Origin of the sequence: Amycolatopsis nalaikhensis, from assembly GCF_030264295.1 — a bacterium.
In the GTDB taxonomy this organism is placed as follows: Bacteria; Actinomycetota; Actinomycetes; order Mycobacteriales; family Pseudonocardiaceae; genus Amycolatopsis; species Amycolatopsis nalaikhensis.
The window spans coordinates 3,566,432-3,791,021 of record NZ_CP127173.1 but is presented as its reverse complement, the minus strand read 5'-3'; the positions used below and the strand labels follow the sequence as shown (position 1 = coordinate 3,791,021).

Sequence of the window (224,590 nt, the reverse complement as noted above, 5' to 3'; positions counted from 1 at the left end):
AAGTCGGGTCCGGCGGCGGACGCGGGCGCGACGCCGAGCTTCCACTCGCCGCGCGGAGTCGCCAGCCGCACGCCGGTCACCATGTCTTCGAAGCGCCCGTAGCCCGACGACGCCTGCCCGGCCGAGCGCGTCGCGGCGAACCCGCCGATGGTGGCTCGCTCGAACGACTGCGGGATGTGCCCGAGCGTCAGGCCGTGCCCGCCGAGGAGCCGCTCGGCTTCGGGACCGCGGACACCCGCCTGCAGGACGGCGATGCGCGATTCGGCGTCGACCGACACGAGCGCGTCGAGCCGGACCAGGTCGAGCGCGATCACCGCCGTCTTGCCGCCGCGCAGCGCCGCGACGCCGCCGACCACCGAGGTGCCGCCGCCGAAGGGCACGACGCCGACGTCGTGCCGGACGCAGGCCTCGAGCACGGCCTGGACCTCGTCCGGATCGGCGGGCAGCACGACGGCGTCGGGCACCGGGAAGTCCGCGGTGGGCGAACGGCGGCGCAGCAGGTCGAGGTAGGACAGTCCGGTGGCCCGCGCGAGCCGCGCCGCGTCGTCCACCAGCACGTTTTCCGCGCCGACCACCTTCGCGAGCGCGTCGGACGCAGCTTCCGAAAGTTTCGGTGACGGTATTTTCACCGACTCGTTCGCTTCCGGGGCAGCACTGGGAGCGATCGGACCGATACGCTGGTCGAGCCACCTGGCCGCGCGCACGGGCAGCTGGGCGGCGTCGGCGGCTTCCGGGGTCCAGGACCGCCGGAGGCGGTGGTCAATGAGCGCGTTCACGACTACAGTGTGACATATGGACGTTAAACGTCACACCACGCAGACCGCGGGATCCTCCGCGCTCGCGGACACCCGCAGCCGCCAGACGGCGACGCGGGTGGCCGATGACGTGCTGCTCGACGCCGCGCGCTCGTGCGTGCTGGCCGTCGGTGTGCGCCGCACCACACTCGCCGAGATCGCCCGGACCGCGCGCGTCAGCCGGATGACGGTGTACCGCCGCTTCCCGGACGTCCGCAGCGTGCTCGCGGCCCTGATGACCAGGGAGTTCAGCGGGCTCCTGCGCACGGCGACCGAGCGCGGCGCGGAGGCGGCGCACAGCCGCGAGCGGCTCGTGACCATCGCCTCGGCCGGGGTCCGCGCGCTGGCGACCGACCCGCTGTTCCGCACGCTGCTCGACGTCGACCCCGAACTGGTGCTGCCGTACATCGTGGAGCGGCTCGGCGGGACCCAGAAGTTCGCCGAGCAGGCGTTGCACCACCTGCTGGAGGCCGGTCACCAGGACGGCTCGATCCGGCGGGCACCGGTCGCGGCGCAGTCCCGGGCGGTGCTGCTGGTGGTCCAGTCGTTCGCGTTCTCGCTGCGGCCGGCGACGGTGGACGTGACCGAGGCGGACCTGATGGCCGAGTTCACGCACGTGCTCGACGCGGCGCTGAAGCCGTGAACTCCGGCTCGCTCAACGCGCGGCGCCGCGAACGTGAGCTCGCGGAGCTGGCCGCGGGTGAGCGTGTCGACGTCGTCGTGGTCGGCGGCGGGGTCACCGGGACCGGGATCGCTCTCGACGCCGCTTCGCGCGGGCTGTCCGTTGCCCTTGTCGAGGCCCAGGATCTTGCTTTCGGGACTTCGCGGTGGTCGTCCAAGCTGGTTCATGGCGGGCTTCGGTATCTCGCCCATGGTGAGCTCGGGCTGGCACATGAGAGCGCTGTCGAGCGCGGGATTCTCATGATGCGCACCGCGCCGCACCTCACTCGGGCCATGCCTCAGCTTTTTCCTCTCTACCCCAGTACTTCCCGGGTTCAGGAAGCCATCGTCTCGGCTGGACTTCGGGCTGGGGATGGTCTTCGGCGGGCTGCTCGTACTCCTTCTTCGGTGCTTCCTCGGCCTCGTTCGATTCCCGCCGCCGAGGCTTTGGCTTTGGCTCCTGGGCTTTCCGCGCGTGGTCTTCGCGGTGCCTTGCTGGCCTATGACGGTGCTTTGACCGATGACGCTCGGCTGGTCGTCTCCCTGGCTCGCACGGCGGCTTCCTTTGGCGCTCGGATCCTGACCCGGGTTTCGGCTTCTTCTCTTTCCGCTGATCGAGTGCGGGTTCGGGACGGGGTTTCCGGTTCTTCTTTTGACATCCACGCTCGGCAGGTGATCAACGCTACTGGCGTTTGGGCCGGGACGTTGACCGGATCTGTGCGGCTGCGGCCTTCGCTCGGCTCTCATCTCGTGCTTGCCCCTGGGACCGTTCCGATGGGGACCACCTCCGTCAACATCGGGGTTCCCGGGGAGACCAACCGGTTCGTCTTTCTTCTTCCTCAGCCGGATGGGCGGGTCTATCTCGGGCTTACCGATGAGCCCGTTTCCGGGGACATCCCTGATGTTCCTTCCGTTCCTGAGTCCGATGTGGACTTCCTGCTGTCGTTGGCTTCCTCAGTACTGGCTCAGCCTCTTACTCGGGACGATGTCGCTGGGTCTTATGCCGGGTTGCGGCCGTTGGTGGAAGGTGGTGGGCGGTCGGCCGATCTTTCTCGGAAGCATGCCGTTTTGGCTGGTTCCGATGGGTTGCTGACCGTCGTTGGGGGAAGCTCACCACCTATCGGCGGATGGCTGAGGATGCCGTTGATGCCGCCGTTCGGTTGGCCGGGCTTTCCGCTTCTCCCTGTCGGACCTCGCGGTTGCCGTTGCTCGGGGCCGCTCCGCGGGCGAGTCTCGCCCTAGTCGATGCTCCTCCGCGGATGGTTTCGCTCTATGGGACCGAGGCTCCTCGGGTAGCCGCCTTGGGCTCGTTGGATGCCGAGTTTGCTGCTCCCGTGGCTTCCGGGACCGAGATCACCGCTGCTGAGGTTGTTTGGGCCGTCCGGAATGAGGGGGCTCTCGATGTCGCCGATGTCCTGGAGCGTCGGACTCGGTTGGCCCTCATTCCCTCTGATGCCGAGGCTGCCGCTCCTCGGGTTGCCGAGCTTGTCGACAAGTCGCTTGCCGGGCTTGGGTGAGTCTGCCTCGGGCCTCCGCTGGCCGGTCCGTCGTGGGCGGCCAGCGGCGCTGCCGCCCGGCAGTCTATGTCTCTCGTCTGTGGACACCCAGCCTTGATGTTCTCTTAAGTTGACGACCCGTTGGGTTTTTGCAACAGTAAGTTCATGAGTCCGGTCAGACGTGGCAAGGAGCTGCCGATCTACAACCGGCTCCCCGTGCTTCGCGCCGAACGCGGGATGAGCCGGGCCGCGCTTGCCTCCGCCGTCGAGGTCAACCCGCAAACCATCGGTGCCCTCGAACGTGGTGACCACTATCCGAGTCTCGATCTGGCCTTCCGGATCTGCGCCGTCTTCGACCTGCCTGTCGAAGCCGTCTTCAGCCGGGAGCCCTTCACGCCCTTGTCCACCCAGGTCTACCGCGAGGGGGGAGCATGACCGAACAGCGAGGCCGGCTCGCGGCCTACTGGGAACGGCAGCTCGACAAGCTCGATGAAAAAGAACTCGCCCGCGCTCGGAAGCTGCCCGGGTGGCGCGATCGGCGCCACCGGCGGCCACTCGCCGTCGCCCTTGGTGCCGCTGATCTCGTTCTCATCTGCGGGGCCTGCGTTTTCACCCTCGTGAACGACTGGGTCTTCACCGGGCTGTGGGCCGGGAGCCTCGTCTTCGGCGGCGTTGTCTTCACGCTGCTGCGGATCCTCACCGGCCGGATGACCGGGAGCTTCTCGCGGCTGCTCGACGAACGGGAACGCGAGTGGCGGCACCGGGTCACCTTCGTGGCCTACCAAACTCTTGTCTGGCTCATGATCCTCGCGCTCGTCTACGGCCTCGTCGTCGCGCGCGCTGAGGATGGCGGGATCCGTGGCGCCATGATGCTTTCCGCGCTGCTCGCCGCCGGGAGCACGCTCCCGCAGATCGTGCTCGGGTGGTCGCTGCCGGATGACGATCCCGATGACTTCGCAGAGGGGATGGGGAATGACTGAGGGGACACTGGAGATCGACCGGATCTCCAAGCGCTACGGCGCCAAAGTCGCGCTCGACGGCGTCTCGTTCGACGTCCGCGCCGGGGAGCTCTTCGGCTTCGTCGGCAGCAACGGTGCCGGGAAGACCACCACCATGCGGATCGCGCTCGGCGTGCTCGCCGCCGATGGTGGGGAAGTCCGGTTCGGGGGCCGGAAGATCACCCACGAGACCCGCACCCACATCGGCTACATGCCGGAGGAACGCGGGCTCTACCCGAAGATGAAAGTGCTCGACCAGCTCGTCTACCTCGCCGAGCTGCACGGCCTCAGCGCCAACGAGGCCCACCGCAACGCCGAGAACTGGATCGGCAGGCTCGGCCTCGCCGAACGCCGCAAAGACGAGGTGCAGAAGCTCAGCCTCGGCAACCAGCAACGCGTCCAGCTGGCCGCCGCGCTCGTGCACGATCCCGCCGTGCTCGTCCTCGACGAGCCCTTCTCCGGCCTCGACCCGCTCGCCGTCGACGTCATGAGCGGTGTCCTGCGGGAGAAGGCCGCCGCCGGGGTGCCCGTTGTCTTCTCCAGCCACCAGCTCGACCTCGTCGAACGGCTCTGCGACCGGGTCGGGATCATCCGCAGTGGACGGATGGTCGCCGTCGGGACCGTCGCCGAACTGACCGCGGGCGGGGGCAGCAAGCTCGTCGTCACCGCTCCCGGTGCGCAACCTGGCTGGGCCGCCGGGCTGCCCGGGGTTCGCGTGCTCGAAGAGGGCGCCACCACCGTGCTCGGGCTCGACCCCAGCGCCGACGACCAGGCCGTGCTCGCCGCCGCGCTGGCGACCGGGCCCGTCACCGAGTTCAGCCGGCGCCGCCGGTCGCTGACCGAGCTCTTCCGCGACGCCGTGTCCGACAAGGGGGAACGATGAGGACGTTGAGTGGACGGCGGGCCGTCTGGCTCGTCATGAAGCGCGAGCTGAACACGCGGCTGCGGACGCGGTCCTTCGTGATCGGCACCGTCGTGATGCTCGCGCTGCTGCTCGGCTACGTCGGCTTCCAGTCCGCGCTGGCCGGGTCGGCCGACAAGAGCACCGTCGGGCTCACCGGGCAGGCCATCGGGATCGCGCAACAGCTGCAGACGCAGGCGGCGCGCTCCGGCCAGCAGATCTCGACCGTCACCATCACCGATCCCGCCGAGGGCCGCAAGAAGGTCGAAGACGGCGACCTCGACGCCCTCGTCTCCGGCAGCGCGGCGAAGCTGACCGCCACCTACAAGTCCACTTTGGACAAGCAGCTGCGCACGGTGCTCGACCAGGTGGCGCAGCAGCAGGTGCTCGACGGCGTCCTGTCGTCCGCACAGCTCGAGCCCGCCGAGGTGATGGCCCAGGTCAACGGCACCCACGTGCAGGACGACGCGCTCTCCCCGGAACCGGCCGACCACACCGAACGGCTCGTCGTCGGGCTGATCGTCGCGTTCCTGCTCTACATCAGCATCATCACCTACGGGATGATGGTCGCCCAGGGCGTCGTCGAAGAGAAGTCGAGCCGGGTCGTGGAGATCCTGCTCGCCAGTGTGCGGCCGTGGCAGCTGTTGCTGGGCAAGGTGATCGGGCTCGGCCTGGTCGGCTTGACGCAGCTGGTGATCCTCGCCGGCGCCGGTCTGGTCGCGGCGTCCGCGACCGGGGTGTTCAGCCTGTCCGGTTTCGCGGGCGGCGCGCTGCTGTGGGGTCTGCTCTGGTACCTGCTCGGCTTCCTGCTGTACGCGACGATCTACGGCGCGCTGGGCTCACTCGTCTCGCGGCAGGAGGACACCCAGTCCGTGGTCGGGCCGATCAACATCGTGCTCATCATCGGGTTCGTCGCCGGGTTCAACCTGCTGCTGCAGGACCCGTCCGGCTCGGCGGCCAAGGTCATCTCGCTCATCCCGCTGCTCTCGCCGATCCTGATGCCCGCGCGGATCGCGACCGGCGCGGCGGCGGGCTGGGAGATCGCGCTTTCCCTCGGGCTGACCGTCGCGCTCGTCGCGCTGCTCACCTGGCTGGGCGGCAAGATCTACGGCAACAGCGTCCTGCGCATCGGCAGCCGCATCAAGCTTTCCGAGGCCCTGCGCGGCTGACCGCTCGTGAGTGTTTAGGGCGGTTAGAACCGCCCTAAACACTCACGACGTGATCGCGCCGTAGCGCTCCAGGGACACCTGGCGCTCGTGGGCGTGGTCGACCACCGGCTCCGGGTAGTCCGCGGGGCGGTCCTTCAGCTGGTGGACCGCCTTCCCGGCGACCGAGCGCAGCTCCGGCACGTACTTGCGGACGTAGTCGCCCTTGGGGTCGAACTTCTCCCCCTGCGTCGTCGGGTTGAAGATCCGGAAGTACGGCGCCGCGTCCGTGCCGCAGCCCGCCACCCACTGCCAGTTCAGCTGGTTCGACGCCAGGTCGCCGTCGACGAGGTGCTTCATGAAGTGCCGGGCGCCCCACCACCACGGCAGGTGCAGGTCCTTCACCAGGAAGCTCGCCACGACCATCCGGACGCGGTTGTGCATCCAGCCCTCGGCGAGCAGCTGCCGCATCCCGGCGTCGACGATCGGGTAGCCCGTGCGACCCGCGCACCACCGCTCGAACGCCTCCCGGTCGTCGTCGTACGCCATCTTGTCGAAGCGCTTGTCGTAGTTCTCGCGCGCGGTTTCCGGGCGGTGCCACAGGACGTCGGCGTGGAACTCGCGCCAGCAGATCTCGCTGCGCAGCGACTTCGCGCCGACGCGGTCGTCGCCCGCCAGGTCCGCCAGAATCGTCCGCGGGTGGATGTTCCCCCACCGCAGGTACGGCGAAAGCCGCGTCGTGCCTTCGCGGTCCGGGCGATCGCGGTCGGCGTCGTAGGTCTCGATGCCGTCTTCGAGGAAGTCGTGCCAGACGTCCAGAGCGGCTTGTTCGCCCGGCTCGGGCAGGGTCGCCGAGACGCGCGGCGGCGTCGGGATCTTCAGCGACCGAGGCGGTTCCACCCAGTCCACAAGGGACGGTCCGGTGTCCGCGGGCGAATGCCAGCCCCGCGCGGTCCAGGCGCGGTAGAACGGCGTGAAGACGCGGTACGGATCGCCGTCCGGCTTCGTGACACGCCCCGGCGTCACGGCGTACGGCGAGCCAGTCTCGACCCAGTCGATGTTGTGCTCCGCCAACGCCTTCGCCACGGCGGCGTCCCGGCGGCGACCGTACGGCCCGGTGTCGGCGCTGACGTGCACCGCCGCGGCGCCGATCTTCTTCGCGGCCCGGACCACCTCGGCCGCCGGTTCGCCACGGACCAGCATCAGCCGTCCGCCGAGCTGCTCGTTCAGCTTTTCGAGGCAGCCGTAGAGGAACGCCTCACGCGGCGCGCCACCGGGCTTCAACAGCGCCTCGTCGAGGACGTACAGCGCCAGAACGTGCTTGCTGTGGCGGGAAGCCTCCAGCAGCGCGGCGTGGTCGCCCAGCCGCAGGTCGCGGCGGAACCACAGGACAACCGGGGCTTCGCGGGTCACGACGGACAACGATAAGCGCCCCGCCGTGCGGGTGCACGACGGGGCGCTTGCCGGAGAAACTCAGCGCTCGTTCATCGGGACGTAGTCCCGCGAGGCGTAGCCGGTGTAGATCTGCCGCGGGCGGCCGATCTTGGTGGCCGGGTCGTTGATCATCTCGCGCCAGTGCGCGATCCAGCCCGGGAGCCGGCCCAGCGCGAACAGCACCGTGAAGAACTTCGTCGGGAAGCCCAGCGCCCGGTAGATCAGGCCGGTGTAGAAGTCCACGTTCGGGTACAGCTTGCGCGAAACGAAGTAGTCGTCGGAAAGCGCGACCTCTTCGAGCTTCTTGGCGATGTCGAGCAGCTGGTCGCCGCCCTTCAGCTTGCCGAGGATCTCGTCCGCGGTGTTCTTGATGATCTTCGCGCGCGGGTCGTAGTTCTTGTAGACCCGGTGCCCGAAGCCCATCAGCTTCACGCCCTTTTCCTTGTTCTTCACGCGCTCGACGAACTTGGCGACGTCGCCGCCGTCGGCCTGGATGCCCTCGAGCATGTCCAGCACCGCCGCGTTCGCGCCGCCGTGCAGCGGGCCGAACAGCGCGTTGATGCCCGCCGAAATCGAGGCGAACAGGTTCGCCTCGGACGAGCCGACCAGGCGCACGGTCGAGGTCGAGCAGTTCTGCTCGTGGTCGGCGTGCAGGATGAACAGCAGGTCGAGCGCCTTGACGACGTCCGGGTCGACGTCGTACGGCTCGGCCGGGAAGCCGAACGTCATCCGCAGGAAGTTCTCGACCAGGCCGAGCGAGTTGTCCGGGTACAGCAGCGGCTGCCCGACGGACTTCTTGTACGCGTAGGCGGCCAGGGTCGGGACCTTGGCGAGCAGCCGGATGGTGGACAGCTCCACGTTCGGTTCGTCGAACGGGTTGAGCGAGTCCTGGTAGAAGGTCGACAGCGCCGATACCGCGCTCGAGAGGACCGGCATCGGGTGCGCGTCGCGCGGGAAGCCGCTGAAGAACGCCTTCAGGTCCTCGTGGAGCAGCGTGTGGCGCTGGATCTTCTCGGTGAAGTCGGCCAGCTGGGCCTCGGTCGGCAGCTCGCCGTAGATGAGCAGGTACGAGACCTCGATGAAGGTCGACTTCTCGGCCAGCTGCTCGATCGGGTAGCCGCGGTACCGCAGGATGCCGGCGTCACCGTCGATGTAGGCGATGGCGGACGACGCGGCGCCCGTGTTGACGAAACCGGGGTCGTAGGTGATGTACCCCGTCTGCGCCAGCAGCTTCCCCAGTTCGATCCCGGGCGCGCCCTCGACCGGGTGGACGATCTTGAACTCGTGCTCGCCACTCGGCAGGGTCAGCTTCGCGGTTTCGCCGCCGGACTGCCCCGCAGTCGTCGCGTCGGACATGCAAGTCCCTCTCACGTTGGGCACGGGCCGGCGGCGCCTGTACGTTCCACAGGTAGCCACGTGTTCACGCGAGGAAACACTGGCGCCTCGCTGCACACCGCCCCGCTGGGGTATGAAGAATGCCCCTCAACGTTAGTCGAGAAACCTGCTTTCGCGCAGCGGTGACGTTGCTCCTGAGGGCCCCTTTGGGACCAGGTTCACACGGTGGATGCCATGTCGGCCGACGTCGGCGGCTCGGCCCCGCTGCGGGACACCGTGATGGACGCCGCTTTCGCCGCGAACGCGAGCGCCTCTCGCCACGCGTCCGCGTCGAGGGAAGCCAGGTCGGCGGCCTCGTGGGTGTGCAGCCAGGCCAGCAGCGCGCCCTGGACGGTGTCGCCGGCGCCGATCGTGTCCACCACGGTCACCTTCCGCGACGGGACGTGGGCCAGCTCACCTGCGGCGGTGATCACCGCGAGCCCGTCGGCGCCGCGGGTGAGCACGACGGCGTCCACACCGGACTCGATCCACGACTTCGCGGCGGCCACCGGGTCGGCGCCTTCGGTGAGCCACGCGGCGTCGTCGTCGGAGATCTTCAGCAGCCGGACATCCGGCAGCCAGGACGCGAACCGGGCGCGGTAGGCGGCCGGGTCGGTGATGAGCGCCTCGCGGATGTTCGGGTCGAGCACGGTCAGCACGCCGCGGGCGGCCTCACGCCGCAGCATCGCCTCGTACGCCGAAGCGCCGGGTTCGAGGACCATGCCGAGCGTGCCCAATGAGAGCGCGGTCACGTCCTCCGGCAGCGGGCCGGGATCCGCGACGAGCCGGTCGGCGGTGCCCTCGACGTAGAACGTGTAGCGCGCGGCGCCCTTCGCGTCGAGCGCGACGACGGCCAGCGTCGTCGGTTCGTCGCCGCGCTGCAGCAGGGCGGTGTCGACGGCGGAGGCGTGCAGGCGCTCGACCATCGCTTCGCCGAAGCGGTCGGTGGACACGCGCGACAGGAACGCCGTCGGCACGCCGAGGCGGCCGGCGGCCAGCGCGACGTTGTAGGGCCCGCCGCCCAGCCGCGGCAGCAGCGCGCGCAGCCCACCGTCCACAGTGGAATCCAGGGGGTCGCCGGGAACCAGGTCGACCAGAGCTTCTCCGCCTACGACGATCACGCGGGGAGTTTATCGAGTGACGGGTGACAATTCCTGTCCGCTATTTGTTCAGCCCGCCGAGCAGCAGTTCACCCAGTGCGGTGAACGCCTCGGCGTCGGAGACGTCGGTGCGCCGTCCGAGCACACCGGTCTGGATGCCCTCGACGATGAGCCCGGTCATCTCGGCGACCAGCCGGGCGTGCACGTCGCGGAACACCCCGTCGGCGACGCCCTTGTCGATGAACTGCCGGATGCGCTTCGCCGCGAACCGGCTGTTGAGCTGGTAGGCCTCGCGGGCCGGGCCGAACTCGGCGAGGTCGCGCATGAACGTCGCGGACGCCCGGTTCAGGTGCTCGGAGACGCCGGCCAGGTACTCGCCGATGAGCTTGCGGGCGTCGTCGATGCCGTCGATGCGCTCCTCGATCCGCTCGGCGGCGCCGCGGAAGAACTGGGTGACGACCTTGACGGCGAGCTGCTCCTTGCTGGGCGCGAGGGCGTAGAGCGTCGACTTCGAACAGCGCAGCCGGGCGGCGAGGTCGTCGAGGGTGAAGGCGGCGAAGCCCTCGGCGAGGAAGAGCGCCTCGAGGTCGGCGAGCAGGGCGCGCTGGCGCGCGGTCGGCCGGCGGCGGGGTTCGGGGCGCATCGGCTCACTATCTCCTACGTCTTCCGGCCACCCCAGGCCTGTCGTACTGTACTCTGAATCAGCCCACAGTACTGTTTTCAGTACAGTTTTGGAGGACGACGATGCCCGCCGAACGCCTGCTGCCCTCTTCGGAGGCCGAGGCTCTGGTCGACTTGGCCAGGGAGATCGCCCGCGACGAGCTGGCCCCGCGCGCGGCGGCGGCTGAGGAAGCGGAGCAGTTCCCGCGCGAGCAGTTCCGCCTCCTGGGCAAGTCCGGCCTGCTGGGGCTGCCGTACGCGGAGCGGTGGGGCGGCGGCGACGTGCCGTACGAGGTGTACCTGCAGGTCCTGGAGGAGATCGCGGCGGCGTGGATGACGGTCGGCGTCGGGCTCTCGGTGCACACGATGTCCTGCTACGGGCTGGCGCAGTGGGGCACGGACGAGCAGCGCGACGAGTGGCTGCCGGAGATGCTCGAGGGCGGGCTGCTGGGGGCGTACGCGCTGTCGGAGACGCAGGCGGGCTCGGACGCGGCGGCGTTGGCGACGCGCGCGCGGCTCGACGGCGACGACTACGTCGTGAACGGCACGAAGGCGTGGATCACCCACGCGGGGGTGGCGGACTTCTACACGACGATGGTCCGGACGGGCTCGGAAGAAATCTCGTGCCTGCTGGTCCCGGCCTCGACTCCGGGTCTTTCGGCGGCGCCCCGCGAACGCAAGATGGGCCTCACCGGGTCTCCGACGGCCCAGATGATCTTCACGGACGCCCGGGTGCCCGCATCGCGGCGGCTGGGGTCGGCTGGCGACGGGCTGCGGATCGCACTGTCGTCGCTGAGTTCGGGACGGCTGGGGATCGCGGCGTGCGCGGTGGGCCTGGCGCAGGCGGCGCTGGACGAGGCGGTGGCGTACGCGAAGGGCCGATCGCAGTTCGGCCGCCCGATCATCGACTTCCAGGGGGTCGAGTTCCTCCTGGCCGACATGGCGGCGACGGTCGAGTCGTCCAGGGCTTGTTATCTGGACGCGGCCCGGCGGCGGGACCGGGGGATGCCGTTCCAGCGGCAGGCGTCGATCGCGAAGCTGGTCGCGACCGATGGGGCGATGAAGGTGACGACGGACGCGGTGCAGGTGCTCGGCGGGGCCGGGTACACGCGGGACTTCCCGGTGGAGCGGTACATGCGGGAGGCGAAGGTGCCGCAGATCTTCGAAGGGACGAACCAGATCCAGCGGCTGGTCATCGCCCGGGAGCTGAAGAAGGCTTAACCGGTCGAGGGAGCGGTGTCACACGCGCGGTACAGATAGCGTTACTCATGGTTGCACTGAGCCGTGGGACAATATCGGGCGACGTGAGGAGACGCTGTGACTGCACTTCCCCAGCCGCACCCTGCTCGCCGGTGGGAGATCCCCGATCACCTGCTGACGATCGAGGAGTACGCGGCGCTCGGTGAAACCGACACAGGTTTCACCGAGCTCGTGGAGGGTCGCGTCGTGATGTCGCCCAGTCCCAGCAGAAAACACAACAAGGCGGCATACCTGCTGGGCCGGCAACTGGAATCCCAGCTACCCCCGGAACTCGATTTCACTCCGGACATCGATGTGGACCTTGGCTTGGCTCCTCGCGGTGAACCGGGATTTTCGCGCCGCCCCGACCTGCTGATCACCTACCGCGAGGCGAGTGCTCGCGTGGATGACGAAGACGACATGTATCGCGCCGACGAGGTGGTCGTGGTCGTCGAGATCGTCTCGCCAGGCTCGAAACGCACCGACTACCAGGTCAAGCATGATGAATACGCTGATGCCGGGATCCCGCACTACTGGATCATCGACACGTGCGATCCCATCTCGCTCGTCGCCTGCCACCAGGCCGGAGAATTCGGCTACCTCGACGCCGCCGCGGTCACCGGGACCTTCACCACCGAAGTCCCGTTCCCGGTCAAGATCGACCTCGACGCGCTCCTCGACTGACTTGATCGGACGGCACGCCGGAACCGCCCGGTAACCGGCGTGCCGTCCGAAACTCAGCGGGCCTCGCGGTACCGGCGGTCTTTCGACACGCCCTCGCCCAGCGACTCGTCGAAGTGGTAGACCTCGTCACCCCGGACGAACACCCGCAGCGCGCGGTTCATCACGTCCAGCGGGTCGCCCGACCACAGCACCACGTCCGCGTCCAGGCCCGGCTTCAGCGACCCGATCTGCCCGTCGAGACCCAGCATCGACGCCGGGTTGATGGTCAGCGAGCGCAGCGCCGTCGCCGGGTCGAGGCCGTCCTTCACCGCCAGTGCCGCCTGGTACACCAGGAAGTTGATCGGGATCACCGGGTGGTCCGTCGTGATCGCGATCTTCACGCCCGCCCTGGCCAGGATGCCCGCCGACCGCAGCGTGCGGTTGCGCAGCTCGACCTTGGACTTCGTCGTGAACAGCGGCCCCAGGATCACCGGCACCTCGCGGTCGGCCAGCAGGTCCGCGATCAGGTGCCCTTCGGTGCCGTGGTTGATCACCAGCTTGTAGCCGAACTCGTCGGCCAGGCGGATCGCCGTCACGATGTCGTCCGCGCGGTGGACGTGCTGGTCCCAGTACAGCTCGCCGTCGAGGACCTTCGACAGCGTCTCCAGCGTCAGGTCCACCTCGTGCGGCTTGCCCTCGGACTCCGCGTGCGCGCGCTTCGCCTGGTAGTTGCGGGCCTTCGTGAACGCCTCGCGCAGGATCGCCGCGACCCCCAGCCGCGTCGACGGCGTCTGCTTCTTGTCGCCGTACACGCGCTTCGGGTTCTCGCCGAGCGCGCTCTTCACGCTCACGTGCTCCGCGAACGTCATGTCCAGGATGCTGCGGCCCCACGTCTTGACGCCGATCGTCTGGCCGCCGATCGGGTTGCCCGACCCCGGCTTGATGACGACGCTCGTGACGCCGCCGGCCAGCGCGTCGTCGAAGCCCGGCTCGTACGGGTCGATGCCGTCGACGGCGCGGAAGCGGGCGCCGTTCGGGTCGGTCATCTCGTTGGTGTCGTTACCCGACCAGCCCTCACCCTCCTCGTGGACACCGAGGTGGGCGTGCGCGTCGATGAAGCCCGGCAGCACCCAGGTGCCCGCCGCGTCGACCAGCTCGGCGTCCTCCGGGATGTCGACGTCGGCCTCGGCGCCGACCGCGACGATCCGGCCGCCGTCGATCAGGACCGTGCCGCCTTCGATGGGTTCACCGTCGATGGGGACGACGTAGCCCCCGACAATTGCCTTCGCCATAGTTCGCCACGCTAACGAACTCGCTCAGGCGCCTCCGACGCGGGCCTTCTCGAAGTGCACCAGCTCGTGGTTGTTCTCCGGTGTCCGGTGCGTCTCGCGGTAGCCGAGCTTGCGGTACATCGCCTGCGGCCCGACGCTCTTCGACCCGGTGAACAGCCGGAAAACCGTCACTTCGGGCGGCGCCAGGCCCTCGGCGGCCAGCAGCAGCGCCCGGCCGAGCCCCTGCCCCTGCCGGTCGGGCGCGACGACGAGCCTGCCGACCATCCCGACCGCGCCCGACACGGTCAGCCGCACCGACGCCACCAGCCGGCCGTGCTCCCGGAAGCCCCAGGACAGGCACGACTCGAGCGCCGCCCGTGCCTCGTCGAGCGTCTCCAGCAGGGGCGGCAGGTCCCAATCGTCGTGCGCGCGGGCTTCGGTGACGTACGCGGCGCGTTGCAGCGTCAGCACTTCGCCCGCGTCGGCGACGCCGAGGCGAAGCGGCTTCACCGGACCCGGATGCCCCAGCTGCCCGTCCACGACGACGCCGGCTCGAGCTCGATCAGGTCGGTACCGGTGTTGAGTGCGTCGGCCGGGCAGGTCATCGGCTCGATCGCGACGGCGCGGCCGCGGCCGACGAGGTCGTCCGGCGTGAACACCTGCGCCCAGCGGAAGTCCGGGCCGGTCCAGACCACCAGCTGCTGCTCCTCGTGGGCCAGCACGATGTGGTGCTGACCGTCTTCGGCGGCCGACAGCCCGCCGAACGCCGTGTCCAGGTCGACGCCCGCCAGCACGCGGCCGCCGCGGAAGTCGTACTCCGTGCCCTCGACGTCCTGCTCCGGCGCGTACGGCAGCTGCTCGTCGCCGCGGTACGGCCGGACGCGGCTCGCGGGCAGGGTGAGCGTCAGCTCGTCGGTCGGAACGTCGCCGATCCGGAAGTACGGGTGCGTGCCGACGCCGACGCCGATCGGCTGCTCGCCCTCGTTGCGGATCTCGTGGGTGACGGTCAGCTCGCGCGGCGCCACCTCGTAGGTCACGGTCGCCCGCAGCGGCACCGGCCAGCCGGGCTGCACCTCGACGTCGACGGCCAGGGTGATCGACGACTCGGCGTGCTCCAGCAGCTCCCACTCGAGGTGTCGGGTCAGGCCGTGGATGGCGTTGCCGCGCGCCTCCTCGGTGATCTCGAGCTGCTGCTCCTCACCCTGGAACGTCCACTTGCCGCCCTTGGTCCGGTTCGGCCACGGCAGCAGCACCTGCCCGGCGCCCTTCGGCGGCTTCGCGCCTTCGGGGAACTCCTCGACGTACGGCACTCCGCCGACCTCGAAAGCGCGCAGGCCGGCGCCGATTTCGGTGACGACGGCGCGCGCGTTGCCGCGGGTGATCTCGAACTGCTGACCGGTCGGGTTGCCCATGCGCACGACCTTACCGAGCCGCGAACTTACTAGACCGGTCGTCATAGTTTGAGCTACAGTCGGCGTCATGGTCCGTCGCACCGACACGCGGCAGCGGATGCTCGACACCGCCGCCGACCTGTTCCAGACCCAGGGCTACCACGCCACCGGCCTCACCCAGCTGACGACGGCGGGTGGCGCGCCGAAGGGGTCGCTCTACTTCCACTTCCCCGGCGGCAAGGAGCAGCTCGCCGCCGAAGCCGTCCGGCTTTCCGGCGAGCGCACGGGCGCGCTGCTCGAGGCGATTCTCCGTGACGCTCCCGACGCCGCGACCGCGATCGACCGCGCCGTCGACGCGTTGGCGGATTTCCTGACCGAGTCGGACTTCCAGCGCGGGTGTCCACTCGCGACGGTCGCGCTCGACGCCGCCGCGGCGAGCGAGCCCATCCGCGAGGCCTGTGTGGACGGCTACGCGTCGTGGCACGGCATCATCGCAGACCACCTTGCCGGGAAAGGACTTCCCGCCGAACGAGCGGACGAGCTGGCCACCGTCGTGCTCGCCACGATCGAAGGCGGGCTGCTGTTGTCCCGGACCCGCCGGGACGTCGCGCCGCTGCGCGCCGTCGCCACCCACCTGCACGCGACCCTCGAGAGGGAGTTCTCCTGATGCGCGTCCACCACCTGAACTGCGGCACCATGCGGCCGCTCGGCGGCAAGCTGGTCGACGGCAGGCCGGGCCTGTTCCGGCGCGCCACCATGGTGTGCCATTGCCTGCTGCTCGAAACGGACACGGGACTCGTGCTGGTCGAGACCGGCATGGGCACGCCCGCCGCCGTCGACCGCGTCGCCTGGCTGGGCGCCGGGTTCGTCCGCCAGTCGAACCCCCTGGCCGATCCGGAGCAGACGGCGATCGCGCAGATCCGCGCGCTCGGCTTCGACCCGGCCGACGTCCGCGACATCGTGCTGACCCACCTCGACCTCGACCACGCGGGCGGCCTGATCGACTTCCCGTGGGCGCGCGTGCACGTCTACGCCGAAGAACTGCGCGCGTTCACCGAGCCGCGCGACGCCGCCGAACGCGGGCGCTACCGCCGGATCCAGTTCGCGCATGGTCCACAATGGACGTCCTATGCGGACACCGGCGAGCCGTGGTTCGGCTTCGAGGCCGTCCGGCAGCTCGACGGCCTGCCGCCGGAGATCCTGCTGGTCCCGCTGGCCGGGCACACGCGCGGGCACGCCGGGATCGCCGTCGACACCGGCAGCGGCTGGCTGCTCAACGCCGGTGATTCGTATTTCTTCCACGGGCAGGTCGACCCGGCGGCGCCGCACGTCCCCGCGGGGCTGAAGTGGTTCGAGGGCCGGATGGAGACGGTGAAGGGCGCGCGACTGGACAACCACCGCCGTCTGCGCCAGCTTGTTCAGGAGCACGGCGACGAGGTGACCGTCTTCGCCGCGCACGACGAGACCGAGTTCCGCCGGCTGAGCACCAGGAGCAGGGTATGAAGGTCCACCACCTGAACTGCGGATCGATGCGGCCGCCGGGCGGCAGGCTGCTCGACGGCGAGCCCGGGCTGCTGCGGCGGGCCGAATTGGTCGCCCACTGCCTGCTCATCGAAGCCGGCGACGACCTGGTGCTGGTCGACACGGGGTTCGGCACCCAGGCCGTGGCGCGGCCCGGCGAGTGGCTGGGCCGCCCGTTCATGGCGATGGTCGGTGCCCGGGTGGAAGCCGCCGAGACGGCGGTCGCGCAGATCAAGGCGCTCGGCTTGGACCCGGCCGACGTCCGGCACATCGTGGCGACGCACCTCGACGTCGACCACGCGGGCGGGCTGGCCGACTTCCCGAACGCGGTGGTGCACGTCCGGGCCGACGAGCACCGCGCGGCGACGGCACCGGCGAACGCGGCCGAGAAGAACCGCTACCGGGCGATCCAGTTCGCGCACCGCCCGCTGTGGAGCACCTACGACGAGACGGGCGAACCGTGGTTCGGCTTCGACGCGGTCCGCTCGCTGAAGGGCCTGCCGGAGGAGATCCTGCTGGTCCCCCTGACGGGCCACACGCGCGGCCACACGGGCGTCGCGATCGACACCGGCGACGGCTGGCTCCTGCACGCCGGCGACGCGTACTTCTTCCACGGCCAGCTGGACCCGGTCGCGCCGCACTGCCCGCCGGGGCTGACGGCGTTCCAGAACATCGTCCAGACGCTGCGCGGGCCGAGGCTGGAAAACCTGGCTCGGCTGCACGAACTGGCGCGCGAGCACCAGGACGAGGTCACGGTGTTCTCCGCGCACAGCCCGGTCGAGCTGGCGGCGTTGCGCCGCTGAGCGTCAGCTGGCGTCGAGCGCGGTCTTGACCAGCGGCGCGATCTGCTCCGGCTTCATCTTCGCCGGGCCGGTGTAGTTGATCAGCACCGGCGTGCCCGCGACGAGCTCGGCCGAGGCGAGGGTGGCCGTCTTCTGCTCGTCGACGTAGTAGACGGCGCCGTTCGGGAAGCCCGCGACGTCCTGCGCGCCCGCCTTGGCCTTCTTGATGGAGGCGACCATGTCGGCCGGCTTGGCCTCGCGGCCTTCGTAGCGGGTCACCGCCAGCGCGCCCGCGGCCTTGCCGTCCAGCTGGTACTCGCAGCTGCGGGCCTTGCCGCCGCTGGCCGCGTTGTCCTGCACCGGGCCCGGCACGGCCTTGAGGTTGTCGAGGAAGAGTGCCTTCGACACGGCTTCGGCGGGCAGCAGCGCGCACGGGTCCAGCGCGGCCGCCGACGCGGGCTTCGAGCTGGGCGCGGGCTTCGGAGCCGCGGACGACGACGGCGCGGTCGAGGGCTGGTCGCCCGACGAGCACGCGGTCAAAGCGGCGAAAGCGACCATTACGACAGCCAAGGTACGCATGTCCCGCACCTTAGTCCGAACGGCCTACGCGGTCGGCGCCCGGTACCGCCAGAACGCGGGCAGAGCGAACATCGAGGCGCAGACGAGCACGATGACCAGCACACCTCCGACGGACGCGGCGGCCGTCGTGCCGAACGCGGCGGCGCCCCAGCCGTGGGTGAGATCGGCGATCCGGGGTCCGCCCGCGACCACGACCGTGAAGACGCCCTGGAGCCGTCCGCGCATCTCGTCGGTGGTCGCGACCTGCAGGATCGCCATCCGGTAGACGGCGCTGACCATGTCCGCGGCCCCGGCGGCGGCCATGAAGACAACGGCGAGCCACAGCGAGTGCGCGAGCCCGAAGGCGGCCACGGCGGCGCCCCAGGCGCAGATCGAGATGACGACGGCGACGCCTTGGCGGTGGATGCGCGTCAGCCAGCCGGAGAAGAGGCCGATCAGCATGGCGCCCAGGGGAAGGGCGGCGTAGAGCCAGCCGAGCGCGGGGCCGCCGCCGGGCGGGTCGCCGAAGGTGCGTTCGGCCATCTCCGGGATCAGCGCGCGCGGCATGCCGAAGACCATCGCGATGATGTCGGCGACGAAGGAGGCTAGCAGGACCTTCTGGGTGGCGAGGTACTTGAAGCCGTCGATGACGTCGCCGAGACCGGCGCGGCGCGAGGGCCCGTTGAGCGGCGGGATCGCGGGCAGCCGCCAGACGGCGAAGAGCGTGATGGTGAGGGCGACGACGTCGATCAGGTAGAGCGTCGAGAGGCCGAGGACGGGGATGAGGGCCCCGGCGAGCAGCGGCCCGAAGACGGCACCGAAGGTCGACATGGTGGTGTTGAGCGCGTTCGCCGAGGGCAGGAGTTCGGCGGGCACCAGCCGCGCGACGACCGCCCCGCGCGTGGGCATGTTGATGGCGAAGAAGGCCTGGTTGACGGCGAGCAGGCCGAGCACGAGCCAGACGGAGCCGAACTGCGCGAAGGCCTGCAGCCAGAGGAGGGCGGAGGTGATGGCGACGCCGACGTTGGTGACGAAGAGGAGCTTCCGCCGATCGACGGCATCGGCGACGGCCCCGCCCCAGAGCCCGAAGACGAGCAGCGGAACGAGGGCGACGAGCCCGGTGAGGCCGACGTAGGCGGAGGACCCGGTGAGGTCGAAGACCTGCTTGGGCACGGCGACGGCGGTCAGCTGGGTGCCGACGGCGGTGACCACAGTGGACAGCCAGAGCCGCCGGAAAGCCGGGATCTTGAGCGGCCGGGTGTCGACGATGATGCGGCCGAGAAGCCCACGAAGGCCCGAGCGGGGCGGCATGGTCCCCGGTTCACCAGTCACGACACATCAGCTTAGCGGGGCTAACTATCCCGGGTCAGGTGATTTTCGTCGCGGCCCAAGCGCCCCAATGGGGTTGTTTCATCGTGGTTTGTGCTGGTCAGGTCGGGTTGGTGGTGTGTGGTAATGCTCAGGCCGGGTCTGGCCGGGCGGCGTCGCGGATGCTCTGCTCGTGCTGGGTCAGCACGAGCAGAGCCCGCAGCAATGTGGTGGCGTGGCGGGTGTCGAGGCGGAGCTTGCCCAGGATCCGCCAGGCCTTGAGGGCGGCGAAGCCGCCCTCCACCGCGCACCGCATCGCCGCGAACACGGCGTTCGCCTGCTTCTGGGCCTTGCTCAACGGCCGCCGGGTCTCGGCCTTGTAGGGAGTGAGCACGACGTGTTCACATGCTCCGCCGCAGGTGTCGCAGGCTGAGCTGTCGCGGACGTCTTTGTGCCAGCCGTGGAAGCCCTTGTCCCCGGCCGGGGACAAGCCATAGGTGTGCAGGCGTTCCCGGATCCGTAACCGGCGAGCGGCGGTGATGTCGGCGGTCTTGCCCGGCAACGCCGCCGACACCCACAGCAACCGGCCGTTTTCGTCGGTCAAGGCGAGCACGACCAGCCCGTGGTGTTTGTGTTTGCCGTTGTAGTTGGCCCGGTTCGCTTTTCCGGTGCGGCGGCGGGTCCGGATCAGGGTGCCGTCCACCAGCACCACCTCCGCACCCCGGGCGGCCTGGCGACGCAAGACCCGGTTCAGGCGGGTGGCGCGGGCGGCGAGCAGGGTGATCGCTTCCAGCACCCATCGCCGCACCGTGGACGCCGATACGCCCATACCGCCGCCGAGGTGAGCCAAGCGCTGGTCGTCACGCAGCACGGCGAGCACCACGAGTGCCTGGTCGGCGGGACCGGCTTTGCGCCAGCGCGAACGCAGCCGACGCCGATGGGTGCGGATCAGCCCGGCCAGCATCTGCAGGGTCGACTGCGAGAGCGGAAGGACAACCTGGTAGGAAATGGGCTCGAAGCCCTCGGCGGGTTGTTGACTCACATCTCGATCTTGCCGAGGGCTTCACCCGTCTCCAGGGCCGCCACGCCGGGTCCCGACCCCACTCCCTTGCCACCACAGACAACCACCCACCACCCAGCGCCCCGACCAGCCACAACCAGGATGAAACAACCCCAATGTGGCCTTCGGTGCGTGAGACGCAACCAAGGCGGCCTTCGGTGCGTCTGACGCAACCAAGGCCGCCTTGGGGCGCTTGAAACCCGGCCCCAGACTCAGGGGGCGACGCGCTCGATCTGCCAGCCGTCGTCGTTCCGCACGTACCGCAACCGGTCGTGCATCCGGTCCTCGCGCCCCTGCCAGAACTCGACCAGATCCGGCCGGATCCGCCAGCCACCCCAGTGCGGCGGCGCCGGGATCTGCTCGACATCGGCGAACCGCCGCTCGATCCCGCTCAATGCGTTGTCCAACGCCCGGCGCCCATCAACCACCCGGGACTGCGGCGAGGCCCAAGCCCCCAGCTGCGAACCCCGCGGCCGCTGGGCCCAGTACTCCGCCGTCTCCTTGACGCCGACCTTCTCGACCTCGCCGCGCACGTGGACCTGGCGGTGCAGCGCGTACCAGGGGAACGTCACCGACGCGTACCGCGTCGCCGTCAGGTCGTGGCTCTTCGCCGATGTGTAGTTCGTGTAGAACACGACTCCGCGGTCGTCCAGGCCCTTGCACAGCACCGTCCGGGACGACGGGCGGCCCTCCGCGTCCGCCGTCGCCAGGACCATCGCGTTCGGCTCGGGGATGCCGGCCGCCACGGCCTGGTTCAGCCAGCCCTGCAGCTGATCGGTCCAGGTGGCCGCCAGCGCGGATTCGTCGAACGCCGCCCCGTCATACGCGACGCGCATTCCGGGCAGGCGCACCACGGCGTCTTCCACCATGTCCTCGATCTCCGGCATCATCGCCAAACCTCCACGCCCGGTCGGGGCATCAGTCGACTTCGGCTCTAGGCACGTTAGGGCCTTCCGAGCTGCGGCGGAACCCACTGAACGGTGACACCCGCCACCTCAACGCGTTACCGCTGGACAACAAGCCGTAACCCGTGCGTTACCCGCCGGACCAGGATCGATACAGGAAAGTCCTACCTTCGGCGCGTTCCCCACCACCCCCGGAGGCAGGCATGACCGAGACCCTGTCCAACGCCGGAGAAAGCGCTCCGCCGAAACGCCGCTACGCCCCGCTCGCGGCAAACGAAAACCGCGAAGACTACTCGCTGCGCTTCGCCGCCCATTCGTTCCGGAAATGGTCACCGTTCGTGGTCGCGACGACGGCGCTGGGCGGCATCGCCTACCTCGCCGACTTCGCGATCGGCGCCAGCATCGTCCTTTCCTACGGCTTCACCTCCGGCGTCCTCGCGATCCTCGCCGCGGCCGTCGTCATCTTCGCGACCGGCGTGCCCATCGCCGCCGCGTGCGCGAAGTCCGGAGTGGACATGGACCTGCTCACCCGCGGGGCCGGCTTCGGCTACTTCGGGTCGACGCTCACCTCGCTCGTCTACGCCAGCTTCACCGTCATCTTCTTCTCGCTCGAAGGCTCGATCATGGGCCAGGCCTTCGAGCTGGCCCTCGGCATCCCGCTGCCCGTCGGCTACCTGCTCGCGACGCTCATCGTGCTGCCCTTCGCCCTCTACGGCATGGGCGCGGTCGCGAAGATGCAGACCTGGACGCAGCCACTGTGGATCGCCGGGCTCGTGCTGCCGTTCGCCGTCGTGCTGGTCCGGGAGCCCGGCAAGTTCGCCGAATTCACCCACTTCGGGGGTACCGAGGGCGCCGGGGCCGGGTTCTCCGCCGTCGGCTTCGGCTTCGGCATGGGGGTCGCGCTGTCGCTGATCGGGCAGATCGGCGAGCAGGCCGACTACCTGCGGTTCATGCCCGAGAAGACGGCGGAGAACAAGCGGTCGTGGTGGGCCGCGGTGCTGGCCGCCGGGCCCGGCTGGGTCGTGCTCGGTGCCGCGAAGCAGATCGGGGGCGCCCTGCTCGCCTTCCTCGCGCTCGGCGTCGTCGGGAAGACGCACGCGCTGGAGCCGATCGCGCCCTACCTCGAAGCGGTCAAGCCCGCGCTCGGGCCGGTCGCGCTGACCTTCGCCGCGCTGTTCGTCGTCGTCTCGCAGATCAAGATCAACACGACGAACGCCTATTCCGGCTCGCTGTCGTTCGCGAACTTCTTCTCCCGCGTGCTGCACCGCCACCCCGGCCGCGTCTGGTACGTGCTGGTCAACTGCGGCATCGCGCTCGCGCTGATGGAGTTCGGCGCGTTCGGCTTCCTCAACAAGATCCTCGGCTTCTACTCGAACGTCGCCATCGCGTGGATCGGCGCCGTCTGCGCGGACCTGGTGATCGCGAAGCCGCTCGGGCTCTCGCCGCGCTACGTCGAGTTCAAGCGGGCCTACCTGCACAAGATCAACCCGGTCGGGTTCGGCTCGATGCTGGTCGCGTCGGCGGTGTCGATCGTCGCGTACTTCGGCGCGTTCGGGGAGTTCCCGGCGGCGTTCAGCCCGCTGCTCGCCCTGGTCATCGCCATCGTGCTGGTGCCGACGCTCGCCGTCGCGACGAAGGGGAAGTACTACCTGGCGCGGGAGAACACGGTCGCCGCGCCGGGCGCCGATCTCCGCGCGACGCACACCTGCTCGGCCTGCGGCGACCCCTACGAGCTGCCGGACGTCGCGGACTGCGCGAAGCAGGACGGCCCGATCTGCTCGCTCTGCTGCACGCTCGACAGCACCTGCCACGACGTGTGCCAGACGACCGGCCCGGTCGCGCTGGGCCTGCCGACGGTCCGCCCGGCGTGAAGTCCGTGAAGGCCCTCCACCCCCCGGCGGAGGGCCTTCACGTGGGCCGGTCCCCCATCCGGCTCGACTCCTTCACGCTCGGGGCGGCGCCGGGGTTGCCCGCGATTTCCGAGATCTTTTCCGGCCGCATGATGGCCGCCAGCATCAGCGCGCGCAGCTCGGCGCCGACGGCCTCGACCGGCAGCGGCGGCTCGTGCGCCTGCCACTCGCGCAGCAGCCCGGTGGCCGCGCCGACCAGGGCGATCGCCGTCAGCCGGTAGTCGCGGTCGGGCGCGACGCCGTGTTCGGCCGCGCGCCGCGCTTCCGTCTCGATGAACGTCGCCCAGCGGTCGACCCAGACCTGGTGCTGCTCCTCCAGCTCGGCGCTGACGCCGACCGCCTCGACGTAGTTGAGCCGCGGCAGCCGCGGGTCGACGGTCACGGTGTCGATGAAGACGTCCAGCAGCGTCGCGATGCGGGTCATCGCGTCGGCGTCGGCGACCGCGTCGAGCGCGGCGGTGACGTGGTCGAGGGCGAGGCTGTTGATCCGGTCGTGGAGGGTGCGGAGGACGTCCTCCTTGCCCGTGAACTCCTCGTAGAAGTTGCGCGTCGACACCCCGGCGCCGGCGCAGACCTCGGTGATCTTCGTGTGCCGGAAGCCGGCCGAGGTGAACAGCTCCAGGGCGGCCGCGAGCAGCCGCTCGCGGCGGTCGGCCCGGCGTTGTTCGGGAGCGACGCCGCCGTACGTGCGAGCCACCGGTTGTCTCCTCCTTCTGAGGGATTGCCAGATCCTACCCGGCTGCGTAAGTTGTGAAAATCTCGATTACCAAACACCGGAGGCAACGATGCTTCGTCGGTTACTGGTCGCCGTCACCCTCCTCTTCGTGGCGGCCGCGCCGGCCGCGCACGCGGATCCCGGCGTGTTGCTTTCGCAGCAGCCGACCACGGTGTTCGTCGGGCCGTTCCCCGCGCCGGTCAAGGCGTGGCACCTCGTGTACCGCTCGACGTCGGCGACCGGCGAGCCGAACGCCGTCTCCGGCACGCTGCTGGTGCCGCCGACGCCGTGGCCGCGCGGTGGCCCGCGGCCGCTGATCTCGTACGCGGTGGGCACGCACGGGCTGGGCGACCAGTGCGCGCCGTCCAACCTCCTGGCCCACGGCATCGAGAACGAGAGCGCGTTGCTGACCCAGGCGTTGTCGCAGGGCTGGGCGGTCGTCGTCACGGACTACGAAGGACTCGGCACGCCGGGGACGCACACGTACGCGGTCGGGCAGTCGGAGGGCCGCGCGGTGCTCGACGCGGCGCGCGCGGCTTCCCGCGTGCCCGGCGCCGGATTGTCGGCGTCAGGCCCGGTGGGCGTGTTCGGCTACTCGCAGGGCGGCCAGGCGGCGGCGTGGGCGGCGGAGCTGCAGGCGACATACGCGCCTTCGCTGAACGTCGTCGGGGTGGCGGCCGGAGGTGTCCCGGCGGACCTGAACGAGGTGTTCCGGTTCAACGACGGCGGCGCGGCGTTCGGCCTGGTCCTCGGCGCGGCCACGGGCTTCGCGGCGGCGTACGACGACGTCCCGTTCGAGTCGATCCTCAACGACCGCGGCCGCGAGGCGGTGGCCCGGGTGTCCCAGGCGTGCACGGTCGAACTGGGCGCGGCGGCGCCGTTCGCGCACCTGCGCGACTTCGTGACGGTGCCGGACCCGATCCACGAGCCCCATTGGCAGGCGCGGCTGGCGGAGAACTATTTAGGGACAACGGCACCGAAGCCGCCGGTGTACCTGTACCACGGGACGCTGGACGAGCTGATCCCGTTCAGCGTCGGCACGGCGTTGCGCGACCGCTGGAAGTCCCTCGGCGCGAAGGTGACGTGGCAGGAGTTCCCGCTGCTGGAGCACATCGCCGGGGTGTCGGTCGGCGGCCCGGCGGCGATGACCTGGCTGGGCACGAAGTTCTAGAACTGTCGGCCCCTCCCGGTAGCGTGGAAAACGGGGGCTGCTCAGAACGCTTTCAACGCCGTGACCGCGTCCGGCGCGAGGGATGTGGTGAGGGTGCCGCCCGCGGCGAGGGGGCTGCGGGACCACCACTCACCCGAGGCCGCTGGGAGTTCCGGCCCGCCGACCACCAGGTCCGTGGCCAGCACCCGGCGGCTCGCGAGCACCGCCAGGCTCGCGTCCAGCACCGAGCCGACCGAGAACGTCTGACGCAGCACGGGCACCGCGCCCCGGGTGACCGACAACGACGTCGTCAGCGCACCCGGCCGCTCCCCGGCCCGCCCCAGCACCAGCACTTCCCGCGTGTGCAGGTACGCGTCGGCCGCGAGGGAAGCCCGGAAGACGGCGGCGTGCCGGGCCCGAGCCGTGACCACGGTCGGTTCGGGCAAGTATTCCAGCGACCCACCTTCGGCCACCTCTACGTCCACTGTGGACAATGAGGGTTCGCCGTGCGGACCGGGCAGCGCAAGGGTCGCCGCCACGCCGGACAGCCGCAGCGAAGCGCCCGGGCCCACGCGGATCGTGAGCAGCAAGTCGTCGCCGCCCAACGGTGAGGTCGCCGAGTTGACCAGGTGCACCACCGCCGTCGCCCCGCGGCCCCGGCGCGGGAACAACGTCAACGGCGCCATCGAACGCAGCTCCCGCAACACCGTCCGCGAACCGTCGAAGCACGCCGTGAGCCGGGCGTGGGCCTTCACAGCAGGGAACGGACCCAGTCAGCCACCGCCGGTGCGTCCGGGGTGTCCACAAGCGACTGCGTGAGCACCGGCAACGAGCCCCGCATCCGGTGCGCGTCCGACGTCATCACCGCCATGTCCGCGCCGACCAGGTGCGCGATGTCGATCTTGTTGATCACCAGCAGGTCGGCCGTCGTGACGCCGGGGCCGCCCTTGCGCGGCACCTTGTCGCCGCCCGCGACGTCCACCACGAAGATCTGGCTGTCGGCCAGCCCGCGGCTGAACACCGCCGTCAGGTTGTCGCCGCCGCTCTCGATGATCACCAGGTCCAGGCCGGGGAACTTCTCCTCCAGCCGCTCGACCGCGTCGAGGTTCGCCGTGATGTCGTCGCGGATCGCCGTGTGCGGGCACGCTCCCGTTTGGACCGCTTCGATCCGCGCCGGGTCCAGAACTCCCGCGCGACGCAGGAAGTCGGCGTCCTCGGTCGTGTAGATGTCGTTCGTGACGACGGCGAGGTTGATCTCGTCGCCCAACGCCCGGCACAGGGCGGCGGTCAGCGCCGTCTTGCCGGAGCCGACCGGGCCGCCGATGCCGATCCGGTACGCGCGGCCCGCCGTCGGCGCCGCGTCGTAGTGGTCGGGCTCGGTGGCCGTCGGGTCGAAGTTGACCTCGTGGAAATGTCCGTGACCGTGCTCAGCTGGCAAAGAGACGCACCTCTTCCTCGTGATGCCGGGCGTGCGCCTCGGCGAACAGGTCCAACGCGGGTGACCCGGGCGACGGCAGCGACGCCGGGTCATCCCCCGCCACGGCCGCCGCGTCCGAACAAACCGCGGCAAGGTCCAGCCGCGCCACGACGGCGTTGACCGCAAAGGGATCCAGACCCAGCAGCCGAATCGCGGCACTCGCCGGACCGCTCACCGACAGGTACGCGACCGCCATCGCGGCGTCGTGCGGCGAACCACCCGCGACGCCGACCAGCGCACCCAGCACGATCGGGTGGTGCGGCCTCGGGGTCTCGGCCAGCAACGCGTCGAGCACCGGTGACGGCCACGCGATCCGCCCGGCCCGCGCGGTCCCGCGGCCTTGTGCCCGGGATGCCTCGCGCTGGGCGAGCGACGGCGTCCGCGCGTCCAGTTCGGCATCCAACCGAGCCCAGTGTCCACTCACGACCGAACGTGCGGCGGCATGCGCCGAGGCGGCAGCGAAAACGGCGGCCAGGTAACCCGTCGTCCGCAACCGTCCGGAAAGGAACCCCGGCAGATCGCGCACGGACGTCACCAGCTTCCGCGCGACGACCTCCTCGAGCCCGCCACTGTGGACGTGCCCGCCGCCGGGGAAGCGTGAGTCCGCGAGGATCAGCGCCGAAAGGTCCATCAGAAGAGGAAGTACCGTTGCGCCATCGGCAGCTCCGTCACCGGCTGCGGCTCGATCAGCTCGCCGTCGACGTGCACGGCGAAGCTGTCCGGCTCGACCCGGACGTCCGGCGTCGCGTCGTTGAGCACCATGTCCGCCTTGGTCCGCGCCCGCATGTTCGACACCGCGACCAGCGGCCGCGTGATGCCGAACGTCTCGCGCAGGCCACTGTCCAAAGCGGACGGCGCGACGAAGTGCAGGCTCAACGCGGCCCCGATGTTCGCCCCGAACATGGGTCGTGCCATGACCGGCTGCGGCGTGGGGATGGACGCGTTCGCGTCGCCCATCGCCGCCCACGCCGGGAAGCCGCCCTTGAGCACCACGTGCGGGCGGACGCCGAAGAACTTCGGCTCCCACAGCACGAGGTCCGCGAGCTTGCCGATCTCGACCGAGCCGATCTCGGTCTCCATGCCGTGCGCGATGGCCGGGTTGATCGTGTACTTGGCGACGTAACGCCGGGCGCGCAGGTTGTCGGCCGCGCCGTCGCCGGGCAGCGCGCCGCGACGGCGTTTCATCACGTGCGCCGTCTGCCACGTCCGGATGATCACCTCGCCGATCCGGCCCATCGCCTGCGAGTCGGAGCTCATCATCGAGATGGCACCCATGTCGTGCAGGACGTCCTCGGCGGCGATCGTCGACGGCCGGATCCGGCTCTCCGCGAACGCGAGGTCCTCGGGCACCGACGGGTTCAGGTGGTGGCAGACGACCAGCATGTCGAGGTGCTCGTCGAGCGTGTTGGCCGTGTGCGGGCGGGTCGGGTTGGTCGACGACGGCAGCACGTTCGGCAGCGAGACGACCCGGATGATGTCCGGCGCGTGCCCGCCGCCCGCGCCTTCGGTGTGGTACGCGTTGATCGAGCGGCCGCCAATGGCGTCCACAGTGGACTCCAGGAACCCGGCCTCGTTCAGCGTGTCCGTGTGGATCGCCACCTGGACCCCGGCTTCGTCGGCGACGGTGAGGCACGCGTCGATCGCCGCGGGCGTCGTCCCCCAGTCCTCGTGCAGCTTGAAGCCGCCCGCGCCCGCCGCGAGCTGCTCACGCAGCGCCTCGTGCCGGACGGTGTTCCCCTTGCCCAGCAACAGGACGTTGACCGGGTAACCGTCCATGGCGGACAGCATCCGGCCGAGGTTCCATGCGCCGGGGGTGACGGTCGTGGCCTTCGTGCCTTCGCTGGGCCCGGTGCCGCCACCGACCAACGTCGTCAGCCCGGACGCCAAGGCCGTGTCGACGAGCTGCGGGCAGATGAAGTGCACGTGGCAGTCGATGCCGCCCGCGGTGAGGATCTTCCCGTTGCCGGACAGCACTTCCGTCGCCGGGCCGATCACCAGGGCCGGGTCGACGCCGTCCATCGTGTCCGGGTTACCCGCCTTGCCGATGCCGACGATGCGGCCGTCGCGCACGCCGACGTCGGCCTTCACCACGCCCCAGTGGTCGAGGATCACCGCGCCGGTGATGACGAGGTCGGGCGCGCCCTCGGCGCGCGTCGCGGTGCCCTGGCCCATCGACTCGCGGATGACCTTGCCGCCGCCGAAGAGCACCTCGTCGCCGGAGCCGCCGGGCCCCATCGAACGGTCCTCGGTGACCTCGATCAGCAGGTCGGTGTCGGCGAGCCGGATCCGGTCGCCGGTGGTCGGGCCGAACAGCTCGGCGTAGCGCTCGCGGTCGATCTGCGGCATCTAGAACTCCCCCGCGAACTCGGACCGCAGGCCGGGGACGCGACGCCCTCCGGCCAACGGCACCAGGTCGACTTCGCGCTCGACGCCGGGCTCGAACCGCACCGACGTCCCCGCCGGGATGTCGAGCCGGTGGCCGCGCGCGGCGTCGCGGTCGAACTCGAGGCCCGGGTTGACGGCGGCGAAGTGGTAGTGCGAGCCGACCTGCACCGGCCGGTCGCCGAGGTTGCGGACCAGCAGCCGGACCCGCTCGCGGCCGGGGTTCAGCTCCACCGGCTCGGCACCGGGGATGATCTCGCCTGGATGCATTCAGCTACCCCTCACACGATCGGGTCGTGCACCGTGACGAGCTTCGTCCCGTCCGGGAAAGTGGCCTCGACCTGCACGGAGTCGACCATTTCCGGCACGCCGTCGAGCACCTGCGCCCGGGAGAGCACGGTCCGGCCGCTGGCCACCAGCTCGCTGACCGTGCGGCCGTCGCGGGCGCCTTCCAGGACGTGGTCGGTGATCAGCGCGACGGCTTCCGGGTAGTTCAGCCGGACGCCGCGGTCCAGCCGCTTGCGCGCGACGTCCGCCGCCACGTGGATGAGCAGCTTGTCGCGCTCCTGCGGACTGAGGTGCATGCGCTAGGTCTATCACCCGCGACGCGGCATCGCCCGGTTCGGAAACACAGGATTTACCTGGGCTTCGTCACACTCCGTGCTGAAAATTCTCCCGTCCGGCGGCCCAGGTGACTGAATCGTTCTCGTAATCGTGACCGAAACCACCGCATCTTTCGATTGCCAGTGGCCGGTCAAGAGAGCAAGGTCTATCCATCCGTGCGATGTGGCGCGCGTTCAGTGCGCTCTGTCACCCGCGCGACCAGCACCAACCAGCCGGGGAAAAAGCGCACCGAAAGGTTTCGCGAAACAGTGACTACCTCCACGATCAGCAAGCCACAGCCGTCCGGCCAACCCGACGACGGCTTCCGACCGGGCCTGGAGGGCGTCGTCGCCTTCCACACCGAAATCGCCGAACCCGACCGGGACGGCGGTGCGCTGCGCTACCGCGGCGTCGACATCGAGGACCTCGCCGGCAAGGTGACCTTCGGCGACGTCTGGGGCCTTCTCGTGGACGGCCGCTTCGGCCACGGCCTCCCGCCCGCCGAGCCGTTCCCGCTGCCGGTGCACACCGGCGACGTCCGGGTCGACGTCCAGGCCGCGCTGGCCATGCTGGCCCCGATCTGGGGTTACCGCCCGCTGCTCGACATCACCGACGAGGAGGCCCGCGAACAGCTGGCCCGCGCCTCGGTGATGGCCCTGTCCTACGTCGCGCAGTCGGCTCGCGGCATCGGCCAGCCCGCCGTGCCGCAGACCCGCGTCGACGAGGCCCACTCGATCACCGAGCGGTTCCTGATCCGCTGGCGCGGCGAGCCGGACCCGGCCCACGTCAAGGCACTCGACGCCTACTGGGTGTCCGCCGCCGAGCACGGCCTCAACGCCTCGACGTTCACCGCCCGCGTCATCGCTTCGACCGGCGCGGACGTCGCCGCCTCGATGTCGGGCGCGATCGGCGCGATGTCCGGCCCGCTGCACGGTGGCGCGCCGGCCCGCGTGCTGCCGATGATCGAAGAGGTCGAGCGCACCGGTGACCCGGCGGGCCTGGTCAAGGGCATCCTCGACCGCAAGGAACGTCTGATGGGCTTCGGCCACCGCGTCTACCGCGCCGAGGACCCGCGGGCCCGCGTGCTGCGCCGTACCTGCCAGGAGCTGGGCGCGACCCGCTACGAGGCGGCCGCCGCGCTGGAGCAGGCGGCGCTGACGGAGCTGCGCGAGCGGCGCCCGGACCACCCGATCGAGACGAACGTCGAGTTCTGGGCCGCGGTCATCCTGGACTTCGCCCAGGTCCCGCCGCACATGATGCCCGCGATGTTCAGCTCGGCCCGCACCGCCGGCTGGGCCGCGCACATCCTGGAGCAGAAGCGGACCGGACGCCTGGTGCGGCCGTCGGCCAAGTACGTCGGCCCGGCGCCCCGCAGCCCCGAGGACGTCGAGGGCTGGGAACTGGTCACCAAGCACTGACGCTTACGGCCGGACCGGCACTTTCACGTGAAAGTGCCGGTCTTGTCGTGCTTCGCGGTGGCGCCCAGCATCGCGGTGAGCTGGTCGACCAGCCAGGTGTCCAGGTCTTCGCGGGGCACCGAACGTTCCTGGAGCCAGCTCAGCAGGGCGCCTTCGACGACTGCCGTCCAGCAGCGCAACGTGAGTGAGAGCAAGGGCGAGGGGTCTGTGACGCCGAGGGCGTCCAAGATCAGGGCCACCGCGCGGTTGCGGACCTCGTCGATCGCCGCGTCCGTTTCGGACGTCGCGATCACCGAACCGCTGCGCAGCAACGCGATGTAGCCCGCGCGGTAGTGGTCGGCGACGTCGATCAAGCCCCGGACCGCCGCGCGCAGCCGCACCTCCGGCGGGCCCTCCTCCAGTCCCGCCAGCCCGTCGATGAGCCCGACGGTGACCGTGCGCAGCGCCTCGACCTGCAGCTCGCGCAGGCTGGAGAAGTACCGGTAGAACAACGGCCGCGACACCTCGGCGCGCGCCACGATGTCGTCCACCGTGACCAGCTCCGGCGCCCGCGAGCCGAAGAGGTCGAGCGCGGCGCGGATCAGGTCGTCGCGGCGGGCCTGCGGCGACATCCGCCGCGGTCGGCTCACGGCGTCAAGTCCAGCTTCGCCGCCGCACGCAGCAGCCCCGGCGTCAGTCGAGAAAGGACCAACGCGGCCTTCGCCTCCGGAGTGGACGGTGCGATCGCGATGTCCTTCTCGACCGCGCGCAGGATGTCCTTCGCGACGCCTTCCGGCCCGAAACCCCTTCGCGCGTAAAGCTTCGAACTCGACTGCTGACGTCGCCGTTGCTCCTCTTCGGACACTCCGACGAACGTGGTCGTGTTCGTGATGTTCGTCTTCACGATGCCCGGGCACACCGCCGTGACGCCGATGTGGTGCGCGGCCAGTTCGGCGCGCAGGCCGACGCTCAACGTCAGCACAGCCGACTTCGTCGTCGCGTAGGCGGTGAGAATCTTCGACGGCAGGTACGCCGCCGCCGAGGCGAGGTTGACTATGTGGCCGCCTTCCGCGCGCTCGGCGAGCATCGGCGCGAACGCGCGGCAGCCGTGGATCACACCCCAGAGGTTGACGTCGATGACGCGTTCCCAGTCCTCGACGGACGTGTCCAGGAACGGCCCGGACATCCCGATGCCCGCGTTGTTCACCACGATGTCCGGGACGCCGTGGTCCACGCGGACCCGCTCGGCGAAGCGGTGCACGGCCAGGCCGTCCGAGGAGTCCACTGTGTACTCGGCGAGGCCGTGGTCTCCCAGCAGCTTCAAGGTTTCCGCGGCCGACGCCTGGTCGACGTCGGTGATGACGACGTCGGCGCCCCGCTCGGCGAACGCGAGCGCGGTCGCCCGGCCGATGCCGCTGCCCGCGCCGGTGACGACGACCAGCTTGTGCTCGAACGGCCCGGCCCCGACGCGTGCCCGCCGCAGCCCGCGGCTCTCGACGCCCGTTTCCGCGTACTCGATCAGCTCGGCGGCGGCCGCGGCGACCACCTCCGGCTTGGCGCGGGTGATCCAGTGCGTCCCGACGACCCGGCGGATCCGCAGGTCGGGCACCCAGCGCGTGACCTCGGTCTGCAGCGGCGTGGTGACGTAGGCGTCGCCGGTCGGCGCCAGCACCTGCACCGGGACGTCCGCGGGCCGCGGCGCGGGCCGCGAAAGCCGGGTGAACATGTTGGCGCGGTACAGCTCGAGACCGTGCAGGCCGTCGGACTTCTCCGGCGGGGCCGCGTCCGGTTCCATCCGCTGGATCTGCTTGCCCAGCAAGCCGGTGCGCCACAGCAGGTCCGGGATCAGCGGGATCTGGAACGCCAGGATGTACCACGAGTGCAGGAACTGGCTCAGCGCGTTCTTGAGCCGCTTCGGCGTCGGCCGGGTCAGCTGGGCGCGGAACCACGCGCCGGCGTGGTCGAGGCTCGGCCCCGACAGCGACGTGTAGGACGCGATCCGCCCGCGCAGCCCGTCGCCGGTGACGGCGTGCCAGGTCTGGATGGAACCCCAGTCGTGCGCGACCAGGTGCACCTTGCCGGTCGGCTGCACCGCCTCGACGACCGCGCGCAGGTCGTCGGCCAGCTGGTCCAGCCGGTAGGACGCGCGTCCCGACGGCTTGTCCGACTGTCCGGCCCCGCGCACGTCGTAGGTGACGACCCGGTGTTTCACGCCCAGCGAGGCGGCTACCCCGCCCCACATCGAGCTGTTGTCCGGGTAGCCGTGCACGAGCACGACCGTGGGTCCGTCTTCCCGGCCGTCGATGGTGACGGAGAGGCGGACACCGTCGCTGGCGGTCACCCACTTGTGAGACATTCTGTCATGTTAGACAACTTGTCAACAGTGGCGTTCACCCGTGCGGCGGCTGACCGTGGGCGGCCGTTCATGCATCGGGCGCGTTTTCCCTTGTATGACAGCGTTTTCGTGGTTCCACGGGAAACAACCGGACGACCCTGTCCACTGAACGGTGGACAGCCGGATTCAACTGGGCGTTGGTCGGATCCGGCGGCCCGAGCCGCCAGGCTTGAGCCATGACCACAGCAGTCAGCGTGCGCGGCTTGCGCAAGCAGTACCCCGGGCACCTCGCGGTGGCCGGGCTGGACCTGGACATCGCCCGGGGTGAGGTGTTCTCCCTGCTCGGCCCGAACGGCGCGGGCAAGACCACGACCGTCGAGATCCTCGAGGGCCACCGGCAGCGGACGGCGGGCGAGGTCAGCGTGCTCGGCGAGGACCCGGGCAAAGCCGGGCGCGTTTGGCGGTCGCGTCTCGGCATCGTCCTGCAGACGGCGACCGACGCCGCCGAGCTGAGCGTCGCCGAGACCGTGCGGCACTTCGCGAAGTACTACCCGGACCCGCGCGACCCCGACGAGGTGATCGAGAAGGTCGGGCTGACCGCGAAGGCCAAGGCCCGGGTCAAGTCGCTCTCGGGCGGGCAGCGGCGCCGGGTCGACGTCGCCCTCGGTATCATCGGGCGGCCCGAGCTGCTCTTCCTCGACGAGCCGACCACCGGCTTCGACCCCGAGGCGCGGCGGCAGTTCTGGACGCTGATCAGCGACCTCGCCGCCGAGGGCACCACGATCCTGCTGACCACCCACTACCTCGACGAGGCTGAAGCGCTCGCCGACCGCGTCGCGGTGATCGCGCGCGGCGAGATCGTCGCGCAGGACACACCGCAGAACCTCGGCGGCCGGGCTGCCGCCGAGGCCACCGTGCGGTGGTTCGACGAACGCGGCGAGCACGTCGAGCGCACGGCGTACCCGACCAAGCTCGTCACCGAGCTTCTCGGCTGGGGGTCGAGAGCTCGCCGGGCTGACGGTGACCCGGCCGAGCCTGGAGGACATCTACCTGGACCTGATCGGAGACAAGGCATGACCACCCTGACGTTGCCCGGCCCGCTCTCGCTCGGCTTGGCCCGCGGCGGCACCGAGCTGCGGCAGTTCTTCCGGCACAAGGAACAGGTGGTCTTCACCTTCTCCCTGCCCGCCGTGCTGATGATCCTGCTCGGGTCCATCCTGGACGGCCCGACCGCGCTCGAGGGCGTCACGTCGGGGCAGCTGCTGGCGGCCGGGATGATCGGCTCCGGCATCGTCTCGACGTCGTTCAACAGCATCGCGACCGGCGTCTCCGCCGACCGGGAAACCGGGGCGCTGAAACGGCTTCGCGGCACGCCGATGCCGTCGTCGGCCTACTTCGTCGGCAAGATGGTGCTGGTCGCGGTGTCCAGCCTGGCCCAGACCGTGCTGATGGCCGCCGTCGCCGTGCTGCTGTTCGGCTTGGAGCTGCCGACCGACCCGGCGAAGTGGCTGACGCTGCTCTGGGTGTTCGCGCTGGGCATCGTCTCGTGCACGCTGCTCGGCATCGCGATCAGCTCGCTCGCGAAGTCGACCAACGGCGCGGTCGCCATCGTCCAGATGCTGTACCTGGTGCTGCAGTTCATCTCCGGGGTGTTCGTCTCGCCGATCACGAACCTGCCGAAAGTTATGGTGGACATCGCGTCGTTCTTCCCGCTGAAGTGGATCTGCCAGGGCTTCCGGTCGGTGTTCCTGCCGGACGGCGCGGTGAGGATGGAGATGGCTGGGTCATGGGAGCTTCCCCGGGTGGCACTGGTGCTGGCGATCTGGTGCGTGGTGGGCGCAGTGCTGGCGCGGCTGACGTTCCGGTGGACCGACGCGAAGTGAGGGACGCCTGGGACCGGTTCAACTGGCTCTGGGAAGTCCTCTTCGCGGTGGCGTACCTGGCCACGACCGCCCTGGTGGTGCTGGACGAAGGCGATCCGGTGCGCACGGCGGTCGCGGTCGGGGCGCTCACCGCGCTCGCGCTGACCTACCTGCTCTGGGGCCGCGGGGTCGTCCGCGACGACGGGCACCTGGGACAGCGCTGGGTACTGGCCGTCCTGGTACTGACGTTGCTCGCGGTCGCGATGTTCGCGAACACGACGTCCAGCTTCATCCTGTTCATGGTGTGCCCGCTGCTGTTCTCGACGCTCGAGTTCCGCCCGGCCGCGGTGCTGACGACGGCGGCGATCCTGCTGAGCCCGCTGTCGTCGGTGGTCAACGACGGCTTGCGTGGCCCGGCGCTGAAGATCCTGCTGCCGATGACCGCGATCCTGGTCGTGTTCGGGGTGCTGTCGGGGAAGTTCATCAAGCACGTCATCGACGAAAGCCGGGCCCGGGCCGACCTGATCGCGCAACTCGAGGAGAGCCAGGCCGAGGTCGCCCGGCTCTCCCGCGAGGCGGGCACCGCCGCCGAACGCGAACGGCTCGCGCGCGAAATCCACGACACGCTCGCGCAGGGCTTCACCAGCATCGTCACCCTCGCCCAGGCCATCGAGTCCGAAGTGGACACCGACCCGGCGGCGGCGCGGCGGCACGCCGGGCTGGCCGCCCGCACCGCCCGCGACAACCTCACCGAGGCCCGCGCGATGGTCGCCGCGCTGGCCCCGGCGGACCTGACGGCCGGGTCGCTCGTCGACGCCGTCCGCCGCCAGGCCGACCGGCTCGCCGACGAAACCGGGCTCGCGGTGAAGTACGAAGTGGACGGTCCGCTACCCGCACTGGGCATGGCGAGCGAGGTGGTGCTGCTGCGCGGCGCGCAGGAGGCGCTGAACAACATCCGGCGGCACGCGGCCGCGTCGACGGTGTCGGTGCGGCTGTCCGTTGTGGACGACGCCGTCCGGCTGTCCGTGCGCGACGACGGCGCGGGCTTCGACCCGGACCACGCCGACGGGTTCGGCCTGCGCGGCATGCGGTCCCGCGCCGAGCAGGTCGGTGGCAGACTGAGCGTCCGGAGTGGCCCCAGCGGCACCGAACTCACCCTGGAGGTGCCCGCTTGATCCGCATCATGCTCGTCGACGACCACCCCGTCGTCCGCGAGGGACTCCGCGGCATGCTCGAAGCCGAACCCGACCTCACCGTGGTCGGCGAAGCGGGCTCCGGCGACGAAGCCGTCGCGCTCGACCGCGTCGCCGAACCCGACGTCGTGCTGATGGACCTGCGGATGCCCGGCCTCGACGGCGTCGGCGCCACCAAGCGGATCCTGCGCGCGCAGCCGTCACGGCGGATCGTCGTGCTCACGACGTACGAGACCGACGCCGACATCCTGCGCGCGGTCGAGGCGGGCGCGTCCGGCTACCTGCTGAAGGACGCGTCCCGCACCGAGCTGGCGAACGCGATCCGCGCGGCGGCCCGCGGCGAGACGGTGCTGGCGCCCTCGGTCGCCGGGAAGCTCGTCAACCGCGTGCGCAACCCGGAGCCGCAGCCGCTGTCGGCGCGCGAGGTCGAGGTGCTGCGGTTGGTCGCGAAGGGCGGCACGAACGCCGACATCGGCCGGGCCCTGCACATCAGCGAGGCCACGGTGAAGACGCACCTGCTGCGCGTGTTCGGCAAGCTCGGCGTCTCGGACCGCACGGCCGCGGTGACCACGGCGATGGCCCGGAACCTGCTGGGCTGACGCGCGCGCGGCAGAATGCGTCCATGCTTGAGTCGACCGAACACGCCCTGCTCCGCCGGATCGCCCACGAGCAGGCCACCTGCCGGGCTCCTTCGCTGGTCGCCGCCGTCGTGCGCGACGGGGAGATCGTCTGGTCCGGCGGCCGCGGGCGGGTCGGCGGCGAGCGGCCCGGCACCGACACGCAGTACCGGCTGGGCTCGATCACCAAGACCCTCGTCGCCACCGCCGTCATGCGGCTGCGCGACGAAGGCCTGCTCGACCTCAACGACCCGCTGGAGAAGCACGTCCCGGGCACGCCGTTCGGCGCCGCCACCGTCGCCCAGCTGCTGTCCCACACCTCCGGCCTGACGTCGGAGTCGCCGGGCCTGTGGTGGGAACGCACCCCCGGCGCCGACTGGGACGCGCTCGTCGGCAGCCTCGCCGAGGGCGCGACCAAGCACCGGCCGGGCGCGAAGTTCCACTACTCGAACGTCGGCTACGGCGTGCTCGGCGAGCTCGTCGCGCGTCACCGCGGCAAGGGCTGGCTGTCGGTGCTCGACGAGGAGATCCTCGGCCCGCTCGGGATGACCCGCACGACGCCGCACCCGGTCGGCGCGCACGCGGAGGGCTTCGCGGTGCACCCGTTCGCCGACGTCCTCCTGCCCGAGCCGCACCCCGACGCGGGCGCGATGGCCCCGGCCGGGCAGCTCTGGTCCACGGCGACGGACCTCGGCCGCTGGACGGCGTTCCTCGGCGGCCACGGCGGCGGCGTCCTCGCCCCGGAGACCATCGAGCAGATGCGGACGATGGTGACCGTCGACGACACCGACGTCTGGTCGACCGGCTTCGGCCTCGGCCTGATGCTCGTGCGCTACCGCGGGCGGCGGCTGGCCGGGCACACCGGCTCGATGCCCGGCTTCCTCGCCGTCACGCTGGTCGACCCGGCCGCGCAGACCGGGGCGCTGGTGCTCACCAACTCGACGTCCGGGGTCGGCATCACCCAGCTCTGCCTCGACCTGATCACGACGACCGACGAGCTCGAGCCGCGGCTGCCCGCCGAGTGGGAGCCGTCGCCGACCGACCCGGAGCTGCTGGCGCTGACCGGGCTCTGGCACTGGGGCCCGACGCCGTACCACCTGCGCGTCCAGGGCGACGGGCTGCTCCTGCTGGCGCCGGTCGAGGGCGCCGGGCGCAGCTCGCGCTTCCGCGCCACCGGCAAGGACACCTACCTCGGGCTCGACGGCTACTACTCCGGCGAGACGCTCGAAGTGGGCCGCAACGCCGAGGGCGTCGCCACCCACCTCGACCTCGCGACGTTCATCTTCACCCGCACGCCGTACGACCCGGCCGCGCCGGTGCCGGGCGGCGTCGAAGGCTGGCGGTGATCCAGCGGGCCCCGCTCACACCCCCAGGGTGGTGAGCGGGGCCCTCAGGCCTGTGCGTGCGTGCCGGCCGCCTGGGCGACGGCGGCGGCGAAGCGGTGGGCGAGGCGCTTGCCCTCGCCCCAGTCGAAGATGCCCATCTTGAGGCTGGTCAGGATGGTGAGCGTGGAGCCGCCGGCGGCGGGCGCGACCGTCGCGGTGATCTCCTGGCCCCAGCTCAGGAAGCTCATCCCGGTCCGGCAGGACACGAAACCGCGCATCGGGTCGTAGTACGGGCCCTGCCCGCCGATCGCCGCGACCCCGGCGGGGAGGGCGTTCCACAACGCCTGGGGCGGTGCCGGGAAGCTCTGCTGCACAGTCGTCACGGGGGCAACCTACCGCTCACCGGGAGCGGCGGTAACCGTGTTTTTACCCCCACGCCGGCGCCGTCCGATGCGCCCGACGACGTAGCTGTCGCCGTCCGGGAGACCCACGACGAGGTCCACCGAAGGCCAGCCCGCCAGCCAGAGCCGTCGCCGGTCCGCCAGCTCGGCGGCGACGTCACCGCGGGCAGGTGGAACGTGATCCGCTCGTCCCCCGGCAGCACCGCCCAGCCGTCGACCGGCTCGCCGGGACGCACGTCGAACGCCGCGGCCGCGACCGGCGTCCAGGTGCCGCTCGCCAGGCACCGGGCCGGGACGGCGACCTCGCCCCGCCGCCCCGCGAAGCCCAGCACGACCAGCAGGGCCGGGACCGGCACGAGCCACGGCAGCCACCCGCCGTCGAGCACGATGGCCGCGACCTCGGCCGTGACGGCGAGGAGGACGACGAGCCAGAGGGCCGCGGTCCAGGCCGCCAGGCGCCGCCGCGCCGTGGAGACGCGGCTCGGCCGGACGCGCTCCGGCCGTTCCACCCCGGTCACCCACCGCGGCAGCCGCGGGACGAAGACCAGGACCAGCGTCGCCGCGAACCCGACCGGCAGGCCGATGGCCGTGGTGTCCGTCCAGCCCTCGGTGAGGAGGTGGACCGCGGCCACCACCGCGAACCAGGCGAAAAAGTACCAACGCGGCCTCATCGATTCCACATGTCGGACACCGGCGCACCTGTGTTACCTGCTGGATCCCGACCTGAGAGACTGGCCACATGACCGACGCTGAGTTGACCATCCCCGCAGACCTCAAGCCGGCCGACGGCCGCTTCGGCTGCGGACCGTCGAAGGTCCGCGCCGAGCAGCTGAGCGCACTGGCGGAGTCCGGCTCCACCTACCTCGGCACGTCGCACCGGCAGAAGCCGGTCAAGTCCCTCGTCGGACGCGTCCGGGCGGGTCTGTCCGAGCTGTTCTCCCTGCCCGAGGGCTACGAGGTGATCCTCGGCAACGGCGGCACCACGGCGTTCTGGGACGCCGCCGCCTTCGGCCTCGTCCGCGAGCGCGCGCAGCACTTCACCTACGGCGAGTTCTCCTCCAAGTTCGCCACCGTGACCAAGGGCGCGCCGTTCCTCGCCGACCCGATCGTCGTCAAGGCCGAGCCGGGCAGCGCGCCGGACATCGCCTACGAAAACGGTGCGGACCTCGTCGGCTGGGCGCACAACGAGACGTCCACCGGGGTGGCCGTGCCGGTCCGCCGCCCCGAGGGCAGCGACGGCGCGCTCGTCGCGATCGACGCCACCTCCGGCGCCGGCGGTCTCCCGGTCAAGGCCGAGGACTTCGACGTCTACTACTTCGCGCCGCAGAAGTCGTTCGCCGCGGACGGCGGCCTCTGGATCGCCCTGGCCTCCCCGGCCGCCGTCGAGCGCATCGGCGAGATCGGCGGGAGCGACCGCTGGATCCCCGAGTTCCTGTCGCTGACCACGGCGCTGGACAACTCCCGCAAGGACCAGACGTACAACACGCCGGCCGTGGCCACGCTGTTCCTGCTCGCCGAGCAGATCGAGTGGATGAACGGCCAGGGCGGCCTCGAGTGGACGACCTCGCGCACGAAGGATTCGTCGTCGCGGCTGTACGAATGGGCCGAGAAGACGAGCTACACGACGCCGTTCGTGAAGGACCCGGACCTGCGTTCGCAGGTCGTCGGCACGGTCGACTTCAGCGACGACGTCGACGCCGCCGCGGTGGCGAAGGTGCTGCGCGCCAACGGGATCGTCGACACCGAGCCGTACCGCAAGCTGGGCCGCAACCAGTTGCGCGTCGGCCTGTTCCCGGCCATCGACCCGGACGACGTCTCGAAGCTGACGCAGGCCATCGAGTACGTGGTCGAGCGCCTCAGCTGACCTGACGCGAGCTGAAGGGGACTTTCCTGGCATCTGATGCGAGGAAAGTCCCCTTCAGCGCATCTGACGCACTGAACGTCCCCTTCAGCCGCGGGGCGGCGAACGTGGCCAGGACCAGCAGGAGCAGGCCGAAGAGTTCGTAGGACTCCGTCGCCAGCCACCAGCCGACCGAGGGCGCCGGGCGCGGGGCGAACCACATCGGACCGACGATGAACAACGTCAGCCCGGCCACGACGACCGCGGCCGCCACCCACCGGATCGCCCGGCCGAAGCGCCACGCGTACCACCCGGCGAGGACGAGGATCGGCACGCACCACGTCCAGTGGTGGGTCCACGAGATCGGCGACACGAGCAGGCCGCCGAGCGCACAGGCGGTCAGCCCGAGCACCGGCTCGGCGCGCGCGACGATCACCCCGACCAGGGCCATCACCACCAGCGCGGCCAGTACCCAGGCGAACTCCGGCCAGCCCGCGCGCACGGTCAGGCCGTGCAGCGACTGGTTGCCGACGTAGTCGACGCCGCCGATGCGGCCCGCGTCGAACACGAGCTTCGTCCAGTACGTGAAGGACGCCGACGGCCGGATCAGCCACAGCAGTGCCCCGGCCGCGACGAACCCGAGCACGACCCGCGCGGCCGAGCGGAAGTCCCGGCGGAACAGGAAGTACACGACGAACACGGCGGGGGTCAGCTTGATCGCCGCGGCCACGCCGATGAGCAGGCCTTTCGTCCGCTTCCGGTCACCGGGCAGCAGGACGTCGAGCACGACCAGGACCATGAGCAGCGCGTTGATCTGCCCGAATCCGAGCGTCGAGCGCACCGGCTCCAGCAGGGCCCCGGCGAGCTGCGCGCCGATGGCGACCAGCGCGGCCACCGCGCGGCCGTTGACCTTCGAGGAGTCGGTGAGGGAGCCGTTGAGCGTCGCGACGAAGAGGTACGCGACGACGCCGGTCGAGACGATCGAGGCGATGCTGAGCAGCTTCATCGTCACGGCGAACGGCAGCAGCGTGCCGGGCAGGAACACGGCCGCGGCGAACGGCGTGTAGGTGAACGGCAGCAGGATCTGGTGGCTGGTGGGCACCCACGCGTCGTAGGGCGAGCCCTGCTCGGCCAGCGCTTTGGCCCCGCCGAGGTAGACCTCCAGGTCCAAGCCGTCGAAGCGTTTCAGCAGGAGCACCAGCACGACGGCGGCGACCTCGAGCACCGCGAGTGAAAATGCGACTCTCCGCCCGGACCACCCAGCAAGCCCCACGCATCCCCCTCAGCCCGGACTTCGACCGGCCGAGATTACCGGGCGCTCAGCGGCCGCCGTGCACCGGCAAGCGCATTGACCTGGCATTCGGCAGGTTCACCTCGGCTCGACGTCGGCTGGCGTCCGGTCGGGGTGGCCCGGCCGACCCGAACCGCGGCAGGCGGCCCCCGCCCGACTCACGCCGCTGCGACACGCCGGGTGGCGGGCCCCCGACCGCCCCGCCACCCGGCCGCCCCTCAGGCCAGGGCCTGCGTCGGGGCCAGCCGCGCCGCTCGCATCGCCGGGTAGGCCCCCGCCACCGCCCCGACCAGCGCCGCTACGCCCACCCCGCCCGCCAGCGCGCCCACCGGCAGCACCGCCGGCCAGCCCTGGCTGAGCGCGTACCCCGCCGTCACCAGGACCCCGGCCAGCACCCCCGCCAGCCCGCCGAGGCCCGACAACAGCACCGACTCCGCCAGGAACTGCCCGCGGACCTGCCGTTTCGTCGCCCCGAGCGCGCGGCGCAAGCCGATCTCGCGTCGCCGCTCCAGCACCGAGATCACCATCGTGTTCGCCACCCCGACCCCGCCGACGAGCAGTGCCACGCCGCCGAGCCCGAGGAACAGCGCGCTGTACGTCGTGTCCGTCAGCTTCTGCGCCGCCAGCGCGTCCGACGGACGTCGTACCTCGACCTCGTTCGGCGCCTGCGGGTTCAGCGTCGCCGCCAGCACCGAACGTACTCCGTCCACTTGGGACTCTTCCGCTCGAACGTACACAGTGGACGGATGGCCGTCGAAACCCAGCAAGCGCTCAGCGACGTCCCAGCCGACCAACGCCGAGCGCTCGATCTCCGGCGCCAGGGGCATCGGGGCGAGGATCCCGACCACCGTGAACCACTGCGTCCCGATCAGCACCTGCGGTGGCCGCGCCGGGTCGAGGTGGTCGATGCCGAGGCGGGCCGCCGCCTGGGAGCCGAGCACCGTCACCGGGTAGTTCTGGTTGCCCGCCGCCAGGAACGCGCCCGCGCGCACCTTTCCGCCCAGCACGCCCAGCAGGTCAGGGCGCGCCGCGTACACCGCCAGCCCGGACGTGTCGTCCGCCGCGATCTTGTCGCTGCGCCGCACGCTCGCCGACGTCGTCCCCGTGCCCGCCGCCGCCTGGACCGGCCCGATCCTCCGCGCCATCGCCACCGCGTCGTCCGGCAGCGTCGCGTTTTCCCCGAACAACGTCTGCCCCGGCCCGGCAGTGAGCAGGTTGGTGCCGAGCGCGGCCAGCCGGTCGTGCAGGGCCTGCGCGCCCGACGCCGGGATCGCCAGCACCGCGACCATCGCCGCGACGCCGATCGCGATGCCCAGTGCGGACAGCACCGCGCGCACCGGCCGCGTCCGCATGCCGTGCGCCCCGAGCGCGACGACGTCCGGCGGCTTCAGCCGGGCCGGTTCCGGCAGCAGCACCGCGGTCATCGCGCCACCGCCAACCCCGTGTCGAGGCGCAGGTGACCGTCGAGCAGCTCGATCCGGCGCGGCATGCCCGCCGCGATCTCGCGGTCGTGGGTGATCACGACGATCGTGGTGCCGTCCGCGGACAGCTCGCCGAGCAACGACAACACGGACGCGCCGGTGCCGGTGTCGAGGTTGCCGGTCGGCTCGTCGGCCAGCAGGATCGACGGCTCGTTGACCACGGCCCGCGCGATCGCGACGCGCTGGCGTTCCCCGCCGGACAGCTCGCCGGGCCGGTGCCACGCCCGGTGCCCCAGCTTGACGCGGTCGAGCGCGGCCAGCGCCCGCTCGCGCCGCCGTCGCCGCGGCACCCCGGCGTAGAGCAGGCCGGTGCACACGTTGTCCACCGCGCTCATCCCTTCGTCGAGGAAGAACTGCTGGAACACGAATCCGATCCAGCGCGACCGCAGCGCGGAGACCTTGCGGTCCGGCAGCGTCGCGACGTCGTGGCCGTGCAGCTCGATCCGCCCCGAAGACGGCCGGTCGAGCGTGCCCATCAGGTGCAGCAGGGTCGACTTCCCGGAACCGGACGGCCCGACGATCGCCACCATCTCGCCGTCGTCGAGAGCGAGCGAGACGCCGTCGAGCGCGGCGACCCCGCCGGGGTAGGTGCGCGTGACCTCGTGGACGCGCAGCACGGGCGTCACGACGTCGTCACCACCCGCATGCCCGCGCTCAGGCCGGTCCCGGTGACCTCCACCTTGCCGCCGCTGAACAGTCCGGTTTGGACACCGATGAGCCGTCGCTGGCCGTTCTCGTCGACCTCGACCGCGTAGCCGCCTTCGGCGAGCGCGAGCAGCGCGCCGACCGGGACCGCGAGCACGTCTTTGTGGACGTCCTTGGTGAACCGGACGGTCGCCGGCGCCGAGTCGAGGGAACCGGCGACGGCCGGGTCGTCGAGCCGGACGGTCACGGTGATCTTCGGCTTGCCGTCGTCCTGGCCGGCGGCGTCCTTGCCCTCGACGGCGGTCCGGCCGACGTCGGTGATCGTGCCCTGCGTCGTCTTCCCGTTGATCGTCACCGACGCCTTTTCGCCCTGCTGGGCCAGGTCCTGCTTGGCCGCGTCGAGCTTGACCTGCACCGAACGCACGGTCCCGGTCGTCTTGAGCACCTCGCCCTGCGCCGGCGCGCCCGGCTTGGCCGACACCGCCGACACGCGGACCTCGCCGGGCGCGAGCACGACGTCGCCCTGGCCGAACGCGCCGGTCTGCTCGAGCCCCAGCGACTTCTGCCACTTCTTCAGCGCGGCCGCCGTCGCCGAGGTGAACTTCTTGTCCGGCGTGCCGAAGCCGCCGAACCCGCACGCCTTGAGGTTCTCCTCCAGCTGCTTGACGTCGGCGCCGTCGTCCGCGCCGGTGGCGAGGTCGCGGTAGAACGGCAGCGTGCCGTAGAACAGCGGCACCGGCTTGGCGTCCACGCCGTACACCGGCTTGCAGCGGGTGAGGGTGGCCCCGGCCGCGGGCAGCGAGGTGATCGTGCCGGGCTTGCGGCCTTGGACGGTCTCCTCGTCGCCGTAGCCGAGCGTGCCGTCGGCCTCCTCTTCCTCGCTCAGGTCGGTCTTGACGACCTCCGCCGTCTCGACCGGCGGTGGCGCGGCCTCCTTCACGGGGGTCGCCGAAGACACCCGGGTCAGGATCACGACGGAGCCGGTGCCCAGCACCACGACGACGACCGCCGCCGCGATGAACCAGCGCGTCCGGCCGCGACGGCGTGGCTTCAGATGCGTCACTTCGGTCACTTCGCCGCCTCGGAGCGCACGGACATGCCCATGCCGCACGCCTTCGCGGCCTCTTCGAACTTCTTCGGGTCGTCACCCGGCCCGCCGATCCGCACCGTGCCCTTGCCGGACGGATCCGGGTCCGGCATGTCGATGCCGTGCTCCCGCATGCACTTGGCCTGCCGGCGCATCTTGTCGAGCTCCTCGGCGCTCGGCGGCTTCATCTCGCCGCCGTTGGGCATGAGGTGCTTGCACGCGTTCTGCGCGGCCTCGAGCTTCCCGCTGTCCTTCGCGTCTCCGCCCAGCGTGATCGCCATGCCCTTGCCGTCCCCGGCCGGTTTCGGGTCGGGCATGTCGATGCCGTGCTCACGCATGCACTTGGCGAAGTCGCGCATCTTGTCCTCGTCGCTCTTGCCGCTGGTGTCGGCCGCCGTGGCGCCACCCGTCTGGGGCGGTGTCGAGATCGACGCGACCTTCGATCCCTCGTCGGCCTTCGCGCCGCAGCCCCCGAGCAGCAGCGCCGCTCCGAGCACCGCGACGAAGATCCGTGTTCGCATGGCTCGCTCCTTTCGTCCTCCGCCAGGCTCGCGGCCGGGGCATTCGGGCGCGCTAAGCGACGTCGCTTATGCGGTCCTTATGGCCCTCCTGCGCAGACTGGGCGGGTGCGCGTGCTGGTGGTGGAGGACGAGCGGCTGCTGGCCGACTCGGTCGCGGAGGGGCTGCGGCGGTTTTCGATGGCCGTCGACGTCTGCTACGACGGCGAACAAGCGCTGGAACGCGTCGGCGTCCACGGCTACGACGTCGTGGTCCTGGACCGCGACCTGCCGAAGGTGCACGGCGACGACGTCTGCGCCGCGGTGGTCGGGGCGGGTGGCGAGGCGCGGGTGCTGATGCTGACCGCGGCCGCCGACGTCACCGACCGCGTCGCCGGGCTGGGCCTCGGCGCCGACGACTACCTGACGAAGCCGTTCGCGTTCGCCGAGCTGGTCGCCCGGGTGCAGGCGCTGTCGCGGCGCGCGCGGCCGGCGTTGCCGCCGGTGCTGGAGCGCGACGGCGTCGTGCTCGACCTGCCGCGCCACCAGGCCGCCCGCGACGGCCGGTTCCTGCTGCTCTCACCGAAGGAGTTCGCCGTGCTCGAAGTGCTCATGCGGGCCGAGGGCGCGGTGGTCAGCGCCGAGGAGCTGCTGGAAAAGGCGTGGGACGAGCACGCGGACCCGTTCACCAACGCCGTGCGCGTCGCGGTGATGACGTTGCGGCGCAAGCTGGGCGACCCGCCGGTGATCGAGACCGTGCCCGGCGCGGGTTACCGGTTCGGCACGCCGTGACCGGCCTGTCCGTCCGGACGAAGCTCACGGCCTGGTACGGCGGGCTGTTCCTGCTCGCCGGGCTGGTCCTCGTCGTCCTCAACTACCTGCTGGTGCAGAGCGAGCTGCCGGACCCGGCCCGGGTCGCCTCGACGACGATCAGCTCGGTCGACAAGATCTACGGCGTCGAGGGCGCCACGGTCGCGGGATCCCCGGGCGTCGCGGTGAAGCTGCTCAGCGGATCACTGGACGAGTACCGCTCCTCGACACTGTCCACATTGGTCGTCGGCTCGGCGATCGCGCTGGTCGCGACGGCGGCGCTGGCCGTGCTGTTCGGCTGGCTGATGGCCGGGCGGGCGCTGCGGCCGCTGCACGACATCACCTCGACCGCGCGCCGGCTGGAGGCGGGCAAGCTCGACCGCCGGATCAACCTCGACGGCCCGCCCGACGAGCTGAAGGAGCTGGCCGACACCTTCGACGGCATGCTCGACCGGCTCGCGGAGTCGTTCGACAGCCAGAAGCGGTTCGTCGCGAACGCGTCCCACGAGCTGCGGACGCCGCTGGCGGTACAGCGGACGCTGATCGAGGTCGCGATGGCCGACCCCGAAGTGACGCCGGACCTGCGGAAACTCGGTACGCACCTGCTGCACACCAACGAGCGCAGCGAGCGGATGATCGAGGGCCTGCTGGTCCTCGCCCGCAGCGACCGGGGCCTGCACGCGCGCACGCCGGTCCGGCTGGACGAGGTGGCGGCCGCGGTGGTCCGGGCGACCGCGGCTTCGGCGAAGGCGGCCGGGGTGACGGTCGAGACCCGCCTGCGGCCGCGCGTGGTGGCGGGCGACCCGGTGCTGCTGGAGCGGCTGGTGACGAACCTGGTGGTCAACGCGATCACGTACAACGCCTCGGGCGGCTGGGTGTACGTCGAGGTCCGCGGGGACCCGGCGCTGGAGGTGCGGAACTCGGGGCCGGTGGTGCCACCCGAGGCGGTGCCGACGTTGTTCGAGCCGTTCCGCCGGGTCGGCTCGGAGCGAACCGGCGACACGCGCAACGCGGGGCTGGGGTTGTCGATCGTCCGCTCGGTGGCCTCGGCGCACGGCGGCGTCGCCGAGGCCCAGCCCGGGCGGCGTGGCGGGCTCACCGTGACGGTCCGGTTGCCGCCGTCCTGACCGACCTCGCCCCCTGGGCTGAAGGGGACGTTCATGGCATCTGACGCGCTGAAGGGGACCTTCCTCTCATCACATGCGAGGAAAGGACCCTTCAGCCCACCCGCGCCCCGGTCCGGCTGCCGCCTGCTTGATCCACTCGATCGTGACTTTGCGTGGTCGGCGTGTCACCCGGCGGCCGCTGACCTGGGTGGCCGATGATGGGGACGTCGCGAAGTGAACAGTGGGCAGTTCGGTGCGGACTCGGCGCGCCTCGCACGTCAAGCCGACGCGCCGTTCTAACGTGGGCACCCACAACGGTGAAGCATCGGGGAAGGCGAACAATGCGCACGCTGCGGGTGGTCGGGTTGCACGAGGACGGTAAGTCCATCGTGTGCGAAGACCCGGCGAGCCGTACGCGTTTCCTCCTCCCGGCCGATGAGAGACTGCGCGCGGCGGCGCGGGGAGACATCACCCGCCTCGGCCAGATCGAAATCGAGTTGGAGAGCCAGATGCGGCCACGCGAGATCCAGGCGCGAATCCGCGCCGGCGAGTCAGTCGAGCAGGTCGCGAGCAGCGCCGGCGTCTCGGTGCAGCGCGTCGAGCGCTTCGCCTACCCCGTGCTGCTCGAGCGGTCGCGCACCGCGGAGCTGGCGCAGAGCGCCCACCCGGTCCGCGAGGACGGCCCCGACGTGCAGACGCTCGGCGAGGTCGTCGCGTACGGCTTCGGCGTCCGCGGTCACGACTACTCCCAGGCCACCTGGGACTCCTGGAAGGGCGACGACGGCCGCTGGGTCGTCGTGCTGCAGTGGAAGGCCGGGCGGTCGGACAACCGCGCGCACTGGGCGTTCTCGCCGGGGGCGCACGGCGGCACGGTCGTGGCGCTGGACGAGAACGCCGAGGTCCTGCTGGACCCGAACGCGTACCGGGCCCCGCGCACGGTCCGCGCCCTCGACCCGAAGCGCGACGCGGAGTTCCAGCCGACGCTCGACTCGGTCGCCCCGGAGCACGCGGAACTGCCGTCGGCCGAGCCGGACCCGGACGACGACACCCGCGAGATCCCCCGCGTCCCGGCGGAGCCGGAAGAAGACACCGCGGCCGAGCAGCCGCGGCCGAAGGCCAAGAAGAACCACCCGATCGTGCCGTCCTGGGAGGACGTGCTCCTCGGGGTCCGCTCGCAGCGCGGCTGAGCCTCAAGCGCCCCAAGGCGGCCTTGGTTGCGTCTCACGCACCGAAGGCCGCCTTGGGTGCGCCTGACGCACCGAAGGCCACATTGGGGCGCTAGTCCACCAGCGCCGCGAGCGTCTTCGGCGCCACCTGGCGGTAGGCCTCGCGCACGATCCGGCCGACCTCCGCCCAGTCGACGTCGACGTCCAGGCGCACGCCCAGCCAGCCGCGGTGGCCGACGTACGGCGGCCGGAAGAACCGCTCCGGCTCGGTGCGCACCAGCTCCTCCTGCGCCCCCGGCGGCGCCGGGCACCAGAACGCCAGCCTGCCGTCGCCGTGGTGGTCGTCGGCGAACATCACGAACGTCTTCTTGCCGCGCACGAACCACGCCGGCGAGCCGTGGCTGAGCCGCTCGGTCGCCTCGGGCAGGGCCAGGCACACCTTCCGCAACGCGTCGAGCTGCTCCATCCGCCCAGGCTACGATGTCACGCTGAGGGAGGGTCTGATCATGGAGCGTGACCGATGACGCTGCCCGCCGACCAGATCTGGCGGGTCCGCCTCGGCGAGCTGCGGTTCCGCGTGTTCTCCGGCGCCCCGGTGGTCGACGTCGCCCCCGCGCGGTGGGGCCTCGACCCCGTGGCGGTCCGGCAGGCGGCGATGTCGCGGCGCTACCGCGAAATCCCGCCGGACCAGCCGGGTTTCCTGCGGTTCGAGTTCGTCCCCGGCCTCTTCCCGCGGCACTTCGACCGCGGCCCCGGCACGGACGCCGACCGGCGGCGGCTGGCCGGGCTGCTCGGCGGGCAGGAGCAGTTCTGGGCCAGTCTCCGGCGGCTGCGGCTGAGCCGCGCGGACGTCGGCGCGGTCGCGGCGGCCGCCGGGATGAGCGTGGTGGCCGAGGTCGCCGACCCCACCGACCGGCTCCTGCTGCTGCGCCGCGACGGCCTGCCGGACGAGGAGCTGCGCCCGCGCACGCACCAGGGGCTCAGCCTCGGCGCGGTCCAGGGCATCGTCGCGGTCGTCAGCGTCGTGGGAATCGGCGTGGGGACGTGGTTCGCGGCGAGTTCCGCGCAGAAGTGGCCGCTCCTGCTGCTCCCGGTCGGCCTGGCCGCCGCCGTCGGCGCCCAGTTCCTCGTGCGGGCGATCGCCGGCCGGTCGCGGCGGATGCCTTGGCTCGACGAGTCCTTCGACGGCGGCTCGCAGGTCGTGGTGGCTCCGCCGCCGTCGCTGTCCGCCGACCTCCACGGCGAAGTCGCCGCGCTCTACGGCTACTTCTTCGTCGGCCCGTACCACTCCGGCCGCAACAGCTCGAACATGCTCTTCGCGAAGTGCCGTCCGGGCCTGTTGTTCGGCAATCCGGCCCCGCTCCCGCCGCCGGTGTTCACCCCGCCCGCCGAGGAACCGGGCCGGGAGCAGTGGCTGCGCAACCACCTCGACGGCCGCGACGAGCTGTGGGTGAGCGTCCGGCACGCGAAGCTGTCGCCGCCCCGGATCATCGAAATCGCGGGCGGCGAAGGCCTCGTCCCCGCCGCGGAGTTCGCGGACGCCACCGACCGCGTCCTGCTGCTGCGCCGCCCGTCGGCCCCGCCGGTCCGCCGAAGGTTCCGGATGTCGTTCGCCGGGTTCCTCGCCCCGGCCACGTGGGTCGTGCTGTGCTTCGGCGGCAGCGCCCTGACGAGCGCGCTCACCGACGACCCGCGCATCTTCGCGATCGGCTTCGGCCTGACCGTGCCGGGCGTGCCCCCGCTGCTCTGGGTGCTCCGGGTCTTCCCCCGCTCGACGCGCGTCGGCTGGCTGGCCGGGGAGTTCAACGGCGGCAACAGCGTGACGTTCTTCTCCGGCCAGTTCGACGTCTCCCCGGAGCTGATCGGCCAGATCGCGCACTTCCACGGCTACTTCTTCGGCAGCCAGACCCGGACCAACGCCCAGGGCACGCTCGTCACCTACGTCAGAGGGCGATGACCAGGACCCCGGCCCACGCGATCACGACCCCGCCGGCCGCGCCGTAGGCGGCCCAGCGCAGGATCGGCGTCCGGCGGATCAGCCAGAGCGACGGCGTGATCCCGGCCGTCACGACGACCGTCGCCACGAGCGCCAGCCAGCCGCTGGTCTCGCGGGCCAGCGTCGTCGCCAGCGCCAGCATCGCGACGACGACCACGGCCGCGATGAACGCCGAGACGGTGAGCCCGGTCAGCCACGGCGTCGGCTCGCCGGGCGGCCCCGGCTCGCCGAGCACCGAGCGGACGAACCGGTGGCCGGGCTGTTCGGGGGTGCGCGGCGGCGGCTCGACGACGTTCTCCTCGCCGGTCACCGGGTCCACGAACCGCACGGTCGTGCCCATCACCGAGGCCAGCCTGCCCGCCAGCTGCCGCCCGCGCTGCGAGACGACCGCGCCCGCCTCCGCGCCGGATTCGGTGGCGACCGCGGACGCGACGCGCGCCCATTCGTGCAGCGCCTGCGCCAGGTCGGCGCCGATGGCGAGCTTGTGCGGGTCCACCTCGCGCGCGTGCTCCCCGCCGGGACCGGCCAGCACCGCGCGCTCATCGCGGATCCGCAGCTCCATGGGTCCCTCCGCACCGCACGAGAAGTCCGAGAACCGAACCTTAGTGGTCCCGCGCCAGTTCGTAGAAGGCCACGGCGGCGGCCGTGGCGATGTTGAGTGAGTCGACTCCCGCCGGCATGGGTATCCGGACCGCATGATCAGCCGCCGCGAGCGCCGTTTCGGTCAGCCCGGGACCTTCGGCGCCGAACAGCAAGGCCACCCGCCCGGGCGCGTACCGGCGCAGCTCGGGCAGCGGGACCGAGCCCGGCCGCGGCGTGCACGCGGCGACGGCGAACCCGCGCGCCCGCAGCTCGTCGAGCCCGCCGGGCCAGTCGGTCAGGTGCCCGAACGGCACGCGCAGCACGTGTCCCATCGAAACGCGGACGCTGCGCCGGTACAGCGGGTCCGAACAGCCGGGGCCGAGCAGCACGCCACCGACGCCGAGCGCGGCCGCGTTGCGGAAGAGCGCGCCGAGGTTTTCGTGGTCTCCCACCCCTTCCAGCACGGCGACCGTGCCGGCGTCGGCCACGACTTCGGAAACCGTGAGCGGCGCGGGCCGGCCGGCGACCGCGAGGATCCCGCGGTTCAGGTGGAAACCGACGATTTCCGCCATCGTCTCCGCGGACGTGACGTACTGGGGCAGATCGGTCCCGGCGAGCTCGTCCGCGAGTTCGGCGAACCGCCGTTCCACGCCCAGCAGCGCGCGAACCGGGTAGCGGGACGCCAGCAGCCGGGACACCACGACGGTGCCTTCGGCGATCACGAGTCCCTTGCCGCCCGGCCGGTCCGGGCGGCGGTCCGCAGTGGACAGGTCGCGGAAGTCGTCGACCCGCGGGTCGGCCCGGTCGTCGATGTGGATCACGCCCATGCGCACAGTCTGTCATCCGCTTGCCGGGCGCCTCGCTGGTCCGAACGTCCAGCCACCGGTGGTACGAACGGGTTCATTTTGCTGTCGGTTAACTCGTCGTGACGGAGAGCACCAGTTTGGCCGCTAGCCCGGGTGCATCGACTGTGTAACGGTTGTCCGCCGGGACCTGAAACACGTCCTAGTTCCACGCCGACGCAAAGCAGGGATGGTCATGGGGATGGACCTCGCGGCTCAACCGTTCAACACGCTCGACCGGGGACGGTACCGCCGCAAGGTGCAGCGTTGCCTGGACACGTTGGCCCGCATGCTCACCGACGGCAGTTTTTCCTTCCCCCGCAAGAACATCGGCCTCGAGGTGGAGCTGAACCTCGTCGACCGCGAACTGCGCCCGTCGATGACGAACACCGCCGTGCTCGAGGCGCTCGACGACCCGTCGTTCACCACGGAGCTGGGGCAGCACAACCTCGAGCTGAACGTGCCGCCGCGGCCGCTGGCCGGTGATTCCGCGCTCCAGCTGGAAGACGACCTCCGCGCGTACCTCGACACCGCCGCGTCGAAGGCCCGCGACACCGGCTCGACGCTGGCGATGATCGGCATCCTGCCGACGTTGAAGCACGAGCACTTCGACCAGAAGTGGCTCACCAACAAAGCCCGCTACGCCACGCTGAACGACCAGATCTTCGCCGCGCGCGGGGAACGCACGGTGCTGGCGATGGAAGGCTCGCCGCTGCCGGGGCAGCAGCCGGAACGCCTGCGCAGCTACGCGGAATCGATCCTGCCGGAGGCGGCCTGCACGAGTGTGCAGCTACACCTGCAGGTCGCGCCCGAGGAGTTCGCCGCGCACTGGAACGCGGCGCAGTGCCTGGCGGGCCCGCAGATCGCGCTCGCCACGAACTCGCCGTTCCTGTTGGGGAAGGCGTTGTGGCACGAGACGCGCATCCCGTTGTTCCTGCAGGCGACCGACACCCGGCCGGAAGAGCTGAAGAACCAGGGCGTGCGGCCGCGCGTGTGGTTCGGCGAACGCTGGATCACGTCGATCTTCGACCTGTTCGAGGAGAACGTCCGCTACTTCCCCGGCCTGCTCCCGGAAACCGATGCCGAGGACCCGATCGAAGCGCTCGACGCGGGGCAGGCGCCGAAGCTCACCGAACTGCGCATGCACAACGGGACGATCTGGCGCTGGAACCGGCCGGTGTACGACGTCGTCGACGGCCTGCCGCACCTGCGCGTGGAGAACCGCGTGCTGCCGGCCGGGCCGACGGTCGTGGACACGGTGGCGAACGCGGCGTTCTTCTACGGCGCCCAGCGCGCGCTCGCCGAGGCGGAACGCCCGGTGTGGAGCCAGATGTCCTTCCAGGCGGCGGAAGAGAACCTCTACGCGGGCGCGCGCCGCGGCTTCGAGGCGCAGCTGTACTGGCCGGGCATCGGCTGGATCCCGCCGGACGAGCTGGCGCTGCGCGTGCTGCTCCCGCTCGCGCACGAAGGGCTGCGCCGCTCCGACGTTTCGGACGAAGCACGCGAGCGCTACCTCGGGATCATCGAGCGGCGGTGTCTCGCGCGGCGGACCGGGGCGACCTGGCAGCGCGACTACGTCGTGCGCGCGCAGGAACGCGGGATGGACCGGGAAGCGGCGCTGACCCGGATGCTGGGGCGCTACCTGGAGCTGTCGGAGTCGGGCGAGCCGGTGCACACCTGGCAGCTGAGCGACTGACCGCTAACCTGGGTCGATGCCGAAGATTCTCGGTGAGTCCCTGGAGGCGCACCGGCGCGAAGTGCGCACGCGGGTCTTCGACGTCCTGCGCGCCCAGCTCTACGAACGCGGCTTCGACGCGATCACGCTCGCCGGTGTCGCGTCGGCGGCCGGGGTGGGCCGGACCGCGCTGTACAACCACTTCCCGGACAAGGAAAGCCTGCTCGTCGCCTTCGTCGAGGACGAGGCCGCCCGGTACGTCACGCGGCTGACCGAGGCCGTCGAGGCCCAGGCCGACCCGGCCGACCAGCTCGCCACGTTCGTCCGGCTGCAGCTGCGCGTGCTGGCCGAGTACCACATGCCGCCGGGCACGGCGCTCGCGTCGGCGCTGGCCCCCGCGGCGTACCGGCGGATCAGCGCGCACGCCGACCCGATCACCGACCGGCTGCGCGCGATCCTCGCCGGCGGCGTCGACCTGGGGCGCTGGCCCGCCGAAGACCCGGACGTCCTGATCCCGATGATCACCGCCGCGCTGGGCAACCGGACGCTGGTCGAGGTGCCGCCGGAGCGGCTGGACGACGTCGTCGAGGCCGCCGTCCGGTTCGTGCTCCGGGCGGTCGGGGCGTCGATTTAGGGTAGCCTAAGCCGGGATTGTGCCCTACGATCTTTCTGACAGCGTGTCAGATCGATCGCCGGGAGGCCTGCCCATGTCGGTGACCACGGACGCTCGCCCGTTCTCGGCGACCCTGCGCGCGTCGACGCTCGAGGTGCACGAGAAGGCGAACTACTCCGAGTACATGCGCGCGCTGCTCGGCAGCGAACTGTCGCAGGACGGCTACACCCAGCTGGCGATCCAGTACTACTTCATCTACGGCGCGATCGAGGCGGCCAGCGACGCGATGGCGGGTCACCCGGTCGGGGGCGAGTTCGTCTTCGACGAGCTGCGGCGCCTGCCGAACCTCGAGCGCGACCTCGCCCACCTGGTCGGCCCGGACTGGCGCTCGACGATCTCGCCGCTCGCGTCGACCCAGGCGTACGTCTCGCGGATCCGGGAGGCGTCGACGTGGGCGGGCGGGTACGTGGCCCACCACTACACGCGCTACCTCGGCGACATCGCGGGCGGCCAGGTCATCCGGCGCACGCTGGAGAAGAACTACGACGTCGCCGAGGCGGGCGCGCTGTTCTACCACTTCGACGAGATCGGCAGCGCGCCCCGCTTCCGCGATCAGTACCGCGCGAAGCTGGACAACGCGCCGTGGGACGAAGCCGAGCGCGCGCGGGTGATCGACGAGACGGTCGTGGCGTTCGAGTGCAACGTCGCCGTCTTCGACGAGCTGGCGACCCGGCTCGACGAATTCCGTGCCTGATCTCACAGCCCGTTGACCTCCAGTTAAGTCCAAGTTGCAGTCTCGGTTTCGGGTGGTGCACCTCTTGGGTACGCCACTCACGGACCGCCGTCCCACGTTGTGATGGCCACATGCCCCCGCTCGCCGCGGAAGGGCGTGTGCTACTAGGTTCGTAACCGGAAACTTGTGTCGAAGACAGAAGGAGGGCCAATGGCCCGCTACGAGCTGCCCGATCTCGACTACGACTACGGTGCCCTCGCGCCGCACATCTCCGGCGAGATCAACGAGCTGCACCACAGCAAGCACCACGCGACCTACGTCAAGGGCGCGAACGACACGCTCGAGAAGCTCGAAGCCGCCCGCGAAGCGAACGACTTCGGCTCGATCGTCGGCCTGGAGACCACGCTGGCCTTCAACCTGGCCGGCCACGCCAACCACGTCGTGTGGTGGAAGATCCTGTCGCCGGAAGGTGGCGACAAGCCGACCGGCGAGCTGGCCGCGGCGATCGACGAGGCGTTCGGCTCCTTCGACAAGTTCAAGGCGCAGTTCACCGCCGTCTCCACCACGATCCAGGGCAACGGCTGGGGCGCGCTCTCCTGGGACCCGATCGGCAAGACGCTGATCACCCAGCAGCTGCGCGACCACCACAACAACCTGATCCTGCCGACCGTGCCGATCCTGCTGGTCGACGTCTGGGAGCACGCGTTCTACCTGGACTACAAGAACGTGAAGCCGGACTACGTCAAGGCTCTGTGGAACATCTTCAACTGGGCCGAGATCTCCAAGCGGTTCGACAACGCCGTCGCGGGCGGCAACGGCCTGCTGCTCGGCTGAGTCTTCCCTCGTCAACGGGGCTCTTCCGCCGGGAAGGGCCCCGTTTTCGTCGCCGGGTGAAAAACCCTTGACCTCGAGTGCGGTCGAGGTGTTTGGGTGGACGGCATGGACATCGACGCGTACCTGGACCGCCTCGGCGTCGCCCGCCCCGCGGCGCCCGACCTCGCGACGCTGCGCCACCTGCAGGAACGCCACCTCGCCGCGGTCCCGTTCGAGAACTTGAGCGTCCACCTCGGCGAGCACGTCGTGCTGGCGGAGGACGAGCTCTTCGAGAAGATCGTGCGCCGCAGACGCGGCGGCTTCTGCTACGAGCTGAACGGCCTGTTCGCGGCCCTCCTGCGCGAGCTGGGCTACGAAGCCTCGTTGCACGCGGCGCAGGTGTTCCGCCCGGACGGCACGCTCGGCCCGCCCCTCGACCACGCGGCGATCGTCGTGACCTTGGACGAGCCGTGGCTGGTCGACGTCGGGTTCGGCCGGTTCGCCGAGCACCCGCTGCGCCTGTCCGGCGTGGACACCCAGCTCGGCGAGTTCCTCCTGCTGGACGCACCCCACGGCGACATCGACGTCCTGATGGACGGCAAGCCGCAGTACCGCCTGGAGCGCCGTCCCCGCCCGCTGGCCGACTTCGCGCCGATGGCGTGGTGGCAGTCGACGTCCCCGGAGTCGCACTTCACGCGGTCGCTGACGTGCTCCCGGCCGACGTCCCAGGGCCGGGTGACGCTGTCGGGCGACAAGCTGATCGAGACGGTGGAGGGGGTCCGCCACGAGGTCGTGCTGCCCAGCCCGGAGGCGATCCGCGCGGCGTACCGCGTGTACTTCGGGATGGCGCTGACGAAGCTGCCTACTCCGCCGGGTGAGAGTCCCTTGACGAGCGGAGCGCTCAGCCCGACACTGCCGTGAGCCCGGCATGAACGAAGCCCCGGCCTGGGGTTCCCAGTGCCGGGGCTCCGTCCGTTCCCGAACTGACTGCCGCTCCCACCACGAAGCGGACACGTATGAGGTTAGCCTAACCTCATCTCTACGGGCAAGGGGTCCACTGCAGAGACTCGGATCTCACTCCTTCGGGTGACTTCAGGTGTGCGGAACCCCGGATTTTGTCGGTGCGTGCCGATACGGTCACAGCGTGAACATGAGGGGGACGCACCAACCGAGGAAAGACCACACGGTCCTGATCGCGCTGTCGGTCCTGGCGGCGGTGACGCTGGTCGTCGGCGCGACCTGGTTCCTGACGCGCGACACACCGGAGTCGAAGGCGGCACCGCTCAAGCTGCCGACGCAGTGGCCGACCTCCGGCGGCGAGCTGGTCCGGCAGGTCCCGATGCCGACGGGCGAGCTGGCAGTGGCGCTCCCGACCCGCACGGCGGGTCACGTGCTGTGCGGCGCGGTCCCGGAGCCGACGTGGGCGGCGGTGCTGGGCGGTCCGGTGCTGCGGGAGGTCGACAAGGCCGGGAACTGCCACGTCGTCTCGGCGAACCTCGAGGTGTCGGCGAAGCAGTGGGCGGAACCGGTGCCGATGCAGGGCACGGAGCCCGAGCAGGTGGCGGTCGCGGGCCGCCAGGCCACGCTGGGCCGGTTCGGCGGGAACGGCTTCGGCGAGATCCTCTCGGTGAGGCTCAGCTCGTCGACGGAGAAGTGGGTGCGCCCGGTCCTCCAGCTGATCGTGAACCGGGTACCGCAGGACCGGGGCGAGCACGACCTGCGCGGCATGGTCTTGTCGTTGGCGGAGAAGATGATCGGCGCGATCACCACACCGGGCCCGAAGCTGCCGGCGGACGGCGAGTCCCGTGAGATGACCCCGATCCCGGGCTCCGGCATCACGGACGCGGCGTACCCGCTGATCACGTGGCAGCTGTGCACCCAGCTGTCCCGGGTGCTGAACGTCCCGCTCGACCAGGTGAAGCCGGGCCCGTTCGGCTCGTGCGAGCGGGAGAGCGACCTGTCGGTGGTCAAGCTGGTGTACGACGACGAGAGCGAGGAGGACTATTTCCCGGACCGCGTAGCGGGACGTCCGGCGAGGGAGAGGACAAGCGACTCGACGGTGGTGGTCCAGCTCCTCGACGACTCCCGGCAGACGCTGGAGATCAGCTGGTTCGACGCCACCAAGCCGGACGGCGCCTTGCGCGAGCTGGCGGAGAAGGTGGTGCCACCGCTGCTGGGCCGCTGAGTCCCGGCAGGCTTTTGCCGGACCGGACCGAGTCCGGCGGTGGCCACGCCGGGTTGCAGCAGATCGAGCCCGACCACGCCTGCCCGCGCCGGAGTGCGCCGGGGTGGGCTGACCACGCGCCCGCCTGCACCGAAGTGCGCTGGGGTGTGCGCGGTGGAGCCTGACCACGCCTGCCGACGGCAGGTCGAGCCGACCACACCCGCCCGCGCCGGAGTGCGCCAGGTCGAGCCCGACCACTCCCACCCACGCCAGGTCGAGCCCGGCCGGGCCGCGCCCGCGCCGGAGTGCGCCGGAGTGCGCCGGGCCGAGCCTGACCACGCCCGCCCACGCCAGGTCGAGCCGACCACCCCACCCCGCGCCAAACCCAGCCACACCAGCCCGCGCGGCGCGCACCTACCGGCCCGCAGCAGCGGCGCCACCCACCACCGGTCCCCTCGTGACGGCTCACCCCGCAGGGCGCGCCGTTCGTTGTCGCGCACTCGCGGCTCGTAATGGGCGAAGAAGATCTTCCCCACGAGATCGCGTCGGCTGTGCACGCCGGTCTTCTCGAAGACGTTCTTCATGTGGTTCTGCACGGTCAGCGGCGAGACCACGAGCGCGGTGGCGATCTCGGCGGTGGAAGCGCCGGTGAGCACCAGCTTGACGACGTCGCGTTCGCGCGCCGTCAGCCCGTACGCCGACATCAGCAGCGGGTAGATGCGGGCCGGGTGCGCGGGCTCGATGATGACGGCGACCCGCTGCCGGTCCTCGCCATCGAGGGGCGCGCCGTGCAGCAGGATCCACGTGCCGTCGGTGGCGAGGACCCGCGCGAAGGCCACCGTCGTCCGCCTGCCGTCCTGCAGGGCCTGGGCCGCCACCGCCAGGACCGACGAGGGCAGCCGCCCCGTGTCGGGGTCGCCGTCGGGCAGCCGGGCCAGCCACCGCTCCGCACCCGGGGTGGTGGACCGGACCTGCCAGGAACCGTCGATCACCACCAGTCCGGGCGCGTCCGGGACCTCGGGGTCCGTCGCCTCGCCGAGCGTGATCGCCCGGCGGGCCCCCTCGGCCAGGTGCGGGCCGATCGCCCGGACGAACTCCTTGTCGTCGCCGAACATGGGCGCGCCCGGCGCGCGGTAGAGCCCGAGCGCGCCCCACGCCTCCCCTTGCCGCGTGCGCAGGCGGGCGATCAGCTCTTGGTCCCCGCCCATCGACATGTTGAACCGCCAGCGCGGGCTGCCGCTCGGGTCGCCGCCGCTCGCTTCGTGGATCGTCGACAGGCCGGCTTCCGAGCGCACGACGTCACGAGCTTGTGGACGTCCTCGCCGTAGTACTCCTGCGCGAAGACCTCGGCGGGCAGCTCGTCGAGACCCTCGTGGAATGGCTGGTGATCAGCAGCGACGCGGGGTCGACGGTGAAGTAGCACGGCGCCCAGTAGTGCGGCACGACCGTGGCGATGACCTCCGTGCACGACCGCCAGAACGTCACCAGATCGGTCGGCGTCCCGGCCAGCGAGGCGATCTTGTCGACCGCCCGCGCCCGCGCTTCGGCCCGCATCCGGTCAGTCTAGGTCGGCCACCGCCGGCCGGACATGACCGATTTCTGGCATGGGCAGCCCCGGCAGAGCGGCCTAGCGTCCCGGTGACGACGACGGTGGGAGGCCAGGATGAAACTCGCGGTTTTCGGAGGCGCTGGACTGGCGGGGACGGCGACCGTCCGGCTGGCGCTGGAACGCGGTCACCACGTCCGTGCCCTGGTGCGGGGCCCGGGCACCCTCGAGGGAGCGGAGGTGGTCCGCGGCGACGCGCTCGATCCGGACGCCGTGGCGGCGACGGTGGCGGGCGCCGACGCGGTCGTGTCGTCCTTGGGCGGCTACCGGGGTCCGGGCAGCATCGACGCGGGGACGCGGACCATCGCGGCGGCCATGCGGGCCGGCGGCCCGGACCGGCTCGTGGTGCTCCAGGGTTTCCACATCGACTTCCCCGGCGACCCGCACAACCCCGGCCGTCGCCTGGTGGAAGCGTTCCTCTCGGTGCGGTGCCGCCCGTTGCTGGGCCACGGCCAGGCGCTCGGCGAGCTGCTCCGGCAGACGAGCGATCTGTCGTGGACGCTCGTGCGGGTCCCGTTGATCGCCGACGGGCCGGCCTCGGGCTGGGCGCGGCTCGGCGTGTTCGCCCTCGGACCGTGGAGTTCCGTCCGGGTGGGCGACGTCGCCGAGACCCTCGTCCGGCTGGCGGAGGACGGCACCCGGGTCCGCGAGGCGCCGATGCTGTACACGCCCCGAAGAGGCCGCTAGACCTTCGCCCGCTTCAGCACCCGGAGCCCGAACCCGCGCTGCACCGGCCACGAAACGCCACCCCGCCGAATGAGCACCACGGCGCACACAACGGCGGCCACGGCCGAAACCGCCCCACCGATGTAGAAGGGAGACCGCCCACCGAAAGCGTCCGCCATCCACCCGACCATCGGCCCGCCGATCGGGTTCCCGCCGATGAGCACGAGCACGTACAGCCCCATCACGCGCCCGCGCATCTCGGGACTGACCGACGTCTGCACGAGCGCGTTGGCCGTGTTGAGGAACGTCATCGTGGCGAAACCCAGCGGGATCAGCCCCAGCCCGAACGTCAGGTACGTCGGCATGAAGGCGGTGATCAGCTCGAACACGCCCAGGAAGAACGCGGACACCAGCATCAGCCGGACCCGCGGCCGCCCCTTGGTGCCCCGGCGGGCGGACATCACCGCGCCCGTGAAGGTGCCCACCGCGACCAGCGTCGACAGCAGCCCGTAGCCGTCGGCCGCGGTGTGGAAGACGTTCGCCGCCACGATCGGCAGCGAACTGAAGTACGTGATGCCGAACGTGCTCACGAACAGCACCAGGACCATCACCGTCATCAGGTCGGACCGGCGCCGGACGTACCTCAGCCCCTCGGCCAGCTGGCCCTTCTCGCGCGGGACCGCCGCGACGCGGAACAGCTTGTCCGGGTTCATCATCACCAGGCCGATGACCACCGCGACCGTGCTCACCGCGTTCGCGATGAACAGCCAGCCCGTGCCGATCCAGGTGATCGCGAACCCCGCGATCGCCGGGCCGACGATGCGCGCCATGTTGAAGATCGACGAGTTGAGCGCGACCGCGTTCGTCACCTGGTCGCGGCCCACCATCTCGGCGACGAACGACTGGCGTGTCGGGACTTCGAGCGCGGCCGTCACGCCGAGGGTGAAGCACAGGACGTACACGTGCCACAGCGCGGCGATCCCGCTCAGGTCGAGCACGCCGAGGACGACCGCCTGCACGCAGGCCGCCACCTGGATCCAGGTCAGCAGCCGCCGCTTGTCGACGCGGTCGGCGAGGACGCCGGCCCACAGCGAGAGGAACAGCGTCGGCGCGAACTGCAACGCCACCGCGATCCCGAGCGCGATCGGGTTGTTGCCGCTGAGGGTGAACACCAGCCAGTCCTGGGCGATGCGCTGCATCCAGGTGCCGATGTTCGAGATGACCTGGCCGGTGAAGAACAGCCGGTAGTTGCGCACGCGCAAGGAGGCGAACATGCTGCGGCGCTTGGACGGCGGCGAAGCGGACGGCGGTGGGGCCGTATCCCGGGTAGCAGTGGTCTGGATCGAACGCTTCGTATCGCTACCCGTGGCCGTCACCGTGGTTAGTTCCCCGCCATCCTGTCGATGATTTCGGCGGCTTTGGAGAGCACTTCACGCTCTTCGTCGCCGAGTTCCGCCAATTGCCGGTCCAGCCACGCCTCCCGGACGGAGATCGCCTTGCGCACGTACGCGAGCCCGCTCTCGGAGAAGCTCGACGATGGCTTGCCTGCCATCGGTCGGGTGCGGGCGCCGCTCGACGAACTTCATCTCCTCGAGCGCGGCGATCACCCTCGTCATCGAAGGTGGCTGGACGCCTTCCTTCGCGGCGAGCTGACCCGGGGTCAGCGCACCGCACTTGTGCAGGGTGGACAGAGCGGCGACCTGCGTCAGCGTGAGGTCGTCCCCGACGCGCTGTGCCCGGAGCCGGCGGTTGAGCCGGACCACCGCGAGACGCAGACGGCTCGCCAAGGAGCGCTCGTGCGTGTCGCCGGACATATAGTTAGCATACCTTACGAATCTGCCGTCGATCGGGTGATCTCCACCGCAACCCGCGCGCACCCCCGGACGTCCTCTCCCCGGACGAATGGGGGAAGCGTGCACAAGAAGCTGGTGGGCTCGGCCGTGGTCGGCGCGGTCGTGCTCGGCGTCGTGGTGGTCCAGGTCCTGCCCTCCGGGGGTGACACCCCGCCGCCGGCCGCTCCGGCGCCGACCGGCATCCAGGTCGGCCACCTGCAGGTCTACCGGTCCCCGGACGCCGCCGACGGGCGCGGCTGGGACTTCGAGATCCCGGTCCCGGACTGGCCGGCGACGCAGGACGGCGAGCGCGCCACCCGCACCGACCCGACCGGGCGGCTGGTGTTGACGACCGACCGGATCCCGCTCGCCCAGGAGGATCCGGTCAGCGGCCTGGGCGCCCTGGAGCGCACGACCGGCCACGAGCCCGGCTACCACCTCACGTCGGTCGCAGAGCACGCCGCGGTCGGCGCCTGCGACGCCGCCGAGTGGGACTACACCTACCAGCGCGACGGCGTCGCGCGGCAGGTGAGCCTGGTCGGCGTGGGCATCGGGGACACCATGGTCACCATCGCCTACGACGCGCCCGCGGCGGACTTCGCCGCGAACCGGTCGGTCCTCGACCGCGCCCTCGAGGTCAGCGACGCGGGCTGATCACTTGAACGCCGCCTGGATCGGCCCGACCGCGAAGTAGGCCACGAACGCCAGCGCGATCACCCACATCAGCGGGTGCACCTGGCGGGCCTTGCCGGTCGCGGCGCGGATCACGACGTAGCTGACGAAGCCGGCGCCGATGCCGTTGGCGATCGAGTAGGTGAACGGCATGACGACGATGGTCAGGAACGCGGGCAGCGCGATCGAGTAGTCGGTCCAGTCGATGTCGCGGACCTGCGCCATCAGCATCGCGCCGACGACGACCAGGGCCGGCGCGGCCGCCTCGACCGGCACGACCTGGTAGAGCGGGGTCAGGAACATCGCGGCGAGGAACAGCACGCCGGTGACGATGTTCGCGAGGCCCGTCCGCGCGCCCTCGGCGATGCCCGACGCCGACTCGACGAACACGGTGTTCGAGCTGGCGGAGCCGAAGCCGCCGGCCGCGCCCGCGAGGCCCTCGACGAACAGCGCCTTGCCGACGTTGGGCAGCTGGCCGTCCTTCGGCAGCAGGTCGGCCTCCTTGGCGAGGCCGGTCATGGTGCCCATGGCGTCGAAGAAGTCGGCCAGGACCAGCGTGAACACCAGCAGGCAGACGGTGATGATCGGCAGCCGCGTCCAGGCGCCGAACGAGACGTCGCCGACCAGGGAGAGGTTCGGCAGGCCGAGCACCTGGTCCGGCAGGGCCGGGTAGCCGAGGTTCCAGCCGAGCGGGTTGGTGCCCTTCGACGGCCCGGCCTTGACGATCGCCTCGACGACGATGGCCAGCACCGTCGACGCGAGCACGCCGATCAGGATCGCGCCCTTGACCTTCCGCACGACGAGGATGCCGGTGACCAGCAGGCCGACGACGAAGACCGCGGTCGGCCAAGAGGCGATCGAGCCGTTGATGCCGAGGCCCACCGGGACGGTGGTGTGCGCGGCGTCCGGCAGCCGGCGCACGAACCCGGCGTCGACCAGGCCGATCAGGCAGATGAACACGCCGATGCCGACGGCGATCGCCGACTTCAGCGCCGCGGGCACGGCCCGGAACACCGCGGTGCGGAACCCGGTGAGCACGAGCAGCACGATGATCACGCCCTCGATGACGACCAGGCCCATCGCCTCCGGCCAGGTCATCTGCGGGGCGATGGTGACCGCGACCAGGCTGTTGATGCCCAGGCCGGTGGCGATGGCGAACGGGTAGTTCGCGATCAGGCCCATGAGGATGGTCAGCACGCCGGCGACGAGCGCGGTCACCGCGGCGACCTGCGGCACCGGCAGGATGCCGCCGAGGACGTCCTTGTGCGCACCGGCGTCGTCGGCGGAGAAGCTGCCGATGATCAGCGGGTTCAGCACCACGATGTAGGCCATCGTGACGAAGGTGACCAGGCCGCCGCGCAGCTCGCGCGACACCGTCGAACCCCGCTCGGTGATCTTGAAGAACCGGTCCAGTGTGGACGTCCCGGTGCGGGTCGTCTCCTGCTCCGCCATTCGCCTGCCCATTCTGTCGCTGCTGCGGAGTACCCTGCACCTCGTGAGCGAACCGATCAATCCACCGGAGGTTACGGGCTCGTTGCGGCACACGCCGGAGCTGCCCAAGAGGCTGACCGACCTGACGCCGGTGGTGATCGTAGGCACCTCGATCTGGGCTGTCGCGCTGGTGGTGCTCTTCTTCACGACTTCGGGGCTGTGGGTGCAGACGGCGCTGTCCGGGTTCGTGCTCGGGTTCATCGGGATGGCGATCATCCTGTGGCAGCGCGCCGCCGCCCGCCGCGGCTCGAAATCGGCTCAGCGGCTCTAAGCGAGCAGCGTCCGCGGCGACGGGTCGTCGAGCAGCGCGGTGATGAGGTGCCGATCGGGCCAGCGCCCGGCGGCCCAGGCGAAGGCGCGGGCGAGTCCTTCGGAGCTGTCGGCCGCGTGCAGCCGGTCATCGGACCACCACGCGACGTCGTGTTCGGCGCCCTCGACCGCGACGGTCAACGGGTCGTGCACCAGCACGCCACCGTCGGGCAGCCGGATGCCGAGCAGGTCCGCGACGAGCTTCAGCGCGGGCAGTTCGGCCCAGGGCGCGTACTCGCCTTCGCTGGTCACCTCGGCACGGAGGGTGCTCGCCAACGGCAGGTCGAGCAGGGCCGCCAGCTGGTCCGGCTCGTCGGGCTCGACGACGTACTGGCTCGGCTCGAGGGCCCCGGCAACCCACGGCACGTCGAGGACGACGGCGTCGTCCACAACGGACCCGTCCGCGACCCGTACGGCGGCGGGCGGGCGAGGCTCCACTCCGGACTCGACGACGGCGGCATAGGCACGCGTGACCAGACCCGGCGTGATCGCGCGGGCCGGGTCGGCGAGCCGCTCGAGGAGGTCTTCGGCCTCCTCCACAGTGGACACCGTGAGGTCGGTGCGAACACCGGCTGTCCGGAGAAGTTCTTCACCGAGCCCGAGATCGGGAACCTCGTCGTAGAGCCCGGCGAGGTCGGCGTCCGGCATGCGCCACTCGTTCGGCGCGGCCCCGTCGAGCACGGCGTACTGCGCGATCCACCAGGCGGCGTGCCCCTGGGGCGTGCGCAGGGCGTGCCAGGTTTCGGGGCGCCCGGCGAGCAGGCGCAGGGCGGCGGGCCAGGCGTTATCGGCGACGAGATCGAGGTCCCGGACGGCGACGAGCGTCGACGGCGGTTCCGGCAGGGAGTCCCACCAGGCTTCCTCGTCGGGCAGGTCGTGGTCGGGTTCGTGCGGTTCGTCGTCGACGACCAGGGCGAAGGAGTCGAGCACCCCGGCGGCCTGGAGCGTGCTTGGCGGCCAATCCTCGGCGAAGTCTTCGTCGAGGACATCGAGCGCGCCGTCTTCCTCGAAGACCTCTTCGTCGAAGATGTCCAGCAGCGGCGAGGACGGGAGGACGAGTTCGTCGGCCCGGCGCCAGGAGTCGGTGGCGGGCAGGGCGAGCGCGCCGACCCAGCGCGGGGCGTCGTCCCCGCAGTCGGCGATCAGCCGCAGCACGGCACCGGCGAGGGTGGTGCCGTCCAATCCGGACCGGACGTCCTCGACGCTGCGCTCGACGGCGTCGCGAAGCTGGTCGGCGTTGAGCAGTTCACGGGCGTCGGCATGCTTGGCGCCGAGGCGTTCCAAGAGCGGGTGCGACGCGGCCGGGTGCACCAGCCTGAGGCCCGGGATGTCCACATCGGACAGGAGTTCGAGGAGTTCCGCCGAGCCTTCGACGAGAAGACAGCCACGAGCACCGGGAAGCGTGCGGCCATCCGATAGAGGGACGGGCAGTCCGTCCAACCTGGACGGTTCGAGATCGTGCGACTCGACGGCTTTCGCCAAGGCCGCGTAGACGTCCCGCCACCATTTCGGGTCGCGACTGGCCCCGGTAAGCGTTTCCAAGACCTCTTCGATGCCGATCACCTGGACCGAAACGGCTTTCAGCACCTGCGCGGGGGCCGCGCCTTTGATCAGCCCGGGAACGACGTCGACCAGGAGAGCGGGAAGTCCGGGAACGTCGACGTCGAGCACCTTCGCCTGACGTCCGGACACTTCGGAGCCGTCCTGAGTGGACAGCCAGGGTTCTTTACTCAGGTTGGCCAGAACTTCGTCGCGGAGTTTGGCGTCCACTGTGGACTTCGGAAAGCCGGGTGTGGGCACGAGTGCGAATCGCTGTTCCGACGGCAGCAGCCTCAGCAGCTGAACGTACTCGGTGGCGGCGTTCTCGAGCGCCTTCGTCAGCTCGGGCCCGGGGAGAGCGCGCCGACGCGACGGTTCGACGGGAACGGCCGCAAGAAGCCGGGCGGGCAGCGAAAGTCCGTCGTCGGTCGGGGTCGGAGCGTGCAGGACGTCTTCACTGAGGGGTCGCGGCGTGCCATCGGCATCGACGGGGACGGCCCACACGACGTCGCCACGATGGGTGAGCCAGCGGGTTTCCCTTTCCGCGCCCCGAATCTGGACGATGTCGCCGTGGGTTTCGCGAGTCCAAACGCGACCGTCGACGTCGACCTCGGCGAGCCAGGGCAGGGCGAGGAGGAGGTCGCCGATGTCGGCGGCGAGTTCGTCGAGGAGCTTCCGGCCATCGACGTCGTCGCGAAGCGGAAGCCGGACTTCGGTGTCGAACCCGGCCGGGACGTCGGCGGGAACGGGCCACGGGAGGCGCAGGACGGGAACGTCGCCATCGGTGCTGACGGCTGCCCGCGTGCGCTCGGCGGAGAAGGCGACCCCACCGGTGACGGAGACGACGAGTGGCTCGTCGGTAACGGTCCGCACGGCGGCGAACCCCACCCCGAAGCGGCCGACGGTATCGCCGGTTTTGCCGGACGCCCGCAGGGAAGCGAGCGAGGCGACGCCGCGCGCGTCGAGGGGAGCACCGGTGTTGGCGAACCGGAGTTCCCGGTCCACAAGGGACACCCGAACCCGCCCGGGAACCCCGGCGGCCATGGCGGCATCGGCGGCGTTCTGCGCGAGCTCCGACGAAGAGCCGGTCCCGATAGGCACCGACGCGGAGATCGCGCTCGACGTTGGTGTCCTCGGTGAGGCGGGTGGGCGAGTCCTGCCACGAGCGCAGGGTCGCGTCACGAAGCCGCGCGGTGCCGAAGGGATCGGCGCTGAGAGGCTCAGGCGTCGCGTTGGTCACGGGTGTCTTCGGTGTCGACCTGAGCCTGCGCCTCGTCGGCGGCGGGGGTCTGCAGGTCCGCGCCCTCGGTGGTGGTCACGTCGGCCTGGGAGGGCTCGGCTTCCGCGGGCTCCTGGGCTTCGGCCGCTTCCGGTTCAGCCGCTGCGGTCTCGGGCACCTCGGCCGCCTCGGGCTCGGCAACCGCATCGGTGACCTCGGCCTGGGTCGGCTCTGCCTCGGCAGGCTCGGGAACCTCAGCCTCGACCGGCGCGGACCCCTGCGGCTCGGCCGGGGATGCCGCGGGCTCGGCCGCCGCGGGCTGCTCCGCCGCGACGGGCTCGGCAGCTGCCGCGTGCTCGATCTCGGGGACCGTGGCTCCGGTGTGCTCGGCAGCCGCAGCGTTCTCCGGCTCCGCCTCGGGCGCGATCGGCTCAGCGAGCACCTCGGTCGTAACCGGCTCGGCGACCTCTGCCGTTTCGGGGGCAACCGGCTGGAGCGGCGCCGCAGGCTCGGCCGCCTCAGGTGCGACCGGCTCGGCAGGCGCCTCAGCCGCGATCGGCTCCGCGGGTGCCTCTTCGGCAACGGGCTCCGCGACCTCCGCAGCAGCCTCCGCCTCGACCGGCTCCGCAACCGCCTCAGTCACCGCAGCCTCGACCGGCTCGGCAGCCTCGGGCGCGATCGGCTCGGCAGGCGGCTCAGTCGCTTCCACCGCCACCGGCTCGGCAACCTCCGCAGCCTCCGCTTCGACCGGCTCGGCAGCCTCAGCCGCAACCTCGGCGAACTCGGGCGCACCCACCGCCGCGGCCTCGTCCGTCTCCCCGGCCTGAGCCGCAAGCTCCGGCTCCACCTCAGCCGGTCCCAGGTCCGCCTCCGCGACCCCGGTCTCCCCTTCAGCGGCCGCGGTCTCGACAACCTCCGACCCCGGCGTGAAGTCCAGCAGCGAATCGTCGTAAACCAGCTCAGCCACCGGAACCGACGAAGTCACCTCAACCTCGACCTCGGAGTGCGCCCCGCACCCGTACTCCACGTCCACAACGTGCCCGTCCGCGGGCGCGATGTCGTTGCTGCACACCCCGAACACCCCGCGCAACGACCCAGCCAACGGCACGAAGAACCCGCAAGTCCCGCACACGTCCGGCGCGCTCCGGGCCATGTCGGACCGGGGGCCGAACTCGCCCGCGTGCCAGCGGGACGCCGCCTCCGTTCGGCCGAAACGGGACAGCACGTGCACCCGGCCCAAGCCCGCCTCGTGCGCTACTTCCTCCACCGCCGGGTCGTCCGACTGCAGGTACGCCGGGGCCAGGCGGGGGTCGTTCTCGTCCGTCGGGAAGATGTCGCCGACTCCGAGGTCGCCCGCTCGGACTCGGCGCTCCCACGGCACCCACGCCGGGGCCACCAGGGCCGACGGGCCCGGGACCAGGACCACCTCGCTGACCGTCACCGGCTCGTCCTCGCCCGCCAGTGCCACCGTCACCGACCAGCGCCAGCCCTTGTAGCCCGGGACCTGGGCCTCGAACAGGTGACTCGCCGTGACCGCGTCCTCGCGGGTGGCACCCACGTGGGCGCCGATCTGCTCCTCGGGCGCGTCCTCCAGCACCGCGGCTCGCGCGAACTCCACCGCGTCGGCGAGTTTGCGCTGCACGGAACCGTCGTCCAGGGTCAGCAGCAGCGTCATGCGGCCAATTGTGCCGCACGCCTCCCCGGCGCCCGTGCCAGGCTGTTCAACGTGCGCACACCCATCCTCACCACCCTGCTGCTGGCCGCCGCCCTCGGTGGGTGCGCCGGTGCGCCCGCGCCCGACCCCGGACCGCTCACCGTCCAGGTCGTCGGCACCCTGCCGCACGATTCCGCCGCCTTCACCGAAGGCCTCGAGTTCTCCGGCGACACCCTCTACGAGAGCACCGGCCTCGCCGGACGCTCGACGCTCACGGCGGGCCCGGCCGGCGGGCCGCCCCACACGAAAGCCACGCTGCCGTCGCCGCTCTTCGGCGAGGGCGTCACCGTGCTCGGGCCGACGCTCTGGCAGCTCACCTGGCAGGACGGCGTCGCCATCGAACGCGACTCACAAACCCTCGCCGAGCTGCGGCGAGTCCCCTTCCAGGGCGAAGGCTGGGGCCTCTGCCACCAGGCCGACGGGCGGCTCGTGATGAGCGACGGCTCGTCGCGGCTGACTTTCCGCGACCCGAAGACCTTCGCCGTCACCGGGAGCGTTGACGTCGGGTACGACCAGCTGAACGAGCTCGAGTGCGTCGGCGGTGACGTCTACGCAAACGTTTGGCACACCGACACCATCCTGCGGATCGACGCCGCCAGCGGGCACGTCACCGCCACCATCGACGCAGGTCAGCTGCGTGCCCAGGTGAACACCACCGATCCCGAGGCCGTGCTCAACGGGATCGCCGCCGTCCCCGGCACCGATGAATTCCTGCTCACCGGGAAGGAGTGGCCGGTCACGTTCCGGGTGAGGTTCGTCCCGAAGACCCGCTAAAGCACGGATGAGCAGGCGGGACCGACCCCCGGTAAGGCAGGATTGAGACGTGGCACTCTTCGGCTCCCGCTCCGGCTCCGACGGCTCGCGCTCGCAGGGGCGCGGCCGGAAGTCGAAGCGCCGCTGGACGCCGGAGCCGGGTGCGGCGCAGGCCAAGCCCTGGCGGGATGCCGTCGCGCCGTCGCAGCACACCCGCGTCGAGCACCGCAGTGCGCCGCCGCCCACCCGCGTCGAACGGCCCGTCCCGCCGCCGCCCCGGCCCACCCCGCCGCGTGGCGGGTATTACGGCGTGCCGAACGCGAACGAAGCGCCGACCGCCGCCGCGCCGATGGGACACCAGCCGTCGCCCCCGCCGCCGCGCGGGGCCCGGCCCTACCCGCCGCACGACCCGCACCGCACCGAGCCCGTCCGCCGCGAGCCCGGCGGCTTCTACCAGGGCGAACGCAGTCCCGGCAGCGGCGAGTACGAGCACTACGACACCGGCGGCTACGCGGGCGAACCGCGTCCGCCCGAGCCGGAACCGGCGCCGCGGCAGCAGCCCCCGCAGACCCCGGGCGGCACGCCGAAGCTGCCGAAGAAGATCACCGTCACGCGGGTGGCGGCGATGCGCAGCCGCCAGCTGACCGGCCAGGCCGTCGGCGCCTTCCAGCGCGCGACGAAGGCCGACGGCGCCGAGAAGTCCGGCCTCACCTCGCTGACCTACGCCGTGATGCTGAACTACGCCAGCGACGCGGCGATGGCGATCGCGCTGGCCAACACTCTCTTCTTCGCCGCGACCAGCGGCGAGAGCAAGGGCAAGGTGGCGCTCTACCTGCTCATCACGATCGCGCCGTTCGCGCTGGTCGCGCCGGTGATCGGGCCCGCGCTCGACAAGGTGCAGCGCGGTCGGCGGCTCGCGATGTGCGCGTCGTCGATCGGCCAGGGGCTGATGGCCGTCGTGATGGCGCTGCACTTCGACGACTGGCTGCTCTACCCCGCCGCGCTCGGGATGATGGTGCTCTCGAAGTCGTTCACCGTGCTCAAGGCCGCCGTGACGCCACGCGTGCTGCCGTCGGAGATCACGCTCTCCAAGACGAACGCGCGGCTGACCACGTTCGGCCTGGTCGCCGCGGGCGTGTTCGGCGCGCTGGCCAGCGGCGTCAACGCCATCACCGGCTCAGCGGGCGCTCTGTGGTTCACGGCGCTGATCTGCGTCGCCGCCGCCGTGCAGTCGATGCGGATCCCGGCCTGGGTCGAGGCGACCGAGGGCGAGGTGCCGACGTCGCTTTCGGCCCACCCCACCGAGAAGAAACGGCGGCAGCCGCTGGGCCGCCACATCGTCGTCGCGCTGTGGGGCAACGGTTCGGTGCGCGTGCTGACCGGCTTCCTCATGATGTTCGCCGCGTTCGCCGTGAAGGCCCAGACCGAAGGCAGCGGCCAGACGCCGTTCATGCAGCTGCTGCTGCTCGGCGTGATCGGTGCCGCGGCTGGCGCGGGCGGGTTCCTCGGCAACGCGCTGGGCTCGCGGCTGCACTTCGGCACCCCGGACCAGGTGATCGTCGGGTGCGTCGCGGGCTGCGTGCTCGCCGCGCTCGTCGCGACGCTGCTGCCCGGACTGGCCACGGCCGCGATCGTCGGCTTGATCGGCGCGACGGCCAGCGCGCTGGCGAAGATCAGCCTCGACGCCGTCATCCAGGAAGACCTGCCCGAGGAGTCGCGCGCGTCGGCGTTCGGCCGCTCGGAAACCGTGCTGCAGCTGGCCTGGTGCTTCGGCGGAGCGGTCGGCCTGCTGCTGCCGCCGACGTACTGGATCGGCTTCCTGGTGATCACGGTCCTGCTGGCGGTCGGGCTGACCCAGACGTACCTGGTGCGCCGCGGCGGCTCGCTCGTGCCCGGCCTCGGCGGCGACCGGCCGCTGCGGCCCGAGCCGACCGGCAGCTTCCCGGCCCAGGGCCTGCCCGGGGACCCGACGGCCCGCCGGTAGGCTCCGGCGCATGCGACGTTCCCGGGTGGTGGCCCTGCTTGCGGCCGGTGGGTTCGCGGTGGCCGGCTGCTCGGCGCCCGGCCCGGCCGAGGTCACGTTCTACGCCGACGGCCACACGATCCGCACCACGCCGGTGCTCACGTGCGACTACTCGCGCCAGCTCGCGCAGCCGTGCAGCGCGGCGGGCTCGACGGAGACGTTGAAGGTGCGCCCCGGCAAGCCGGTGCAGATCTCGGTGCCCGGCGAGGTCGCCGACGCGCCGTGGCAGATCGTCTACGAGTACGTGACGCCGCAGGGCGAGTACAAGCAGAGCGACCCGATCCCGTTCACGTCGCTGGACCGCTACGCGTACACGGTCACGCCGCCGACGCCCGCCGACCGCATTTCCGCGGTGGACGTGCAGAAGTACACGGCCGTGCTCAACGCGAGCACCGGCGAGTCGGGCCTGCTGCCCAGCGACGTCTGGGGCCTCCGGCTGGAGGCCTGAGCGCCTCTTTAGGGATCGAGGTCCCGGGCGACCGCGCGCATGATCTCGGCGATCTGCTTGGTGTGCTTGCGGTCCGGGTAGCGGTTGCGCCGCAGGTCCGGCTGCACCTTCAGCTCCAGCAGCTTGATCATGTCCTCGATCAGGCCGTGCAGCTCCTCGGCCGGGCGGCGGCGCGCCTCGGCGACGGACGGCGGCGGGTCGAGCAGCCGGACGGAGAGCGCTTGCGGACCGCGGCGGCCGTCGGCGACGCCGAACTCGAGCCGCTGACCGGCTTTGAGCCCCTCGACCCCCTGCGGCAGCGCGGCCTTGCGGATGTAGACGTCGGCGCCACCGTCCTGCGTGACGAACCCGAACCCCTTCTCCGCGTCGTACCACTTGACCTTGCCGGTCGGCACTTCCCTCACCAATCCTTCTGCTGTCCCGCTCACGACGAACGCGCCCGGGGGCGTACCCAGGGCGCGCTGGGTAAAGGGTATCTCGCCACAGGCCCTGGGGAGAAGTCGATACCGGCGGATACCCTCTGCTTCATGACTGAGGCGACGAAGGAGGCCGCCGTGGCCGCCACCGGCAAACCGTTCCTGATGCGCGTCGGCATCGGCTTGTTCGGCATCGGCATGCTCGCCGTGCTCGCGGTGTTCATCATGTTCGCCGCGGGCCTGGAGAACCTGCCGATCTGGCTGTCGGTCGGCGCCGGCGTGATCACCCCGCTCGGGCTGCTGCTGGGCCTGATCGCGCTGGTCCGGGAAGCGCGCGCCAAGAACTAGCCGACGGTCGCGAACGTCTTCTCGAACCAGTCCGGGAACTCCGTCAGCGACTCGAACACCACCTCCGCGCCCTCGCTCAGCAGGAGGGTGCGGTCGCACGGCCCGGTCGTGACGCCGACCGCGATCGCACCGGCGGCCAGCGCGCCCCGGATGTCACCCGCGTGATCTCCGACATACACGCGCGCGTCGTGCGCCAGGAGCGCCTCCGCCTTCTGCGTCGACCACAGCTCGCCGACGACTTCGTCGACCTCCAGGCCGAGCGCGTCGACGTGCAGCTGCGCGTTGGGCCCGTACTTGCCCGTGACGACGAGCGTGCGCCCGCCGGCGGCGTGGACCGCCCGGAGCGACTCGACCGCGCCCGGCAGCGCGACCGTGCTCGGCACGACCACCTCGGGGTACATCGCGCGGAAGCGGTCGACGAGCCCCGGGATGCGCTCCTCCGGCGCTTCGAAGCCGCGCAGGATGTCGTCGAGGGGCGGGCCGAGGTTGGCCGCGAACGCCTCGCCGTCCAGCGGCAGGCCGGATTCGACGCCGAGCGCGTTCATCGCCGCGGCCATGCCCGGCCGCGCGTCGATCAGTGTCATGTCGAGGTCGAACCCCACGGTGATGCCCACGGTCCACACGGTACTGGCCACCACCGACAGATTTACACGTCAGCCGATCATGTACAGCGTCTTGACAGCGGAGTGATCTGTGTCAAGGTGAGGGTGTGACCAGCTTCACCGACCGGACGAAGGCGTCCCTGCGGGAAGCCCTGCTCGACGCCGCCGCCGACCTGCTGCCGGACCGCGGCCACGCCGGGCTGCGGATGGCGGACGTCGCGGCCAGGGCCGGCGTGAGCAGGCAGACGGTCTACAACGAGTTCGGCAACAAGGCGGCGCTGACCCAGGCGGTGGCGCTGCGCACCGCGGCGGAGTTCCTCGACGGGATCCGGCGGCGGTTCGAAACGGCGGACGGGCTGCTGAGCGGCATCCACCACGCCGTCGTCTACACGATCGAGCACGCGCGGGAGAACCGCCTGGTCGCGGCGGCGCTCGGCACCGAAGCGGGCGAGGACCTGCTGCCACTGCTCACGAGCCGTGGCGAACCGATCCTCACCGCGGCCGCGGACCTCGCCGCCGAGCAGTACCGGGAGTTCGAGCCGGGCCTGTCGGCCGAGGCCGCCGCGCTGCTCGCGGAGACGGTGGTGCGGCTTTCGCTGTCGCACCTGGTGCTCCCGACGCACTCGGCGGCGGAGGCGGCCGACGCCGTCACCGCCGTGCTGGCCCCCGCCATCCGCCAATTCGTCCACAATGGAGTGACACGATGACCGACACGCTGCCCGAACTGCGGACCGGCTTTTCCTCGCTGCGCAAGGGCGGGCTGAACTGGGACTCGTTCCCGCTGCGGCTGTTCGTCAAGGGCAACAAGAAGTTCTGGAACCCGGCCGACATCGACTTCAGCCGCGAACGCGAAGGCTGGGACACGCTCAACCCGGAGCAGCAGCGTTCGACGACGTACCTGGTGGCGCAGTTCATCGCGGGCGAAGAGGCGGTGACCGAGGACATCCAGCCGTTCATGCGCGCGATGTCGGCGACCGGCCGGTTCGGCGACGAGATGTACCTGACGCAGTTCTGCTTCGAGGAAGCCAAGCACACGGAGGTGTTCCGGCGCTGGATGGACGCCGTCGGGCTGACCGAGGACCTCCACCCGTACGTCGCCGAGAACCCGCACTACCGCAAGCTGTTCTACGAAGAGCTGCCGCAGTCGCTGCGGGCGCTGGAGGACGATCCCAGTCCCCTCAACCAGATCCGCGCGAGCGTGACGTACAACCACGTGATCGAGGGCAGCCTCGCCCTGACCGGGTACTACTCGTGGCAGCTGATCTGCACCCAGCACGACATCCTGCCGGGCATGCAGGAACTGGTCCGCCGCATCGGCGACGACGAGCGCCGCCACATGGCGTGGGGCACGTTCACGTGCCGCCGTCACGTCGCCGCGGACGACTCGCTGTGGGACGCGGTCCAGCAGCGGATGGGCGAGCTGCTGCCGCACGCGCTCAACATGATCCAGTGGGTGCAGGACCAGTTCGAGGAGCTGCCGTTCGACAACGACCCGCAGGAGATCATCCAGTACGCGGCGGACCGGGCGCAGCGGCGGCTGGGCGCGATCGAGTCGGCGCGCGGGATGCCGGTGGAGCAGATCGACCTGGACTACTCGCCGGAGCACCTGGAGGAGACGTTCGGCGAGGAAGACGCGAAGGCGATCGCGGAAGCGGCCGCAGCGGTCGGCTGAGGAATGCCATGAAGGGCACCTTCATGGCATTTGACGCCATGAAGGTGCCCCTCGCTGGTCAGGGGGCGATCGCGTCCAGCGTGCCGCTCAGGACACCCTCGCCGGGGATGTCGGCGTGGGTGTCGCTCGTGGCTGACGTGTCCTGCGTGGCCACGCCGTCCTCCGTGGCGCTGGCCGCCTGCTGGCGGTATTGGGTGTCGCCGTGCTGGTCGGCCGTCGCGGTGGTGCCGCTGACGGCCGCGCCGTCCGGGGTCGCGGCCGTGGACACCTCGTGGAAGCCACTCCCGCCGTCGTGCGTGCCGGTTCGCACCGAGTGCGTCGCTGCGCCGTCCGGGCCCGCCTGGACCTCGGTGCTGCCGAAGCTGTCCGCCGAAGCGATCCCGGCGGCGCCCAGCGTCAGCGGCAGCGCCAGTGCCCCGGCGGCCATGGCGCGGCGGATCGTACGCATGAAACATCCCCTTTTTGGTCGACTGCATGGGGTTTCCGGTCCGGGACGCTCTCACCGTCCCGGAGCCCGGTTGCCCCGGCGTCGCGGGGATCATGCGTGGGGATCGCTGTGGTCCACCCCACCGCCGGACGTTCAGGCGTGTTTCGCGGCGGCGGCCTTCTCGAGGCCGAGGAGGCTGATGGACTTCTCGCGCATCTCGACCTTGCGGACCTTCCCGGTCACCGTCATCGGGAACTCCTCGACCACGTGCACGTAGCGGGGGATCTTGTAGCGGGCCAGCTTGCCCTCGCAGAACTCCCGCACCGCCTCCGCCGTCAACGGCGCCGCACCCTCACGCATCCGGACCCAGGCCATCAACTCCTCGCCGTACTTCTCATCCGGCACCCCGATCACCTGCGCGTCCAGAATGTCCGGATGGGTGTAGAGGAACTCCTCGATCTCCCGCGGATACAGATTCTCCCCACCCCGGATCACCATGTCCTTGATCCGCCCCGTGATGTTGAGGTACCCGTCGCCGTCCATGACGGCCAGATCCCCGGTGTGCATCCAGCGGGCGGCGTCGATCGCCTCCGCGGTCTTGTCCGGCTGCTCCCAATACCCCAGCATCACGGAGTATCCCCGCGTGCACAGCTCCCCCGGCTCCCCACGCGGCACCGTCAACCCCGTCTCCGGATCGACGACCTTGACCTCCAGATGCGGCCCGACCCGCCCCACCGTCGACACCCGCCGCTCGATCGAATCATCCGCCCGCGTCTGCGTCGACACCGGCGACGTCTCCGTCATCCCGTAACAAATGGACACCTCGGCCATGCCCATCCGGTCGATGACCTGCTTCATCACCTCCACCGGACACGGCGACCCCGCCATGATCCCCGTCCGCAACGACGACAACTCAAAGCTGGCGAAGTCCGGGTGGTTCAGCTCCGCGATGAACATCGTCGGCACGCCGTAGAGCGACGTGCACTGCTCCGCCGACACCGCTTCGAGGGTCGCGCGGGGGTCGAACGCCGGGGCCGGGATCACCATGCACGACCCGTGACTCGTGCACGCCAGATTCCCCATCACCATCCCGAAACAGTGATAAAACGGCACCGGGATGCACACCTTGTCGTACTCGGTGTAGCCACACAGCTCGCCGACGAAAAACCCGTTGTTCAAAATGTTGTGATGCGACAGCGTCGCACCCTTCGGGAAGCCTGTGGTCCCGGAGGTGTATTGGATGTTGATCGGGTCATCGGCCGACAACCCGGCCTGCAGGTGCGCCAGCCGCGCCGGGTCGCCCTGCCATCCGGCGTCCATCAAGGACTGCCAGTCCTCCCCGCCCAGAATCACGACATGTTCGAGGGCGGCGCATTTGTCGCGGACCTCCTCGACCATCGCGGGATAGTCGGACGTCTTGAACGCATCCGAGGCCACCAGCAACCGGATCCCGGCCTGATTCAGCACATACTCCAGCTCATGCGACCGATAGGCGGGGTTGATGTTCACCAGGATCGCGCCGATCTTCGCCGTCGCGTACTGCAGGAACGTCCACTCCGCCCGGTTCGGCGACCAGATCCCCACCCGGTCACCCTTGCCGATCCCCCGCGCCACCAACCCCAACGCCAGCGCGTTCACCTCCGCCGCCAGCTCGCGGTACGTCCACCGGCGGCCTGTGGTGTGTTCGACGAGCGCGTCCCGTTCCGGGAAGGCGGCGACCGTGCGGTCGAAGTTGTCGCCGATCGTGTCCCCGAGCAGCGGAACCTCGGAAACCCCCGAGGCGTAACTCGGCAAGGCGGGCGCGTCAGGCATGGTGCCTCCTGAAGTCGACGATGACTGCCGCCGAGTCTAGGAGTGGCAGGATGCTCTCGCGAGGGAACGACTGGGAGGGACCCGATGCGAAGAATCCTGGCTCTGCTGTCCGCGACCCTGCTGCTCGTGCTGGCGGTCGCCGCCCCGGCGTCGGCGGCGACGCGGGTGATCGTGCTCCCCGGCGCCACGTCCGCCGAAGGGATCACCCCGGCCGGCGGCGGCAGCTACTACACCGGCGACCTCGTCGCCGGGACGATCTTCCGCGAGGACCTCAAGCGCGGCACCGCCGAGCGCTTCATCGAGGCCCCGCGCGGGGCGATGGCGGCCGGGGTGGACCTGGACCGGCGCCACGACCTGCTGTTCGTCGCGGGCGGCAACGGCGGCAAGGCCTACGTCTACAACGTGCGCACCAAGGCGAAGGTCGCGGACTTCACCGTCGGCGACCCGGAGACGTCCTACGTCAACGACGTCGTGGTGACGCCGTACGGCGCCTGGTTCACCGACTCCTACCACCCGCAGCTGTTCTTCGTGCCGGTTTTCGCCGGTGTGCTCGGCACCCCGCGCACGCTGCCGCTGAGCGGCCCGGGCGCGGGCGGCTCCCCCGGGGACTTCTTCCTGAACGACATCATCGCCACACCGGCGGGTGACACCCTGCTCGTGGCCGCCACGACGCCCGGCAAGGTGTACAAGATCAACCCGGTCACCGGCGTCAGCGCGGAGATCGCGGGGGTCAACGCGCCCAGCGTCGTCAGCCTCGTGCTCGAAGGACGGCGGCTCTGGGCGGTCCAGCTCGACGACACGATCAGCCGCTGGCGCCTCGACGGCGGCCTGAGCCACGGCACGGCTGACGGCACGATCACCGACCCGCTGTTCGACCAGCCCGTCTCGGCGGCGAAGGTCGGCGGCAAGCTCGCCGTCGTCAACTCCCACATCTTCAGCGGTTACCCGCCCACCAGCCCGACCTACGAGGTCCTCGTCGTGGACGCGTGAGCGGCCGCGCGCTGGTAGGGTCCGGACCGACTTCCAGGGGGCGATCGATGGCAGGCCAGGGGTTTCGCGACGAGCTGACCCAGCTGCTGCAGGCGCGCTACCCGCTGCTGGTCGTCGAGACGCACGAGGAGCAGCGGGTCCTGCGCGAGATCCGCGCGGTCGCGGAGGACCAGCAGCGGCTGCGCACGCCGCGCCGCGTCTACGTGTGGTCGTCGACCACCGGCCTGGCCCCCGCGGGTGGCCCGCCCATCAACGAAACCCGCGCCGCGGCCGCCGCGCTCGAGCGCGTCTACAGCTGGGGCGAGCCCGCCGTGTTCGTCTTCGTCGACCTGCACCCGTCGCTGGTCTCCGAAGGCGGGCACCGGCCGGACCCCGACGTCGTCCGGCGGCTGCGGGAGCTCGCCGCCGCGTTCAAGACGCGTCCGGTGCCGCTCAGCCTGATCCTCGTTTCGCCGTCGCTGCCCGTGCCGCCGGAGCTGGAGCACGACGCCACCGTCGTCGACTTCCCGCTGCCCGACCAGCGCCAGATCGGCGAGCTGCTGGACAGCATGGTCGCCGCGCACCGGCAGAACGTCCGGATCAGCATCGACCGCGACGACCGGGACATGATCGTCGCGGCCGCGCGCGGGCTGACGTTGCCGGAGGCCGAAAACGCGTTCGCCAGGGCGCTCGTCGAGGGCGGCGGGCTGGATCCGAGCGACCTGGAGCTGATCCTCGCCGAGAAGCGCCAGGCCGTGCGCCGGTCCGGGATGCTCGACATCGTTCCCGCGGAGACGAGCTTCGACGCCGTCGGCGGCCTGGACCGGCTCAAGCGCTGGCTCACCAAGCGCACCGGCACGTGGACACCCGCGGCGTCGGCGTACAACCTCGCGGCGCCGAAGGGCCTGCTGCTCACCGGCGTGCCCGGCTGCGGCAAGAGCCTGTCCGCGGTGTGCGTCGCGAACATGTGGCGGCTGCCGCTGCTGCGGCTGGACCTCGGGCGCGTCTTCGCCGGGCTGGTCGGGTCCAGCGAGAAGAACATCCGCACGGTCATCCGCACCGCGGAGGGCATCGCGCCGTGCGTGCTGTGGGTCGACGAGATCGAGAAGGGCCTCGCGGGCGCGGGCGGCGGCGGTGACGGCGGCACCGCGCGGCGCGTGTTCGGCACGTTCCTCTCGTGGATGCAGGAGAAGACGGCGCCGGTGTTCGTGATGGCCACCGCGAACCAGGTCGACTCCCTGCCGCCGGAGTTCCTGCGCAAGGGCCGGTTCGACGAGATCTTCTTCGTCGACCTGCCCTCGGCGCCGGAGCGCGCCGCGATCTGGCGGATCCACCTGGCCAAGCGCGTCACCGACGCGTTCGTGGCCAGCGAGCTGCGGATGGACGACGCGCTGTTCGCCGAGCTGGCCGACGTCAGCGCGGGCTACAGCGGCGCCGAAATCGAGCAGGCGGTGCTGTCCGGCCTGGTGGACGCGTTCGCCGAGAAGCGGCCGCTGCGCCGGGACGACCTGGTGCGCGCGGTGAAGTCGACCGTGCCGCTGTCGGTCACCCAGGCCGACGAAATCCTGGCGATCCGCAACTGGGCGGAGACGCGGGCCGTCGCGGCGACGGACACCACCGGCGACGTCGTCGAGGCCCCGGCACCCGTCGCGCCGCCGCCCCCGTCGGCACCGAGTGGGAGGACGATCGACGTATGACGCACCGGGTGACCGTGACCATCGCCAAGGACGGCTCGATCAGCGCCGAAACGCACGGCGTGACCGGGTCGAAGTGCCTCGACTACATCCCGCTGCTGGAGGACCTGCTCGGCGCGGAGACGGTGTCGTCGGAGTTCACCGAGGACTACCGGCGGACGTCGGCTTCGGTCGAGAACACGGCGTCACAGCAGCAGTCGCAATGGAACTCCTGAACCTCCACCGGATCGTCGACGTCACCGCGGCGGAGGGCCCCGGGCTGCGGTGTGCGGTGTGGACGCAGGGGTGCTCGGTCCGCTGCCCCGGCTGTTTCAACCCGCAGACGTGGACGACGCGCGGCGGGACTGCGATGGCGTGGCCGGACCTGGTTTCGCGGGTCTTGGCGATCGAGGGCATCGAAGGCGTCACGCTGCTCGGCGGGGAGCCATTCGACCAGGCGGCGCCGCTGGGCGAGTTCGCCGCGGCCGTGCGCGCCGAAGGGCTTTCGGTGATGACGTTCACCGGGTTCCGGCGCGAGGAGCTGCCGCCGTCGAAGCTGCTGGAGTCGACGGATCTGCTGGTGGACGGGCCGTTCCTCGTCGACCAGCCGGAGCCTTCGCGACCGTGGGTCGGGTCGGCGAACCAGCGGTTCCACTTCCTGACCGACCGCTACGACGAGTCGATCTTCACCACCCCGAACCGCCTCGAGCTGCGGATCGCCCCGGACGGCGCGATCGAGCTGAACGGGTTCGCCACCACCGAAGTACTCGAAGCGCTGCTCGAAGGGGAACGTCGATGAGTGTCACGCTCAAGCTCCGCAGTGAGGCGCTGGCCCAGCTCGACGCGGCGACGATCGCCGCGCACTCGCAGGCCGGCGTCGTCACGGTCCGGACGCGGATGCGCCACCGCGACCTGCTGGCCCGCGCGCTCACCGGGCTGCGGGCGCAGGTGACCGATGACGGCAACTCCGTCGTCGCGGCGTGGGAAGGCCGCCGGATCACGTTCGTCTACGGCCCGGACGGGGTGCAGCTGGCGCACGTCGACGGGCCCGGCCTGGCCGAGGCCGAGGCGTCGCGCCTCGTGCTGTCGGTCGACGAGGCGTACGCGGCCGAAGTGCAGCGGTCGGTGCTGGCCCGGCTCAAGGAGCGGGCGGCGCGCACCGGGATGGTCGTCGAATCCGAGCGGGTCAACGCCGACCAGTCGATCAGCGTCACGCTGGCCGCCACGTCGTGACCGAGGTCAGGGTCGGGCTGATCGAGTTCGGCAAGGCGCTCAACGACTCGGTCACCCTCCCCGGCCTCGGCGAGCTGCCGGGCGGGCAGGTCAGCGCGGGGCGCGCGGTCCGCGGCGCCCGCGCGCGGCTCCGGCGCGGCGACCGCGTCCTCGCGGACAACCTGCGCCTCGGGATCATGGTGCGGAAGAAGTTCTTCTCGAGCGACGTCGAAGCGGTGACGGACGCGGGGTTCCTGAAGGACGTGTTCGTCGTGGTCGGGCGGCGCGACCTGGGCAACGGCGACGCGCTGGAGCTGTACACGGACGACGCCGTGGGGCCGGACCTGAGCCGCCAGGACGGCGTGGCCGTGGTGCAGGCACCGGGGTACGACCAGCTGACCGGGTTCCACGTGCAGGTGCGGCAGCAGAGTGGAGTGCTGCGTTTCGGAGCGCTGGTGGCGTTGGCGCGCGGCGGTCGTCCGGTCGGCGAACCGATGCGGGTGCTGGGGTTGTTCGGGCCGGGGCCGCTCGAGGAGCTGCCCGCCGGGCAGCCGGGCACGGTGTTGCTGGGCTTCCAGTGCGACGTGCCACCGATGGCCGGCGACGCGCTGACGGCGTTCCACGAGCGTTCTCCGGATCACCTGGAGCGGCGCGAGGGCGTGGCGGTGGTGCACGGCGTGACCGACCTGGGCAACGGGTCGGTGGTGGGTGCGGTGGAGGTGCCGGAGGGGCAGAGCGCGGCGTTCACGGTGGGCGGACGCGCGCGGGTGCTGCGTCCGGTGGGGACGACGTTCAACGAGCGGAGCACGGTGGTGGCCCCGGACGTGCGGATCCTGTCGCTGGCGCGCGACGGGGTGGCGGTGCGGACGAGCGCGGGCAACCGGGTGTTCACGATCGGGCTGCCGTTCCGCGACCTGAAACAGAACGACACGATCGAGGCGTACACCCCGGTCGACGTGGCGCCGTTGGCCCCACCGCCCGCCGCGCCCGCGCCTTTGGTGGACGTCAACTTCGCTTCGGGGCCGGAGCTGGCTCGTCTGGTATCACCCGAGCAGGTGGCGAAGGCGCTGGAGGTGCGGCAGCGGCAAGGCGGGTTCGCGGACGTGGAGGCGTTCGGGGTGGCGATCGGCCTGCAACCGCACGAGATAGTGCGGCTGCGCGGAAAGGCGACGGCGAGCCGGGTCCCGTTGCGCGAGACGGGCGTGCGGCAGCTCGACATCTGAGCGCGCGGTGGCGGGTCCGCTACGCTCGGGGACGTGCCGGAGGAATTCTCACTGGACCTGGCGGAGGTCGACACGGCGGTCCGGCGTACCGGGCTCCCGGCGAACTGGCACCCCTTCGAGATCCGCAGCCCCGGCCGGACATTGGACGAGCACGACCGCATCGCGGCGGAGTCGTGGGAGTCGATGCGAGCGCGCGGCCTGGCGGGGCCGGACAAGCTGGACATCGAGGTCGAGCAGACACTCAGGGCGTGGACGCAGCCGGACGTGCTGATCATCGTCCGAGCGGCGGAGGGCGACCGCCAGGTGTTCTACCGAGCGGCGATCGGCCACGGGCTGGGGGTGTTCTCGGAGCTGTCGGGCTCGCGGATCCTGTTCGCCCAAACCCGTCCCGACCGCCTGGTCGACCTGGTGGTGGGGATGCTCCCGGCGTACCGCGCGGTGCCGTTGTCGGAGCTGACGTTCGTCGCGCCCGGCTCCCCGGCGGACGTCGAGGCGGCGGCCGAGTTCTCGCGGTGGCCGTTGCACCGGTATGGGACGTTCGAGCTGTCAGTGCGCGGGGGGTCGCTGCAACCGGTCGGAACCGCCACTTTCGTGGACAACGAGGGCGGGCGGTTTTTGATGTTCAACGAGGCATTGCCGGGTGGCGAGCGGCGGGTGCGATTCATCCCATCGGATGGTTCTCACCTGCGGAGCTGGCTCCACGCCCGTGGCCGGAACCACTGACACCGGTCGTTCGTCACTAGTACAGTGCGAGGGGACCACGCAGGGTGGTGCCGAGACGACTGGGAGGGCGTCATGGGCGGATCGCAGTTCGGCGCGCCGGGGTCGTTCACACCCCCACCCGCGGCCGGTGACGCCGGGGCGAACTTCATCTCGGGGCTGCTCGAGGGCCCGGTGGACAGCAAGGCCGCCCAGCAGGTCAGCACCGGCGGGAGCAACCTGAAGTCCCTCGCCGAGAACGGCCAGTTCGCGGTGAACGAGGCGGGCTTCCAGGCGTACATCAAAGCCTGCGACTTCTTCATCGACGGCTACGACAAGATGCTCCGCGAAGTCGAGATCCTCGCCGACGCCGCTCGCATGGGAGGCAGCCGCTACGCGGAAAAAGTTGCTCAGTTCAACGCGACGACGATCAACGGTGACCCGGAAGCCTTGATCCCGAACCTCCTCCTCATGAAGCAGGGGGTCGAAGACGCGCGTGAGGCCATGGTCATCGCGCGGAAGAACTACCGCGAGACAGAGAACGCCCACACGGTGGCATTCACCGAACTGAACAAGAATCTGCAGGATCAGTGACCTCTTCACGCTTTCCGGCCATTCTGACCGCCATCGCCGGTGTGGTGTTGGTCGTATCCGCCTGCACCAGCGAGGTAGGCGGTCAAGCCAACCCGAGTTCGACCGACAGCACCGCCAGTACACCGGGCACGACCGCTCCGGCCGGTGATCCCAACAACCCCTTCGCCTCGCTGAAGCCCTGCACGGTCCTCGACCAAGCGCTCACCGGTGAAGGGTTTCCAGCCGCGGCTCCCACCGCCGCCGACGCGAAGGAAAGCTGCGCCACCACAAAACCGCGCTCCGGCGACGTCAATCCCGTGGATGTCGCTCTCTCGCTGCAAACCGGCCGGGGCTACAAGAACAACGTGAGCAACCCGAGCCAGGCGAGTGAGGGAAACGTGAACGACCGCGCGGCGGTCGAGGTCCGTGAGCCTCGCCAGTCGCCCGGGCAGTGCGGCATCTGGCTGGAGGTCAAGCCGATGTCGCGCGCGTTCGTCCTCGTGACTTCGGGATCGGACACGAACAACGCCTGCAAGCTCGTCGAAGGATTCGCAGCGAAGATCGAGCCCATGCTGCCGAAGACCAACTGATACGGAGTCCAGCCATGAGTCAGCCGCACCGGGCGCAGCACCGCCAGTCCGAGGGTGACTACTACGCGGAAACCGCCCAGAAGCTCCACGGTCACGGTGCCGATGCGGAGCGGCTCACCCAAAAGGCCGCATCCGACTATTCAGTTGCTCAAGGAAAGCTCCTGCAGGAAGGGCAAACCCTGCGGACGGGCGCACCCGAGCCCGACGAGAACTACGCCAACCAAACGCACGAAGCCCTGTACGACATGGTCCACCAGAACCTGGACCTCGAGGATCTGAACGATCGCAGCAGGGTGGCGAACATCTACGGCAACTGGCTCGCCGACGCGTCGAACCAATTCCGCGACGCGGCCACCGCGGCGGGTGGCTCGTGGCAGGGGCCGGCGGCTGACCAGGCCAACACGTTCTTCCAAAGCACCGCCGGGCACACCGAAACGACCGGCAATGCCATGCAATTGGCGTCCAATCACTACTCGCAGCAGTCGGCCGCTGCCCATTACGCCAAGACCAACATGCCCGAGCCCACCGGCTTCAACCAGCAAGCCGAGATGGACAAGGCTCGTCAGCAGTACGAGTCCGGCAACCTCATCGGCATGAGCACGACCATGGCCGACATCCAGGCCAAGCAGCAACAAGCCGACGCGGCTCACCAGCAAGCCGTCCAGGTCCTGCAAGGTCTCGACAGCACCTACCACGAGACCGCCAGCACCCAGCCCACCTACGCGCCGCCACCCCAACTCGGGCAAGGGGATTCCACCTCCGTCTCCGGCTTCCACGGCACCGGAACCACCGGCGGGACCGGCTTCACCGGCACCCCGAACATCGGCGGCACCGGTCCCGGCGGCACAACCGGCACGTACGTCCCCGGCGGAGGCGGCGTAAACCCGCCCGGAACAACGCCCCCGTCCTACGTCCAGCCAGGAGTCACGAGCGGCACGGGCGGCATCAACAACTTCCCCGGCAACACGAACTTCCGCGGCGCCCCAGCAGCAGCCAACTTCCCCCGCATGACCCCGGACGGCCTGGCCATGACGGGCACCCCAGGCAGCACATCAGCAGGCGGCGACATAACGCGCAGCAAGTCCGGCGTAGGACGCGCGGGGAGCGGCTTCGCGGGCTCCCGCGTATCCGGCGGCGGCTACACGGGAGGCCCGAAGGAAGGCCCGGAAGGCGGAGCCAAAACCGGCGGAAAAGCGGCCGGAGAACGCCTGGAACGCGGAGCCACAGCAGCCGCAGCAGCCAAGGGCAAAGCCGGAGCACCCGGCGCAGCAGGCGCCGCCGGAGCTGGCAAAAAGAAGGAAGACGACAAAGAGCACAAGAACAAGTACGCCGTCGAGGAGGACGTCTTCGACCTCAAGCCGGAACGTGGGCCGGACGGGGAAAAGATCGTCAAGCCCACCATCGGGGAGTCCTAAGGGGAAACCCCTAAATCTCCCCTAGATCAACAGCTCAAGCCCAGGTCGCGGCTACATTGGGAGCATGCGCTTCTTCATCGTCGACGCCTTCACCGACCGGGCCTTCACCGGGAACTCCGCCGGGGTCGTCCTGCTGGACGAGCCCGCCGACGCCGCCTGGATGCAGGACGTCGCCGCCGAGATGAAGCACGCCGAGACCGCCTTCGTCGTCACCACGCAAGACGGCCCCAAGTCGCTCCGGTGGTTCACCCCCGAGGTCGAGGTCGCCCTCTGCGGGCACGCCACCGTCGCCGCCACCCACGTTCTCGGCGGTGCGCAGGTCTACACCACCAAGAGCGGTGAGCTGCGGGCCACCGCCCAAGACGGCTGGGTCGAGCTGGACTTCCCCTCCGACCCGCCGCAGCCCACCGACGACGACCTGTCCGGAATCCTCCCCGGTGTCGAGATCGAGTACACCGGGCGCGGCGTCGAGAACCTCTTCGCCGTCCTCCCCGACGCCGAGGCCGTCCGCACCCTCGAGCCCGACCTCGCCAAGCTCAAGGCCACCTGGACCGGACGGCTGCTCGTCACCGCGAAAGGCGACGAAACGGACTACATCAGCCGCTTCTTCGCGCCCGGCGTCGGCATCGACGAAGACCCCGTCACCGGCTCCGCGCACTGCATCCTCTCGCCTTACTGGTCCGCACAGCTGAAGCGAGACGACCTCATCGGCGAGCAGGCCTCGAAGCGCGGCGGCATCGTCCGGACCCGCCAAGACGGCGACCGCGTCCGGATTTCCGGCCAGGCCGTCACCGTCGTGAGCGGGGAGCTGCACGTCTGATGCGCACCCTGCTGAACCTCATCTGGCTCGTGCTCTGCGGCTTCTGGATGGCCCTCGGCTACCTGGTCGCGGGCGTCATCTGCTGCATCCTGATCGTCACGATCCCGTTCGGGCTCGCGTCGTTCCGGATCGCGCGCTACGCGCTGTGGCCCTTCGGCCGCACCGTCGTCGACCGGCGTGACGCCGGTGCCGCCTCCTGCCTCGGCAACGTCATCTGGTTCGTCTTCGCGGGGCTTTGGCTCGCGCTCGGGCACGTCTTCACCGGCGTCGCCCTGTGCCTCACCATCATCGGCATCCCGCTCGGCGTCGCCAACTTCAAGATGATCCCGGTTTCGCTGATGCCGCTCGGCAAGGAGATCGTCGAGATCGGCTGATCACGACTCCGGCTCGTACGGCAGCCGCACCACCAGGCACGGCCCGCCGACGAACAGGCCGCCGTCCACGCCGAGCGCCTTGCCGCCCGCGTACAGGAACGGGCCCTCGATCTGCGTCGGGTGGATGCCCAGCTGGTCCGCGATGACGCTGTGGCCGTGCACGATCCGGGACCCGCCGAGGACGTCCATCAGCTTCTGCGCGTTCTCTTCGCCGTCCGGGCCGCGGAACGCGTAGCGCGTCGTCATCCGGCGCCAGACGTCCCACCACGCCTCGAGGTCGGAGCCCGCGAGGATCTCGCCGGCCGTCTCGTTGATCTCCTCGATCGTGGAGCCCCAGTCGAGGTACTCGAGCGTGTCCGAGTGCAGCAGCAGGTGGTCGTCGGCCAGCGCGGCCAGCGGACGGGCCGTCAGCCACTCGATGTGCTCCGGCGTCAGCCGGTCCTGGTCCGACAGCAGGCCGCCGTTGATCTCCCAGCTGCGGGCGAAGCTGCGCGGCCCGAAGTCGGACGGCACCGGCTCGTCGCCAAAGTGGTACATCCCCAGCGCGAGGATCTCGTGGTTGCCCAGCAGCGTCTGGACCTGGCCACCGGCCTCGGCCGCCTGCGCTTCGAGCCGCATGACCAGGTCGATCGCGCCGACGCCGTCCGGGCCGCGGTCGACGAAGTCGCCGAGGAACCACAGCTGGTCTTCGCCCCCCGACCAGTTGTCCTCGTCGTCGACCAGGCCCTCGGCTCTCAGCGCTTCGACCAGCTCGTCCCGGTGGCCGTGGACGTCGCCGACCACGTACGTCGACTTGCTCATCCGGTGACGATAAGCCCTGCTCCCGCTCGGCCGGTGGTCAGCCTTCGCCGAACGGGTCCTGGGTCCGCCCGATCAGGTCAGCGATCGAGTCGATCACCAGTGTGGGCCGGTACGGATAGCGTTCGGCCGACTCCCGGGTGGATATGCCGGTGAGCACGAGGATGGTCTGCAGCCCGGCCTCGATGCCCGAGTGCACGTCGGTGTCCATCCGGTCGCCGATCATCAGTGTCGACTCCGAGTGCGCGCCGAGGCGGCGCAGCGCCGAGCGCATCATCAGCGGGTTCGGCTTGCCGACGTAGTACGGCGAGCGCCCGGTGGCCTTCTCGATCAGCGCCGCGACGGACCCGGTGGCCGGCATCGAGCCCTCGATGCTCGGGCCGGTCGCGTCCGGGTTGGTGGCGATGAACTTCGCGCCACCCTCGATCAGCCGGATCGCGCGCGTGATGGCGCTGAAGCTGTACGTGCGAGTCTCGCCGAGCACGACGTAGTCCGGGTCGCGCTCGGTCAGCACGTAGCCGACCTCGTGCAGCGCTGTCGTCAGGCCCGCTTCGCCGATGACGAACGCCGAGCCGTTCGGCCGCTGCGACGAGAGGAACTTCGCCGTCGCCAGCGCCGACGTCCAGATCGACTCCTCCGGGATGTCGAGCCCGGTGCGCTCCAGCCGGGCCCGCAGGTCGCGCGGGGTGTAGATCGAGTTGTTCGTCAGCACCAGGAAGTCGATGCCGTTCGCCTTGAGCTCGGCGAGGAACTCGTCGGCCCCCGGGACGAGGTGCTCCTCCTTCACCAGGACGCCGTCCATGTCGGAGAGGTACGTCCACCGGCGTTCGTTCATGGGCGGAACCTATCACGCGCGCGAGACCCCCTGCGATCTCCGCGTAAAAGGGCTACAGTGTCAATTGCCGGTATCGCGAGGGGAGTCGCGTTCCCGGTCACCGAGGGGGTTCGGGGGAATACTTTTCGTCGCGCACGGCACAATCGCCGTCGCGCAATTCGTCCTGCCCCCGAACGCGAAGGGGGATAACGCATGACCGAAATCATCGAGCGCCCGGTCGCCGCCGGGCCGATCACCGGCCCGAACTGGGGTCTCACCAAGTTCCTCGACCCACTACGGATTCCGCCGGTGCTGCGGCCGCATTCGTGGTGGGGCCAGGACATGATCACCATTCCGATGATCGCGAAGCGCCAGAAGCTGCACTCGGAATTGCCCCAAAGTACGTTGTGGACGTACGCGGGCCATTTCCCGGGTCCGACGATCGAAGTGCGCAGCGGTAAGCAGCTGCGGATTTCGTGGTCGAACGAAATCGACGGCGAGTTCCCGCTCGTGGCCGTTCAGGGCCCGGTCGCCGACGCGCCGACCAGCCGCCCCGGTCGCGAGCTCGACCGGCCGGGCTACTCGCTCATCGAGGGCGTCGCCGACCTGCCGTCGTGGACGGTCGTGCACCTCCACGGCGCCCGCACCAACGCGGGCAACGACGGCTGGGCGCACAACGCCGGCCTCAAGGGCACGTCGCAGCTGGCCGAGTACCAGAACCGCCAGCCGGCCATGCCGCTCTGGTACCACGACCACGCGATGGCGATCACGCGCTTCAACGTCCACACCGGCCTGGCCGGGATGTACCTGATCCGCGACGACGAAGAGGACGAGCTCGACCTGCCCCACGGCGACCGCGAGATCCCGCTGATCATCACCGACCGCAACCTCGACACCGACCCGGCGACCGGCGCGCTCACGGGGCAGCTGCTGTTCAAGGTCCCGGTGGTGCCGAACGGCCCGATGATCCCGTTCTCCGGCCCGTTCAACCTGGTCAACGGCGTGATCTGGCCGCACCTCGACGTCGACGCCCGGTGGTACCGCTTCCGGCTGCTCAACGCGGCCAACTCGCGGTTCTACACGCTCAACCTGGTCGACGAGAACAACGTGCCGGTGAACGACGCCGTCCGCCTGATCGGCACCGACGGCGGCCTGCTGCCCGCGCCGACCGAGCTGCCGACGGCGGGACTCACCGTCGCCCCGGCCGAGCGGTTCGACGTGCTCGTCGACTTCAGCCGCTTCAAGGGCCAGAAGCTGAAGCTGCGCAACGCCGACCCGCGGCTGGGCGGAATCGAGCCTGACCTGATGGAGTTCCGCGTCGACGGCCGCGCGAAGCACGACCCGTTCCAGCTGCCGGAACAGATCTCGCGGTCCTACCTCCGGCTGAAGCACGGCACGACGCTGCCGGAGGACCACGACCACGTCTGGATCGCCCTGCTGCTCAACAAGGACGGCCATCCCGAGATGTGGGACCTCGAGCAGGTCGACGCGGACCCGGGCGGCCCGGGCGTCATCCAGCTGCAGGACCCGAACGGCGGCCTGAAGACGTTCCGGATGATCGGCCGGATCTTCGACGACACCACCGGCATCTTCATCGACCACGACCGGTGGGCGGTGTGGAACATCCTGCACGTCGCGAACGGCGGGCCCGCGCACCCGATCCACATCCACCTGACCGAGTTCCAGGCGCTGTCCCGGCGGAGCTTCACCACGACGTTCGACCAGCCGACGGAGCGGACGACCGCGCCGATCGACGGCTTCACCGACGTCCCGCTGGAGAAGTACGAGGAGGGCTGGAAGGACACGATCATCGTGAACCCCGGCCAGTGGGTGAGCGTGGCCGGGCAGTTCGGCGGCGGTACCGGCGAGTTCATGTACCACTGCCACATCCTCGACCACGAGGACGAGGGCATGATGCGGCCGTTCGTGGTGCACCCGCCGGAGGTGGCGAAGTTCCACGTCCACCCGGGCGGCGGCCACCACCACGACGCCTGACCCAAGCGCCCCAATGTGGCCTTCGGTGCGTCAGACGCAACGAAGGCCGCCTTGGGTGCGTCTGACGCAACCAATGTGGCCTTGGGGCGCTTGGGTCAGGTGGCCGCGGCCGGGTGGATCGACACCGTTGCCGCCTTCACCGAGAGCGTTATCGCCGAGCCGGGCTCCAGGGCCAGCTCGGCCACCGCGGCGGGCGTGAGGTCGGCCGTGAGGCCGTGCGCCCAGCCCTCGCCTTCGGCGCGGACGCGGATCACCGGGCCGTGCGGCTCCAGGGCCGCGACGACGCCGTCGGCTGTGTTGCGCGGGCTGCCGCGGTGGTCGCCGTCGTGCGGGTAGACCGCCACCGCGTTCGGCGGGAACACCGCCACCGCGGGTTCGCCCGGCACGACGTCGTCCGCCGGGATCCCGCTGACCACCTCGCCGGACACCGTCCGCAGCCCTTCCGGCACCGCCGTGCCGGCGACCAGGTTGAGCCCGGCGATCCGCGCGGTGAACGCTGTCCGCGGCGCGGAGAGCACTTCGCGCGTCGGGCCGCGTTCGACGACGCGGCCGCCGTTCATCACCGCGACGTGGTCCGCCAGCGCGAGTGCGTCGAGGGGGTCGTGCGTGACGAGCACGGTCGTCGGGCCGGTCTTGAGCACCCGCCGCAGCAGGCCGCGGATCGCGGGCGCGGCGTCGACGTCGAGCGCGGCGAACGGCTCGTCGAGCAGCAGCAGGTCCGGCTCGGCGGCCAGCGCCCTGGCGATCGCGACGCGCTGGGCCTGCCCGCCGGACAGCTGCCCCGGCCGCCGGTCGGCGAGCGAAACGGCGTCCACCTCGGCCAGCCAGTAGAAGGCGCGCTCCCGCGCGGCGCGGCGCCCGGCGCCGGTCGAGCGCGGCGAGAAGGCGACGTTGTCCGCCGCGGACAAGTGCGGGAAGAGCAGCGCGTCCTGGGACAGCAGCCCGATGCCGCGGCGGTGCGGCGGCACGCTCGCCAAGGCGCGCCCGGCCACCGTGATCTCCGCCGACGCCGGCGTGAGGAGCCCGGCGAGGCAGCCGAGGACCGTCGACTTGCCGGAGCCGTTCGGGCCGAGCAGCGCCAGCACGTGCCCGGCCGGCACGTCGAGGTCGACGTCGAGGTGGAACGAGCCGCGCACGGCGCTGATCCGGGCGGCGAGGCTCACCGGAGGCCGCCTTCCCACGAGCGCGGCCGCGCGACGGCGATGACGACGATCGCGACGACGATCAGCAGCAGGGCGAGCGCCACCGCGCTGTCGACGTCCACTTCGGCCTGCGTGTAGACCTCGAGCGGCAGCGTGCGCGTGACGTCTTCGAGGCTGCCCGCGAAGGTGATCGTCGCGCCGAACTCGCCGAGCGCGCGGGCGAAGCTGAGCACGACGCCGGAGCCGAGCGCGGGCAGCAGCAGCGGCAGGGTGACCCGGCGGAACACGGTCCACGGGCGCGCGCCGAGCGTCGCGGCGACCTGCTCGTAGCGGTCACCGGCGTTGCGCAGCGCGCCTTCCAGGCTGACCACGAGGAACGGCATCGCGACGAACGTCTGCGCGATGACGACCGCCGTCGTGGTGAACGGGACGCTCTCCCCGGTCAGCGTCGTGATCAGCACGCCGAGGAAGCCCTTGCGGCCGAGCAGGTAGAGCAGGGCGAGGCCGCCGACGACCGGCGGCAGCACCAGTGGCAGCAGCACGACCGAGCGCAGCAGCCGGACCCCGCGGAACCGGGCCCGCGCGAGCACGACGGCCAGCGGCACCCCGAGCAGCACGCAGGCCACGGTGGACAGCCCGGCCGTGAGCAGCGACAGCCGCAGCGCGTGCCACGACGACGGCGTCGCGATCAGGCCCGGCAGCCGGGTGAGGTCGGTCCGCACCACCAGCCCGACGACCGGCAGCACCACCAGCGCCAGCGCCAGCGTGGCGGGCACGGCGAGGATCCACGGGACGCGCGAGTGGCCGGCCGGGGCGAGTCCCGGCCGGCCACCCGGCGACCGCTTACTGCGCAGAGCCGAACCCGGCCTTCGTCAGCTCGGTGCGCCCCTCGGTACCCAGGACGAACTGCTCGAACTGGTGCGCCAGGTCGGCCTGGCCGCCCTTGACCGCGGCGATCGGGTAGCTGTTGACCGCCTGCTGGGCCTCCGGGAAGTCGACCTTCTGCACCTTGTCCCCGGCGGCGGTGGCGTCGGTGACGTAGACCAGGCCCGCGTCGGCGTCACCGGACACGACCTTGTTCAGCACCTGCTTGACGTCCTGCTCCTCGCTCTTCGGCTTGAGCGTGACGCCGGCGCTCTGCTCGACCTTCTTGGCCGCCGCGCCGCACGGCACCTGCGGCGCGCAGGTCACGACGTTCAGCCCGGCCTTGTTGAGGTCGGCGAAGGACTTGATGCCCTTGGGGTTGCCCGGCGCGACGGCGATGGCCAGCTTGTTCGTCGCGAACACCGTCGCCTGGCCGTCGATCACCCCGCCCTGGTTCGCCTTGTCCATGGTGGCCTGGTCCGCGGCGGCGAAGACGTCGGCCTTCGCGCCGTTGGTCAGCTGCTGCACGAGCGTCGACGAGCCCGCGAAGCTGAACTTCACGGTCACGCCGGAGTGCTGGGCCTCGAACTCCTTGCCGAGCGCGGTGAACGACTCGGTGAGCGAGGCGGCGGCGAACACGGTCAGCGTGCCGCCGCCGGCGTTCCCGGCCCCCTTGGGCGCGGGCGCGGTGACCGACGCGCCGGGCTGCGTGCTGGGCTCGTCCGAGCTGCTGCACGCACCCGCGAACAGGGCGACGGCCGCGACGACGAGAGCGAGCTGTGACATCCGGGGCTTCGCCCCGGGTCGGGGGCTTCGCCACCCGAACCCCTGAAAAGCGAGCTTCTTCATCTACTTCCTTCCGGTGTCTCCACCACGACAGTGGTCGCTTTGACCACCGCCACCGCGAGCACCCCCGGGCGCAGGCCCAGCTCGCGGACGGCTTCCGTACTCATCAGGGACACCACGCGGTGCGCCCCGCACTGCAGTTCCACCTGAGCCATCACCTTGTCGGCGATGACCTCGGTGACCAGCCCGACGAACCTATTGCGCGCGGAGCGGCCGACCGACGAGGGGTCGTCGGGACCGGCGGCCTGCGCCCGCGCGAACCCGGCCAGCTGGGCGCCGTCCACGACCTTGCGGCCGGCGGCGTCGTCGGTGGCGGTCAGCTGCCCCGCGCGCACCCACCTCCGGACGGTGTCGTCACTGACTCCGAGCAGGCGCGCGGCCTCGGACAACCGAAATTGCGGCATGCCCGAGACATTATCTCCGCAGTTGAGGAAAAGCTACGCGGGGCGCGAATTGTCCATGATCTCCGCGCGCAGCTGTTCGAGCATGACATTCTGATAACGCTCGATGACTTTCCGCTCGGCCGGCGAGAACTGCGCGAGCATCTCGCGGAGGTCGTCGAAGGCCGACTGGAAGAGCGGCGCGAAGCGGTCTGCGGCACCCGGGACGACCTCGACGAGCACCTTGCGCCGGTCTTCGGGGTCGCGGACGCGGCGGACCAGCCCGACCTTCTCCAGCCGGTCGATGACGCCGGTGACCGCGCCGGTGGACAGGCCCGTGAGCTCGGCGATCCGGCCGGCGGTGAGCGGACCGTCGGCCTGGCCCACCAGGTCGAACGTCTTGTGGTCGGTGCCGGACAGGCCCATCCGCTCGGCGATCCTGGCGTGCCGCAGGACGGTGAGCGTGCTGCCTTCGCGACCCAATTCCGCGAAGCGGACCATCTCCTCTTCGGTGACCGGGTAGCCCTTGTCCGTCACAGGTCCTCGCGTTAGTTCGGCTGCTGAACCACTTACTCGTCAAAGTATCCTACTCGGAACAGTGAGTTCGCGCGTTCGCGAGCTACTCTGTGCGTAATGACGGCAGTGGATCTCGGGTTTCCTCGCGTCCCCGGCACACGAGGGTCATCTCGCGTGCCCAGGCCCGAGAACCCGCACCTCATCGACACCTTCGGCCGGGTGGCCACCGATCTGCGGGTTTCCCTCACGGACCGGTGCAACCTGCGCTGCACCTACTGCATGCCCGCGGAGGGCCTCGACTGGATGCCGGGCGAGCAGGTGCTCACCGACGACGAGCTGGTCCGCTTGATACGGATCGCCGTCGAGATGCTCGGCGTGACCGACATCCGGCTCACCGGCGGCGAACCCCTGCTGCGGCCGGGGCTCGAGGACCTCGTCGCGCGGATCACGGCGCTTCAGCCGCGACCCAAGGTCTCCATGACGACCAACGGGATCGGCCTCGCGAAGCGCGCGGCCGGGCTCGCGGCGGCCGGGCTGAACCGGATCAACGTCTCGCTCGACACGGTCGACCCCGAGATGTTCAAGAAGATCACCCGCCGCGACCGGCTCTCGCACGTGCTGGCCGGGCTGGCCGCGGCGCGGGACGCCGGGATGGCGCCGGTGAAGGTCAACGCCGTGCTGATGCGCGGCGTGAACGAGGCCGAAGCCGTGCCGCTGCTGAAGTTCTGCCTCGCCGAGGGCTACCACCTGCGGTTCATCGAGCAGATGCCGCTGGACGCCCAGCACGGCTGGAACCGCGGCGAGATGATCACCGCGGCGGAGATCCTGGCGATGCTGGAGGCGGAGTTCACGCTGACGCCGTTCCCGGTGGCGCGAGGTGGCGCGCCGGCGGAGCGCTGGCTGGTCGACGGCGGCCCCGGCGACGTGGGCGTGATCGCGTCGGTGACGAGGCCGTTCTGCGCGGCCTGCGAGCGCACGCGCCTGACGGCGGACGGCGCGGTGCGGTCGTGCCTGTTCAGCAACGACGAGACGGATCTGCGGTCCCTCGTGCGCGCGGGCGCGCGCGATGAGGAGGTGGCGGACGCGTGGCGGGCCACGATGTGGGGCAAGCTCGCCGGCCACGAGATCAACGACGCCGGGTTCGCGCAGCCGATCCGGCCGATGAGCGCGATCGGCGGTTGAGATGACGAGCGTGACGATCGTGGTCCGCTACTTCGCGGCGGCGCGGGCCGCGGCGGGGCTGGAAGAGGAGAAGGTCCAGCTGGCGGCGGGCGCGACGGTGGCCGACGCGGTCGCCGAGCTGCGGCGGCTGCATCCGGACGGGTTGCCGCGGATTCTCGATGCGGTCAGCTACCTGCTCGACGGGGTTGCCGTGCGGGATCTGGGCCGGGCCTTGACGGACGGCGCTGAGCTGGACGTGCTGCCGCCCTTCGCCGGGGGCTGAGCCCGCTTCTGGTCTTTGTGGCCGTCGGTGCCGGGTTGCCCGGCCTGATCGGCGTGTCGCGGCGGGTTGGCCGCTTGATCGGCGTGTCGCGACCTCTCGCCCGCTAGTGCGGCGTGTCGGCCTCTCGCTTCCGGGACCGGCGTGTCGGTCGCTCAACCCGCGCGCGAGCCCTCTAATCCGCGCGCGAGGGTCTCCAACCACGCTCGACTCGCCCCCCATGCCTCAGCCGCGCATGCCGCCCATCCAGGCAGGCGACTTCGCCGTCCCCTATATGCGGCGACCGTTCGAGTACGGCGGCCGACCGCTCGCCGACCCCTTTTCGCGGCCTCGGCGTGGCGTCTCACCGATTCCGGCTGTTCGCGGGAGGCTGAACCCAGCCGTCCGCAACGCCATCCGGTGACCCGTTTCGCCTGGTCGATCGCGGTGCGTGGTGCTTCGGCAGTGCGGTCTGTGGTCACGCCGTCTCCGGCCGTGGTGCCAAACCCCACTAACAGGTGGGACTGGTGTGACTCAAGGGGTACATGAGGCACGATTGTCAAGTCTGGCGCGGTCCCGCCGGGCGTCATAAGATGCGCGCTTCAATCGCTCTCCCGGCGACGCGAATGGTCCATTCGCTACGCAAAACACGTGATGCAAGCCTCACGATCCGTGTTTTATCTCGGCAAGGAAACGGGCAGATAACGGCCCTCTGAACTGCGCAAACACCCGCATCGACCGGGGTTGCGTGCTGTTACTGTGACGTAGGTCACGCCCCGAATAATTTCCGATCACGGCTCTCGTTACGTACCGTCGCTTTTCGGTTGGCCCCGACCAGCCGAGCAACACCGGGAATCCGTAGCGCCTAGCCCTGTCCGACGGATCCCCGGACCCATACCCCGAGCGAAAGCATTTCCGGACAGGGACGAGGGGACGACGAAGACGCGCCGTGCGTCGGACTCGCCCGCCGATCTGAGACGGTCGGCGCCAGGACCCCGATCCTGACCCTCAGCACCAGCTCGTAGGCGCAGGAAAACCGAGAAGCATTCAGATGTCTTACCGAGGCAAGCACCGCAAGATGTCCGCTGCCACCCGCACCGTCGCTCGCGTCGCCATCGCGGGCATCGCGGTCGGCGCTCCCCTCGCGATCGCCGCGACCCCCGCGTCGGCGACGAACTGGGACGCGATCGCGCAGTGCGAGAGCGGCGGCAACTGGAGCACCAGCACCGGCAACGGCTACTACGGCGGCCTGCAGTTCACGCAGAGCACCTGGAAGGCCTACGGCGGCACCGGCAGCCCGCAGAACGCGTCCCGCGAGCAGCAGATCGCCGTGGCCGAGCGCGTCCTGCAGGGCCAGGGCATCGGCGCGTGGCCGGTCTGTGGCAAGAAGGGCGGCGGTTCGTCGGCCCCCAAGGCCACCGGCAAGACCACCACCAAGAAGGTGACCCCGAAGAAGAGCACGACCGCCCCGAAGCCGGCGGCGGCCCCGGCGGCGACCGGCGTGAGCAGCTCCAACCCGGCCGGTGACTACACCGTCGTGGCGGGCGACACGCTGTCCAAGATCGCCAAGCAGTTCAACGTCCAGGGCGGCTACCAGAAGCTGCAGGAGCTGAACGCGAAGTACATCCCGAACGCGGACCTGATCCTCGTCGGCCAGAAGATCGCCACCAAGTGACGATCGCGCTCTGATGCGCAGGTCCGGCCTCGAGCCGTGACACCCGAACCCCTCCACCGCCGATCCCCCGGGCGGTGGAGGGGTTCGCGCGTACCGCCGGACGACTGGACGCAGAGGCCGCTCGAAAGTGCGGTTGACGGCCGGGCGACCAGCAAGCCGCCAGCGCGGCCGCTGCTGCGCCACGAGCAGCCAGGCGCCGCGGCGGCACGCCAGTCGCCCAATGGCGCTGAGGCGCGCTCAGAGCCGCCCGCGCCGGCCCCACCTCGTCGCCCAGCCGCGAGGCCCGCCTGTGCCTCTCAGCGGGCGCGGATGCGCTCCGCCTCCGCCAGCTGCATCCGCTCGCCCTTCCGCAGCACCTCGATAACCAACTCGAGCTGCTCAGCCGAGTACTCCTCGAGCAACGCCCGCCCGGCCCGCTCGATCGGCGCGTAGATCTCCTCCAGCAGCTCCGCGGCCGCCGGGGTCAGCTCCACCACCGCCCGACGGCGGTCCTCCGCATCGGTCCGGCGCGTCAAATGCCCCGCCTTGGTCAACCGCTGGATCGCCGTCGTAGTCGCCGCCGGGCTCAACCCCGCCTTCTCCGCCAAGCCGCCCGCCGTAAGCGTGCCCGCCGCCGACACCAGGCCGAGGATCCGCAGGTCCGTGCGGTTCACCCCGAACGCCGCCGCCGCGGCCTCGTCGACCACGTCGTTCGCCGCGCCGAACGCCGCTGCCGCCTGGGTTGCCTCGGTGACCACTGATTGCTTCGACACTCGAAAGAGTCTACCTTGGCGACAAAGTATTTCGATCGTCGAAAGGAATCGTCGCCATGGTCACCGCGTTGCCTCGCTGGCTCCGGCCCGCCAACCGGGTCGTCCGCTTCCTGACGCGGCTGGGCCTGCGGCTCGGCACCATCCACGTCCTCACCGTCCCCGGCCGCCGCTCGGGGGCTCCGCGGCCCACGCCCGTCTCGCCGCTCACCGTCGACGGACAGCGCTACGTCATCGCCGGGCTTCCCGACGGCGACTGGGCGCGCAACGTCCGGGCCGCCGGGCGAGGTGAACTCGCCCACGGGCGCCGCAAGCAGGCCGTCACCCTCGAAGAAGTCCGCGAACAACAGACCCGCGTCGACGTCATGCGGGCCTTCCCGCGCGAGGTACCGCACGGGGTGCCGATGTTCGTCAAGCTCGGCCTCGTCAGCCGGGCCGATCCGGACGAGTTCGCCGCGGCCGCCGACCGCGTCGCCGTCTTCCGGATCAGGGCGAGTTGACCCACTCGTCCGTGCCGTCGGTGAAGTGCTGGTGCTTCCAGACCGGCAGCCGCGCCTTCACCTCGTCCACCAGGTCCGAACACGCCGAGAACGCCTGCCCGCGGTGCTCGGCCGCGACCGCGCACGCCAGCGCCACGTCCCCGATCGCCAGGTGCCCGATCCGGTGGCTCACCGCCACCGCGCGGACGCCCTGCCAGCGCGCCGACAGGTCCGCGAGCACGTCGTTGATCACCTGGCCCGCGCTCGGGTGGCCCTCGTACGTCAGGTCGCGGACGCCCTTGCCGCCGTCGTGGTCGCGGACCACCCCGGCGAACGTCACCACCGCGCCCGCCGCGTCGTCCTCCACCAGGCGCGCGTGCTCCTCGACCGAGAGGGTCTCCTCGGTCACCAATGCCCGCGCCACCCGCACGGACGGCGCCGCGACCGGGGCACGCGGGTGGTCGCCGCCCGCGAGCTGGTCGACCGCGTGGTCCAGGATGTCGGCGAGCACCCCCAAGCCGTCCTTCACGCCGCCGCTGGAGCCCGGCAGGTTCACCACCAGGGTCCGGCCCGCCACGCCCGCGACGCCGCGCGAGAGGACCGCCGTCGGCACCTTCGGCAGCCCGGCCGCGCGGATCGCGTCCGCGACACCCGGCAGCTCGTGGTCCAGGACCGCGCGCGTGACGTCCGGCGTGCGGTCGGTCGGCGAGATGCCCGTGCCGCCCGTGGTCAGCACCACCGCGACCTCGTCGGCCAGGGCGGCCCGCAGCGCGACGCCCACCGGGTCGCCGTCCTCGACGACGACCGGCGCCGGCACGTCGTAGCCGCGGTCGGTCAGCCAGGCGACGATCACCGGGCCCGTCTTGTCCTCGTAGACGCCCTTCGCGGCGCGGTTGGACGCCACGATCACGCGTGCGGTGCGCTTCACGGCCGCTCCCAGGTCCCGGTCTTGCCGCCGTCCTTGCGGAGCAGGCGGACCTCGTCCAGCGTCGCCGCCGGGTCGACGGCCTTGATCATGTCGTGCAGCGTCAGCCCGGCCACCGCGACCGCCGTCAACGCCTCCATCTCGACGCCGGTGACGTCGGTGGTCTTCGCCGTCGCGCGGATGCCGACCTCGGCCTCGCCGAGCGTGAACTCGACCTTGACCCCGGACAGCGCGATCTGGTGGCACAGCGGGATCAGCTCGGGCACCCGCTTGGCGCCCATGATCCCGGCGATGCGCGCGGTGGCCAGCGCGTCGCCCTTCGGGAGGCCGTCGGTGGCGAGCAGCCGGAGCACCTCGGCGGTGGTCCGCACGGTGCCGGCCGCGAGCGCGGTGCGCGCCGTGGCGGTCTTGCCGGAGACGTCGACCATCCGGGCGGCGCCGGTCTCGTCCACGTGGCTGAGTTCACTCACATGACGAGGCTACTTCCGGGCCCGCGCGGCGCGGCCCCGGCCCGGCCGAGCGGTGGGTGCCCACATGCCCATTTGCTAGCATATGAGCATGCCTCCCGCCGAGAAGCGGCAGTTCAGCGTTTATCTGCCGGTGGACCTCATCCGGCGGCTGAAGCACGCGTCCGTCGACGCCGACGAATCGCTCTCGGCGTACGTCGAACGCGCGCTCGAGAACCACCTGCGGCAAAGCGGGACGACCGGCGAGGAGCGATCGCGATGAGAGTGCTGCCCATCCGCTACAGCTCGGACGTCCCGGCGATGACGCGGTTCTTCCAGGCGCTCGGCCTGCGGCTCGGGCCGGCGTCGCGGCCGGGCGGGTGGGTGGAGCTGCCCGCCGACGGCGGGGTGCTGGCCGTCCACCGCGCCCCCGACGCCGAGGCGGGCCGCTGCGAGCTGGCGTTCGAAGCCGATGAGCCGCTCGAGGACGTCGCCGCGCGCCTGCGGGCGGCCGGGTTCGAGCCGGGACCGGTGATCGACGAAGGCTTCGGGCACTCGCTGCGCGTGCGAGACCCGGACGGGGTGTGGGTGCAAGTCAACCGGTACGACCGCGACCTGTACACGTGACCGGGCGCCGGCCGGCGCGCACGACGGGACCGCTCCTCCTCGCGGCGGGGATCGTCGCGATCGAGTTCGCGGCCGCCGTCACCGGCTTCGTCGCCTCGACCCTGCTGCCGGTCGTCACCGCGGAGCTGGCCGCCCGGGGCAGCCTCGGGCTCCTGATCGCCGGTTCGACGCTGGGGTTGTTCGTCGCTCTTCCGCTGGCCGGCCGGGTCCTGGACCGGCTGGGCACCCGCGGCACCCTGGCCGCCGGGATGCTCGCCTACGTCGGCGGGCTCGCCGTCGCCGCCACCGCCCGGACGGCGTGGACGTTCGCGCTGGGCCAGTTCGCCACCGGGCTCGCGAGCGGGCTGCTGGCCGTGTTCGGCATCGGCTCGGCGATCCGGCACCTCGACGAGCGGCTGCGCACCCGGGTCGTCGCGGCGTCCTCGGCGATGTGGCTCGTGCCTGCCTTGGTCGGCCCGGCCGCGACGCTCGGCCTGGAGCACCTCGTGGGCTGGCGCTGGACGTTGCTGGTGCCGGTGCCGTTCGTCCTGCTCGGACGGCTGCTGATCGTGCGCGCGGTCCGCGACGCCCCACCCGACCGGTCGGCGCGACGCCCGCTCGGCCGGACGTTGCTGATCCCCCTCGGTGCGACGGGCGTCGTGGTGAGCGCAGGGTGGTGGCCGCTCGCGATCGCCGGGGCGGTGACCGCCGTCGCCGGGATGATCGCGCTCCTGCCCGCGGGAACCGCGCGGTTCCGGCCGGGGACGCCCGCCGCGCTCGGGGCGATGGCGTTGTTCGGGGTCGGCTACTTCGGCGCGGACAGCTTGATCACCGTGCTGCTGACGACCGGGTTCCGGGTGAGCCTCGGCGAAGCGGCGCTCGTCCTGAGCGCCGCTCCGCTGGCCTGGGCCGTGACCAGCCTGCTGGCCACGCGCTTCACCTCGCCGCGCCTGCCCGCGGCCGGGTTGAGCCTGACGGCGCTCGGCACGACGGTCTTGGCGGTCGAGCTGCTCGCGGACGGGTCATGGGTCGTGGCCCTCGTCGCGTGGGCCGTGGCCGGGATCGGCGTCGGGCTCGCCTACCCCGGCCTCTACATCCGCGCGACGACGGCGGGAGCGAGCGGCTTCAGCGCGACCGAGCTGGCCACCGCCGTCATCACGGCCGAATGCACCGGGCAGCTCCTCGGCCGCGCGGTCGGCGGCGCGTTGAGCTCGTCCGGTGGAGCGGGCGGGTTGTCCGCGTCTTACTTGGTGTTCGGGTTCGCCCTGGTCGCGGCTGCGGTAGCGGCGACCAGGGCGACCGACGACTAGCCCTGTTCGGCGCGCACGGCCTTCCGGACGGCCTCGGCGACCGCGGGCGCCACCGCGCTGTCGAACACGCTCGGCACGATGAACGACGCGTTGAGCTTGCCGTTGTCGACGACGTCGGCGATCGCGTCGGCCGCCGCGAGCAGCATCGAGTCGTCGATGTTGTGCGCGTGCGCGTCCAGCAGGCCGCGGAAGACACCCGGGAAGGCCAGGACGTTGTTGATCTGGTTCGGGAAGTCGCTGCGACCGGTCGCGACGACGGCCGCGTGCTTCTGCGCTTCCAGCGGGTCGATCTCCGGGTCCGGGTTCGCCAGCGCGAAGACCACGGCGTCCTTGTTCATCGTGGCGACCTGCTCGGCGCCGAACAGGTTGGGCGCGGAGACGCCGATGAAGACATCGGCGCCGTTCAGCGCCTCGTGCAGGGTGCCGCTGACCTGCTGCTTGTTCGTGTGCGACGCGATCCAGGCGAGGTTGTCGTCGAGGTTTCCGCGCGCGGAGTGGACGATGCCGTCGATGTCGGCCGCGACGATGTCGCCCGGGTTCTTGTGCAGCAGCAGGCGGATGATCGCCGAGCCGGCCGCGCCGACGCCGCTGACCACGATCTTGCAGTCCTCGATGTTCTTCCCGACCACGCGCAGGGCGTTGCGCAGCGCGGCGACGACGACGATCGCGGTGCCGTGCTGGTCGTCGTGGAACACCGGGATGTCGAGCTGCTCGCGCAGCCGCTTCTCGATCTCGAAGCAGCGCGGCGCGGCGATGTCCTCGAGGTTGATGCCCGCGTACACCGGCGCCAGCGCCTTCGCGATGAGGATGATCTCTTCGGTGTCCTGGGTGTCCAGGCAGACCGGCCACGCGTCGACGTCGGCGAACTTCTTGAACAGCGCCGCCTTGCCCTCCATCACCGGCAGCGCGGCGGCCGGGCCGATGTTGCCGAGGCCGAGCACCGCGGAACCGTCGGTAAGGACGGCGACGGTGTTGCGCTTGATGGTCAGCCGGCGCGCGTCCTCGGGGTTGTTCGCGATGGCCTGGCAGACGCGGGCGACACCCGGGGTGTAGGCGCGGGAGAGGTCGTCACGGTTGCGGAGCGCGACCTTGGGCGTGACCTCGATCTTGCCGCCGAGGTGGATCAGGAACGTCCGGTCGGAGACCTTGCGGACCTTGACGCCGGGCAGCGAGTCCAGCGTCTGCGTGATGTCGTTCGCGTGGTTCTCCGACAGCGCGTTGGCGCTGATGTCGACCACGATCGAGTCGGAGTGGGACTCGACGACGTCGAACGCGGTCAGCACGCCGCCGACCCGCCCGACGGCCGTGGTGAGGTCACCGGCCGCGGTGGACGAGGCCGGGGCCTCGACCCGGACGGTGATCGAATATCCGGGACCGGGAACCGGCATGGCACTTACCCCCGCATGGGAAAGTTCGGGCAGGACGGGAGCGAACCTACTCCCGTGACCGCCCTCACGAGGCCCCGATACCGGTACTGACCAGTAACGTCAAGGGCGGGTGTTGATCTCGGTCTCCGGGTGCACGTAGGGCACCGACTCGAGCGGGAAGGTGACGTCGCCGAATGGCGACAGAGCGCCCTGGCGGTCGGACGCGAGCTCGGTCACGGGGTGCTCGCCGTCCTCGCCCGGCCAGGTCGGGTCGACGCCCTTGTGCTTCTTCTCACCCTTGGCCACAACGTCCTCCACAGCCGTCCTCGGTCTTACGGGGACAGTCTGCCTGAGCCCGGGCGGCCCGGCGCAACCGCCCGGTATCCTGGCCTTCTATGCCCGCGACCTCCTTGGCGGACTGGCTGCGCGCGGAGTCCGACGCCGCACTCGAAGAGCTGCTCCGCACGCGGCGCGACCTGTCCACGCCGCCGCCCTCCGACAGCACGGTGCTGGCCACCCGCGCCGGCACGCCGGGCTCGGTCGCGCGCGCCTGCGAAGACCTCGACACCTTCACCCTGTCCGTGCTCGAAGCCTGCCTGCTGGCCGGCGCGGACCGCGACCCCGTGCCGGTCGAAGAGCTCGCCGACCTCGTCGGCACCGACATCACCGCGCCGCTGGCCCGGCTGCGCGCGCGGGCGCTGGCCTGGGGCCCGGACGACGCGGTGCGCGTGCCGCCCGCGGCCCGGGAGGCGCTCGGGCCGTTCCCCGCCGGGCTGGGCGCGTCGTCGCCGTCGCTCGCCGGGGAAGACCTCGAAGCGCGGCTCGCGGAGCTGTCCGACGACGAACGCGCCGTGGTGAACGCGCTCGCCGCCGGCCCGCCGATCGGCCGCACCCGCGACGCCGGGCTGGACCTCCCGCTCGCCAAGGCCGAGACGCCGGTGCAGAAGCTGCTGGCCCGCGGGCTGCTCCTGCGGCGCGACGACCAGACCGTCGAGCTGCCGCGCGAGCTCGGCATCGCCGTGCGCGGCGGGGCGTTCCCGCCCGGCACGCGCACCGAGCCCGAGCTGCCGGTGCACCCGCACCAGCCGTCCACTTTGGACGCCGCGGCGGCCGGTGAGGCGATGGAGTTCCTGCGCCACACCGAATCCCTGCTGCGCTCGTGGTCGGCGGCACCCCCGCCGGTGCTCAAGTCGGGCGGCCTCGGCGTGCGCGAGCTGAAGAAGCTGGCCAAGGACCTCGAGATCGACGAAACGCAGGCGACGCTGCTCGCCGAGCTGGTCGTGGGCGCCGGGCTCGTCGCCGACAGCGAGGCGACCGCGCCCGAGTGGGTGCCGACGACGCTGACCGACTCGTGGCTCGCCTCGCCGACCGCGCAGCGCTGGATGACGCTGGCCCAGGCGTGGCTGGAGCTGCCGCGGCTGCCCGGCCTGGCCGGCGGCCGGGACGCCAAGGACAAGCCGATCGCGCCGCTGTCGGAGGACCTCCGCCGTCCGCTGGCGCCGGTCGCGCGGCGGCGGGTGCTCGCCGCGCTGGCCGACCTGCCCGAGGGCGCCGGGGTGAAGAGCGTCGACGAGCTGGTCGCGGTGCTGGCCTGGCGGGCCCCGCGCCGCGGCGGGCGGCTGCGGGACGAGACGGTCCGCTGGACGATGGCCGAGGCTTCGGCCTTGGGGCTGGTGGGCCTGGGCGGCGTCACGACGGCGACGCGCGCGCTGCTCGCCGACGACCGGCCCGGCGCGGTCGAGGCCATCCTGGACGCGCTGCCCGCGCCGGTCGACCACGTGCTGCTGCAGGCCGACCTGACGGTCGTCGCGCCGGGCCCGCTGGAGCCGGAGCTGGCCGCGGAGATGGCCGCGGTCGCCGACGTCGAGTCAGCCGGGCACGCGACGGTCTACCGGATCACCGAGGCCTCGGTCCGGCGCGCCCTGGACACCGGGCGGACCGCGGACGAGCTGCACGCGCTGTTCAAGGCGAAGTCGGCGACGCCCGTTCCGCAGGGGCTGAGCTACCTGGTCGACGACGTCGCCCGGCGCCACGGACGGCTGCGCGGCGGGGTCGCGGCGTCGTTCCTGCGGTGCGACGACGAGGCGTTGCTGGCCGAAGTGTTGGCCAACCCGGTCGCGGCCGAGCACGACCTGCGGCTGATCGCGCCGACCGTGGTGATCAGCCCGGACCCGCTGCACGAGGTCCTCGCCGGGCTGCGCGCGGCGGGGTTCGCCCCGGCGGCCGAGGGTCCGGACGGCCGGGTCGTCGACCTCCGCCCGGGCGGACGGCGGTTGCCGGCGAAGGCGCGAGCGGCGCGGCGCAGCCCGGGCGAGCAGGCGGTGCTGACGCCGGACCAGGCGGCCCGGATCGTGTCGAACCTGCGGGCGGGCGACGCGGCTTCGGCCCGGCGCCGCGGCTCGGCGGTGCGGGCCCCGGTCGGCGGCGGCGCGGACACGTCGGCGACGCTGGAACTGCTGTCCCGGGCAACGCTGGAGCGCCGCGAGGTGTGGATCGGCTTCGTCGACTCCCGCGGCACGGCCAGCCAGCGCGTGGTCCGGCCGGTGCGCGTCGGCGGCGGCATCCTCGAAGGCGACAACAACGAGCGGTACTCCCTGCACCGCATCACGTCCGCGGCGCTCGTGGAGGACTGACCCGAACGTCTTGAATGACTCATTCAGGTCGTCGGAGGTCCTGAATGACTCATTCAAGACCGCCCGACGGGTCAGAGCGCGCGGAGGCCCGCCAGCACGCGCTCCATGAACTCGCGGGACGAGCGGTCCCCGAGGATCAGCTCCGTCTGGTGGATCAGCACCAGCCCGATGTCGGCCATGTCGCCCACCAGCACCTTCACCACGCCCAGCGGCAGCCGCAGGTGCGCGGCGATCTCCGCGACCGACCGCGTGTCCAGGCACAGGTCGCAGATGCGGCGGTGCTCCACCGACCGGACGCCGCGGTACCGGCGGCCGTCGTCGGACGTCGAGACCAGGGCCTCCAGGGCCAGGTTGTGGTCGGAACGCGTGCGGCCGCCGGTGCGGGTGTACGGGCGGACACGGGAGCCCGCCGACGCCACCGGTACCGGGCTCGCGACGCGGGCGGGCTCGGCCCAGGCCGGCTCCTCCCACGGCTCCGGCTGGGGAATCCAGCGGGTCTCCGGGTCCGGCGGCGGGGTCCAGCCGGTGCGCGGGTCCAGTGGCGGGGCCCAGGACGGCGGGGGCGCCGCCGGGGGCCGGGACACCGGGGGCCGCGGGGCGGGCGGGCGGGGCGGGGCCGGCTGGCGCGCGCCGCGCGGGGGCGTCCACGCCGGCTCCAGCGCCGGGGGCTCCGGCGCGTACGTCTCTTCGTCCTGCCACTCCAGCTCGGCCGGGTCGTAGCCCTCTTGGGCGTACTCCGGCGACCGCGGGTAGCCGTCGTCGGCGTACTCGGGACGCCGGTAGTCCTCGTCGTCCGCCGACGAGCCCCACTCGCGGGTGTCCTCGTCGGTGTAGCCCTGCGGGTCCGGCTTCGGCCGCGACGGCTTCCGCTTGGGCATGATCATCGACAGCGTCGACATGTCGAACTTGCTGGGCGAATCGAAACTCTCGCGCTCGGTGCCGCGGTGCAGTGCGTCCCAGCCGCTGGAGTCCGGATCGTCGAATCCCGAAATCCTCATCTCGCCCTACCCACGCACGCCGCCCTGGAGCTGCGCGCGCAGCTCGGGGGTGATCTGCTGGCCGACGCGCTCGACGAGCAGGGTCATCTCGTAGGCGACCGTGCCGATGTCGCACGTCGGCGCGGCCAGCACGGCCAGCGACGAACCGTCCGAAACGGACATCAGAAACAAGTAGCCGCGCTCCATCTCCACCACGGTCTGGTTGACGCCGCCCGCCTCGAAGCAGCGCGCGGCCCCCTGCGTCAGGCTGATCAGCCCGGACGCGACCGCGGACAGCTGCTCGGCCCGCTCCTGCGGCAGCCCTTCCGACGGCGCCAGGAGCAGCCCGTCGGCGGACACCAGAACGGCGTGCGCGGCGCCGGGCACGCGGCGCACGAAGTCCGTGATGAGCCAGCCGAACGTGCCCTGCTGCTGGCCGGAAGCCGTCACTACTTCCCCTCCTCGCTCGTGCGGCGCCGCGCGCCGCACACCGGGGTGGACGGCACGACCGGTCGACGTCGCCACGCTAAAGCGTATTCGCACCGCCGGTGGTGTCGAGTCCACCACCGGCCGACCGCTGCGCACCCTACGTGCGCGCACGGGTGCGCTCCGCGCCGACCCGGAACACGCCACCCGTCCGTGGCATGCCCCGCGACGTCGTTCGCGGCCCGAGGAGGCCCGCGATCGACGCTGGTCAGCACCGGTGCCGGTGATCGGGACGGGTGCCGCCGCCGATCTCGCGCCCGGACCGGGGTGACCGGTCACTGCTCCGGACGGCGACGCCACTCCCCGAAGTGGGTGAAGCACGCGGAGTTCACTCCAACGGCCGCATCCGGTTCGGGGCGTCATCGGCTAGCCCGCGCGTAACGCCGTATCGTGCGCGATCGCGTGCTGGACGACCGAGATCAGCACCTGCTTGGCCGACTCGCGCTCGCGCGCGTCGCACGCCATGATCGGGACCGACGGCGCGATGGTCAGCGCGTGCCGGACGTCCTCGATCTGGTGGTGCAGCAGCCGGTCGAAGCAGTTGATGGCCACGACGTAGGGCAGCTTCCGGTTCTCGAAGAAGTCGATCGAGGGGAACGCGTCGGCGAGCCGCCGCGTGTCCACCAGCACGACCGCGCCGATGGCGCCGACCGCGAGGTCGTCCCACATGAACCAGAACCGGTGCTGACCCGGCGTGCCGAAGACGTAGAGCACCAGGTCCGAGTCCAGCGAGATGCGCCCGAAGTCCATGGCCACCGTGGTGGTGGTCTTGTTGGGCGTGGCCGAGGTGTCGTCGTGCCCGACGCTCGCCTCGGTCATCATGGCCTCGGTGGTCAGCGGGTCGATCTCGGAGATCGCCCCGACCAAAGTTGTCTTCCCCGAACCGAACCCGCCGGCGACCACGATCTTGGCCGACGAGGTCGGACCCGTCACCTGCGGCGCGTTCGCGTCGGAGTCAAATTCTCCGAAGCCCACTGAGCACCCTTTCCATGAACTCGATACTCGGGCGGTCGCCCACCGTCTGGTTGCTGGAGTGCACCAGCACCAGCCCGAGGCCCGCCACGTCACCAATCAACACCCGCACCACGCCGAGCGGCAGCCGCAGCAGCGCCGCCACCTCGGCCACCGACCGGGTGTCGAGGCACAGGTCGCAGATCGACCGGTGCTCGGGCACCCGGACCCGGTCGAGCATCCGGCCCTGTTCGCTGGTCGAGATCAACGCCTCGATGGCCAGGTCGAGCGTCGCCTTCGTCCGGCCCCGCGTCCGGAAGTACGGCCGGACCAGGCCGGACGTCTCCATCTCGGTCGGCGGCGGCGCGTCGACGTACTCCTGGTGAGCCTGCTGCGGCAGGGCCGCGGCGAGTTCCCCGGAGTCCGGGCCCGACGCCCCGAAGTCGCGTTCGGTGCTGTACGCGGCGAAGTCGCGCGCGTCGTACAGCGGCCCGCTCGACCCGCCGAACAGCTCCGCACCCGGCCCGCCCAGCAGGCGGTCGCGGTACTCGCCGCCGGCGATCGGCCGGATCGGCTCCTGCCCCGCGTTGCTGTCGGTGAGCCAGTTCGGCGGCTCCCGCACGGGGTCGCTGTCGGAAGCCTGCACCCGCCGCGACCGCCATTCGCGGTCCACGCGGTCCCGGAACGACTGCCAGTCCTCCCGGCCGTCGTCCGGTTGCTCGGACCACCCGCCGGAGAAGTCGTCACCGAGCCGGCCATCACCCCTCAAGCGCCCGTCGTCCACGGCTCTCTCCTCGGTTCCCTGGTCCTCAGCGGCGGACGGCCGCGCCCTGCAGTTGCGCCCGCATCTCCGGGGTCAGCTGCTGGCCGACCCGTTCCACCAGCAGGGTCATCTCGTAGACCACCAGGCCGATGTCGCTCTCCGGCGACCCCAGCACGGCCAGACAGGAACCGTCGGAAACCGACATGAGGAAGAGGAAGCCGTTGGCCATCTCGACCACGGTCTGCGCCACCGTGCCGCCCTCGAACACCTTGGCCGCGCCGCGCGCGAGGCTGGTGAGCCCCGACGCCACGGCGGCCAGCTGGTCCGCCCGGTCCTTCGGCAGACCACGCGAGGCCGCCAGGAGCAGGCCGTCGGCCGACACCACGACCGCGTGGGCCGCGCCGGGCACCCGGTGCACGAAATCCGTGATCAGCCAAGCGAAGCTGCCGGCACTACCCGCCTTCGCCTGCGCCTGGCCGTTCGGCTGCGCGGCGCCACCCGGCTGCATTGCACCCGCCCGTGTCACTTTCACTCCTCACTGCTGTCTGTGGTGTTGCCACCCATCGGAACCCCACTGCCTTCCAGCCTCTCTTCGGCCGGGCGTTCCTTCAACGCGTGCCGTCCCGAGGTGTAGCCACGCTGGAAGCTTGCCATCCGGCTCCGCGCCGCGGACGCCGAGCGGGTGATCGCACCCGTTCCGGGCATGCCGGCGGTCGCGTCCGCGAAGTTGTTCTGGGCCGGGGCCTCGGGCGTCTGGCTGTTGATCGACCCCGGCACCAGGTAGGCGTTCGGGATGCGCTTGGGCAGCCCGGCCGGGGTGATCTCCTCGTTCTTGGACTCCAGCAGCGACTGCGCCGCCTGCCAGCCGTCGTCGGAGGCGCTGTGCCAGCCGTCGTCGGGCGGGAGGAGCGGGTGCCGCGTCGCCGCGGTCGGCCGCAGGTCGTCCGCCTGCTCGACGGGCTCGGCGGGCTGGGCCGCGGGCTCGTCGGAGCCGGTGAGCGGCGGCAGGTTCGGGTCGTCGCCCTCCGCCTGCGGGGCCACCGGGTCGGCGGCCGCGTCGTCGCCCTCACTGAACCAGCGTGACAGCACCGACTGGTAGATGGGCAGCCGCCGGGTGGGTACATCGTCTTCGAGAGCCGACTGGCCGACCTCCTCCGCGGGCGGCGGAGGCGGGGGCGGCTCTTCCGGCGGGACGAACTTGGGCTCGCGCTTGGGCAGCACCAGCGGCGCGAACCGGGTGTCGCCGGCACCCGAGCTGGCTCCGTCGCCGTTCGCCGACGGCGTCAGCGGGGCCAGGTCCTCGGCGGTCGGCCAGGCCGGCGTCTCGGGCTTGGGCAGCTCGGGCGACAGGAACGGGCCCGCCGCGCGGCCGCCGCTGACCAGGTCGTCCAGGCTGATCGGCTGGTCGAGCGGGACCAGCCCGCCCTGGTTCGCCACCGGCTCGTGCGCCGGCGGGGCCGGGGGCGGCGGCGGAGGGGGTGGCGTCGGCGCCGGCGGCACCGGGGCGTGCGAGCGCGTCTGCTCGAAGTCCGACGGCGCCGACGGGAGCGGGATGCTCGGCAGCGACATCGACGTCTCGGAGCGGTTCGCCGGCGGCGGGGTCTGCCGCTGCATGCCCGGGCGGAGCTGGGTGAGCAGCTCGGCCGGGACGACGACGCGGGCGATCACGCCGCCTTCGATGTCCTCGTTCTCGCGCAGCCGGACCTCGATGCCGTGGCGCTTGGCCAGCCGCGAAACCACGTACAGGCCCATTCGCCGGGTCACCGAGACGTCCAGGTCCGGCGGCTCGGCCAGGCGCGCGTTGACCTCGGCCAGCCGCTCCTCGCTCATGCCGACACCGTGGTCGGTGACCTGGATGGCGAGCGCCTTGCGGCGGGTCACCACGGCCCGCACGATGACCTTCGTCTCCGGCTCGGAGAAGTAGGTCGCGTTGTCGAGCAGCTCGGCGAGGACGTGCACGAGGTCGTGGATCGCCAGGCCCTGGACCGCGACGTCGGGCACGATGCCGACCTCGATCCGGGCGTACTGCTCGATCTCCGACACCGCGGCGCCGATGACGTCGGCGGCGGGCACCGGCTTGGGCACCGACTTCGCCAGGCCGGCGCCGGAGAGCACCAGCAGAGACTCACCGTTGCGCCGCAGCCGCGTCGCGAGGTGGTCGAAGCTCGAACAGGCTGGCCAAGTGGTCCGGGTCCTGCTCGTCGGCCTCGAGCCGGTCGATGACGCCGAGCTGGCGTTCCACCAGCCGCTGCGACCGCCGGGAGAGGTTCACGAAGATGCCGTTGACGTTCTCGCGCAGGAGGGCCTGCTCGGCGGCCATCTTGACGGCCTGCTCGTGGACGATGTCGAACGACCGCGCGACCTCGCCGATCTCGTCGCGGGAGGTGACGGGCACCGGCTGGACGGCCTTCTTCGAGGCGCCGACCGGGTCCGGGTCGTCCAGGATCGCCTGCACGGTCTCGGGCAGCCGCGTGTAGGCGACGTCCAGCGCGCTCTTCCGCAGCACCCGCAGCGGGCGCAGCATCAGGCGGGCGACGACGAGCATCAGCGCGATCGCGGCGGCCAGCGCGGCGAGCACCACGGCACCGCCGACCCACGCCGAGTTGACCGCCGCCGTGGCGAGGTCGTCGGCGCGCGTCTTGAGCTGGGCCAGCAGGTTCGACTCGACCGCGTGCAGCTTGTCGGCCGACACGGTGCTGTCCTTGCCGAGCGCCGTCGTGTCGATGCTCGGGGCGTCACCCTGCTGGGCGAAGGCGAACGCCGCGGTCTGGATCCGGCGGCGGTCGTCGACCTCCGGGCCGGAGTAGGTGTCGTTGTAGAGCTGGCGCTGGTCGTCGTCGGCGTTCGCGAGGAAGGCCTGGACGGAGGCGTCCGCACTGGAGGCCGACGCGCGCGTCTGGTCCAGGAGGTCGCCGGGGAAGCTGCCGCGGAACGCGGCGATCTGCAGCTCGGCGTCGGAGCGGGTGGTGAACTCCTTGGCCTCGCTGATCGCCTGCGTGCTCGTGCCGAGCCGCAGCACGTCCCGGTCGGTGACCGCGGTGGTGACCTCACGGCCCAGCTCGATGAGCGAGTCCAGGATGCCCGAGTAGGCCGTCATCACCGTGATGTCGGGCAGGCCGTTCGCGGTGTTGAACGCCGCCCGCAGCGGGCGCAGGGCGTCCAGGCGCTGGATACCGCGCCGGTACCGGTCCTTGGTCGCCTGGTCGTCGTAGTTGAGGGTGTCCGCCGCGCCGCGCAGGTCCAGCACTTCGCGGTCGACCTTGGCGATCTGCGCGTCGAGCCCGGTCTGCAGCAGCGAGTTGCCGGACGAGATCCGCGCGACGGCCAGCGAGCGCTCGTTCTGCAGCTCGTGGACCACCGTGGTGACCTTGACGGCGAAGGCGACCTGGTCGGCCGTCCGCTGGAACTCCGCCGCCTCGCGGGCGTCGTCGACCACGCGCAGTGCCCCCAGCACCGCCGCGGTCAGGGTCGGGATGATCAGGACCGCGGCCAGCTTGGACCGCAGGCGCCAGTCGCGCATGCCGGAGAACAACCCGGCCTTCCGGCCCGGAGCCGCTGCTCCGGGTTGCTGCGCAGGGGCCCCTCCTACCCCCGCGGTGTCTTCATTCGGCACCGCCGCACCACCATCATCGTCCGTGCTCGTGAAACCCTGGTCGGTCCAGCGCCCGCCAGGGCGCATCGCGTTCTCCTCAGCCACTCGTCTGCACACTCCCGGCGCGCCGGCAGCCCGGCCGATCGGGAGGAGCCCAGCGCGAGACGCTACCCGTACGGGTGAAAAGATCGTCTTCGGTGTGGGCCCTGGGGGTCCCTGAACCCCGTCCGGCCGGACGGAATCGGTTCAGCTCGAGCATCACGGTCAGGTCCCTGCGCTGGTCTCGCATCGGTCTGTTCTTCGGCCTATCCCACCGGCGCGGCGGCTGTGCGCGGCCAGGCAGTCGTCTCTGCGGGGGAGAATCTCTCAGGCAAACCACAGCGTGTCCTGGTACACCGAAGTAGCTCGTCTTGATCGGCCATCCAGGCACTCTCTCTCACTACATCGGAGGTTGATACCTCCCCGCAGGTGCAGAGGGTAGCGAACGGCAGGGGAAGATGTAACCCTCCCGACAGCACGCACTCGATGTTGCACAGCGTTCGCTCAGTCGACGCACAGCCGGTCGTCTCGGATTCAGGATCTGGGCCCTACGCTGGGTGAACCCTTACGGCGAGTGGAGCAGCGGGTCTAGACCAGAGGCCAAAAGAGTGATGCGCGCCACCCTGTCGGGTATTGATCCCACCCGTTGTGAGCGAGCTGTCACCGCCTCTACAGTGGCCCGCGAGACTCTCCCGAGAATGAGTCACGTACTTCCCCGGGATTCGGTCCACCAACCGTCAATTTTTTCACCCAAGGAGCAGGCCTTGCTTGGAAACGCCATGAGCAGTGGCCGGGTACGCACTCGCCGCGCCGCGCTCGGGCTCGCCCTCACCGTCGCAGCCGCTACCGCCCTCACCGGCTGCAGCGCGCTCGGCTCGGACGACTCGAACGCCTCGTCGAACGGGGGCGGCCTGGAGAAGTCGAAGATCAAGGTCTCGATCATGCCGACCACGGACCTCGCGCCGTTCTGGCTGGCCTTGGACGGCGGTTACTTCAAGGCCGAAGGCCTCGAGGTCGAGCAGATCATCGCCAACAGCGGTCAAGCGTCGATGACGAAGGCGATCTCCGGTGAAGCCGACATCGCGCTGTCCACGTACACGCCCTTCTTCGTGGCGAAGAGCAAGGGCACCGCGGACATCCAGCTCGTGGCCGACGGCACGTCGGTGAACGCGAAGAGCAACGCGATCGTCACGGTGCCGACCTCGAACGTGAAGACGGTCAAGGACCTCGCGGGCAAGCGCATCGCGATCACGGCCATGAACACCGCGTCCGACATCCTGACGAAGTCCGTCATGAAGGACCACGGCGTCGACTTCAGCCAGGTCAAGTGGACCCTGATGCCGCTGCCGAACATGGCCGCGGCGCTGAAGGACAACCAGGTGGACGCGGCCTACATGCCGGAGCCGATGCTCTCGCAGTCGGCCAAGACGGTCGGCGCGATCCCGGTCATCGACATCAACACCGGTGCCAGCCAGGACTTCCCGCTGACCGGCTACGGCGCGGCGACGAAGTGGGTCCAGGCGAACCCGAAGACCCTCGCGGCCTTCCAGCGCGCCATGAAGAAGGCCACCAGCGACGCGATCAACGACCGCTCGAAGGTCGAACCGCTGCTGGTCAAGTACGCGCACATCGAGGAAGACACGGCCAAGCTGCTCACCCTGCCCGGTTACGGCTCCGTCCTGGACGCCCGGCGCATCCAGCGGGTGCCCGACCTGATGCTGCAGATGGGTGTCATCACCAGCAAGGTCGAGGCGGCGCCGATGATCGCCCCGCAGGCCACCAGCTGACGTGCCGAAACTGCTCCGCGGCCCGGCCGGCCTGCTCGGCTTCCTCCTGCTCTGGGAGGTCGTCGACCAGGTCGGCCTGGTCAGTAAGACGTTCATCCCGCCACCGAGCGTCGTCCTGGTCACCGTGTGGGACCTGCTGGGCGACCCCGAATTCCTCCGCGACATCGTCGCGACGATGCTGGCCTGGCTGATCGCGGTCGCCATCGCCATCGCCATCGGCGTGCCCGCCGGGCTGCTGCTGGGCAGCGTCCCCGTGCTGCGCACCGCCACCGCCGCGATCGTCGAGTTCCTCCGCCCGATCCCGGTCACCGCGCTCGTGCCGCTGGTGCTGCTGGTGATCGGGTCCGGCCCCGATGCGAAGATCACCCTCGCGGTGTACGCCTCGCTGTGGCCCATCATGTTCAACACCATCTACGGCATGGGCGAGATCGACCCGGTCCTGATGGAAACCGCGCGCGCGTGCGGGACCAGCCGGTTCCGCATCCTCTCGTCGGTCGCGCTGCCGCAGACCGCGCCGTTCGTCTTCACCGGCGTCCGGCTGTCGGCGACCATTTCCCTGATCGCCGTGGTCAGCGTGGAGTTCCTGGCCGGCTCCCAGGTCGGTCTCGGCAGCTTCATCCTCGTCGCGAGCACCGGTTCGATCCGGTTCGACCTGGTGCTGGCCGGTACCGTGGTGGCCGGGGTACTGGGGTACCTGATCAACGAGGGGCTCGAACAGCTGGGCAAGCGGCTGTTCCGCTGGAGCAGCGTCGACCGGGAGGCGATCGCGTGACCGCGGCAACTCTTTCCGGCCGGGTGGGCCGCCGGGCCGCCCGGGGTGCCGCCACCGTCGTCCGCAACTGGCTGCTCTTCGCGATCCTCGTCGTCGTCTGGGAGTTCGCCGCCCGCGCGGGCGGCAGCAAGTTCTTCCCGCCGCCGACCGAAATCGCGACCGCCGCCGCGAAGCTGTGGTTCACCGGGCCCGCGTCGCACCTGTTCCTCACCGACGCGGTGTTCGACAACGTGTTCCCCAGCCTCGCCCGGACGCTCGGCGGCTGGGCGCTGGCCGCGGTCGTCGGCGTCGTCCTCGGCGTGCTCCTCGGCCGGTCCAGGACGGCGATGGACTACGTCGGCCCGCTGTTCGCGTTCTTCCGCTCGATCCCGCCGCCCACGCTGATCCCGGTGTTCGCGGTGCTGTTCGGGCTGAGCTGGGCATGCAGATCGGGTCGATCATCTTCGGCGCGGTGTGGCCGGTGCTGCTCAACGCGGTCGACGGCGTCCGCTCGGTCGACCAGGTGAAGGTGGAGACGGCGCGGTCGTTCCGCACGCCGCAGCGGTACTGGCTCGGCATGGTCGTGCTGCCCGCGGCGGCGCCGAAGATCTTCGCCGGGCTGCGGGTCAGCCTGTCGATCTCGCTGCTGCTGATGGTCGTCTCCGAGCTGGTCGGCGCGTACAACGGCATCGGCAGGTCGCTGCTGAACGCCCAGCAGGACTTCGACTTCCCGATCATGTGGTCCTGGCTGGTGCTGCTCGGCATCCTCGGCTACGTCTTCAACACGATCTTCCTGGCCGCGGAACGGCGGGTGCTGGCCTGGCAGCCGACCCGTCTCGGCCGCGACTGACGCTGGAAAGGCCTCTCCCATGTCCACCATGCTCGAAGTTTCCGGCGTCAGTCACCGGTACGGGACCGGCGCCAAGGCGCACACCGCGGTGAACGACCTGTCGTTCACCGTCGAGGCCGGTCAGCTCGCCAGCATCGTCGGCCCGTCGGGCTGCGGGAAGTCGACGCTGCTGCGCTGCATCGCCGGGCTGACCCCGCCGACCGAAGGCCAGGTCAGCCTGCACGGCGACCGCGTCGACGGCGTGCCCGACGACCTCGCCGTCGTGTTCCAGGACTACAGCCGTTCACTGTTCCCGTGGCTGTCGGTGCAGAAGAACGTCGAGTTCCCGCTGCGGTGGCGCTCGCTCTCCCGCGCGGAGCGGCGGACGCGGGCGGCCGAAGCGCTGGAGCAGGTGGGGCTCTCCGGCGTCGGCGGGAAGTACCCGTGGCAGCTGTCCGGCGGCATGCAGCAGCGGGTGTCGATCGCCCGCGCGCTGGCCAGCCGGCCGGCGCTGCTGCTGATGGACGAGCCGTTCGCCTCGGTCGACGCCCAGACGCGGTTCGAGCTCGAGGACCTGACCCGGCGCGTGCAGCGCGAGCAGGGCAGCACGATCCTCGTCGTCACCCACGACATCGACGAGAGCGTCTACCTGTCCGACCGGGTGCTGGTGCTGTCGAAGTCGCCGGCGTCGATCGTGGCGGACCTGCCGGTCGAACTGCCCGCGGAGCGGGACCAGATCACGACGCGCGAGTCGGCGGAGTTCGTGACGCTGCGCGGTGAAGTGGCGCGCTTGCTGCACGGCGGAACCGCCGCCCCGGAGGCGGCGACGGCCGCGTCCGACGCCGCGGAGTGGGAGCTGGCCGAGCAGGCCAAGGACGTGACGGAGACCAAGACCGGAAGCTGAGCTCATTGGGGGGACGATGGCGAGGGCGGTACTGGCCGGACTGCTGGCCCTGGTGCTGGTGACGGGCTGCGGTGCGCTGGGCGGTTCTCCTTCGCCACCACCGCCTTCCGCGGCGAAGCTGCGGGTCTCGATGATGTCGACGATCGACACCGCGCCGTTTTGGCTGGCCAAGGACGGCGGGTACTTCCAGCGCGAAGGCCTGGACGTCTCGACGACCGAGGCGGCGACCGGGCAGGCGTCGCTGACGAAGCTGCTCAGCGGCGAAGCCGACATCGCGTATTCGAGCTACACGCCGTTCTTCGTGGCGCGCAGCAAGGGAACCGCCGACGTCCGGCTCGTCGCGGACGCGTCGTCGGCCGGGCCCCGCTCCACCGGGGTGGTCGCCCTGCCCGCGTCGGGGATCCGGTCGGTGGCGGATCTCGCGGGCAAGCGCATTGGCATCTCGGCGCCCAATACGATCGCGGACACGCTGACGAAGTCGGTCCTGGCCGACAACCACGTCGACGCGGCGGGCGTCAAGTGGGTGCCGCTGCCGCTGCCGAACACGGCGTCGGCGTTGAAGAACGGCGACATCGACGCGGGTTTCCTGACCGAGCCGTTCATCACCGACGCCGCCCGCGAGGTGGGCGCGGTGCTGGTGGCGGACACCGGCACGGGGTCCACAGTGGACTTCCCGACGGCGGGGTACGCGGCGCTGGGGTCGTTCACCTCGGCGTCCCCGTCGGTGGTGGCGGCGTTCCAGCGCGCGATGTCGGCGGCCACGCGCGACGCGGTGGCCGACCGGAAGAAGATCGAGCCGCTGATGGTGAAGTACGCGAAGATCGACGCGGACACCGCGGCGCGCACCGGGTTGCTGACGTTGAAGTCCGATGTGGACGCCCGGCGGCTGCAGCGGGTACCGGACCTGCTGCTGAAGACGGGCGTCATCGCGAAACCGGTCGACGTCGCGGCGATGGTGGTGCGCTAGTTAACGGTCGGCGGAGTCCGGGTAGACGACGTGCCGGTCGGTGTGCCAGTCGAACAGCCGCCACTGCTCGACGCTCCGCCCCGCGCAGGCCGGGAACACCTCGACGGTGAGCGGGCCGTCGAGGCGGATCGACAGCGTTCCCGCGGCCCCGAGCGCCGCCGACTCGACGAAGCACTCGTACTCCGTCACCATCCCGGTCAGCTGACGGGCCTGGCGGTCGTACTTCGTCCGGTATTCGTCGAACGCCGTCTCCGCGTCGCCGGTGTCCCGGTAGCGCATGTCGACCGAGCCGAAGAGGATCTGCTCGCGGTGCGTCACCCGGAACGGGCACTGCGCGTGGAGGCGCTTTTCGACGTCCTCGCCCCGGAAGCCGACGATGGCGATGTTCAGCGTCCGGCTGAACTCGACGACCCGGCAGCCCGCCAGCAACGCCACCGCCGCTTCCAGTTCTTCGGTTGTCGACAAGTCAGTACAGCGTCTTGTCGGACGTGGCGACCTTGATGTGCACCAGTGTCGGGCGCGGGTCGGCCAGTGCCGCGGTGAGGCCGGGGACCAGGGCCGACGGCTCGGTGATCGTCACCCCGTGGCAGCCCATGCTCGACGCCAGCGTCGCGAAGCCGATGCCGCCCAGCTCGGTGCCCGGGAGCTTCGCGCCGCCGATCGCGTCGCCGAGGATGCGGACCGCCGCGTACTCGGAGTTGTCCAGGATCAGGATCGTCACCGGGAAGCTCCTGGCGCGCCGCCGTCCAGAGGGCCTGGATGCCGTACATGCTGGAGCCGTCGCCGACCACGCCGACGACCTTGCGCTCCGGGCGGGCCAGTGCCGCGCCCACCGCGCCCGGGACTCCGTAGCCGAGCGTGCCGCTCGCCATCGTCAGGAAGCCCGTGTCCGTCGGCTTGATCGGCAGGTGCTCGTGGAGGATTCCGCGGTGGCTCGGCGTCTCCTCGACGACGATCGCGTTGTCCGGCAACAGGTCCGCCAGCGTCGAGTAGACGTACTCGGCCGTGAGCTTGTCCTTGCTCGGCTTCGGTGGCGTTTGCCGCGGGGTCGGCTTTTCCCTCGTGCTCGGCTCGACTGCGTCCAGCAGAGCCTGGATGCCGAGCTTCGGGGTCGCCCGGATGCCCGTTCCTTCGAACGCGCGGGCCAGGATCTGCTCGTCGTCGCTGATGATGAACAGCGGGGGCAGCGGGGCTTCTCCCCGGCCTCGGTCGACGTGGTACGTGAACGCCGGTGCGCCCAGTACGACGACCAGGTCGTGGGCGGCCAATGCGTCCGAGACCGCGCCGCGTTCCGGGTCCAGGAAGCCTTGGAACAGCTCGTGGTCCTCGGGGAACGAGCAGCGGTACGACATCGGGGCCACCCAGACGCCCGCGTTGAGCCGTTCGGCCAGGGCGACCGTTTCGACCACGGCCTCGTCGTGGTCTACGGCTCCGCCCACGACTATCGCCGGTCGTTCCGCGTTCTCGAGTGCCTTGGTCAGTTCGGCGATGGCTTCCGGGTCCGGTGCGAAACCCCGGATGCGGGGGCGGCTGATGATCGGGCGCTCGGTCGTCGTCGTCCAGTCGTCCGCGGGCACCGAGACGAACACCGGGCCCGATGGTGCCTGCGTTGCCACGTGGTACGCCCTCGCCAGGGCCGCTGGGACGTCCTCCGCCGTCGCCGGTTCGATCGACCACTTCACGTACGGCTTGGGGAACTCCGGTGCCTCCATCGCCCCCAGGAACGGGTCGTGCGGGAGGAGCGCCCGGTTCTGCTGTCCCGCCACCACGATCAGGGGCGTTCGGTTGCGGTACGCGTTGAAGAGGCTTCCCAGTCCGTGGCCCACTCCCCCTGCCGAGTGCAGGTTCACCAGTACCGCTTGCCTCGTCGCCTGTGCGTACGCGTCGGCCATGGCCACTACCGCTGCCTCTTGGAGGCCCAGGACGTACTCGAAGTCGTCCGGCCAGTCCGTCAGGAACGGGACCTCTGTCGTGCCCGGGTTGCCGAACACCGTTGTGAGGCCTAGTTCTCGGAGAAGCTCTCGGGTCGCGTCCAGCACCGTGCGCTTGATCATGCCCTCAGATTAACGCTTAGCCTTGCGAAGGAAAGCCTCTTTCGGCCTACTCCACTGGCATCCCCCGCTCCTCCGCGCGGACCGATCAGTCCGGCTTGGACGAGGAGCGGGGGATGCCTGTGCGCTTAACCGATCAGGCCTGACAGCCCTGTTCCCTTGAACGAGCCCCAGCCCGTCACCTGGTCATAGCCCGTTCCCGCGCTGTAACCCGTTGTTCCGTGGAGGCTGTTGTTGCCTGTTGTCACGTCGTGGAAGCCCGTTGTGCGCGCCGATCCGTTGCCGATCGAGTACAACTTCGGGTTCATGTTGCCCAGTCCCGCTCCGTGGATCTGGTTCTGCAGCGTCGCGAAGGCCGCCCACAACGGCGCCGCTCCCGAGGTTCCCCACACCGTCTCCCACGCGCCCGCCGTGTAGATGTAGTACCCCGAGCCGCTCGCCGCGTCCGCCGATACGTCCGGGACCTTGCGGTACGTCGTGCTCTGCGTCGACTGCCACGACGGCGCCGTGAAGACCGTCGAGATCCCGCCGCCCGTCGCTCCTCCCGAACTCCCGTCGTTCCACGCCGTTTCGCTGCTGTACGTGTTCGTCGACGTCACCGTCAGCTGGGTTCCACCCACGCCCGTCACGTTCGGGCTCGATGCCGGGAAGTCGACTCCCCTCGCCGTCGAGCCCGTCTGGCGGTAGCAGTCCGTCGTGCCGTCGTCGCCCGCCGCCGCGAAGTACGAAATACCCTCCGCCGTTCCCGTCGCGATCGCGCTGCTGACGCTCTTCGCCGCGCTTGCTCCCTCCGCGGCTTCGCAGGCTCCCCACGAGATCGAGACCACGTTCACCGTGTGGTCCGAGGCGATCTTCTGGTACATCGCCAGTTCGCCCGCGCTGCTGTTCGGGGCCTCGTACACGTAGTCGCTCGCCGCCGCGGCCAGTGCGTGCACCACCTCGATGTCCAGCTCCACCTCGATCTGGCCGTCGCCGGGGGACGCGTCGTAGTTCGCGCCGTTCACCGGGACCGTCGTCACCGAGCCCGCCGACAGCCCGTATGTGCTGTCGTACTTCGTGATGTTCGACTTCTGGTAGCCGTCGAACTCGACGAAGCCCACCTTCACGCCGCTACCCGTCGCCGAAAGACCGCTCGTGCCGTACGCCGTTTTGAGCACCGGCGGGGTCACCGCCTTGACCACGTTCGGCTTCGCCACCGCCGTCGGTGCGTGCGTGCGGACCGCGTGGTCGTCGAGGCCGACGACGCCCGCCACCACGCCCGACACGTCCGCGGGCACCGATGGCGCCGCGTCGTTGGCGAAGAAGTCGCGGCCCGACACGGTGTCGTGGTACGTCCCGAGCCGGGTGCGGAACGCCGATTCCAGCCGCGCCGCCGTTCCGGTGAACGTGATCGCCTGGCGGTTGCCGGAAACCTCGATCCCGGTCGCGCCCGCCTTCTTCAGGAATGCGACCGCCTGGTCGACGTCGGCCTGGGTCGGGCCGAACTCGGCGTTGAACCGCGCCGGGGTCAGAAACCGGTGGTATTGCGGCGATGCCGGGTTCTGGACGTCGGCGAGGAACTTTTCCAGCGCCTGCTGGTTGTGCAGTTTCAGGGAGAGCGCCGCGGTGATCGGCCGGTCGGGCGCGACGTCACCCGTGCGGGCGCTGTTGACCAACGGCGCTACGTTGTCAGTGAGGGTGACCAGCGGTTCCGTCGCCGCGGCGGCCGGGACGGCCACGGCCAATCCGAGCAACGCCGGCAACGGCACGACGGCCGCGACGAGCTTGCGCAAGCGCATGGGGAATTTCCTCTCGGCGGGGGACCTGGCCTGCGTGGAATGGGCTTCGCAGGCTGCCGAGAAGCATAAGAAAACGCCGACGCGGCCAGAACCTACTTTTGGCTGGCCTTTTTCCTTTCCGAATTGTTTACCCTTCGATTATTGTCCGGAATGCCCGAGAGCGTCGACGCGGTCGGCGATATCACGGGCGTCCGCATTGCCGGAATACCGGCGGGCCGCCGCCGACAGCGAGTTCAGCCGCTGCCGCGTCCTCGGCGAGCGCAACGCGGCCGCCAGCGCGATCGCCTCCTCACCGACCGCCGAGGCGACGTCGAGGTCGCCGTCCAGCGCGTGCACCGTGGCCAGCCAGATCAGGGTCAGCGACCGGCTGCGCGTCATGCCCTTGCCGTAGCCGGCGATCGCCTCGGCGAGCGCCGGGATGCCGTCGCGGCCGTGGCGGATGTCGACCACCTGGGCCAGCTCGCCGTGCACCGTCCCGATCATCGCCGCCATGTCGTTGGGGCCGAAGAACTCCGCCCACGGCGACGGCTCGCGCCCCGCGGCCTCGGCGAACTCTTCGCGGGCGCGGCGCAGGTAGGTCAGCGCGGCGGAGACGTCGGCCTTCTTGGCGTGGGCCCACGCCTGGTTGGCGGACAGGATCGCCTGCGCGAGCGTCGAGCGCGCCTGCACTGCCGCGTCCCGGCCCCGCTCGAACTCCGCCAGCGCCGCGTCCACGGCGCCGTAGTGCAGGTGCAGCCGCCCGGTGCGGTAGCGGATGTTGGCCTGCAGGTCGTCGTTGCCCGCCCGCACGGCGAACTCCAGCGCCCGCGTGAACGCGGCCAGCGCGGCGGCCGGGCGGTCCTGGTCGAAGTTCGTCCAGCCGGCCAGGTTGTACAGGTCGGCGACGGCCGTGCAGAGCCGCGCCAGCACGACGGTCTTGGTCACGCCGTCCAGCAGCGCCACGGCGGCGGGCAGCCGCGTCTCCACGGCGGCCCGGCAGGCGCCGCCGCCGTAGCGGTAGTCCACGGCCCTCAGCTCCGCGACCGTGTCTTCCAACCGCCGCACGTCGGCGATCCCCACACGGGTACCGCGGAGGTCTTCCTGCCCGTCGTTGCCGGTCATGGCAGCCCTCCGTCCGAAGGGAGCCGCCGACGCGGGCAGCCCCAGGGTCATTCCCCTCCGGACCAGGCCGGTGCCTTCTCCTTCGGGGGGTTGGCACCGGGCAGCACCCCGGTGGCGGTCAGCACCACGCCGGTGGCGGTTTCCGCGATCTTGACGGCGGCCAGCAGGCCCGTGAGGGCGAGCGAGCCGCCGAGCCCCAGCTTCGCGAACTCGTCTTCGGACGGTCGGGTGGTTCCGCGCTGACGCGGCACGGCGCCGGTCACGACTCGGCCTTCCTGGCCGTCCCGGACGCGCCCGCGCGCTCCCCGCGGGGAATCAGCCGCGCCCGCGCGGCGGAAATCCACCTGTTCGTCAAGCTCTTCGCATCCTGCTGCCCTCGCAGCGAGTTCGTCTGGAACTGAATACGCGCGCACACGGCGCCGCCTCCCGCACTACAGATCGATTCCTGAAGATCGGCCGGATCGCGAAATGCGGGACCACAGTAGCCAGCCACGCGGGGGCAAATCAGCCGCCAACCAGGTCATCTCCGGGCGTGCAAGTGCAAACGCACGCGCACAAGCCGTCCGGCCGACGCACGGGAACAATGCAGTTTCACCGCCGCGGAACGAATTCACCACCGCTTCGGAAAAACGCCGACGGAACTCGTTTTCCGCCGTCGATACGAGAAGGAACCCCGCGGTTCGATCAAGATTTGACGAGGTCCACCCAGGTGCGTACCGATTCGGCGTCGACCGCCGACTGCCAGCCACCGGGCCGGACCGCGCTGCCGACGTGGAACCCGCGCACGCCGCCCGCGCGCAGGAGGTGCACCTGCTGCGCGCGCAGGCCGCCGCCGACGAGCAGCTCCGGCCCGCTGTCGCGCTGCGCGAGCCGCTGCAGCACCGAAAGGCCGCTGGCGACGCCGTTCGGGTGGCCGGCCGCGAGCACGGTGTCACACCCGAGCGACGCCAGCTGGTCGTAGGCCCGCAGCGGGTCGCGGGTGCGGTCGATCGCGCGGTGGAACGTCCACGGCAGCCCGCCGATCTCCTTGATCAGCGCTTCGCAGGCGTCCAGGTCGATCTCGCTGTCCACGGTGAGGAAGCCGAAGACGAACTCGCGCGCACCCGCGTCGATCAGCCGGGCGGTGTCCGCGCGCAGGCCTTCGAGGTCGCCGACGGCGAAGGAACCGTTGTCCCGCAGCATGACCCGGACCGGGAGGTCGGTCGCCGAGAGCACGTCACGCAGGGTTTCCAGCGACGGCGTCAGGCCGTCCTGCGCCATGTCGGCGACCAGTTCGAGGCGGTCGGCCCCGCCCGCTTGCGCGCTTTCGGCGTCCGCCGCGTCCAGCGCGATCACTTCCAGCAGGGGCGTCTTCGAGCTCATGCCTCATCCGTTCACTGGTTCCGGGTGTCGTCTCCCCTCGCGTGCCGCCCTCGCCGGAAGCCGCCTTGAAGGCTCGTCATCCGCTCGCGCACCGCTTCCGGGGAAAGAGAGAGTATCGGCCGCTGCTCCGGCACCGCTCCCGGGCTCGCCGCGGAATCCGCCGGCTGCAGGAACGGCCAGGTGTCCTCGGCGCCGTCCTCCTGCTCCAGCTCGGCCGGGGTCGGCCACTGGTAGTCGGGCTCGATTGCGGAGGGCGGGGCGACCGGCGTGAGCCGCGGTTCGGTGTCCTCGTCATCCGGGTTCGGCTCGGCCACGACGGCACTTTCACGTGAAAGTGCCGCGCTTTCCCGGGAGAGCGGCGGGGACGCGGCGAGTGCGTGACGCGGTTCGGGGGGCGCTGGACGCGGTTCTTCGGCGACCGGACGGGGTTCCGGGGCTCGCCGCGGCTGTTCCGGCTGCGCGGACGCGTCGAACCAGCGCGAGAGGACGTCGCGGTAGGCGGGCATCCGCTCGGTCGGCGCGTCCAAGTCGAGGTGCGAGTCGTCGTCCGCGGTCGGCCACTCCGGCGGGTGGTCGCGGGCCACGACCGGCGCCCGGCGCGGCGGGCCCGCCTCGATGGACGGCGGCGTCAGCTCTTCGGGCTCCGGCTCCGGTTCCGGCGGCGTGAGCGGAGCCAGTGGCGCCAGCAGCTCGGGTTCCGGGGCCGCGGGCGGCTCGGCGGGCGGGGGCGGCGCGGGCATCGGCGGCAGCTCGACGATCAGCGCGGACGGCACCAGCACGGTCGCGACGAGCCCGCCGTCCGGCCCGGCGCCGAGGCTGACGTCGATGTGGTGGCGGGTGGCCAGCGTCGCCACCACGAACAAGCCCATCCGCCGCGAGACCTCGACGTCGACGTCCGGCGGGTGCGCGAGCCGCGCGTTGGTGCGGTCGATCTCCGCCTGCGGCATGCCGGCGCCGTGGTCGATGATCTCGATCTGCCAGTCGCCGTCGTGGGTTTCGGCGCTGGCGACGGTCACCGTCTCGTCGCCGGAGTACCGCGTCGCGTTCTCCAGCAGCTCCGAAACGACGTGCACGAGGTCGTTGACGGCCTCCCCGCGCACCGCGACCTGCGGCGCCGGGCCGAGCTCGATGCGCTGGTAGTGCTCGACCTCCGAGAGCGCGGCACCGATGATCTCGTCGGCCGAGACGGCGCCGGCGTCCTCGCGCGCCGAGTCGTGGCCCGACAGCACCAGCAGGTTCTCGCTGTTGCGCCGCATCCGCGTCGCGAGGTGGTCGAAGCTCGAACAGCCCGGCGAGGGTGTCCGGGTCCTGCTCGTCGGCCTCCATCCGGTCGAGCACGGTCAGCTGCCGCTCGACGAGGTCCTGGCTGCGCTGCGAGAGGTTGACGAACATCGCGTTGACGTTCTCGCGCAGCATCGCCTGCTCGCCGGCCAGCCGGACGGCTTCCCCGTGCACGGCGTCGAACGCGCGCGCCACCTGGCCGACCTCTTCGCGGGTGAACACCGGCACCGGCGCGACGGCCAGTCGTTTCCGCAGGTTCTCCGGCGCGGGTTCGGGGTCGGTGAGCAGGTTCTGCACGGCCGCCGGCAGCCGGTGCTCGGCCACCTCGAGGGCCGTGCGGCGCAGGATCCGCAAGGGGCGCAACAGGGACCGCGCGATGACCACCGACAGCACGCCCGCGACGAGCAGGACGCCGAGCACGATGCCGCCGTCCCAGATCGCCGCCGTGCGGGCCTGCGCCGCCAGCGCGTCCGTGCGTTCCTGCAACTGGACCAGCAGCGCCTGCTGCACCTGGTGGGCGAGGTTCACCGTGTGCGTCGCCGAGACGTCCCACTGGTTCGGGTCGAGGCCGGAGAGGTCCTGGTTGTTCTCGGTGCGGGTGAGCGCGGACTCGACCATGTCGTTGCCGATGTCGACAACCAGGCCGATCACCGTGTCGTCGAACATCCGCTGCTGGTCGGGCGTCGCGAAGGTGCGGTAGTCGTTGCGCGCGGCGGCCAGCTCGGCTTCCGCGCCGAGCAGCGCGCGCGTGCGGTCCCGGTTGAGCGAGCCCGCGGCCAGGGCCTCGGCCAGCACCGCGCGCTTGACCGACATCTGGTCCTTGATCCGGGCCAGCGCGTTGCCCGCCAGGCGCAGCCGCGCGAGCTCGGGTCCGAGACGTCGGCGGCGGCCGAGTCGCTGATGTCGAGCAGGCCGGAGATCAGCTCGCTGTAGGAGCGCAGCACGGCGTCGGCGGGGAACGCCGAATGTTCCGCGGAAAACCGGAGGCCGCCGAGCACGCGCAGCCGGTCGTCGGTCTGCTGCAAGCTGTCCGCGGCCTTCGCGTCGAGCCGGGGCTTGCTGTCGGCCAGCGTCCGCTCGAACGTCCCGATGGCCTGGTCGACGCGCTTGCGCTGGCCGGCGAGCTCGGCGGTGTCGCTCTGGCGGTTCTGCGCGACGAACCGCACGGTGAGGTCGCGCTCGCGCTGCAGTTCGTGCAAGGCTTCGGCGACCGTGCTGTCGACGCGGCCGCGCGTGGCGAACTCCGCGAGCTGCTGTGCGTCCCGCAGGTCCGAGCTGATCCGCAGCCCCACGAGGGCGATGACGGCGAGCGCGGGGATGAGGAGGACGGCGAACAGCTTCGTGCCGAGGCGCCAGTTCCGCAGCCGCCAGCGGCCACCGGCCGGACGTGGGTCCGCCGCGTCGCCGCCCTTGCGGGGACGCTGGTCGCGACGGGTCACCTGGTTTCCTTTTCCGCCGCGGGCGGGAACCCGCGGATCCGACTGCACCTCGAACCTACTGAACGGTAGCCCGCCCCATGGAGATCCGAAAGCCGCGCTGGCGCGATACGGCCCTGCCCGCGATCGTATGGGGCGCGGACCATACGATCCAGCACGAGAACCAGATTCTCGCGGTAGGTGAAGGTTCATGAGCAGACGCGGACGGTTGATTCCGCTGGTGGTGGCGCTGCTGGCGACCGCCGGGTGCAGCGTGTTCTCGTCCGGCACCGCCGCGGCCCCGCCTCCGCTGGAACGGACCACCTTGCGCGTCGGTGTGGGCAACGCCATCGACACGGCCCCGCTGCGCATCGCCGTCGCGGCCGGGAAGTTCGGCTCCGCCGGGCTGAACGTCCAGCTCGTCGAACTCGGCGCCGAGGACGGATTGGCCAAGCTCGCGTCCGGCGACCTCGACGTCACCTTCGCCTCGGACATCGCGATGTTCCGCGCGGCCGCGGGCGGCACGGCGTTGCAGCTGCAGGGCGAGGCCTACACGGCCGGGCCCAACACGATGGCGCTGGTCACCCTGCCCGGCTCCGACTACACCGAGCCGACGGCGAAGAAGTCGCCCGAGATCGCGGTGAACATGCTCGACGACGTCGGCGCGCTGGCCGCGCGTTCGGTGCTGGGCACGGCGGGCGTCGACGAAGCGAAGATCAAGTTCAAGCAGGTCGCGTTCGACGGGATGCCGCAGGCGCTGCAGGCGGGCGACGCCGACGCGGCGCTGATGATCGAGCCGTACATCACCCGCGCCGAGAAGGACCTGGGCGCGCACATCCTGGCCGACGGCGCCCGCGGCTCGACGCTGGCGTTCCCGTTGTCCGGCTACGCGTCGGCCAAGCCGTTCGCGCAGGCCAACCCGCGCACGCTGGCGGCGTTCCGCACGGCGCTGGGCGCGGCCCAGCAGAGCGCGACGGACCCGGCGATCGTGCGCGACGCGCTGCCGAAGTTCTCCGACATCGACGAGACGACGGCGGCCCTGATCTCGCTCGGCTCGTACCCGGCGTCGCTCAACGGCATCCGGCTGCAGCGCGTCGCGGACATGATGCACAACTCGGGCCTGCTGGCGAGCCGCCTCGACGTCCAGGCCCTGCTCCCCGACCAGAACAGTTATTAGCTACCGCCAAACTTGCACTTGGTCTACTTTTGCACTCAGTCTACTTGAGGAGTGCGTGATGACCGACGTCCTGATCGCCGGAGCCGGGCCCACGGGGCTCGCGCTGGCCGCCGAACTCGCCATGGCCGGGGTATCCGTGCGGGTTCTCGAACGCCGCGAAGGCCCGGGCCTGCCGAGGCCGGTGGGGCTCCAGCCGCGTACGGCCGAGCTGCTCGAACTGCGCGGCCTCGACCCGGCCGACCAAGAGACCGAAGGCCCTAGCGGGCACTTCGCCGGGCTGCCGGTGGCGCTCGACCACAGCGTCTGGCACACCCGCCACCCGCGGGTGATCAACCGGACCCAGGACGACGTCGAGGCGATGCTGGCCGAGCACGCGCTCAAGCACGGCGCGGTCGTCGAGCGCGGCCACGAGATCACCACCGTCGACGTCGGCGCGGACGGCGTCACGGTCGACGGCCGCCGGGCGCGCTGGCTGGTGGCCTGCGACGGCGCGCACAGCACGGTCCGACGGCTGCTCGGGGTGCCGTTCCCCGGCCGCACCGAGACCCACGTCGCCACGCTCGCACACATCCGGCTGGCCGCCGCGTCCGAGCTCGTCCCGGCCCGCGCCGCGCACTTCAGCCAGGTCACCCGCCAGGCGAACGGCTACTGGTCGATGCTCACGCCGCTCGGCGACGGCGGCCACCGGTTCGTCTTCGGCTCCACGACGACGCAGCCGGGCCGCGACGCACCCGTGTCGGACACCGAAGTGACCGAAGCGCTGACAGCCCTGTACGGCGCCGAGACGCGCTTGGGCGAGGTGTACGGCGCTTCGCGGTTCAACGACGCGACGCGACAGCTGGAGCGGTACCGCCACGGCCGCGTGCTGTTCGCGGGCGACGCCGCGCACATCCACCCGCCGCTCGGCGGCCAGGGGCTCAACCTGGGTGTCCAGGACGCGATGAACCTCGGCTGGAAGCTGGCCGCGACCGTCCGCGGCACCGCGCCGGAGGGCCTGCTCGACACCTACCACGACGAGCGCCACCCGGCGGCCGCCCGCGTGCTGCGGCACACGGCCGCGCAACGCGTCTTCACGGCGCCGAACCGCGGCGAGAACGTCGAGGCGTTGCGGGAGATCGTCGTCGACCTGATGCGGCTGCCGGACGCGAACAGCTACTTCAGCGGGCTGCTGTCCGGGTTGGGCCTCGGCTACCCCGGCGCGCGCCGGGTCCCCGACCTCGACCTGACGACGTCGGACGGCCCGACGCGGCTTTCGGCGTTGCTGCGCGGCGGCCGCGGGCTGCTGCTCGACCTCGGCGACCACCCGGTGCCGCCCGGCTTCACCGGCCAGGTCGACCACGTCCGGGCGGCCACCAGCGACGACGAATACCGCGGCAGGCTGCTGCTCGTGCGGCCGGACGGGTACGCCGTCGACCCCGCCGAGCTGGGGCGGTGGTTCGGCTAAATGTTCTCGCCCGGCGGCGCCAGGCACACCGTGCGCCGGGGCGGTCCGGGGTAGCTCAGCACCTCGTCGGCGTCTTCGCAGGTGTCGTCGTCGCGATAGCCGGAGAAGACCTCGGCCCGCTCCTTCGCCGCCGGGTCGGCGCAGCTGACCTTGGCGATCGTGGTCTGGTCGTCGACGTCGCGGAGGCAGTCGCCGGTGCGGACGTTCAAGGCGAGGCAGAGCGTCCGGCCACTGGCGGCGCCGCTCATGGCCTGGAACCGCACGTAGTCGCCGGAGGCGCAGGCGATGGTGCCGCGGTAGGCGTTCTCGACCTTGTACGTCGCCTTGTCCGAGCCACAGCCGACGCTGTGGTAGGCGATCCGGTCGCCGCTCTCGCGCGTCAGGTACAGGCAGTCGCCGTTCGACGGCGTGCCGGTGCTGGGGATCGCCGCGACGCCCAGCGCGGCCAGCGCGCCCAGGCCGAGCGCGGCGACCACGCACGCGAAGAGCGTGATCCGCACCTTCACGGTGAACCAGTGCGGGATGGCCTGCTGCTGGCCCGGCGCGGGCGGCATCGACGACGGCGCCGCGTAATCCGGCGTCCGGAACGGGTTGTCGTCGAACGGTGGTGTGGTCAACGTGCCCTCCAGTGATCCCCTCGGCACCCCGTCCCACCGGCGGACCGGAGCGAGCCACGTATAACAGTAGTTGTGACTGATGGCCCCCTGATCGTCCAGTCCGACAAGACCGTGCTCCTGGAGGTCGACCACCCCCAGGCCGACGACGCGCGGATCGCGATCGCGCCGTTCGCCGAGCTCGAACGGGCGCCGGAGCACGTGCACACCTACCGGATCACGCCGCTGGCGTTGTGGAACGCGCGTGCCGCGGGCCACGACGCCGAGCAGGTCGTCGACGCGCTGACGACGTACTCGCGCTTCCCCGTGCCGCAGCCGCTGCTGATCGACGTCGTCGACGTGATGGGCCGGTTCGGGCGGCTGCAGATCGCCAACCACCCGGCGCACGGCCTGGTCATGTCGACCACCGACCGCGCCGTGCTGACCGAGGTCGTCCGGAACAAGAAGATCAGCCCGATGCTGGGCGCCCGGATCGACGAGGACACGGTGATCGTGCACCCGTCCGAGCGCGGGCGGCTCAAGCAGGCGCTGCTGAAGGTCGGCTGGCCGGCCGAGGACCTCGCGGGCTACGTCGACGGCGAGGCGCACCCGATCGCCCTCGACGAGAAGGACTGGCACCTGCGCGACTACCAGCGGCAGGCCGCGGAGGCGTTCTGGGCGGGCGGCTCGGGCGTCGTCGTGCTGCCGTGCGGCGCGGGCAAGACGATGGTCGGCGCGGCGGCGATGGCCAAGGCGGAGGCGACGACGCTGATCCTGGTGACGAACACGGTCGCCGGGCGGCAGTGGAAGCGCGAGCTGATCGCGCGGACGTCGCTGACCGAGGAGGAGATCGGCGAGTACTCCGGCGAGAAGAAGGAGATCCGGCCGGTCACCATCGCGACCTACCAGGTGATCACCCGCAAGACCAAGGGCGAGTACAAGCACCTGGAGCTGTTCGACTCGCGCGACTGGGGCCTGGTCGTCTACGACGAGGTCCACCTGCTGCCCGCCCCGGTGTTCCGGATGACGGCGGACCTGCAGTCCCGCCGCCGGCTGGGCCTGACGGCGACGCTGGTGCGCGAGGACGGCCGCGAGGGCGACGTGTTTTCGCTGATCGGGCCGAAGCGCTACGACGTGCCGTGGCGCGACATCGAGGCGCAGGGCTGGATCGCGCCGGCGGAGTGCACGGAGGTCCGCGTGACGCTGACGGACGCGGAACGCCTGGAGTACGCGACGGCCGAGGCGGACGAGCGGTACAAGCTGGCGGCGACGGCGCAGACCAAGACCCCGGTGATCAAGTCCATTGTGGAGCGTCACGCGGGCGAGCCGACCCTGGTGATCGGCGCGTACCTGGACCAGCTGGAGATGCTGGGCGACGAGCTCGACGCCCCGGTGATCCAGGGCGCGACCCGCAACAAGGAGCGCGAGGAGCTGTTCGACAAGTTCCGCCGCGGCGAGATCCGCACGCTGGTGGTGTCGAAGGTGGCGAACTTCTCGATCGACCTGCCCGAGGCGTCGGTGGCGATCCAGATCTCGGGCACCTTCGGCTCCCGCCAGGAGGAGGCCCAGCGACTGGGCAGGCTCCTGCGCCCGAAGGGCGACGGGCGCCAGGCGCACTTCTACTCGATCGTCTCGCGAGACACGGTGGACACGGAGTACGCGGCGCACCGGCAGCGGTTCCTGGCGGAGCAGGGGTACGCGTACCACATCGTCGACGCGGACGACCTGCTCCGGCCGCTCTGACCGGGTTTTGTCGGACCCCGCGGCCAGGGTCCGCCGCATGACCTCCGGGGACGCCGGGTTCGGCGAGATCGCGAGAGCCATGGCGGAGGCACTGCGCGCGGGCGCCGGTGCCACCGCCAGCGGCGCCACTCTGCAGTTGCGGTACACCGGCGGAGCGGTTTCGTGCCGCGCGTGGAGCGACGCGCGGGAGCACCTGTCCGTGGACTACGTGCCGATCGCGATGCTCCTGCGGGAGCATCCGCCATCGGCGCTGGAGGTGCGCCTGGACGCCGAGGGCTACGTGTTCACGGCACGGCCGGACGTCGCCTCGGTGTCCCCCGGGCGGCTCGTGTTCGACCCGGAGTTCCGCTACCCGGGGCATCCGCGACCCGGCCTGCCCCGCCCCGCGGCCGCCGAGCCGAGCGGAGCACCGACCGACCCGGCCGTTCGCGCCGAAGTCACCCGCCTGACCACCGAGTTCGCCGACGTGTACACCGCCGTCAAAGGCGATCCGCCACCGTGGCCGCCGGGCCGGACGGAGGCGGACCTGGCGGCGGCCGAGGCCCGGATCGGCGTGCGGCTGCCGGAGGACCTGCGCGCGCTGTACCTGGTGGCCGACGGCGACCCGCGGGAGAGCGGCCTGCTCGGCCCGTACTCCCACGACCCCCTTGGCGAGCTGGTCGAGCGCTACCTCGACGGCGAGCCCGGTTCGCACGGCTGGGAAGACGAGCCGGACGACACGGGCGTGGTGTTCGAGACACCGCCGTTCGGCCACGTGAAACGCTTGTCCCGCAACGACTGGTGGGTCACGTTCGGCAGCGACCGTTCGGGCGACTACCTGGCGGCGGACCTCGACCCCGCCGAGCGCGGGCGGCCGGGCCAGGTCCTCGAGTACGGCCGCGACATCCACGGTCCCGTGCGGTACGTGTCGGCGTCGGTCACGGCGATGCTCACCGAGGTCGTCGAGGCGCTGCGAGCGGGGAAGTACGAGGAGGAGCCGGGCGAGGAGTACCTGATCCCGGAAACCGGGCTCCGCGAAGACCCGGTGCGGTCGTACTCCGAGGTGCTCTCGCACCCGGCCGAGGTGGCCGGCCTGCCCGGGCGCGAGCTGGTCCAGGAGGTCCACCTCAACGACGCGGGCGACGTCGACCTGGCGGCGTTCGAGCCCTTGGAGTCGGTGCGCGCGCTGAGCGTCAACCGAGCCGGCACGGTGCACCCGGCGATCGGCGGGCTCGGCGTGCTGGAGTCGCTGCGGATCGGCGCGCACCGGGTCGACCTCGCCCCGATCGCCGGGCACCCGGCGCTGTGGGACCTCGCGCTGACGGACGTCGGCACCCCGCTCGACCTCACGGTGTTGCGCACGCTGCCGCGCCTGACCCGGCTGAGCCTCGAAAGGTCGGCGGTGCCGGACTGGGGGCCGGTCTGCGAGCTGCCGGGCCTGCGGGTGCTGAAGCTGGATCGGAGCCAGGTTCCCGCCCTGCTCACGTCGGGCAATCCGTTGCCAAGGCTCGCGGCGTTGTTCGTCTCGGGCAGGACGACGTTGCGGGAGATGAGTGAGCTGCGGGCCGCGTTCGGCGTCCCGGAGGGCGAGGTGACCGAAATCCGCGGCGTGCTGCCCTGAACGCGGGCGGTCATCCTTCGTTCGGCCCAGCGGAATCGTCACAGGAGCAACTTCCACCCCAGGCGTCTCGAACCTGCCTCTGACCTGCGGATTCGCGGATTCACTCGAACGGATGAGCGGCCAGATCACTGGAAATTGTCGGACCCTCGAACTACTGTTCGACGTGCAGCAGCCGAACACAAGTTCGAGGGGACGTCCATGACGATCGCACCGCTCCGCCCCGGTACGCCCGCGCCGCCGGTCCAGACCCTGCCACCGGGGTCGTGGCACGGCAGGCTGTGGGTGTCCGACCTGCCGCTGACGCGGCCCGAGCGTTATCTGGGGTGCGTGGCCGAGTTCGACCGGTCCGGCTTGTGGCCGGTGCTGATCCCCCACGACCAGCGGTTCGCGGCGAACGGCGAGGACTGGATCGACGACCGGGGCAGGCTGGCCCCGGCCGGCCACCGGGTGGCGAGCGCGGACGCGGCGGGGGCGTTGTCCCGCTGGTGGGACGGATCGTGCTGCGACGGCGCGTGCCTCCGCCCGTTCGGCGCGAGGTTCCCGGGGCTGGCGAAGAGGAGCCCGCGCAAGTCGGACCCGCTGGCGGAGGCGGGCAACACGGGCTCGATCCTGGCGAACCGGTCCCCGCACAGGCTGGGCTTGGTCCAGACGGAGCGCCCGGCGGACATCCCGGCGTTGCTGGGCTGGACGGGGATGATCAAGTGCACGGACCAGGTGGCCGAGCTGTCGGCGGTGCTGAGGAGCTGGGAGGACCGCTTCGGGGCAACGCTGGTGGTGCTGGGCTTCGATTCACTGGAGCTGTCGGTGGCGGCGCCCCCGAGGAACCAGGCAAGGGCATTGACGGTGGCGGCGGAGCACCGGGCGTTCAGCCTGCCGACGTTCGCAGGCCAGCCGGGAAACCTGCGGGAGTACGCCTCAGGCTTGGTGCAATCACGGGTGTGGAGGTTCTCCTGGGCGTGAAGGAGGGCGACAGCCCAGAAAGAAGCTGGGTGGTCATCCCGTCGCCTGAGGCCGAAAAAATCACTTTGAGCCAGGCCCGCAACACACAGAGAAACGCAAGCTAGCTACGCAACCTTGCGGGCCTGGCTCAAAGTGATAGGCCTCGATCAGGCGACGGGATGACCACCCAGCGACCCCACGAGAAGGCAAGAGACCTACGAGCCCCCGGCCATCCCAGAGCCTGCCCGTCCGGCGAGGACAGTTCTGGCGGGGACAGAGGACAAAGGAAAGCAAGGTGAGCAGACACCACCACAAGGGCCCGATGAGACGCCCAACCCCAAGATCAGGCCAGCTGTCCCAAAGACCGGCCCAGCGGTCCCGAAGAGCCCAAGTTTGGACCAGGAGACGACCGGGAATCACCCACCGCGGAAAGGCGGTGAGGCGAATAGCCGAGATCCGAATCGGAACGTCAGGGTGGCGCTACCCACCATGGCGCGGAGTGTTCTACCCGAGCGGCCTGCCCCAGCGCCAGGAGCTGGAGTACCTCTCCCGCCGGATGAACGCGGTGGAGATCAACGGCTCGTTCTACTCACTGCAGCGCCCGGAGCGCTTCCGGGCATGGTTCGCCGAGACCCCGGCGGACTTCCTGTTCGCGGTGAAGGGCGGCCGCTTCATCACGCACATGAAGCAGCTACGCGACGTCGAAACGGCGTTGGCGAACTTCTACGCCTCGGGAGTCCTGGCCCTGGGAGCGAAGCTGGGCCCGTTCCTCTGGCAGCTGCCCCCGAGGCTGGCCTTCGACCCGGACCGCCTGACGAACTTCTTCGCTCTCCTCCCGCGAACGACGACGGAAGCGGCCGAGCTGGCCAAGAAGCACGACGACAAGCTGAAAGGAACCCCGCACCTCGACCCGGGACCACGCAGGGCCCTCAAACACGCACTGGAGGTGCGGCATCCGAGCTTCGCCCGACCAGCGGCGACGAAGCTGCTGACCGAACACGGAATCGCCCTGGTGGTAGCCGACACGGCAGGAAAGTGGCCCTTCCTGGAGGACCAGACCGCGGACTTCACCTACGTCCGCCTCCACGGCGACGAGGAGCTGTACGTGAGCGGCTACTCCGACGAGGCACTACGCACTTGGGCGGCCAAGATCCGAACCTGGCACGACGAGGGACGGCGCGACGTCCACGTCTACTTCGACAACGACGTGAAGGTCGAGGCCCCTCGCAACGCCGAATGCCTGGCTGACCTGCTCGGGCTGGACCGGACAGTGAGTGGACAGTGAGCGCGATCGGGTTGAGTGGACGCGCGGGCCGGACCGGCCTGCGTGCTGTCGCTGGGGGTCGGCACGCGGACGGTCCGCCGCCCGCGAACCCGCAAGCCGGCGACGATCAGGCCCCGGAGCCGACCAAAGCCGCCAGCTTGGCGCGCACGTCATCGGCGTCCGGGTGGCCCAGCTCGGTCAGCAACCGCACGGACCGCAGCCAGCACTCGCGCGCCAGCGACTCGTCGCCGTGGCGGAGGTACACCGTCCCCAGCTGGGCCAGGACGTCCGCGGCCTCGTACTGCTCGCCCATCGCGAAGAACATCTCCACCGAGCGGCGGATGCAGGCGATCCCCTCGTCCAGGCGACCCAAGCCCACCAGCGCCAGCCCGCGCGTGTGCTGCGTGAACCGCGTGTCCACCGGCTCGCCGTCGGGCCCCACGATCGCCAGGGCCTGGTCGGCCAGCCGCAACGCCTGCTCGTAGTCGCCGAGTGACGTGCAGATGTCGCCGAGCGCCCGCAGCACACTCGCCTCGAACGCCCCCATCCCCAGCTCGCGGACGATCTCCAGCGCCTGCACGCCGTGCTCGTACGCCCAGGTGCAGTCGTCCAGGTTGTGCGCCGCCAGGGCCAAGTTGTACTGGGCCCGCGCCTCGCCCTCGCGCGCGCCCAGCTCGCGCTGGATCGCCAGCACCTGCTCCAGGTACCGCCGTGACTCGTCGTACTGCCGGGCGACGCCGTTCACCACCCCCAGGCCGCTGAGGATGCCCGCCTCTCCCGGCCGGTGCCCGCTCGCCCGCGCCGCTTCGAGCGCCACCTCGAACACCGAGCGCCAGTCGTCGAGCCGGGAGCGCGTCACGAAGTAGCTCTGCAGCAGCCACGCGAGCTTCCAGCAGACGTCGTCGCGGTGCCGGCGCCGCGCCAGGTGGACCGCCGCGATCAGGTTGCCGGACTCCTCGCCGAACCAGTCCAGCGCCTCGTGGTGCGAAGCGAACTCCAGCCCGCCCGAAAGGTCGTCGAGCTCCAGGAGCCGGTAGTAGCGCTCCGGCCGCATCCGCCGTGACGCCTGGAGCGCCGACGCCAGGTACCACGCCAGCAGCCGGTCCAACGCCGCTTCGCGCTCCGAAGGCGGATCGACCTGCGAAGCGACTTCGCCCGCGTACGCCCGGATGAGGTCGTGGAACTGGTAGCGGCCCGGCCGCGGCTGGCCGAGCAGGTGCGCGGCCGCCAGGGTCTCCAGCATCGCCCGGGCGGCCGGGAGCTCCACCCCGGCGACCGCGGCCGCCGCGGGGGCGGTGAAGTCGACGCCGGTGGTCAGGCCCAGCAACCGCAGCAGGCGCGCCGCCGACGGGTCCAGCGCCTGGTAGGAGTACGAAAGCACCGAGCGGATGTTCGTGCCTTCGCCGTCGGCGAGGTCGAACGAACCGAGGAGGTCGTTGTCGAGGGAGCCGGCGAACTCGTCGAGCGGCAGGTCCGGGAACTGCGCCGCCCGCACCGCGAGGATCCGGATCGCCAGCGGCAGCCCGCCGCAGTAGCGCACGAACCGCTCGGCCGCCGCCGGGTCGCGGGCGACGCGCTCGACGCCGATCGTCGACGCCAGCAGCTCGACGGCGTCCTCTTCGGCGAGCTCTTCCAGCGCGACCCGCCGCGCGCCGTGCGTCGCGACGAGCGCGCGCAGCTGCCAGCGGCTCGTGATCAGCACCAGGTTGCCCGGCCCGGGCAGCAGCGGGCTCACCTGCTCGGTGCGGTTGGCGTTGTCGAGCAGGACGAGCAGCCGTCGTCCCGCGCTGTGCGTCCGCCAGCTCGCCGCGCGGCCGTCGAGGTCGGCCGGGATCGCCTCGCACGGCACGCCGAGCGCGGTCAGCATCGCCTCCAGTGCCGCCGACGGCTCGACCGGTTCGCCCGGCCCGTAGCCGCGCAGGTTGAGGTAGACCTGCCCGCCGGGGAACCGGTCGGCGATCTCGTGCGCGAAGTGCACCGCCAGCGTCGTCTTGCCAACGCCGCCCATGCCTTCGACGGACGCGATCGGCGTCGACGTGCCCGCGTCGATCGCCTCCGGCAGCAGCGCGTGCAACGCCTTGAGGTCGGACTCGCGCCCGGAAAACGTCGGCAGGTCGGCGGGCAGCTGGTGCGGCACCTGCGGCTCGACGCCGAGCCGGTAGCGCGCCAGCGCGGGGGCCGTGTCGATGTGGTCGGCACCGGTGAGGATCGCCTGGCGGGTGCGCTGCAGGGACGGGCCGGGGTCCAGCCCGAGCTCGTCGGCCAGCACGCCGCTGATCCGGCCGTAGACGTCGAGGGCGTCGGCCTGGCGGCCCGACCGGTAGAGCGCGACCATCAGCTGCTCGTGCAGCCGCTCCCGCAGCGGGTTTTCCCTGGTCAGCCGCGCGAGTTCGGGGACGACCGTGCCGTACTCGCCGACTTCGAGCAGGGCGTCGGCCCACTGCTCGCGCACACGCAGCCGTTCCTCGGCCAGCTGGCCGGCCTCGTCGCGGTGCAGCGCGTCCGACTCGACGTTCAGCAGCGCCGGCCCGCGCCACTGCGCGAGGGCGTCGGCGAAGTGCGCGGCGGCCTGACGGCTGTCGCCGCGGTCCATCGCGGCCTTGCCGCGCGCCGCGAGCGCGCGGAAGCGGGAGAGGTCGAGCAGGTCGTCGTCGACCTCGATCAGGTAGCCGCCGCTCTCGGTGCGGATCGCGACCTGGTCGCCGAGCGCGCGGCGCAGGCGCAGCACGTAGGTCTGGAGCGCGCCTTTCGACCGGCGGCGGTCGTCGGTCCACAGCCAGCGGCCCAGCTCGTCGACGGGCACGACCCGGTTCGCGCGCAGCAGAAGCCCGGCCAGCACGATCAGCGGCCGGCTGCCCCCGAGCGGTACCGGGCGGCCGTCGGCCGTGACCTCGGCCGGACCCAGCACGCGGAAATCGAGGACCACAAGGTCATTCTGACCGGTAACGCGCTGTTCGGCACCTGTTTGCCCGAGCCGGCGCGGTGGCATGATCGGCGGCGATGAAGGTCTACGCGATCCCCCTGCGCAACCGGTTCCGAGGCATCACGGTCCGTGAGGGCGTGCTCCTCCGCGGCCCGGCGGGCTGGGGCGAGTTCTGCCCGTTCGCCGACTACTCGGACGCCGAGAGCGTGCCGTGGCTGCACGCGGCCCTCGAAGCGACGGAGGTCGGCTGGCCGGCCCCGGTCCGCGACCGCGTCGAGGTGAACACGACGGTGCCGGTGGTCGCCCCGGAGAAGGCGTACGAGCTGGTCCGCGAGTCGGGCTGCCGCACGGCGAAGGTGAAGGTCGCGGACCCGAGGTCATCGGTGGCGGACGACTGCGACAGGGTGGCGGCGGTCCGCGACGCGCTGGGCCCGGACGGCGCGATCCGCGTCGACGCGAACATGGCGTGGGACGTCGACACGGCGGTGCGCGCGCTGACGGACCTCGACAAAGCGGCGAGCGGACTGGAGTACGCGGAGCAGCCGTGCCGGTCGATCGAGGAGCTGGCCGCGGTCCGCCGCCGGGTCGCGGTCCGCATAGCGGCCGACGAGTCGATCCGCCGAGCGGAGGACCCGCTGAAGGTGGCGGTCGCCGGAGCGGCGGACATAGCGGTGCTGAAGGTGTCCCCCCTCGGCGGCGTGCGCCGGGCGCTGGAGGTCGCCGAGGCGTGCGGACTGCCGTGCGTGGTGTCATCGGCGGTGGAGACGAGCATCGGACTGGCGGCGGGCCTGGCACTGGCGGGCGCGCTCCCGGACCTCGAATTCGCGTGCGGCCTGGGCACGATTTCGTTGCTGGAAGGCGATGTCAGCGCTTCCCCATTGTCCCCAGTGGACGGATACCTCCCGGTGCTGCCCCAGTCGCCCGAGCCAACGGACGCGTACCCGGCCACCCCGGAGGTGGAGGCAGCGTGGCGGGCGCGGCTCGAGCGCGTGCGCGCCTTGTCGTGAGTGTTTAGGGCGGTTAGTACTCCAGCTGTAGTTCGTGATCTTGCTGGAGGGGGCCGGTGAGATGGGTGCGGCCACCACGTGATCATGGTGTTTGTGAAGACAACTCAAGATCATGTGGTGGCCGCGGCTGCCAGCGTAGACCCTGCGGGGTGGCAGTCGCTGCTGGGTGAGATGTTCGTGCGGGTGGGGCACCGGTTCGCGCGGGTGGAGTCGCGTCGCCGCGCGGGGCGGTTCGTGCAGGGGCTGCTGGCCGGGCTGGTTCGGGTGAACTGCTGGACCATCGCCGAGGCTGTCGGGGACACGACCCCGCATGGGATGCAGAACCTGCTCTCGCGCGCGAGCTGGGACGTGGACGGGGTTCGTGACGACCTGCGCGAGGTCGTGGTCGAGCAGCTGGGTGATCAGATGCGATGCTGGTCATCGACGAGACCGGCGACCTGAAGAAGGGCACCGAGTCGGTCGGAGTCCAGCGGCAGTACACGGGCACGGCGGGCCGGATCGAGAACTCGCAGATGTCGGTGTTCCTGACGTATTCCACCCCGGCCGGGCATACGTTCATCGACCGTGAGCTCTACCTGCCTGAAAGCTGGGCCGAGGACCCCCGGCGCCGGGACCGGGCCGGAGTGCCCGCCGGGACCCGGTTCACCACGAAATCCCGGCTCGCGTTGGCCATGATCACCCGGGCGCTGGACGCGGGCGTGCGGGTGGGGTGGGTGACCGGGGACGAGGCTTACGGCAAAGACGCTGCCGGCCTGCGTGATCCGCTCGAACAACGCGGACAGGCCTATGTGCTGGCCGTGGCCTGCGACCATCGCATTCCCGGGCCCGGCAGGCAGAGCGTGCGAGCTGATGAGCGGGCGGCCGCGCTGCCGAAACGGGCCTGGCAGAAGCTCTCCGCCGGAGCGGGCGCGAAAGGCCGGCGCTACTACCTGTGGGCCCGCATCCGGCTGCACCCCGCGGGCACCACCGGTTATCACTGGATCCTGATGCGCCGCAACCGGCGCACCGGGGAGACTGCGTTCTACCGCTGTTACAGCCCCCGCCGCGTCTCGCTGGCCAAGCTCGCCCGCGTTGCCGGGCGTCGCTGGACGATCGAGGAAACCTTCCAGACCGGCAAAGAACTCACCGGCCTGGACGAGCACCAGGTCCGCACCTGGACCTCCTGGTATCGCTGGACCACGCTGGTCATGCTGGCCCACGCCTTCCTCGCCATCGCCGCCGCCCATGCCCGCCACACAAAACCGCATGAGGGCCTGATCCCGTTGACACGCAACGAGATCAGGCACCTCTACGCCCAGCTCATCCTCAAGCCAGCCCGCCGCGTCGCCGACATCCTGGCCTGGTCCACCTGGCGCCGACGACACCAACATCACGCCCGGCAAAGCCACTACCAGCGACGACACGAAAACCCAGCACCCGATCACGAACTACAGCTGGAGTATTAGAACCGCCCTAAACACTCACGACCTCACGCCGCCGCTTGCCAGGCCGAGCCGTAAGCGTGCACCAGCCACCGGTCGGCCCAGTTGCGGTCGGGCTGTTCCGGCAACGGCGACCCGGCCCGGACCAGCCGGTCGAGCCGGTCTTCCAGCTCCGCCGCGGCGGCCAAGGCCTCTGCCTGCGTGTGCTTCCCGCGCCGCAAGTCGCGCAGCCATGACAGCCACGGCTCGGCGATCGGCAGCGTCATCCGGCCGGTTTCGAGCAGCTCGACGCCCTGCACGCCCAGGCGCACCATGTGCATCGCGTACTTGGTGTCGAAGCCGTACTTCTCGATCAGCTCGGGCCGGTTGACCTTGATGGCGCCGTCGAGCATCCGCTGCCGCTGGGTCCGCAGGTAGCCCGCGAACCCGCGACACGATCCGGCCCGCGTTCGAACGCAGCTCGTGGCCGGTGATCCGCACGATCTCCGCGTCTGGCACGAACAGCGGCAGCAGGCCCGTCGGATTCCCGGTCAGGGCCAGACGCATCCACTTGCGCAGCGAGTAGACGACCAGGTCGAGGTCGCCTGGCCGCACATCTCGGCAGGCGGGAAGCCCACCGCCCGGGACCGGACACCCCCACCGCTCCCTGGGGGGCTGCCCCGAGTCCATCGTATCGACGCCCACCGACGGAAGCCGGAAAATCGGGCTCGCGGCGACGATCCGTCCACAACGCGGCCAGCCTGGGGACAACTCGTGGCTCGCCGACAACGGACCGGCCGACCACCGAGCTGAGCACGTGGTTTTCCCCGATGCCAAGTTCAGGGTCGGGGTCCGGGCCGTTCCCGATGTGGCCGGCCCCCTGCCGGAGACACCATTGAGCCATGACGAACAGCGTGTACACCCCGGAAACCAAGAAGCTCCGCCGCAGCAAGAGCGACAAGATGCTCACCGGTGTCTGCGGTGGCTGGGCCACCTACCTCGGCATCGATGCCAACGTCCTGCGCATCGGCATGGTCGCCGCCGTTTTCCTCTCCGTCGGCATCGCCATTCCCGTCTACGTCGCCGCCGCGATTCTGACGCCCGAAGAGGACTCCTGACGCCGGGCGGGCGCCGGCTCGCAGGGGGAGCCGGTGCCCGCCGGACGATCGGGGTGCACCGCAAGACGCTCGCGCCGGGGGGCGCGGGTCGGGGGAACGCCGCCGTCGGGGGACGCGGTGAACGGCCCGGACGCCAAGGGGACGTCCGGGCCGTTCGGCGTACGCCCGTAGGCCGGGCGGCGCAAAACCCGGACGCGGATCCCGGTCGAGGGGCTAGGGTTCGCGCTCGTGGATCAAGGGAGCAGAACGGCCGCGAAGGTCGTCGTCGGGATCCTCGGTGGCCTGTACCTGGTCGCCGGGCTGGGGCTGACCGCCTTCGCCGCCTTCGTCGCCCTCGCCTTCAACGACACCGGCAGCGCGAGCGTCACCAAGACCGTGCTCTACACCGCCGCCGGGCTGGCGATCTGGATCCTGCTCACCGGGATCGGCGCGATCGTCGTCGCGATGGAAGCGGAAGAGGCGAGCACCGCCTGGCTCGGGGGCCTCGGCGTGCTCGCCCTCGGCGTCGTGATCGTCGGCGCGTTCGCCGTCTGGTTCTTCACCCGGCCATAAAGAAAGCCCGGCCCGCCGAAGCGGACCGGGCTTTCGAAGCAACCGGACTCAGAAGTCCATGCCACCCATGCCACCGGACGGGTCGGCGGGAGCGGCCGAAGCCTTCTCCGGCTTGTCCGCCACGACGGCCTCGGTGGTCAGGAACAGCGCCGCGATGGAAGCGGCGTTCTGCAGCGCGGAGCGGGTGACCTTCGTCGGGTCCGGCACGCCGGCGGCGAGCAGGTCCTCGTAGACACCCGTGGCGGCGTTGAGGCCGTGACCCTGCGGCAGGCCCTTGACCTTCTCCACCACGACGCCGCCCTCGAGGCCGGCGTTGATCGCGATCTGCTTGAGCGGGGCCTCGACGGCCACCTTGACGATGTTGGCACCAGTGGCCTCGTCGCCCTCGAGCTTCAGGCCCGCGAACGCGGCCTCGGCGGCCTGGATCAGGGCCACGCCACCACCGGCGACGATGCCCTCTTCCACGGCGGCCTTCGCGTTGCGCACCGCGTCCTCGATGCGGTGCTTGCGCTCCTTGAGCTTCGACCTCGGTCGCGGCGCCGGCCTTGATGACGGCCACGCCGCCGGCCAGCTTCGCGAGCCGCTCCTGCAGCTTCTCGCGGTCGTAGTCCGAGTCCGAGTTGTCGATCTCGGCGCGGATCTGGTTGACGCGACCCTGGATCTGGTCGGCGTCGCCCGCACCCTCGACGATGGTCGTCTCGTCCTTGGTGATGACGGCCTTGCGGGCCTTGCCCAGCAGGGACAGGTCCGCGTTCTCCAGCTTGAGGCCGACGTCCTCGGAGATGACCTGGCCACCGGTCAGGATCGCGATGTCCTGCAGGATCGCCTTGCGGCGGTCACCGAAGCCCGGGGCCTTGACGGCGACGGACTTGAAGGTGCCGCGCATCTTGTTGACGATGAGGGTGGCCAGGGCCTCGCCCTCGACGTCCTCGGCGATGATCAGCAGCGGCTTGCCGGACTGGATGACCTTCTCCAGCAGCGGCAGCACGTCCTTGACGGTGGAGATCTTGGAGCCGAAGAGGAGGATGTACGGGTCCTCGAGCTCGGCTTCCTGACGCTCCGGGTCGGTCACGAAGTAACCGGAGATGTAGCCCTTGTCGAAGCGCATGCCCTCGGTGAGCTCAGCCTCGAGGCCGAAGGTGTTGCTCTCCTCGACGGTGACGACGCCTTCCTTGCCGACCTTGTCCAGCGCCTCGGCGATCAGCTCGCCGATGGTGCGGTCAGCGGCCGAGATCGAGGCGGTAGCAGCGATCTGCTCCTTGGTCTCGATCTGGACGGCGGCCTTGTGCAGCTGCTCGGTGACGGCCTCGACGGCCGCCTCGATGCCACGCTTGAGGGAGATGGGGTCGGCGCCGGCGGCGACGTTGCGCAGCCCCTCGCGGACGAGGGCCTGGGCGAGCACGGTGGCGGTGGTGGTGCCGTCACCCGCGACGTCGTCGGTCTTCTTGGCGACCTCCTTGACGAGCTCGGCCCCGATCTTCTCCCACGGGTCCTCGAAGCTCGATCTCCTTGGCGATGGAGACACCGTCGTTGGTGATGGTCGGCGCGCCCCACTTCTTTTCGAGCACGACGTTCCGGCCCCGCGGGCCGAGGGTCACCTTGACGGCTTCGGCGAGGGTGTTCAAGCCGCGCTCGAGACCGCGGCGGGCGTCCTCGTCGAACGCGATCAGTTTGGCCATTGCGGTGTGGTCCTCCGGTATTGGGCGCTACCGCCGCGCTGTGCTTCTAGCAAGCGGCGGCAGCAGGACTCTTCCTCGGCCAGGCTCGGTGCCCGCGACGGACGACTGGACCCGGGTGGGGGCCAGCCTCACCGTCCCGACCTTTGGCACTCGACGGCGTCGAGTGCCAACACCGTGTTTAGCACTCTCGGGGGGAGAGTGCAAGAAGACCTGCTCAGCGCGGCACGATCTCGCGAGCGCCCCGGCGGGCTGAAGGGGACGTTCATGGCATCTGACGCGCTGAAGGGGACCTTCCTCTCATCACATGCGAGCAAAGTCCCCTTCAGCCCGCCGGCCCCGGCGTCAGTTGCCCGGCTTGATGGAGATCGACGTCGGCGGCGCGTTCAGCGACGACGTCGGGTTGGTCTGCGAGTCGCCGGGGCCGACCGGGATGTTCGGGGCCGTCGTCGTGCCGCCACCGCCGCTGCCGCCGTCGGAGAACACGAAGATCGCGCCCACGACCAGGCCCGCCACGACGACGAGGCCCAGCACGATGAAGATCCACTTCTTGCCGCCACCGCTCTTCGGCTGGTGGAACGCGCCCGCGCCGCCCGCGGGCATCGGCGGGCGCAGCCGCATCGGGTCCTGGCCGTAGCCCTGCGGGGGCATGCCCGGCGGCGGCATCCCCGGCTGCTGCTGGGGGTAGCCGTAGCCGGGCGGCGGACCTTGCGGGGGCATGCCCGGCGGCGGCTGCTGCGGGTAGCCGTAGCCGGGCGGCGGGCCCTGCGGCGGCGGCCCCTGCGGACCACCAGGACCGGGGCCCTGGCCGTAACCGGGCTGCTGCTGTCCTCCGTACGGGTGCACGGGGGCCCCCTCTCCCTGCGGTGCGCTGTTCTGGTGCGGCCCCTGTTGTACCTGACCAGCACGGTGCGGCGCGGGAACTCCACCCGAATTGGACCCGGGCGGGCCCGGCGGGGTGTCGGACGCGGCCTGGGGGCCGAGCGCGCGGCGCGCGGCCGCGACCATCTCGACGCAGCTGGGGTAGCGGTCCGCCGGGTTCTTGGCCATGCCCTTGCGGATGACCTCGTCGATCGCCGGCGGCAGCGCGACCACGCGAGAGATCGCGGGCGGGTCGCCGTTGAGGTGGCCCTTGATCACCGTCGGCACGTCGCCCTTGAACGGCGGGCTGCCGGTGAGGCACGCGTAGAGGACGCACGTGAGCGCGTACTGGTCGGTGCGCCCGTCCAGCGGCTCGCCGCGCAGGTGCTCCGGCGCCGCGTACGTCGGGGAGCCGAGGAAGTCGCCGCCGCGGGTCCGGTGGCCGGTCGCGCCGCGGCGGGTCAGCCCGAAGTCGGCGACGTAGACGTGTTCGCGCGAAGTCTCCTTCTTCGTCACGAGCACGTTGGCCGGCTTGACGTCGAGGTGGACCAGACCACGGTTGTGCAGCGTGTCGAGCGCGTCCGCGACCTGGTCGAGCATCGTCAGGGCACGGGCGGGCGCGATCGGCCCGCCGGAGATCAGCCCGGCGAGATCGCCGCCGTCGACCATGCGCATGGCGATGTACAACATGCCGTCGAGCTCGCCGAAGTCGTACAGCGGCACGACGTTGGCGTGGTCGATCGCGGACGTGTTGCGCGCCTCGTCGACGAACCGCTCGCGGAACTCGGCGTCGGCCCCGAGGTGGTCACCGATGACCTTCAGCGCCACCTTGCGGCCGAGACGCACGTCCGTGGCCTTGTAGGTCACGCTCATGCCGCCCTTGCCGAGCACCCCGTCGATGCGGTAGTTGCCCAGCCGGCGACCGGTGAGGTCCCCCGACACATCGCCTGTCACGCCCGGCAGCCTAACGCCCCTGGTTCGGCGGCTGCCGGGGGTTCGCCAATCGGGTGATCGCCCCGCTACGAAACCTTGCGCACGTCGGCTGCCTGACTGCGGCCGTCACGACCGGACTGGACTTCGAACTCCACGCGGTCACCCTCGTCCAGAGTGCGGAATCCTTCGGCCTGAATGGCCGAATAGTGGACGAACACGTCCGGACCCTCGGTGGATTCGATGAACCCGTAGCCCTTTTCCGAGTTGAACCATTTGACGGTGCCGACAGCCACGGCGCCCTCCCTCAGCACAAAGGATCCGCTGGCCCGAGCGGATGCCAGCGGTGCGAGTGCCAATCACGCTACCGGAATTATTCCCCTCGGCAATGGGCAATTCGTCCGAAGATCACGTACCCGAAAGACGCCGGTTGCGCGCCTGCACGAGCACCGTGCCGGGACCCGCGAAGTCGACCGCCAGTCCTTCGCCGGTGCGCACGGACTGCGAGCCGCCCGGGTCGAGCGCCCGCAGGCGGCACTGCACGGTGTCCGGGTAGGCCAGCAGGTAGTCCGGCCGGACGGTGACCAGCTCGCCCTGGGCGAGCTCGAACGCGTCGACCGGGCCGGGTGTGGCCAGCACGAGCGGCCCGGTGCCGCTGTAGTGCTCGAGGAACCCGGAGTCGGCGCCGAAGAGCTGCTGCAGCGGCGCCCAGTTCGCGTCGCGCCGGACCGACGAGGGCCGCACCAGCACGGCGTCGCGGTGCACCGACCAGCCCGTGCCGCCGCCCAGCTCGAGCGGGTAGACGTCGCCGGGGCGCAGCGGCGCGAAGTCGATCCAGCCGCCGTCGGCGGGTGCCGTGTAGACGGACATCGCGCTCTTGCTCGCCCGGACCCCGCGGCTCGCCGGGGTCTCGGTGACGCCGAACCGGCTGGCCAGCAGGGTTTCCGGGGCGGCGCGCACGGCTTCGCCCGGGTCCAGCAGGACGCGGGCGACGCCGAAGCCAGGGGTGTGCCGGGTCTGGACGCGCATCAGCGGGACGGGACGTGCGAGATGATCCAGCTGATCAGCGCCGACGGGTTGCGCGTCTGCGTCATGATCTGGCCGGGGCCGACGAAGTCGAACACGAGCCCTTCGCCGCTCTTCATGGACTGGATGATGCCGGTCGCGACCTTGCGGATCTGGTACTGCACGGTGTCGGCGTACGCGACGACGTGCCCGGTGTCGATGGTGACCATCTCGCCCTGCTGCAGCGTGATCGTCTCGACCGCGCCGTAGCAGGAGACGAGCAGCTGGCCCTGGCCGGTGGCGTGGGTCAGGAAGCCGCCCTCGCCGCCCATCAGGTTCTTCATCCCGCCCCACTTGGTCTCGGTCTGCACGCCGTGCGACGACGCGAGCCAGCAGCCGCGGGTGACGGCCCAGCCGGTGCGGCCGTCGAGGGTGATCACCTGGATGTCGCCGGGCAGGTTGGCGGCGACGTCGACCCAGCCACCGTTCGGCGGCGCGGTGAAGGTGGAGATGAAGAAGGACTCGCCGGAGAGGAACGCGCGGCCGAGGCCCTTCATGATCCCGCCCTGCGCCTGGGACTGGACCTGCACGCCGTAGCTGGTGGCCATCATCGCGCCGGACTCGACCTGGCACGGCTCGCCGGGCGCGAGCATCAGCCGGGCGACGGCGAACGAGGGCTGTTGACGGATTCCCACCTGCATGCGTGTTCTCCCCTGTACGTGCTCGTAACGGGGCAGAGTCTTGCACGAGCACGAATGGCGGGGAGGATGGTCCGGTGATCTCCGTCGACGACTACCGCGACCGCGTTGCCGCGCTCCTCGGCACCGCCCCCGCGACCTCGCTGCCCCTCGCCGCCGCGGCCGGCCTCGTGCTGGCCGAAGACGTGCGGGCGGGCGTGTCCCTCCCGCCCTTCGACAACTCCGCGATGGACGGCTACGCGGTCCGCGCGGCCGACGTCGGCCAGGCGCCGGTGACCCTGCCGGTGGCCGACGACATCCCGGCGGGCCGGGTCGACGTCCGGCCGCTCGAGCCGGGCACCGCGCACCGGATCATGACCGGCGCGCCGCTGCCGCCGGGCGCCGACGCCGTGGTGATGGTCGAGGACACCGACGGCAGCACGTCGACGGTGACGATCTCGGCGCCCGCCCGCGAGGGCGCGCACATCCGGCACACCGGCGAAGACGTCGTCGCCGACAGCATCGCGCTGCACGCCGGAACCGTGCTCGGCCACTCGCAGCTGGGCTTGGCGGCCGCGGTCGGGCTCGCCGAGGTGCGGGTGCACCGGCCGCTGCGGGTGCTGGTCGCCTCCACCGGCACCGAGCTCGTCGACGCGCCCGCGCCGCTGCGCCACGGCCAGATCTACGAGTCCAACAGCGTGATGCTCGCGGCGGCACTGCGCGGCCTCGGCTGCGAGGTCGAGGTGGTCCGCAGCGTCGTCGACGACGTCGAGGAGTTCCGGAAGGTCATCGAGCCGAAGCTGGCCGACGCCGATCTGCTGGTCACCTCCGGCGGGGTCAGCGCGGGCGCGTACGAGGTCGTGAAGGACGCGCTGACCGGCCAGGGCGTCGAGTTCGCGAAGATCGCCATGCAGCCGGGCGGGCCGCAGGGCTGCGGCCGCTGGCAGGGCGTGCCGGTGGTGACGCTGCCCGGCAACCCGGTGAGCGTGCTCGTGTCGTTCGAGGCGTTCCTGCGCCCGGCGATCCTCACGGCCATGGGTCACACGGACGTCTCGCGGCGGCGGGTGCGGGCCCGGCTGCTGGAGTCGATGTCCTCGCCCGCCGGCCGCCGCCAGTACCGCCGGGGCGTGTTCACCCCGTCCGACCGCGAGGTCACCGGGGTCGTCGGGCCGCGCGGCGGGCCTGGCTCGCACCTGCTCGCGGCGTTCACGCAGGCCAACTGCCTGATCGTGCTGCCGGAGGACGTCACGTCGGCAGCGGTTGGAGACGAGGTGGACGTCCTGCTGCTCTGAGCGGGAACTCCCGCAGCTTCCGGTAGGGCGCGAGCACGGGCAGGGCGGCGACCATCACCGCGGACGCCACCCACAGCGTCTCGCGGACGCCGATCGTCTCGCCGAGCACGCCGCCGAGGACCCCGGCCAGCGGGATCGTGCCGTAGGAGGTGAGCGAGGCGCTCGAGGTGATGCGGCCGAACAGCTCGGGCGGGCAGTAGCGCTGCCGGAACGTCGTGGTCAGCACGTTCGACGCGACGACACCGGCGCACACCCCGAACTCCGCGAGGACGAACAGCACGAGCCCCCAGCCGGGGCCGCTCAGCGGGCCGAGCGCCATCATCGGCGCGGCGCAGACCTCGCAGAGCAGGAACGCGCGGGCGGTCCCGAAGCGGGCGCCGAGCCGTCCGGCCACGGCCGCGCCGAGCACCCCGCCCGCCGCGGCCACCGCCAGCACCAGGCCGACCAGGCCGGGGGCGGCGCCGAGCGTGCGGGAGAGGAAGACGATCTGGATGGCGCCGTACCCGCTGAGCGCGAGGTTCGACACGGCACCGAACACCATCAGCGTCCGCAGGTAGCGGTCGCCCATGACGAACCGCAGGCCTTCGGCGATCTGGCCGCGCAACGGCGTCCGCGGCGCCGGGACCACGGTCTCCCGCACCCGGATCGCCCGCACGCACAGCACGGAGACGCCGAAGCTGACCGCGTCGGCGAGGACCCCGCTGACCGGGCCGAACGCCTGCGCGAGCAGACCGGCCAGGCCGGGCCCGCCGACCTGGGTCGCGGACTCGCTGCCCTGGAGCTTCGCATTGGCTTCGAGCAGTTCGTCCTCGCCGACCAGGGCCGGGAGGTAGGCCCGGTAGGCGAGGGTGAAGAACACCTTCGCGACGCCGCCGAGCAGGGCCGCGGCCAGCAGGTACGGCATGGTCAGCACGCCGAACGCGGCCGCGACCGGGACACAGCCGAACACGGCCATCGAGATCGTGTTGCAGACCAGCATCACCGGGCGTTTCGGCAGCCGGTCGACCCAGGCGCCGGCGGGCAGGCCGATGGCCAGCCACGGCAGCCAGGCGGCCGCGGTCAGCAGCGCGACCTGGAAGGTGCTCGCCTGCAGCGTGACCACCGCGACCAGCGGCAACGCCGTGCTCGCGACCATGCTGCCGAGCATGCTCGTGGTCTCGCCGGTCCAGAGCAGCCGGAAGTCCCGGTTCCCCCAGAGCCCCTTCACGGCTGGCCCAGCGAAGCCCGCGCGACGAAGAAGACCGGACGGCGCTCGACGCCGTCACCGGGTTCGGTGCGGTTCTCGAACTCGGCCAGCAGCAGCAGAACCCGCTCGTTCAGCTCTTCGATCTCGGCGGCGGACAGGCGCATCCAGGTGTCGGTGCTGAACGCCACGCCCCGCCACTCCGGCGGGTAGGTGTCGCGCGTCGCGAGCCACTCGCGCGCGACCGCCATCTGGTGGTCGAGGGTCAGCACCTCGGCCGCCTCCGCGACCGGGTCGTCGGGGAAGTCCGCGGCCGCCCACCGGAGGGTTTTCGCGGAGCGCTTCCACCAGCGCTCCCGCTGGTCGCGCGCCAGTTCGGGCGCCTCCTCGACCAGCTTGGCCGCGGCCAGCACCTTCATGTGGTGGCTGATGTTGCCGACCGCCTGGTCGGTCTTGCCCGCCAGGATCGACGCCGTGGCCGGGCCGTCCAGGTGGAGCAGTTCCATCAACCGCCGCCGCAGCGGGTGCGACACCGCGGCCAGCACCTTCGAATCGCGGATGTCCAGCACTTCGTCGCCCATGACGCACAAGAGTAGTTGTACAAGAGTTCTTGTGCAATGACTCTTGTACGACTGCTCGCGTAAGCTCCGATCATGGGTTTCGTCGCATGGGTGATCTTCGGCGCGATCGTCGGCTGGGCCGCGAACCTGGTCGTCGGCGGCCGGGACCGGCGGCGGCAGGGCTGCCTGGTCAGCGTGCTCGTCGGTGTGGTCGGCGCGGCGCTCGGCGGGCTGCTCTACCGGCTCGCGACCGGCCAGGCGAAGACGTTCGAGTTCGACTTCCCGAGCTTCGGCGTGGCCATCCTGGGTGCCGTGGTGCTGCTGGCGATCCTGCGGCTCGCGTCCCGTGTCGGCCGACGTCCGAGTGACCGTTTGTAACGTTTGCCGGACGATCCGTGATCAACGGGGACTTTCGCGGTTAAAATACGTCCTTCTGCGCGTCTCGCAGGCCCGAATCCCGCGGCCGGGTGCATGCGCCGTCGGGGGGCGCATGCACCCGGCTCCGCCTCGCCGCCAGGACGACGTCGACCGCGCGCGCCGGGTCGACCAGCGGCGGCACCGGCACCTCCTCGATCTCCCGGCGCCACGCGCCCAGCAGGTCGTCGAGACGAGCCTGGGCGGGATCGCGGCGGTCGGTCATCGGTCCTCCCAGGTCTGGCGGGGACTGCCCGCGGCAGCGCCCCGAACGGCGTCAACTACCCAGAGTTATCGGCGAATTCGACCTTGTGTTACCGGGATGTGGTCCCTCCCACCCGCCGCGGGGACACCCTCGCGGAGGAGCCCACCAGGGGCGCGGCGCGAGCCCTGCCTGGGGCAGCGGTAGCGTGGTGGCGCCCATCCGCGGCCGCCGGAGCTCCGGCGCCGACCCGTTCTTCCGACACGAAACCAGGGGACCCGACCATGAGCGGCACCCGGCCGGAGCCCGCCGGCAACCCAGTCGCGCACGCCCTCCAGCTCGCCCGCGAAACGCTGCCGCCGATGCACCCCGCCGGTCGCCCGTTCGTGGCGGGCGGCATCGCCGCGACGTTGGTCGCCCGCCGGTTCTCCAAGCGCCTCGGGCTCGTCGGCGCGCTCGCGACCGCGGCCACCGCCGCGTTCTTCCGCGAGCCGAAGCGGGTCCCGCCGCCGCGCGACGGCGTCGCGCTTGCCTCGGCCGACGGTCTCGTGTCCCTGATCGAAGAAGCCGTCCCGCCCGCCGAGCTGGGCCTGCCCGCCGAGCCGCGGATGCGCGTGTCGGTGTTCCTCTCGGTGTTCGACGTGCACGTCCAGCGCGTGCCGGCGAACGGCGTGATCGAGCGGGTCGCCTACCGGCCGGGCAAGTTCCTCTCCGCGGACCTGGACAAGGCGAGCGACGACAACGAACGCAACTCCGTGCTGATGCGCACCGAGGACGGCCACGAGCTCGTCGTCGTGCAGATCGCCGGGCTGGTCGCGCGCCGCATCCTCTGCGAGATCCGCGAGGGCGACAAGGTCGGCGCCGGCGCGACCTACGGCATCATCCGGTTCGGCTCCCGGGTCGACCTCTACCTCCCGCCGGGCTCGCGGGTGCTGGTCGCCAAGGGCCAGCGCACGGTCGGCGGCGAGACCGTGATCGCCGAACTCCCCGCGCCCGCGAAAGGCTGATCGATGGTCCGCGTGACCACCCCCGGTGTCCGGCTGCTGCCGAACGCCATCACGGTGCTGGCGTTGTGCGCCGGCCTGTCGGCCGTGCAGTTCGCGCTGACGAAGAACTACGCGATGGCGATCGCCTCGATCGGCATCGCGGCGGTGCTCGACAGCCTGGACGGCCGCATCGCCCGCCTGCTCGACGCGACGTCGAAGATGGGCGCGGAGCTGGACTCGCTGTCCGACGGCATCTCGTTCGGCGTGGCCCCGGCGCTGGTCATCTACGTGTGGCAGACGGGCGCGGACCGGATCGGCTGGGTGGCGTCGCTGATCTTCGCCGTCTGCATGATCCTGCGGCTGGCCCGGTTCAACACCCTGCTGGACGACACCGAGCAGCCGCCGTACGCGAGCGAGTTCTTCGTCGGCGTCCCGGCGCCCGCGGGTGGCCTGCTGGCGATGCTGCCGCTGGTGGCGTACCTGCAGTGGGGTTCCGGGTGGTGGTCCTCGCAGTACGTCGTGTGGGCGTGGACGGTCGCCATCGCGGCGTTGCTGATCAGCCGCATCCCGACGCTGTCGCTGAAGACGGTCAAGGCCCCGGCCAAGGCGATCGCCCCGCTGCTGCTCGGCGTGGCCCTGCTGGCCGCGGCGATCATCCAGTTCCCGCTGGTCGCGCTGATCGCGGCGATGATCCTGTACCTGGCGCACATCCCGTACTCGATCCACCGGCACCGCTGGCTGGCGGCGCACCCGGAGGCCTGGACGGTCCCGCCGCGCGAACGCCGCGCGATCCGCCGGGCCCGCTCGCCGCGCCGCCTGGGGCTGCGGCCGCCGTTGCGCCGCCGGGTGGCGGGCGCGGCGATGCGCGCGGTCCGGCTGCCGCGCGAGACGGCCCGGACGCCCCGGGTCAGCGAAAACGGCCAGGGCCCGCGCCGCCGGTCGTGGCGGCAGATCGGCCTGCGCCGCAAGTGAGCTGAAGGGGACTTTCCTGGCGTCTCCCGCGAGGAAAGCGCCCTTCAGCGCATCTGATGCGCTGAACGTCCCCTTCAGCTCGCTAGGGTGAACGGCGTGAGCCACCCGCAGATCACCTTGACCGTCCGGCACACGCCGTCCGCGCTGGACACCCGTCGCGGTGTCGTCCGGCTGCACCCCGAAGTCCTCGATGCCTTGGGGCTGCGGGCCTGGGATGCCGTGCACCTCACCGGCGCCCGGGTCAGCGCCGCCCTCGCCGCGCCCGCCGACGAAGCCGGCGTGCCCGGGGTCGTGCTCACCGACGACGTCACCATGTCGAACCTCGGCGTCACCGAAGGCTCCGAAGTCGTCGTCGCGCCCGCCGACGTCTCGGCGGCCAAGACCGTGACCGTCGCCGGGTCGCGGCTGGCCAGCGTCTCGCTCAGCCCGCACACCCTGCGGCTCGCGTTGATCGGCAAGGTGCTCACCGTCGGGGACGCCGTTTCCCTGCTCCCCCAGGACCTCGCGCCGCAGCCCGGGTCGGATCCCGCCGGGCTGCGCGGGCAGCTTTCGCGGGCGATCGGGGCCACCTGGACGAACGAGCTGCTCACCGTCACCGCCACCGAGCCGTCCGGCACCGTCGCCGTCGGACCGTCCACTGTGGTCGTCTGGCGCGACGGCGCGCGGCCGGCCACCGCCGAGCCCGCCGCGCCCCGGACGGCGACCGCGCTGGTGCGCACCTCCGCCGTCACCGCCGCCGAAGAGTGGATCGACGCCGAGATCGTCGAAGACGAAGTCGTGGCCGAGGTGACCGCCGAACCGGCCGTGCCACTGGCCGACCTGATCGGGGCCGAGGCGGCCGCGCGCAAGCTCGGCGAGTGGTTCGACCTGGCGTTCCACCGGCCCGAGCTGCTGGCCCGGCTGGGTGCTCCCGCCCACCTCGGGGTGCTGCTGTCCGGCCCCGAAGGCGTCGGCAAGGCGACGCTGGTGCGGGCGGTCGCGGCCGAGGCCGACATCCGCGTGGTGCCGGTGGCCGCGCCGAACCTCGCCGTGCTGGACCCGAACGTCGCGGTCGCGCGCCTGCGCGAGGCGATCGGCTCGGCGGACGGGCCCGCGGTGCTGCTGCTCACCGACGTCGACGCGCTGCTGCCCGCGGCCACGCCGCCGCCGGTGGCCACGGTCGTGCTGGAAGAGCTGCGGACGGCGTTGCGGCGCGAGCGGTTCGCCGTCGTCGCGACCACCGCCCGCGCGGAGTCCGCCGACCCCCGCCTGCGGGCCGCCGACCTGCTCGACCGCGAGCTGGGCCTGGCGCTGCCGGACGCGAAGACCCGGCGCGAGCTGCTGAACGTCCTGCTCCGCGACGTCCCGCTCGACACCGGCATCGACTGCGGCGTCCTCGCCGAGCGGACGCCCGGCTTCGTCGCCGCGGACCTCATCGCGCTCCGGCGGGACGCGGCGCTGCGGGCCGCGCTGCGCCAGCGCGACACCGACGAGCCGCGCATCTCGCAGCAGGACCTGCTGGACGCGCTGGCGACCGTCCGTCCGGTGTCGATGTCCACTTCGGACAACCTCGCCACCGGCGGGCTGACGCTGGACGACGTCGGCAACATGGTCGACGTCAAGCAGTCGCTCACCGAAGCCGTGCTGTGGCCGCTGCGGTACCCGGACTCGTTCGCCCGGCTCGGCGTCGACCCGCCGCGCGGGGTGCTGCTCTACGGGCCGCCCGGTGGCGGCAAGACGTTCCTGGTGCGGGCGCTCGCGGGCACCGGCGCGCTGAACGTCTTCGCGGTCAAGGGCGCCGAGCTGCTGGACAAGTGGGTCGGCGAGTCCGAGCGCGCGGTGCGGGAGCTGTTCCGCCGCGCCGCGGAGGCCGCGCCCGCGCTGATCTTCCTGGACGAGGTCGACGCGCTGGCTCCGCGCCGCGGCCAGTCGTCCGACTCCGGCGTGGCCGACCGCGTCGTCGCGGCGCTGCTCACCGAGCTCGACGGCGTCGAGCCGATGCGCGAGGTCGTCGTGCTGGGCGCGACGAACCGGCCCGAGCTGGTCGACCCGGCGCTGCTGCGGCCGGGACGGCTCGAGCGCCGCGTCTACGTGCCGCCGCCGGACGCCGAGGCCCGCGCGGCGATCCTCGCGGCCAGCTCGAAGAACACGCCGCTGGCCTCCGATGTGGACCTCGCGGCGCTCGCGTCCACTCTGGACGGTTACTCGGCCGCCGACTGCGCCGCCCTGATCCGCGAGGCGGCGCTGACGGCGATGCGCGAGTCCCTGGAGGCCCGCGAAGTCACCGCGGCCCACCTCGAGACGGCGCGGAAGACGGTCCGCCCCAGCCTCGACCCGGGCCAGCTCGCCGCGCTCGAGGCCTACGCGAAGACCCAGGCGGGCGAATGAGAAAGGGGCCGTCACCCGCGGGTGACGGCCCCTTCGCTCAAGACGTCAGCTGCCCTTGTGGCCGGACTCGTACTCTTTCGTCACGATCACTATCACGCCGGGGCTCGCGCTCTGGATGCCTTCGAAGCGGGGCTCGGCCTTGATGCCGAACTCCTGCGCGAGCTGCTTGGCCGCGGCTTCCTCGTCGGTGCCCGGGCGGTAGAACGCCGTCGTCGTCGGGATGACGCCCTGGGAGTAGTTGCCGACCTCGTTGACGTTCCAGCCCGAGCCGCGGAAGTCCTCCGCCGCGCGGTCCGCCAGGCCCTTGATCGTCGAGTTGTTGAACACCCGGACGGTCACCCACTTGTTGGACGCCTGCTGGTCACCGCCCGGCTGCCCCGGCTGGCCCTGCGTCGGCTGGCCGGCCCCCGGGCTGGTCGGTGACGGCGGCGTCGGCGACGACGGGTTCGCCGAGGTCGACGGTGGGGCGCTCGGCGAAGACGTCCCCGAAGGCGGGGCCGAGGTCCCGCCCGAAGTACCCGGCGGCGTCGAGGAAGTGCCGCTCGGCCCGGCCTCGTTCGACCCGTCACCGCTCAGCGCGGAGATCCCGCCGATGACGGCGGCGACGATGGCCACCCCGATCAGCGCGACGCCCGCGGCTTTCATCGGCCGGGAAAGTCCGGAAAACACGCTCATTTCAGCTCGATCCCCAGTCGCCGGGCGCCGCGCTTGCGCTGGCGGGCGGCGCGGGTCTTGCGCAGCCGCTTCACCAGCATCGGGTCGGCTTCGATCGCCTCCGGCTTCTCCAGCAGCTTGTTGAGCAGCTGGTAGTAGCGCGTCGCGGACAAGTCGAAGCGTTCGCGGATGGCGTTCTCCTTCGCCCCGGCGTGTCGCCACCACTGGCGCTCGAAGGCGAGGATCTCGACCTCGCGTTCGGTCAGGCCGGGTACGGGCTTCGGCGGCGACGGCTGCGGCTCAGCCATCGACTCCGCGGCGTCCATCCGAGTCCCTCTCAATCGGGCGTCATGGCGAATCAGACCTAGCTCTTCCGCGGGCGCCATTCAACCACGGAAGCGGCCGCCGACGTGGGCATCCGCGTCGGCGCGTCACGGTCTGATGCAGGTCTACCAGAAGGGTCCGACTAAACTGGCTCGCCGTGACCATCCACCCCATCGTTATCGCGGGCGAGCCCGTGCTGCACCAGCCGACCCGGGAGATCACCGAGTTCGACGAGAAGCTGCGCACGCTCACCGAGGACATGTTCGAGACGATGTACGCCGCCGAGGGCGTCGGCCTCGCCGCGAACCAGATCGGGCTCGGCCTGCGGGTGTTCGTCTACGACTGCCCGGACGACGAGGGCGTCCGCCACAAGGGGGTCGTGGTCAACCCGAAGCTGGAGACGTCGGAGATCCCGGAGACCATGCCGGACCCGGACGACGACTGGGAGGGCTGCCTCTCGGCACCCGGCGAGTCGTACCCGACGGGCCGCGCGAAGTGGGCGAAGGTGACCGGCTACGACGTCGAGGGCAACCCGATCGAGGTCGAGGGCACCGGCTACTTCGCGCGCTGCCTGCAGCACGAGACCGATCACCTGGACGGGTACATCTACCTGGACCGCCTGGTCGGCCGCCACGCGCGCGCGGCGAAGAAGATGCTGAAGCACAACAAGTGGGGCGTCCCCGGCAATTCGTGGCTCCCCCCTCGCACCCCGGAGGACGACGGCGCCGTCATCTGACCGCCCGGCCCCAAGCGCCCCAATGTGGCGTTGGTTGCGTCTGACGCACCCAATGTGGCGTTCGGTGCGTCCAACGCACCGAACGCCACATTGGGGCGCTTGAGACTCAGCAGCCGAGGAAGTGGCAGCGGACCACCTTCGGCGTCTCCAGCACCGAGCCCGCCTTGACGTCCCAGGCGAGGCGGACGTACTGCGCGTGCGTCCAGGCCAGCGGCGTCGCCGACGTGTTCGGCGTGCCCGCCGGGAAGCCCGTCTGGCCCGACGGCGGGTTCTCGTCCCACACCTGCTCCGGCATGGTCTCCGCCGAGCTGCTCACCCGGCCGAGGTCACGCAGCCGCCGCGCGGCCGACGCCGGGTCGCCGAGCGCCAGTTCGTACTCGCCGCGCTCGCCCGCCAGCAGCGGCCACAACCTGCCGTACGTCGTGCGGCTGCCCTGCGGGAACGTATAGTCCCACGGCGAACCGTCGGCCTGCTCGCCGTAACCGTCCTTCGTGTACCGGTGCCAGAACTGGCCGGTCGGCGTGGTGAACGCGATGTCCTTGTCCGTCACCCGGACGCTGTTCCGGATCACCGGGTCGTCGGCGGGGTAGACGCCGAGCCGGACCAGGTCGAGGAAGCCCGCGTCGGTGACCGCGCGCTGGTCCATCGTCACGCTCGAGTTGCTCAGGTTGTACGTCGTCCCGGCGTTCGCGTCGGCGTCCTTGGTCAAGCGGACGAAGTACGGGTCCTTCGACAGCGGCCCGTTCGTGGTGATCGTCTGCTTCGGCAGGTCGGCCTTCATCTTGTCGGCCGCGGCGAGGTACCGGGCGGCGTCGGCGGACGCGCCGTTGTGCGACGCGATGTCCGCCGCGCAGACCAGCCCGGCGATCACCGAGGCGATGGTCGACGGGGACCACCCGTCCTGCTCTTCCCACCGCTCCTGCTGGGTGTACGGCGACGGCTGCCCGTCCGGCCCGCGGTATCCGATGATGAAGTCGGCGGCCTTGCGGACGCCGGGCCACAGGTCGGTCCGGCCGAGCTGCTGGGCCAGCACGATCGGGAAAGCGGTTTCGTCGAGCTGGATCGACGTCCAGTACGGGACGCCGTCGACGCGGCTGTTCTGCGGCATGTGCCCGTCGGCCTGCTGCTGCGTGCCGAACATGTACGTCACCGCGCGGTTCGCGGCGGCCGTGTCGCCGCCGGCGGCCAGTCCGGTGGCGATCTGGTAAAGGTCGCGCGGCCAGACGAGGTGGTAGGTGCCGGACGGCGACCACTCGGGGTCGTTGTTCCCGAACCGCCACGGCATGCTCGGCGACGCGATGAAGGCGCCGGGGTGGTGCTTGTCCTCGCTCGCGGCGAGCGTCAGCATCGACGCCTTGTAGAGGTCGCGCTCGGCATCGGTCTTCAGCGACGACGGCGGTTTGCTGACCCCGCGCAGGTACTGCTGCCAGCCGCGGTCGTAGGCGCGCGTGATGTCGCGGACGCCGCGTCGCTGCGACGCCTGCGCGTTGCCGAGGGCGTCGGCGGCCTTCGCGCCCATGCCGAGCGCGAGGGTGACGTGCCGGTTCCGCAGGCCGTCGGCGGTCGTCTGCCCGGTCAGCAGGACGTTGCCCTTCGCCGCGGTGTCGTAGGTGTTCAGCTGGAAGGTCTTCGTGAGCTGCGTGTTCCCGTCGGACGCGCCCGCGTAGCCGACGCTCGTCTTCGTGAAGGCGGGCTTCGCGGTGAGCGCGGCGGCGTTCGACGCGTCCTGCGCGGTGACGGCGTCGCCCTGCCGCGCGGCCGAGTCGTCGGAGCCGTCGTTGGTCAGGTCCGGGTCGGCGACCGCGTAGAGCTGGTAGGGCCGCCCGGTGAGCGACTGGAAGTCGACGTCCACCAGCACGGTCGTGGCGGCCGGGTCGGTGACGTACGTCTTGCGCAGGCGCCAGCGGCGCTGGTCGTCGGTGATGGTCTGCTCGTAGACCAGGCTGTCGTCGTCGACGCGCCGGACCTGTTGCGACTTGGCGGAGTAGTCCGTGACCGCGAAGCCGCGGCCGTCCGTGACCACGAAGTTCATCGACCGGACGCTGGGTGTCGACAGGTCCGGGTAGTAGACCTCCGACATCTGGCCGCCCTGGAGGGTGAACCAGACGTTGCTGGACCGGTCGTGGGCGGTCCCGAAGCCGGTCTTGTTCGCGGGCAGCCAGCTGGGATGGGCGCCGGGAGCGCCGGGTGCCTCGCCCTGCGCCGCCGCGGTCGCCGGGATCAGGCCGGTGACCAGCAGCCCGGCGAGGGCGCCGAACATGAGTTTGCGCATATCAACCCCACAGAAGATCGCTTCTGCACCGTTACAGAAGCGCTTTGGGAGTCTGCCGCCGAAACTTCACCGGCGCATGGTCCGATCCGGTGAACCACTGACCGTCACTGGTCTGGTCGGCGGTTCACGGACAGCGAACCCCCGGCTCACGATTTCGAGCGCACACTTGGAGTACCTGCAACGGTGTAATCGAGGTACTCCATGGAAGACGCGATGGACGCCTACTCGCGCACGGTGAGCACGGTCGCCAAGACCGTCACCCCGCACGTCGCCGGGGTCCAGCTCGCGCGCGGTGGCGGCTCGACCGTCGTCTTCGCCGATGACGGCCACCTGCTCACCAACGCCCACGTCGTCGACGCCCACCGGAAGGGCGTCGCCACCTTCGCCGACGGCAGCGAGGTGCCCTTCGACGTCGTCGGCGCCGACCCGCTCTCGGACCTCGCTGTGCTCCGTGCGCGCGGCGAGACGCCGTCGGCCGCCGTGCTCGGGGATGCCGACCGGCTCGTCGTCGGGCAGCTCGTCGTCGCCGTCGGCAACCCGCTCGGCTTCTCCGGCTCGGTCACCGCCGGCGTCGTCAGCGCGCTCGGGCGGGCCCTCCCGGTGCGGCAGGGGCGCACCGCGCGTGTGATCGAGGACGTCATCCAGACCGACGCCGCGCTCAACCCGGGCAACTCCGGCGGCGCGCTCGCCGACTCCGCCGGCCGGGTCGTCGGGATCAACACCGCGGTCGCCGGGGTCGGGCTCGGGCTCGCCGTGCCGATCAACGCGACCACCCGGCGGATCATCGACACGCTCGCCGTCGAGGGCCGGGTGCGGCGCGCGTACCTCGGCGTCGTCGGCGTGCCCGCGCCGCTGCCGGACGACGTCGCCGAGCGCACCGGGCAGAGCGCCGGGCTGCGGGTGCACGAAGTCGTCTCCGGCGGGCCCGCCGACCGCGCGGGCCTGAAGGCGGGCGACCTCGTGCTGACCGTCGGGCGCACCCGCGTCTCGGACGCGCAGGGCATCCAGCGGCAGCTGTTCGCGGAGGTGATCGGCACCGCGCTGCCGATCACCGTGCTGCGCAACGGCGCCATGGTCGACGTCTACGCGACCCCGGCCGAACTGGTCGGGTGAGGTGACCTGACTTGAGTATCGCGCGTCGGCGTGGCATGGTCGGGGGCACAACACCAACGCGGGAGCTCGCGCCATGGCGGGCTGAGAGGGTGACTTGCGTTTCGCAGGCGTCACCGACCGCATGAACCTGACCGGGTAATGCCGGCGTAGGGAGTGAAAGTCGTTGACGACGCTGGAAAACAATGCTGCCGTTTCCGTGACCACGGGCCCGATCACCGGCTCGCGCAAGGTCTACCACCAGACGGAATCCGGGCTTCGCGTCCCGGCGCGGCGGATCGACCTCTCCAACGGTGAGCACTTCGACGTTTACGACACTTCGGGCCCGTACACGGATCCCGAAGCCGACATCGACGTCCACAGTGGACTCCACCGGCTGCGTGCGGGGTGGGCCGACGGGCGCGAGCACAACACGCAGCTCGGCTGGGCCAAACAGGGCGTCATCACCCGCGAAATGGAGTACATCGCGGCCCGCGAACGGGTTTCCGCGGAGTTCGTGCGGGACGAGGTGGCCCGCGGCCGCGCGGTGATCCCGGTCAACCGCAAGCACCCCGAGTCCGAGCCGATGATCATCGGCAAGAACTTCCTGGTGAAGATCAACGCCAACATGGGCAACTCGGCCGTGTGGTCGTCGGTCGAGGAAGAGGTCGACAAGATGGTGTGGGCGACCCGGTGGGGCGCCGACACGATCATGGACCTCTCCACCGGCAAGCGGATCCACGAGACGCGCGAGTGGATCATCCGCAACTCGCCGGTCCCGGTCGGCACCGTGCCGATCTACCAGGCCCTCGAAAAGGTCGACGGGGAGCCGGAAAAGCTGTCGTGGGAGGTCTACCGCGACACGATCATCGAGCAGTGCGAGCAGGGCGTCGACTACGTCACCGTGCACGCCGGCGTGCTGCTGCGCTACATCCCGCTGACCGCGCGGCGCGTCACCGGCATCGTCAGCCGCGGCGGGTCGATCATGGCCGCGTGGTGCCTGGCGCACCACCAGGAATCGTTCCTGTACACGCACTTCGAGGAGCTCTGCGAGATCCTCCGCCAGTACGACGTCACGTTCTCCCTCGGCGACGGCCTGCGCCCGGGTTCGATCGCCGACGCCAACGACCGCGCCCAGTTCGCCGAGCTGGAAACCCTGGGCGAGCTGACGCACATCGCGCGCTCGCACGACGTCCAGGTGATGATCGAGGGTCCCGGCCACGTGCCGATGCACAAGATCAAGGAGAACGTCGAGCTGGAGGAAAAGCTCTGCGGCGAGGCGCCGTTCTACACGCTCGGTCCACTCGCGACGGACATCGCACCGGCGTACGACCACATCACGTCGGCCATCGGCGCGGCCCAGATCGGCTGGTACGGCACGGCGATGCTGTGCTACGTCACGCCGAAGGAGCACCTCGGCCTGCCGAACCGCGACGACGTCAAGACCGGCGTGATCACGTACAAGATCGCCGCGCACGCCGCGGACCTGGCCAAGGGGCACGAGTACGCGCAGGAGTGGGACGACGAGCTGTCGAAGGCGCGGTTCGAGTTCCGCTGGAACGACCAGTTCAACCTGTCGCTCGACCCCGACACGGCGCGCTCGTTCCACGACGAGACGCTGCCCGCCGATCCGGCCAAGACGGCGCACTTCTGCTCGATGTGCGGCCCGAAGTTCTGCTCGATGCGGATCACGCAGGACGTCCGCAAGTACGCCGAGGAGCACGGACTGTCCACTGTGGAGGCGATCGAGGCCGGCATGGCGGAGAAGTCGGCGGAGTTCTCCGAGTCCGGCAACAAGGTTTACCTGCCCGTGGTGGGGCAATGACCCCTCGGACCGCCCTCACCATCGCCGGATCGGACTCCGGCGGTGGCGCGGGCATCCAGGCGGACCTGCGCACGTTCTTCGCCAACGGCGTGCACGGGCTGGTCGCGCTGACCGCGGTCACCGTGCAGAACTCCCTTGGCGTGCAAGGGTTCACCGAGATCCCGGCGGACGTCGTCACCGCGCAGATCAAGGCGGTGGCGTCGGACATGGGCGTCGACGCGGCGAAGACGGGCATGCTGGCCTCCGCCGAGATCATCCGCGCGGTCGCGAAGACCCTCGACGAGCTCGGTTTCACCTTCCCCCTGGTGGTCGACCCGGTGGCGGCGTCGATGACGGGACACGCGTTGCTGCGCGAGGACGCGCTGGAGGCGATCCGCACGGAGCTGTTCCCGCGCGCGACGCTGATCACGCCGAACCTCGACGAAGTCCGGCTGCTGACCGGGATTTCGGTCGTCGACGCGGCTTCTCAGCGAGCCGCGGGCGAGGCGTTGCTGGAGTTCGGCTCGCGGTGGGTCCTGGTCAAGGGCGGCCACATGGAGGGCACGCCGGAGTGCGTGGACCTGCTGACGGACGGCCGCGAGAGCATCGAGCTGAGCGGCCCGAGGTACGAGACGAACAACACCCACGGCGGCGGCGACACGATGGCGTCGGCGATCACGGCGTCGCTGGCGAAGGGCGCCTCGGTGCCGGACGCGGTGGCGGCGGGGAAGAAGTTCATCGAGCGCAGCGTGGCGGAGTCCTACCCGCTCGGCGCGGGCGTGGGCCCGGTGTCGCCGTTCTGGGTCCTCCCGCCGTCGTGAGTGTTTAGGGCGGTTAGAACCGCCCTAAACACTCACGACCGACCAGCTCAGCCCCGCGGGAGCACCTGCGGGAGGACCGTTGTCAGGCCCGTCCAGTCCGCCGTGACAACCGACGCGTGCTGCTTCGCCAACTCCGCGACGCGCTGGTTGGCCTGGTCGACCGTCGGGTTGTGGGCGTCGATCGCCGGGGCGACGTTCTGCGCGTCCGTCATCACCACGTAGTAGTGGTTGGCGTCGTACCACCACGGCCCCGTCTGGGTCACCCACGTGTTCGCGTCGCCGTCGAACACCACGAACCACGGCTTCAGGTCCGCCGTGTACTTGTCCCGCGGGTCACCGCCCACCGCGCCGTGCACCGTCGGGAAGATGTTCGCGTCGCCGATCCGGCCCGCGTTCTTCAACCCGACCAGGTAGCGCGCGTACTCGACGTCCGTCTTCAGCGTGTCGGTCGAGTTCCCCTCCTCCACCGTGCCCGGGATGACCTCGGTGATCACCCGGCCCCGCAACGCGTCCACCGACGGCCAGTTGTCCGCTTTGGCCGCGTCGTCGAGGGTGCTGTAGCCGCCGAGCAGCTCGGCCGGGCGGAACGCGACGCTGCCCAGGTGCGCCCGGAACGTCGCGTCCAGCTCGTCCGGGCCCATGCCGGTGTTGTCCGAGAAGCCCGTCTTCATCTCCAGCTTGAGCGTGATCGGCGTGTGCCCCGGGTGGGCGGCCAGCCAGATCCGGATGTCGTCGAGGCAGTACTCGAGGTTCTTGTTCCTGCTGCCCGAGTACAGCTGCGACGCCGACGTCGCCGCGACGCAGTTGTTGTTGTTCCCCAGCGGGTTCGAGTGGCTGACCTTCCACTCGTGGGTGAAGAAGTCCGGCCAGACGTCGAGCTCGATCAGGGACGAGCCGGCGTCGAGCGCCCGCGCCAGGTAGTCGTAGGCCGCCGGGTCGTACGTGTTGTGCACGCCGACCGTGGTCACGTGGGACAGCTTCGGGCTGTCCGCGTTCGCGGCCGTCGCCCCGGAGAACACGAGCGCCGCCGTGAGGATTGCCACCGAGAAGAGCTTCATCCAGGCTCCTTCGAACGTGAGTAACGTTCACAATGTCCCACCGTGGTTGACTGGTGATGAAGGAAAAGCGGCCGCTGATCCAATACTGTGACGCGGAGCGTCCCCGCTGAGGGCGGTGGCGGGGGCATGGACGGACTAGACCAGAAGTCGGGAAAACCATGATTCCTACGGCGTTGACCATCGCCGGTTCGGACTCCGGCGGCGCCGCGGGGCTCCAGGCGGACCTGCGCACGTTCCTGACGTGCGGCGTGCACGGCCTGGTCGCGGTCACCGCCGTCACCGTGCAGAACACCCTCGGCGTGCACGACCGCGCCGACCTGCCACCGCACATCGTGGCCGGGCAGATCGAGGCCGTCGCGGCGGACATGGGCGTCGGCGCGGCCAAGACGGGCATGCTGGCCTCGGCCGAGATCATCCACGCCGTCGCGGCGGCGTGCGACGCCGCGGGGATCGGGCGCGACGAAGAGATCCCGTTCGTCGTCGACCCGGTGGCGGCGTCGATGCACGGGCACCCGCTGTTCGACGAAGCCGGCCTGCACGCCGTGCGCGACGAGTCCTGCCGCGGGCCACCGTGCTCACGCCGAACCTCGACGAGGTCCGCCTGCTCACCGGCATGACCGTGACCGACCGCGAGGGCATGCACACCGCGGCCGTGGTGCTGCACCGGATGGGCCCGCGGTACGTCCTGGTCAAGAGCGGCCACCTGCAGGCCGACCCGGAGTGCGTGGACCTGCTCTTCGACGGCTCGACGTTCGTGGAGCTGCCGGGCAAGCGCTACTCGACGCCACACACGCACGGCGCGGGCGACACGATGGCGTCCGCCCTCACCGCGGGGCTCGCGAAGGGCATGTCCGTCGAAGAGGCGGCCCGCTACGGCAAGTGGTTCGTCTCGCACGCCGTCGAGCACGCGTACCCGATGGGCGCCAAGGTCGGCCCGGTCTCGGCCTTCTGGCGGCTGGCACCCGAGGAACGCTGAGCGACCGTCCGGCTACCATCCCTGCGTTTACTGATCCTTGAACCCAGCAGGGGGCGGCCTTGACCGGACGCGATCGGGTGGCGAAGGTCCTCGAAGACCGCCGCTTCCAGAACTTCATCATCGCGGTGATCGTGTTCAACGCGGTCACCCTCGGCATGGAGACGTCGACGTCGCTGATGGACGGCTACGGCGGCCTCCTGCACGCCCTCGACCACATCGCGCTGGGCGTCTTCGTCGCCGAGCTGCTGGCGAAGTTCTACGCCTACCGCGGCGGCTTCTTCCGCGACAGCTGGAACATCTTCGACCTGCTCGTCGTCGGCATCGCGGTGATCCCGGCGACCGGGCCGTTCGCGGTGCTGCGGTCGCTGCGCGTGCTCCGGGTGCTGCGGCTGATCTCCGTGGTGCCGACGATGCGCAAGGTCGTCTCCGGGCTGCTCGCCGCGATCCCCGGGATGGCGTCGATCGCCGCGTTGCTCGCGCTGATCATCTTCGTGGCGGGCGTGATGGCGACGAAGCTCTTCGGCGGGATCGACCCGGCCGACTTCGGGAACCTCGGCACGTCGCTGTTCACGCTGTTCCAGGTGATGACCGGCGAGGCGTGGCCGGACATCGCGAAGACGATCATGGAACAGGCGCCGATGGCCTGGATCTTCTTCGTCGTCTACATCCTGGTGTCCAGCTTCGCCGTGCTGAACCTCTTCATCGCCGTCGTGGTCAGCGGCATGGAGGACGAGCTGCGCCAGGACATCCGCGAGGAAGAGGCGAAGCAGGCCGAGGCGCAGGCCGCCGCGAACCAGGAGATCCTCGACGAGCTCCGCGCCGTGCGCGCGGAGCTGGCCGAGCTACGGCGCGAGCACGTCGCTTAGTCGTCGGCGATCAGGGCTTCGAGCGCCGGGATCGCCGCCGTCAGCGCCTCGCGGTGCTCGGGCGAGAGGCGGTCGAGACGCCGGTTCAGCTCCTGCACCCGCGTCGACCGGACGCCGGACACGAGCCGCTCGCCCTCTTCGGTCGCCTTCGCCAGCCATGCCCGGCGGTCGACCGGGTCGGACTCCCGGCTCACGTACCCGGCCTCGACCAGCGACGCGATGATCCGCGACATGGTCGCCGCGGCGACGCCCTCCTTGGCGGCGAGGTCGCCGAGCCGCAGCTGGCCCGCGTGCACCAGCGTCGCCAGCGCCGAGATGGCGCCGTGGCCCGGCCCGGGCACGCCCGCCTGCCGCAGTGACCGGGACAGCCTGCCCACGGCGAGGTACAACCTGCCCGAGACGTCCTGGACCGATGTGCTGGTCACGGCTGGCTCCTTCTGCCCTTCACCCCGCCGCGGGTGCGCCGGAAAGTTCCGTCCACCTTACGGGCTCGCGGGGCACGTTCGGTGTGAAGCCACCCGGGTTCACCGGGGTGGACTCGACGCCTGCGCCCAGAACCGCTGCGGCACGCGGCCCGCGTCCCGGGCCAGGTGACCGGCGAGGACGCCCGCCCGCATGGCCGCGGCCATCCGTTCGGGGTCCGCCGCGCGGGTGACCGCCGTGGACAGCAGGACGGCGTCGCAGCCGAGCTCCATCGCCAGCGTCGCGTCCGACGCCGTGCCGATTCCGGCGTCCAGGATGACCGGCACGCCCGCCCGCGAAACGATGAGCTCGATGTTGTGCGGATTCCGGATGCCGAGGCCGGTGCCGATCGGCGCGCCCAGCGGCATCACCGCGGCGCAGCCCGCCTCCTCCAGGCGCAGCGCGAGCACCGGGTCGTCGTTCGTGTAAGCGAACACGGTGAACCCGTCGGCGGCCAGCCGCTCGGCCGCGTCGAGCGTTTCGAGCGGGTCCGGCAGCAGCGTCCGGTCGTCGGCGTGCACCTCGAGCTTGATCAAATCGGTATCGAGCGCCTCGCGCGCCAGCTGCGCGGTGAGCACGGCTTCGGCGGCCGTGCGGCAGCCCGCGGTGTTGGGCAGCAGCTCGATGCCCAGCCGCTTGAGCAGCTCGAGCACGCCCGAGCCGCCCTCGGCGTCGGCGCGGCGCATGGCGACGGTGGTCAGCTCGGTGCCGGACGCCACCAGGGCCCGTTCGAGCACGGCCAGGTTGGCCGCGCCGCCGGTGCCGATGATGAGCCGGGACGTCAGCTTGCGGGTGCCGATGACCAGCGGTTCCACGTCCATTTCAGCCTCCCTGGACCGCGGTGAGCACGTCGACGCCCGCGCCCTTGGGCACGGTCGTGGCCGGCCAGTCGGCGCGGCGGACGACGACGCCGTCGACCGCGACGGCGATGCCCGGCCGCTGCCCGCCGGCCGCGTCGAGGACGTCGGCGACGGTCGCGCCGTCCGGGAACTCCGTCCACTTCCCGTTGAGCTTGATCTCCATCACACGTGCTCCTTCTGGTGCAGGCGGGCGGGCGAAGCCGCTTCGACGCCTTCGGGCGGCTTCTCACCCTCGAGCCAGGCGACCACGGCGTCCGCGGTCACCGGGGCCATCAGCAGGCCGTTGCGGTGGTGCCCGGTCGCGGCGAAGACGCCGTCGTCCAGGACGCCGATGTAGGGCAGGACGTCGTGGCTGCCGGCCCGCAGGCCCGCGGCCGTCTCGGCCAGCTCGTACTCGGTGATGCCGGGGAAGACGCGTTCGGCGCCCTCGATCAGCTCGCGCACGCCGCGTGCGGTGACGGACTGGTCGAAGCCCGCCTCGTACTGCGTCGCGCCGAGGACGAGCTCCTGGTCGCCGCGCGGGACGAGGTAGATCGGGCGGCCCTCGACGACGGCCCGGACGGTGTGCGTCGGCGGCGGCAGGCAGCCGCGACGCGGTTTGAGCCGCAGGATTTCGCCCTTGAGCGGGCGGACGGCGCCGGCCAGCTGCGGGTGCAGCCGTCCGGTCCAGGCCCCGGCGGCGAGCACGACGGCTTCGGCGTCCGGGATCCGTTCGACGCGTTCGCGGACGAACCGGACGTCTCGCGCCTGGCAGGCCGCGAACAGGGCGTTGAGCAGTTTCCGGTTGTCCACGGCCAGGTCGCCGGGCACGTGGAGTCCACTTCGGACGGACCCGGTGCCGGGTTCGAGCCGCTTGACCTCCCGGCCGGTGAGCCGTTGCGCGGCGCGGCCGATCGAGTGCAGGTGACCGGCGAGGATGTCGAGGTACCCGGCGTCGGCGTGGTCGAACGCGACGACGAGCGTGCCGTGCTCGGCCAACCCGGGGTCGACGCCCTCCTGGGCCAGGTCGCTCGCGAACCCCGGCCAGCGGCGCAGGGATTCCTCGCCGAGGCTGAGCACGTCGTCCTCGCCCGGCCAGGCCTCGGTGACCGGCGCGAGCATGCCGCCGGCCAGCCAGGACGCGCCGCCGCGCACGGGTTCGGGGTCGTAGAGGGTGACCGGGTGGCCGCGCGCGGCCGCGCGCCACGCCGCGGACAGGCCGATCACGCCGCCGCCCACCACTGCCAGGTTCGTCATGGAATCACGCTCCCTGCGCCGGCATGACCCGGATCAGGTTCCACGGTCGGAGCGGCAGCTCCCTCTCAGCCCGTGCCTCGGGCTCCCGTGCGGACACCTCCACCTTAACGGGCGAGGTACGGTCCCCGCTATGCCCGCCCTTTCCGGTGACAAGATCCGCGCCCGGCTCGACGCCGCGCGCCTGTACCTGTGCACGGACGCCCGCACGGCCCGCGGCGACCTGGCCGCGTTCGCCGACGCGGCGCTGTCCGGCGGCGTCGACATCATCCAGCTGCGCGACAAGACCGGCGGCGCCCCGCTGGAAGCCGCGGCCGAGATCGCGGCCTTGGAGGTCCTGGCGGAGGCGTGCGCCCGCCACGGCGCGCTGCTGTCGGTGAACGACCGGGCCGACGTCGCGCTGGCGGTCGGCGCGGACGTCCTCCACCTCGGCCAGGACGACATCCCGGTGTCCCTGGCCCGCCGCGTCCTCGGTGACGACGTCGTGATCGGCCGCTCGACGCACTCGGTCGAGCAGGCGTCCGCCGCCGCGGCGGAGCCGGGCGTGGACTACTTCTGCACGGGCCCGTGCTGGCCGACCCCGACCAAGCCGGGCCGCTCGGCGCCCGGTCTGGACCTGGTCCGCGCGACGGCCGCCGCGGCACCCGAACGCCCGTGGTTCGCGATCGGCGGCATCGACGTCCCCCGGCTGCCGGAGGTGCTCGCGGCCGGCGCGTCCCGGATCGTGGTGGTCCGCGCGATCACCGAGGCCGAGGACCCCGCCGCGGCCGCCCGCGAACTCCGGTCCCACCTGACCTGACGAACGTCACGGGGTCGTGGTCGGGGCGACCTTGCTGGTCGGCGGGGTGGTCGTCGCCGGGGCCGAGGTCGACGGCTGCTGCGTCGTCGTGCTCGGGGTCGTCGTCGGCGACTCCGTCGTGGTCGTCGGCGCGGTCGAGGTTTCCGTCGGCGTCGTGGTCGTCTCGGTCGGGGACACCTGGGTGTCCTCGGTGCCGGTCGTCGGCGTCGTCGACGGGGCCGGGTCGGTCTTACCGCCGCCGTTGCCGAAGATCTTGCCGATGCTCGTGCCCGTGCCGCCGCCGATCTGGGTGCCCGTCGCCGACTCGAAGCCGACGATCGCCAGGATCGCCACCGCGAACGCCGCCACGCTCGTGCCGATGATCAAGGGCCAGCGCAGTTTCCGCAGCCGTGACGGCTGTTCCTCCGGTTTGGTCAGCTGGACGGTCGGCTGGTCGGTGATCGGTATTTCGGATTCGACGGAGCCGCGCCGCCGGATGCCCGACGTCGCCAGGGCCCGCGCCTTCAGCGCCGCTTCACGCGTGCGTTGCAGCGAGCGCAGGTACAGCTCGCTGCCGACCGTCGACACCACGCTCGCCACGCCGGCGCCGACGACCGTGCCCGCCACGCCGAGCGTCGATCCGAGCAGCGCCGCGGTCACCGCCGCCAGCGCCGCCGCCAGCACCTGCGCGATCCGCAGGCCCGGCTTCTCTTCCTTCGCCCCCGAAGTTTCCTTCTCCTCGCTCATGATCCCGATCTAGGTAGTCCGGCTTCTCCCCTTGTCCAACGTTGAAGGCGCGCGAGGGACTCCCCGCGTTGCCCCGGCGTGAGGAGCACCACTCCCACTGTCCACAATAGACACTCCGAACCTGATGTTTTCTTGACATACTCGGCACATGGAACTGGTGACGATCACTGACATCGAGGCCGCCGCGGAGCGCGTCCGAGGTGTCGCCGTGCGCACGCCCCTGGTGCTCCAGACGTGGGATCCCCGCGGCACCCTGTGGCTCAAACCCGAAAGCCTGCAACCGATCGGCGCGTTCAAGGTGCGCGGGGCGTTCAACGCGATCGCCACCTTGGACGACGACCGGCGGGCACGCGGGGTCATCGCGTACTCGAGCGGCAACCACGCGCAAGCGGTCGCCTACGCGGCGCAGCGGTTCGGGGTCCCCGCGGTGATCGTCGTGCCGGACATCGCGCCGCGGATCAAGGTCGAGGCGACCCGTTCGTACGGCGCCGAGGTGATCGAGGTGCCGATCGGCGACCACGAGGCCAAAGCGCACGAACTGGCCGCCGAACGCGGGCTGACCCTCGTCGCCCCCTTCGACGACGCGGCGATCATCGCCGGGCAGGGCACGGCGGGCCTCGAGATCGCCGAGGACCTCCCCGACGTCGAGGTCGTGCTGGTGCCGGTGAGCGGCGGCGGGCTGGCCGCGGGGGTCGGCACGGCGATCAAGGCGCGTTGCCCGCGGGCGCGCGTGATCGGCGTCGAACCGGCACTGGCGGCGGACACGGCCGAGGGCCTGCGGCTCGGCCGCCGGGTCGACTGGCCGATGGCGGACCGCGCCCGCACGATCGCCGACGGCCTGCGCGCGCAGCCGTCCGAGCTGACGTTCGCCCACCTGCGGAAGGTGGTCGACGACATGGTGACGGTGACCGAGGACGAGATCCGCGCCGCGATGCGCACGCTGGCCACGAAGGCTCGCCTAGTGGCGGAGCCGAGCGGCGCGGTGACGACGGCGGCGTACCTCAACCACGCGGCCGAGCTGCCGGAGGGCCGAACGGTCGCGATCGTCTCAGGCGGCAACGCGGACCCGGCCCTGTTCGCCGAGGTCCTGGCCTGAAGCGCCCCAATGTGGCCTTCGGTGCGTCAGACGCAACGAAGGCCGCCTTGGGTGCGTCAGACGCAACCAAGGCCACATTGGGGCGCTTGGGGCCGTCAGTCTCCGGCGACCGGGGCTCCGCGGCGGACGTGCGTTGGTGGGCCCTCCACTCCGCAGTGGTAGCACTCGCCCAGGTGGGGGCACTCGTCCTCGTCCGGCGCGGGCGTCGACGGCGGTTCGAGGACGCCGTTGTGGATGCCCAGGGCGATCAGCCCGCCCGCGATCGCCAGCGCCGCACAGATGACCAGCGCGATCCGCCAGCCCGCGGTGAGCGCGACGGGGTCGGCGTACGACTCGCCGGTCAGCCCGGCCGCCGCGGGCAGCACCGCCACCGCCAGCAGGCCGCCCGAGCGCGCGATCGCGTTGTTGACGCCGGACGCCACCCCGGCGTAGCGGTCGGGGGCCGCGGCGAGCACCGTCGCCGTCACCGGGGCGACGACGATCGCCAGGCCGAGCCCGAACACCACGACCGCGGGCAGCACCGTGCCGAGGTAGGACGCGCCGGGTGCGATGCGCAGCATCAGCAGCATCCCGGCGCCCACCACGATCGGCCCCACCACCAGCTGCAGGCGCGGGCCGATGCGCTGGGCCAGCGCGCCCGAACGGCCCGACAGCAGCAGCATGATCACCGTCAGCGGCAGCCCGGCCAGCCCGGACGCCGTCGGCGAGTAGTGCAGCGACACCTGCAGCTGCATGACCAGCAGCATCATCACCCCGCCGAGCGCCGCGTAGACGACGAACGTCAGCGCGTTGGACAGCGTGAACGTCCGGTCGCGGAACAGCGAAGGCGGCACGAGCGGCTCGCGCGAGCGGTGCTGGACGAAGACGAACGCGGCCAGCCCCGCGATCCCGGCCAGGCCCGCGACCAGCACGATCGGGTCGCCGACGCCACGCGTCGGCGCCTCCACCAGCGCGCCGGTGACACCGGCGAGGCCGATCGCGCCCAGCGCGGCGGCGCCGAAGTCCGGGTGCCCGGTCGCGTCCTCGTCGCGGGACTCGGGGACGTACTTGCGCGCCATCAGCACCACGGCGACCGCGATCGGCACGTTGATCAGGAACGCCAGCCGCCACGACCAGACCTGGACGAGGAAGCCGCCGAGCAGCGGCCCGGCGGCGGCCGCGATGCCGCCGAGGCCGGACCAGGCGCCGATCGCGCGGGCGCGGGCGTCGTGCGCGAACGACGACTGGAGGATCGCGAGCGACCCCGGGGTCAGCAGCGCGCCGCCGATCCCCTGCAGGATCCGCGTCGCGACGAGCATCTCGGTCGACGTCGCCGCGGCGCACAGCCCCGAAGCCACCCCGAACCAGACGACGCCGACCAGGTACGTGCGGCGCCTGCCGTACCGGTCGCCGAGCGAACCGGCGACGAGGATCAGCGCGGCGAGCGCGAGCATGTAGCCGTCGAGGATCCACTGGAGGCCGGCGACGGAGGCGTTCAGCTCGGCGCCGATGCGGGGCAGCGCGACGTTGACGATCGTGCCGTCGAGCATCGCCATGCCGGACCCGAGGATGGTGGTGGCGAGCACGCCGCGGGCGGCGTGCGTCCCCCACCGGATGCCGGTGTCTTCGATTCCCGTCACGTGCTTACGGCAGCAGCGTCGTGACGAACTTGTACCGGTCGCCGCGGTAGATCGCGCGCGCGAACTCGACCGGCTTGCCGTCCGTCGCGAACGAGTGCCGCGTCAGCATCAGCACCGGCATGCCGACGTCCGCGCCGAGCATCTCCGCCTCCTGCGGGCCCGCGAGCGACGTCTCGATCGTCTCTTCCGCGCGCTCGAGTTCGACGCCGTAGTGCTCGCGTAGAACGGCGTACAACGACCCGCCCGCGGAAACGTGCTTGCGCAGCCCGCGGAATCGGCCGAGCGGCAGGTGCGTCGTCTCCAGCGCCATCGGCTGCGAGTCGGCGAGTCGAAGCCGTCGAAGGCGAAGAATTTTCGCACCAGTGCGGATTCCCAGCAGCTTCGCGAGGTCGCCCTCGACCGGCAGCTCGTCGACTTCCAGCAGCTTCGACGACGGCTTCAGGCCCTGCTTGCGCATGTCCTCGGTGTAGGAGGACAACTGCAGCCGCTGCGCCAGCTTCGGCTCCGCCGCGAACGTGCCTTTTCCCTGCACCCGGTGCAGACGGCCCTCCGCGGTGAGGTCGGCCAGCGCCTGGCGCACGGTGGTGCGGGAGACCGTGAACTCGCCGGCGAGCGCGCGCTCGGTCGGGATCGGCGACCCGGGCGGCAGCACGTCCAGGAGGTCGAGGAGGTGCTGTTTCAGTGCCCAGTACTTGGGCTCGCGCTGCCCGCGCATCCCGGCGACGGCGCCCGCCTCGCCCGTGGTGGTGGTCTCCAACATGCCCGACTCCCTATGTCTTCCCTCATCGCACGCCACGTCCCCGTAAGAAACGTACCCTTTTCCCCAAACGCGCCGCCCCACTAACATTGGTCTAGACCTGACCGACGCCGCCTGAGTCCGGTACATAATGCCGGAGGTGGAGAGGAAAATGATGACCGAACAACGGCCCGGCGAGCACATGGCCGCGGAGATCGCCCAGCAGCCGGACGTCCTGGCGGGACTGGTCGAGCGTCAGGCGGAAATCGCCAGGGTGGCGGAAAAGATCTCACAACGCCCTCCGCGCTTCGCTTTGCTCGCCGCGCGTGGATCGAGTGACCACGCAGCGTTGTACGCGAAATACCTGATCGAGGTACTGCTCGGCCTTCCGGCTGGTCTGGTTTCCCCGTCCACGGCGACGCTGTACGGCGCGCGGCCCGATCTGCGGGACGTGCTGTTCGTCACGGTCAGCCAGAGCGGTGGTTCCCCCGACCTGATCGAGGTGACCGAAACCGCGCGGCGCCAGGGCGCGCTGACGGTGTCGGTCACCAACACCCCGGACTCGCCGCTGCGGGCGGCGTCCGAGCTCGGCGTCGACATCGGCGCCGGTGTCGAGAAGGCGGTCGCGGCGACCAAGACGTACTCCGCGACGCTGATGGCGCTCTACCTGCTGATCGACGCCGTGCGCGGCGGCAAGGCGGCCGACGCCGAGAAGATCGGCGAACTGGCGCAGCAGACGCTCGACGGCGCCGCCGAAGGCGTCCAGCGCGCGGTCGACCGGTACCGCTTCGTGGACCGCGTCCTCACCACCGGCCGCGGTTACTCCTACGCGAGCGCGCTCGAAGGTTCGCTCAAGCTCGCCGAGACCAGCTACCTCGCCGCCCGCGCGTACAGCGGCGCGGACCTCCTCCACGGCCCGGTCGCGGCGGTCGACGGCGAGACCGCGGTGCTCGCGGTGACCAGCAAGGGTCAGGGCGGGCAGGCCATGCACGAGGTGCTCGAGGCCGTCGGCAAGCGCGGCGCGGACGTCCTCGCGGTCGGTTCCGCCGCCGCCGAAATGCCCGCGGCGCTGCGGATCGACGTCGCCCCGACGGTCGAGGAGCTCGCGCCGATCCTGGAGATCCTGCCGATCCAGCGGATCGCGCTCGGCCTGTCGCTCGCCCGCGGCGGCGACCCGGACAGCCCGCGCGGCCTGCTCAAGGTGACCAAGACCCGGTGACCTTCGCGATCGGCGTCGACGCCGGCGGCACGTCGACCAGGGCCGCACTGGTCGACGCCACCGGCGTCGTGCTGGGTACCGGACGAGGCGGCGGCGCCAACCCCAACGCGCACGCGCCCGACGTCGCCGCGGGCCGGATCGCCGACGCGATCACCGCGGCGCTCGGCACGCACGACCCCGGCGCCGTGCGCGCGTGCGTCGTCGGCATGGCGGGCGTCAGCAAGCTGAGCGACCCGGCGGTCGCGGCGGTGTTCGACGCGGCGTGGGCGCGGATCGGGCTCGCCGGCGTGGTCCGGACCGTGGCCGACGCCGAAGTGGCGTACGCGTCGGCGACGTCGGCGCCGGACGGGACGGTCCTGGTCGCCGGCACCGGTTCCATCGCGGGCCGGATCCGCAAGCGGCGGCTCGCGGGCACGGCGGGCGGCTACGGCTGGCTGCTCGGCGACGAAGGGTCCGCGTTCTGGCTCGGCCGCGAAGCCGTCCGTTCCACTTTGGAGGCACTCGGGCGCGGCCTGCCGCTGGACGGCCTGCCGTCGGCGGTCCTGTCCGCCGCACTCGGACCGTCCGGTTTGGACGTCCGGACCGACGCCGACCGGCTGGCGGCGTCCCGCTCCCTCATCACGACGGCCAACGCCGAAGCACCGGTGCGGCTCGCGCGGTTCGCCCCGCTGGTGAGCGCGGCGCACGACGCGGGCGAGCCCGCCGCCCGCGAAATCGTCGCCCGCGCGGCCGAACTCCTCGTCGCGAACGCGCTCGCCGCGCGCGAGCCCGGTGAGCGGACGCCGGTCGTGCTCGTCGGCTCGGTGCTCACCGGAGACAGTCCGGTCGGCGCGCTCGTGCGCCGCGGATTGTCCGGCCTCGAGGTGCTGACCAGCTCGGATGGCGTGCTCGGGGCGGCCTGGCTCGCCGCCGTCGACGCGTTCGGCGAGGGGGTGCCGAGACCGCGCGCGGAAGCAATCTGAGCAAAACGCGTCGCGAAGACGTCAAAACGTCGACTGAACCGGCCTAGTCCGGGTACCGTAGGCGTTGGCCCCCGGACCCTCCCCCCTCGCCGGGGGCCGCCTTATGTCCCGGGTACGTCGTCCGAGCTCGGTTCGGGCGCCAGGCGCAGGCCGGGGTGCTCCGGCGGCAACGCCCGGTAGAGCACCCAGCCACTGACCGCGACGGTCAGCGCGACCAGCGGCCACGAAAGCACCGTGCGGGCCACGCCGAGCGCGATCACCTGGCCGGACCACCACAGCAGGCCGTAGACGGCGACGCGCAGCGTGTACTGGCCGAACACCCACACCCAGCTGGCCCGCGAGTAGGCCTTCAGCAGCACGGGGTCGCGGCGCCAGCGCGTCTTCTGGCCGAGCACCAGCCCGACGACGACGCCGAGCAGCGGCCACCGGATCACGATGCTCGCCGCCCACAGCAGCGCGCTGGCCACATTGGACATCAGCTGCAGCAGGAAGAAGTCCTGGGCCCGGCCAGTGTGCAGGGCGATCAGCGCGGCGGCGACGACGGCGGCGAGGCTGACGACCAGCGCGCGCACCTTCCCGCCGCGCGCGATCCGGTAGGCCCCGAGCGCGACGGCGACCGCGATGGCGGCGCCGGCACCCCAGGCGATGGACTGACCGGCCGCGAGCCAGCCGACGACGAAGCCGACCGGCGGGATGCTGGCGTCGAGCGCGCCCCGGCGGCCGCCGAGGATCTGGGCGAGCGACTCACGGGGTTCTCCGGACACGTGTCCAGACTGCCGGATTCGCGCCGGGAGGCCCCGACCGGGGAGATCTTCGCCACATCGGGCGCCGGGTTTCACTCCGAGTGTGCTGTTTCACGGCATGCCGAAGGTGAAGACTGCGTAATACGGAAGCGCGGAAGACCGACTAGATAAGACACTGTTACCGCAGGCTGAACCCGAGGTGATGGTGTGCGCATCGTGGGGGTGCGGCCCGATTGGTTAGTTGGGGTGTACAACTACATGTCGGGGTGTGTCGGTCGCAGGACGGGAAGGGGACCCAACGTGTACGGATTCGACAGCTATGTGGCGCTCGGTGACAGCTTCACCGAGGGACTCAACGACGAGCTGCCGGACGGCTCGTTCCGCGGCTGGGCCGACCGGCTGGCGGAGATCCTGGCGGCGGGCCGGAGCGACTTCCGGTACGCGAACCTGTCGCTGCGCGGCAAGATGATCGACGAGATCATGGACGAGCAGCTCCCGATCGCGTTGGAGCTGAAGCCGGACCTGGTGACACTGTGCGCGGGCGGCAACGACATCATCGTCCCGGGCGCGGACGTGGACGCGGTGGCGGAGCGCTTCGAAGAGGGCGTCGCCAAGCTGCGCGCGGCCGGCATCCCGGTATTGATCTTCAACGGGCCGGACACGAAGGTGCTGTCGGTGATGTCGGTGCTCCGCGGCAAGGTCGCGATCTACAACACGCACCTGTGGGGGATCGCCGAGCGCCACGGAGCCCGGATGGTGGACCTGTGGACGATGGGTCCGCTGCACGACCGCCGAGCCTGGAGCGACGACCGGCTGCACTTCTCACCCGAGGCGCACCGGCGGATCGCGTTGAAGTCGGCTGAAGTGCTGGGGATCCCGGTCGAGGGTGACTGGCGGGAGCCGTGGCCGCTGGAGGAGGCGCCTTCGCGGTGGATCGACTCGCGGCGGTCGGATTTGACGTGGACGAAGGTGCACCTGCTGCCGTGGATCCGGCGGCAGCTTCGGGGTGAGTCCATGGGGGACGGGCTCTCGCCCAAGCGGCCTCAGCTCGCTCCCCTGCTGCCGTTGGAGGTTCTCGACGTGCCGGACACTGCTCGGCAGCAGCAGGCCAGCTGAGTTTCTCCCCTCCCGCCTGCTTTGTTGCTGTGAAGGCCACCTTCAGGATGCCCTGACGGTGGCCTTCACGGCATTTGGCGTGCCCGGCCTTCTTGCGGCGTGCGGGCGGCCTCGGCGAGGCTCGCACGACCCAGCAACCCTCACCCACGACACCCGACCGCCGGCACGGGCCGCGGACTACCGCATCCGACCTCGCGGCGGCCGCGGGTCGCCTGAGGTCGTGAATGAGTCATTCAGGACACTCGGCCCGCCGGTGCGGGCGGGACTGCCACGCCTGACCGCGCCGTGCTGCGGGGCAGGCGGTCCGGCGAGGTCGCGAATGAGTCATTGGGGACCGCCGACGTCCCGAATGACCCATTCGCGACGCTTACGAGCGCCACCTCCGACGGAAAGTGCCCACCCGATCACAACCCCGCCAGTTGTCCACATGTCGACTTGCCTGGGGACAACTTGTGGACCACCACCCCGTTCCGGCTCGCCAACCCGCCCCACCCGGCTTACAGTCCCCTTATGTCCGGTGGTCGGCGCTGGATCCTGGTGGTCCCGATCGCGGTGCTCGTCACAGCGCTGCTGGCGGGCGTTGTCACCTGGGCACAATCCGGCAGCATCCAGCGCAACCTCGCCGCCGACGCCCAGACCGCCCTCGCCGCCGCGGGCCTCCCCCAAGGCAACGTCACCTTCGACGGCCGGGACGCCACCCTCAGCGGCTTCCCGCCCGGCCAGGCCCTGCGCGCCCTCGACATCGTGCAGAACCTCGACGGTGTCCGGGCCGCCAAGCTCGAAGGCGACGTCACCCCGGTCACCAGCGCGCCGCCGACCACGAGCGCGCCGCCCAGTTCCAGCTCCGCCACTCCGCCCCCGACCACCACGACCACCGCGCCGCCGCCCACGGACAAAGCCGGCGTTCAGGCCGAAATCGACCGGATGCTCACCGAAGCGCCGATCACCTTCGTGCCCGACACCGCCAAGCTCACCCCCGAAGGCGAGCAGGCCGCCCGCAGCGTCGCCATCGCCCTCGCCAAGGCTCCGGAGACCTTCAAGTACCGCGTCACCGGCCACGTCGCCCGCGGGCCCGGTGGCGAGAGCGCCGCTCTCAAACTCTCCCGGGACCGCGCCAGGGCCGTCGCGCGGATCCTCACCGCCAACGGGCTGGCGGCCAAGCGCGTGACCTACCGGGGGCTGGGCGACACCCGGCCGGCCACCGGCGGGGAAGAAGACCGGCGCGTCGAAATCACCGTCGTCTGAAGGGGTGAGCGAGCATGGTGTGGCTGTTCGGGCAGATCTGGCTGTGGCTGATCATCGCCTTCGCGCTCGGCGCGCTCACCTCGTGGCTCCTCCTGCGGGCCACGCAGCACCGCCCCCACGCCGAACCCGAACCGGAACCGCGGCACGAACCCGAAGCCGTGCCCGAACCGCTGGCCGCCGAGCAGACGCAGTTCATCCCCGCCGCCTGGGCGCAGCAAGCGCCGCACGAGCCCGAACCGGCCGAGGACGACGACGTGCCCGAGCCCGTCGGACACCGCGAAGGCCACCTTCCCCTTCCACCGCAACGCGGGGTGGAGGCCGAAGACTGGCCCACCGAGGAAGAACCGGCCTGGCCCGAGAGCGAAGAGGCCGCCCCGCAGTGGCCGCAGCAGCCTGGGCGCGGTGGCTGACACCCATCCTGGTAAATTCGGCTACGCACTGTGAGCGAAGGCTGAGGAGGGGGTGGCGTGGCGCTCCCCCATTGGACGTCGCAGCAGGTCCTGCCGCCGGGCCGCCACGCCTGCGACCTCGCCGACGTCTACGAACGCCTGGTCTTCGACGCCCCGCACCAGAACGAACGCGAGATCCTCTTCAGCGCGCTCAACAGCTACCTCGGCGTCGCCCGGCGGATCATGCCGTCCGGCCGCGCCTGGATCGGCGGCGAGCTCATCACCCGGACCGCCCACCCGCCGCGCGGCCTCGACGTCGTCCTCATCCCGGACGAGTGGGGCGCCCTCAAGCGGCTCGACGACGCCGGCCGCTCGGCGCTCTACGGCCTGCTCACCCTGCGCGGCGTGATCGTCGGGCAGCCCGCGATGTACCTCGACCAGGTGCAGCCGGTCGGCGGCATGCTGGACGGCTTCCTCTGCCGTCCCGGCGACGAAGACGTCTGGGCCGAGGTCTGGGGCGACGGCGGCAGGGGCTACCCGGAGATGATCTGGTGAGGAACGAGTTCCGGCGCATCGCCGACGAGATCCCCGGCGGCACGTGGCTCGACGACCTCGCGCGCGCGTCGGCGATGGCGGCGAACGCCAAGTTCGAGCGGACGTCCCGCTCACCGCTGCTGCACGTCTCGGTGATCGGCGAGCAGACCATCGACGCCTACACCTTCTCCGACATCAGCCGCGCGCTCCAGGACGCCACGGCCAAGATCGGGCACATCATCCGGAACCCCTCCGGCGAGGTCACCCAGGTCCAGCAGGCCGACCGCGACAAGGCGCCGCTGATCCAGCGTGGCCAGGCGGGCAACGCGATCTTCTTCGGCTTCCCCGAGCCGGTCGCCGACGACGCCCTGATCATCGACGGCATCGAGACGCTGTCGGAGCGGGCGGTGAAGGAGCTCTGCGACTTCCTGCCCGCGAACGGCTCCGACGACGGCGCGCTCGACGCCGTCCTCCTGCAGCGCGACACCGTCCGCAACGCCGTCAGCGACATCGTCAACGCCGTCGCGAAGAACGCCGGCATCGGCATGGCGCTGACGCCGACGTCGGGCGAGCAGGTCACCCGGAGCATGACGACCGAGCAGGCGCGGATCCTGCAGGGCAGCCTGCGGGAGTCGCGCGAGGCGGTCGGCTACGAGACGGTCCGGGGGCGGCTCGACGGCGTCCGCACCCGGCGCCGCATCTTCTACCTCGACCGCGAGTCGGGCGGGACCATCCAGGGCGCGGTGGCGCCGGATCTGCTCGACCAGATCAAGGAGAACCTCGACCGCCCGGTGACCGCGCGGCTGCGCGTCGTGCGCACGACGACGATCGACGGCCGTCGCGGCCGTCCCGTTTTCGAGCTCCTCGAAATCACGCCCGAAGTGAGCTTGTTCGACTGAGAAGTCCGGTATCCGACTTTCGTCGGGAACGGTGTTACCGACGGTCGTCGTAGGCCTCACAGCGGTGCCGGGATGTCCGTACGGTATTTACGATACCCGCTGCGAGGTCGCCAAACCGCCTCGCGAACAGTGGGAACTCCGATATTCTTCCCATTGATCACCGGGCCACACCCTGCGCGCGATGTCAGGAAATACCGATACCCGGCGCGAAATGGTGGGACAATGACTTTTTCCAGAATGTAACAATTTCGTTCGCGGGCACTCTTATGGGTTAACGTCGTCGCACTCCCACCCGAAGGGGCCCGCATGATGACCGACCCGCAGTACCCGCCGACCACCGCGCGCCACGGCCGTCCCGCGCCGCCGGTGACGGCCACGGAGCGTCGTCAAGCCAACGCGAAGCCCGGCCGCAACTTCCTCGCGATCATCGCGCTGGTGCTCGGCGTGGCCGCGGTGGCCGTCGCGTTCGTCCCGGACATCGGGATCGTCGCGTGGCCGCTGGGCGGGATCGGGCTCGTGCTGGCGGTCATCGGGTTGGTCCAGGTCAAGAAGGGCACCGTGGGCGACCGCGGCCTGGCGATCACCGCGACCGTCGTCGCGGTCGCCGCGCTGCTGACGAGCGCCGGGCTGCTGCTGTACTCGACGTTCCTCGGCGGCGGCGAGTCCGGGCTGCACCTGCCGGCGGTGGCCGGCGACAAGCACACCGTGGTCTTCGAGGTCACCTCGGCCGGCGGCGCCACCGTGCGTTACGGCAGCCTGTCGGACCAGCGCACCGAAAACGCGCCGGCCAGCACGGACGCGTGGCGGGGCCAGGCCTCCTACAACAATGGCTCGTACCTGTTGACGCTCACCGCGGACACCCGCAATTCGAACGTCAACAACGAAATCAGCTGCGCCATTTCCGTCGACGGCAAGAAGGTCGCGGAAAACAGCGGGACGACGATCGCGCTCTGCACGGCCAACGTGGGCTGAACGAGCCTGGCGACCGGCCGGCCTACCCCCACGTCGGCCGGCCGGGCCGCCACGAGCCGCTCCTGGCGGCTCCCGGCCCCGCGGCGGTTTCCCGCGCGGGGCCCGGCGCCGGCGTCTCAGCCTGCCCCTCCCCTAGGGCTCTGCCGGCACCGCCGAACCTACGCGGCGCGGCGACGCGGACACTAAGAATCCACTAAGGATTGACCGTTGCCGCCCGGTCGTGACCCATTCGCAACCGAATTCCTCTCCACAAATCCGGCCGACCGGCGCGGAGTTGTCGCAGTTCGAATGCGCGGGAAAACCGTCACCGCAGTTCGGCGAGTTCGGCGCGCACTTCACCGACGAGCTTCGGGTGCACGCGCTCGTAAATGCGCACGGACAACGCGAGCTGTTCCCGCGCGCCGTCGATGTCGCCCCGCGCACGCAGCACCCGGCCGAGCGTCAGCCGCAGCGCGCCCTCCCGCGCGACGAACTCGCGGCTGATCGCGAGGTCGATCGCCTCCCAGACGTAGCGCCCGGCCGCCTCGAGGTCCCCGGCGCGCAGGCTGAGTTCGGCCAGCTTGCCGAGCGAGACGACGACCCGGTCGTCGTCGCCGAGTTCGCGGTCGACCGCGAGGCCGGCGGCCTGGTGGGTGATCGCGTCCGCCAGCAGGCCGGCCCGCTTCTCCGCCTGCGCGCAGCTGCTGAGCGCCTGCCCGCGCAGGGTGGCGTCCCGCGCCTCCGCGACGGCCTTGGCCAGCCGGGCGATCGCCTTCTCGTGCTCGCCGAGGCGGCTCAGCGCGCGGCCGAGGTGCAGGTCGGCCGAGGTGACCAGCCGCTCGTCGCCGAGCCCGGCGGACAGCTCGGCCGCGCGTTCGGCGTCGGCGAGCCCGAACCCGGGCAGCTCGAAGACCAGCGCGATCTCGCACCGCGCCAGCAGCAGCCAGCACTGCCCGGCGACGTCGCCCGCGGCTTCGGCGGCGACGACGCCGAGGTCGGCCATCCGCGTCCACTCGTCGAGCAGCGGGCAGGCGACGCGGTAGGCGTGCGCGAGCCGGGCCAGCCGCCAGACGTCGTCGTGGCGGCCCGCGGCGTACGCGGCGTCGAGCACGGCGAGGAGGTTCGGCCACTCCGCCGCGAACCAGTCCTGCGCCCGCGCGACGCTGTCCAGCGGCGGCATCACGTCGTCGGCGAGCACCCCGGCGAAGTCGAGCGGGTCGACGACCGGACCCAGGCGGCGCCGCGCCCGGTCGGCCACGGCTTGGTAATAGCGGACCGTCCAGCCGAGCGCCTCGTCGCGCTCCTTCTCACCGAGCTCCTGCTCCGCGAGCTCGCGCAGGTAGAGCCAGACGAGGTCGTGCGGGACGAAGACGTCACGGGCGGTCTCGGTGATGAGGTTGTGCGCGGCGAGGGCGCGCAGCCGACGTCGCGCCTCGGCCACCGGGATCTGCGCGACCGCGGCCATCACGTGCGGCCCGACCAGCACCCCGGGCACGGCCCCCAGCTGCAGGAACGTCTCGGCGATCTCGTCGGGCAGGCCGCGGAAGGAGACGTCGAAGGCCGCGCGCACGCCGTCGTCGGCGCCGTCGACCTGCAGGCCGGCCAGCCGGGTGCGCTCGTTGCCGAGCTCGTCGACCAGCTCCTCGGCGGTGCGCTGCGCGCTCGCGGAAAGCCGCGCGCCCGCGATCCGCAGGGCGAGCGGGAGGTAGCCGCAGAGCCGCGCGAGGGCGTGGTTGAGCGCGGCCGGGCCGGCGAGCTCCTCGATGAGCTGGACGGCGTCGTCCGGCGCGAGGGTGCCGAGGACACGCCGCTTGGCCGCGTTCGACACGGCGAGGCCGTCGAGGCGGGACCGGCTGGTCACGACGGTCATCGTCCGCGAGCTCGGCGGCAGCAACGGGCGCACCTGCTCGGCGGTGCGGGCGTCGTCGAGCAGCACGAGCATCCGCCGCCCGGCGATCAGCGACCGGTACAGCGCGACGCGTTCGTGCAGCAGTTCGGGGATCTTCGCGGTGTCGACGCCGAGGCCGAGCAGGAACTGCGTGAGCAGCTCGGCGGCCTCCAGCGGCGGGTGGTGCGGGTCGAAGCCCCGCAGGGAGGCGAAGAGGACGCCGTCGGGGAACCGCCGCGCGACGCGGTGCGCCCACCAGACGACGAGCGTGCTCTTCCCGACCCCGGCGGTCCCGGTGACGACGGCGATCGTCGTCTCCCCGGCTTCGGCGCGGGTGACGAGGCTGTCGAGCCAGGCGAGTTCGTCGGCGCGCCCGGCGAGGCTCGGCACGGCGGCGGGCAGCTGCGAGATGGCCTTGCCGGCCGGTTCGGCGACGACGGCGTCCCGCGCGGGGAGGTCGTCGTTGAGGACGCGTTCGTGCAGCCACCGCAGCTCGGCCCCGGGCTCGACACCGAGGGTGCGGAGGGTGGCGCGCGAGACGGTCCGATAGAGCTCGAGCGCGTCCCCGCGGCGCCCGGCGTGGTAGAGGGCACGCATGAGCTGGCCCGCGGTCCGTTCGGCGAGCGGATCGGCCCGCACGATCGGGCTGAGCTCGACGATCAGTTCGGCGTGCCGCCCGAGGTCGAGATCGGCGTCGACACGGGCACCGTGCACGGCGAGGCGGAGGTCTTCGAGTTCGGGCGCGCGCAGGGAGTCGGGCACGCCGCCGAGCACGGGGCCCTGCCAGAGCGAGAGGGCCTCGGCCAGCAGGCTCGCGGCGGTCTCCGGCGAGGCGAGAGAGGCGCGGTCGAGCAGCGCCCGGGCGCGGTGGACGTCGATCCGATCGGGGTCGACGTCCAGGCGGTAGCCGGGCGGGGTGGTGAGGATGCTCGGGCCGTCGATCTCGCGCAGGACCCGCCGCAGGTGCGAGACGTTGCCGTGCACGATGGTCCGGGCGGTGGCGGGCGGATCGTGGCCCCAGAGGGCATCGATGATCTCGTCGAGTGCGACGACTTTGCCGGGCTTCAAGGCGAGGAGGGCGAGCAGGCCGCGGACAGCGGGACCCCCGATGGGGACGGGCGTGTCGCCGTCGAAGAGCTGGACGGGCCCGAGCAGCTGGAACCGGGTTTCGGCCATGCTCGCGCCCACCTCCCCGGGGTCCACGGTAACCCGGCGTCTCCCTCGCCGGAAAAATCAACCTACCGTGAGCGCCCGCTGACGAATACCACCCTGTCGGGCACTCCGGAGGGCTGACACCAGGAGGTTTGGTGGCTCTGCGGATTCCGCAGGCCGGGGTCGGGTGGGGTGCGATGTCGGGAGGGTGGGTTCGCGGCGGGCCGGCGGGGTCGCGAATGACTCATTCGCGACGCTGGCGGTCCCCAATGCCCCATTCGCGACAGGGGTGCTCGCGGCTGCGGCCGGGCCGGGGGCGCTGAGGCGGGGTGCTTTGGCGGGCCATGACTTGCGCCGGGCGCAGGCCGGGGCGCTGGAGCCGGGCCGGAGGCGCGAGCCGCGGCACGGCTGCGGCCGGGGTCGCGAATGACTCATTCGCGACGCTGGCGGTCTCCAATGACCCATTCGCGACACCAACGCCCGCGGAGCCAGACTGGGGCCAGACATGACACGACCCCGCACCATCGGTCCCGATCCGCTGGTGCGGGGTCGTGCTGAATCTCCGGCCGGGCCGCCAGGGGGCGCGGTCCGCCCGCCGTCTCAACCGAGGACCGGGCGGGTGGGCTCACCCCGAGCGAAGCACCCGCCGCCGGTCTTCCGCGAAGACGTCTGTTGCGCGGGCCACACGCCCGCGCGGTGGCGACACGGTAACAAAGCGCACCGAAGCCGTCACCGGCGGGCCCACGTGGCTCCCCTCAGCGCGAGATCGGCGTCGAGTCGCGGCCCGCGATGAACGCCGGGCGGGGCGCCGTCGCCGCGAACGGCTCCTCCAGTGCGTTCTCCACGCTGTTGAACACCAGGAAGATGTTCGAGCGCGGGTACGGCGTGATGTTGTTGCCCGACCCGTGCATGATGTTCGAGTCGAACCACAGCGCCGAGCCCGCCTGGCCGGTGAACTGGTCGATGCCGTACTCGGCCGCCATCTTGGTGATGTCGTCCTCGCTCGGCACGCCCACCCGCTGGTCCTTGAGCGAGCTCTTGTAGTTGTCCTCCGGCGTCTCGCCCGCGCACTGGACGAACGTCCGGTGCGAGCCCGGCATGATCATCAGGCCGCCGTTGAACGGGTAGTTGTCCGTCAGCGCGATGGAGCAGCTGACCGCGCGCGGGGTCGGCATGCCGTCCTCCGCGTGCCAGGTTTCGAAGTCCGAGTGCCAGTAGAACCCGGTGCCCTTGAACCCGGGCATGTAGTTGACGCGGCTCTGGTGGATGTACACCTCGGAGCCGAGCAGCTGACGGGCCCGGTCCAGCACGCGCGGGTCGCGCACCAGCTCGGCGATCAGGTCCGAGATCTCGTGGACGTCGAAGATCGACCGGACCTCACCGGTCTTCGCCTCGGTGATCACCCGCTCGTCCTTGGCGAGCTCCTCGTCGGTGGACAGCCGCACCAGTTCCTGCCAGTACGTCTGCACTTCCCCGACGGAGAGCATGTCTTCGACCACGGTGTAACCCTTGGTCTCGTGGTTCGCCAGGGTGGCGGCGTCGATCGGGCCGTCGGCCTCGGTACCCCACACGGTGGGGTGCACGCGCGGCAGGTGGGCCGGCGTACCGGTGATCCGGGTCGGGTAACCGTCGTCGACCCGGGTGTCCGTCAGCGTCACGGGCTTCGCCTCCTGTTTTCCTCTCCGGTGTTTACGCGTCCTCGGTGACCAGCGGGTACACGCCGTTCTCGTCGTGCACCTCGCGACCGGTCACCGGGGGGTTGAACACGCACACGCACTTGATCTCGGTCTTCGGCCGGACCTGGTGCTTGTCGTGGTCGTTGAGCAGGTACAGCGTGCCGGGCTTGAGCTCGTACACCTTGCCGGTGGCCAGATCCTCGATCTCGCCCTCGCCGGAGGTGATGAACACCGCCTCGATGTGGTTGGCGTACCAGAAGTCGTTGACCGTCCCCGCGTACAGCGTGGTCTCGTGCACCGAGAAGCCGACGCCCTCCTTGGCCAGGATGATGCGCTTGCTGCGCCAGTTCGGGGTCTTGATGTCGGCGTCGGTGTCGGTGATCTCGTCGAGCGTGCGGACGAGCACGTGGTACTCCTTTACTTGAGGACGGCCTTGACGGACTCGTCGATGATGGACAAGCCCTGCGTCAGCTCGTCGTCGGTCAGGGTCAGCGGCGGCAGCAGCTTCATGACTTCGCCGTCGGGACCCGAGGTTTCCATCAACAGGCCGCGCGCAAACGCTTCCGCGCACACGCGTCCGGCGAGGTCGCCGTCGGTGAACTCGATGCCGCGCGCCAGGCCGCGGCCCTTCGCGACGAGGTTCGCTTCCGGGTACGCCTCGACGATGCCGGTGAACGCGCTGGCGATGCGCTCGCCCTTGGCCTTGGTCGACTTCTCGAGCTCGTCGTCGCTCCAGTAGACGTCGATGGCTTCCTTGGCGGTGACGAACGCCGGGCTGATGCCGCGGAAGGTGCCGTTGTGCTCGCCCGGCTCCCAGACGTCCAGCTCCGGCTTGATCAGCGTCAGCGCCATCGGGATGCCGTAGCCGCCGATGGACTTCGACAGGCAGACGATGTCCGGCTTGATCCCGGCGTCCTCGAAGGAGAAGAACGGCCCGGTGCGGCCGCAGCCCATCTGGACGTCGTCGAGGATCAGCAGGATGCCGTGGCGCTTGCAGAGGTCGTCGAGGCCCTTCAGCCACTCCAGGCGCGCGGCGTTGATGCCGCCTTCGCCCTGCACGCCTTCGACGATCACCGCGGCCGGCTCGTTGAGCCCGCTGCCGGAGTCTTCGAGGAGCTTCTCGAAGTACAGGAAGTCCGGCATCGCGCCGTCGAAGTACTTGTCGTACGGCATCGGGGTGGCGTGCACCAGCGGGACGCCGGCGCCGCCGCGCTTCATCGAGTTGCCGGTGACCGACAACGCGCCCAGCGTCATGCCGTGGAAGGCGTTGGTGAAGTTGATGACCGCTTCCTTGCCGGTCACCTTGCGCGCCAGCTTCAGCGCCGCCTCGACGGCGTTCGCGCCGCCCGGCCCGGGGAACACGACCTTGTAGCCGAGCCCGCGCGGGTCGAGGATCTTGTCGCGGAAGGTCTGCAGGAAGTCGCGCTTGGCCACGGTGAACATGTCGAGCGCGTGGGTGACGCCGTCGCGCTGGATGTAGTCGATCAGCGCCTGCTTGAGCGCCGGGTTGTTGTGCCCGTAGTTCAGCGCGCCGGCCCCGGCGAAGAAGTCCAGATAGGGCTTTCCGCTCTCGTCGTACAGCCAGCTGCCCTGCGCGCGGTCGAACACGACCGGCCAGCCGCGGCTGTAGCTGCGGACCTCGGATTCGAGCTCTTCGAAGATGCTCATGACGTTTCTTTTCTCCTACTCGCCCGGATCTTTGCGTGTCGTGAGCGGACCGATGCGGTAAAGCTCTTCGGGGAGGTGCCCGGCTTCGGGGAAATCCTCGCCCGCGAACAGCACACTGGTTTCCACCGCGGCGTTCCAGCGCTTCGCGAACGACGTGAACAGCCGGATGGACGCCTCGTTGTCCGGGGTGATGGTGGTCTCGAGGTAACGCACCCCCTGGCCGACCAGACGCGTGTACAGCGCGTCGAGCAGCGCTCCGGCCAGGCCCTTCCCGCGCTGGGACGCGTCGACCGCGACCTGCCAGACGAGGGCCGCCTCCGGCGCGTCCGGCCTGCGGTAGCCGATGACGAATCCGACCGCCTTGCCGTCTTCACGCGCGACCACCGATGTCTCGGCGAAATCGCGGCACCACAGCATGTATGCGTACGGCGAGTTGAGATCGAGCTTGGCGGAATCACGCGCGATTCGCCACAGCTGCGCGCCGTCCGCCTTGGTCGGGGATTCGATCAAGTGCGTTACGGACATACTCAGGAAACGTAACAGAGAATTTTCCGCCCGCCAGCGACGTGGCTCACCGGACCCGCAATGACCTGCGACGACGCGGGGTACCCGGTGAGGAGTCCCACAAACATGTTTGATGCGGGCGATCGCTGGGCATACGCGCGCCTGGGCCGCGCGCACGTGGCCCGCGACCTCCTCCGACGATGACCCCAAACCGCCGTGATCGCAAGGCGACGGGCCGTCAACTCGGGCGGCGGAGCCGTCGCCACAAGGCACCGGCAGGCATCACGACCGCCGGGAGGATCAGCAGGCCGGACACGACGAGCCACCACACGGCGTGTTCGCCGCGTTGCCAGCCTGCTACGACCCCGCCGAGCCAGCCGAAGAAGGGCCGGGCGAGCGGCGGGAGGAACGCGGCCAGCAGCAGCGCGGCCACGACGAGCACGCCCAGCACCGAGAACAGCCGCCGCGGGGTGCGGCCCATGGTGAGCAGCGCCGTGGCCAGGTAGACGACCGCGCCGGCGAGCACCGGCAGGCCGACCCACTGGAGCACCGCGCCGCCGTTCGCGCCGATGACCAGCCCGGCGAGCAGGGCCAGCGCACCGGCGGCGAGCGAGCCCGCCGTGCCGAGGCGTGACGCGCCGCGAGCGACCTTCGCCGTGCTCCGCGCGACCGTCCGCAGGATGCCCGCGACCGTCCGCGGCCAGCCACCGGGCAGCCGGAACGCGACCGCACCGGCGTTGACGGTCGCGGCTCCGAGCGCCACCAGCGTCCGGGTCAGCCGGGCGGTGCCCTGCTCCCCGGCGAGCTTCTCGGCCGAGACGCGGCAGGCCTGGAACCGGGCCTGCGCGGTGCGTTCGTCACCGGGTTCCCGCGGCTCGTCGAGGGCCTTTTCGATGCCGGGGCGGTCGTCGGCGTCGAAGCGCGCGGCGAGCGTGACGACGGGGAGCTCTTCCGCGGCGATCCGGGCCTGCCGGGCGCGGGCCAGCACCATCGCCGTCACCGGCAGGCTGAGCGGCCGCTCGCCCTCGACGTCGACCGGGCGCAGGTCGGCGTCGAGGCCGAGGAACGCCAGCTCGGCGGTGAGCTGGTCCCGCAGCTGGCCGGCCTCGGCGGGCGAGCAGCCGTCCTGCTCGTCCGGCTTGCGCCAGCCCGGCCGGAGTGCCTCGGCGACCTCGTCGCGGAACCGCTCCCGCCCGACGACCTCCCGCAGCGTCTCGAGCCGGACGGGGTCGAGCAGGCACTGCACCAGCCAGCCCGCGCCGTCGACGCGGCCCCACATCCAGTCGTTCGCCCGCCACGACGCCTTGTAGAACGCGCCGAAGTAGCTGGCCTGCATCCCGGTCAGCTTGTCCCACGACCGGCGGCGCGTCATGTCCAGCAGCGTTCGCGAATCGGCGCTGACCTGCACGAGGTCGACGCGCTGGTCGACCGACGGCGCTTGGGCGAGCAGCCCGCGCGTCGCGACGTGCAGGGCCAGCAGCCGGGCTTGGACGACGTCGTCGGCCACGTCGTCGCCGGAGTCCAGCGCCAGCCAGGTCAGCAGGGTCGCGACCGTACCGCCGGGATCTTCGGTCGCGAGCGCGCGCAACGTCGGCGCCGCCGCTCGCAGGGCCGCGACCACCAGCGGCCACGCTTCGGCGACCGCGGCCGACCGGCCCAGGCCCGCCCACTCTTCGGCGAGCTCGCGCACCCACTCTTCGAGCGTGCTGCTCGCGCCGGGCCCGGCGTGCGCGGCGACCCACTGCGCGAGCCGCACCCCGCGCGCGGCGGTCGAGCGGGCGGCGTGCAGCTGGGCGCGCGCATCGTTGAGCTCTTTCGCGAGCGTGGCGTCCGGCCGGAGCCGGAACCCGGCGTTGACCAGCTGTAGGCCGGTGGCGACGGCGTCGTCGAGCGCGGTGGTCCGGTAGCCGACGAGCTCGGCGACGGCGACGCTGGTGGCGGGCGGCCGGGTGGGCACCCCGCTGCTCAGCCCGGTGACGGCGATGGTGCGCAGCTGCCGCGACATCCCGGAGGCCCAGTCCCGGTCCGGAGTGTCCACATCGGACAAGGCGTAGCGGCGGGCGGCGATCCGGACGAGCTCGGCGGCGTCCTCGGCGGTCCGCCGCTCGCGGTAGGCGGTGGCGACGCGGTCGTCGACCAGGCAGCCGGCACCCCCGCGCACGCCGAGCGCGGCGAGCGACACGCGGGTGTCCCGCGCGCGCAGCACGGCGTCGTTGTGCCGGGTGAGGTCGTCCAGTTCGGCGCTGATCGACTGGCTCATCACGGTGTTGACGACCTTGGCCATGGCGTTCGAGAGCAGGGGCGGACTGGCGGCGTCGCAGTCGACTGCGTCGGCTTCCCCTTCCCCGGTGGGGACGACGTAGAGCAGCAGCCGCCGGACGTCCGACTGCGACGGGCGTTCGAAGATCTCCCGCAAGGCGGGCCGCAGCGGCTTGTTGAGCAGGACGCCGCCGTCGGTGAGCCAGTGCGACCGGGTGAGCTCGGTGTAGGGCGTCATGTCGGGGTGCAGCCGGTCGGCGCCGTCGGTGCCGATCGGCATCCGCGAGAGTTCGAAGGCGCCAGGGAACGACGCGGTGGACCGCGCGGCGAGCGCGAGCGGACCCTCGACACCGGGCGTCCACAGTGGACCGCAGAACCGGAAGAGCATCCGGTGTTCGGTGTCCCGCACGAGGTTCCCGAGCGCGTCGTCGAACCGGGTGGTCTCGCCGTCGATCATGGTGCCGGTGAGCAGCACGGTGATGTCGGGTTCCTCGGCGGGCGCGGTCCCCTCGGCGGTGATCCGGTGCAGGGCGCGCTCGACGTCCCCGAGCAGCACGCGGTCGCCGTCGAGCACCGACCGCGGCGCTGCTTCCCGCGCGTCCCGGATGAGGTTTTCGAGCGAGCCGGTGGTGATCCAGGTGTCCCGGAGCACCTGCGGCGTCGAGCCGAAGGCCTCGGCGAGCCCGAGACAGGCGGCGTTGATACCGCCGGCGCTGGTCCCGGTGAGGACGTCGACGGAGACACTGGCGCGCAAGAGGTCGAGCAGCCGCCGGTAGAGCCCGGGTTCGGCGTCCCCGCGCGACTCCCGCAGCAGCTGCGAGGTTTCGGTGGCGACGCCGCCCATCCAGATGGCGAGGCTGGCCCCGCCGACCATGGTCACGGCGAGCCGGATCTCCTGCCGCCACGGTTCCGCTGACTCGGCCATGGGCACCCCGCCCGTCGTCGTCTCTGCCCGACGGAGATTAGAGGCGCGAAGTGACCGCCGGGATACGTGCGGGTGTACGGCCGTTCGGGTGGAACGGGTCGCCCGCACGGGCGCTCAGGCCGCCAGGTGCTCCAGCACCAGTACCTGCGCCTCACCGACGGCGAAGCCCAGCACGGCCCCGGTCGCGATCAGGATCCACTCGTCCTGCTCGAACGCCGGCCGCAGCAACCGCTCGAACTCGCGCGGCGACAGCTCCTTCATCTTCGACACCAGCACGTTCCGGATGTCCATCGCGTCGGTCGCGTAGTCCTCGATGTACCGCATCGTCTCCGGCAGCCGCGACATGATCTGGGACGCGATCGCCAGCTTCACGTCCTGGTACTTGCGCGACCCCACCGCGAACACCAGCAACGGCTTGGCCACGCTCCCCAGCTCCCGGTCCAGCTGACGCTGGATCAGCGCGAGCACCCGGTCGGACAGCGGCCCGTGCAGGATCGCCTCGATGACGTTGTGCGGGGTGATGATCTCCTTCGCGATCAGCGACCCGTACGCCTCCGCGACCTCCGCGCGCCGCTTCAGGAACAGCCCCTGCCACTGGACGCCGAAGTACCGGCGCGGCTCGATCGGGTAGAAGATCATCCGCAACGCCAGCCAGTCGGTGAACCAGCCGGTGAACAGGCCGAACACCGGCATGATCGGCGGGAACTTGAACAGCACCCACGCCACCATCTGGATCACGCCGATCGCGCCGCCGAACACCAGGCCGGAGCGGGCGATGAACTTGAACTCCTTCGCGCCGGCCTCCTGGAAGATCCGGTTCAGCAGGCGCTTGTCCTTGACCAGGCTGGTGACCACCATGCCCTTGAGGTCGAACACGCTGTCCACATCGGACTTGATCAGGTCGAGCACGGCGGCGACCATCCTCGGCGACTCGTGCTGGACGCGCTGGATCACCAGTCGCTGGACGCGCACCGGCAGCGACTCCCACAACCCCGGCTGGTAGTGCCCCGCCACCTCGCGCACGATGTCCTCGACGCCCGCGAGCAGCGGCTTTTCGATCTCCTTCGCGATCCGCCCGGCGTCCAGCCGCGCGACGACCTCCGCCGGTTTGATCAGCTGCTCGGTCATCGTGTCGCAGGCGATGCTCGCCATCCGCGCCGCGCGCTTCGGGACGATGCCCTGCCAGCCGAAGAACGGCTTGATCCCGAGGAACTCCACCGGCTGGAACATCATCCGGATCGCGACCAGCTTCGTGCCGTAGCCGATCAGCGCGGCCACCACCGGGATCGAGACGTAGAGGGGCCAGTGCTGCGCGAAGTCGGCGAGGATGCCGCTGAGGAAGGCCCCCATCCGGCTAGGCCATGCTCGGGTCGCAGGCCTGCCAGAACTGCGCCCCCAGGCGCGAGATGTGGATCGTCCGCCGGACGAACTTCGCGCGCTTGACGTGCTTCTCCGCCTCGCGCACGGTTTCGTCGGTCAGCAGGATCTCGTACTGCGTCTCCAGCGACGGCACCTCTTCGTCGAGGTCGACCAGGCCCAGCCCGATCAGCCGCGTGACGTAGCCGGGCACCTGGTCGGGCAGCGACACCCCGGCCGCCTTGCCGACCGTCGACGCGTTGCGCAGCGCGACCCGGCCGTTGCCGCCGAGGCCGGTGCGCTCGACGACGTCGACCGCGGGGAACGGCGAGCCGTCCGAGAGCGCCGACAGGATGCGGGCCTCGTCCGGAGTCAGCTGGCGCAGGATGATCGCGTAGAAGTACTCGCGGGCGCGTTCGCGGCCGAAGCCGATGGAGTGGTTGAGCAGTTCGGCCATCGCGGCGCGCAGCGGCTCGGCGTGGTTGTCGCGCGCGGGCACCAGCGTGACCGTCGCTTCGACCTTTCCGGGCACCGCCGGGCGGTTCATCGCCGACGCCGCGGTGAGCGCCGCGTGGTACGGGTCGTCGACCTCGTCCAGCCGACGGCGCAGCTCGCTCAGCAGCTGGTGCTCGACCTGCCGCACCGTGCGCTCCGCCGTCTCGACGCCGGGGAGCTTGCGGCCGAGCGCGAAACCGGTGCGCGCGGCCCAGCCCGCCAGCTGCCCGGCGCGGCGCGCGAGGTCCGCCACCTCGTCGCCGGTGCCCCGGCCGTTCGGTCGCTCTGCGTTCACGGACGGACTCCCCTCTGCATACGCGGTGATGCTACCTGTGAGTAGGCCGAATGGCGGTGTTTGGATGCACACATGAGTCCGACGCGCTGGGGTCCGCCGATCGACGTCCTTCCGTACTTCGCCAAGGAAGAACAAGCGCTGATGACACTGCTCAGCGCGCTGACCCCGGAAGACTGGACGCGGCCGACGATGTGCGACGGCTGGTCGGTCAAGGACGTCGCCGCTCACCTGCTGGGCGACAAGGTCGGCAGGCTGTCCCGCGGCCGCGACGGCCACTCCGCCGAAGCCCCCCGTCCGGGTGAGGCGTTCCCGCGGTTCATCGACCGGATCAACGAAGAGTGGGTCGTCGCGTGCCGCCGTCTCTCGACCGACGTCCTGCTGACGATGCTCTACGAGTTCATGGGCCAGACGACGGAGTACTGGGCGCAGCTCGACCTCGACGTGCTCGGCGAGCCGGTGAGCTGGGCGGGTGACGAGCCCGCGCCGCGCTGGCTGGACGCCGCCCGCGACTATTCGGAGTTCTGGGTCCACCACGTGCAGATCCGGGAGGCCCTGGAGCACACGCCGCTGGAGGCCGAGTACGCCGAGCCGATCGCCGACACGTTCGTCCGCGCGCTGCCGCACACCCTGCGTGACGTCGACGCCCGCGTCGGCAAGCAGGTCGGCTACACGGTCACCGGCGCGGGCAAGTGGTACGCGCGCCGCGAGCGCGACGGCTGGGTGCTGGACCGGGGCGCGCCGCCGTCGCGGACGCCGCTGGCCACCGTGACGACGGACCTCGACACGTTCTGGCGGCTCTGCACCCGCAACGCCGCGGACCTCGACCGCGTCCGCACCACGGGCGACGAAAACGTTTGCGCGACCGTGCTCGGGATGACGTCGATCATCGTCTGACCAGCGGGCAAACGCTTGCGTCAGCGGCGGCGGGCCTGCTTGCGCAGCTGCAGGATCCGGGCGCCGCCGATCAGCGCGACCAGGGCCGCGCCGCCGATCGCGGAGAACAGCATCGCGATGGCCAGCGGCAGGCTGCCCTCGGCACCGAAGAAGTGCACCGTCACCGAGTCCAGGTTCTGCAGGATGAAGATCAGCAGCACGATCAGCACGACGAGGCCGGCGATGACCGCGACCCACGTGCCGCTGATCCGCGTCGGCCGCGGCTTCGTGCCGGCGGCGGGCCTGCTCGGCGCCGGGCGCACCGGCGCGACCTCCTCGGCGCCGGGCCGGACGTCGCCCGCGCGCAGCTCGGCGGGCTCGAGAGCGCCCTCGGGCACCTCGGGCCCGGCCGCCTCGTGGCGGCCGGGGCCGTCGTGTCCGGGCAGGTCGTGGTTTCCGGGGCCGGTGGGGCGGTCGGCCGCGCCCCCGCGCGCGTGCGTCATGGGCCCAGTGTCCGTCCGGCGCGCGGGGAACGCCGCTTCAAACCCCCTAACGGGCGAAGCCGTCGACCTCGCGGAGGACGCGGAGCGTGTTCTTCCCGGCCAGTTTCGCGCAGTCGTCCTCACTCCACCCGCGCTCGAGCAGCGCGGCGAACAACACCGGGTACTTGGACGTGTCCTCCAAACCCTCCGGCAGCGAGCCGACGCCGTCGTAGTCGCCGCCGAGGCCGATGTGGTCGATGCCGGCGACCTCGCGGGCGTGCTCGACGTGCGCGACGACGTCCTCGACGGTGGCCTTCGGCTTCGGCGGGCCGTCCCACTCGGCGACGAACTTCCCGCGCTGGGTCAGGTTCCGGTAGTCCTGGCCCGCCTCCGCCATGGCGGCCTTGAGCTGCTGGTCCCAGGCGGTGACCTTCGGCGAGACGAACGCGGGCACGAACGTCGTCATCGCGACGCCGCCGTTGCCCGGCAGCTTCGCCAGGACGTCATCGGGGATGTTGCGCGGGTGGTCGTTGACCGCGAGGCACGAGGAGTGGCTGAAGATCACCGGGACCGAGCTGACCTCGATCGCCGCGTGCATCGTCGACGGCGCGACGTGCGAGAGGTCGACCATCATGCCGATCTTGTTCATCTCGCGGACGACGTCGCGGCCGAACTCGGTGAGCCCGCCGTGGGCCGGCTCGTCGGTGCCCGAGTCGGCCCAGGTGGTGTTGTAGTTGTGCGTCAAGGTCATGTAGCGGACGCCGAGGCGGCGCAGGATCCGCAGCACGCCGAGGGACTCGGCGATGCTGTGCCCGCCCTCGGCGCCGAGCAGCGACGCGATCCGGCCGTCGGCGAACGCGGCCTCGGCCTCGTCGGCGGTGTCGACCAGCCGGAGCCGGTCGGGGTAGCGCTCGGCCAGCTGGTAGACGACCTCGATCTGCTCCAGCACCGCCGTCACGGCGCTGTGGCCCTCGAACTCGCAGGGCACGTACACCGACCAGAACTGCATGCCGAGCTTCCCGTCGGCGAGCTTCGGGAAGTCGGTGTGCAGGGCGGGCTGCCGGACGGTCAGGTCCAGCGACGCGGCCGCCTCGACCGGGTTCGGGCCACCGTGCTGCCGCAGCTCCCACGGCAGGTCGTTGTGCCCGTCGGCGAGGATGGCGGCGTCCAGCAGTTTGGTAGCACGCTGTAGTGCCTCGTTAGTCATCGCCCGATCGTAGGCGGAGCCGGTATACGCTCCGTACAAACGCTAGGTCTTGATCCACTTCGTCGCTTCGCGCACCCCGTCCGCGGTGATCTGGTGCCCGCCGGGGTGGCGCTGCGTGACGACGTCGGCACCGCGCTCGCGCAGCAGCCGGATCAGCTCCTCGGTGGACGCCAGCGGCGCCATCGGGTCGCGTTCGCCGTTGGCCAGGAAGACGCGGGCGCCGCCGAGGTCGGTGGCGGGCGGGTCCGGGACTGGCGACATCGCCGCGAACAGGGCGGCTTCGCGCACGACCTCGGGCCGCAGCAGCACCAGGGCGGCGGCGATGTTCGCGCCGTTCGAGAAGCCGATGGCGACCACGCGGCGATCGCCGAAGCCGTACTTCTCACGGGCTTCGAGGACGAAGTCCGCGAGCTGGTTCGCGCGCCTGACGACGTCTTCGTGGTCGAACACGCCCTCGGCCAGCCGCCGGAACCAGCGCGCCGCGCCGTACTCGGACACCGGGCCCGCCGGGGCGAGCACGGCGGAGTCCGGGCTCAGCTCGCGCGCCAGCGGCAGCAGATCCGCCGGGCTGCCGCCGGTGCCGTGCAGCAGGAGCAGCACCGGCGCGTCCGGCGCCCCTTCGACGTACTCGTGCTCGAGCGTCATGACAGCTCCGGGTTGTTCTCGGTGGGAAGGTTCAGCTTGGGCAGCATGTGCTCGATCTCTTCGCGGCGCGGCTCCAGCCACGGCGGCAGCTTGAGCGCGCGGCCCAGCTCCAGCAGCGGCTCGTCGACCGCGAAGCCCGGTTCGTCGGTCGCGACCTCGAGCAGCGTGCCACCCGGCTCGCGGAAGTAGATCGAGCGGAAGTACTGACGGTCCAAAATGGACGTCACGTGCACGCCCTTGTCCACCAGCTCCTCGCGCCAGGTCTTCTGGGTTTCCTCGTCCGGCGCGCGCCAGGCGACGTGGTGCACGGTGCCCGCGGCGACCAGCCCGCGCGGCGCGTCCGGCGTCACGAGGACGTCGACCAGCGCACCCGGCCCGCCGTCACCGGCGGCGAAGCGCAGGCGGTTGCTTTCCTGGTGCGCGAAGCCGAGGCCGAGCCCGTCGGTGAGCATGCCGGCGGTGGCGTCCTCCTTGTTCACCGAGAGCGTCACCGAGTGCAGGCCGCGGATGGCGTGCTCGGCGGGGACGAGCTGGGTGTCCCACGGGTCGCGGGGGTCGCCCTGCGGGTGCGCGACGAGCGCGAGCTGCAGGCCGTCCGGGTCGCGGAAGGTGAGGGTGTCCTCGTCGTCGGCGTTGCGGATCTCGCCGGTCTCGACGCCGCTCGCCGCCAGGTGCCGCTTCCACCAGCCGATCGAGGCCTCCGGGACGGAGAACGACGTAGTCGTGGCCTGGCCGGTGCCGCGGCGGCCGCTCGGCGCGTCGGGCCACGGGAAGAAGGTCATCAGCGAGCCCGGCTTGCCCGAGCTGTCGCCGTAGTAGAGGTGGTAGGTGCCGGGGTCGTCGAAGTTGACCGTGGTCTTGACGAGCCGCAGGCCCAGGGTCCGCAGGTAGAAGTCGGCGTTGCGCTGCGGGTCGCCGCCGATGGCGGTCACGTGGTGCAGACCGGAAGTCTTGATCGACATGGTTGCCTCCTGAGTTCCCAAGGTAACCCCAGAACCTCTCGCGCGCAAGATATATTCCGGCAAGGTAAGCTGGCGCCGTGACACCCGATCCGAAGACCGACGACGACGAGATCGTCACCTGGTGGGGCCTGGTCATCGAGGGCTACCTGGCCACGCAGGACAAGCTGATGGGCGAGATCGCCGAGCGCCTTGGGCTGGCCCCAGCGTCGTTCGACATCCTGTTGCGGCTGGTCCGCTCGCCCGATCACCGGATGCCGATGACGAAGCTGGCGACCGAGGCGGCGCTGTCGTCGGGCGGCTTCACGAAGGTGGCGGACCGCCTGGTGGCGGCCGACCTGATCTGCCGCGTCCCGAGCCCCGACGACCGCCGCGTCACGTTCGCCGCGCTGACCGACCACGGGCTCGACATGGCGAACAAGGCCCGCTCGGCGGCGGCGGAGATCCTCCGCCGGATCGTCCTGACCCCGCTCGGCGACGACGCGGGGGCACTCGCCGCAGCGATGCGGACACTGCGCGAGGCCAACACCGACCGTTGAAAAAGTCGAGGTCACGGCGGTGCGGACGCGGGCGCACCATGGGAGTCATGCTGACCGAATCGACCATCACGACGATGCTCCCGGTGACCGACAGCGAACGCGCCGGCCACTTCTACGCGGACTCCCTCGGCCTGACGCGCACGGGGAAGGGCGAAGACGGAACGCAGTACTTCGCCACGGCCGGCGGCGCCATCGGGCTCCGGCCGATGCCGGCCGGCTCGCAGAGCGAGAACACGGCGCTGAGCTTCGAGGTGGGCGACCTCGAGGCGGAGATCTCGGCACTGGAGAGCCACGGCGTGCGGTTCCAGGACTTCGAGATGGAGGGCCTGAAGACGGTCGACCACATCGCGGAACTGGGCAAGGAACGCGCGGCGTGGTTCACCGACTCCGAGGGCAACGTCCTCTGCCTGCACCAGATGCTGGGCTGAGCTTCTGGGGGCGCGGGGGTGCCGCGCGTCACCGGCACCCCCGCGTGCGCAGCCACGCTTTCGCCGCGGCTTCGGCGTCCCGGGATCGCTTCGCGCGCCGCGGAAGAGGTACTGCGCGCGGGCCGCCACTGTGGGCCAGTCGCCCCGACCGGCGTCGATCGCCTCCGCCCGGATCAGCGCGATCGTTCGGGTCGGGAACCCCGGCGCTCCCCATCGGGCCAGGCTACGCGAGCGACGGCATCAGCTTGATCGCGTTGCCCGACAAGACCCCGGTCAGCACGTCCTCCGGCAGGCCGAGCGCGGCGAGCGCGCGGACGTTCTTCGCCACGCTGGGCACCCCCGGCCAGTCCGTGCCGAACACGAACTTCCCGGCCAGCCGCACGAGGTCGAACCGCTGGTAGTACTCCGGCAGCTTCTTCGGCGGCAGCCCGGCGAGGTCGAGCCAGACGTTGTCCCGCGCCAGCGCCAGGAACGCCGCGACGTCGTACCACCACCCGCGGCCGCCGTGGGCGAACACGAACTGCAGTGACGGGAAGTCTTCGACCACATCGGACAGCAGCTCCGGGTTCCCGAAACTGGTGCGGGACCCGGGAAAGCTCGACGTTCCGGAGTGGAGGATCACCGGCACCCCGCGCTCCAAGCACAGCTGGTAGACCGGGTACAGCTCCTTGTCCGCCGGCGAGAACGCGCCGTGGACCGGGTGGATCTTCAGCGCCACCGCGCCCAGGTCAAGCTGCCGCTCGACCTCCGACACGGCCGGGTGGTGCAGGTACGGGTTGACGTTCGCGACGAGCCGGAAGCGCGTCGGGTTGTGCTCGACCAGTGGCAGGTTGTCCTCGATCGGCTGGATGCCGGTCGCGCGCGGGCTGTACTCGCAGAACAGCAGCACGCGGTCGACGCCCTCGGACTCCATCAGCTCGTCCATCGCCGCCGGGACGACTTCCCCCGACGACGAGTACACCGACCGCCACGGGTACTGCCCCGCGAAGTCGTGCGCCCACTGCAGCCAGGCGGGTTTGAGCGTCGGGAGGCGTGGGGCGTGGACGTGCGCGTCGACCACGAAGTGCTCGTCGATCACGGACTGGGCACCACCCGCAGCACGTCGCGGACCTGCTCGCGGATCACGTTCCGGCGGATCTTGCCGGTCGCCGTCTTCGGCAGCTCGGCCAGCTCGACCACGCCGCGCGGGCGCTTGAACGCCGCCAGGCCCTCGCGGCAGAACTCGATCAGCTCGTCCGGGTCCACAGTGGACCCCGGGGCGGCGACCACGCACGCCACCGGCTTGTCGAGCCCGTCGGCGTCCGGCGCCGCGACGACCGCGACCTCGGCCACCGCCGGGTGCTGCCGCAGCCGTTCCTCCACTTCGGACGGTGACACCCAGATCCCGCCCGCCTTCAGCATGTCGCCGAACCGGCCGAGGCAGGTGTACGTCCCGTCCTCGTTGCGCACGTAGCTGTCGCCGGTCCGCAGCCACTCGCCCTGGAAGACCAGCTTGGTCGCGTCGTACCGCGCCCAGTAGCCGGTCGCCGTCGACGGCCCGGAGACGAACAGCTCACCCGGCTTCCCGACGGCGTCGATCACCGCGCCCGCTTCGTCGCGGATCTGCACGGAGTAACCGGGCACGGGCACGCCGGTGCTGCCGGGGCGCACCGAGCCGGGCTGGTTCGACAGGAAGATGTGCAACGCCTCGGTCGACCCGATGCCGTCGAGGATTTCCAGCCCGAACCGGGCGCGGAACCGTTCGAACAGCGACGCGGGCAGCGGCTCCCCGGCCGAGACGGCGTGCCGCACGGACGCGAACGAGTCGTCGGGGACGTCGCTGGCGAGCAGCGCCGCGTAGAACGTCGGCACGGCGAAGAAGAGCGACGGCTGCTCTTCGCGGGCGCGTTTGGCGAACAACGCGGGCGTCGGGCGCGAAGGCTCGAGCAGCGTCGTCGCACCCGCGCCGAGCGGGAAGAAGCACGAGTTCCCCAGCCCGTAGGCGAAGAAGAGCTTCGGCACGGACAGGAACCGGTCCGCCGGGGTCGTCGCCAGTACGCCGCGTGCGTACGTCTCGCAGACCGCGCGGATGCTCGCGTGCCGGTGCATCGCCCCCTTGGGCTGCCCGGTCGTCCCCGACGTGTACAACCACAGCGCGGGCGAGTCCTCCCACGTCTGTCCACTTCGGAACGTCCCGGTCAGCGACGGCCACTCGTGCGTCCGGGCGCCGAACGCGGCGGCGTCGGCCCGGTCGAGCACGACGTCGGTGACCTCGGGCGCGAGCCCTAAGGCCGTCACCGCCTGCTCGGCGAACTCACCGGACACGCACAGCACGCGCGCCCGCGAGTCGGCCAGCATCTTGCCCAGCTCGAGCCCGGTGACCATGGTGGACACCGGCACCGCGACCGCGCCGGCCAGCATCGCGCCGAGGATGCCGGAGAGCAGCTCGACGTCGTCGACCATGCAGAACATGACCCGTTCTTCGGGCCGCACGCCGAGCTCGGCCAGCCCGGCCGCGACGCGCCGGGACTCCGCCGCCAGCTCGGCGTAGGTGAGCGAACGCCGGGGCGACACGACCGCGGTCGCGTCCGGGTGCCCGGCCGAGAGCAGGTACTCCGCCGCGTTGAACCCTGTCGCCACCAGACCTCCTACGTGAGGTACACGTACTCGTAGTCGAAGGGCTTCCCGTTGATGCCCTGCCGCGGCGGCGCCACCCAGCTCGCGATCTTCCCGCGCTCGTACACCGGGTGCATCAGCGAGCGGACGAACGTGAGGTCCTCGGTCGTGGGCAGCCACTTGCGTTTGCCGGCCTCCCAAGTCGCCTCGTCGACGATGGTCCCGTCGGGAGTGACGTGGTGGCCGGAGTTTATGCCCACTTCGCGGTTGAAGCCAGGGTGCGGCAGGCGGAACGCGTGGTCGATGCCGGCCTCGGAGAGGATCTTGTTCCAGCGGTTGACGCCGGTCTGGCAGTCGGCGACGTACTCGCTGCGCAGGTCGAGGTTGAGCAGCAGGATGGCCTGCATCTCCTCGGTCGTCCAGGTGCCGTCGCCGTTGGGCCGCTCGAGCGTGCGGGCGTCCTCGGTGAGCTTGTGGTCGTCCTTGCGGCGGGTCTCCTGCCAGCGGCCCTTGAGCCCGGCGGTGTAGTAGTTCGCCGCGTTCGTCGACGTCTCGCTGCCGAACAGGTCCAGGGACACGGTGTAGTGGAAGTTGATGTACTTCTGGATGATGTCGAGCGGGACGCCGCCGTGCGGGCCGATGTCGAACGTGTCGTGCTCGCGGATCAGCTCGGCGCTGCGGGTCACCACGCGGTCGACGCCGGTGGTGCCGACCATCATGTGGTGCGCTTCCTCCTTCAGCATGAACTCGCAGGTGCGCGAGAGCGGGTCGAAGGAGGACTCCTTGAGCGTGCCGAGCTGGTACTTCCCGTCGCGGTCGGTGAAGTAGGTGAACATGTAGAACGCGAGCCAGTCGGCGGTTTCCTCGTTGAACGCGCCGAGGATGCGGGGCGCGTCGGGGCTGCCGGAGTTGCGCAGCAGCAGCCCTTCGGCCTCGTCGCGGCCTTCGCGGCCGAAGTAGGCGTGCAGCAGGTACACCATCGCCCACAGGTGACGGCCCTCTTCGACGTTGACCTGGAAGAGGTTCCGCAGGTCGTAGAGGCTCGGCGCGGTCAGGCCGAGGAGCTTCTGCTGCTCGACCGACGCCGGCTCGGTGTCGCCCTGGATGACGATCAGCCGTTGCAGGTCGGCGCGGTATTCACCGGGCACCTGCTGCCAGACCGGCTCGCCCTTGTGCTCGCCGAAGGCGATGCGGCGGTCCGGGTCGCGCTCGGCGAGGAAGATGCCCCAGCGGTAGTCGGGCACGTTGACGTGGTCGAAGTGCGCCCAGCCCTCGCGGCCGACGCTGACCGCGGTGCGCAGGTAGACGCCCTGGGTCTCCAGCGTCGGGCCCATCTCGCCCCACCAGTGCATGAACTTCGGCTGCCAGCCCTCCAGCGCCCGCTGCAGCCGCCGGTCCTCGGAGAGGTTGACGTTGTTGGGGATCTTGGCGTCGTAGTCGATCTTCTCGGGCATCTGCGCTAGACCCGCTTCCTGTCGAAGACGGCCTTCTGACCCGTACCGTAGCGGCGCAGCGCGCCCTCCGGTCCGGACGCGTTCGGCCGGGTGAAAATCCAGTTCTGCCAAGCCGCCAGGCGGCCGAAGATCTTGGTCTCGATGGTCTCGGGACCGACGAACCGGTGGTTGGCCTCCATTCCGGTGAGGGCGTCCGGGGACAGGGACGCCCGGCCCTCGAGCGCGATCCGGATCTCGTCCTCCCAGTCGAGGTCGTCCGGCGCGTCGGTGACCAGGCCGAGCTCGACGGCTTCGGCGGCGCTCAGGTCGCGGTTCTTTTCGCGGGCGAGCCAGGTGAGGTGGTCGTCGTCGCCGTAGAAGCGGGCCTGGAGCCGGGAGAGGCCGTTGCCCATCGGGAAGACCCCGAAGTTGGCTTCGGACAGCCGGATCGTGGCGCGTTCGTCGCTGTCTTCGTCGTCGATCGGCGGACCGTCCAGCATGTACTGCCGGTCCGCGGCGAGCGCGACCTCCAGGAGGGCCCCGGCGAAGCAGCTGCCCGGCTCGATCAGCGCGATCAGGCTGCGGCTGGTGACGTCCAGGCGTTTGAGGGTGCGCTTGAAGTAGTGCGTGATCTCGTTGGCCAGCCAGTCCTTGCCGCCGAGGACGGCCTGCTCGTGCGCGAGCACCTTCTCCGGGTCGCCCTGGGTCCGCAGGATCCACGTGCCCGCCTCGACCTCGTTGGTGCGCAGCCGCAGGATGGCGTCGTCCAACTCGCGGGTCATGGCGAGGAACCAGCCGTTCGCGCCCTCTTCGTGGAGGTCGCCGGGGTCGGTTTCCGGCCCCTTGATGGTGATCGTGGCCTGGTCCTTTTCGACCTCGACGGCGACGTAGCGGTGTTCGAGCGGGGTCAGCTCGATGCCGCCTTCGCCGGTCCGGCCGGACTCGCGGGCGATCTCACGCGCGCGTTTCCGGACGGTCTCGCGGAAGTCCTGGCGCGGGACCAGCTCGTCGACCAGCCGCCAGTCGACCGCCGTCTTGCCCTTGACGCCGTCCGGGCGCGTCGCGAAGACGTCGGCGAGGTCCCGGCGGACGCGCCGTTTGTCGACGACCCGCGTCAGGCCGCCGGTGCCGGGCAGCACGCCGAGCAGCGGGACCTCAGGCAGCGCGACGGTCGAGGAGTTGTCGTCGATCAGCAGGATCTTTTCGCAGGCCAGCGCGATTTCGTAGCCGCCGCCCGCGCAGGTGCCGTTCACCGCGGCGATGTAGGTCTGGCCGGAGTGCTCGGTGGCGTCCTCCATGCCGTTGCGGGTCTCGTTGGTGAACTTGCAGAAGTTCACCTTCCAGTGGTGCTCGGACGCCGCCAGCATCCGGATGTTCGCGCCGGCGCAGAAGACCTTGTCCTTCGCGCTGGTCACCACCACCACGCGGACTTCGGGGTGCTCGAACCGCAGCCGCTGGGTGGCGTCGTACAGCTCGATGTCGACACCCAGGTCGTAGGAGTTCAGCTTCAGCTCGTAGCCGGGGACGAGCCCGCCCTGCTCGTCGACGTCCATCTCCAGCCACGCCACCTCCCCGTCGATCTGGAGGCGCCAGTGGCGGTACTCGTCCGGACGACGGTCGAAGGCAACCGGTGTGGTGGTGGTCACTCACCCGATTGTCTACACACTTCAGACGGACGTCAATGTTGTGTAGAAACTTGATCTCGCGCGGTCACCCGGTTGAGCGTCGCCCAGGCCCAGGTTACGAAGACCCACAGGGCGAGGGCTGCCGCCGAGTCGGTGAAGATCGTCGCGAACCAGAACGCGGGGATGTGCACGTCGCCGACCAGGAAGTGGCCCGCGCTGGCCAGCCCGGACAGCGAGTAGACCAACAGGAACGCCAGCGCCCGCGGGTACCGGCCCCGGACGTACGCGCGGTAGCCGAGCCAGCCGAACGCGGTGAACAGCACCCAGCCGAAAGCGACCACGACCTGCGTGACCACCAGCGGAACGCCGGGGAGCGGCGGGTAGTCCGCCGCCCGCACGACGTTGTGCGAGTAGTGCAGCACGGTGCTGACCAGCGAAAAGCCGAGAATCGCGCGGAGCGGCGTCAGCCCCTTCTCCTGCAGAACGTCCATCACGGGCCCCCGTCCGATTTGATAGATCGCTCTAGCGACGGTAGCGCCCGCGGGTCGTGAGTGGCGATTCGGGTTAGAACCCGAATCGCCACTCACGACGGCGTCAGACCAGGTCGATGCGGTGTTGCGTCACGGGGTAGCCCGCCTTCGCGAACGCCTTGGCCATCGGGACGTTGCCGACGTCGGTGCCCGCGACGATCCGGTCGGCGCCGTACCCGACGAGGTCGTGCGTGGCCTCGACGAGCAGGTCGTAGGCGTAGCCGTGGCCGCGGTGCTCCGGCAGCACGGCGATGTAGCCGACCACCGGGTCGTAGACGTTGCGGCTCGGCAGCGTGAGCCCGACCAGCTCGCCTTCGGGCGTGTACGCCAGCCGCCACCACTCCCGCGGCGCGGGCATCCACCGCATGATGTCGAGGTCCTCCCGCGCGGCCGCGTCGAGCCCCTTCTCGGCGACCGTGTGGCGGACGTGCGCGTCGAGGCTGCCCACGTGGACCCGCTTGAACACCTCGAAGATGACGTCGTCGTCCGGCTCGGGCCGGAACTCGAGCCGTCCCGGCTTCTCCGGCAGGCCGCGCTCCGGCGTCCAGCGGAACCGGTAGCGCTCGACGAGCTTGCGGTAGCCCGCCTTCTCGGCCGCCTCGACGCGGACGTTCACCTCGTGCGCGACGGCGGGGTCGTCCGGCCACGCGGGTGGCGTGGTCAAGGAGTACTCCGCGCGCAGCGGCGCCGTCTTGAGCAGGTGGACACCCGCGTCGAAGTCGGTGAAGTCGAACCAGTCCAGCGCGATCGGGGCATCGTCGTCGGGCCGGGCCCACCACGCGGCCCGCGCCACGACGACGCCGTCGCGCAGCGCGACCCAGGTCCACTCGGGCCGGTATTCGCCCTTCGCCGCCATCTCGGCGAAGTCGTCGCCCAGCAGCGTGCGGCCGACGAGACCGCGGTCGGGCAGGGACGTGAACAGTGCTTCTTCGCCCGCTTCGAGCGGGCGCACGACCAGATCGGTCATGGAGATCCTTCCAGGAGTACGCGCTCCCGGTCAGAGACCCGGCACCCTCGTTCCGAGGTGGGAGCGCGTGATCGGTTGCGTGATCATCGGTCCCACCTCCTTTCCCGGTTCGTGGGGTGCTCGCGGGACGTTAGCGGACACCGCCGGGCGTGCTCAACGGATTTTCTGCAGCACCACCCGCGTGCTCAGCCGCGGCTGGTCGTAGGCGTGCGAGGCCTCCAGGACGTATTCGCCCGCGATGTGCCGCCAGCCGTCGCGCCAGGCTTCGACCGACCTCGGCGCGATGGCGATGTCGGCCTCGACCGCTTCGCCCGGCCCGGCTTCGACGCTCGCGAACCCGGCCAGCCAGCGGTGCGGCCGGTCGCCGCGCTCGGTCGGGGCCAGGTAGACCTGGACGACCTCGCGCCCGCGCCGTTTCCCGGTGTTGCGCACGCGGACCCGGACGCGGGCGCCGCCTTCGTCGTCCGGGTAGGCGTCGAGTTCCTCGTACACCCAGGTCGTGTAGCCCTGGCCGTGGCCGAACCAGTAGGCGGGCTGCCGGTCGGCGCGCGCCCAGGCGCTGTAACCGATGTAGACGCCTTCTTCGTAGGCCAGCACGCCGTCTTCCGGCGTCACGTTGGTGACCGGTGCGTCTTCGAGCTTCGCGGGCCACGTCGTCGGCAGGCGGCCGCCGGGTTCTTCGCGGCCGAAGAGGACGTCGGCGAGCGCGTCGCCGCCCGCCTGGCCGGGGAACCAGGTGAGCAGCACCGCGGCGACGTCGTCGCGCCACGGCAGCTCCACCGGGGAACCGGCGTTGACCACGACGACGGTGTTGCTGTTGACCTCGGCGACTCTGCGCACGAGTTCGTCCTGCCTTCCCGGCAGGGCGAGGGAAGTCCGGTCGAAGCCTTCGCTCTCGACCTCGGCGGTCGTGCCGACCACGACGACCGCGACGTCCGATTTCCCCGCCAGGGCAACGGCTTCCTCGATGGCCGCGTCAGGGTCGAGGACCGGGCCGCGGTGGCCGAGCGCGAACGTGACCCACGCGAAGGTGCCGCGCGCGAACTCCGCCATCTCCGACGGGATCCAGTAGGTGAGGCTGACGTCGACCGGCTCGCCCGCGGCCAGTTCGACCTCCCGCCGCTGCTCGTGGACCTGCATGATCGACGTGAAGATGTCCCCGCCCTCCGGCAGGTTCACGCCGTCGAAGAGGGTTTGCCCGGCGACGGTGAGGCGCAGGTCGCCGGGGCCGGTGACGGCGAAGGTGTGTGTACCGCCGCGCTCGGGCAGGAACGTTCCGGCGATCTCGACCGACGCGAGCGTGCCGATGTCGAGTCCCTCCGGCAGTTCCCCGATCCAGTCGATTCTGGCTTCCCTGAGCGGAAATTCAGCCAATCGGGTGCCATCCGCGGCTCGGGCCGTCGCACGGAGCCGGAAATTGTCGGTGGCCGCCGGTAGCGTCGTCCGCGGATCGGCACCGGTGGCGAAACCGAGTTCGGTGCCGGGGGGAACGGCTTTCCGGAGCCCGTCGAGAGGGGAGACCACGTGGTCGGGGAACACGGTGGCACTGCCACCGCCGAGGATCTTGGGGTCCGCGGCCAGCGCGCCGACGAGCGCGATGCTGCGCGGCTCCCGCAGTGGCAGGATGCCGGATTCGTTGCTGAGCAACACGAACGACCGGTGCGCGACCTCGCGCGCGACCGCGTGGCCGTCCATAGTGGACAGCTGCGGCTCAGGGGCGCCGTCGAGCGCGCCGGTCCGGTGGGCCAGCAGGAGCACGCGGCGGACCATGGCGTCGACGACTTCTTCGTCGACTTCGCCGCCGCGCACGGCTTCCGCGAGCCGCGCGCCGAAAACCGTGCGCGGGCCGGGCATCGCGACGTCGAGGCCGCCGGCGGCGGAGGCGACGGTGTCGCGCGCGGCCAGCCAGTCGGACACGACGAAGCCGTCGAAGCCCCACTCGTCGCGCAGCACGCCGTTGAGGAGCTCGGCGTGCTGGGTCATCGTGGTGCCGTTGACGCTGTTGTAGGCGGCCATGATCCCCCACGGCTTCGCGCGCCGGACGATGAGCTCGAAGGGCGCGAGGTAGAGCTCGCGCAGGGCGCGTTCGCCGACGTGGACGTCGGCGGTGAAGCGCTCGGTCTCGAAGTCGTTGGCGACGAAGTGCTTGACCGTGACGGCGACCCCGCCGTCCTGCACGCCGGTGACGTAGCCGGCGCCGATCATCCCGGTGAGGAGGGGATCTTCCGAGTAGCACTCGAAGTGGCGGCCGCCGAGTGGTGAGCGGTGGAGGTTGACCGTCGGGGCGAGCAGCACGTGCACGCCCTTGCGCCGGGCTTCCCGCGCGAGCAGGCGGCCGACGCGCACGGCCAGCCGCGGGTCCCAGCTCGCGGCGAGGGCCGTCGGGCTGGGCAGGGTCACGGAGGGGTCGTCCGGGCTCCACCGCACCCCGCGGACGCCGACCGGGCCGTCGGAGAGCACGAGGGAGACCAGGCCGATGTCCGGCCGGGCGGGAAGGGTCCAGACGTCCTGGCCGGCGAGCAGGCTCGCCTTGGCGTCCAGGTCGAGCTCGGCCAGCAGCGCGTCGACGTCGAAGCTCATGGCGCCACTCTACCTGGCATCGGGTAGTGAAAGTTATGGTTCCGTGATAGCTTCTGCCGTAGGCTCGGGATCATGACGCGGGCCAGGGGTACCGACCGCCGGGCGAGCATCGTCCGGGCGGCGTTCGAGGTGATCGCCGAGCGCGGCTACCGCGGCACGTCACTGGCGGCGGTCGCCGACCGCGTCGGCCTGACCCAGCAGGGCTTGATGCACTACTTCCCGACGAAGGAGGACTTGCTGACGGCGGTGCTGGAGACCCGCGACGAGTGGGACCTGCTGCACTTCGGCCACGCCCCACCGGGCGACGAGTCGTCGATGACGGTGAACCAGCTGGCCGACCTGGTCGACTACAACGCGACGAGGCCGGGGATCGTCCAGACGTACACGGTGCTGTCGGCGGACAGCGTCACGGAGGACCACCCGGCGCGCGAGTACTTCCACGACCGGTACGCCCGGGTGCGGGCGGGCATGACCCAGATGCTCGAACGCCACCGCGACGAGCTGCCCCCGGGGACAACGCCGGAACAGCTGGCCCCGATCGCGATCGCGGTACTGGACGGGCTGCAGCTGCAGTGGCTCCTCGACCCGGCGGAAGTCGACATGCCCGCGGGGTTCCGCACGTTCCTGACGGCGTTGGGCATCAAGCCGGACTGACCCGCAGCCTCGAAAACCGGCTCCGCGCGGCCCGCGCCGCGCGCGATCGGCCTCGCGGCCCGCCCCCCGCGCGCGCGATCGGGTCGACCGCACCGGGCCGAGCAGCTCGCCGGGCGCGCGGCCGCCTCGAGCCAGCCCATCCCAGCTCGATGAGCGCGACGCCCGCCATCTCGGCCGGCGACGCAGCCGTCCGGCCCATCCCGCGCTCGATGCCCCGCCACCCGGTCGGCCCACCCGGGCCGAGCAGCCCGCCGGGCGCGCGAGCCGCCGCAGGCCTCAGCCCATCCCCACGCTCTGCCGCTCCGGCTCGATCAACGCCACCACCCGCTCCTGGTCCCGCGAGTACGGCGAGCCGATGTACTTGTTCGCGATCCGGTCGACGATCGCCCATGCGGCGTCCCCATCGACCCACTCCACCACGCGGCCGCGGATGATCACCGGCTCGAACGGGTTGTCCAGCGGGGTCAGCGACAGCGCCACCCGCGGGTCGCGGCGCAGGTTGCGGGCCTTGCGCGAACCCGGGCCCGTGATGATGGCGATCCGGTCGCCTTCCGGGTCGACCCAGACCGGGACCGAGTGGGGCCCGCCGTCCGGCAGCACCGTGGCGAGGTGGCCGACCGCGGTGGTCTCGAGCACTCGGCGGACGTCGGCTTCGATCATCGTTTCAGCTCCTTGCGAGAGAGGGATTTCAGGCGACTGCGTAGTGGAGGTGGGTGACACCGGGCGCGGGGACGGCTTCGACGAGACGCACCCGCACGTGCGAAGGCAGCTCCTGGAAGAACGGGCGGCCCCCGCCGAGCAGGATCGGGACCTGGTGCACCACGAACTCGTCGACCAGCCCCTCCCGCAGCGCCGAGGTCAGGGCGCCGCCGCCCATGACGGCGACATCCTTGTCGCCCGCGGCCTCCTTCGCCAGGGCGATCGCTTCCTTGATGTCGCCCACCAGCGTCTGGCGCTCGGTCAGCTCGGGCGCGGGCCGGGTGCTGAGCAGGAACAACGGCGCCGTCGGGTGCGGGCTGCCGCCGCCGAAGTGCTCCGAATCCTCGTACGTCTTGCGGCCCGCCACGACGGCTCCGATGCGTCCGGCCAGCTCGTCGAACACCCGCGCGCTCGGCTCGCTGAGGTGGAAGAAGTCGAAGACCCGGCTTTGCGTGTCTCCGCCGGAGTACCAGTCGAAGAGCGTGCCGCCGTCGCCGAGCCCGCGGCCCGGGCCGGCGTCGCGGCCGGTGATGTAGCCGTCGACCGAGACCGCGTGGGCGCTGATGACCTTGCTCATCGCCATATCCTTTCGGAGTTCCTTGAGGAGACTTCAGAACCGTAGCAGGCAGAGTTCCTTAAGGGAACCCCGAGTGCTAATCTGGCCTCATGCAGCGCACGAACTTCAGCGAGCTGGCCGCGTGCTCGATCGCGCGCACGCTCGACGTCATCGGAGAGCCCTGGTCGCCCTTGATCCTGCGCGACGTCTGGGCCGGGTTCAGCCGGTTCGAGCAGCTCCAGGCGGACCTCGGCATCTCGCGCAAGGTCCTCACCGAGCGGCTCAACCACCTGGTCGACGCCGGGGTGCTCGACCGCCGTCCGTACGACAAGCGGCCCCGCTACGAGTACGTCCTCACCGAAAAGGGCACCGAGCTGGTCGACATGCTCATGGCCATGACCCGCTGGGGCGACAAGTGGCTGGCGGGCGAGGCGGGCCCGCCGGTCCTCTACCGCCACCACGCGTGCGGCGAGATCAGCCGGGTCGAGCTGACGTGCGCGCACTGCGGCGAGCCCATGCACGCGGGCGACGTCGACCTGCTCCCCGGCCCCGGCGCGGCCCGCTGACCGATCACCGCAGCCGCGGCTGGGCCACAACCTCCCGCAGACGCCGCAACGTGCGCAGCGTCGTCTCCAGATCCTCCTGCGACACCTCGGCGGCGACGTCCTCGGCCCATTCGACCTGCGCCGAACCCAGCGCGCGCAGCGCTTCCTTCGCCCGCCGCGTCAACGTCAACACCGGCGCTCGCGCGTCGGCCGGGTTCGGGACGCGGTCGAGCATTCCGTTGCGCAGCAAGCGGTTCACCGTCTCCTGCACGCTCTGCCGACGCAGGCCGCGGCGGCGCGCCACCTCCGCGGCGGTCGCCGGACCGTCTTCGAGGAAGCCGAGCACCTGCCACTGGGCCGCCGTCAGCCCGACCGGCTCCGTCAGCGCGTCGCCCGCCGCGAGGAAGCCGCCGTTGCAGGCGAAGACCGCGTCGATCACCCGGGTGAACGTCTCGGCTCGATGGGACCGCATGCGTGCTAGTCTCGCACATCGACAGGTACCTGTCGAAATGGAGACGACCATGGACATGCCCAGCCTCGGCCCCGCCCACGACGCGCTCAAGGCCTTCGTCGGCGACTGGACCGGGACCGAAGAGCTCGCCGCTTCGCCGTGGGCGCCGGCCTCGACCGCGCGCGCCGACTGCGCGTACCGCTTGGCGCTCAACGGTTTCGCGCTGCTCCAGGACTACCGGCAGCGCCGCGAGGACGGCACGGAGTTCCTGGGGCACAACGTCTTCACCGCCGACCCGCGGACCGGCGAGACGCTCTGGTACGGCTTCGACAGCTACGGCTTCCCGCCCGAGTCACCAGCCCGCGGCGGCTGGGACGGCGGCACGCTCGTCCTGGCGAAGGAGACCGCCCGCGGCGTCGCCCGCCACCGCCTCACCCCCGACGGCGACACCCTGACGCACGAAATCGACGTCCGGCTCGGCGAAGACGACGAATTCAGCCCATTTCTGCGTGCTCGCTACACCCGCGAAAACGGGTAGGAGGAAACAGGCGACGCCCCTCCCCCCTTACTTGAGGACGTCACCTGTTTCCGGTCCCTGCCACCACTTCCGCGGACCAGCCGACCCGGGCGGTCCAGCGGTGGGCCCATTAAACAACAATTACTAGTTATTCGCCTCGCCCCGTTTCGGGGCCGTGGTGCGAGTGTGTCCCCGATACCGCCGGAGGCCCAGGGAAAACGATTACTTTCACCCGAACGGCCTAGCTCCGCGGGCCGGTTACCGGGACGTCCGTGATCAGCGCGGCCCGGAATTGTCGGACCCCCGGAGTACACAGGAACGCGTGCCAAGACCTCCGGACCCGCCCCCGCTGATCGGGGTGGAGAACATGAAGATGCCCGAGTGGGCGCGCGTCGACGAACGCGTGGCCGCCGCGGGCTTCGGCCAGGCCGTGCGTGCGCTGCCGACCGCGGTCGCCGTCGTGCTGCGGCTGGCGTGGCGCACGTCGCCGCGGCTCACGCTGCTGGCCGCCGTCGTGCACGTCGTCTCGGGCTCCGTCACGGCGTTCGGGCTGCTCGCCACCGCGAACGTCTTCACCGCGCTGCTCGAACAGGGCCCGACGCCGGAGCGGGTGCTGCAGTCGCTGCCCGCGATCGCGGTGGTCACGGGGTCGTACGCGGCGCGCGCGTTGCTGGACGCGGCGGTCGCCGCCGTCGAGGGCACGCTGCGGCCCCGCGTCACCGCGGCGGCGGACGACGAGGTGACGGCGGCAGTCGTGCGCGTCGGCCTGATCGCCTTCGAGGACGCGGACTTCCGGGAGCTGTCCCGCCAGGGCGCCCGGTTCGGCGTCCGGGCCATCGAAACGAGCCTGCGGCGGATGGCCGACCTGACCTCGTCGCTGATCTCGCTGGCGGCGGCGATGCTCACCGCGGCGCTGCTGAACCCGTGGCTGGCGCCGGTGCTGCTGCTCGCCGCGGCGGCGGACGGCTGGGCCGCCGCGCGCGTCGCGAAGCTGAACTACCGGCACTTCCTGGACACCGTCGGGCGCAACATCCGCAAGTCGATCGTCGAAGAGGTGGCCACCTGGCGCTCGATGGCCCTCGAACGGCACGCGCTGACGCTGCAGGAACCGCTGCTCGGCGAGTACCGCCGGATCGCGCGCAGCCTGACGCGGGAGGAGGTCCGGCTGGCGCACCGCAGCAACCTGGTGCGCACGACCGGCCGGGCGGCGGCGGGACTCGGCACGGCCGTCGCGTTCCTGGTGCTCGGCTGGCTGCTCTACACCGGCGGGATGGAGCTGGCGCTGGCGGGCACGGCGGTGCTGGCGATGCGCACGGCGTCGACGGCGCTGTCCAACACCATGCGCGCGGTCAACACGCTGTACGAGGACTCGTTCTACATCGGGTTCTACCGCCAGCTGCTGGTGGAGTCGCGGAAGCGGCAGCCACCGGCGACAGCGGTGAAGGCGCCGTCCGATCCGGCCGAGATCCGGCTGGACGGCGTGAGCTTCACCTACCCGGGCCAGAAAAGGCCGGCGCTGCGGGACATTTCGGTGACGATCCGGCGCGGCGAGGTGGTCGCCCTCGTCGGCGAGAACGGGTCGGGCAAGACCACCCTGGGCAAGCTGCTGACCGGGCTCTACCCGCCGGACGAGGGCACGGTGCACTGGGACGACGTCGACCTCGCGCACGCCGACCCGGCCTCGGTGCACGCGAACATCGCGGTGATCGCCCAGGAACCCGCGGAGTGGCCGATGACGGCGGCGACGAACGTGACAGTGGGCCGCCTCGGCCGCGCGGACCCGGACCGGCGGGCGTGGCGCGAGGCGGTCGACTCCTCGGGTGCGGCCGAGGTGATCGACTCCTTGCCGGACAAGGAGAACACGGTGCTGTCGAAGAAGTTCGACGAGGGCCAGGACCTGTCGGGCGGCCAGTGGCAGCGCATGGGCATCGCCCGCGGCATCTACCGCGACGCGTCGGTGCTGGTGGCCGACGAGCCGACGGCGGCGCTCGACGCCCGCGCGGAAGCCCGGGTGTTCGCGGGGCTCCAGCACGCGAGCACCTCGGACCGCGGCCGCCGCACGACGGTCCTGGTGACCCACCGGCTGGCGAACATCCGCTCGGCGGACCGGATCCTGGTGCTGGAGAAGGGCAGGCTGATCGAGGAGGGCACGCACGAGGAGCTGGTCCGCGCGGGCGGGGTGTACCACGAGCTGTACGAGATCCAGGCGCGCGCGTACCGGCACGCCGAGGTCCCGGAGCCACGCGCCAGCCCGGCGCCGGAAACCCCGACGGCGTCGCCGTGACGGCTCAGCCCGAGAGCGTCACCGAGCCCAGGTGGGAGAAGTGCGCCGCGACCCGCGAACCACTGCGGAGCGGAACGGCGTCCGTCATGCCACCGGTCAGGACCAGCCACCCCGGCTCCAACGCCAGGCCCCGCGCGCCCAGCGCGTTCGCCGCCAAGGCGAGGGCCTCCGCCGGGTGGCCCTGGACCGCCGCGCCGGTCGCCGTGTCGACGATCTGGCCGTCGACCTCCAGCAGCGTCGCCTCCAGCGACAGGTCCAAAGTGGACGGCGGCAGCCCGACCGGGCCGACGCCGAAGTACGCCGAGGAGGCGTTGTCCGCGATGACGTCCGGGAGCGTGAAGCGGTAGTCTGCGTAGCGGCTGTCGATGATCTCGATGCCGCCGTACACGCGGTCGACCGCGGCCAGTGCCGTCGCCGCCGTGACGCCCGGGCCCGCCAGGCGGCGGCCCAGTACGAACACCAGCTCCGGTTCGGCGCGGGGGTGGATCAACGGCGGCACCGGCGCGCCCGCCGGCAGCACCATCGCGTCGGTGAGCCACGCCAGCAGCGGCGCGTCGATGCCCATGCGCTCCTGCTTCGCCCGCGACGTCAGCCCGAGCTTGACGCCGATGAGCGTCTCGCCGCGGGCGCGCCGTTGCCGCAGGGCCTCGTCCTGGATCGCGTACGCCGTGTCGACGTCGAGCTCGGGCCAGGACTCTGTGAGCGGGGCCCGCTCCGAGACCGTGCCCAGCAGGGACGCGGCCGCTTCACGCACGTTCATGATTCCTCCGCGGGGGCGAACACGGCGGTGACGCTGCCGATGCCCGCGATGGTCGCGACGATCGTGTCCCCCGGCGAAACCGGGATCGCGCGGGTCATCGACCCGGGCAGCACGACGTGCCCCGGCTCGAGCGTGACCCCGAGCGGGCCGACCGTGTTGGCCAGCCACACCAGCGAGTTCAGCGGCGACCCGAGCACCGCGCCGCCCGCGCCGGTCGCCGCCACCGCTCCGTTCTGGTACAGGACGCAGCCCGCCAGCCGCAGGTCGGTGGCCGACAACGCGGTCGGGCTGCTGCCCAGCACCACCCCGCCGGACGACGCGTTGTCCGCGATCGTGTCGAACAGGGAGATCTTCCAGTCCTGGATGCGGGAGTCGACGATCTCCAGCGACGGCAGCACGAAGTCGACCGCCCGAACGGCGTCGGCGACCGTGACGCCGGGGCCGCGCAGGGCCGAGCCGAGCACGAACGCGATCTCCGGCTCGATCCGCGGCTGCAGGAACGCCGTCGTCGGGATCGGCTGGTGCTCCAGGTGGAACATGCTGCCGGTGAGGTGCCCGTAGTCGGGCTGGTCGACGCCCATCTGCCGCTGCATCGCCGCCGACGCGAGGCCGACCTTGTGCCCGCGGACGGCGTCGCCGCCCTCGACCCAGTGCCGGACCTGCTCCTGCTGGATGCGGTAGGCGTCCTCGACGCCCGCGTCCGGGTAGGTCTTGATCAACGGCTCGATCGGGTCCCGCGTCGCGTAGGCCCGCGCCAGTGCGGCGGCGGCCTCCTGCACCTTGCTGACGTCCACGCCCCGGACTCTGCCCTGCGCGCAGCCCGCACACAAGCCGCCGCGTTCCGTCCAGCGGAACTCTCGCTAGGCAATCTCTTGCGCGCGAGAGAAATGGAGCGTAGTTTGGAGAGCACCACCAGGAAGGGACGTGAGGGACATGGCACCGACCCAGGCCGAGGTCACCAAGCTCGCCGAGATCCGCGACCAGCTGCGCGAGCGCCACCTGCGCCCGGCCGCCGAACGCCCGGCGACGAACGGGCGCGGCATCCACCACACCGCGCTGATCTCCAGCGACGTCGAGCGGACGATCGAGTTCTACCAGGACATCCTGGGCTTCCCGCTCACCGAGCTGATCGAGAACCGCGACTACCCCGGCTCCAGCCACTTCTTCTTCGACGTCGGCAACGGCAACGCCGTCGCGTTCTTCGACCTGCCGGGGCTGGACCTCGGCCCGTACGCGGAAGTCCTCGGTGGACTGCACCACCTGGCGCTGTCCGTCACGCCCGAACGGTGGAGCGCCATCAAGGACAAGCTCGACGAAGCCGGCGTGAAGTACCTGCTGGAGAGCAAGACCTCCATCTACCTGTCCGACCCGGACGGTGCCCGCGTCGAGCTGATCTCCGACCCGCTCGGCGAGATGTACGGCGAGAAGATCGGCTGAAACCGTGGTCCGGACGTCGCGTGCCGTTTAGCCTGTGCGCGACGTCTGGAGGTTCGATGTCCGATTGGTCGCTCTCCCGCGCCAAAGCGCGGCTCGATCACCGCGAGAAGCTCGACGAGCTCACCGCGCGCACGCGCTTCGAGGTGCGGCTGCACCTGAACGAGCCGGCGACGAACGGCGCCTACGATGAGCTGACGAGCATCTTCGCGATCGGGCACGGCGAGTGCGCCGCGCTGCTGGCGCACCACCGCGTGCTGCCGTGGTGGGAGCGCTCGCTGCTGTTCCGGTACGCGCGGCGCATGCACGGCAAGGCGATCACGCGCAGTGTCGGCGTGGTGCCCGCGGAGGTCGCCCCGCAGGCGGCTCGCGCCTTCGGGGCCGAAATCGCCGAGCTGGCGCCGGACTCCGGTGACACGGGCGCGAAGTACGACCTCCAGGGCCGCGGGCTGCTGACCGTGTTCCGGATCGCCGTCGGCGCCAAGGGCGAGCTGTGGCCGGACCGCCACGAGGTGGCGACGACGTCCGCCCGCAACATCCTGACCTGCGCCGCGACGTTCGCCCGCCGGAAGCCGTGGCATGTGCTCTGGCCCGTCTACCGCGTCCGCGGCCTGCGGCTCTGGAAGCTTTGACGCGCACCGGGCGTTCCACCGGTATGAACGCAGAGGAAATCCTCGAAGGCGCCAAGACCATCGCCGTGGTCGGCCTGAGCCGCGATCCGGCCAAGGCCGCGCACGGCGTGCCCGCCGTCCTGCAGGCGCACGGCTTCCGCATCATCCCGGTGCACCCGTCCGCGACCGAGCTGCTCGGCGAGAAGGTCTACCGGTCCTTGAAGGACATCCCGGAGCCGGTCGACCTGGTCGACGTGTTCCGGCCGGCCGCTGAGGCGCCGGGCATCGCCCGCGACGCCGTCGAGATCGGCGCGAAGGCGTTGTGGCTGCAGCAGGGCATCGTGTCGCCCGAAGCCCGGCGGATCGCCGAAGAAGGCGGGCTCGAGTACGTCGAGAACCGCTGCACCGCGGTGGTTCGCGCGACGGCGGCGATCTCGAAGAACTGAGCCGAGCCGCTCATGGTCGAAATGTCCGCTACGCTCCCCCTCATGCCCGAACGGACCTGGTCACCCGATCCCGACGCACCCGCGATCGAGTACCGAACCGGGAGATGGGCGTTCGTCGGCGGGCTGGTCATGTGCCTTATCTTCGGGGCAGCCGCCATTTTCCCGGAAGCCGGGACCCCGTCGGCGTCGTCGAAAGACCTTCCGCCGACCGCCGCGTCGTTCCTCTTCGGTGCGCTCGCGCTGGGCGGCGTGCTGGTCATGATCGGCTTCTTCCCCCGCACGCATCGTTTCGTCGTCGACGAACGGGGCCTGTGGTGGCGCGCCGGTCGCAAATCCGACCTGATCGCGTGGGACGAGGTGCGTGCCGTGCGCGGCCGGGAACCGCGCCCGCCGGTCAAGGATGACCCGAACTCGAAGGCGGTGGTGCTGCAGCGTCACGGCTGTTCGGCGGGGACGGCGGGCTCGACCGGCACCGCGACCGCGGGCGTCGGCGGTGGTGGCGGGATCAGGCCGGTGGTCTGGCCGAGGCCCTGCGAAATCTGCCCGGGCGCGGGCGAGGCCTGCAGCCGTTGCATCGCTTCGAGGTAGCGGATGTAGGTGTCGACGCTGGCGATGACGATCCGCGCTTCGATCGCCAGCAGCTCGATCCCGATCACCGACACCCGCACCGAGGCGTCGATCACGAGTCCCTTGTCCAGCAGGATGTCGAGCGTGTCGGCGAGGCCGCCGGTCTGTCCCGGTCTGGTCACCTAGGTCCTTTCGTCGAGGGCCGCGCGGAGTTCGGCGAACTGCCGCTCCAGCGCGATCAGGGCCTGGCCGAGGTCTTCGACCTGGGCCGGGGTGAGGGTTCCGGCGTCGAGCCGGCGCAACGCCTGGCGTTCGAGGACCTCGCGGAGGATGTCGAGCACGGTGACGACCAGGTGGCCGAGCCCGCGCCCGGCGTCGGCGGGGATCCGGACGGGCTCGCTCACCCTTCGAGCCCGAGCAGCAGCAACCGCAGGTCGAGCCGGACGAGGTCGATGCCGGCGAGGGAGATGACCACGTCGCCGGTCACGACGGCGCCGCGGTGCACCACGCGGTCGAGCAGGTCGGCGACGGCCTCGGCGGCGTCAGGCATCGGCGGCCGCCCCCAGCTCGACGTCGGTGAACGAGTACGGCGGCCACGGCCCGGACGTCTCGACCGTCGCGCCCGCTTCGCGCAGCTCGCGCGCGAACCACTCGAACTCGGCGTGGAACGCCGCCTCCCGCCCGGTCTCGACCAGGTAGGCCGTGTTGACCAGGACACCGTGCGGCCGGGCCCGGCCGACGTGGTCGGTGGCGTGGCGGCGCAAGGCTTCTTCGAGCCGCCCGGCGGCGCCGACGACGTCTTCGCGCGCGCGTTGGATCGCCTTCAGCCGCTCGCGGCGGCGGACGAGGTACTGCGTGCCGGTCAGGCCCGCGGTGTCCGGCCGGGTGGTCGACGCGGGTTCGGCGTGCCGCACGCGGACGCCCCACTCGCGGTGCCCGTCGACCTCGTCGAGGCAGTCGCGGGCCTGGTCGTAGGCCGCCTCCAGGAGCCGCCGGGCGGCGGCTTCGCCGTCGAGGATCGTGCCGAACCGCAGCGGCAGCACGGGTTCTCGCCGGAACACCGCGCGCACCACGGCGTCGTGCTCGCGGGCCAGCTCGGCGAGCGCGCTGTCGACCGGGTCGAGCGTGTCGATCCGGTCGAAGCGGGCCGGTGCCGCCTCGGCGACGACCACGCCGAGGTCGCGGTAGCCGATCAGCCGCGGCGACGGCTCGACGTCCCATGTGGACGGACGGTTGCGGGTGATCGCGTACGCGCAGAGCCAGTCGCTCACCGCTTTTCCCCCGTTCCGCCCGGCACAGCCAGCCGGGCTTCCAATTCGGCGACGCGCGCCGCCAGTTCGTCGCGCTGGGCGTTCGGCGCGAAGAACGGGTCGTTCGTCCACCAGTCCATGCCCATTTCCCGGGCCGTCTGCGCGGACGCGATGAACAGCCGGATCCGCAGAGTCAGCAATTCGACGTCGACGACGCTGACGCCGATGTCACCGGCTATCACCACGCCCTTGTCGAGCACGCGTTCCAGAATGTCCGCCAATGAATCGGACGAAGCGGCCAATCGTGTGTCAACCAACCTTTCAGGAGTCGGTGGCGCCCCGGGTGAACCGCCGCAGCCGCTCGCACGCGCCGAGCTCGCCGTCCGCGCCGATGTCCACCCGGTAGGTGGCCATGACGCTGGTCGAGTCGGGGATCCGAGCCAGCTCGACGACGTCGACGAGCACGGACCAGCCGCCGTCGGCGCGGGTGCGGACCCCGGTCACGGCGTGCGGGGTCAGCCCCGTGACCACGCCGAACTGCGTCCTCGCCGCGTGAATGGCGTCGGCGGCGCGGAGCGGGGAAACGGATTTCTCAGCGGCCTCCGGAGTATTGTCGCTGGGGGCAAGGAATGTTTCCGGCGATTCCGTCATCGCTTTCCTCGTCGCGGGTGGGTGCCCACCGTAGCAACGGGCACAACCACGCGCAGACGGGCGGCGGTACGGTATTTTTCACCGGTTCGCGGGAACGGCTGGGCAACTTGCGGCAACCGGCGGCGGCGAATGGCGCAACGCCGGGACACCCAGCGGGACCAATTTCCGGATTTCCCTCGTCAGATCACGATCGGGTAACGTCCACGAGGCGGTACCCGACACCCCGGACCGTCTCGATCGTGCGGGTGCCGAACGGCACGTCGATCTTGCGCCGCAGGTACCCGATGTACACTTCGACGACGTTCTCGTCGCCGTCGTAGTGCGCGTCCCAGACGTGGCCGAGGATCTCGTTCTTCGTCAGCGCGGTGCCCGCGCGGCGCAGCAGGAACTCCAGCAACCCGAACTCCCGCGCGGTCAGCTCGATCCGTTGTTGTCCTCTGTGGACGGTCCGGGCGGACGGGTCGAGCCGCAGGTCGCCCGCCTCCAGCACGGCGGGGCGAGCCGGGGCGCCGCGGCGCAGCAGGGCCCGCAGCCGGGCGATCAGCACGACGAAGGAGAACGGCTTGGACAGGTAGTCGTCGGCGCCGAGGTCGAAGGCGTCGGCTTCGTCGTACTCGCCGTCCTTCGCGGTGAGCATCAGCACCGGCGTCCAGTTTTCCGCCGCCCGCAAGCGTTTGAGCACTTCGTAGCCGGACAGCTCGGGCAGCATGATGTCGAGCACCACGACGTCGTACTCCTGCTCGGTCGCCCGCCAGAGGCCGTCGCGCCCGGTATGCGCGACGTCGACGGTGAAGCCCTCGGCGACCAGTCCGCGCCGCAGCGTCTCCGCGAACTCGCGCTCGTCTTCCACGATCAGCAGGCGCACTACTCCTCCTCCGGCAGGTCGAGCACGGGCAGTTCGAGCACGAACCGCGCGCCCGGCTCGTCGGACTCGGCGTAGCGGGCGCTGCCGCCGTGGCGTGCCGCGATCCCGGCCACGATCGGCAGGCCGAGCCCGGTGCCGCCGTGGCCGCGCTGGCGGGACGCGTCGAGCCGGACGAACCGTTCGAAGATCCGGTCGCGGTCGGCTTCGCCGACGCCGGGCCCGTCGTCGCTGACCTCGACCACCGCGAGGTCGCCGCGCACGGAGCTGGTGACGCGGATGCGCGAGCGGGCGTGCCCGCGCGCGTTGTCGACCAGGTTCCGCACCGCCCGCCGCAGCTGGGCCTCGCTGCCGCGCACCTTCGCGGGACCGGCGCGGACCTCGACGTCCAGCGCACACTCGCCGCGGACGCGTTCGGCTTCGGCGCGGACGATGTCGTCGAGGTCGACCTCGGTGCGCGACGGGCGGTCGGTCGTGTCGTCGGTGCGGGCCAGCATGAGCAGGTCGTCGACGAGCTCGCGCAGCCGCGCGGTTTCGCGGCCGATCACCGGCACCAGGTCGCCGGTGCTTTCCGGGTGCCGCCCGGAGACGTCGAGGGCGGTGCTGATCGTCGAGAGCGGCGACCGGAGTTCATGACTGGCGTCCGCGACGAACCGGCGTTGCGCGGCTTGCGCGGACGCGAGCCGGGAGAGCATTTCGTTGAGCGTCACGGCGAGCCGGTGCACCTCGTCCCCGCCCGGCGGCAGCGGGACGCGGGCGGCGAGGTCGCGCGTCGAGATCTCCGCGACGGTCCGGCGCATCCGCTCCACCGGCCGCAGCGCGGAGCCGACCGCGCGGTAGACGGCCAGCCCGGAGATCGCCAGCAGCGGCACGGCGATCAGCCCGAGCAGCAGCGTCAGCCGGGTCGACGCCTCGGTCACTGGCTCGAGCGAGCGCGCGGAGATCACGGTGTAGGGCCCGCCCGGCCCGTTGACCTCCTGGGAGACGACGCGGTAGTCGTCGCTGTCGCCGTTGAGCCCGAGCGGGAGGGTCTCGATGGTCTCGTGGCCGACGCTCGGCCGGGCGGCGGTCAGCGGCGGGTGCCCGACGATGGCGGGGTCGCTCGCGATCGGCACGCCGCGGGCGTTCAGGACCTGGGTGACGGCCTCGGTGTCGCCGGTGCTGGCGACATCGCTCGCGCTGAGGTCGCGCGCGCCTTCGCGGACGAGCTGGATGGCGACCTGGCGGCCGGTGCTGCGGGCACTCTCGGTGACGCTGCGGTCGAGAGACTCTTCGAGCAGCAGCACGACAACCACCCCGGCGGCGGCGATGGCCAGCGCGAGCGCGAACACCGCCACGGCGGTGGTGCGCATCCGAACCCCGGTCGCGGCGATCACCTTGCCCAGCTTCACCAACGCAGCGTAACCGCGGCCGCGAGCCCCAAGCGCCCCAATGGGGTTGTTTCATCGTGGTTTGGGCTGGTCACGGCGGGGGGACCGGGTGTGGTACCAGCTCAGGGCTGCGGGTCTCGGACGCTCTGCTCGTGCTGGGTGAGCACGAGCAGAGCGCGTAGCAGGGTGGTGGCGTGGCGGGTGTCGAGACGGAGTTTGTCGAGGATGTGCCAGTGTTTGAGGGCGGCGAATCCGCCTTCCACCGCGCACCGCATCGCCGCGAACGCGGCGTTGGCCTGTTTCTGGGCCTTGGTCAGCGGTCGGCGGGCTTCGGCTTTGTAAGGGGTGAGCACGACCTGCTCGCAGGGACCTGCGCAGACCGGGCAGTCGCGGGTGGCGCGGACGTCTTTGTGCCAGCCGTGGAACCCTTTGTCCCCGGCCGGGGTCAGGCCGTGGGCGTGCAGGTGCTGGCGGATGCGAAGCCGGCGGGCGGCGGTGATGTCGGCGGTCCTGCCCGGCAGCGCTGCCGAGACCCATAGCAGCCGGCCCTGCTCGTCGGTCAGCCCGAGCGTGACCAGGCCGTGCTGTTTGTGTTTGCCGCTGTAGTTGGCCCGGTTGGCGCGTCCGGTGCGGCGCCGGGTCCGGATCAGGGTGCCGTCCACCAGCACTACCGACCCGCCTCGCGCGACCAGCCGCCGCAGGACGCGGTCCAGTCGCGTGGCGCGGGCGGCGAGCAGGCCGATGACTTCCAGCACCCAGCGGCGCACCGTGGACGCGGATACGCTCAGGCCGCCGCCGATGTGGGCCAGGCGCGGGTCGTGGCGCAGCACCGCCAGTACCGCTAGTGCCTGCTCAGCGGGGGTGGCTTTGCGCCATCGTGACCGCAGCCGGGATCGGCGGGTGCGGATGAGCCCGGCGACCAGTTGCAGGGTTTGCCGCGAGAGCGGAAGGGTGACCTGGTAGGAAAGAGGACCGAAGCCCTCGGCGGGTGATTGACTCACATCTCGATCTTGCCGAGGGCTTCACCTATGTCCAGGCTCGCCGCGCTGGTCCGGGCACCACTTCTTACCGTCACAGGCAAACACCAGGAGCTCGACGGCCTGACCAGCCACGTTCACGATGAAACAACCCCAATGTGGCGTTGGGTGCGTCCAACGCACCCAATGTGGCCTTCGGTGCGTCCAACGCACCCAATGTGGCGTTCGGTGCGTCCAAGCGCCCCAATGTGGCCTTCGGTGCGTCTGACGCACCCAAGGCGGCCTTCGGTGCGTGAGACGCAACCAAGGCCGCCTTGGGGCGCTGGCCGCGCGTCAACAGCGGTGGCCGGAGCTTGCTGGCCGGCCACTGGGGCACCGGCGGCGGCCGGGTCTCGCTTCCTCACGGGGTTCGGCGGCGGCGCGTCGCCGCGAGCCGCTCGACGCGCAGGCGGTCGACCTCCGGCACCTCCAGCGGGCCCAGCGGGTGCCCGGCCGTCCAGCTCAGCAGCAGGTCCGCCAGCGCCGGGTTGCGGGCCAGCGCCGGGCCGTGCAGGTATGTCCCGACCACCCGGCCGGTCACCGCGCCCTCCGTGCCGTCGCCGTTGCCCGTGCCGCGGACCACCTGCCCCAACGGCTCGCTGTCGGCGCCGAGCTTGCTCACCCCGAGGTGGTTCTCGAACCCGGTCAGCGGCTCGGGCAGCAGCCCCGACGACGTCGCGACCAGCTCGGCGACCGCC

The 224,590-nt window shown here is 71.2% G+C and carries 217 protein-coding genes, 12 pseudogenes and 2 riboswitches (2 of these 231 cut by a window edge); of the genes and pseudogenes, 105 read left to right on the top strand and 124 right to left on the bottom strand.

Translation table 11 applies throughout. The annotated features are described in order from the left end of the window. Positions 1-776: the beginning of an FAD-binding oxidoreductase gene (locus QP939_RS18850; protein ID WP_434219653.1), read on the bottom strand. Its footprint begins 844 nt before the window's first position; 776 of the gene's 1,620 nt are visible here — the first part of the coding sequence; its start codon is at positions 774-776; the stop codon falls past the left edge of the window. Positions 777-873: 97 nt separating this feature from the next. On the opposite strand from QP939_RS18850, the gene QP939_RS18845 reads away from it, so the two are divergent. From QP939_RS18845 to QP939_RS18820, 6 genes and pseudogenes are all read left to right on the top strand, one after another. Beyond that, the gene (locus tag QP939_RS18845) at positions 874-1,437 is read left to right on the top strand and encodes a TetR/AcrR family transcriptional regulator (protein WP_285459786.1); all 564 of its coding nucleotides are present in this window, start codon (positions 874-876) and stop codon (positions 1,435-1,437) included. Continuing rightward, a pseudogene (locus QP939_RS18840) lies at positions 1,434-2,971 on the top strand (glycerol-3-phosphate dehydrogenase/oxidase). The gene QP939_RS18845 and the pseudogene QP939_RS18840 overlap by 4 nt, the downstream one beginning before the upstream one ends. A gap of 144 nt (positions 2,972-3,115) precedes the next feature. Then, complete coding sequence (locus QP939_RS18835) at positions 3,116-3,385, top strand: helix-turn-helix transcriptional regulator (RefSeq protein ID WP_285458092.1); 270 nt, start codon at positions 3,116-3,118, stop codon at positions 3,383-3,385. After that, positions 3,382-3,930: a hypothetical protein gene (locus QP939_RS18830; protein ID WP_285458090.1), complete on the top strand. Its 549-nt coding sequence runs from the start codon at positions 3,382-3,384 to the stop codon at positions 3,928-3,930. Before QP939_RS18835 ends, QP939_RS18830 begins: the two co-directional genes overlap by 4 nt. Beyond that, positions 3,923-4,831 carry an ABC transporter ATP-binding protein gene (locus QP939_RS18825; protein ID WP_285458089.1) on the top strand — a complete coding sequence of 303 codons (909 nt, stop codon included), beginning with the start codon at positions 3,923-3,925 and terminating at the stop codon, positions 4,829-4,831. The genes QP939_RS18830 and QP939_RS18825 overlap by 8 nt, the downstream gene beginning before the upstream one ends. Continuing rightward, the gene (locus QP939_RS18820; RefSeq protein WP_285458088.1) at positions 4,828-6,018 is read left to right on the top strand and encodes an ABC transporter permease; all 1,191 of its coding nucleotides are present in this window, start codon (positions 4,828-4,830) and stop codon (positions 6,016-6,018) included. Before QP939_RS18825 ends, QP939_RS18820 begins: the two co-directional genes overlap by 4 nt. A 42-nt stretch (positions 6,019-6,060) precedes the next feature. On the opposite strand, the gene QP939_RS18815 is transcribed toward QP939_RS18820, so the two are convergent. The 4 genes from QP939_RS18815 to QP939_RS18800 all read right to left on the bottom strand — a co-directional run bounded on the left by QP939_RS18815 (position 6,061) and on the right by QP939_RS18800 (position 10,545). Next, a complete protein-coding gene (locus QP939_RS18815) occupies positions 6,061-7,407 on the bottom strand; it encodes a cryptochrome/photolyase family protein (protein ID WP_285458087.1) in 1,347 nt (448 codons plus the stop codon). Positions 7,408-7,467: 60 nt separating this feature from the next. After that, complete coding sequence (locus QP939_RS18810; protein WP_285458086.1) at positions 7,468-8,784, bottom strand: citrate synthase; 1,317 nt, start codon at positions 8,782-8,784, stop codon at positions 7,468-7,470. A 197-nt stretch (positions 8,785-8,981) separates the two neighbouring features. Then, positions 8,982-9,923 carry a carbohydrate kinase family protein gene (locus QP939_RS18805; protein ID WP_285458085.1) on the bottom strand — a complete coding sequence of 314 codons (942 nt, stop codon included), beginning with the start codon at positions 9,921-9,923 and terminating at the stop codon, positions 8,982-8,984. A gap of 40 nt (positions 9,924-9,963) precedes the next feature. Next, entirely contained in the window at positions 9,964-10,545 is a 582-nt protein-coding gene (locus QP939_RS18800) for a TetR/AcrR family transcriptional regulator (RefSeq protein ID WP_285458084.1), read from the bottom strand. A gap of 101 nt (positions 10,546-10,646) precedes the next feature. Here QP939_RS18800 and QP939_RS18795 point away from each other — a divergent pair, with 101 nt between their 5' ends. After that, positions 10,647-11,783: an acyl-CoA dehydrogenase family protein gene (locus QP939_RS18795; RefSeq protein ID WP_285458083.1), complete on the top strand. Its 1,137-nt coding sequence runs from the start codon at positions 10,647-10,649 to the stop codon at positions 11,781-11,783. 96 nt (positions 11,784-11,879) lie between these two features. Beyond that, a complete protein-coding gene (locus QP939_RS18790; protein WP_285458082.1) occupies positions 11,880-12,485 on the top strand; it encodes a Uma2 family endonuclease in 606 nt (201 codons plus the stop codon). 53 nt (positions 12,486-12,538) lie between these two features. Here the strand turns inward: QP939_RS18790 and QP939_RS18785 are convergent, their stop codons facing one another. The 3 genes from QP939_RS18785 to QP939_RS18775 are packed head-to-tail and all read right to left on the bottom strand — an operon-like array spanning position 12,539 to position 15,147. Then, on the bottom strand, positions 12,539-13,756 hold the full coding sequence (locus tag QP939_RS18785; RefSeq protein WP_285458081.1) for an amidohydrolase: 1,218 nt from the start codon (positions 13,754-13,756) through the stop codon (positions 12,539-12,541). Positions 13,757-13,780: 24 nt separating this feature from the next. After that, positions 13,781-14,275, bottom strand: coding sequence for a GNAT family N-acetyltransferase (locus tag QP939_RS18780; protein WP_285458080.1), 495 nt, complete (start codon positions 14,273-14,275; stop codon positions 13,781-13,783). Next, a complete protein-coding gene (locus QP939_RS18775; protein ID WP_285458079.1) occupies positions 14,242-15,147 on the bottom strand; it encodes an aldose 1-epimerase family protein in 906 nt (301 codons plus the stop codon). Before QP939_RS18775 ends, QP939_RS18780 begins: the two co-directional genes overlap by 34 nt. Before the next feature lie 67 nt (positions 15,148-15,214). Between QP939_RS18775 and QP939_RS18770 the strand changes: the two genes are divergently transcribed. Genes QP939_RS18770 through QP939_RS18760 form a run of 3 tightly spaced genes read left to right on the top strand, consistent with a single transcriptional unit; the run spans position 15,215 to position 17,450 of the window. After that, positions 15,215-15,793 carry a TetR/AcrR family transcriptional regulator gene (locus tag QP939_RS18770; RefSeq protein ID WP_285458078.1) on the top strand — a complete coding sequence of 193 codons (579 nt, stop codon included), beginning with the start codon at positions 15,215-15,217 and terminating at the stop codon, positions 15,791-15,793. Further along, a complete protein-coding gene (locus QP939_RS18765; RefSeq protein WP_285458077.1) occupies positions 15,793-16,629 on the top strand; it encodes an MBL fold metallo-hydrolase in 837 nt (278 codons plus the stop codon). The genes QP939_RS18770 and QP939_RS18765 overlap by 1 nt, the downstream gene beginning before the upstream one ends. Then, entirely contained in the window at positions 16,626-17,450 is an 825-nt protein-coding gene (locus QP939_RS18760) for an MBL fold metallo-hydrolase (RefSeq protein ID WP_285458076.1), read from the top strand. The genes QP939_RS18765 and QP939_RS18760 overlap by 4 nt, the downstream gene beginning before the upstream one ends. 3 nt (positions 17,451-17,453) lie before the next feature. On the opposite strand, the gene QP939_RS18755 is transcribed toward QP939_RS18760, so the two are convergent. The 4 genes from QP939_RS18755 to pdxH form a co-directional block, all read right to left on the bottom strand. Beyond that, positions 17,454-18,008: a DUF3558 family protein gene (locus QP939_RS18755; protein ID WP_285458073.1), complete on the bottom strand. Its 555-nt coding sequence runs from the start codon at positions 18,006-18,008 to the stop codon at positions 17,454-17,456. 24 nt (positions 18,009-18,032) lie between these two features. Next, positions 18,033-19,298 carry an MFS transporter gene (locus tag QP939_RS18750; protein ID WP_285459785.1) on the bottom strand — a complete coding sequence of 422 codons (1,266 nt, stop codon included), beginning with the start codon at positions 19,296-19,298 and terminating at the stop codon, positions 18,033-18,035. Positions 19,299-19,446: 148 nt separating this feature from the next. Beyond that, positions 19,447-20,337, bottom strand: a complete 891-nt coding sequence (locus QP939_RS18745; protein ID WP_285448834.1) for a transposase family protein — start codon at positions 20,335-20,337, stop codon at positions 19,447-19,449. Positions 20,338-20,567: 230 nt separating this feature from the next. Further along, the gene (gene pdxH / locus QP939_RS18740; RefSeq protein ID WP_285458071.1) at positions 20,568-21,245 is read right to left on the bottom strand and encodes a pyridoxamine 5'-phosphate oxidase; all 678 of its coding nucleotides are present in this window, start codon (positions 21,243-21,245) and stop codon (positions 20,568-20,570) included. 218 nt (positions 21,246-21,463) lie between these two features. On the opposite strand from pdxH, the gene QP939_RS18735 reads away from it, so the two are divergent. After that, positions 21,464-23,131 (top strand): purine-cytosine permease family protein, encoded by a 1,668-nt coding sequence (locus QP939_RS18735; protein ID WP_285458070.1) that lies wholly within the window; start codon positions 21,464-21,466, stop codon positions 23,129-23,131. A 37-nt stretch (positions 23,132-23,168) separates the two neighbouring features. Here QP939_RS18735 and QP939_RS18730 read toward each other — a convergent pair whose 3' ends face one another. Then, complete coding sequence (locus QP939_RS18730; protein WP_285458069.1) at positions 23,169-23,867, bottom strand: TetR/AcrR family transcriptional regulator; 699 nt, start codon at positions 23,865-23,867, stop codon at positions 23,169-23,171. 88 nt (positions 23,868-23,955) lie between these two features. On the opposite strand from QP939_RS18730, the gene QP939_RS18725 reads away from it, so the two are divergent. After that, the gene (locus QP939_RS18725) at positions 23,956-25,056 is read left to right on the top strand and encodes a lipase family protein (protein WP_285458068.1); all 1,101 of its coding nucleotides are present in this window, start codon (positions 23,956-23,958) and stop codon (positions 25,054-25,056) included. A 41-nt stretch (positions 25,057-25,097) separates the two neighbouring features. On the opposite strand, the gene QP939_RS18720 is transcribed toward QP939_RS18725, so the two are convergent. The 6 genes from QP939_RS18720 to QP939_RS18695 are packed head-to-tail and all read right to left on the bottom strand — an operon-like array spanning position 25,098 to position 29,478. Beyond that, the gene (locus tag QP939_RS18720; RefSeq protein WP_285458067.1) at positions 25,098-25,790 is read right to left on the bottom strand and encodes an urease accessory protein UreD; all 693 of its coding nucleotides are present in this window, start codon (positions 25,788-25,790) and stop codon (positions 25,098-25,100) included. Further along, complete coding sequence (ureG, locus tag QP939_RS18715; protein WP_285458066.1) at positions 25,787-26,473, bottom strand: urease accessory protein UreG; 687 nt, start codon at positions 26,471-26,473, stop codon at positions 25,787-25,789. Before ureG ends, QP939_RS18720 begins: the two co-directional genes overlap by 4 nt. After that, a complete protein-coding gene (locus QP939_RS18710; protein WP_285458065.1) occupies positions 26,463-27,143 on the bottom strand; it encodes an urease accessory protein UreF in 681 nt (226 codons plus the stop codon). Before QP939_RS18710 ends, ureG begins: the two co-directional genes overlap by 11 nt. Beyond that, complete coding sequence (locus QP939_RS18705; protein WP_285458063.1) at positions 27,143-28,858, bottom strand: urease subunit alpha; 1,716 nt, start codon at positions 28,856-28,858, stop codon at positions 27,143-27,145. The genes QP939_RS18710 and QP939_RS18705 overlap by 1 nt, the downstream gene beginning before the upstream one ends. Then, the gene (locus QP939_RS18700) at positions 28,859-29,164 is read right to left on the bottom strand and encodes an urease subunit beta (protein ID WP_285458062.1); all 306 of its coding nucleotides are present in this window, start codon (positions 29,162-29,164) and stop codon (positions 28,859-28,861) included. Positions 29,165-29,175: 11 nt separating this feature from the next. Continuing rightward, entirely contained in the window at positions 29,176-29,478 is a 303-nt protein-coding gene (locus QP939_RS18695; RefSeq protein WP_020641633.1) for an urease subunit gamma, read from the bottom strand. A 288-nt stretch (positions 29,479-29,766) separates the two neighbouring features. Between QP939_RS18695 and QP939_RS18690 the strand changes: the two genes are divergently transcribed. After that, positions 29,767-30,915, top strand: a complete 1,149-nt coding sequence (locus QP939_RS18690) for a citrate synthase 2 (protein WP_285458061.1) — start codon at positions 29,767-29,769, stop codon at positions 30,913-30,915. 23 nt (positions 30,916-30,938) lie between these two features. Here QP939_RS18690 and QP939_RS18685 read toward each other — a convergent pair whose 3' ends face one another. Both QP939_RS18685 and QP939_RS18680 read right to left on the bottom strand, forming a co-directional pair. Further along, a complete protein-coding gene (locus tag QP939_RS18685; protein WP_285459784.1) occupies positions 30,939-31,526 on the bottom strand; it encodes a TetR/AcrR family transcriptional regulator in 588 nt (195 codons plus the stop codon). Positions 31,527-31,540: 14 nt separating this feature from the next. Next, positions 31,541-33,235 carry an SDR family oxidoreductase gene (locus tag QP939_RS18680; protein ID WP_285459783.1) on the bottom strand — a complete coding sequence of 565 codons (1,695 nt, stop codon included), beginning with the start codon at positions 33,233-33,235 and terminating at the stop codon, positions 31,541-31,543. A gap of 230 nt (positions 33,236-33,465) precedes the next feature. Here QP939_RS18680 and QP939_RS18675 point away from each other — a divergent pair. The 5 genes and pseudogenes from QP939_RS18675 (at position 33,466) to QP939_RS18655 (ending at position 38,247) form a co-directional block, all read left to right on the top strand. Then, positions 33,466-34,306, top strand: a pseudogene (locus tag QP939_RS18675) (ABC transporter ATP-binding protein). After that, positions 34,303-35,112: an ABC transporter permease gene (locus QP939_RS18670; protein ID WP_285458059.1), complete on the top strand. Its 810-nt coding sequence runs from the start codon at positions 34,303-34,305 to the stop codon at positions 35,110-35,112. Before QP939_RS18675 ends, QP939_RS18670 begins: the two are co-directional and overlap by 4 nt. Then, a complete protein-coding gene (locus QP939_RS18665; protein ID WP_285458057.1) occupies positions 35,109-36,266 on the top strand; it encodes a sensor histidine kinase in 1,158 nt (385 codons plus the stop codon). The genes QP939_RS18670 and QP939_RS18665 overlap by 4 nt, the downstream gene beginning before the upstream one ends. After that, a complete protein-coding gene (locus QP939_RS18660) occupies positions 36,263-36,883 on the top strand; it encodes a response regulator (RefSeq protein WP_285458056.1) in 621 nt (206 codons plus the stop codon). The genes QP939_RS18665 and QP939_RS18660 overlap by 4 nt, the downstream gene beginning before the upstream one ends. A gap of 23 nt (positions 36,884-36,906) precedes the next feature. Beyond that, positions 36,907-38,247: a serine hydrolase domain-containing protein gene (locus tag QP939_RS18655; RefSeq protein ID WP_285458055.1), complete on the top strand. Its 1,341-nt coding sequence runs from the start codon at positions 36,907-36,909 to the stop codon at positions 38,245-38,247. Positions 38,248-38,291: 44 nt separating this feature from the next. Here QP939_RS18655 and QP939_RS18650 read toward each other — a convergent pair whose 3' ends face one another. After that, positions 38,292-38,609, bottom strand: coding sequence for a hypothetical protein (locus QP939_RS18650; protein WP_285458054.1), 318 nt, complete (start codon positions 38,607-38,609; stop codon positions 38,292-38,294). Beyond that, on the bottom strand, positions 38,606-39,298 hold the full coding sequence (locus QP939_RS18645) for a hypothetical protein (protein ID WP_285458053.1): 693 nt from the start codon (positions 39,296-39,298) through the stop codon (positions 38,606-38,608). Before QP939_RS18645 ends, QP939_RS18650 begins: the two co-directional genes overlap by 4 nt. A 68-nt stretch (positions 39,299-39,366) precedes the next feature. Here QP939_RS18645 and serC point away from each other — a divergent pair, with 68 nt between their 5' ends. After that, positions 39,367-40,491, top strand: coding sequence for a phosphoserine transaminase (serC, locus tag QP939_RS18640; protein WP_285458052.1), 1,125 nt, complete (start codon positions 39,367-39,369; stop codon positions 40,489-40,491). On the opposite strand, the gene QP939_RS18635 is transcribed toward serC, so the two are convergent. The 5 genes from QP939_RS18635 to QP939_RS18615 form a co-directional block, all read right to left on the bottom strand. After that, positions 40,484-41,692, bottom strand: coding sequence for a glycosyltransferase 87 family protein (locus QP939_RS18635; protein ID WP_285458051.1), 1,209 nt, complete (start codon positions 41,690-41,692; stop codon positions 40,484-40,486). The genes serC and QP939_RS18635 overlap by 8 nt on opposite strands. A gap of 284 nt (positions 41,693-41,976) precedes the next feature. Further along, complete coding sequence (locus QP939_RS18630) at positions 41,977-43,182, bottom strand: ABC transporter permease (protein ID WP_285458050.1); 1,206 nt, start codon at positions 43,180-43,182, stop codon at positions 41,977-41,979. Beyond that, complete coding sequence (locus QP939_RS18625; RefSeq protein ID WP_285458049.1) at positions 43,179-43,865, bottom strand: ABC transporter ATP-binding protein; 687 nt, start codon at positions 43,863-43,865, stop codon at positions 43,179-43,181. Before QP939_RS18625 ends, QP939_RS18630 begins: the two co-directional genes overlap by 4 nt. Beyond that, complete coding sequence (locus QP939_RS18620) at positions 43,862-44,956, bottom strand: peptidoglycan-binding protein (RefSeq protein WP_285458048.1); 1,095 nt, start codon at positions 44,954-44,956, stop codon at positions 43,862-43,864. The genes QP939_RS18625 and QP939_RS18620 overlap by 4 nt, the downstream gene beginning before the upstream one ends. Then, the gene (locus QP939_RS18615; RefSeq protein WP_285458047.1) at positions 44,953-45,492 is read right to left on the bottom strand and encodes a hypothetical protein; all 540 of its coding nucleotides are present in this window, start codon (positions 45,490-45,492) and stop codon (positions 44,953-44,955) included. The genes QP939_RS18620 and QP939_RS18615 overlap by 4 nt, the downstream gene beginning before the upstream one ends. Positions 45,493-45,597: 105 nt before the next feature. Here QP939_RS18615 and QP939_RS18610 point away from each other — a divergent pair, with 105 nt between their 5' ends. From QP939_RS18610 to sepH, 3 genes are all read left to right on the top strand, one after another. Further along, positions 45,598-46,260: a response regulator transcription factor gene (locus tag QP939_RS18610; RefSeq protein WP_285458046.1), complete on the top strand. Its 663-nt coding sequence runs from the start codon at positions 45,598-45,600 to the stop codon at positions 46,258-46,260. Further along, on the top strand, positions 46,257-47,405 hold the full coding sequence (locus QP939_RS18605; RefSeq protein WP_285458045.1) for a HAMP domain-containing sensor histidine kinase: 1,149 nt from the start codon (positions 46,257-46,259) through the stop codon (positions 47,403-47,405). Before QP939_RS18610 ends, QP939_RS18605 begins: the two co-directional genes overlap by 4 nt. A 320-nt stretch (positions 47,406-47,725) precedes the next feature. Then, positions 47,726-48,571: a septation protein SepH gene (gene sepH / locus QP939_RS18600; RefSeq protein ID WP_285458044.1), complete on the top strand. Its 846-nt coding sequence runs from the start codon at positions 47,726-47,728 to the stop codon at positions 48,569-48,571. 91 nt (positions 48,572-48,662) lie between these two features. Here the strand turns inward: sepH and QP939_RS18595 are convergent, their stop codons facing one another. Continuing rightward, positions 48,663-49,016 carry an MmcQ/YjbR family DNA-binding protein gene (locus tag QP939_RS18595; RefSeq protein WP_285458043.1) on the bottom strand — a complete coding sequence of 118 codons (354 nt, stop codon included), beginning with the start codon at positions 49,014-49,016 and terminating at the stop codon, positions 48,663-48,665. 54 nt (positions 49,017-49,070) lie between these two features. On the opposite strand from QP939_RS18595, the gene QP939_RS18590 reads away from it, so the two are divergent. Beyond that, positions 49,071-50,507 (top strand): hypothetical protein, encoded by a 1,437-nt coding sequence (locus QP939_RS18590; RefSeq protein WP_285458042.1) that lies wholly within the window; start codon positions 49,071-49,073, stop codon positions 50,505-50,507. Here the strand turns inward: QP939_RS18590 and QP939_RS18585 are convergent. Further along, positions 50,494-51,108, bottom strand: a complete 615-nt coding sequence (locus QP939_RS18585; RefSeq protein ID WP_285458041.1) for a DUF2537 domain-containing protein — start codon at positions 51,106-51,108, stop codon at positions 50,494-50,496. The genes QP939_RS18590 and QP939_RS18585 overlap by 14 nt on opposite strands. A gap of 40 nt (positions 51,109-51,148) precedes the next feature. Continuing rightward, positions 51,149-51,955: a TrmH family RNA methyltransferase gene (locus QP939_RS18580; protein ID WP_285458040.1), complete on the bottom strand. Its 807-nt coding sequence runs from the start codon at positions 51,953-51,955 to the stop codon at positions 51,149-51,151. A 211-nt stretch (positions 51,956-52,166) separates the two neighbouring features. On the opposite strand from QP939_RS18580, the gene QP939_RS18575 reads away from it, so the two are divergent. The 5 genes from QP939_RS18575 to QP939_RS18555 all read left to right on the top strand — a co-directional run bounded on the left by QP939_RS18575 (position 52,167) and on the right by QP939_RS18555 (position 56,725). Further along, on the top strand, positions 52,167-53,666 hold the full coding sequence (locus QP939_RS18575) for a glutamate-cysteine ligase family protein (protein WP_285458038.1): 1,500 nt from the start codon (positions 52,167-52,169) through the stop codon (positions 53,664-53,666). Between the two features lie 16 nt (positions 53,667-53,682). Then, positions 53,683-54,279 carry a TetR/AcrR family transcriptional regulator gene (locus QP939_RS18570; protein ID WP_285458037.1) on the top strand — a complete coding sequence of 199 codons (597 nt, stop codon included), beginning with the start codon at positions 53,683-53,685 and terminating at the stop codon, positions 54,277-54,279. Positions 54,280-54,352: 73 nt separating this feature from the next. Further along, positions 54,353-55,012: a biliverdin-producing heme oxygenase gene (locus tag QP939_RS18565; RefSeq protein ID WP_285458036.1), complete on the top strand. Its 660-nt coding sequence runs from the start codon at positions 54,353-54,355 to the stop codon at positions 55,010-55,012. 189 nt (positions 55,013-55,201) lie between these two features. Then, positions 55,202-55,825, top strand: a complete 624-nt coding sequence (locus QP939_RS18560) for a superoxide dismutase (protein ID WP_072476063.1) — start codon at positions 55,202-55,204, stop codon at positions 55,823-55,825. 105 nt (positions 55,826-55,930) lie between these two features. Then, positions 55,931-56,725, top strand: a complete 795-nt coding sequence (locus QP939_RS18555; RefSeq protein WP_285459782.1) for an arylamine N-acetyltransferase family protein — start codon at positions 55,931-55,933, stop codon at positions 56,723-56,725. Positions 56,726-57,805: 1,080 nt separating this feature from the next. On the opposite strand, the gene QP939_RS18550 is transcribed toward QP939_RS18555, so the two are convergent. Together QP939_RS18550 and QP939_RS18545 are read right to left on the bottom strand one after the other, a co-directional pair. Beyond that, positions 57,806-59,263 carry a helix-turn-helix transcriptional regulator gene (locus tag QP939_RS18550; RefSeq protein ID WP_285458035.1) on the bottom strand — a complete coding sequence of 486 codons (1,458 nt, stop codon included), beginning with the start codon at positions 59,261-59,263 and terminating at the stop codon, positions 57,806-57,808. Positions 59,264-59,267: 4 nt separating this feature from the next. Beyond that, a complete protein-coding gene (locus QP939_RS18545) occupies positions 59,268-59,522 on the bottom strand; it encodes a hypothetical protein (RefSeq protein ID WP_285458034.1) in 255 nt (84 codons plus the stop codon). A 109-nt stretch (positions 59,523-59,631) separates the two neighbouring features. On the opposite strand from QP939_RS18545, the gene QP939_RS18540 reads away from it, so the two are divergent. Then, positions 59,632-60,261, top strand: a complete 630-nt coding sequence (locus QP939_RS18540; RefSeq protein WP_285458033.1) for an NAD(P)-dependent oxidoreductase — start codon at positions 59,632-59,634, stop codon at positions 60,259-60,261. Here the strand turns inward: QP939_RS18540 and QP939_RS18535 are convergent. Beyond that, positions 60,258-61,514 carry an MFS transporter gene (locus QP939_RS18535; protein ID WP_285458032.1) on the bottom strand — a complete coding sequence of 419 codons (1,257 nt, stop codon included), beginning with the start codon at positions 61,512-61,514 and terminating at the stop codon, positions 60,258-60,260. The two genes, QP939_RS18540 and QP939_RS18535, sit on opposite strands and share 4 nt — an antisense overlap. Positions 61,515-61,621: 107 nt before the next feature. Further along, positions 61,622-62,054: pseudogene (locus QP939_RS18530) on the bottom strand (MarR family winged helix-turn-helix transcriptional regulator). Between the two features lie 99 nt (positions 62,055-62,153). Here QP939_RS18530 and QP939_RS18525 point away from each other — a divergent pair. Continuing rightward, positions 62,154-62,726, top strand: a complete 573-nt coding sequence (locus tag QP939_RS18525; RefSeq protein ID WP_285458031.1) for a hypothetical protein — start codon at positions 62,154-62,156, stop codon at positions 62,724-62,726. Here the strand turns inward: QP939_RS18525 and QP939_RS18520 are convergent, their stop codons facing one another. Then, the gene (locus QP939_RS18520; protein ID WP_285458030.1) at positions 62,727-64,196 is read right to left on the bottom strand and encodes an NCS2 family permease; all 1,470 of its coding nucleotides are present in this window, start codon (positions 64,194-64,196) and stop codon (positions 62,727-62,729) included. Between the two features lie 82 nt (positions 64,197-64,278). Here QP939_RS18520 and QP939_RS18515 point away from each other — a divergent pair, with 82 nt between their 5' ends. Beyond that, entirely contained in the window at positions 64,279-64,506 is a 228-nt protein-coding gene (locus tag QP939_RS18515; protein WP_285459781.1) for a DUF2530 domain-containing protein, read from the top strand. Here QP939_RS18515 and QP939_RS18510 read toward each other — a convergent pair. Both QP939_RS18510 and QP939_RS52205 read right to left on the bottom strand, forming a co-directional pair. Then, positions 64,503-67,323: pseudogene (locus QP939_RS18510) on the bottom strand (sacsin N-terminal ATP-binding-like domain-containing protein). The gene QP939_RS18515 and the pseudogene QP939_RS18510 sit on opposite strands and share 4 nt — an antisense overlap. Continuing rightward, a complete protein-coding gene (locus QP939_RS52205) occupies positions 67,304-68,977 on the bottom strand; it encodes a DUF3027 domain-containing protein (RefSeq protein WP_434219652.1) in 1,674 nt (557 codons plus the stop codon). The pseudogene QP939_RS18510 and the gene QP939_RS52205 overlap by 20 nt, the downstream one beginning before the upstream one ends. Positions 68,978-69,028: 51 nt before the next feature. On the opposite strand from QP939_RS52205, the gene QP939_RS18500 reads away from it, so the two are divergent. The 3 genes from QP939_RS18500 to QP939_RS18490 are packed head-to-tail and all read left to right on the top strand — an operon-like array spanning position 69,029 to position 72,240. Then, a complete protein-coding gene (locus QP939_RS18500; protein ID WP_285458029.1) occupies positions 69,029-69,790 on the top strand; it encodes a glutaminyl-peptide cyclotransferase in 762 nt (253 codons plus the stop codon). A gap of 49 nt (positions 69,791-69,839) precedes the next feature. Beyond that, complete coding sequence (locus QP939_RS18495; RefSeq protein WP_285458028.1) at positions 69,840-71,753, top strand: MFS transporter; 1,914 nt, start codon at positions 69,840-69,842, stop codon at positions 71,751-71,753. 10 nt (positions 71,754-71,763) lie between these two features. Then, on the top strand, positions 71,764-72,240 hold the full coding sequence (locus QP939_RS18490) for a DUF2771 family protein (protein ID WP_285458027.1): 477 nt from the start codon (positions 71,764-71,766) through the stop codon (positions 72,238-72,240). Positions 72,241-72,248: 8 nt separating this feature from the next. Here QP939_RS18490 and QP939_RS18485 read toward each other — a convergent pair whose 3' ends face one another. Next, entirely contained in the window at positions 72,249-72,635 is a 387-nt protein-coding gene (locus QP939_RS18485; RefSeq protein ID WP_007033367.1) for a cold-shock protein, read from the bottom strand. A gap of 132 nt (positions 72,636-72,767) precedes the next feature. Here QP939_RS18485 and QP939_RS18480 point away from each other — a divergent pair, with 132 nt between their 5' ends. Then, positions 72,768-73,004, top strand: a complete 237-nt coding sequence (locus tag QP939_RS18480; protein WP_285458026.1) for a hypothetical protein — start codon at positions 72,768-72,770, stop codon at positions 73,002-73,004. Here the strand turns inward: QP939_RS18480 and QP939_RS18475 are convergent. Then, a complete protein-coding gene (locus QP939_RS18475; protein ID WP_285458025.1) occupies positions 73,001-73,618 on the bottom strand; it encodes an HAD family hydrolase in 618 nt (205 codons plus the stop codon). The genes QP939_RS18480 and QP939_RS18475 overlap by 4 nt on opposite strands. Before the next feature lie 95 nt (positions 73,619-73,713). Between QP939_RS18475 and QP939_RS18470 the strand changes: the two genes are divergently transcribed. After that, positions 73,714-74,313 (top strand): TetR/AcrR family transcriptional regulator, encoded by a 600-nt coding sequence (locus QP939_RS18470; RefSeq protein ID WP_285458024.1) that lies wholly within the window; start codon positions 73,714-73,716, stop codon positions 74,311-74,313. Continuing rightward, the gene (locus tag QP939_RS18465) at positions 74,310-75,278 is read left to right on the top strand and encodes a R2-like ligand-binding oxidase (RefSeq protein WP_285458023.1); all 969 of its coding nucleotides are present in this window, start codon (positions 74,310-74,312) and stop codon (positions 75,276-75,278) included. The genes QP939_RS18470 and QP939_RS18465 overlap by 4 nt, the downstream gene beginning before the upstream one ends. 58 nt (positions 75,279-75,336) lie before the next feature. Here the strand turns inward: QP939_RS18465 and QP939_RS18460 are convergent, their stop codons facing one another. Further along, positions 75,337-75,726, bottom strand: a complete 390-nt coding sequence (locus tag QP939_RS18460) for a hypothetical protein (RefSeq protein WP_285458022.1) — start codon at positions 75,724-75,726, stop codon at positions 75,337-75,339. 132 nt (positions 75,727-75,858) lie between these two features. Beyond that, a complete protein-coding gene (locus QP939_RS18455) occupies positions 75,859-77,517 on the bottom strand; it encodes an AMP-binding protein (RefSeq protein ID WP_285458021.1) in 1,659 nt (552 codons plus the stop codon). An 84-nt stretch (positions 77,518-77,601) separates the two neighbouring features. On the opposite strand from QP939_RS18455, the gene QP939_RS18450 reads away from it, so the two are divergent. The 12 genes from QP939_RS18450 to QP939_RS18395 all read left to right on the top strand — a co-directional run bounded on the left by QP939_RS18450 (position 77,602) and on the right by QP939_RS18395 (position 87,065). Then, a complete protein-coding gene (locus QP939_RS18450) occupies positions 77,602-78,507 on the top strand; it encodes an SMP-30/gluconolactonase/LRE family protein (RefSeq protein ID WP_285458020.1) in 906 nt (301 codons plus the stop codon). Positions 78,508-78,554: 47 nt separating this feature from the next. Continuing rightward, positions 78,555-80,183 carry an AAA family ATPase gene (locus QP939_RS18445; protein ID WP_285458019.1) on the top strand — a complete coding sequence of 543 codons (1,629 nt, stop codon included), beginning with the start codon at positions 78,555-78,557 and terminating at the stop codon, positions 80,181-80,183. Further along, entirely contained in the window at positions 80,180-80,395 is a 216-nt protein-coding gene (locus QP939_RS18440) for a DUF2997 domain-containing protein (protein WP_285458018.1), read from the top strand. Before QP939_RS18445 ends, QP939_RS18440 begins: the two co-directional genes overlap by 4 nt. Next, positions 80,383-80,958 carry a 4Fe-4S single cluster domain-containing protein gene (locus tag QP939_RS18435; RefSeq protein ID WP_285458017.1) on the top strand — a complete coding sequence of 192 codons (576 nt, stop codon included), beginning with the start codon at positions 80,383-80,385 and terminating at the stop codon, positions 80,956-80,958. The genes QP939_RS18440 and QP939_RS18435 overlap by 13 nt, the downstream gene beginning before the upstream one ends. After that, the gene (locus QP939_RS18430; RefSeq protein ID WP_285458016.1) at positions 80,955-81,392 is read left to right on the top strand and encodes a hypothetical protein; all 438 of its coding nucleotides are present in this window, start codon (positions 80,955-80,957) and stop codon (positions 81,390-81,392) included. The genes QP939_RS18435 and QP939_RS18430 overlap by 4 nt, the downstream gene beginning before the upstream one ends. Beyond that, positions 81,389-82,594, top strand: coding sequence for a hypothetical protein (locus tag QP939_RS18425; RefSeq protein WP_285458015.1), 1,206 nt, complete (start codon positions 81,389-81,391; stop codon positions 82,592-82,594). The genes QP939_RS18430 and QP939_RS18425 overlap by 4 nt, the downstream gene beginning before the upstream one ends. 33 nt (positions 82,595-82,627) lie before the next feature. Beyond that, positions 82,628-83,317: an ESX secretion-associated protein EspG gene (locus tag QP939_RS18420; protein WP_285458014.1), complete on the top strand. Its 690-nt coding sequence runs from the start codon at positions 82,628-82,630 to the stop codon at positions 83,315-83,317. Positions 83,318-83,488: 171 nt separating this feature from the next. Beyond that, the gene (locus QP939_RS18415; RefSeq protein WP_285458013.1) at positions 83,489-83,887 is read left to right on the top strand and encodes a hypothetical protein; all 399 of its coding nucleotides are present in this window, start codon (positions 83,489-83,491) and stop codon (positions 83,885-83,887) included. Next, the gene (locus QP939_RS18410) at positions 83,884-84,456 is read left to right on the top strand and encodes a DUF3558 family protein (RefSeq protein ID WP_285458012.1); all 573 of its coding nucleotides are present in this window, start codon (positions 83,884-83,886) and stop codon (positions 84,454-84,456) included. Before QP939_RS18415 ends, QP939_RS18410 begins: the two co-directional genes overlap by 4 nt. A gap of 14 nt (positions 84,457-84,470) precedes the next feature. Next, the gene (locus QP939_RS18405; protein ID WP_285458010.1) at positions 84,471-85,871 is read left to right on the top strand and encodes a hypothetical protein; all 1,401 of its coding nucleotides are present in this window, start codon (positions 84,471-84,473) and stop codon (positions 85,869-85,871) included. 64 nt (positions 85,872-85,935) lie between these two features. Continuing rightward, positions 85,936-86,691 carry a PhzF family phenazine biosynthesis protein gene (locus QP939_RS18400; RefSeq protein WP_285458009.1) on the top strand — a complete coding sequence of 252 codons (756 nt, stop codon included), beginning with the start codon at positions 85,936-85,938 and terminating at the stop codon, positions 86,689-86,691. Continuing rightward, positions 86,691-87,065, top strand: coding sequence for a YccF domain-containing protein (locus tag QP939_RS18395; protein ID WP_285458008.1), 375 nt, complete (start codon positions 86,691-86,693; stop codon positions 87,063-87,065). The genes QP939_RS18400 and QP939_RS18395 overlap by 1 nt, the downstream gene beginning before the upstream one ends. Here the strand turns inward: QP939_RS18395 and QP939_RS18390 are convergent, their stop codons facing one another. Continuing rightward, a complete protein-coding gene (locus QP939_RS18390) occupies positions 87,066-87,866 on the bottom strand; it encodes a metallophosphoesterase family protein (protein ID WP_285458007.1) in 801 nt (266 codons plus the stop codon). Between the two features lie 37 nt (positions 87,867-87,903). Then, positions 87,904-88,698, bottom strand: coding sequence for an HAD-IIA family hydrolase (locus QP939_RS18385; protein WP_285458006.1), 795 nt, complete (start codon positions 88,696-88,698; stop codon positions 87,904-87,906). A 192-nt stretch (positions 88,699-88,890) separates the two neighbouring features. On the opposite strand from QP939_RS18385, the gene QP939_RS18380 reads away from it, so the two are divergent. Next, positions 88,891-90,672 carry a multicopper oxidase family protein gene (locus tag QP939_RS18380; protein WP_285458005.1) on the top strand — a complete coding sequence of 594 codons (1,782 nt, stop codon included), beginning with the start codon at positions 88,891-88,893 and terminating at the stop codon, positions 90,670-90,672. A 95-nt stretch (positions 90,673-90,767) separates the two neighbouring features. Here the strand turns inward: QP939_RS18380 and QP939_RS18375 are convergent, their stop codons facing one another. From QP939_RS18375 to QP939_RS18355, 5 genes are read right to left on the bottom strand one after another with little or no spacing between them, the layout of a single operon-like run. Continuing rightward, complete coding sequence (locus tag QP939_RS18375) at positions 90,768-91,835, bottom strand: sulfate/molybdate ABC transporter ATP-binding protein (RefSeq protein ID WP_285458004.1); 1,068 nt, start codon at positions 91,833-91,835, stop codon at positions 90,768-90,770. After that, entirely contained in the window at positions 91,832-92,599 is a 768-nt protein-coding gene (locus QP939_RS18370) for an ABC transporter permease (protein ID WP_285459780.1), read from the bottom strand. Before QP939_RS18370 ends, QP939_RS18375 begins: the two co-directional genes overlap by 4 nt. Before the next feature lie 58 nt (positions 92,600-92,657). After that, complete coding sequence (modA, locus tag QP939_RS18365; RefSeq protein WP_285458003.1) at positions 92,658-93,464, bottom strand: molybdate ABC transporter substrate-binding protein; 807 nt, start codon at positions 93,462-93,464, stop codon at positions 92,658-92,660. 59 nt (positions 93,465-93,523) lie between these two features. Continuing rightward, complete coding sequence (locus tag QP939_RS18360; protein ID WP_285458002.1) at positions 93,524-93,928, bottom strand: TOBE domain-containing protein; 405 nt, start codon at positions 93,926-93,928, stop codon at positions 93,524-93,526. 33 nt (positions 93,929-93,961) lie between these two features. Continuing rightward, complete coding sequence (locus tag QP939_RS18355; protein WP_285458001.1) at positions 93,962-94,441, bottom strand: MarR family winged helix-turn-helix transcriptional regulator; 480 nt, start codon at positions 94,439-94,441, stop codon at positions 93,962-93,964. A 153-nt stretch (positions 94,442-94,594) separates the two neighbouring features. Here QP939_RS18355 and moaA point away from each other — a divergent pair, with 153 nt between their 5' ends. The 3 genes from moaA (at position 94,595) to QP939_RS18340 (ending at position 97,515) form a co-directional block, all read left to right on the top strand. Then, positions 94,595-95,602, top strand: a complete 1,008-nt coding sequence (moaA, locus tag QP939_RS18350; protein ID WP_285458000.1) for a GTP 3',8-cyclase MoaA — start codon at positions 94,595-94,597, stop codon at positions 95,600-95,602. Between the two features lies 1 nt (position 95,603). Next, positions 95,604-95,864 (top strand): MoaD/ThiS family protein, encoded by a 261-nt coding sequence (locus QP939_RS18345; protein WP_285457999.1) that lies wholly within the window; start codon positions 95,604-95,606, stop codon positions 95,862-95,864. A 1,027-nt stretch (positions 95,865-96,891) separates the two neighbouring features. Continuing rightward, positions 96,892-97,515: a LysM peptidoglycan-binding domain-containing protein gene (locus QP939_RS18340; RefSeq protein ID WP_285457998.1), complete on the top strand. Its 624-nt coding sequence runs from the start codon at positions 96,892-96,894 to the stop codon at positions 97,513-97,515. 296 nt (positions 97,516-97,811) lie between these two features. Here QP939_RS18340 and QP939_RS18335 read toward each other — a convergent pair whose 3' ends face one another. Then, on the bottom strand, positions 97,812-98,267 hold the full coding sequence (locus QP939_RS18335) for a MarR family winged helix-turn-helix transcriptional regulator (protein WP_285457997.1): 456 nt from the start codon (positions 98,265-98,267) through the stop codon (positions 97,812-97,814). Positions 98,268-98,323: 56 nt separating this feature from the next. Between QP939_RS18335 and QP939_RS18330 the strand changes: the two genes are divergently transcribed. After that, positions 98,324-98,764, top strand: coding sequence for a nitroreductase/quinone reductase family protein (locus QP939_RS18330; RefSeq protein WP_285457996.1), 441 nt, complete (start codon positions 98,324-98,326; stop codon positions 98,762-98,764). Here QP939_RS18330 and QP939_RS18325 read toward each other — a convergent pair. Next, complete coding sequence (locus QP939_RS18325) at positions 98,751-99,671, bottom strand: molybdenum cofactor biosynthesis protein MoaE (RefSeq protein ID WP_285457995.1); 921 nt, start codon at positions 99,669-99,671, stop codon at positions 98,751-98,753. The two genes, QP939_RS18330 and QP939_RS18325, sit on opposite strands and share 14 nt — an antisense overlap. Continuing rightward, positions 99,668-100,138: a cyclic pyranopterin monophosphate synthase MoaC gene (gene moaC, locus QP939_RS18320; protein WP_086852742.1), complete on the bottom strand. Its 471-nt coding sequence runs from the start codon at positions 100,136-100,138 to the stop codon at positions 99,668-99,670. The genes QP939_RS18325 and moaC overlap by 4 nt, the downstream gene beginning before the upstream one ends. 88 nt (positions 100,139-100,226) lie before the next feature. Here moaC and QP939_RS18315 point away from each other — a divergent pair, with 88 nt between their 5' ends. The 3 genes from QP939_RS18315 to QP939_RS18305 are packed head-to-tail and all read left to right on the top strand — an operon-like array spanning position 100,227 to position 102,030. Beyond that, the gene (locus QP939_RS18315) at positions 100,227-100,397 is read left to right on the top strand and encodes a CopG family transcriptional regulator (RefSeq protein ID WP_285457994.1); all 171 of its coding nucleotides are present in this window, start codon (positions 100,227-100,229) and stop codon (positions 100,395-100,397) included. Next, positions 100,394-100,741, top strand: coding sequence for a VOC family protein (locus tag QP939_RS18310; protein ID WP_285457993.1), 348 nt, complete (start codon positions 100,394-100,396; stop codon positions 100,739-100,741). Before QP939_RS18315 ends, QP939_RS18310 begins: the two co-directional genes overlap by 4 nt. Then, the gene (locus tag QP939_RS18305; protein ID WP_285457992.1) at positions 100,738-102,030 is read left to right on the top strand and encodes an MFS transporter; all 1,293 of its coding nucleotides are present in this window, start codon (positions 100,738-100,740) and stop codon (positions 102,028-102,030) included. Before QP939_RS18310 ends, QP939_RS18305 begins: the two co-directional genes overlap by 4 nt. Here QP939_RS18305 and QP939_RS18300 read toward each other — a convergent pair. Both QP939_RS18300 and QP939_RS18295 read right to left on the bottom strand, forming a co-directional pair. Continuing rightward, positions 102,027-103,418: an NAD-dependent malic enzyme gene (locus QP939_RS18300; protein WP_285457991.1), complete on the bottom strand. Its 1,392-nt coding sequence runs from the start codon at positions 103,416-103,418 to the stop codon at positions 102,027-102,029. The two genes, QP939_RS18305 and QP939_RS18300, sit on opposite strands and share 4 nt — an antisense overlap. A gap of 99 nt (positions 103,419-103,517) precedes the next feature. Beyond that, on the bottom strand, positions 103,518-103,703 hold the full coding sequence (locus QP939_RS18295) for a hypothetical protein (protein WP_285459779.1): 186 nt from the start codon (positions 103,701-103,703) through the stop codon (positions 103,518-103,520). Between the two features lie 89 nt (positions 103,704-103,792). Here QP939_RS18295 and QP939_RS18290 point away from each other — a divergent pair, with 89 nt between their 5' ends. Further along, positions 103,793-106,030 carry a helicase-associated domain-containing protein gene (locus QP939_RS18290; protein ID WP_285457990.1) on the top strand — a complete coding sequence of 746 codons (2,238 nt, stop codon included), beginning with the start codon at positions 103,793-103,795 and terminating at the stop codon, positions 106,028-106,030. Between the two features lie 71 nt (positions 106,031-106,101). On the opposite strand, the gene QP939_RS52200 is transcribed toward QP939_RS18290, so the two are convergent. From QP939_RS52200 to QP939_RS18260, 6 genes and pseudogenes are all read right to left on the bottom strand, one after another. Further along, positions 106,102-106,689 carry a DUF742 domain-containing protein gene (locus QP939_RS52200; protein ID WP_414641916.1) on the bottom strand — a complete coding sequence of 196 codons (588 nt, stop codon included), beginning with the start codon at positions 106,687-106,689 and terminating at the stop codon, positions 106,102-106,104. Between the two features lie 345 nt (positions 106,690-107,034). Then, positions 107,035-107,457 (bottom strand): roadblock/LC7 domain-containing protein, encoded by a 423-nt coding sequence (locus tag QP939_RS18280; RefSeq protein WP_285457988.1) that lies wholly within the window; start codon positions 107,455-107,457, stop codon positions 107,035-107,037. 402 nt (positions 107,458-107,859) lie between these two features. Continuing rightward, on the bottom strand, positions 107,860-108,468 hold the full coding sequence (locus QP939_RS18275) for a GTP-binding protein (protein WP_003085371.1): 609 nt from the start codon (positions 108,466-108,468) through the stop codon (positions 107,860-107,862). Beyond that, on the bottom strand, positions 108,449-109,228 hold the full coding sequence (locus QP939_RS18270) for a DUF742 domain-containing protein (RefSeq protein ID WP_285457987.1): 780 nt from the start codon (positions 109,226-109,228) through the stop codon (positions 108,449-108,451). The genes QP939_RS18275 and QP939_RS18270 overlap by 20 nt, the downstream gene beginning before the upstream one ends. 25 nt (positions 109,229-109,253) lie before the next feature. Continuing rightward, positions 109,254-109,715 (bottom strand): roadblock/LC7 domain-containing protein, encoded by a 462-nt coding sequence (locus QP939_RS18265; protein ID WP_285459778.1) that lies wholly within the window; start codon positions 109,713-109,715, stop codon positions 109,254-109,256. A 20-nt stretch (positions 109,716-109,735) separates the two neighbouring features. Further along, positions 109,736-112,886, bottom strand: a pseudogene (locus QP939_RS18260) (sensor histidine kinase). A 731-nt stretch (positions 112,887-113,617) separates the two neighbouring features. On the opposite strand from QP939_RS18260, the gene QP939_RS18255 reads away from it, so the two are divergent. The 5 genes and pseudogenes from QP939_RS18255 (at position 113,618) to QP939_RS18235 (ending at position 118,076) form a co-directional block, all read left to right on the top strand. Next, on the top strand, positions 113,618-114,625 hold the full coding sequence (locus tag QP939_RS18255) for an ABC transporter substrate-binding protein (protein WP_285457986.1): 1,008 nt from the start codon (positions 113,618-113,620) through the stop codon (positions 114,623-114,625). A 1-nt stretch (position 114,626) separates the two neighbouring features. Beyond that, positions 114,627-115,397, top strand: a complete 771-nt coding sequence (locus QP939_RS18250; protein ID WP_285457985.1) for an ABC transporter permease — start codon at positions 114,627-114,629, stop codon at positions 115,395-115,397. Beyond that, positions 115,394-116,226 (top strand): annotated as a pseudogene (locus tag QP939_RS18245) (ABC transporter permease). The gene QP939_RS18250 and the pseudogene QP939_RS18245 overlap by 4 nt, the downstream one beginning before the upstream one ends. Positions 116,227-116,245: 19 nt before the next feature. Continuing rightward, positions 116,246-117,109 carry an ABC transporter ATP-binding protein gene (locus tag QP939_RS18240; protein WP_285457984.1) on the top strand — a complete coding sequence of 288 codons (864 nt, stop codon included), beginning with the start codon at positions 116,246-116,248 and terminating at the stop codon, positions 117,107-117,109. 16 nt (positions 117,110-117,125) lie between these two features. Further along, positions 117,126-118,076 carry an ABC transporter substrate-binding protein gene (locus QP939_RS18235; protein WP_285457983.1) on the top strand — a complete coding sequence of 317 codons (951 nt, stop codon included), beginning with the start codon at positions 117,126-117,128 and terminating at the stop codon, positions 118,074-118,076. Here QP939_RS18235 and QP939_RS18230 read toward each other — a convergent pair whose 3' ends face one another. From QP939_RS18230 to QP939_RS18200, 6 genes and pseudogenes are all read right to left on the bottom strand, one after another. Continuing rightward, a complete protein-coding gene (locus QP939_RS18230; protein ID WP_285457982.1) occupies positions 118,077-118,541 on the bottom strand; it encodes a hypothetical protein in 465 nt (154 codons plus the stop codon). Position 118,542: 1 nt separating this feature from the next. Continuing rightward, positions 118,543-120,130, bottom strand: a pseudogene (gene mdlC, locus QP939_RS18225) (benzoylformate decarboxylase). Positions 120,131-120,255: 125 nt separating this feature from the next. Next, the gene (locus QP939_RS18220) at positions 120,256-121,905 is read right to left on the bottom strand and encodes a S53 family peptidase (protein WP_285457981.1); all 1,650 of its coding nucleotides are present in this window, start codon (positions 121,903-121,905) and stop codon (positions 120,256-120,258) included. A gap of 138 nt (positions 121,906-122,043) precedes the next feature. Then, positions 122,044-123,183 (bottom strand): annotated as a pseudogene (locus QP939_RS18215) (NsdA family TPR-like regulatory protein); the annotation flags it as partial. 507 nt (positions 123,184-123,690) lie between these two features. After that, the gene (locus tag QP939_RS18205) at positions 123,691-124,368 is read right to left on the bottom strand and encodes a copper homeostasis protein CutC (RefSeq protein ID WP_285457978.1); all 678 of its coding nucleotides are present in this window, start codon (positions 124,366-124,368) and stop codon (positions 123,691-123,693) included. 11 nt (positions 124,369-124,379) lie between these two features. Next, positions 124,380-127,088, bottom strand: a pseudogene (locus QP939_RS18200) (sensor histidine kinase). Between the two features lie 187 nt (positions 127,089-127,275). On the opposite strand from QP939_RS18200, the gene QP939_RS18195 reads away from it, so the two are divergent. Next, positions 127,276-128,241 (top strand): ABC transporter substrate-binding protein, encoded by a 966-nt coding sequence (locus QP939_RS18195; RefSeq protein WP_285457977.1) that lies wholly within the window; start codon positions 127,276-127,278, stop codon positions 128,239-128,241. A 58-nt stretch (positions 128,242-128,299) separates the two neighbouring features. After that, positions 128,300-129,685 (top strand): FAD-dependent monooxygenase, encoded by a 1,386-nt coding sequence (locus QP939_RS18190; RefSeq protein ID WP_285457975.1) that lies wholly within the window; start codon positions 128,300-128,302, stop codon positions 129,683-129,685. Here the strand turns inward: QP939_RS18190 and QP939_RS18185 are convergent. Then, positions 129,682-130,302 carry an LppU/SCO3897 family protein gene (locus QP939_RS18185; RefSeq protein ID WP_285457974.1) on the bottom strand — a complete coding sequence of 207 codons (621 nt, stop codon included), beginning with the start codon at positions 130,300-130,302 and terminating at the stop codon, positions 129,682-129,684. The two genes, QP939_RS18190 and QP939_RS18185, sit on opposite strands and share 4 nt — an antisense overlap. A gap of 72 nt (positions 130,303-130,374) precedes the next feature. On the opposite strand from QP939_RS18185, the gene QP939_RS18180 reads away from it, so the two are divergent. From QP939_RS18180 to QP939_RS18165, 4 genes are all read left to right on the top strand, one after another. Continuing rightward, complete coding sequence (locus QP939_RS18180; protein WP_285457973.1) at positions 130,375-132,021, top strand: DNA repair helicase XPB; 1,647 nt, start codon at positions 130,375-130,377, stop codon at positions 132,019-132,021. A gap of 37 nt (positions 132,022-132,058) precedes the next feature. Next, positions 132,059-133,621, top strand: coding sequence for an SMI1/KNR4 family protein (locus tag QP939_RS18175; protein WP_285457972.1), 1,563 nt, complete (start codon positions 132,059-132,061; stop codon positions 133,619-133,621). A 198-nt stretch (positions 133,622-133,819) separates the two neighbouring features. After that, positions 133,820-134,581, top strand: a complete 762-nt coding sequence (locus QP939_RS18170) for a DUF4253 domain-containing protein (protein ID WP_285457971.1) — start codon at positions 133,820-133,822, stop codon at positions 134,579-134,581. 415 nt (positions 134,582-134,996) lie between these two features. Beyond that, positions 134,997-135,845 carry a DUF72 domain-containing protein gene (locus QP939_RS18165; RefSeq protein WP_285457970.1) on the top strand — a complete coding sequence of 283 codons (849 nt, stop codon included), beginning with the start codon at positions 134,997-134,999 and terminating at the stop codon, positions 135,843-135,845. A gap of 106 nt (positions 135,846-135,951) precedes the next feature. Here the strand turns inward: QP939_RS18165 and QP939_RS18160 are convergent, their stop codons facing one another. Further along, complete coding sequence (locus QP939_RS18160) at positions 135,952-138,750, bottom strand: AfsR/SARP family transcriptional regulator (RefSeq protein ID WP_285457969.1); 2,799 nt, start codon at positions 138,748-138,750, stop codon at positions 135,952-135,954. Between the two features lie 74 nt (positions 138,751-138,824). Here QP939_RS18160 and QP939_RS18155 point away from each other — a divergent pair, with 74 nt between their 5' ends. After that, entirely contained in the window at positions 138,825-139,754 is a 930-nt protein-coding gene (locus QP939_RS18155) for an o-succinylbenzoate synthase (RefSeq protein WP_285457968.1), read from the top strand. A gap of 171 nt (positions 139,755-139,925) precedes the next feature. Continuing rightward, positions 139,926-141,199: pseudogene (locus QP939_RS18150) on the top strand (IS701 family transposase). 23 nt (positions 141,200-141,222) lie between these two features. Here QP939_RS18150 and QP939_RS18145 read toward each other — a convergent pair. Further along, positions 141,223-141,567: a nucleotidyltransferase domain-containing protein gene (locus QP939_RS18145; protein ID WP_285457967.1), complete on the bottom strand. Its 345-nt coding sequence runs from the start codon at positions 141,565-141,567 to the stop codon at positions 141,223-141,225. A gap of 489 nt (positions 141,568-142,056) precedes the next feature. On the opposite strand from QP939_RS18145, the gene QP939_RS18140 reads away from it, so the two are divergent. Together QP939_RS18140 and QP939_RS18135 are read left to right on the top strand one after the other, a co-directional pair. After that, complete coding sequence (locus QP939_RS18140) at positions 142,057-142,272, top strand: PspC domain-containing protein (protein WP_285457966.1); 216 nt, start codon at positions 142,057-142,059, stop codon at positions 142,270-142,272. A 228-nt stretch (positions 142,273-142,500) separates the two neighbouring features. Next, positions 142,501-142,824 carry a hypothetical protein gene (locus QP939_RS18135; RefSeq protein WP_285457964.1) on the top strand — a complete coding sequence of 108 codons (324 nt, stop codon included), beginning with the start codon at positions 142,501-142,503 and terminating at the stop codon, positions 142,822-142,824. A 48-nt stretch (positions 142,825-142,872) separates the two neighbouring features. Here the strand turns inward: QP939_RS18135 and groL are convergent. From groL to QP939_RS18110, 5 genes and pseudogenes are all read right to left on the bottom strand, one after another. After that, positions 142,873-144,503, bottom strand: a pseudogene (gene groL, locus QP939_RS18130) (chaperonin GroEL). 342 nt (positions 144,504-144,845) lie between these two features. Further along, the gene (locus tag QP939_RS18125; protein ID WP_285457963.1) at positions 144,846-146,315 is read right to left on the bottom strand and encodes a serine/threonine-protein kinase; all 1,470 of its coding nucleotides are present in this window, start codon (positions 146,313-146,315) and stop codon (positions 144,846-144,848) included. A 65-nt stretch (positions 146,316-146,380) separates the two neighbouring features. After that, positions 146,381-146,587 carry a cold-shock protein gene (locus QP939_RS18120; protein ID WP_086678989.1) on the bottom strand — a complete coding sequence of 69 codons (207 nt, stop codon included), beginning with the start codon at positions 146,585-146,587 and terminating at the stop codon, positions 146,381-146,383. 112 nt (positions 146,588-146,699) lie between these two features. Further along, positions 146,700-147,320 (bottom strand): AIM24 family protein, encoded by a 621-nt coding sequence (locus tag QP939_RS18115; protein WP_285457962.1) that lies wholly within the window; start codon positions 147,318-147,320, stop codon positions 146,700-146,702. Beyond that, positions 147,320-147,997 carry a TIGR00266 family protein gene (locus QP939_RS18110; protein WP_285457961.1) on the bottom strand — a complete coding sequence of 226 codons (678 nt, stop codon included), beginning with the start codon at positions 147,995-147,997 and terminating at the stop codon, positions 147,320-147,322. Before QP939_RS18110 ends, QP939_RS18115 begins: the two co-directional genes overlap by 1 nt. 74 nt (positions 147,998-148,071) lie before the next feature. Between QP939_RS18110 and moeA the strand changes: the two genes are divergently transcribed. Next, complete coding sequence (moeA, locus tag QP939_RS18105; protein ID WP_285457960.1) at positions 148,072-149,265, top strand: molybdopterin molybdotransferase MoeA; 1,194 nt, start codon at positions 148,072-148,074, stop codon at positions 149,263-149,265. On the opposite strand, the gene QP939_RS18100 is transcribed toward moeA, so the two are convergent. Then, on the bottom strand, positions 149,219-150,472 hold the full coding sequence (locus QP939_RS18100) for an MFS transporter (protein ID WP_285457959.1): 1,254 nt from the start codon (positions 150,470-150,472) through the stop codon (positions 149,219-149,221). The genes moeA and QP939_RS18100 overlap by 47 nt on opposite strands. Beyond that, the gene (locus QP939_RS18095) at positions 150,469-151,029 is read right to left on the bottom strand and encodes an ArsR/SmtB family transcription factor (protein ID WP_285457958.1); all 561 of its coding nucleotides are present in this window, start codon (positions 151,027-151,029) and stop codon (positions 150,469-150,471) included. The genes QP939_RS18100 and QP939_RS18095 overlap by 4 nt, the downstream gene beginning before the upstream one ends. Positions 151,030-151,101: 72 nt before the next feature. Between QP939_RS18095 and QP939_RS18090 the strand changes: the two genes are divergently transcribed. Continuing rightward, positions 151,102-151,386: a GlsB/YeaQ/YmgE family stress response membrane protein gene (locus QP939_RS18090; protein ID WP_285457957.1), complete on the top strand. Its 285-nt coding sequence runs from the start codon at positions 151,102-151,104 to the stop codon at positions 151,384-151,386. A 40-nt stretch (positions 151,387-151,426) separates the two neighbouring features. Here the strand turns inward: QP939_RS18090 and QP939_RS18085 are convergent, their stop codons facing one another. Further along, a complete protein-coding gene (locus QP939_RS18085) occupies positions 151,427-151,648 on the bottom strand; it encodes a hypothetical protein (protein WP_285457956.1) in 222 nt (73 codons plus the stop codon). A 260-nt stretch (positions 151,649-151,908) separates the two neighbouring features. Here QP939_RS18085 and QP939_RS18080 point away from each other — a divergent pair, with 260 nt between their 5' ends. The 3 genes from QP939_RS18080 to QP939_RS18070 all read left to right on the top strand — a co-directional run bounded on the left by QP939_RS18080 (position 151,909) and on the right by QP939_RS18070 (position 155,949). Then, entirely contained in the window at positions 151,909-152,631 is a 723-nt protein-coding gene (locus tag QP939_RS18080; protein ID WP_285457955.1) for a phosphatidylserine decarboxylase, read from the top strand. A 3-nt stretch (positions 152,632-152,634) separates the two neighbouring features. Beyond that, a complete protein-coding gene (gene pssA, locus QP939_RS18075) occupies positions 152,635-153,582 on the top strand; it encodes a CDP-diacylglycerol--serine O-phosphatidyltransferase (RefSeq protein ID WP_285457954.1) in 948 nt (315 codons plus the stop codon). Between the two features lie 96 nt (positions 153,583-153,678). Further along, entirely contained in the window at positions 153,679-155,949 is a 2,271-nt protein-coding gene (locus QP939_RS18070) for an AAA family ATPase (RefSeq protein ID WP_285457953.1), read from the top strand. A 45-nt stretch (positions 155,950-155,994) separates the two neighbouring features. Here QP939_RS18070 and QP939_RS18065 read toward each other — a convergent pair whose 3' ends face one another. Both QP939_RS18065 and QP939_RS18060 read right to left on the bottom strand, forming a co-directional pair. After that, positions 155,995-156,624, bottom strand: coding sequence for a LytR C-terminal domain-containing protein (locus tag QP939_RS18065; protein ID WP_285457952.1), 630 nt, complete (start codon positions 156,622-156,624; stop codon positions 155,995-155,997). Then, positions 156,621-156,929: a DUF3263 domain-containing protein gene (locus tag QP939_RS18060; RefSeq protein WP_003101701.1), complete on the bottom strand. Its 309-nt coding sequence runs from the start codon at positions 156,927-156,929 to the stop codon at positions 156,621-156,623. Before QP939_RS18060 ends, QP939_RS18065 begins: the two co-directional genes overlap by 4 nt. Before the next feature lie 155 nt (positions 156,930-157,084). Between QP939_RS18060 and QP939_RS18055 the strand changes: the two genes are divergently transcribed. Beyond that, positions 157,085-157,663, top strand: coding sequence for a peptide deformylase (locus QP939_RS18055; RefSeq protein WP_285457951.1), 579 nt, complete (start codon positions 157,085-157,087; stop codon positions 157,661-157,663). Positions 157,664-157,769: 106 nt separating this feature from the next. Here QP939_RS18055 and QP939_RS18050 read toward each other — a convergent pair whose 3' ends face one another. Continuing rightward, on the bottom strand, positions 157,770-159,935 hold the full coding sequence (locus tag QP939_RS18050; protein WP_285457950.1) for a glycoside hydrolase family 15 protein: 2,166 nt from the start codon (positions 159,933-159,935) through the stop codon (positions 157,770-157,772). A gap of 201 nt (positions 159,936-160,136) precedes the next feature. Between QP939_RS18050 and QP939_RS18045 the strand changes: the two genes are divergently transcribed. From QP939_RS18045 to thiD (QP939_RS18035), 3 genes are all read left to right on the top strand, one after another. Then, positions 160,137-161,048, top strand: a complete 912-nt coding sequence (locus QP939_RS18045) for a S1C family serine protease (RefSeq protein ID WP_285457949.1) — start codon at positions 160,137-160,139, stop codon at positions 161,046-161,048. A 48-nt stretch (positions 161,049-161,096) separates the two neighbouring features. Further along, positions 161,097-161,218: riboswitch (TPP riboswitch) on the top strand. Continuing rightward, on the top strand, positions 161,212-162,849 hold the full coding sequence (gene thiC / locus QP939_RS18040; RefSeq protein ID WP_285457948.1) for a phosphomethylpyrimidine synthase ThiC: 1,638 nt from the start codon (positions 161,212-161,214) through the stop codon (positions 162,847-162,849). Its footprint overlaps the riboswitch before it by 7 nt. Beyond that, entirely contained in the window at positions 162,846-163,649 is an 804-nt protein-coding gene (thiD, locus tag QP939_RS18035; protein ID WP_285457947.1) for a bifunctional hydroxymethylpyrimidine kinase/phosphomethylpyrimidine kinase, read from the top strand. The genes thiC and thiD (QP939_RS18035) overlap by 4 nt, the downstream gene beginning before the upstream one ends. 47 nt (positions 163,650-163,696) lie before the next feature. On the opposite strand, the gene QP939_RS18030 is transcribed toward thiD (QP939_RS18035), so the two are convergent. Further along, positions 163,697-164,707, bottom strand: coding sequence for a phosphatidylinositol-specific phospholipase C domain-containing protein (locus tag QP939_RS18030; RefSeq protein ID WP_285457946.1), 1,011 nt, complete (start codon positions 164,705-164,707; stop codon positions 163,697-163,699). A gap of 158 nt (positions 164,708-164,865) precedes the next feature. Here QP939_RS18030 and thiD (QP939_RS18025) point away from each other — a divergent pair. Both thiD (QP939_RS18025) and QP939_RS18020 read left to right on the top strand, forming a co-directional pair. After that, a pseudogene (thiD, locus tag QP939_RS18025) lies at positions 164,866-165,683 on the top strand (bifunctional hydroxymethylpyrimidine kinase/phosphomethylpyrimidine kinase). A gap of 59 nt (positions 165,684-165,742) precedes the next feature. Beyond that, on the top strand, positions 165,743-166,549 hold the full coding sequence (locus QP939_RS18020; RefSeq protein WP_285457945.1) for an ion transporter: 807 nt from the start codon (positions 165,743-165,745) through the stop codon (positions 166,547-166,549). Here the strand turns inward: QP939_RS18020 and QP939_RS18015 are convergent. The 4 genes from QP939_RS18015 to thiO form a co-directional block, all read right to left on the bottom strand. After that, positions 166,546-166,974, bottom strand: a complete 429-nt coding sequence (locus QP939_RS18015; RefSeq protein ID WP_003101725.1) for a MarR family winged helix-turn-helix transcriptional regulator — start codon at positions 166,972-166,974, stop codon at positions 166,546-166,548. The genes QP939_RS18020 and QP939_RS18015 overlap by 4 nt on opposite strands. A gap of 99 nt (positions 166,975-167,073) precedes the next feature. Further along, a complete protein-coding gene (locus QP939_RS18010) occupies positions 167,074-167,832 on the bottom strand; it encodes a thiazole synthase (protein ID WP_285457944.1) in 759 nt (252 codons plus the stop codon). A 1-nt stretch (position 167,833) separates the two neighbouring features. Continuing rightward, positions 167,834-168,034, bottom strand: a complete 201-nt coding sequence (gene thiS, locus QP939_RS18005; RefSeq protein WP_285457943.1) for a sulfur carrier protein ThiS — start codon at positions 168,032-168,034, stop codon at positions 167,834-167,836. Beyond that, positions 168,034-169,107, bottom strand: coding sequence for a glycine oxidase ThiO (gene thiO, locus QP939_RS18000; protein ID WP_285457942.1), 1,074 nt, complete (start codon positions 169,105-169,107; stop codon positions 168,034-168,036). Before thiO ends, thiS begins: the two co-directional genes overlap by 1 nt. Further along, positions 169,101-169,206, bottom strand: a riboswitch (TPP riboswitch). (Overlaps the previous gene by 7 nt.) A gap of 31 nt (positions 169,207-169,237) precedes the next feature. Between thiO and thiE the strand changes: the two genes are divergently transcribed. Beyond that, positions 169,238-169,903, top strand: a complete 666-nt coding sequence (thiE, locus tag QP939_RS17995) for a thiamine phosphate synthase (protein ID WP_285457941.1) — start codon at positions 169,238-169,240, stop codon at positions 169,901-169,903. Positions 169,904-169,909: 6 nt separating this feature from the next. Here the strand turns inward: thiE and QP939_RS17990 are convergent, their stop codons facing one another. Then, on the bottom strand, positions 169,910-170,629 hold the full coding sequence (locus QP939_RS17990; RefSeq protein ID WP_285457940.1) for a hypothetical protein: 720 nt from the start codon (positions 170,627-170,629) through the stop codon (positions 169,910-169,912). A gap of 148 nt (positions 170,630-170,777) precedes the next feature. On the opposite strand from QP939_RS17990, the gene QP939_RS17985 reads away from it, so the two are divergent. After that, entirely contained in the window at positions 170,778-171,725 is a 948-nt protein-coding gene (locus QP939_RS17985; RefSeq protein ID WP_285457939.1) for a threonine ammonia-lyase, read from the top strand. 95 nt (positions 171,726-171,820) lie between these two features. Here QP939_RS17985 and QP939_RS17980 read toward each other — a convergent pair whose 3' ends face one another. Further along, positions 171,821-173,344, bottom strand: coding sequence for an MFS transporter (locus QP939_RS17980; RefSeq protein ID WP_285457938.1), 1,524 nt, complete (start codon positions 173,342-173,344; stop codon positions 171,821-171,823). A gap of 4 nt (positions 173,345-173,348) precedes the next feature. Beyond that, the gene (locus QP939_RS17975; RefSeq protein WP_285457937.1) at positions 173,349-174,104 is read right to left on the bottom strand and encodes a GntR family transcriptional regulator; all 756 of its coding nucleotides are present in this window, start codon (positions 174,102-174,104) and stop codon (positions 173,349-173,351) included. A 148-nt stretch (positions 174,105-174,252) separates the two neighbouring features. Here QP939_RS17975 and QP939_RS17970 point away from each other — a divergent pair, with 148 nt between their 5' ends. Next, on the top strand, positions 174,253-175,299 hold the full coding sequence (locus QP939_RS17970; RefSeq protein WP_285459777.1) for an SIS domain-containing protein: 1,047 nt from the start codon (positions 174,253-174,255) through the stop codon (positions 175,297-175,299). Next, positions 175,296-176,261, top strand: coding sequence for an N-acetylglucosamine kinase (locus QP939_RS17965; protein WP_285457936.1), 966 nt, complete (start codon positions 175,296-175,298; stop codon positions 176,259-176,261). Before QP939_RS17970 ends, QP939_RS17965 begins: the two co-directional genes overlap by 4 nt. 101 nt (positions 176,262-176,362) lie before the next feature. Here the strand turns inward: QP939_RS17965 and QP939_RS17960 are convergent, their stop codons facing one another. Further along, positions 176,363-177,025, bottom strand: a complete 663-nt coding sequence (locus tag QP939_RS17960; protein ID WP_285457935.1) for a DUF3159 domain-containing protein — start codon at positions 177,023-177,025, stop codon at positions 176,363-176,365. Between the two features lie 279 nt (positions 177,026-177,304). Between QP939_RS17960 and QP939_RS17955 the strand changes: the two genes are divergently transcribed. The 6 genes from QP939_RS17955 to QP939_RS17930 all read left to right on the top strand — a co-directional run bounded on the left by QP939_RS17955 (position 177,305) and on the right by QP939_RS17930 (position 182,159). Further along, the gene (locus QP939_RS17955; protein ID WP_285457934.1) at positions 177,305-178,120 is read left to right on the top strand and encodes an SGNH/GDSL hydrolase family protein; all 816 of its coding nucleotides are present in this window, start codon (positions 177,305-177,307) and stop codon (positions 178,118-178,120) included. 510 nt (positions 178,121-178,630) lie between these two features. Further along, on the top strand, positions 178,631-179,365 hold the full coding sequence (locus tag QP939_RS17950; RefSeq protein WP_285457933.1) for an OmpA family protein: 735 nt from the start codon (positions 178,631-178,633) through the stop codon (positions 179,363-179,365). A gap of 14 nt (positions 179,366-179,379) precedes the next feature. Then, positions 179,380-179,775, top strand: coding sequence for a hypothetical protein (locus QP939_RS17945; RefSeq protein WP_285457932.1), 396 nt, complete (start codon positions 179,380-179,382; stop codon positions 179,773-179,775). Positions 179,776-179,832: 57 nt separating this feature from the next. Further along, complete coding sequence (locus tag QP939_RS17940) at positions 179,833-180,309, top strand: DUF6932 family protein (protein ID WP_285457931.1); 477 nt, start codon at positions 179,833-179,835, stop codon at positions 180,307-180,309. Next, a complete protein-coding gene (locus QP939_RS17935; protein WP_285457930.1) occupies positions 180,306-181,187 on the top strand; it encodes a hypothetical protein in 882 nt (293 codons plus the stop codon). The genes QP939_RS17940 and QP939_RS17935 overlap by 4 nt, the downstream gene beginning before the upstream one ends. A 306-nt stretch (positions 181,188-181,493) precedes the next feature. After that, positions 181,494-182,159 carry a DUF4190 domain-containing protein gene (locus QP939_RS17930; protein ID WP_285457929.1) on the top strand — a complete coding sequence of 222 codons (666 nt, stop codon included), beginning with the start codon at positions 181,494-181,496 and terminating at the stop codon, positions 182,157-182,159. Between the two features lie 304 nt (positions 182,160-182,463). On the opposite strand, the gene QP939_RS17925 is transcribed toward QP939_RS17930, so the two are convergent. The 8 genes from QP939_RS17925 to QP939_RS17890 form a co-directional block, all read right to left on the bottom strand. Beyond that, positions 182,464-185,202, bottom strand: coding sequence for an AfsR/SARP family transcriptional regulator (locus QP939_RS17925; RefSeq protein ID WP_285457928.1), 2,739 nt, complete (start codon positions 185,200-185,202; stop codon positions 182,464-182,466). Positions 185,203-185,933: 731 nt separating this feature from the next. After that, positions 185,934-186,836, bottom strand: a complete 903-nt coding sequence (thpD, locus tag QP939_RS17920; RefSeq protein WP_285457927.1) for an ectoine hydroxylase — start codon at positions 186,834-186,836, stop codon at positions 185,934-185,936. Between the two features lie 31 nt (positions 186,837-186,867). After that, positions 186,868-187,260 carry an ectoine synthase gene (locus QP939_RS17915; protein ID WP_285457926.1) on the bottom strand — a complete coding sequence of 131 codons (393 nt, stop codon included), beginning with the start codon at positions 187,258-187,260 and terminating at the stop codon, positions 186,868-186,870. 11 nt (positions 187,261-187,271) lie between these two features. Continuing rightward, positions 187,272-188,522 carry a diaminobutyrate--2-oxoglutarate transaminase gene (ectB, locus tag QP939_RS17910; RefSeq protein ID WP_285457925.1) on the bottom strand — a complete coding sequence of 417 codons (1,251 nt, stop codon included), beginning with the start codon at positions 188,520-188,522 and terminating at the stop codon, positions 187,272-187,274. A 15-nt stretch (positions 188,523-188,537) separates the two neighbouring features. Continuing rightward, on the bottom strand, positions 188,538-189,047 hold the full coding sequence (gene ectA, locus QP939_RS17905) for a diaminobutyrate acetyltransferase (RefSeq protein WP_285457924.1): 510 nt from the start codon (positions 189,045-189,047) through the stop codon (positions 188,538-188,540). Between the two features lie 217 nt (positions 189,048-189,264). Further along, complete coding sequence (locus QP939_RS17900) at positions 189,265-192,210, bottom strand: patatin-like protein (RefSeq protein WP_285457923.1); 2,946 nt, start codon at positions 192,208-192,210, stop codon at positions 189,265-189,267. A gap of 114 nt (positions 192,211-192,324) precedes the next feature. Beyond that, the gene (locus QP939_RS17895) at positions 192,325-193,560 is read right to left on the bottom strand and encodes a DUF445 domain-containing protein (protein ID WP_285457922.1); all 1,236 of its coding nucleotides are present in this window, start codon (positions 193,558-193,560) and stop codon (positions 192,325-192,327) included. Positions 193,561-193,564: 4 nt separating this feature from the next. Beyond that, positions 193,565-194,356: an Abi-alpha family protein gene (locus QP939_RS17890; RefSeq protein ID WP_285457921.1), complete on the bottom strand. Its 792-nt coding sequence runs from the start codon at positions 194,354-194,356 to the stop codon at positions 193,565-193,567. Positions 194,357-194,428: 72 nt separating this feature from the next. Here QP939_RS17890 and QP939_RS17885 point away from each other — a divergent pair, with 72 nt between their 5' ends. Continuing rightward, entirely contained in the window at positions 194,429-195,250 is an 822-nt protein-coding gene (locus QP939_RS17885) for a maleylpyruvate isomerase family mycothiol-dependent enzyme (RefSeq protein WP_285457920.1), read from the top strand. A 20-nt stretch (positions 195,251-195,270) separates the two neighbouring features. On the opposite strand, the gene QP939_RS17880 is transcribed toward QP939_RS17885, so the two are convergent. The 4 genes from QP939_RS17880 to QP939_RS17865 are packed head-to-tail and all read right to left on the bottom strand — an operon-like array spanning position 195,271 to position 198,525. Then, a complete protein-coding gene (locus QP939_RS17880; protein WP_285457919.1) occupies positions 195,271-195,732 on the bottom strand; it encodes a LapA family protein in 462 nt (153 codons plus the stop codon). A gap of 46 nt (positions 195,733-195,778) precedes the next feature. After that, a complete protein-coding gene (locus QP939_RS17875) occupies positions 195,779-196,918 on the bottom strand; it encodes a dipeptidase (protein ID WP_285457918.1) in 1,140 nt (379 codons plus the stop codon). A 42-nt stretch (positions 196,919-196,960) separates the two neighbouring features. Beyond that, complete coding sequence (locus tag QP939_RS17870; RefSeq protein ID WP_285457917.1) at positions 196,961-197,563, bottom strand: alpha/beta hydrolase; 603 nt, start codon at positions 197,561-197,563, stop codon at positions 196,961-196,963. Further along, positions 197,560-198,525, bottom strand: a complete 966-nt coding sequence (locus QP939_RS17865; protein ID WP_285457916.1) for a ring-cleaving dioxygenase — start codon at positions 198,523-198,525, stop codon at positions 197,560-197,562. Before QP939_RS17865 ends, QP939_RS17870 begins: the two co-directional genes overlap by 4 nt. A 77-nt stretch (positions 198,526-198,602) precedes the next feature. On the opposite strand from QP939_RS17865, the gene QP939_RS17860 reads away from it, so the two are divergent. Both QP939_RS17860 and QP939_RS17855 read left to right on the top strand, forming a co-directional pair. Next, the gene (locus tag QP939_RS17860) at positions 198,603-199,061 is read left to right on the top strand and encodes a MarR family winged helix-turn-helix transcriptional regulator (RefSeq protein ID WP_285457915.1); all 459 of its coding nucleotides are present in this window, start codon (positions 198,603-198,605) and stop codon (positions 199,059-199,061) included. A gap of 47 nt (positions 199,062-199,108) precedes the next feature. Beyond that, complete coding sequence (locus QP939_RS17855) at positions 199,109-199,489, top strand: VOC family protein (protein ID WP_285457914.1); 381 nt, start codon at positions 199,109-199,111, stop codon at positions 199,487-199,489. A 223-nt stretch (positions 199,490-199,712) separates the two neighbouring features. Here QP939_RS17855 and QP939_RS17850 read toward each other — a convergent pair whose 3' ends face one another. From QP939_RS17850 to QP939_RS17820, 7 genes are all read right to left on the bottom strand, one after another. Beyond that, positions 199,713-200,567, bottom strand: a complete 855-nt coding sequence (locus tag QP939_RS17850) for an amidohydrolase family protein (protein ID WP_285457913.1) — start codon at positions 200,565-200,567, stop codon at positions 199,713-199,715. Beyond that, positions 200,564-202,108 (bottom strand): benzoate-CoA ligase family protein, encoded by a 1,545-nt coding sequence (locus tag QP939_RS17845; RefSeq protein ID WP_285457912.1) that lies wholly within the window; start codon positions 202,106-202,108, stop codon positions 200,564-200,566. The genes QP939_RS17850 and QP939_RS17845 overlap by 4 nt, the downstream gene beginning before the upstream one ends. 8 nt (positions 202,109-202,116) lie before the next feature. Beyond that, positions 202,117-203,538, bottom strand: coding sequence for a benzoyl-CoA 2,3-epoxidase subunit BoxB (gene boxB, locus QP939_RS17840; RefSeq protein ID WP_285457911.1), 1,422 nt, complete (start codon positions 203,536-203,538; stop codon positions 202,117-202,119). Between the two features lie 5 nt (positions 203,539-203,543). Continuing rightward, entirely contained in the window at positions 203,544-205,163 is a 1,620-nt protein-coding gene (boxC, locus tag QP939_RS17835; protein ID WP_285457910.1) for a 2,3-epoxybenzoyl-CoA dihydrolase, read from the bottom strand. Between the two features lie 32 nt (positions 205,164-205,195). Beyond that, complete coding sequence (locus tag QP939_RS17830) at positions 205,196-205,633, bottom strand: hypothetical protein (RefSeq protein WP_285457909.1); 438 nt, start codon at positions 205,631-205,633, stop codon at positions 205,196-205,198. Positions 205,634-205,736: 103 nt separating this feature from the next. Further along, positions 205,737-206,639 carry a GNAT family N-acetyltransferase gene (locus QP939_RS17825; RefSeq protein ID WP_285457908.1) on the bottom strand — a complete coding sequence of 301 codons (903 nt, stop codon included), beginning with the start codon at positions 206,637-206,639 and terminating at the stop codon, positions 205,737-205,739. Positions 206,640-206,792: 153 nt separating this feature from the next. Further along, positions 206,793-209,219, bottom strand: a complete 2,427-nt coding sequence (locus QP939_RS17820; protein WP_285457907.1) for a beta-glucosidase H — start codon at positions 209,217-209,219, stop codon at positions 206,793-206,795. Positions 209,220-209,291: 72 nt separating this feature from the next. On the opposite strand from QP939_RS17820, the gene QP939_RS17815 reads away from it, so the two are divergent. After that, complete coding sequence (locus QP939_RS17815; RefSeq protein WP_285457906.1) at positions 209,292-209,873, top strand: TetR/AcrR family transcriptional regulator; 582 nt, start codon at positions 209,292-209,294, stop codon at positions 209,871-209,873. Between the two features lie 276 nt (positions 209,874-210,149). Here QP939_RS17815 and QP939_RS17810 read toward each other — a convergent pair whose 3' ends face one another. Both QP939_RS17810 and QP939_RS17805 read right to left on the bottom strand, forming a co-directional pair. After that, positions 210,150-210,533 (bottom strand): PPOX class F420-dependent oxidoreductase, encoded by a 384-nt coding sequence (locus QP939_RS17810; RefSeq protein ID WP_285457905.1) that lies wholly within the window; start codon positions 210,531-210,533, stop codon positions 210,150-210,152. 28 nt (positions 210,534-210,561) lie between these two features. Beyond that, entirely contained in the window at positions 210,562-211,149 is a 588-nt protein-coding gene (locus QP939_RS17805; RefSeq protein ID WP_285457904.1) for a dihydrofolate reductase family protein, read from the bottom strand. 89 nt (positions 211,150-211,238) lie between these two features. Between QP939_RS17805 and QP939_RS17800 the strand changes: the two genes are divergently transcribed. After that, entirely contained in the window at positions 211,239-211,694 is a 456-nt protein-coding gene (locus tag QP939_RS17800) for a winged helix-turn-helix transcriptional regulator (protein WP_285457903.1), read from the top strand. A gap of 4 nt (positions 211,695-211,698) precedes the next feature. On the opposite strand, the gene QP939_RS17795 is transcribed toward QP939_RS17800, so the two are convergent. After that, the gene (locus QP939_RS17795) at positions 211,699-212,145 is read right to left on the bottom strand and encodes a MarR family winged helix-turn-helix transcriptional regulator (RefSeq protein WP_285457902.1); all 447 of its coding nucleotides are present in this window, start codon (positions 212,143-212,145) and stop codon (positions 211,699-211,701) included. A 49-nt stretch (positions 212,146-212,194) separates the two neighbouring features. Between QP939_RS17795 and QP939_RS17790 the strand changes: the two genes are divergently transcribed. Together QP939_RS17790 and QP939_RS17785 are read left to right on the top strand one after the other, a co-directional pair. Next, the gene (locus tag QP939_RS17790; protein WP_285457901.1) at positions 212,195-212,662 is read left to right on the top strand and encodes a DUF1579 family protein; all 468 of its coding nucleotides are present in this window, start codon (positions 212,195-212,197) and stop codon (positions 212,660-212,662) included. Positions 212,663-213,008: 346 nt separating this feature from the next. Continuing rightward, a complete protein-coding gene (locus QP939_RS17785; protein WP_285457900.1) occupies positions 213,009-214,925 on the top strand; it encodes an ABC transporter ATP-binding protein in 1,917 nt (638 codons plus the stop codon). Between the two features lie 4 nt (positions 214,926-214,929). On the opposite strand, the gene QP939_RS17780 is transcribed toward QP939_RS17785, so the two are convergent. Both QP939_RS17780 and QP939_RS17775 read right to left on the bottom strand, forming a co-directional pair. Next, the gene (locus tag QP939_RS17780) at positions 214,930-215,685 is read right to left on the bottom strand and encodes a 2-keto-4-pentenoate hydratase (RefSeq protein WP_285457899.1); all 756 of its coding nucleotides are present in this window, start codon (positions 215,683-215,685) and stop codon (positions 214,930-214,932) included. Continuing rightward, positions 215,682-216,479: a 2-keto-4-pentenoate hydratase gene (locus QP939_RS17775; protein ID WP_285457898.1), complete on the bottom strand. Its 798-nt coding sequence runs from the start codon at positions 216,477-216,479 to the stop codon at positions 215,682-215,684. The genes QP939_RS17780 and QP939_RS17775 overlap by 4 nt, the downstream gene beginning before the upstream one ends. 139 nt (positions 216,480-216,618) lie before the next feature. Between QP939_RS17775 and QP939_RS17770 the strand changes: the two genes are divergently transcribed. Genes QP939_RS17770 through QP939_RS17760 form a run of 3 tightly spaced genes read left to right on the top strand, consistent with a single transcriptional unit; the run spans position 216,619 to position 218,176 of the window. Continuing rightward, complete coding sequence (locus QP939_RS17770; RefSeq protein WP_285457897.1) at positions 216,619-217,122, top strand: VOC family protein; 504 nt, start codon at positions 216,619-216,621, stop codon at positions 217,120-217,122. 56 nt (positions 217,123-217,178) lie between these two features. After that, on the top strand, positions 217,179-217,751 hold the full coding sequence (locus QP939_RS17765) for a hypothetical protein (protein ID WP_285457896.1): 573 nt from the start codon (positions 217,179-217,181) through the stop codon (positions 217,749-217,751). A gap of 23 nt (positions 217,752-217,774) precedes the next feature. After that, the gene (locus QP939_RS17760) at positions 217,775-218,176 is read left to right on the top strand and encodes a CoA-binding protein (protein ID WP_285457895.1); all 402 of its coding nucleotides are present in this window, start codon (positions 217,775-217,777) and stop codon (positions 218,174-218,176) included. Positions 218,177-218,236: 60 nt separating this feature from the next. On the opposite strand, the gene QP939_RS17755 is transcribed toward QP939_RS17760, so the two are convergent. The 11 genes from QP939_RS17755 to QP939_RS17705 all read right to left on the bottom strand — a co-directional run. Next, positions 218,237-218,614 (bottom strand): hypothetical protein, encoded by a 378-nt coding sequence (locus QP939_RS17755; protein ID WP_285457894.1) that lies wholly within the window; start codon positions 218,612-218,614, stop codon positions 218,237-218,239. Continuing rightward, a complete protein-coding gene (gvpJ, locus tag QP939_RS17750) occupies positions 218,611-218,925 on the bottom strand; it encodes a gas vesicle protein GvpJ (RefSeq protein WP_285457893.1) in 315 nt (104 codons plus the stop codon). Before gvpJ (QP939_RS17750) ends, QP939_RS17755 begins: the two co-directional genes overlap by 4 nt. Further along, positions 218,926-219,147 (bottom strand): gas vesicle protein K, encoded by a 222-nt coding sequence (locus QP939_RS17745; protein WP_285457892.1) that lies wholly within the window; start codon positions 219,145-219,147, stop codon positions 218,926-218,928. Then, on the bottom strand, positions 219,144-219,293 hold the full coding sequence (gvpJ, locus tag QP939_RS17740) for a gas vesicle protein GvpJ (protein WP_285457891.1): 150 nt from the start codon (positions 219,291-219,293) through the stop codon (positions 219,144-219,146). The genes QP939_RS17745 and gvpJ (QP939_RS17740) overlap by 4 nt, the downstream gene beginning before the upstream one ends. After that, on the bottom strand, positions 219,286-220,014 hold the full coding sequence (locus QP939_RS17735; protein ID WP_285457890.1) for a GvpL/GvpF family gas vesicle protein: 729 nt from the start codon (positions 220,012-220,014) through the stop codon (positions 219,286-219,288). Before QP939_RS17735 ends, gvpJ (QP939_RS17740) begins: the two co-directional genes overlap by 8 nt. Then, a complete protein-coding gene (locus tag QP939_RS17730; RefSeq protein WP_352252659.1) occupies positions 220,011-220,274 on the bottom strand; it encodes a gas vesicle protein in 264 nt (87 codons plus the stop codon). The genes QP939_RS17735 and QP939_RS17730 overlap by 4 nt, the downstream gene beginning before the upstream one ends. A gap of 40 nt (positions 220,275-220,314) precedes the next feature. Next, positions 220,315-220,644, bottom strand: coding sequence for a gas vesicle protein GvpO (gene gvpO / locus QP939_RS17725; protein ID WP_285457888.1), 330 nt, complete (start codon positions 220,642-220,644; stop codon positions 220,315-220,317). Between the two features lie 184 nt (positions 220,645-220,828). Next, entirely contained in the window at positions 220,829-221,509 is a 681-nt protein-coding gene (locus tag QP939_RS17720; protein ID WP_285457887.1) for a response regulator transcription factor, read from the bottom strand. Beyond that, complete coding sequence (locus tag QP939_RS17715) at positions 221,509-222,897, bottom strand: sensor histidine kinase (RefSeq protein WP_285457885.1); 1,389 nt, start codon at positions 222,895-222,897, stop codon at positions 221,509-221,511. The genes QP939_RS17720 and QP939_RS17715 overlap by 1 nt, the downstream gene beginning before the upstream one ends. A gap of 101 nt (positions 222,898-222,998) precedes the next feature. Next, positions 222,999-223,877, bottom strand: a complete 879-nt coding sequence (locus QP939_RS17710) for a transposase family protein (RefSeq protein ID WP_285449446.1) — start codon at positions 223,875-223,877, stop codon at positions 222,999-223,001. A 376-nt stretch (positions 223,878-224,253) separates the two neighbouring features. Beyond that, positions 224,254-224,590: the 3' end of a type 1 glutamine amidotransferase gene (locus QP939_RS17705; RefSeq protein ID WP_285457883.1), read on the bottom strand. Its footprint extends 374 nt past the window's final position; only the last 337 of its 711 coding nucleotides appear in the window; the start codon falls outside the window, past its right edge; it ends in the stop codon at positions 224,254-224,256.

Excerpts from the sequence above, each read along its gene's own strand:
- QP939_RS18330 (WP_285457996.1), top strand. The coding sequence starts at position 98,324 with ATGGTCACCGCGTTGCCTCGCTGGCTCCGGCCCGCCAACCGGGTCGTC.
- QP939_RS17990 (WP_285457940.1), bottom strand. The coding sequence starts at position 170,629 with ATGAGCGAGGAGAAGGAAACTTCGGGGGCGAAGGAAGAGAAGCCGGGC.
- QP939_RS18590 (WP_285458042.1), top strand. The coding sequence starts at position 49,071 with ATGACGCTGCCCGCCGACCAGATCTGGCGGGTCCGCCTCGGCGAGCTG.
- QP939_RS18735 (WP_285458070.1), top strand. The coding sequence starts at position 21,464 with ATGACCGAGACCCTGTCCAACGCCGGAGAAAGCGCTCCGCCGAAACGC.
- QP939_RS17815 (WP_285457906.1), top strand. The coding sequence starts at position 209,292 with ATGACGCGGGCCAGGGGTACCGACCGCCGGGCGAGCATCGTCCGGGCG.
- QP939_RS52205 (WP_434219652.1), bottom strand. The coding sequence starts at position 68,977 with ATGACGCTGCTGCTGACCCTGGACGACGGTTCCGTGCAGCGCAAACTC.
- QP939_RS18705 (WP_285458063.1), bottom strand. The coding sequence starts at position 28,858 with ATGCCGCAGATCGACCGCGAGCGCTACGCCGAGCTGTTCGGCCCGACC.
- QP939_RS18440 (WP_285458018.1), top strand. The coding sequence starts at position 80,180 with ATGACGCACCGGGTGACCGTGACCATCGCCAAGGACGGCTCGATCAGC.
- QP939_RS18340 (WP_285457998.1), top strand. The coding sequence starts at position 96,892 with ATGTCTTACCGAGGCAAGCACCGCAAGATGTCCGCTGCCACCCGCACC.
- QP939_RS17825 (WP_285457908.1), bottom strand. The coding sequence starts at position 206,639 with ATGACCGATCTGGTCGTGCGCCCGCTCGAAGCGGGCGAAGAAGCACTG.
- QP939_RS18540 (WP_285458033.1), top strand. The coding sequence starts at position 59,632 with ATGAAACTCGCGGTTTTCGGAGGCGCTGGACTGGCGGGGACGGCGACC.
- QP939_RS18385 (WP_285458006.1), bottom strand. The coding sequence starts at position 88,698 with ATGAACGAACGCCGGTGGACGTACCTCTCCGACATGGACGGCGTCCTG.
- QP939_RS17820 (WP_285457907.1), bottom strand. The coding sequence starts at position 209,219 with ATGAGCTTCGACGTCGACGCGCTGCTGGCCGAGCTCGACCTGGACGCC.
- QP939_RS17805 (WP_285457904.1), bottom strand. The coding sequence starts at position 211,149 with ATGAGCAAGGTCATCAGCGCCCACGCGGTCTCGGTCGACGGCTACATC.
- QP939_RS18785 (WP_285458081.1), bottom strand. The coding sequence starts at position 13,756 with ATGGCGAAGGCAATTGTCGGGGGCTACGTCGTCCCCATCGACGGTGAA.
- QP939_RS17950 (WP_285457933.1), top strand. The coding sequence starts at position 178,631 with ATGTCCGGTGGTCGGCGCTGGATCCTGGTGGTCCCGATCGCGGTGCTC.
- QP939_RS18455 (WP_285458021.1), bottom strand. The coding sequence starts at position 77,517 with ATGCCTGACGCGCCCGCCTTGCCGAGTTACGCCTCGGGGGTTTCCGAG.
- QP939_RS17870 (WP_285457917.1), bottom strand. The coding sequence starts at position 197,563 with ATGACGCTCGAGCACGAGTACGTCGAAGGGGCGCCGGACGCGCCGGTG.
- QP939_RS18390 (WP_285458007.1), bottom strand. The coding sequence starts at position 87,866 with ATGAGCAAGTCGACGTACGTGGTCGGCGACGTCCACGGCCACCGGGAC.
- QP939_RS18085 (WP_285457956.1), bottom strand. The coding sequence starts at position 151,648 with ATGACCGACCGCCGCGATCCCGCCCAGGCTCGTCTCGACGACCTGCTG.
- QP939_RS18535 (WP_285458032.1), bottom strand. The coding sequence starts at position 61,514 with ATGTTCGCCTCCTTGCGCGTGCGCAACTACCGGCTGTTCTTCACCGGC.
- QP939_RS17795 (WP_285457902.1), bottom strand. The coding sequence starts at position 212,145 with ATGCGGTCCCATCGAGCCGAGACGTTCACCCGGGTGATCGACGCGGTC.
- QP939_RS18395 (WP_285458008.1), top strand. The coding sequence starts at position 86,691 with ATGCGCACCCTGCTGAACCTCATCTGGCTCGTGCTCTGCGGCTTCTGG.
- QP939_RS18190 (WP_285457975.1), top strand. The coding sequence starts at position 128,300 with ATGACCGACGTCCTGATCGCCGGAGCCGGGCCCACGGGGCTCGCGCTG.
- QP939_RS18685 (WP_285459784.1), bottom strand. The coding sequence starts at position 31,526 with ATGTCGCCGCAGGCCCGCCGCGACGACCTGATCCGCGCCGCGCTCGAC.
- gvpJ (WP_285457891.1), bottom strand. The coding sequence starts at position 219,293 with ATGCCTGACGCCGCCGAGGCCGTCGCCGACCTGCTCGACCGCGTGGTG.
- ectA (WP_285457924.1), bottom strand. The coding sequence starts at position 189,047 with ATGTCCGTAACGCACTTGATCGAATCCCCGACCAAGGCGGACGGCGCG.
- QP939_RS18465 (WP_285458023.1), top strand. The coding sequence starts at position 74,310 with ATGACCGACACGCTGCCCGAACTGCGGACCGGCTTTTCCTCGCTGCGC.
- QP939_RS18795 (WP_285458083.1), top strand. The coding sequence starts at position 10,647 with ATGCCCGCCGAACGCCTGCTGCCCTCTTCGGAGGCCGAGGCTCTGGTC.
- QP939_RS17865 (WP_285457916.1), bottom strand. The coding sequence starts at position 198,525 with ATGTCGATCAAGACTTCCGGTCTGCACCACGTGACCGCCATCGGCGGC.
- QP939_RS18630 (WP_285458050.1), bottom strand. The coding sequence starts at position 43,182 with ATGACCGCGGTGCTGCTGCCGGAACCGGCCCGGCTGAAGCCGCCGGAC.
- QP939_RS18220 (WP_285457981.1), bottom strand. The coding sequence starts at position 121,905 with ATGCGCTTGCGCAAGCTCGTCGCGGCCGTCGTGCCGTTGCCGGCGTTG.
- sepH (WP_285458044.1), top strand. The coding sequence starts at position 47,726 with ATGCGCACGCTGCGGGTGGTCGGGTTGCACGAGGACGGTAAGTCCATC.
- QP939_RS18235 (WP_285457983.1), top strand. The coding sequence starts at position 117,126 with ATGGCGAGGGCGGTACTGGCCGGACTGCTGGCCCTGGTGCTGGTGACG.
- QP939_RS18060 (WP_003101701.1), bottom strand. The coding sequence starts at position 156,929 with ATGGACGCCGCGGAGTCGATGGCTGAGCCGCAGCCGTCGCCGCCGAAG.
- QP939_RS18750 (WP_285459785.1), bottom strand. The coding sequence starts at position 19,298 with ATGCCGCCCCGCTCGGGCCTTCGTGGGCTTCTCGGCCGCATCATCGTC.
- QP939_RS18725 (WP_285458068.1), top strand. The coding sequence starts at position 23,956 with ATGCTTCGTCGGTTACTGGTCGCCGTCACCCTCCTCTTCGTGGCGGCC.
- QP939_RS18800 (WP_285458084.1), bottom strand. The coding sequence starts at position 10,545 with ATGCGCCCCGAACCCCGCCGCCGGCCGACCGCGCGCCAGCGCGCCCTG.
- QP939_RS18835 (WP_285458092.1), top strand. The coding sequence starts at position 3,116 with ATGAGTCCGGTCAGACGTGGCAAGGAGCTGCCGATCTACAACCGGCTC.
- QP939_RS18080 (WP_285457955.1), top strand. The coding sequence starts at position 151,909 with ATGAGCGGCACCCGGCCGGAGCCCGCCGGCAACCCAGTCGCGCACGCC.
- QP939_RS18065 (WP_285457952.1), bottom strand. The coding sequence starts at position 156,624 with ATGAGCGTGTTTTCCGGACTTTCCCGGCCGATGAAAGCCGCGGGCGTC.
- thiS (WP_285457943.1), bottom strand. The coding sequence starts at position 168,034 with ATGGAGATCAAGCTCAACGGGAAGTGGACGGAGTTCCCGGACGGCGCG.
- QP939_RS17875 (WP_285457918.1), bottom strand. The coding sequence starts at position 196,918 with ATGACTAACGAGGCACTACAGCGTGCTACCAAACTGCTGGACGCCGCC.
- QP939_RS18300 (WP_285457991.1), bottom strand. The coding sequence starts at position 103,418 with ATGCCGGTTCCCGGTCCCGGATATTCGATCACCGTCCGGGTCGAGGCC.
- QP939_RS18560 (WP_072476063.1), top strand. The coding sequence starts at position 55,202 with ATGGCCCGCTACGAGCTGCCCGATCTCGACTACGACTACGGTGCCCTC.
- QP939_RS18090 (WP_285457957.1), top strand. The coding sequence starts at position 151,102 with ATGGGTTTCGTCGCATGGGTGATCTTCGGCGCGATCGTCGGCTGGGCC.
- QP939_RS18010 (WP_285457944.1), bottom strand. The coding sequence starts at position 167,832 with ATGGACGTGGAACCGCTGGTCATCGGCACCCGCAAGCTGACGTCCCGG.
- QP939_RS18045 (WP_285457949.1), top strand. The coding sequence starts at position 160,137 with ATGGAAGACGCGATGGACGCCTACTCGCGCACGGTGAGCACGGTCGCC.
- QP939_RS18545 (WP_285458034.1), bottom strand. The coding sequence starts at position 59,522 with ATGCGGGCCGAAGCGCGGGCGCGGGCGGTCGACAAGATCGCCTCGCTG.
- thiO (WP_285457942.1), bottom strand. The coding sequence starts at position 169,107 with ATGACGAACCTGGCAGTGGTGGGCGGCGGCGTGATCGGCCTGTCCGCG.
- QP939_RS18400 (WP_285458009.1), top strand. The coding sequence starts at position 85,936 with ATGCGCTTCTTCATCGTCGACGCCTTCACCGACCGGGCCTTCACCGGG.
- QP939_RS18205 (WP_285457978.1), bottom strand. The coding sequence starts at position 124,368 with ATGAGCTCGAAGACGCCCCTGCTGGAAGTGATCGCGCTGGACGCGGCG.
- QP939_RS18095 (WP_285457958.1), bottom strand. The coding sequence starts at position 151,029 with ATGGGCGACGAAGTGCTGGACATCCGCGATTCGAAGGTGCTGGCCGCG.
- modA (WP_285458003.1), bottom strand. The coding sequence starts at position 93,464 with ATGTCACAGCTCGCTCTCGTCGTCGCGGCCGTCGCCCTGTTCGCGGGT.
- QP939_RS17975 (WP_285457937.1), bottom strand. The coding sequence starts at position 174,104 with ATGTTGGAGACCACCACCACGGGCGAGGCGGGCGCCGTCGCCGGGATG.
- QP939_RS18405 (WP_285458010.1), top strand. The coding sequence starts at position 84,471 with ATGAGTCAGCCGCACCGGGCGCAGCACCGCCAGTCCGAGGGTGACTAC.
- QP939_RS18460 (WP_285458022.1), bottom strand. The coding sequence starts at position 75,726 with ATGCGTACGATCCGCCGCGCCATGGCCGCCGGGGCACTGGCGCTGCCG.
- QP939_RS18615 (WP_285458047.1), bottom strand. The coding sequence starts at position 45,492 with ATGCGAACACGGATCTTCGTCGCGGTGCTCGGAGCGGCGCTGCTGCTC.
- QP939_RS18170 (WP_285457971.1), top strand. The coding sequence starts at position 133,820 with ATGACGATCGCACCGCTCCGCCCCGGTACGCCCGCGCCGCCGGTCCAG.
- QP939_RS18575 (WP_285458038.1), top strand. The coding sequence starts at position 52,167 with ATGGGGATGGACCTCGCGGCTCAACCGTTCAACACGCTCGACCGGGGA.
- pssA (WP_285457954.1), top strand. The coding sequence starts at position 152,635 with ATGGTCCGCGTGACCACCCCCGGTGTCCGGCTGCTGCCGAACGCCATC.
- QP939_RS18710 (WP_285458065.1), bottom strand. The coding sequence starts at position 27,143 with ATGGACCTTTCGGCGCTGATCCTCGCGGACTCACGCTTCCCCGGCGGC.
- QP939_RS18110 (WP_285457961.1), bottom strand. The coding sequence starts at position 147,997 with ATGCAGGTGGGAATCCGTCAACAGCCCTCGTTCGCCGTCGCCCGGCTG.
- QP939_RS18670 (WP_285458059.1), top strand. The coding sequence starts at position 34,303 with ATGACCACCCTGACGTTGCCCGGCCCGCTCTCGCTCGGCTTGGCCCGC.
- QP939_RS18565 (WP_285458036.1), top strand. The coding sequence starts at position 54,353 with ATGTCGGTGACCACGGACGCTCGCCCGTTCTCGGCGACCCTGCGCGCG.
- QP939_RS17790 (WP_285457901.1), top strand. The coding sequence starts at position 212,195 with ATGGACATGCCCAGCCTCGGCCCCGCCCACGACGCGCTCAAGGCCTTC.
- QP939_RS18655 (WP_285458055.1), top strand. The coding sequence starts at position 36,907 with ATGCTTGAGTCGACCGAACACGCCCTGCTCCGCCGGATCGCCCACGAG.
- QP939_RS18580 (WP_285458040.1), bottom strand. The coding sequence starts at position 51,955 with ATGGGCGTGATCCACATCGACGACCGGGCCGACCCGCGGGTCGACGAC.
- QP939_RS18490 (WP_285458027.1), top strand. The coding sequence starts at position 71,764 with ATGCGACGTTCCCGGGTGGTGGCCCTGCTTGCGGCCGGTGGGTTCGCG.
- QP939_RS17900 (WP_285457923.1), bottom strand. The coding sequence starts at position 192,210 with ATGGCCGAGTCAGCGGAACCGTGGCGGCAGGAGATCCGGCTCGCCGTG.
- QP939_RS18645 (WP_285458053.1), bottom strand. The coding sequence starts at position 39,298 with ATGAGGCCGCGTTGGTACTTTTTCGCCTGGTTCGCGGTGGTGGCCGCG.
- QP939_RS18155 (WP_285457968.1), top strand. The coding sequence starts at position 138,825 with ATGAAGGTCTACGCGATCCCCCTGCGCAACCGGTTCCGAGGCATCACG.
- QP939_RS18595 (WP_285458043.1), bottom strand. The coding sequence starts at position 49,016 with ATGGAGCAGCTCGACGCGTTGCGGAAGGTGTGCCTGGCCCTGCCCGAG.
- QP939_RS17770 (WP_285457897.1), top strand. The coding sequence starts at position 216,619 with ATGGCACCGACCCAGGCCGAGGTCACCAAGCTCGCCGAGATCCGCGAC.
- QP939_RS17810 (WP_285457905.1), bottom strand. The coding sequence starts at position 210,533 with ATGATCGAAGCCGACGTCCGCCGAGTGCTCGAGACCACCGCGGTCGGC.
- QP939_RS18360 (WP_285458002.1), bottom strand. The coding sequence starts at position 93,928 with ATGCCGCAATTTCGGTTGTCCGAGGCCGCGCGCCTGCTCGGAGTCAGT.
- QP939_RS18830 (WP_285458090.1), top strand. The coding sequence starts at position 3,382 with ATGACCGAACAGCGAGGCCGGCTCGCGGCCTACTGGGAACGGCAGCTC.
- QP939_RS17925 (WP_285457928.1), bottom strand. The coding sequence starts at position 185,202 with ATGGCCGAAACCCGGTTCCAGCTGCTCGGGCCCGTCCAGCTCTTCGAC.
- QP939_RS18695 (WP_020641633.1), bottom strand. The coding sequence starts at position 29,478 with ATGCACCTCAGTCCGCAGGAGCGCGACAAGCTGCTCATCCACGTGGCG.
- QP939_RS18760 (WP_285458076.1), top strand. The coding sequence starts at position 16,626 with ATGAAGGTCCACCACCTGAACTGCGGATCGATGCGGCCGCCGGGCGGC.
- QP939_RS17880 (WP_285457919.1), bottom strand. The coding sequence starts at position 195,732 with ATGACGCACGCGCGCGGGGGCGCGGCCGACCGCCCCACCGGCCCCGGA.
- QP939_RS17885 (WP_285457920.1), top strand. The coding sequence starts at position 194,429 with ATGAGTCCGACGCGCTGGGGTCCGCCGATCGACGTCCTTCCGTACTTC.
- QP939_RS17895 (WP_285457922.1), bottom strand. The coding sequence starts at position 193,560 with ATGGGGGCCTTCCTCAGCGGCATCCTCGCCGACTTCGCGCAGCACTGG.
- QP939_RS18480 (WP_285458026.1), top strand. The coding sequence starts at position 72,768 with ATGACTGAGGCGACGAAGGAGGCCGCCGTGGCCGCCACCGGCAAACCG.
- QP939_RS18450 (WP_285458020.1), top strand. The coding sequence starts at position 77,602 with ATGCGAAGAATCCTGGCTCTGCTGTCCGCGACCCTGCTGCTCGTGCTG.
- thiE (WP_285457941.1), top strand. The coding sequence starts at position 169,238 with ATGCCCGCCCTTTCCGGTGACAAGATCCGCGCCCGGCTCGACGCCGCG.
- QP939_RS18765 (WP_285458077.1), top strand. The coding sequence starts at position 15,793 with ATGCGCGTCCACCACCTGAACTGCGGCACCATGCGGCCGCTCGGCGGC.
- QP939_RS17855 (WP_285457914.1), top strand. The coding sequence starts at position 199,109 with ATGCTGACCGAATCGACCATCACGACGATGCTCCCGGTGACCGACAGC.
- QP939_RS18755 (WP_285458073.1), bottom strand. The coding sequence starts at position 18,008 with ATGCGTACCTTGGCTGTCGTAATGGTCGCTTTCGCCGCTTTGACCGCG.
- QP939_RS18820 (WP_285458088.1), top strand. The coding sequence starts at position 4,828 with ATGAGGACGTTGAGTGGACGGCGGGCCGTCTGGCTCGTCATGAAGCGC.
- gvpO (WP_285457888.1), bottom strand. The coding sequence starts at position 220,644 with ATGACGGAATCGCCGGAAACATTCCTTGCCCCCAGCGACAATACTCCG.
- QP939_RS17765 (WP_285457896.1), top strand. The coding sequence starts at position 217,179 with ATGTCCGATTGGTCGCTCTCCCGCGCCAAAGCGCGGCTCGATCACCGC.
- QP939_RS18520 (WP_285458030.1), bottom strand. The coding sequence starts at position 64,196 with ATGGCGGAGCAGGAGACGACCCGCACCGGGACGTCCACACTGGACCGG.
- QP939_RS17800 (WP_285457903.1), top strand. The coding sequence starts at position 211,239 with ATGCAGCGCACGAACTTCAGCGAGCTGGCCGCGTGCTCGATCGCGCGC.
- QP939_RS17970 (WP_285459777.1), top strand. The coding sequence starts at position 174,253 with ATGATGACCGAACAACGGCCCGGCGAGCACATGGCCGCGGAGATCGCC.
- QP939_RS17930 (WP_285457929.1), top strand. The coding sequence starts at position 181,494 with ATGATGACCGACCCGCAGTACCCGCCGACCACCGCGCGCCACGGCCGT.
- pdxH (WP_285458071.1), bottom strand. The coding sequence starts at position 21,245 with ATGATGCCGGAGATCGAGGACATGGTGGAAGACGCCGTGGTGCGCCTG.
- boxB (WP_285457911.1), bottom strand. The coding sequence starts at position 203,538 with ATGCCCGAGAAGATCGACTACGACGCCAAGATCCCCAACAACGTCAAC.
- QP939_RS18315 (WP_285457994.1), top strand. The coding sequence starts at position 100,227 with ATGCCTCCCGCCGAGAAGCGGCAGTTCAGCGTTTATCTGCCGGTGGAC.
- QP939_RS18570 (WP_285458037.1), top strand. The coding sequence starts at position 53,683 with ATGCCGAAGATTCTCGGTGAGTCCCTGGAGGCGCACCGGCGCGAAGTG.
- QP939_RS18265 (WP_285459778.1), bottom strand. The coding sequence starts at position 109,715 with ATGCAGCCGGGTGGCGCCGCGCAGCCGAACGGCCAGGCGCAGGCGAAG.
- QP939_RS18555 (WP_285459782.1), top strand. The coding sequence starts at position 55,931 with ATGGACATCGACGCGTACCTGGACCGCCTCGGCGTCGCCCGCCCCGCG.
- QP939_RS18050 (WP_285457950.1), bottom strand. The coding sequence starts at position 159,935 with ATGCGCAAACTCATGTTCGGCGCCCTCGCCGGGCTGCTGGTCACCGGC.
- QP939_RS17760 (WP_285457895.1), top strand. The coding sequence starts at position 217,775 with ATGAACGCAGAGGAAATCCTCGAAGGCGCCAAGACCATCGCCGTGGTC.
- serC (WP_285458052.1), top strand. The coding sequence starts at position 39,367 with ATGACCGACGCTGAGTTGACCATCCCCGCAGACCTCAAGCCGGCCGAC.
- QP939_RS18255 (WP_285457986.1), top strand. The coding sequence starts at position 113,618 with ATGAGCAGTGGCCGGGTACGCACTCGCCGCGCCGCGCTCGGGCTCGCC.
- QP939_RS18290 (WP_285457990.1), top strand. The coding sequence starts at position 103,793 with ATGCCCGCGACCTCCTTGGCGGACTGGCTGCGCGCGGAGTCCGACGCC.
- QP939_RS18145 (WP_285457967.1), bottom strand. The coding sequence starts at position 141,567 with ATGCTCGACGGCGCCATCAAGGTCAACCGGCCCGAGCTGATCGAGAAG.
- QP939_RS18115 (WP_285457962.1), bottom strand. The coding sequence starts at position 147,320 with ATGCGCGTCCAGACCCGGCACACCCCTGGCTTCGGCGTCGCCCGCGTC.
- QP939_RS17830 (WP_285457909.1), bottom strand. The coding sequence starts at position 205,633 with ATGGACGTTCTGCAGGAGAAGGGGCTGACGCCGCTCCGCGCGATTCTC.
- QP939_RS18775 (WP_285458079.1), bottom strand. The coding sequence starts at position 15,147 with ATGGGCAACCCGACCGGTCAGCAGTTCGAGATCACCCGCGGCAACGCG.
- QP939_RS18825 (WP_285458089.1), top strand. The coding sequence starts at position 3,923 with ATGACTGAGGGGACACTGGAGATCGACCGGATCTCCAAGCGCTACGGC.
- QP939_RS18445 (WP_285458019.1), top strand. The coding sequence starts at position 78,555 with ATGGCAGGCCAGGGGTTTCGCGACGAGCTGACCCAGCTGCTGCAGGCG.
- thiD (WP_285457947.1), top strand. The coding sequence starts at position 162,846 with ATGACCCCTCGGACCGCCCTCACCATCGCCGGATCGGACTCCGGCGGT.
- QP939_RS18310 (WP_285457993.1), top strand. The coding sequence starts at position 100,394 with ATGAGAGTGCTGCCCATCCGCTACAGCTCGGACGTCCCGGCGATGACG.
- QP939_RS18240 (WP_285457984.1), top strand. The coding sequence starts at position 116,246 with ATGTCCACCATGCTCGAAGTTTCCGGCGTCAGTCACCGGTACGGGACC.
- QP939_RS18195 (WP_285457977.1), top strand. The coding sequence starts at position 127,276 with ATGAGCAGACGCGGACGGTTGATTCCGCTGGTGGTGGCGCTGCTGGCG.
- QP939_RS18030 (WP_285457946.1), bottom strand. The coding sequence starts at position 164,707 with ATGAAGCTCTTCTCGGTGGCAATCCTCACGGCGGCGCTCGTGTTCTCC.
- QP939_RS18175 (WP_285457972.1), top strand. The coding sequence starts at position 132,059 with ATGACCTCCGGGGACGCCGGGTTCGGCGAGATCGCGAGAGCCATGGCG.
- QP939_RS18380 (WP_285458005.1), top strand. The coding sequence starts at position 88,891 with ATGACCGAAATCATCGAGCGCCCGGTCGCCGCCGGGCCGATCACCGGC.
- QP939_RS17785 (WP_285457900.1), top strand. The coding sequence starts at position 213,009 with ATGAAGATGCCCGAGTGGGCGCGCGTCGACGAACGCGTGGCCGCCGCG.
- QP939_RS18810 (WP_285458086.1), bottom strand. The coding sequence starts at position 8,784 with ATGTCCGACGCGACGACTGCGGGGCAGTCCGGCGGCGAAACCGCGAAG.
- ectB (WP_285457925.1), bottom strand. The coding sequence starts at position 188,522 with ATGAGCATCTTCGAAGAGCTCGAATCCGAGGTCCGCAGCTACAGCCGC.
- QP939_RS18770 (WP_285458078.1), top strand. The coding sequence starts at position 15,215 with ATGGTCCGTCGCACCGACACGCGGCAGCGGATGCTCGACACCGCCGCC.
- QP939_RS18700 (WP_285458062.1), bottom strand. The coding sequence starts at position 29,164 with ATGCATCCAGGCGAGATCATCCCCGGTGCCGAGCCGGTGGAGCTGAAC.
- QP939_RS18585 (WP_285458041.1), bottom strand. The coding sequence starts at position 51,108 with ATGGAGCTGCGGATCCGCGATGAGCGCGCGGTGCTGGCCGGTCCCGGC.
- QP939_RS17985 (WP_285457939.1), top strand. The coding sequence starts at position 170,778 with ATGGAACTGGTGACGATCACTGACATCGAGGCCGCCGCGGAGCGCGTC.
- QP939_RS18345 (WP_285457999.1), top strand. The coding sequence starts at position 95,604 with ATGACGAGCGTGACGATCGTGGTCCGCTACTTCGCGGCGGCGCGGGCC.
- QP939_RS18140 (WP_285457966.1), top strand. The coding sequence starts at position 142,057 with ATGACGAACAGCGTGTACACCCCGGAAACCAAGAAGCTCCGCCGCAGC.
- QP939_RS17780 (WP_285457899.1), bottom strand. The coding sequence starts at position 215,685 with ATGAACGTGCGTGAAGCGGCCGCGTCCCTGCTGGGCACGGTCTCGGAG.
- QP939_RS18430 (WP_285458016.1), top strand. The coding sequence starts at position 80,955 with ATGAGTGTCACGCTCAAGCTCCGCAGTGAGGCGCTGGCCCAGCTCGAC.
- QP939_RS17945 (WP_285457932.1), top strand. The coding sequence starts at position 179,380 with ATGGTGTGGCTGTTCGGGCAGATCTGGCTGTGGCTGATCATCGCCTTC.
- QP939_RS18435 (WP_285458017.1), top strand. The coding sequence starts at position 80,383 with ATGGAACTCCTGAACCTCCACCGGATCGTCGACGTCACCGCGGCGGAG.